The organism is Enterobacter sp. BIDMC93 (genome assembly GCF_001037805.1).
GTDB lineage: Bacteria > Pseudomonadota > Gammaproteobacteria > Enterobacterales > Enterobacteriaceae > Enterobacter > Enterobacter hormaechei_C.
Window position 1 is genome coordinate 3054389 of the sequence record NZ_KQ089962.1, and the last position, 227718, is coordinate 3282106.

At 55.3% G+C, this 227718-nt stretch carries 235 protein-coding genes, 2 tRNA genes, 1 other RNA gene and 1 other annotated feature (1 of these 239 running past the window's edge); of the genes, 113 read left to right on the forward strand and 125 right to left on the reverse strand.

The genetic code is table 11. From position 1 onward, the window contains the following. Window positions 1-27 precede the first annotated feature (27 nt). Complete coding sequence (add, locus tag SK58_RS14215) at window positions 28-1026, forward strand: adenosine deaminase (RefSeq protein WP_033487089.1); 999 nt, start codon at window positions 28-30, stop codon at window positions 1024-1026. A gap of 56 nt (window positions 1027-1082) precedes the next feature. Here add and SK58_RS14220 read toward each other — a convergent pair whose 3' ends face one another. Further along, entirely contained in the window at window positions 1083-2123 is a 1041-nt protein-coding gene (locus tag SK58_RS14220; RefSeq protein ID WP_032648137.1) for an oxidoreductase, read from the reverse strand. A 239-nt stretch (window positions 2124-2362) separates the two neighbouring features. Here SK58_RS14220 and blr point away from each other — a divergent pair, with 239 nt between their 5' ends. From blr to gstA, 12 genes are all read left to right on the forward strand, one after another. Further along, on the forward strand, window positions 2363-2488 hold the full coding sequence (blr, locus tag SK58_RS14225; RefSeq protein ID WP_151884424.1) for a division septum protein Blr: 126 nt from the start codon (window positions 2363-2365) through the stop codon (window positions 2486-2488). Between the two features lie 229 nt (window positions 2489-2717). Further along, entirely contained in the window at window positions 2718-2933 is a 216-nt protein-coding gene (gene ydgT / locus SK58_RS14230; RefSeq protein ID WP_000217941.1) for a transcription modulator YdgT, read from the forward strand. Window positions 2934-3018: 85 nt separating this feature from the next. Continuing rightward, window positions 3019-3459, forward strand: coding sequence for a DUF2569 domain-containing protein (locus tag SK58_RS14235; protein ID WP_033487090.1), 441 nt, complete (start codon window positions 3019-3021; stop codon window positions 3457-3459). Window positions 3460-3535: 76 nt separating this feature from the next. Continuing rightward, entirely contained in the window at window positions 3536-4117 is a 582-nt protein-coding gene (gene rsxA, locus SK58_RS14240) for an electron transport complex subunit RsxA (protein WP_000133206.1), read from the forward strand. Beyond that, complete coding sequence (gene rsxB, locus SK58_RS14245) at window positions 4117-4695, forward strand: electron transport complex subunit RsxB (protein WP_015570664.1); 579 nt, start codon at window positions 4117-4119, stop codon at window positions 4693-4695. The genes rsxA and rsxB overlap by 1 nt, the downstream gene beginning before the upstream one ends. After that, window positions 4688-6709, forward strand: a complete 2022-nt coding sequence (rsxC, locus tag SK58_RS14250) for an electron transport complex subunit RsxC (protein WP_048220137.1) — start codon at window positions 4688-4690, stop codon at window positions 6707-6709. Before rsxB ends, rsxC begins: the two co-directional genes overlap by 8 nt. After that, a complete protein-coding gene (gene rsxD, locus SK58_RS14255) occupies window positions 6710-7762 on the forward strand; it encodes an electron transport complex subunit RsxD (protein WP_015570666.1) in 1053 nt (350 codons plus the stop codon). Between the two features lie 10 nt (window positions 7763-7772). Continuing rightward, window positions 7773-8393, forward strand: coding sequence for an electron transport complex subunit RsxG (gene rsxG / locus SK58_RS14260; protein WP_017384591.1), 621 nt, complete (start codon window positions 7773-7775; stop codon window positions 8391-8393). Window positions 8394-8395: 2 nt separating this feature from the next. Beyond that, on the forward strand, window positions 8396-9082 hold the full coding sequence (locus SK58_RS14265; RefSeq protein ID WP_003857592.1) for an electron transport complex subunit E: 687 nt from the start codon (window positions 8396-8398) through the stop codon (window positions 9080-9082). Next, window positions 9079-9714, forward strand: a complete 636-nt coding sequence (nth, locus tag SK58_RS14270) for an endonuclease III (RefSeq protein ID WP_015570668.1) — start codon at window positions 9079-9081, stop codon at window positions 9712-9714. Before SK58_RS14265 ends, nth begins: the two co-directional genes overlap by 4 nt. Window positions 9715-10327: 613 nt before the next feature. Next, window positions 10328-11836 carry a dipeptide/tripeptide permease DtpA gene (gene dtpA, locus SK58_RS14275; RefSeq protein WP_003857596.1) on the forward strand — a complete coding sequence of 503 codons (1509 nt, stop codon included), beginning with the start codon at window positions 10328-10330 and terminating at the stop codon, window positions 11834-11836. A gap of 105 nt (window positions 11837-11941) precedes the next feature. Next, window positions 11942-12547 (forward strand): glutathione transferase GstA, encoded by a 606-nt coding sequence (gene gstA / locus SK58_RS14280; protein WP_003857598.1) that lies wholly within the window; start codon window positions 11942-11944, stop codon window positions 12545-12547. Between the two features lie 90 nt (window positions 12548-12637). On the opposite strand, the gene pdxY is transcribed toward gstA, so the two are convergent. The 5 genes from pdxY to anmK all read right to left on the reverse strand — a co-directional run bounded on the left by pdxY (window position 12638) and on the right by anmK (window position 17220). Then, on the reverse strand, window positions 12638-13498 hold the full coding sequence (gene pdxY, locus SK58_RS14285; RefSeq protein ID WP_032670041.1) for a pyridoxal kinase PdxY: 861 nt from the start codon (window positions 13496-13498) through the stop codon (window positions 12638-12640). A 66-nt stretch (window positions 13499-13564) separates the two neighbouring features. Beyond that, window positions 13565-14839, reverse strand: a complete 1275-nt coding sequence (gene tyrS, locus SK58_RS14290; RefSeq protein WP_017384594.1) for a tyrosine--tRNA ligase — start codon at window positions 14837-14839, stop codon at window positions 13565-13567. Window positions 14840-14964: 125 nt separating this feature from the next. Continuing rightward, window positions 14965-15621: a pyridoxamine 5'-phosphate oxidase gene (gene pdxH / locus SK58_RS14295; protein WP_003857601.1), complete on the reverse strand. Its 657-nt coding sequence runs from the start codon at window positions 15619-15621 to the stop codon at window positions 14965-14967. Between the two features lie 57 nt (window positions 15622-15678). Then, complete coding sequence (gene mliC, locus SK58_RS14300) at window positions 15679-16002, reverse strand: C-type lysozyme inhibitor (protein ID WP_015570672.1); 324 nt, start codon at window positions 16000-16002, stop codon at window positions 15679-15681. A 93-nt stretch (window positions 16003-16095) separates the two neighbouring features. Then, complete coding sequence (gene anmK / locus SK58_RS14305) at window positions 16096-17220, reverse strand: anhydro-N-acetylmuramic acid kinase (RefSeq protein ID WP_047726945.1); 1125 nt, start codon at window positions 17218-17220, stop codon at window positions 16096-16098. 255 nt (window positions 17221-17475) lie between these two features. On the opposite strand from anmK, the gene slyB reads away from it, so the two are divergent. Then, entirely contained in the window at window positions 17476-17943 is a 468-nt protein-coding gene (slyB, locus tag SK58_RS14310) for an outer membrane lipoprotein SlyB (protein WP_003857604.1), read from the forward strand. Between the two features lie 192 nt (window positions 17944-18135). Further along, window positions 18136-19500: a sensor domain-containing diguanylate cyclase gene (locus SK58_RS14315; protein ID WP_023303565.1), complete on the forward strand. Its 1365-nt coding sequence runs from the start codon at window positions 18136-18138 to the stop codon at window positions 19498-19500. A 35-nt stretch (window positions 19501-19535) separates the two neighbouring features. Here the strand turns inward: SK58_RS14315 and slyA are convergent, their stop codons facing one another. Then, window positions 19536-19976, reverse strand: coding sequence for a transcriptional regulator SlyA (gene slyA / locus SK58_RS14320; protein WP_006808997.1), 441 nt, complete (start codon window positions 19974-19976; stop codon window positions 19536-19538). Window positions 19977-20163: 187 nt separating this feature from the next. Here slyA and SK58_RS14325 point away from each other — a divergent pair, with 187 nt between their 5' ends. Genes SK58_RS14325 through SK58_RS14335 form a run of 3 tightly spaced genes read left to right on the forward strand, consistent with a single transcriptional unit; the run spans window position 20164 to window position 23296 of the window. After that, window positions 20164-20400 (forward strand): DUF1656 domain-containing protein, encoded by a 237-nt coding sequence (locus SK58_RS14325; RefSeq protein WP_003857607.1) that lies wholly within the window; start codon window positions 20164-20166, stop codon window positions 20398-20400. 2 nt (window positions 20401-20402) lie between these two features. Then, entirely contained in the window at window positions 20403-21263 is an 861-nt protein-coding gene (locus tag SK58_RS14330) for an efflux RND transporter periplasmic adaptor subunit (protein ID WP_026080710.1), read from the forward strand. Next, window positions 21263-23296, forward strand: coding sequence for an FUSC family protein (locus SK58_RS14335; protein ID WP_026080711.1), 2034 nt, complete (start codon window positions 21263-21265; stop codon window positions 23294-23296). The genes SK58_RS14330 and SK58_RS14335 overlap by 1 nt, the downstream gene beginning before the upstream one ends. Here SK58_RS14335 and sodC read toward each other — a convergent pair. From sodC to SK58_RS14350, 3 genes are all read right to left on the reverse strand, one after another. Next, window positions 23275-23793 carry a superoxide dismutase [Cu-Zn] SodC gene (sodC, locus tag SK58_RS14340; protein ID WP_023303563.1) on the reverse strand — a complete coding sequence of 173 codons (519 nt, stop codon included), beginning with the start codon at window positions 23791-23793 and terminating at the stop codon, window positions 23275-23277. The two genes, SK58_RS14335 and sodC, sit on opposite strands and share 22 nt — an antisense overlap. 81 nt (window positions 23794-23874) lie before the next feature. Then, window positions 23875-24771: an aldo/keto reductase gene (locus SK58_RS14345; RefSeq protein WP_017693550.1), complete on the reverse strand. Its 897-nt coding sequence runs from the start codon at window positions 24769-24771 to the stop codon at window positions 23875-23877. 48 nt (window positions 24772-24819) lie between these two features. Then, complete coding sequence (locus tag SK58_RS14350; protein ID WP_032619785.1) at window positions 24820-25059, reverse strand: DUF1289 domain-containing protein; 240 nt, start codon at window positions 25057-25059, stop codon at window positions 24820-24822. 147 nt (window positions 25060-25206) lie between these two features. Here SK58_RS14350 and eptA point away from each other — a divergent pair, with 147 nt between their 5' ends. From eptA to rnt, 5 genes are all read left to right on the forward strand, one after another. Continuing rightward, complete coding sequence (gene eptA / locus SK58_RS14355; RefSeq protein WP_045329740.1) at window positions 25207-26832, forward strand: phosphoethanolamine transferase EptA; 1626 nt, start codon at window positions 25207-25209, stop codon at window positions 26830-26832. A 41-nt stretch (window positions 26833-26873) separates the two neighbouring features. Beyond that, window positions 26874-27473: a TetR/AcrR family transcriptional regulator gene (locus SK58_RS14360; RefSeq protein WP_017384602.1), complete on the forward strand. Its 600-nt coding sequence runs from the start codon at window positions 26874-26876 to the stop codon at window positions 27471-27473. A 53-nt stretch (window positions 27474-27526) separates the two neighbouring features. Continuing rightward, window positions 27527-28624 carry an alkene reductase gene (locus SK58_RS14365; RefSeq protein WP_023299948.1) on the forward strand — a complete coding sequence of 366 codons (1098 nt, stop codon included), beginning with the start codon at window positions 27527-27529 and terminating at the stop codon, window positions 28622-28624. A gap of 99 nt (window positions 28625-28723) precedes the next feature. Further along, window positions 28724-29131 (forward strand): lactoylglutathione lyase, encoded by a 408-nt coding sequence (gene gloA / locus SK58_RS14370; RefSeq protein WP_003857623.1) that lies wholly within the window; start codon window positions 28724-28726, stop codon window positions 29129-29131. A gap of 96 nt (window positions 29132-29227) precedes the next feature. After that, window positions 29228-29887: a ribonuclease T gene (rnt, locus tag SK58_RS14375; protein ID WP_003857625.1), complete on the forward strand. Its 660-nt coding sequence runs from the start codon at window positions 29228-29230 to the stop codon at window positions 29885-29887. A gap of 77 nt (window positions 29888-29964) precedes the next feature. Here rnt and grxD read toward each other — a convergent pair whose 3' ends face one another. Continuing rightward, window positions 29965-30312 carry a monothiol glutaredoxin 4 gene (gene grxD, locus SK58_RS14380; RefSeq protein ID WP_003832760.1) on the reverse strand — a complete coding sequence of 116 codons (348 nt, stop codon included), beginning with the start codon at window positions 30310-30312 and terminating at the stop codon, window positions 29965-29967. Window positions 30313-30650: 338 nt separating this feature from the next. On the opposite strand from grxD, the gene SK58_RS14385 reads away from it, so the two are divergent. Both SK58_RS14385 and sodB read left to right on the forward strand, forming a co-directional pair. Beyond that, the gene (locus tag SK58_RS14385) at window positions 30651-31409 is read left to right on the forward strand and encodes a C40 family peptidase (RefSeq protein ID WP_017384605.1); all 759 of its coding nucleotides are present in this window, start codon (window positions 30651-30653) and stop codon (window positions 31407-31409) included. Window positions 31410-31531: 122 nt separating this feature from the next. Continuing rightward, the gene (gene sodB / locus SK58_RS14390) at window positions 31532-32113 is read left to right on the forward strand and encodes a superoxide dismutase [Fe] (RefSeq protein WP_017384606.1); all 582 of its coding nucleotides are present in this window, start codon (window positions 31532-31534) and stop codon (window positions 32111-32113) included. Window positions 32114-32150: 37 nt separating this feature from the next. Here the strand turns inward: sodB and SK58_RS14395 are convergent, their stop codons facing one another. Together SK58_RS14395 and SK58_RS22915 are read right to left on the reverse strand one after the other, a co-directional pair. Then, window positions 32151-33317, reverse strand: a complete 1167-nt coding sequence (locus SK58_RS14395; protein WP_017384607.1) for an MFS transporter — start codon at window positions 33315-33317, stop codon at window positions 32151-32153. Window positions 33318-33478: 161 nt separating this feature from the next. Further along, window positions 33479-33568, reverse strand: coding sequence for a cytochrome bd-I oxidase subunit CydH (locus tag SK58_RS22915; protein ID WP_003857632.1), 90 nt, complete (start codon window positions 33566-33568; stop codon window positions 33479-33481). Window positions 33569-33865: 297 nt separating this feature from the next. Between SK58_RS22915 and purR the strand changes: the two genes are divergently transcribed. Continuing rightward, window positions 33866-34891, forward strand: coding sequence for an HTH-type transcriptional repressor PurR (gene purR, locus SK58_RS14405; RefSeq protein ID WP_003857634.1), 1026 nt, complete (start codon window positions 33866-33868; stop codon window positions 34889-34891). A gap of 17 nt (window positions 34892-34908) precedes the next feature. On the opposite strand, the gene punR is transcribed toward purR, so the two are convergent. After that, on the reverse strand, window positions 34909-35820 hold the full coding sequence (gene punR / locus SK58_RS14410) for a DNA-binding transcriptional activator PunR (RefSeq protein WP_003857638.1): 912 nt from the start codon (window positions 35818-35820) through the stop codon (window positions 34909-34911). 113 nt (window positions 35821-35933) lie between these two features. On the opposite strand from punR, the gene punC reads away from it, so the two are divergent. Both punC and cfa read left to right on the forward strand, forming a co-directional pair. After that, window positions 35934-37133, forward strand: a complete 1200-nt coding sequence (punC, locus tag SK58_RS14415; RefSeq protein ID WP_023296385.1) for a purine nucleoside transporter PunC — start codon at window positions 35934-35936, stop codon at window positions 37131-37133. 298 nt (window positions 37134-37431) lie between these two features. Further along, entirely contained in the window at window positions 37432-38580 is a 1149-nt protein-coding gene (gene cfa, locus SK58_RS14420) for a cyclopropane fatty acyl phospholipid synthase (protein ID WP_017384609.1), read from the forward strand. A gap of 31 nt (window positions 38581-38611) precedes the next feature. Here cfa and SK58_RS14425 read toward each other — a convergent pair whose 3' ends face one another. Next, window positions 38612-39253, reverse strand: coding sequence for a riboflavin synthase (locus SK58_RS14425; protein ID WP_048220139.1), 642 nt, complete (start codon window positions 39251-39253; stop codon window positions 38612-38614). Between the two features lie 225 nt (window positions 39254-39478). Between SK58_RS14425 and mdtK the strand changes: the two genes are divergently transcribed. From mdtK to SK58_RS14440, 3 genes are all read left to right on the forward strand, one after another. Beyond that, window positions 39479-40852: an MdtK family multidrug efflux MATE transporter gene (gene mdtK / locus SK58_RS14430; RefSeq protein WP_017384611.1), complete on the forward strand. Its 1374-nt coding sequence runs from the start codon at window positions 39479-39481 to the stop codon at window positions 40850-40852. 153 nt (window positions 40853-41005) lie between these two features. Then, a tRNA-Val gene (locus SK58_RS14435) sits at window positions 41006-41082 on the forward strand. 4 nt (window positions 41083-41086) lie between these two features. Next, window positions 41087-41163: transfer RNA gene (locus SK58_RS14440), tRNA-Val, on the forward strand. Window positions 41164-41342: 179 nt separating this feature from the next. Here the strand turns inward: SK58_RS14440 and SK58_RS14445 are convergent. The 4 genes from SK58_RS14445 to SK58_RS23270 all read right to left on the reverse strand — a co-directional run bounded on the left by SK58_RS14445 (window position 41343) and on the right by SK58_RS23270 (window position 42893). Beyond that, on the reverse strand, window positions 41343-41813 hold the full coding sequence (locus SK58_RS14445; RefSeq protein ID WP_026080712.1) for an Hsp20 family protein: 471 nt from the start codon (window positions 41811-41813) through the stop codon (window positions 41343-41345). Window positions 41814-41985: 172 nt separating this feature from the next. Further along, window positions 41986-42186, reverse strand: coding sequence for a cell surface composition regulator GlgS (gene glgS / locus SK58_RS14450; RefSeq protein ID WP_026094313.1), 201 nt, complete (start codon window positions 42184-42186; stop codon window positions 41986-41988). Window positions 42187-42365: 179 nt separating this feature from the next. After that, complete coding sequence (locus SK58_RS23210; RefSeq protein WP_255353781.1) at window positions 42366-42488, reverse strand: hypothetical protein; 123 nt, start codon at window positions 42486-42488, stop codon at window positions 42366-42368. Window positions 42489-42542: 54 nt separating this feature from the next. Then, window positions 42543-42893: a YdcA family protein gene (locus tag SK58_RS23270; RefSeq protein ID WP_071887074.1), complete on the reverse strand. Its 351-nt coding sequence runs from the start codon at window positions 42891-42893 to the stop codon at window positions 42543-42545. 345 nt (window positions 42894-43238) lie between these two features. Here SK58_RS23270 and SK58_RS14455 point away from each other — a divergent pair, with 345 nt between their 5' ends. Further along, a complete protein-coding gene (locus SK58_RS14455) occupies window positions 43239-44834 on the forward strand; it encodes an FAD-NAD(P)-binding protein (protein ID WP_048220141.1) in 1596 nt (531 codons plus the stop codon). Window positions 44835-44862: 28 nt separating this feature from the next. Here the strand turns inward: SK58_RS14455 and SK58_RS14460 are convergent, their stop codons facing one another. Together SK58_RS14460 and SK58_RS14465 are read right to left on the reverse strand one after the other, a co-directional pair. Next, window positions 44863-45498, reverse strand: coding sequence for a carbonic anhydrase (locus SK58_RS14460; RefSeq protein WP_015570694.1), 636 nt, complete (start codon window positions 45496-45498; stop codon window positions 44863-44865). Window positions 45499-45570: 72 nt separating this feature from the next. Next, window positions 45571-46353, reverse strand: a complete 783-nt coding sequence (locus SK58_RS14465) for an MBL fold metallo-hydrolase (RefSeq protein ID WP_039270932.1) — start codon at window positions 46351-46353, stop codon at window positions 45571-45573. Between the two features lie 125 nt (window positions 46354-46478). Here SK58_RS14465 and SK58_RS22920 point away from each other — a divergent pair, with 125 nt between their 5' ends. Continuing rightward, the gene (locus tag SK58_RS22920; RefSeq protein WP_003857665.1) at window positions 46479-46619 is read left to right on the forward strand and encodes a hypothetical protein; all 141 of its coding nucleotides are present in this window, start codon (window positions 46479-46481) and stop codon (window positions 46617-46619) included. A gap of 57 nt (window positions 46620-46676) precedes the next feature. Here the strand turns inward: SK58_RS22920 and SK58_RS14475 are convergent, their stop codons facing one another. Together SK58_RS14475 and SK58_RS23085 are read right to left on the reverse strand one after the other, a co-directional pair. Continuing rightward, window positions 46677-48083, reverse strand: coding sequence for a DUF1996 domain-containing protein (locus SK58_RS14475; RefSeq protein WP_048220143.1), 1407 nt, complete (start codon window positions 48081-48083; stop codon window positions 46677-46679). A gap of 144 nt (window positions 48084-48227) precedes the next feature. After that, the gene (locus tag SK58_RS23085) at window positions 48228-48395 is read right to left on the reverse strand and encodes a hypothetical protein (RefSeq protein ID WP_032653328.1); all 168 of its coding nucleotides are present in this window, start codon (window positions 48393-48395) and stop codon (window positions 48228-48230) included. A gap of 244 nt (window positions 48396-48639) precedes the next feature. On the opposite strand from SK58_RS23085, the gene SK58_RS14485 reads away from it, so the two are divergent. From SK58_RS14485 to SK58_RS14500, 4 genes are read left to right on the forward strand one after another with little or no spacing between them, the layout of a single operon-like run. Then, window positions 48640-49470 carry an ABC transporter substrate-binding protein gene (locus SK58_RS14485; RefSeq protein WP_044488997.1) on the forward strand — a complete coding sequence of 277 codons (831 nt, stop codon included), beginning with the start codon at window positions 48640-48642 and terminating at the stop codon, window positions 49468-49470. A gap of 1 nt (window position 49471) precedes the next feature. Further along, complete coding sequence (locus tag SK58_RS14490) at window positions 49472-50287, forward strand: amino acid ABC transporter ATP-binding protein (RefSeq protein WP_048220145.1); 816 nt, start codon at window positions 49472-49474, stop codon at window positions 50285-50287. After that, the gene (locus SK58_RS14495; protein ID WP_045344246.1) at window positions 50287-51033 is read left to right on the forward strand and encodes an amino acid ABC transporter permease; all 747 of its coding nucleotides are present in this window, start codon (window positions 50287-50289) and stop codon (window positions 51031-51033) included. The genes SK58_RS14490 and SK58_RS14495 overlap by 1 nt, the downstream gene beginning before the upstream one ends. Continuing rightward, the gene (locus tag SK58_RS14500) at window positions 51017-51703 is read left to right on the forward strand and encodes an amino acid ABC transporter permease (RefSeq protein ID WP_015570700.1); all 687 of its coding nucleotides are present in this window, start codon (window positions 51017-51019) and stop codon (window positions 51701-51703) included. The genes SK58_RS14495 and SK58_RS14500 overlap by 17 nt, the downstream gene beginning before the upstream one ends. Here the strand turns inward: SK58_RS14500 and fumD are convergent. From fumD to SK58_RS14520, 4 genes are all read right to left on the reverse strand, one after another. Beyond that, window positions 51684-51893 carry a fumarate hydratase FumD gene (gene fumD, locus SK58_RS14505; protein ID WP_003857676.1) on the reverse strand — a complete coding sequence of 70 codons (210 nt, stop codon included), beginning with the start codon at window positions 51891-51893 and terminating at the stop codon, window positions 51684-51686. The genes SK58_RS14500 and fumD overlap by 20 nt on opposite strands. Window positions 51894-52001: 108 nt before the next feature. Further along, entirely contained in the window at window positions 52002-52814 is an 813-nt protein-coding gene (locus tag SK58_RS14510) for a MetQ/NlpA family ABC transporter substrate-binding protein (RefSeq protein ID WP_003857677.1), read from the reverse strand. A 23-nt stretch (window positions 52815-52837) separates the two neighbouring features. Next, window positions 52838-53506, reverse strand: coding sequence for a methionine ABC transporter permease (locus tag SK58_RS14515; protein WP_017384621.1), 669 nt, complete (start codon window positions 53504-53506; stop codon window positions 52838-52840). Beyond that, a complete protein-coding gene (locus tag SK58_RS14520; RefSeq protein ID WP_017384622.1) occupies window positions 53499-54521 on the reverse strand; it encodes a methionine ABC transporter ATP-binding protein in 1023 nt (340 codons plus the stop codon). Before SK58_RS14520 ends, SK58_RS14515 begins: the two co-directional genes overlap by 8 nt. A 399-nt stretch (window positions 54522-54920) precedes the next feature. Between SK58_RS14520 and SK58_RS14525 the strand changes: the two genes are divergently transcribed. The 4 genes from SK58_RS14525 to lpp all read left to right on the forward strand — a co-directional run bounded on the left by SK58_RS14525 (window position 54921) and on the right by lpp (window position 59796). Further along, on the forward strand, window positions 54921-56291 hold the full coding sequence (locus tag SK58_RS14525) for a pyridoxal-phosphate dependent enzyme (RefSeq protein ID WP_048220147.1): 1371 nt from the start codon (window positions 54921-54923) through the stop codon (window positions 56289-56291). 12 nt (window positions 56292-56303) lie between these two features. After that, window positions 56304-57449, forward strand: a complete 1146-nt coding sequence (locus SK58_RS14530) for a trans-sulfuration enzyme family protein (protein WP_048220149.1) — start codon at window positions 56304-56306, stop codon at window positions 57447-57449. Between the two features lie 376 nt (window positions 57450-57825). After that, window positions 57826-59247: a pyruvate kinase PykF gene (gene pykF, locus SK58_RS14535; RefSeq protein WP_003857687.1), complete on the forward strand. Its 1422-nt coding sequence runs from the start codon at window positions 57826-57828 to the stop codon at window positions 59245-59247. Between the two features lie 312 nt (window positions 59248-59559). After that, on the forward strand, window positions 59560-59796 hold the full coding sequence (lpp, locus tag SK58_RS14540) for a murein lipoprotein Lpp (RefSeq protein WP_001082307.1): 237 nt from the start codon (window positions 59560-59562) through the stop codon (window positions 59794-59796). A gap of 60 nt (window positions 59797-59856) precedes the next feature. Here lpp and SK58_RS14545 read toward each other — a convergent pair whose 3' ends face one another. The 9 genes from SK58_RS14545 to SK58_RS14585 form a co-directional block, all read right to left on the reverse strand. Beyond that, the gene (locus tag SK58_RS14545) at window positions 59857-60870 is read right to left on the reverse strand and encodes a L,D-transpeptidase LdtE (protein ID WP_032653324.1); all 1014 of its coding nucleotides are present in this window, start codon (window positions 60868-60870) and stop codon (window positions 59857-59859) included. A 97-nt stretch (window positions 60871-60967) separates the two neighbouring features. After that, window positions 60968-61384 carry a cysteine desulfuration protein SufE gene (sufE, locus tag SK58_RS14550; protein ID WP_015570705.1) on the reverse strand — a complete coding sequence of 139 codons (417 nt, stop codon included), beginning with the start codon at window positions 61382-61384 and terminating at the stop codon, window positions 60968-60970. Window positions 61385-61398: 14 nt separating this feature from the next. Next, window positions 61399-62619: a cysteine desulfurase SufS gene (gene sufS / locus SK58_RS14555; RefSeq protein ID WP_032653322.1), complete on the reverse strand. Its 1221-nt coding sequence runs from the start codon at window positions 62617-62619 to the stop codon at window positions 61399-61401. Continuing rightward, on the reverse strand, window positions 62616-63887 hold the full coding sequence (gene sufD / locus SK58_RS14560; protein ID WP_015570707.1) for a Fe-S cluster assembly protein SufD: 1272 nt from the start codon (window positions 63885-63887) through the stop codon (window positions 62616-62618). The genes sufS and sufD overlap by 4 nt, the downstream gene beginning before the upstream one ends. Beyond that, window positions 63862-64608: a Fe-S cluster assembly ATPase SufC gene (sufC, locus tag SK58_RS14565; protein WP_003857736.1), complete on the reverse strand. Its 747-nt coding sequence runs from the start codon at window positions 64606-64608 to the stop codon at window positions 63862-63864. Before sufC ends, sufD begins: the two co-directional genes overlap by 26 nt. Before the next feature lie 9 nt (window positions 64609-64617). Then, window positions 64618-66108, reverse strand: coding sequence for a Fe-S cluster assembly protein SufB (gene sufB, locus SK58_RS14570; protein ID WP_003857739.1), 1491 nt, complete (start codon window positions 66106-66108; stop codon window positions 64618-64620). Between the two features lie 8 nt (window positions 66109-66116). Beyond that, a complete protein-coding gene (sufA, locus tag SK58_RS14575; protein WP_048220152.1) occupies window positions 66117-66485 on the reverse strand; it encodes a Fe-S cluster assembly scaffold SufA in 369 nt (122 codons plus the stop codon). Between the two features lie 321 nt (window positions 66486-66806). After that, window positions 66807-67535: a MerR family transcriptional regulator gene (locus SK58_RS14580; protein ID WP_015570709.1), complete on the reverse strand. Its 729-nt coding sequence runs from the start codon at window positions 67533-67535 to the stop codon at window positions 66807-66809. Window positions 67536-67723: 188 nt separating this feature from the next. Next, a complete protein-coding gene (locus SK58_RS14585; protein ID WP_015570710.1) occupies window positions 67724-68944 on the reverse strand; it encodes a diguanylate phosphodiesterase in 1221 nt (406 codons plus the stop codon). A gap of 339 nt (window positions 68945-69283) precedes the next feature. Between SK58_RS14585 and ycgZ the strand changes: the two genes are divergently transcribed. The 4 genes from ycgZ to fdhF all read left to right on the forward strand — a co-directional run bounded on the left by ycgZ (window position 69284) and on the right by fdhF (window position 72495). Continuing rightward, window positions 69284-69523 carry a regulatory protein YcgZ gene (gene ycgZ / locus SK58_RS14590; protein ID WP_017384632.1) on the forward strand — a complete coding sequence of 80 codons (240 nt, stop codon included), beginning with the start codon at window positions 69284-69286 and terminating at the stop codon, window positions 69521-69523. Between the two features lie 4 nt (window positions 69524-69527). Continuing rightward, window positions 69528-69848, forward strand: a complete 321-nt coding sequence (locus SK58_RS22420) for a hypothetical protein (RefSeq protein ID WP_032648090.1) — start codon at window positions 69528-69530, stop codon at window positions 69846-69848. Between the two features lie 29 nt (window positions 69849-69877). After that, window positions 69878-70156, forward strand: a complete 279-nt coding sequence (locus tag SK58_RS14595) for a biofilm/acid-resistance regulator YmgB/AriR (protein WP_003857748.1) — start codon at window positions 69878-69880, stop codon at window positions 70154-70156. Window positions 70157-70344: 188 nt separating this feature from the next. Continuing rightward, the gene (fdhF, locus tag SK58_RS14600) at window positions 70345-72495 is read left to right on the forward strand and encodes a formate dehydrogenase subunit alpha (protein WP_023303541.1); all 2151 of its coding nucleotides are present in this window, start codon (window positions 70345-70347) and stop codon (window positions 72493-72495) included. Between the two features lie 52 nt (window positions 72496-72547). Here fdhF and SK58_RS14605 read toward each other — a convergent pair whose 3' ends face one another. Genes SK58_RS14605 through SK58_RS14630 form a run of 6 tightly spaced genes read right to left on the reverse strand, consistent with a single transcriptional unit; the run spans window position 72548 to window position 78554 of the window. After that, window positions 72548-73201: a helix-turn-helix transcriptional regulator gene (locus SK58_RS14605; protein ID WP_023303540.1), complete on the reverse strand. Its 654-nt coding sequence runs from the start codon at window positions 73199-73201 to the stop codon at window positions 72548-72550. 41 nt (window positions 73202-73242) lie between these two features. After that, window positions 73243-73755, reverse strand: coding sequence for a fimbrial protein (locus SK58_RS14610; RefSeq protein WP_023303539.1), 513 nt, complete (start codon window positions 73753-73755; stop codon window positions 73243-73245). A gap of 11 nt (window positions 73756-73766) precedes the next feature. Beyond that, a complete protein-coding gene (locus SK58_RS14615) occupies window positions 73767-74714 on the reverse strand; it encodes a fimbrial protein (RefSeq protein WP_032670066.1) in 948 nt (315 codons plus the stop codon). Between the two features lies 1 nt (window position 74715). After that, a complete protein-coding gene (locus SK58_RS14620) occupies window positions 74716-77259 on the reverse strand; it encodes a fimbria/pilus outer membrane usher protein (RefSeq protein ID WP_048220154.1) in 2544 nt (847 codons plus the stop codon). Window positions 77260-77286: 27 nt separating this feature from the next. After that, window positions 77287-77964, reverse strand: a complete 678-nt coding sequence (locus tag SK58_RS14625) for a fimbrial biogenesis chaperone (RefSeq protein ID WP_023303536.1) — start codon at window positions 77962-77964, stop codon at window positions 77287-77289. 59 nt (window positions 77965-78023) lie between these two features. After that, window positions 78024-78554: a fimbrial protein gene (locus tag SK58_RS14630; RefSeq protein ID WP_015570717.1), complete on the reverse strand. Its 531-nt coding sequence runs from the start codon at window positions 78552-78554 to the stop codon at window positions 78024-78026. A 353-nt stretch (window positions 78555-78907) separates the two neighbouring features. Between SK58_RS14630 and SK58_RS14635 the strand changes: the two genes are divergently transcribed. After that, window positions 78908-79567, forward strand: a complete 660-nt coding sequence (locus SK58_RS14635) for a winged helix-turn-helix transcriptional regulator (RefSeq protein ID WP_015570718.1) — start codon at window positions 78908-78910, stop codon at window positions 79565-79567. Between the two features lie 77 nt (window positions 79568-79644). After that, the gene (locus SK58_RS14640; RefSeq protein WP_017693577.1) at window positions 79645-80274 is read left to right on the forward strand and encodes a helix-turn-helix domain-containing protein; all 630 of its coding nucleotides are present in this window, start codon (window positions 79645-79647) and stop codon (window positions 80272-80274) included. 46 nt (window positions 80275-80320) lie between these two features. Here SK58_RS14640 and SK58_RS14645 read toward each other — a convergent pair whose 3' ends face one another. The 3 genes from SK58_RS14645 to SK58_RS22725 form a co-directional block, all read right to left on the reverse strand. After that, window positions 80321-80515 carry a YdiH family protein gene (locus SK58_RS14645; RefSeq protein WP_003857766.1) on the reverse strand — a complete coding sequence of 65 codons (195 nt, stop codon included), beginning with the start codon at window positions 80513-80515 and terminating at the stop codon, window positions 80321-80323. A gap of 85 nt (window positions 80516-80600) precedes the next feature. Continuing rightward, window positions 80601-81011, reverse strand: coding sequence for a 1,4-dihydroxy-2-naphthoyl-CoA hydrolase (gene menI / locus SK58_RS14650; protein ID WP_015570720.1), 411 nt, complete (start codon window positions 81009-81011; stop codon window positions 80601-80603). Then, entirely contained in the window at window positions 81008-84064 is a 3057-nt protein-coding gene (locus tag SK58_RS22725) for a D-2-hydroxyglutarate dehydrogenase YdiJ (RefSeq protein ID WP_048220156.1), read from the reverse strand. Before SK58_RS22725 ends, menI begins: the two co-directional genes overlap by 4 nt. Window positions 84065-84263: 199 nt before the next feature. Between SK58_RS22725 and ydiK the strand changes: the two genes are divergently transcribed. Together ydiK and rprA are read left to right on the forward strand one after the other, a co-directional pair. Continuing rightward, a complete protein-coding gene (gene ydiK / locus SK58_RS14660) occupies window positions 84264-85379 on the forward strand; it encodes an AI-2E family transporter YdiK (protein ID WP_015570721.1) in 1116 nt (371 codons plus the stop codon). 209 nt (window positions 85380-85588) lie between these two features. Next, window positions 85589-85696, forward strand: an RNA gene (gene rprA / locus SK58_RS22435) — antisense sRNA RprA. Window positions 85697-85701: 5 nt separating this feature from the next. Here the strand turns inward: rprA and SK58_RS14665 are convergent. The 3 genes from SK58_RS14665 to ppsA all read right to left on the reverse strand — a co-directional run bounded on the left by SK58_RS14665 (window position 85702) and on the right by ppsA (window position 92094). Continuing rightward, window positions 85702-88077: a glycoside hydrolase family 3 N-terminal domain-containing protein gene (locus tag SK58_RS14665; RefSeq protein ID WP_048220158.1), complete on the reverse strand. Its 2376-nt coding sequence runs from the start codon at window positions 88075-88077 to the stop codon at window positions 85702-85704. A 3-nt stretch (window positions 88078-88080) separates the two neighbouring features. Further along, window positions 88081-89481, reverse strand: coding sequence for an MFS transporter (locus SK58_RS14670; protein WP_032648070.1), 1401 nt, complete (start codon window positions 89479-89481; stop codon window positions 88081-88083). Between the two features lie 234 nt (window positions 89482-89715). Next, window positions 89716-92094, reverse strand: a complete 2379-nt coding sequence (gene ppsA, locus SK58_RS14675; protein WP_017384643.1) for a phosphoenolpyruvate synthase — start codon at window positions 92092-92094, stop codon at window positions 89716-89718. A 335-nt stretch (window positions 92095-92429) separates the two neighbouring features. Here ppsA and SK58_RS14680 point away from each other — a divergent pair, with 335 nt between their 5' ends. From SK58_RS14680 to SK58_RS14715, 8 genes are all read left to right on the forward strand, one after another. Beyond that, window positions 92430-93263 carry a posphoenolpyruvate synthetase regulatory kinase/phosphorylase PpsR gene (locus tag SK58_RS14680; RefSeq protein WP_047735044.1) on the forward strand — a complete coding sequence of 278 codons (834 nt, stop codon included), beginning with the start codon at window positions 92430-92432 and terminating at the stop codon, window positions 93261-93263. A gap of 150 nt (window positions 93264-93413) precedes the next feature. Continuing rightward, window positions 93414-94460 (forward strand): 3-deoxy-7-phosphoheptulonate synthase AroH, encoded by a 1047-nt coding sequence (aroH, locus tag SK58_RS14685; protein ID WP_015570722.1) that lies wholly within the window; start codon window positions 93414-93416, stop codon window positions 94458-94460. A gap of 209 nt (window positions 94461-94669) precedes the next feature. Then, window positions 94670-94858 carry a hemin uptake protein HemP gene (gene hemP / locus SK58_RS14690; RefSeq protein ID WP_015570723.1) on the forward strand — a complete coding sequence of 63 codons (189 nt, stop codon included), beginning with the start codon at window positions 94670-94672 and terminating at the stop codon, window positions 94856-94858. 76 nt (window positions 94859-94934) lie between these two features. Then, window positions 94935-96917 (forward strand): TonB-dependent hemoglobin/transferrin/lactoferrin family receptor, encoded by a 1983-nt coding sequence (locus SK58_RS14695; protein ID WP_048220159.1) that lies wholly within the window; start codon window positions 94935-94937, stop codon window positions 96915-96917. 35 nt (window positions 96918-96952) lie between these two features. Further along, a complete protein-coding gene (gene chuS, locus SK58_RS14700) occupies window positions 96953-97981 on the forward strand; it encodes a hematinate-forming heme oxygenase ChuS (protein WP_047365690.1) in 1029 nt (342 codons plus the stop codon). Next, window positions 97978-98796 (forward strand): heme/hemin ABC transporter substrate-binding protein, encoded by an 819-nt coding sequence (locus SK58_RS14705; RefSeq protein ID WP_048220160.1) that lies wholly within the window; start codon window positions 97978-97980, stop codon window positions 98794-98796. Before chuS ends, SK58_RS14705 begins: the two co-directional genes overlap by 4 nt. Further along, the gene (locus SK58_RS14710; RefSeq protein ID WP_017384648.1) at window positions 98796-99788 is read left to right on the forward strand and encodes a FecCD family ABC transporter permease; all 993 of its coding nucleotides are present in this window, start codon (window positions 98796-98798) and stop codon (window positions 99786-99788) included. Before SK58_RS14705 ends, SK58_RS14710 begins: the two co-directional genes overlap by 1 nt. Continuing rightward, the gene (locus SK58_RS14715) at window positions 99781-100560 is read left to right on the forward strand and encodes a heme ABC transporter ATP-binding protein (RefSeq protein WP_017384649.1); all 780 of its coding nucleotides are present in this window, start codon (window positions 99781-99783) and stop codon (window positions 100558-100560) included. The genes SK58_RS14710 and SK58_RS14715 overlap by 8 nt, the downstream gene beginning before the upstream one ends. On the opposite strand, the gene selO is transcribed toward SK58_RS14715, so the two are convergent. The 14 genes from selO to thrS all read right to left on the reverse strand — a co-directional run bounded on the left by selO (window position 100557) and on the right by thrS (window position 113197). After that, window positions 100557-101999, reverse strand: coding sequence for a protein adenylyltransferase SelO (selO, locus tag SK58_RS14720; protein ID WP_048220161.1), 1443 nt, complete (start codon window positions 101997-101999; stop codon window positions 100557-100559). The genes SK58_RS14715 and selO overlap by 4 nt on opposite strands. A 61-nt stretch (window positions 102000-102060) precedes the next feature. After that, window positions 102061-102774, reverse strand: coding sequence for an EAL domain-containing protein (locus SK58_RS14725; protein WP_017384651.1), 714 nt, complete (start codon window positions 102772-102774; stop codon window positions 102061-102063). 291 nt (window positions 102775-103065) lie between these two features. Further along, complete coding sequence (locus SK58_RS14730; RefSeq protein ID WP_017693586.1) at window positions 103066-103530, reverse strand: NlpC/P60 family protein; 465 nt, start codon at window positions 103528-103530, stop codon at window positions 103066-103068. Window positions 103531-103602: 72 nt separating this feature from the next. Further along, window positions 103603-104358 (reverse strand): vitamin B12 ABC transporter ATP-binding protein BtuD, encoded by a 756-nt coding sequence (gene btuD, locus SK58_RS14735; RefSeq protein WP_015570731.1) that lies wholly within the window; start codon window positions 104356-104358, stop codon window positions 103603-103605. Further along, window positions 104358-104909 (reverse strand): glutathione peroxidase, encoded by a 552-nt coding sequence (locus SK58_RS14740; RefSeq protein WP_017693587.1) that lies wholly within the window; start codon window positions 104907-104909, stop codon window positions 104358-104360. The genes btuD and SK58_RS14740 overlap by 1 nt, the downstream gene beginning before the upstream one ends. A 33-nt stretch (window positions 104910-104942) precedes the next feature. Further along, on the reverse strand, window positions 104943-105923 hold the full coding sequence (gene btuC / locus SK58_RS14745; protein ID WP_017693588.1) for a vitamin B12 ABC transporter permease BtuC: 981 nt from the start codon (window positions 105921-105923) through the stop codon (window positions 104943-104945). 103 nt (window positions 105924-106026) lie between these two features. Continuing rightward, a complete protein-coding gene (ihfA, locus tag SK58_RS14750) occupies window positions 106027-106326 on the reverse strand; it encodes an integration host factor subunit alpha (protein WP_003857805.1) in 300 nt (99 codons plus the stop codon). Between the two features lie 4 nt (window positions 106327-106330). Continuing rightward, window positions 106331-108718: a phenylalanine--tRNA ligase subunit beta gene (gene pheT, locus SK58_RS14755; RefSeq protein WP_015570734.1), complete on the reverse strand. Its 2388-nt coding sequence runs from the start codon at window positions 108716-108718 to the stop codon at window positions 106331-106333. 15 nt (window positions 108719-108733) lie between these two features. Continuing rightward, the gene (gene pheS / locus SK58_RS14760) at window positions 108734-109717 is read right to left on the reverse strand and encodes a phenylalanine--tRNA ligase subunit alpha (protein ID WP_003857809.1); all 984 of its coding nucleotides are present in this window, start codon (window positions 109715-109717) and stop codon (window positions 108734-108736) included. 62 nt (window positions 109718-109779) lie between these two features. Next, window positions 109780-109904: a sequence feature (Phe leader region), on the reverse strand. Further along, window positions 109855-109899 carry a pheST operon leader peptide PheM gene (gene pheM, locus SK58_RS22925; RefSeq protein WP_001386830.1) on the reverse strand — a complete coding sequence of 15 codons (45 nt, stop codon included), beginning with the start codon at window positions 109897-109899 and terminating at the stop codon, window positions 109855-109857. (Overlaps the previous feature by 45 nt.) 116 nt (window positions 109905-110020) lie before the next feature. Then, window positions 110021-110377, reverse strand: a complete 357-nt coding sequence (gene rplT / locus SK58_RS14765; RefSeq protein WP_000124850.1) for a 50S ribosomal protein L20 — start codon at window positions 110375-110377, stop codon at window positions 110021-110023. Window positions 110378-110427: 50 nt separating this feature from the next. Next, window positions 110428-110625 carry a 50S ribosomal protein L35 gene (gene rpmI, locus SK58_RS14770; RefSeq protein ID WP_001124225.1) on the reverse strand — a complete coding sequence of 66 codons (198 nt, stop codon included), beginning with the start codon at window positions 110623-110625 and terminating at the stop codon, window positions 110428-110430. Between the two features lie 97 nt (window positions 110626-110722). After that, entirely contained in the window at window positions 110723-111265 is a 543-nt protein-coding gene (gene infC, locus SK58_RS14775) for a translation initiation factor IF-3 (protein WP_023616141.1), read from the reverse strand. Between the two features lie 3 nt (window positions 111266-111268). Beyond that, window positions 111269-113197, reverse strand: a complete 1929-nt coding sequence (gene thrS / locus SK58_RS14780) for a threonine--tRNA ligase (protein ID WP_003857814.1) — start codon at window positions 113195-113197, stop codon at window positions 111269-111271. Window positions 113198-113518: 321 nt separating this feature from the next. Between thrS and yncL (SK58_RS22445) the strand changes: the two genes are divergently transcribed. Further along, entirely contained in the window at window positions 113519-113611 is a 93-nt protein-coding gene (gene yncL / locus SK58_RS22445; protein ID WP_071842885.1) for a stress response membrane protein YncL, read from the forward strand. 98 nt (window positions 113612-113709) lie between these two features. Continuing rightward, window positions 113710-113817: a small membrane protein YniD gene (gene yniD, locus SK58_RS22930; RefSeq protein WP_003857815.1), complete on the forward strand. Its 108-nt coding sequence runs from the start codon at window positions 113710-113712 to the stop codon at window positions 113815-113817. A gap of 149 nt (window positions 113818-113966) precedes the next feature. On the opposite strand, the gene SK58_RS14785 is transcribed toward yniD, so the two are convergent. Both SK58_RS14785 and SK58_RS14790 read right to left on the reverse strand, forming a co-directional pair. Continuing rightward, window positions 113967-114200, reverse strand: a complete 234-nt coding sequence (locus SK58_RS14785; RefSeq protein ID WP_015570736.1) for a YdgH/BhsA/McbA family protein — start codon at window positions 114198-114200, stop codon at window positions 113967-113969. A 263-nt stretch (window positions 114201-114463) separates the two neighbouring features. Further along, the gene (locus SK58_RS14790; RefSeq protein ID WP_026080717.1) at window positions 114464-115222 is read right to left on the reverse strand and encodes a DUF481 domain-containing protein; all 759 of its coding nucleotides are present in this window, start codon (window positions 115220-115222) and stop codon (window positions 114464-114466) included. A gap of 296 nt (window positions 115223-115518) precedes the next feature. Between SK58_RS14790 and pfkB the strand changes: the two genes are divergently transcribed. From pfkB to SK58_RS14805, 3 genes are all read left to right on the forward strand, one after another. After that, the gene (pfkB, locus tag SK58_RS14795) at window positions 115519-116451 is read left to right on the forward strand and encodes a 6-phosphofructokinase II (protein ID WP_032104269.1); all 933 of its coding nucleotides are present in this window, start codon (window positions 115519-115521) and stop codon (window positions 116449-116451) included. 91 nt (window positions 116452-116542) lie between these two features. Then, window positions 116543-116833, forward strand: a complete 291-nt coding sequence (ghoS, locus tag SK58_RS14800; RefSeq protein WP_003857822.1) for a type V toxin-antitoxin system endoribonuclease antitoxin GhoS — start codon at window positions 116543-116545, stop codon at window positions 116831-116833. Between the two features lie 105 nt (window positions 116834-116938). Further along, window positions 116939-117799 (forward strand): fructosamine kinase family protein, encoded by an 861-nt coding sequence (locus tag SK58_RS14805; RefSeq protein WP_015570740.1) that lies wholly within the window; start codon window positions 116939-116941, stop codon window positions 117797-117799. A 36-nt stretch (window positions 117800-117835) separates the two neighbouring features. Here SK58_RS14805 and SK58_RS14810 read toward each other — a convergent pair whose 3' ends face one another. After that, on the reverse strand, window positions 117836-118372 hold the full coding sequence (locus tag SK58_RS14810; RefSeq protein ID WP_015570741.1) for a YniB family protein: 537 nt from the start codon (window positions 118370-118372) through the stop codon (window positions 117836-117838). A 141-nt stretch (window positions 118373-118513) separates the two neighbouring features. Here SK58_RS14810 and hxpB point away from each other — a divergent pair, with 141 nt between their 5' ends. The 4 genes from hxpB (at window position 118514) to tcyP (ending at window position 122280) form a co-directional block, all read left to right on the forward strand. Next, window positions 118514-119185, forward strand: coding sequence for a hexitol phosphatase HxpB (gene hxpB / locus SK58_RS14815; RefSeq protein WP_003857825.1), 672 nt, complete (start codon window positions 118514-118516; stop codon window positions 119183-119185). Between the two features lie 128 nt (window positions 119186-119313). Continuing rightward, window positions 119314-120075, forward strand: coding sequence for a 2-dehydro-3-deoxy-D-gluconate 5-dehydrogenase KduD (gene kduD, locus SK58_RS14820; RefSeq protein WP_017384658.1), 762 nt, complete (start codon window positions 119314-119316; stop codon window positions 120073-120075). Window positions 120076-120170: 95 nt separating this feature from the next. Then, a complete protein-coding gene (locus SK58_RS14825; protein ID WP_015570742.1) occupies window positions 120171-120761 on the forward strand; it encodes a metal-dependent hydrolase in 591 nt (196 codons plus the stop codon). 127 nt (window positions 120762-120888) lie between these two features. Next, a complete protein-coding gene (gene tcyP / locus SK58_RS14830; RefSeq protein ID WP_047637417.1) occupies window positions 120889-122280 on the forward strand; it encodes a cystine/sulfocysteine:cation symporter in 1392 nt (463 codons plus the stop codon). A 48-nt stretch (window positions 122281-122328) separates the two neighbouring features. Here tcyP and cedA read toward each other — a convergent pair whose 3' ends face one another. Then, window positions 122329-122583, reverse strand: coding sequence for a cell division activator CedA (gene cedA, locus SK58_RS14835; RefSeq protein WP_071524159.1), 255 nt, complete (start codon window positions 122581-122583; stop codon window positions 122329-122331). Window positions 122584-122770: 187 nt separating this feature from the next. Between cedA and katE the strand changes: the two genes are divergently transcribed. Then, complete coding sequence (gene katE / locus SK58_RS14840; protein WP_017384660.1) at window positions 122771-125020, forward strand: catalase HPII; 2250 nt, start codon at window positions 122771-122773, stop codon at window positions 125018-125020. Between the two features lie 114 nt (window positions 125021-125134). On the opposite strand, the gene chbG is transcribed toward katE, so the two are convergent. The 7 genes from chbG to osmE all read right to left on the reverse strand — a co-directional run bounded on the left by chbG (window position 125135) and on the right by osmE (window position 130986). Continuing rightward, a complete protein-coding gene (chbG, locus tag SK58_RS14845; protein ID WP_017693595.1) occupies window positions 125135-125884 on the reverse strand; it encodes a chitin disaccharide deacetylase in 750 nt (249 codons plus the stop codon). Window positions 125885-125895: 11 nt separating this feature from the next. Then, window positions 125896-127251, reverse strand: a complete 1356-nt coding sequence (locus SK58_RS14850; RefSeq protein ID WP_039271046.1) for a 6-phospho-beta-glucosidase — start codon at window positions 127249-127251, stop codon at window positions 125896-125898. Between the two features lie 109 nt (window positions 127252-127360). Continuing rightward, entirely contained in the window at window positions 127361-128179 is an 819-nt protein-coding gene (gene chbR / locus SK58_RS14855; RefSeq protein ID WP_017384663.1) for a transcriptional regulator ChbR, read from the reverse strand. Between the two features lie 29 nt (window positions 128180-128208). Next, window positions 128209-128556, reverse strand: coding sequence for a PTS N,N'-diacetylchitobiose transporter subunit IIA (gene chbA / locus SK58_RS14860; RefSeq protein ID WP_003857835.1), 348 nt, complete (start codon window positions 128554-128556; stop codon window positions 128209-128211). A gap of 47 nt (window positions 128557-128603) precedes the next feature. Further along, window positions 128604-129962, reverse strand: coding sequence for a PTS N,N'-diacetylchitobiose transporter subunit IIC (gene chbC / locus SK58_RS14865; protein ID WP_048220162.1), 1359 nt, complete (start codon window positions 129960-129962; stop codon window positions 128604-128606). Window positions 129963-130042: 80 nt separating this feature from the next. After that, window positions 130043-130360 carry a PTS N,N'-diacetylchitobiose transporter subunit IIB gene (chbB, locus tag SK58_RS14870; protein WP_015570750.1) on the reverse strand — a complete coding sequence of 106 codons (318 nt, stop codon included), beginning with the start codon at window positions 130358-130360 and terminating at the stop codon, window positions 130043-130045. 281 nt (window positions 130361-130641) lie between these two features. Further along, complete coding sequence (osmE, locus tag SK58_RS14875; RefSeq protein WP_003857836.1) at window positions 130642-130986, reverse strand: osmotically-inducible lipoprotein OsmE; 345 nt, start codon at window positions 130984-130986, stop codon at window positions 130642-130644. A 231-nt stretch (window positions 130987-131217) separates the two neighbouring features. Here osmE and nadE point away from each other — a divergent pair, with 231 nt between their 5' ends. Both nadE and cho read left to right on the forward strand, forming a co-directional pair. Next, window positions 131218-132045, forward strand: coding sequence for an ammonia-dependent NAD(+) synthetase (gene nadE / locus SK58_RS14880; protein WP_003857837.1), 828 nt, complete (start codon window positions 131218-131220; stop codon window positions 132043-132045). 115 nt (window positions 132046-132160) lie between these two features. Next, entirely contained in the window at window positions 132161-133039 is an 879-nt protein-coding gene (cho, locus tag SK58_RS14885) for an excinuclease Cho (protein WP_063136382.1), read from the forward strand. Here the strand turns inward: cho and ves are convergent. The 7 genes from ves to SK58_RS14920 form a co-directional block, all read right to left on the reverse strand. Next, window positions 133017-133574, reverse strand: a complete 558-nt coding sequence (gene ves, locus SK58_RS14890) for an environmental stress-induced protein Ves (protein WP_017384666.1) — start codon at window positions 133572-133574, stop codon at window positions 133017-133019. The genes cho and ves overlap by 23 nt on opposite strands. A gap of 167 nt (window positions 133575-133741) precedes the next feature. Further along, window positions 133742-134236, reverse strand: a complete 495-nt coding sequence (gene spy / locus SK58_RS14895; protein ID WP_015570753.1) for an ATP-independent periplasmic protein-refolding chaperone Spy — start codon at window positions 134234-134236, stop codon at window positions 133742-133744. Window positions 134237-134573: 337 nt separating this feature from the next. Beyond that, complete coding sequence (gene astE / locus SK58_RS14900; RefSeq protein ID WP_048220163.1) at window positions 134574-135539, reverse strand: succinylglutamate desuccinylase; 966 nt, start codon at window positions 135537-135539, stop codon at window positions 134574-134576. A gap of 9 nt (window positions 135540-135548) precedes the next feature. Next, on the reverse strand, window positions 135549-136874 hold the full coding sequence (gene astB, locus SK58_RS14905; protein ID WP_048220164.1) for an N-succinylarginine dihydrolase: 1326 nt from the start codon (window positions 136872-136874) through the stop codon (window positions 135549-135551). Beyond that, the gene (gene astD / locus SK58_RS14910) at window positions 136861-138348 is read right to left on the reverse strand and encodes a succinylglutamate-semialdehyde dehydrogenase (protein ID WP_048220165.1); all 1488 of its coding nucleotides are present in this window, start codon (window positions 138346-138348) and stop codon (window positions 136861-136863) included. The genes astB and astD overlap by 14 nt, the downstream gene beginning before the upstream one ends. Continuing rightward, window positions 138345-139379, reverse strand: coding sequence for an arginine N-succinyltransferase (astA, locus tag SK58_RS14915; RefSeq protein WP_015570755.1), 1035 nt, complete (start codon window positions 139377-139379; stop codon window positions 138345-138347). Before astA ends, astD begins: the two co-directional genes overlap by 4 nt. Then, window positions 139376-140596: a succinylornithine/acetylornithine transaminase gene (locus tag SK58_RS14920; protein ID WP_017693600.1), complete on the reverse strand. Its 1221-nt coding sequence runs from the start codon at window positions 140594-140596 to the stop codon at window positions 139376-139378. Before SK58_RS14920 ends, astA begins: the two co-directional genes overlap by 4 nt. 433 nt (window positions 140597-141029) lie before the next feature. Between SK58_RS14920 and xthA the strand changes: the two genes are divergently transcribed. The 6 genes from xthA (at window position 141030) to SK58_RS14950 (ending at window position 147205) form a co-directional block, all read left to right on the forward strand. Next, window positions 141030-141836, forward strand: a complete 807-nt coding sequence (gene xthA, locus SK58_RS14925) for an exodeoxyribonuclease III (protein ID WP_015570756.1) — start codon at window positions 141030-141032, stop codon at window positions 141834-141836. Window positions 141837-141842: 6 nt separating this feature from the next. Further along, window positions 141843-142526, forward strand: a complete 684-nt coding sequence (locus SK58_RS14930; RefSeq protein WP_039271056.1) for a TVP38/TMEM64 family protein — start codon at window positions 141843-141845, stop codon at window positions 142524-142526. Window positions 142527-142532: 6 nt separating this feature from the next. After that, entirely contained in the window at window positions 142533-143702 is a 1170-nt protein-coding gene (locus SK58_RS14935; protein ID WP_072134609.1) for an ABC transporter substrate-binding protein, read from the forward strand. Next, entirely contained in the window at window positions 143675-145204 is a 1530-nt protein-coding gene (locus SK58_RS14940) for an ABC transporter permease family protein (protein WP_048220166.1), read from the forward strand. The genes SK58_RS14935 and SK58_RS14940 overlap by 28 nt, the downstream gene beginning before the upstream one ends. Further along, complete coding sequence (locus SK58_RS14945; protein WP_048220167.1) at window positions 145204-145824, forward strand: ATP-binding cassette domain-containing protein; 621 nt, start codon at window positions 145204-145206, stop codon at window positions 145822-145824. Before SK58_RS14940 ends, SK58_RS14945 begins: the two co-directional genes overlap by 1 nt. 73 nt (window positions 145825-145897) lie before the next feature. After that, on the forward strand, window positions 145898-147205 hold the full coding sequence (locus tag SK58_RS14950; RefSeq protein ID WP_045338470.1) for a sulfurtransferase: 1308 nt from the start codon (window positions 145898-145900) through the stop codon (window positions 147203-147205). Here SK58_RS14950 and SK58_RS14955 read toward each other — a convergent pair. Beyond that, window positions 147202-147819 carry a CDP-alcohol phosphatidyltransferase family protein gene (locus SK58_RS14955; RefSeq protein ID WP_045141483.1) on the reverse strand — a complete coding sequence of 206 codons (618 nt, stop codon included), beginning with the start codon at window positions 147817-147819 and terminating at the stop codon, window positions 147202-147204. The two genes, SK58_RS14950 and SK58_RS14955, sit on opposite strands and share 4 nt — an antisense overlap. Beyond that, window positions 147809-148381 carry a carboxymuconolactone decarboxylase family protein gene (locus SK58_RS14960; protein ID WP_017384678.1) on the reverse strand — a complete coding sequence of 191 codons (573 nt, stop codon included), beginning with the start codon at window positions 148379-148381 and terminating at the stop codon, window positions 147809-147811. Before SK58_RS14960 ends, SK58_RS14955 begins: the two co-directional genes overlap by 11 nt. A gap of 75 nt (window positions 148382-148456) precedes the next feature. On the opposite strand from SK58_RS14960, the gene SK58_RS14965 reads away from it, so the two are divergent. Then, a complete protein-coding gene (locus SK58_RS14965; RefSeq protein ID WP_047062624.1) occupies window positions 148457-148873 on the forward strand; it encodes a pyrimidine (deoxy)nucleoside triphosphate diphosphatase in 417 nt (138 codons plus the stop codon). On the opposite strand, the gene SK58_RS14970 is transcribed toward SK58_RS14965, so the two are convergent. Then, window positions 148833-149105 carry a YnjH family protein gene (locus tag SK58_RS14970; RefSeq protein WP_003857857.1) on the reverse strand — a complete coding sequence of 91 codons (273 nt, stop codon included), beginning with the start codon at window positions 149103-149105 and terminating at the stop codon, window positions 148833-148835. The genes SK58_RS14965 and SK58_RS14970 overlap by 41 nt on opposite strands. Before the next feature lie 225 nt (window positions 149106-149330). Here SK58_RS14970 and gdhA point away from each other — a divergent pair, with 225 nt between their 5' ends. Next, on the forward strand, window positions 149331-150674 hold the full coding sequence (gdhA, locus tag SK58_RS14975; protein WP_015570765.1) for an NADP-specific glutamate dehydrogenase: 1344 nt from the start codon (window positions 149331-149333) through the stop codon (window positions 150672-150674). Window positions 150675-150787: 113 nt separating this feature from the next. On the opposite strand, the gene SK58_RS14980 is transcribed toward gdhA, so the two are convergent. The 3 genes from SK58_RS14980 to SK58_RS14990 form a co-directional block, all read right to left on the reverse strand. Continuing rightward, complete coding sequence (locus tag SK58_RS14980) at window positions 150788-152710, reverse strand: DNA topoisomerase III (RefSeq protein WP_017384681.1); 1923 nt, start codon at window positions 152708-152710, stop codon at window positions 150788-150790. A 4-nt stretch (window positions 152711-152714) separates the two neighbouring features. Continuing rightward, entirely contained in the window at window positions 152715-153758 is a 1044-nt protein-coding gene (gene selD / locus SK58_RS14985; RefSeq protein ID WP_015570773.1) for a selenide, water dikinase SelD, read from the reverse strand. A gap of 116 nt (window positions 153759-153874) precedes the next feature. After that, the gene (locus SK58_RS14990) at window positions 153875-154426 is read right to left on the reverse strand and encodes an NAD(P)H nitroreductase (protein WP_023296329.1); all 552 of its coding nucleotides are present in this window, start codon (window positions 154424-154426) and stop codon (window positions 153875-153877) included. A gap of 167 nt (window positions 154427-154593) precedes the next feature. On the opposite strand from SK58_RS14990, the gene sppA reads away from it, so the two are divergent. The 4 genes from sppA (at window position 154594) to SK58_RS15010 (ending at window position 159654) form a co-directional block, all read left to right on the forward strand. Beyond that, the gene (sppA, locus tag SK58_RS14995; RefSeq protein ID WP_032653247.1) at window positions 154594-156450 is read left to right on the forward strand and encodes a signal peptide peptidase SppA; all 1857 of its coding nucleotides are present in this window, start codon (window positions 154594-154596) and stop codon (window positions 156448-156450) included. A gap of 62 nt (window positions 156451-156512) precedes the next feature. Next, on the forward strand, window positions 156513-157529 hold the full coding sequence (gene ansA, locus SK58_RS15000) for an asparaginase (protein ID WP_032673734.1): 1017 nt from the start codon (window positions 156513-156515) through the stop codon (window positions 157527-157529). Window positions 157530-157538: 9 nt separating this feature from the next. Further along, window positions 157539-158180, forward strand: a complete 642-nt coding sequence (gene pncA / locus SK58_RS15005; protein WP_045338914.1) for a bifunctional nicotinamidase/pyrazinamidase — start codon at window positions 157539-157541, stop codon at window positions 158178-158180. Between the two features lie 220 nt (window positions 158181-158400). Next, on the forward strand, window positions 158401-159654 hold the full coding sequence (locus SK58_RS15010; RefSeq protein ID WP_017384687.1) for a chitinase ChiD: 1254 nt from the start codon (window positions 158401-158403) through the stop codon (window positions 159652-159654). Window positions 159655-159704: 50 nt separating this feature from the next. Here SK58_RS15010 and SK58_RS15015 read toward each other — a convergent pair whose 3' ends face one another. Both SK58_RS15015 and msrB read right to left on the reverse strand, forming a co-directional pair. Beyond that, window positions 159705-159977, reverse strand: coding sequence for a YeaC family protein (locus SK58_RS15015; RefSeq protein ID WP_017384688.1), 273 nt, complete (start codon window positions 159975-159977; stop codon window positions 159705-159707). Window positions 159978-160018: 41 nt separating this feature from the next. Then, window positions 160019-160432: a peptide-methionine (R)-S-oxide reductase MsrB gene (gene msrB / locus SK58_RS15020; protein WP_017384689.1), complete on the reverse strand. Its 414-nt coding sequence runs from the start codon at window positions 160430-160432 to the stop codon at window positions 160019-160021. A 341-nt stretch (window positions 160433-160773) separates the two neighbouring features. Here msrB and gapA point away from each other — a divergent pair, with 341 nt between their 5' ends. Beyond that, entirely contained in the window at window positions 160774-161769 is a 996-nt protein-coding gene (gene gapA / locus SK58_RS15025; RefSeq protein ID WP_006809136.1) for a glyceraldehyde-3-phosphate dehydrogenase, read from the forward strand. 74 nt (window positions 161770-161843) lie between these two features. Further along, the gene (locus SK58_RS15030; RefSeq protein ID WP_032104146.1) at window positions 161844-162728 is read left to right on the forward strand and encodes a D-hexose-6-phosphate mutarotase; all 885 of its coding nucleotides are present in this window, start codon (window positions 161844-161846) and stop codon (window positions 162726-162728) included. Window positions 162729-162795: 67 nt separating this feature from the next. On the opposite strand, the gene SK58_RS15035 is transcribed toward SK58_RS15030, so the two are convergent. Beyond that, a complete protein-coding gene (locus SK58_RS15035; RefSeq protein ID WP_017384691.1) occupies window positions 162796-163542 on the reverse strand; it encodes a MipA/OmpV family protein in 747 nt (248 codons plus the stop codon). 432 nt (window positions 163543-163974) lie between these two features. Here SK58_RS15035 and yeaG point away from each other — a divergent pair, with 432 nt between their 5' ends. The 3 genes from yeaG to SK58_RS15050 all read left to right on the forward strand — a co-directional run bounded on the left by yeaG (window position 163975) and on the right by SK58_RS15050 (window position 167882). Then, complete coding sequence (yeaG, locus tag SK58_RS15040) at window positions 163975-165909, forward strand: protein kinase YeaG (protein ID WP_006809140.1); 1935 nt, start codon at window positions 163975-163977, stop codon at window positions 165907-165909. An 89-nt stretch (window positions 165910-165998) separates the two neighbouring features. Further along, window positions 165999-167282 carry a YeaH/YhbH family protein gene (locus SK58_RS15045; RefSeq protein ID WP_017384692.1) on the forward strand — a complete coding sequence of 428 codons (1284 nt, stop codon included), beginning with the start codon at window positions 165999-166001 and terminating at the stop codon, window positions 167280-167282. 99 nt (window positions 167283-167381) lie between these two features. Then, a complete protein-coding gene (locus SK58_RS15050; protein WP_015570783.1) occupies window positions 167382-167882 on the forward strand; it encodes a YbaK/prolyl-tRNA synthetase associated domain-containing protein in 501 nt (166 codons plus the stop codon). A gap of 20 nt (window positions 167883-167902) precedes the next feature. Here the strand turns inward: SK58_RS15050 and yoaI are convergent, their stop codons facing one another. After that, a complete protein-coding gene (yoaI, locus tag SK58_RS23215) occupies window positions 167903-168004 on the reverse strand; it encodes a small membrane protein YoaI (RefSeq protein ID WP_017384693.1) in 102 nt (33 codons plus the stop codon). A gap of 286 nt (window positions 168005-168290) precedes the next feature. On the opposite strand from yoaI, the gene SK58_RS15055 reads away from it, so the two are divergent. The 3 genes from SK58_RS15055 to SK58_RS15065 all read left to right on the forward strand — a co-directional run bounded on the left by SK58_RS15055 (window position 168291) and on the right by SK58_RS15065 (window position 172227). Then, window positions 168291-169622, forward strand: coding sequence for a glycoside-pentoside-hexuronide (GPH):cation symporter (locus tag SK58_RS15055; protein ID WP_048220168.1), 1332 nt, complete (start codon window positions 168291-168293; stop codon window positions 169620-169622). Window positions 169623-169637: 15 nt separating this feature from the next. Further along, the gene (locus SK58_RS15060) at window positions 169638-171674 is read left to right on the forward strand and encodes a glycoside hydrolase family 31 protein (RefSeq protein ID WP_048220169.1); all 2037 of its coding nucleotides are present in this window, start codon (window positions 169638-169640) and stop codon (window positions 171672-171674) included. Between the two features lie 106 nt (window positions 171675-171780). After that, a complete protein-coding gene (locus SK58_RS15065; RefSeq protein ID WP_003857881.1) occupies window positions 171781-172227 on the forward strand; it encodes a DUF441 domain-containing protein in 447 nt (148 codons plus the stop codon). On the opposite strand, the gene SK58_RS15070 is transcribed toward SK58_RS15065, so the two are convergent. Next, entirely contained in the window at window positions 172211-173002 is a 792-nt protein-coding gene (locus SK58_RS15070; RefSeq protein ID WP_017384695.1) for an AraC family transcriptional regulator, read from the reverse strand. The genes SK58_RS15065 and SK58_RS15070 overlap by 17 nt on opposite strands. Window positions 173003-173101: 99 nt before the next feature. Between SK58_RS15070 and SK58_RS15075 the strand changes: the two genes are divergently transcribed. Then, window positions 173102-174289 carry a CynX/NimT family MFS transporter gene (locus SK58_RS15075; RefSeq protein ID WP_017384696.1) on the forward strand — a complete coding sequence of 396 codons (1188 nt, stop codon included), beginning with the start codon at window positions 173102-173104 and terminating at the stop codon, window positions 174287-174289. A 31-nt stretch (window positions 174290-174320) separates the two neighbouring features. On the opposite strand, the gene SK58_RS15080 is transcribed toward SK58_RS15075, so the two are convergent. Beyond that, window positions 174321-175028 carry a CTP synthase C-terminal region-related (seleno)protein gene (locus SK58_RS15080; protein ID WP_045344203.1) on the reverse strand — a complete coding sequence of 236 codons (708 nt, stop codon included), beginning with the start codon at window positions 175026-175028 and terminating at the stop codon, window positions 174321-174323. Between the two features lie 151 nt (window positions 175029-175179). Here SK58_RS15080 and SK58_RS15085 point away from each other — a divergent pair, with 151 nt between their 5' ends. After that, on the forward strand, window positions 175180-175524 hold the full coding sequence (locus tag SK58_RS15085; protein WP_015570789.1) for a DUF488 domain-containing protein: 345 nt from the start codon (window positions 175180-175182) through the stop codon (window positions 175522-175524). Here SK58_RS15085 and SK58_RS15090 read toward each other — a convergent pair whose 3' ends face one another. Together SK58_RS15090 and SK58_RS22730 are read right to left on the reverse strand one after the other, a co-directional pair. Next, complete coding sequence (locus tag SK58_RS15090) at window positions 175525-175830, reverse strand: periplasmic protein (protein ID WP_048220170.1); 306 nt, start codon at window positions 175828-175830, stop codon at window positions 175525-175527. It abuts the gene before it with no gap. 80 nt (window positions 175831-175910) lie between these two features. Then, the gene (locus SK58_RS22730) at window positions 175911-176165 is read right to left on the reverse strand and encodes a putative hemolysin (protein ID WP_015570791.1); all 255 of its coding nucleotides are present in this window, start codon (window positions 176163-176165) and stop codon (window positions 175911-175913) included. Between the two features lie 311 nt (window positions 176166-176476). Here SK58_RS22730 and SK58_RS15100 point away from each other — a divergent pair, with 311 nt between their 5' ends. The 3 genes from SK58_RS15100 to yoaJ are packed head-to-tail and all read left to right on the forward strand — an operon-like array spanning window position 176477 to window position 177724. Next, window positions 176477-177505 carry a sensor domain-containing diguanylate cyclase gene (locus SK58_RS15100; protein ID WP_048220171.1) on the forward strand — a complete coding sequence of 343 codons (1029 nt, stop codon included), beginning with the start codon at window positions 176477-176479 and terminating at the stop codon, window positions 177503-177505. Between the two features lie 45 nt (window positions 177506-177550). Continuing rightward, window positions 177551-177649: a YoaK family small membrane protein gene (locus SK58_RS22935; RefSeq protein ID WP_015570793.1), complete on the forward strand. Its 99-nt coding sequence runs from the start codon at window positions 177551-177553 to the stop codon at window positions 177647-177649. Then, window positions 177650-177724, forward strand: a complete 75-nt coding sequence (yoaJ, locus tag SK58_RS23275) for a protein YoaJ (RefSeq protein WP_015570794.1) — start codon at window positions 177650-177652, stop codon at window positions 177722-177724. 53 nt (window positions 177725-177777) lie between these two features. Here yoaJ and SK58_RS15110 read toward each other — a convergent pair whose 3' ends face one another. Then, the gene (locus SK58_RS15110) at window positions 177778-178026 is read right to left on the reverse strand and encodes a GlsB/YeaQ/YmgE family stress response membrane protein (RefSeq protein WP_003857896.1); all 249 of its coding nucleotides are present in this window, start codon (window positions 178024-178026) and stop codon (window positions 177778-177780) included. Between the two features lie 369 nt (window positions 178027-178395). Here SK58_RS15110 and yncL (SK58_RS22945) point away from each other — a divergent pair, with 369 nt between their 5' ends. Next, window positions 178396-178488, forward strand: coding sequence for a stress response membrane protein YncL (gene yncL / locus SK58_RS22945; protein ID WP_071524166.1), 93 nt, complete (start codon window positions 178396-178398; stop codon window positions 178486-178488). A 124-nt stretch (window positions 178489-178612) separates the two neighbouring features. After that, window positions 178613-180112: an EAL domain-containing protein gene (locus tag SK58_RS15115; protein ID WP_023296321.1), complete on the forward strand. Its 1500-nt coding sequence runs from the start codon at window positions 178613-178615 to the stop codon at window positions 180110-180112. A gap of 4 nt (window positions 180113-180116) precedes the next feature. Here the strand turns inward: SK58_RS15115 and SK58_RS15120 are convergent, their stop codons facing one another. Beyond that, complete coding sequence (locus tag SK58_RS15120; RefSeq protein ID WP_022650806.1) at window positions 180117-180362, reverse strand: YmjA family protein; 246 nt, start codon at window positions 180360-180362, stop codon at window positions 180117-180119. Window positions 180363-180437: 75 nt separating this feature from the next. Further along, window positions 180438-181688 carry an NADP-dependent isocitrate dehydrogenase gene (icd, locus tag SK58_RS15125; RefSeq protein WP_003857898.1) on the reverse strand — a complete coding sequence of 417 codons (1251 nt, stop codon included), beginning with the start codon at window positions 181686-181688 and terminating at the stop codon, window positions 180438-180440. Between the two features lie 117 nt (window positions 181689-181805). On the opposite strand from icd, the gene rluE reads away from it, so the two are divergent. The 5 genes from rluE to purB are packed head-to-tail and all read left to right on the forward strand — an operon-like array spanning window position 181806 to window position 186141. Further along, window positions 181806-182468 (forward strand): 23S rRNA pseudouridine(2457) synthase RluE, encoded by a 663-nt coding sequence (gene rluE, locus SK58_RS15130; protein ID WP_017384702.1) that lies wholly within the window; start codon window positions 181806-181808, stop codon window positions 182466-182468. Beyond that, the gene (locus SK58_RS15135) at window positions 182468-182941 is read left to right on the forward strand and encodes an NUDIX hydrolase (RefSeq protein WP_015570797.1); all 474 of its coding nucleotides are present in this window, start codon (window positions 182468-182470) and stop codon (window positions 182939-182941) included. Before rluE ends, SK58_RS15135 begins: the two co-directional genes overlap by 1 nt. Window positions 182942-182981: 40 nt before the next feature. Next, window positions 182982-184094: a tRNA 2-thiouridine(34) synthase MnmA gene (gene mnmA, locus SK58_RS15140; RefSeq protein ID WP_039271081.1), complete on the forward strand. Its 1113-nt coding sequence runs from the start codon at window positions 182982-182984 to the stop codon at window positions 184092-184094. Between the two features lie 27 nt (window positions 184095-184121). Next, complete coding sequence (hflD, locus tag SK58_RS15145) at window positions 184122-184751, forward strand: high frequency lysogenization protein HflD (RefSeq protein WP_006809213.1); 630 nt, start codon at window positions 184122-184124, stop codon at window positions 184749-184751. A gap of 19 nt (window positions 184752-184770) precedes the next feature. Next, entirely contained in the window at window positions 184771-186141 is a 1371-nt protein-coding gene (purB, locus tag SK58_RS15150) for an adenylosuccinate lyase (RefSeq protein ID WP_048220172.1), read from the forward strand. Between the two features lie 86 nt (window positions 186142-186227). Here purB and SK58_RS15155 read toward each other — a convergent pair whose 3' ends face one another. Next, complete coding sequence (locus SK58_RS15155; RefSeq protein WP_023303483.1) at window positions 186228-186620, reverse strand: hypothetical protein; 393 nt, start codon at window positions 186618-186620, stop codon at window positions 186228-186230. A gap of 475 nt (window positions 186621-187095) precedes the next feature. Here SK58_RS15155 and phoP point away from each other — a divergent pair, with 475 nt between their 5' ends. From phoP to SK58_RS15170, 3 genes are all read left to right on the forward strand, one after another. Continuing rightward, the gene (gene phoP / locus SK58_RS15160; protein ID WP_026094318.1) at window positions 187096-187767 is read left to right on the forward strand and encodes a two-component system response regulator PhoP; all 672 of its coding nucleotides are present in this window, start codon (window positions 187096-187098) and stop codon (window positions 187765-187767) included. Continuing rightward, complete coding sequence (gene phoQ / locus SK58_RS15165; RefSeq protein WP_015570801.1) at window positions 187768-189231, forward strand: two-component system sensor histidine kinase PhoQ; 1464 nt, start codon at window positions 187768-187770, stop codon at window positions 189229-189231. It abuts the gene before it with no gap. Window positions 189232-189322: 91 nt separating this feature from the next. Next, window positions 189323-190444, forward strand: a complete 1122-nt coding sequence (locus tag SK58_RS15170; RefSeq protein WP_017384706.1) for a ribosomal protein uL16 3-hydroxylase — start codon at window positions 189323-189325, stop codon at window positions 190442-190444. A gap of 91 nt (window positions 190445-190535) precedes the next feature. On the opposite strand, the gene SK58_RS22740 is transcribed toward SK58_RS15170, so the two are convergent. Both SK58_RS22740 and pepT read right to left on the reverse strand, forming a co-directional pair. After that, a complete protein-coding gene (locus tag SK58_RS22740; RefSeq protein WP_017384707.1) occupies window positions 190536-191027 on the reverse strand; it encodes an REP-associated tyrosine transposase in 492 nt (163 codons plus the stop codon). A gap of 97 nt (window positions 191028-191124) precedes the next feature. Then, complete coding sequence (gene pepT / locus SK58_RS15180) at window positions 191125-192348, reverse strand: peptidase T (protein ID WP_048220173.1); 1224 nt, start codon at window positions 192346-192348, stop codon at window positions 191125-191127. A 237-nt stretch (window positions 192349-192585) separates the two neighbouring features. On the opposite strand from pepT, the gene potA reads away from it, so the two are divergent. Genes potA through potD form a run of 4 tightly spaced genes read left to right on the forward strand, consistent with a single transcriptional unit; the run spans window position 192586 to window position 196394 of the window. Beyond that, the gene (gene potA / locus SK58_RS15190; protein ID WP_162837483.1) at window positions 192586-193734 is read left to right on the forward strand and encodes a spermidine/putrescine ABC transporter ATP-binding protein PotA; all 1149 of its coding nucleotides are present in this window, start codon (window positions 192586-192588) and stop codon (window positions 193732-193734) included. Further along, entirely contained in the window at window positions 193718-194575 is an 858-nt protein-coding gene (potB, locus tag SK58_RS15195; RefSeq protein WP_048220174.1) for a spermidine/putrescine ABC transporter permease PotB, read from the forward strand. The genes potA and potB overlap by 17 nt, the downstream gene beginning before the upstream one ends. Then, window positions 194572-195363, forward strand: a complete 792-nt coding sequence (potC, locus tag SK58_RS15200) for a spermidine/putrescine ABC transporter permease PotC (protein WP_015570805.1) — start codon at window positions 194572-194574, stop codon at window positions 195361-195363. The genes potB and potC overlap by 4 nt, the downstream gene beginning before the upstream one ends. After that, complete coding sequence (potD, locus tag SK58_RS15205; protein WP_015570806.1) at window positions 195360-196394, forward strand: spermidine/putrescine ABC transporter substrate-binding protein PotD; 1035 nt, start codon at window positions 195360-195362, stop codon at window positions 196392-196394. Before potC ends, potD begins: the two co-directional genes overlap by 4 nt. 34 nt (window positions 196395-196428) lie before the next feature. Here potD and cobB read toward each other — a convergent pair whose 3' ends face one another. From cobB to lolC, 5 genes are read right to left on the reverse strand one after another with little or no spacing between them, the layout of a single operon-like run. Continuing rightward, window positions 196429-197250 carry a Sir2 family NAD+-dependent deacetylase gene (cobB, locus tag SK58_RS15210; protein WP_006809226.1) on the reverse strand — a complete coding sequence of 274 codons (822 nt, stop codon included), beginning with the start codon at window positions 197248-197250 and terminating at the stop codon, window positions 196429-196431. A 14-nt stretch (window positions 197251-197264) separates the two neighbouring features. Beyond that, entirely contained in the window at window positions 197265-198176 is a 912-nt protein-coding gene (nagK, locus tag SK58_RS15215) for an N-acetylglucosamine kinase (protein WP_032670943.1), read from the reverse strand. A 54-nt stretch (window positions 198177-198230) separates the two neighbouring features. Continuing rightward, window positions 198231-199475, reverse strand: a complete 1245-nt coding sequence (lolE, locus tag SK58_RS15220) for a lipoprotein-releasing ABC transporter permease subunit LolE (RefSeq protein WP_017384711.1) — start codon at window positions 199473-199475, stop codon at window positions 198231-198233. Next, window positions 199475-200176: a lipoprotein-releasing ABC transporter ATP-binding protein LolD gene (lolD, locus tag SK58_RS15225; protein ID WP_045329631.1), complete on the reverse strand. Its 702-nt coding sequence runs from the start codon at window positions 200174-200176 to the stop codon at window positions 199475-199477. Before lolD ends, lolE begins: the two co-directional genes overlap by 1 nt. Continuing rightward, entirely contained in the window at window positions 200169-201368 is a 1200-nt protein-coding gene (gene lolC, locus SK58_RS15230; RefSeq protein WP_017384712.1) for a lipoprotein-releasing ABC transporter permease subunit LolC, read from the reverse strand. Before lolC ends, lolD begins: the two co-directional genes overlap by 8 nt. 256 nt (window positions 201369-201624) lie before the next feature. Between lolC and SK58_RS15235 the strand changes: the two genes are divergently transcribed. The 3 genes from SK58_RS15235 to SK58_RS15245 all read left to right on the forward strand — a co-directional run bounded on the left by SK58_RS15235 (window position 201625) and on the right by SK58_RS15245 (window position 207823). Continuing rightward, window positions 201625-202698 carry an acyltransferase family protein gene (locus SK58_RS15235; protein ID WP_048220175.1) on the forward strand — a complete coding sequence of 358 codons (1074 nt, stop codon included), beginning with the start codon at window positions 201625-201627 and terminating at the stop codon, window positions 202696-202698. Between the two features lie 567 nt (window positions 202699-203265). Further along, a complete protein-coding gene (gene mfd, locus SK58_RS15240; protein WP_017693631.1) occupies window positions 203266-206712 on the forward strand; it encodes a transcription-repair coupling factor in 3447 nt (1148 codons plus the stop codon). A 145-nt stretch (window positions 206713-206857) separates the two neighbouring features. Further along, entirely contained in the window at window positions 206858-207823 is a 966-nt protein-coding gene (locus SK58_RS15245; RefSeq protein ID WP_023303432.1) for a L,D-transpeptidase LdtC, read from the forward strand. A gap of 77 nt (window positions 207824-207900) precedes the next feature. Here SK58_RS15245 and bhsA read toward each other — a convergent pair whose 3' ends face one another. Beyond that, on the reverse strand, window positions 207901-208158 hold the full coding sequence (gene bhsA / locus SK58_RS15250) for a multiple stress resistance protein BhsA (protein WP_006809234.1): 258 nt from the start codon (window positions 208156-208158) through the stop codon (window positions 207901-207903). Window positions 208159-208403: 245 nt separating this feature from the next. Here bhsA and SK58_RS15255 point away from each other — a divergent pair, with 245 nt between their 5' ends. After that, complete coding sequence (locus tag SK58_RS15255) at window positions 208404-209039, forward strand: TetR/AcrR family transcriptional regulator (protein WP_015570813.1); 636 nt, start codon at window positions 208404-208406, stop codon at window positions 209037-209039. A 60-nt stretch (window positions 209040-209099) separates the two neighbouring features. Here SK58_RS15255 and SK58_RS15260 read toward each other — a convergent pair whose 3' ends face one another. The 8 genes from SK58_RS15260 to hinT all read right to left on the reverse strand — a co-directional run bounded on the left by SK58_RS15260 (window position 209100) and on the right by hinT (window position 215183). Next, window positions 209100-209639, reverse strand: coding sequence for a glycine zipper 2TM domain-containing protein (locus SK58_RS15260; RefSeq protein WP_017384715.1), 540 nt, complete (start codon window positions 209637-209639; stop codon window positions 209100-209102). A 193-nt stretch (window positions 209640-209832) separates the two neighbouring features. Continuing rightward, window positions 209833-211137: an NAD(P)/FAD-dependent oxidoreductase gene (locus SK58_RS15265; protein ID WP_017693633.1), complete on the reverse strand. Its 1305-nt coding sequence runs from the start codon at window positions 211135-211137 to the stop codon at window positions 209833-209835. A gap of 236 nt (window positions 211138-211373) precedes the next feature. Further along, complete coding sequence (gene ycfP, locus SK58_RS15270) at window positions 211374-211916, reverse strand: alpha/beta hydrolase YcfP (protein WP_006809239.1); 543 nt, start codon at window positions 211914-211916, stop codon at window positions 211374-211376. A 31-nt stretch (window positions 211917-211947) separates the two neighbouring features. Then, the gene (nagZ, locus tag SK58_RS15275; protein WP_003857934.1) at window positions 211948-212973 is read right to left on the reverse strand and encodes a beta-N-acetylhexosaminidase; all 1026 of its coding nucleotides are present in this window, start codon (window positions 212971-212973) and stop codon (window positions 211948-211950) included. A gap of 11 nt (window positions 212974-212984) precedes the next feature. After that, entirely contained in the window at window positions 212985-213809 is an 825-nt protein-coding gene (thiK, locus tag SK58_RS15280; RefSeq protein ID WP_017384718.1) for a thiamine kinase, read from the reverse strand. After that, complete coding sequence (gene lpoB / locus SK58_RS15285; RefSeq protein WP_154299774.1) at window positions 213790-214434, reverse strand: penicillin-binding protein activator LpoB; 645 nt, start codon at window positions 214432-214434, stop codon at window positions 213790-213792. Before lpoB ends, thiK begins: the two co-directional genes overlap by 20 nt. 13 nt (window positions 214435-214447) lie before the next feature. Next, window positions 214448-214822, reverse strand: a complete 375-nt coding sequence (locus SK58_RS15290) for a YcfL family putative periplasmic lipoprotein (RefSeq protein ID WP_003857939.1) — start codon at window positions 214820-214822, stop codon at window positions 214448-214450. Between the two features lies 1 nt (window position 214823). Next, window positions 214824-215183, reverse strand: a complete 360-nt coding sequence (gene hinT, locus SK58_RS15295) for a purine nucleoside phosphoramidase (RefSeq protein WP_006809243.1) — start codon at window positions 215181-215183, stop codon at window positions 214824-214826. A 353-nt stretch (window positions 215184-215536) separates the two neighbouring features. Between hinT and fhuE the strand changes: the two genes are divergently transcribed. Further along, complete coding sequence (gene fhuE / locus SK58_RS15300; protein ID WP_017693635.1) at window positions 215537-217726, forward strand: ferric-rhodotorulic acid/ferric-coprogen receptor FhuE; 2190 nt, start codon at window positions 215537-215539, stop codon at window positions 217724-217726. Window positions 217727-217867: 141 nt separating this feature from the next. On the opposite strand, the gene ptsG is transcribed toward fhuE, so the two are convergent. The 11 genes from ptsG to SK58_RS15355 all read right to left on the reverse strand — a co-directional run. After that, entirely contained in the window at window positions 217868-219301 is a 1434-nt protein-coding gene (ptsG, locus tag SK58_RS15305; RefSeq protein ID WP_003857942.1) for a PTS glucose transporter subunit IIBC, read from the reverse strand. 297 nt (window positions 219302-219598) lie between these two features. Next, window positions 219599-220393 carry a metal-dependent hydrolase gene (locus SK58_RS15310; RefSeq protein WP_017384720.1) on the reverse strand — a complete coding sequence of 265 codons (795 nt, stop codon included), beginning with the start codon at window positions 220391-220393 and terminating at the stop codon, window positions 219599-219601. A 10-nt stretch (window positions 220394-220403) separates the two neighbouring features. After that, window positions 220404-221408 (reverse strand): DNA polymerase III subunit delta', encoded by a 1005-nt coding sequence (gene holB, locus SK58_RS15315; RefSeq protein WP_032647998.1) that lies wholly within the window; start codon window positions 221406-221408, stop codon window positions 220404-220406. Further along, on the reverse strand, window positions 221405-222046 hold the full coding sequence (gene tmk, locus SK58_RS15320) for a dTMP kinase (protein WP_032647996.1): 642 nt from the start codon (window positions 222044-222046) through the stop codon (window positions 221405-221407). Before tmk ends, holB begins: the two co-directional genes overlap by 4 nt. Continuing rightward, complete coding sequence (gene yceG / locus SK58_RS15325) at window positions 222036-223058, reverse strand: cell division protein YceG (protein WP_047735068.1); 1023 nt, start codon at window positions 223056-223058, stop codon at window positions 222036-222038. The genes tmk and yceG overlap by 11 nt, the downstream gene beginning before the upstream one ends. Window positions 223059-223060: 2 nt before the next feature. Beyond that, on the reverse strand, window positions 223061-223870 hold the full coding sequence (gene pabC / locus SK58_RS15330) for an aminodeoxychorismate lyase (RefSeq protein WP_045615699.1): 810 nt from the start codon (window positions 223868-223870) through the stop codon (window positions 223061-223063). Window positions 223871-223990: 120 nt separating this feature from the next. Continuing rightward, window positions 223991-225232 carry a beta-ketoacyl-ACP synthase II gene (gene fabF / locus SK58_RS15335; RefSeq protein ID WP_032104090.1) on the reverse strand — a complete coding sequence of 414 codons (1242 nt, stop codon included), beginning with the start codon at window positions 225230-225232 and terminating at the stop codon, window positions 223991-223993. Window positions 225233-225323: 91 nt separating this feature from the next. Continuing rightward, complete coding sequence (gene acpP / locus SK58_RS15340; RefSeq protein WP_003857954.1) at window positions 225324-225560, reverse strand: acyl carrier protein; 237 nt, start codon at window positions 225558-225560, stop codon at window positions 225324-225326. A gap of 154 nt (window positions 225561-225714) precedes the next feature. Further along, the gene (gene fabG / locus SK58_RS15345) at window positions 225715-226449 is read right to left on the reverse strand and encodes a 3-oxoacyl-ACP reductase FabG (protein ID WP_003857956.1); all 735 of its coding nucleotides are present in this window, start codon (window positions 226447-226449) and stop codon (window positions 225715-225717) included. Between the two features lie 12 nt (window positions 226450-226461). Beyond that, window positions 226462-227391: an ACP S-malonyltransferase gene (gene fabD, locus SK58_RS15350; protein ID WP_015570824.1), complete on the reverse strand. Its 930-nt coding sequence runs from the start codon at window positions 227389-227391 to the stop codon at window positions 226462-226464. Window positions 227392-227406: 15 nt separating this feature from the next. Continuing rightward, window positions 227407-227718, reverse strand: partial view of a beta-ketoacyl-ACP synthase III gene (locus SK58_RS15355; protein ID WP_017384725.1) — the 3' end only. Its footprint extends 642 nt past the window's final position; the window shows 312 of its 954 coding nt (coding positions 643-954); its start codon lies beyond the right edge, outside the window; its stop codon occupies window positions 227407-227409.

The window sequence follows — 227718 nt, forward strand, 5'->3', positions numbered from 1 at the left end:
GCACTTTAACCAGCAAAGAGTGCGACCATGATTGATACACGCCTGCCTTTAACTGATATTCATCGCCACCTCGACGGAAACATTCGTGCCCAAACCATTCTCGATCTTGGTCGCCAGTTCAATTTAACCCTCCCTGCCGAAACGCTTGAAACCCTGATCCCGCATGTTCAGGTCACGTCGAACGAACCGGATCTGGTGAGTTTTCTGAGCAAGCTCGACTGGGGCGTGAAGATGCTGGCCTCGGTCGATGCCTGTCGCCGTGTCGCCTTTGAAAACATCGAAGATGCCGCGCGTAACGGCCTGCACTATGTCGAACTGCGTTTCTCCCCGGGCTATATGGCGATGACCCACAACCTCCCCGTAGCGGGCGTGGTTGAAGCGGTCATTGAAGGCGTGCGTGAAGGCTGTAAAACCTTTGACGTTCAGGCGCGTTTGATCGGCATTATGAGCCGTACCTTCGGTGAAGCGGCCTGTCTTCAGGAACTGGAAGCATTACTGGCGCATCGCGACCAGATCACCGCCATTGACCTGGCCGGTGACGAGCTGGGCTTCCCGGGCAGTCTGTTCCTGTCTCATTTCAACCGCGCACGTGATGCAGGATGGCATATTACCGTTCATGCGGGCGAAGCTGCGGGGCCGGAAAGCATCTGGCAGGCCATTCGTGAACTGGGTGCGGAACGTATAGGTCATGGCGTGAAAGCCATTGAAGATCGCGCGCTGATGGATTTCCTCGCCGAACAACGTATTGGAATCGAATCCTGCCTGACCTCCAATATTCAGACCAGTACAGTAGCGTCGCTGGCGCAACACCCGCTGAAAACCTTCCTCGAACACGGGGTGCTGGCTTCGCTGAACACGGACGATCCGGCGGTTCAGGGCGTGGATATTATTCACGAATACAACATCGCCGCACCACAGGCCGGGCTGAGCCGCGAGCAGATCCGTCAGGCGCAAATCAACGGGCTGGAGATCGCCTTCCTGACGCCTGAAGAGAAACAGGCGCTGCGCGATAAAGTTGTTCAGTAGTCCTCTTTACTGCCGGGTGGCGCTGCGCTTACCCGGCCTACGAAAGCGTTTGGCACTTATGCCAGACAGAGCGTTGCGCGATGTTTGGCAGATTCGATCCCGAGCTCGATCAGCTCCATAATCTGGATTGCCTGGCTTGCGGGAACCGGATTTTCACCTGAACCGTTCAGCGCGTCACGAATGGCGGCGTAATACGCTGGATAGTTCCCCGGCAGGGTCAATACCGTCTCTTCAACCAGTACCTCACCCTCCGCACGCGTCACCACCCCGTCGCGCATGTCGTAGCCCCAGTCCTCCTGCGGTAAGCGTTCGCCATTTTTGAGGCGCTCTTCCTGCGGATCCAGGCCGAACTTCACATAGCTGCCGCGCGCCCCGTGAATGATATAGCGGGCCGATTCCGCCGCCGCAAGCATTGTCCCGTGCAGCACAATGCGCCGCTGCGGATAACTCAAAATGGCATGGAAATAGTCGGTGGTCTGCGCCCCCGGCCTGAGCTGCGCTAAATCGACCGTCATGCTCACGGGCAAACCAAACAGATGAACGGCCTGATCGAGAAGATGCGGCGCTAAGTCATACCAGATGCCGCTACCCGGTCCCGCCTGCTCGCGCCAGCGATCTCGCACCTGCGGACGATAACGATCGAAATGCGACTCAAAAAAAGCAATTTCGCCGAGCGTGCCTTCGTTTATCAGCGCCTTAACCGTCAGGAAATCGCTGTCCCAGCGCCGATTGTGAAAGACCGATAATAACCGACCCAGACTTCGCGCCAGCGCATCCAGCTCGCGCGCCTGTGACAACGTCACGGTGAAGGGCTTATCGACAACAACATGTTTCCCTGCCTCCAGCGCCGCTTTCGCCAGGGGGAAATGAGTGTCGTTAGGAGTTGGAATGATAATAAGGTCAATATTAGGATCGTTAAACAGATGCTTAGGCTCCGTTACCACCGGCACGGCTGGCCAGTCGGCGCGGACCTTAGTCTCATCGCTGCTTGTGATAGCCGCCAGTTCCATTCCCGGCGTGCCGGCAACCAGCGGAGCATGAAAGGTTTTGCTTGCGTACCCGTAGCCAATAAGACCGACGCGTATGTTTTCACTCATCGTTTGCCCCCTCGCTGTGCGCTTATTTATCACTGGCCTTGTGCTTAACGCACAGATTAATAATGTGCCCTGTGAGTTAAAATAGCATCTCGCGACAGCGTTTTTTGTTACCTCGCATTAAAGTGTGTATATGGATTCGAGGAATCGTTCCCAAAGCGCTTGCTCTGGCGAAAAGGGCGCTGTAACATTTGTAATCTGTATTTATGGATAAATTACAAACACAAATTATGTCGTCAATAATTAATCGAATCATTGAATTAGCGGGATGGATTGTCCTTGGGGTTTCAGTCGTGTTGCTCGGCATTGCCAGCCATATCGATAACTACCAGCCGCCGGAGCCTGTTACTGTCGCACAACAAAAGTAAGCCGTGTCGTCATAAAGCGTGACACATTACGTCATGGAACGTATTGCCAGCCGTAATGAACGGGGTTACCCTTCTCTTCCAGGCATCTGCTGATGCCTGATTCTTCGCAAAGAAAACTCCTAATTTCGTCGCGTTACCCGAGTGGACAGTTTACGTCTTTATTAATCCGTTTATTATTCGAACGCATTACCTTTATGGGTATTACCCTTTTATATGGAAACTTATTAATATGACAGTTCAGGACTATTTATTAAAATTTCGCAAGATCAATTCCCTTGAAAGCCTGGAAAAACTGTTTGACCATCTGAACTACACGCTGTCGGATAATCAGGACATCATCAATATGTACCGCGCTGCTGACCATCGTCGCGCCGAACTGGTCTCTGGCGGTCGTCTGTTCAATGTGGGGGAAGTGCCTAAATCCGTATGGCGTTACGTTGTATAAGAAAGTAGCCTTCGGCGTGAAATGTTATATACTCTCCGCCCTGCAAATTTCTGTATAACATTTCGCGCAGACTATGGGAGAGCGTATGACCGCATTGCCTGGAGAGAGAATTGGGGGCTGGTTAATCGCCCCGCTGGCATGGCTGCTGGTGGCATTATTAAGCGCTTCGCTGGCGCTGTTGCTATACACCACCGCACTGGTTACGCCTCATGCTATCCAGGCACTGATGTCCCAGAGTGCGCTCAATATTGCAACGTGGTTTGTGTCGTTCGTTTTCGCGATCGCGATGTGGTACTACACGCTGTGGCTGACTATCGCCTTCTTCAAACGCCGCAAAAACGTGCCAAAACATTACATTATCTGGCTGCTGGTCTCCGTGCTGCTGGCTGTCAAAGCATTCGCTTTCTCGCCAGTGTCTGACGCGCTGGCGGTTCGCCAGTTACTGTTTCCGCTACTGGCGACGGCGCTTATGGTCCCTTATTTCAAGCGTTCGACGCGCGTTAAGAAGACCTTTGTCAACCCGTAATAACCTTACAGTTAACCTGTTGTGGCCTGTTGTCGTTTATCCGATAATAGGCGGCTATTTTATTTCAGGCTAAATAATGACCGATTACTTACTGCTCTTTGTCGGAACTGTGCTGGTTAATAACTTCGTACTGGTGAAGTTCCTTGGCCTGTGCCCGTTTATGGGCGTCTCCAAAAAGCTGGAGACGGCAATGGGCATGGGGCTGGCGACCACCTTCGTGATGACGATGGCCTCCATTTGCGCATGGCTGATTGATACCTGGATCCTGATCCCACTGGACATGCTCTACCTGCGCACCTTGTCCTTTATTCTGGTCATTGCGGTTGTGGTGCAATTTACCGAGATGGTGGTGCGGAAAACCAGCCCTGCCCTGTATCGCCTGCTGGGCATTTTCCTGCCTCTCATCACCACCAACTGCGCGGTGCTGGGCGTGGCGCTGCTCAATATCAACCTTGGGCATAATTTCCTGCAATCGGCGCTGTACGGTTTTTCCGCGGCGGTCGGTTTCTCTTTTGTTATGGTCCTGTTCGCCTCGATTCGCGAGCGTCTGGCCGCGGCGGATATTCCCGCGCCGTTTCGCGGTAACGCCATCGCTCTGGTGACCGCAGGTTTAATGTCTCTGGCCTTTATGGGCTTTAGTGGTCTGGTGAAGTTGTAATGAGTGCTATCTGGATTGCCATCGCGTCCATCAGCGTACTGGGACTCGTCTTTGGCATCATTCTGGGTTATGCCTCCCGCCGGTTTGCGGTGGAGGACGATCCGGTGGTTGAAAAAATTGATGAACTTTTACCGCAGAGCCAGTGCGGGCAGTGCGGCTACCCTGGCTGCCGCCCTTACGCTGAGGCGGTGGGCGTGCAGGGCGAAAAGATCAACCGCTGCGCACCGGGTGGCGAAGCGGTCATGCTTAAAATAGCTGCCCTGCTGAACGTCGATCCCCAGCCTGTCGACGGCGATGAACAGGCCCAGGAGCCCGTTCGTGCCCTTGCTGTCATCGACGAAGCCAACTGCATTGGCTGCACCAAATGTATTCAGGCGTGTCCTGTTGACGCCATTGTGGGCGCAACGCGCGCGATGCACACCGTTGTGGCGGATCTGTGCACCGGCTGTAATCTCTGCGTGGCGCCCTGCCCGACGCAGTGTATAGAACTACGCCCGGTTGAAACGACTACTGAAAGCTGGAAGTGGGACCTTCAGACCATTCCGGTTCGCAATATTCCTGTGGAACAACATGCTTAAGTTATTTTCTGCCTTCAGAAAAGAGAAGATCTGGGATTTCGACGGCGGCATTCATCCGCCTGAGATGAAATCGCAGTCTAACGGCACGCCGCTGCGCCAGATCCCGCTGGCGACCCGTTACGTTATGCCCCTTAAACAGCATATCGGCGCGGAAGGTGAACTGTGCGTGAAAGAAGGCGATAGCGTTCTTCGCGGCCAGCCGCTGACCTTTGGTCGCGGACGGATGTTGCCGATACATGCCCCGACTTCCGGTAAGGTGGAGGCTGTTGCCCCCCATACCGTTGCCCATCCGTCGGCGTTGTCTGAGCTGAGCGTGATCATTGAAGCCGATGGTGAAGACCGCTGGATCGATCGTGACGGCTGGAGCGACTACCGTTCCCACAGCCGTGAAGCGCTGATTGAACGCATTCATCAGTTCGGCGTGGCGGGTCTGGGAGGCGCAGGCTTCCCGACCGGCGCTAAGCTTCACGGCGGCGGCGATAAAATCGAAACGCTGATCATCAACGCCGCCGAGTGCGAACCGTACATCACCGCCGATGACCGTCTGATGCAGGACTGTGCCGCGCAGGTGGTGGAAGGGATTCGCATTCTTGCGCATATTCTGCAACCCCGCGAAGTGCTGATCGGTATTGAGGACAATAAACCGCAGGCCATTTCGATGCTGCGTGCGGTACTGGCAGACAGCCACGATATCGCCCTGCGAGTGATCCCGACCAAATACCCGTCCGGCGGGGCAAAACAGCTGACGCAGATCCTGACCGGCAAACAGGTCCCCCACGGGGGCCGTTCGTCCGACATCGGCGTGCTGATGCAAAACGTGGGAACCGCCTACGCGGTGAAACGTGCGGTGATTGACGGCGAGCCATTGACCGAGCGCGTCGTCACGCTGACCGGCGAGTCCGTCTCCCGTCCCGGCAACGTCTGGGCGCGTCTGGGTACGCCGGTGCGTCATCTGCTGGAACAGGCTGGCTTCTGCCCGGGTAGCGATCAACTGGTCATTATGGGTGGCCCGCTGATGGGCTTTACCCTGCCGTGGCTGGATGTGCCGGTGGTGAAGATTACCAACTGCCTGCTCGCCCCTTCCCCAACGGAGATGGGCGAAACGCAGGAAGAGAAAGGCTGCATACGCTGTAGCGCCTGTGCGGACGCATGCCCGGCAGATTTACTGCCGCAGCAGTTGTACTGGTACAGCAAAGGCCAGCTGCACGATAAAGCCCAGGCGCATAACCTGGCTGACTGTATTGAATGCGGTGCCTGCGCCTGGGTCTGCCCAAGCAATATTCCGCTGGTGCAATACTTCCGTCAGGAGAAAGCCGAAATCTACGCCATCTCCATGGAAGAAAAACGTGCCGCTGAAGCGAAGGCCCGCTTTGAAGCGCGTCAGGCGCGACTGGAGCGCGAGAAACAAGCCCGTCAGGAACGCCATAAGCAGGCTGCCGTCCAGCCTGCGGCGAAAGATCAGGATGCCATTAACGCAGCCCTGGCCCGCGTGCGCGAGAAGAAAGCCACCGCCGCCCAGACGGTTGTGATCGCTCCGGGAGAAAGACCGGACAACAGCGAAGCGATTGCGGCCCGCGAAGCGCGTAAAGCCGAAGCTCGCGCGCGTCAGGCGGAGAAAGCGCAACACGCCAAACCGGAAGCTGATATCGACCCGCGTAAAGCGGCAGTGGAAGCGGCTATCGCCAGGGCAAAAGCCCGTAAGGCCGGTCAGCAGACAGTGGTGGTTGAACAGGAAGCGACGGATCCGCGCAAGGCGGCCGTTGAAGCCGCTATCGCCCGTGCCAAAGCACGAAAAGCGGCACAGGTTCAGCCAGCCGAAGAGAGTGAAGCGCCTGTCGACCCGCGTAAAGCCGCCGTTGAAGCGGCCATCGCCCGTGCCAAAGCACGAAAAGCGGCACAGCAGGACGAACGGCCTGCGGCCGCCAACGACGATCCACGCAAAGCCGCAGTCGCCGCCGCGATTGCGCGCGTTCAGGCAAAGAAAGCCGCGCAGCAAGCCGTTAACGAGGATTAAATGGTTTTCAGAATTGCAAGTTCCCCTTATACCCATAACCAGCGCCAGACATCGCGTATTATGATGCTGGTGTGCCTGGCCGCGCTGCCAGGTATTGCCGTACAGTGTTGGTTTTTCGGCTGGGGTACGCTTTTCCAGTTAGTTCTGGGTTGCGCCAGTGCCGTCGCAGCGGAAGCTGCGATCCTGAAGCTGCGCAAAATGGAAGTGACTCGCATCCTGAGCGATAACTCCGCCCTGTTGACCGGCCTGTTGCTGGCCATCAGCATTCCCCCGTTCGCCCCGTGGTGGATGGTGGTATTGGGAACGGTGTTTGCGGTGATCATCGCCAAGCAGCTGTACGGCGGGCTGGGCCATAACCCGTTTAACCCGGCGATGATTGGCTACGTGGTACTGCTGATCTCCTTCCCGGTACAGATGACCAGTTGGCTGCCGCCGCATGAGATCGCCGCCACCGTCCCCGGCTTTATGGATGCCCTGCACGTTATCTTTACCGGCCACACCGCGCTGGGCGCAGATATGAACGCGCTTCGCATGGGCGTGGACGGCATCAGCCAGGCCACCCCGCTCGATACCTTCAAAACCTCCCTGCGTGCCGGACACAGCGTGGAGCAGGTGATGAAATCGTCTATTTACAGCGGCGTACTGGCGGGTGCTGGCTGGCAGTGGGTCAATCTGGCCTATTTGTTGGGCGGCGCGTTCCTGCTGCAACAGAAGGCGATCCGCTGGCATATTCCGGTGAGCTTCCTGGTGACGCTGGCCGTCTGCTCGACGCTCGGCTGGGTCATCTCACCTGAGTCACTGGCCAGCCCGCAGCTCCATCTGCTCTCCGGCGCGACCATGCTCGGGGCATTCTTTATTCTGACCGATCCGGTCACCGCGTCTACCACCAACCGTGGTCGTCTGATTTTCGGCGCGCTGGCGGGCTTGCTGGTCTGGCTTATTCGCAGCTTTGGCGGTTATCCGGACGGTGTGGCATTTGCCGTGCTGCTGGCTAACATCACCGTTCCGCTCATCGACTACTACACGCGGCCACGCGTGTACGGTCATCGCTAAGGGTCACGCCATGCTAAAAACAATGCAAAAACACGGCGTTACGCTGGCGATCTTCGCTGCCGCCCTCACCGGGCTGACCGCGCTGGTAAATGAACTGACGAAAACTACCATTGCAGAGCAGGCAATGAAGCAGCAAAAGACGCTGTTCGATCAGGTGATCCCATCCGACCTCTACGATAATGACCTGCAAAAAAGCTGCTTTGTCGTGCAGGCTCCGCAGCTCGGTAAAGGACCCCATCGCGTTTATATTGCCCGCAAGGGCGATAATCCCGTGGGTGCCGTCATGGAAGCCACCGCGCCGGACGGTTACTCCGGTGCGATTCAGCTGCTGGTTGGCAGCGATTTTTCCGGCACCGTGCTGGGCACGCGCGTGACGGAACATCACGAAACGCCGGGCCTTGGCGACAAAATTGAAACACGCTTAAGCGACTGGATCTTACACTTCGCCGGTAAGATGATTCATGGCGAAGACGATCCTGCTTTCGCGGTGAAAAAAGATGGCGGCGAGTTTGACCAGTTCACGGGTGCCACGATTACCCCGCGCGCGGTGGTCAACGCCGTCAAGCGCGCCGGGCTGTATGCCGAAACGCTGCCCGCGCAGATCAATCATCTTTCCACCTGTGAGGAGTGACCATGAGCCAGGTTAAAGAGGTTATCGTCCAGGGTCTCTGGAAGAACAACTCCGCGCTGGTACAGCTGCTGGGGCTGTGTCCGCTGCTGGCGGTGACGTCTACCGCCACCAACGCGCTCGGGCTGGGGCTGGCGACCACGCTGGTGCTGACCCTGACTAACTTTTCCATTTCTGTTTTGCGCCGCTGGACGCCGTCGGAAATCCGTATTCCGATCTATGTCATGATCATTGCGTCGGTGGTCAGCGTGGTGCAAATGCTGATTAACGCCTACGCATTTGGCCTGTACCAGTCGCTCGGGATTTTCATTCCGCTTATCGTGACTAACTGTATTGTCGTAGGCCGCGCTGAAGCCTTTGCGGTGAAAAACAATCCGGCCATATCCGCGCTGGATGGTTTTTCCATCGGCATGGGCGCGACTGCCGCCATGTTCGTTCTCGGTTCTCTGCGTGAAATTTTGGGCAACGGTACGCTCTTCGACGGTGCGGACGCGCTGCTTGGCGGCTGGGCGAAGTCGCTGCGTATTGAGGTGTTCCATACGGACACTCCGTTCCTGCTGGCCATGCTGCCGCCTGGCGCCTTCATTGGCCTTGGGATGATGCTGGCGTTAAAATACCTGATTGATGAAAAACGTAAACGCCGCGCCGCTGAGCGCAGCGTACAGGAAGGGATCCCCGAGAAAGCAGTATGAATAAAGAGAAACGCATTGCGATCCTGACGCGCCTGCGCGATGAGAATCCTCATCCTACGACAGAGCTGAACTTTAACTCGCCGTTTGAACTGTTGATCGCGGTGCTGCTCTCTGCACAGGCGACGGACGTGAGCGTCAACAAAGCCACGGCCCTGCTCTACCCTGTCGCCAATACGCCGCAGGCCATGCTGGAGCTGGGCGTTGAAGGTGTGAAATCCTATATCAAGACCATTGGCCTGTTTAACAGCAAGGCCGAAAACGTCATTAAGACCTGCCGGATCCTGCTGGAGCAGCACGGCGGTGAAGTCCCGGAAGACCGCGCTGCGCTGGAAGCGTTGCCGGGCGTCGGGCGTAAAACGGCAAATGTGGTGCTGAACACGGCGTTTGGCTGGCCGACCATCGCCGTAGATACCCATATCTTTCGCGTCTCTAACCGTACCCGGTTCGCGCCGGGTAAAAACGTGGAAGAGGTGGAAGAGAAGCTTTTAAAAGTGGTCCCGGCGGAATTTAAGGTGGACTGCCACCACTGGCTGATCCTGCACGGACGGTATACCTGTATTGCCCGTAAGCCACGCTGCGGTTCCTGCATTATCGAAGATCTCTGCGAATACAAAGAAAAAGTCTATCCCTGAGCGTAAACCACCTAACTTCTTACCTGTTCAAGCCCTTAATATTAACAAGGGCTCTGATATCTTCCCGATTGACCATAAATTGCCCTCTCTTTCTCCTTAACGCATTGTCGATTCTTCGGTCATTTAACACTCAAAGAGGTTAATAGTTTTTTCATCACCAAAAATTTCTATACATCTGTGATCGCGATCACTCTGATAACCTGATGTTGGATTTTTGTTGTTAAAACCCGCCCAACCCCTTTGTCAGACAAGATTTCATCGATTCCATACCGCACATAAGACCAGTCATTTTTCAGAATATGGGCTATATCACTGCCAATCACCCAAAATAGCAGAACATATCGCCATACAGCCGTTGAACAGGGTCGTTTACAGTGAAAAAAACCATCAATTTTGAACGGATGAGATTTAACGCTGTATAACATTTGCATGAACCGATGATTATACCGCCAGAGTTATATGTAACAGATTATTACAAACGTATTGCCAGATGGGGCTGGATAGTGAACATTACCCGCCGTTTCCCCTCCCAATATAACTATAAAGCGGATGGACTACGGTCATCACGCTATGAACACCCCCGTTAATATGGGATGTAAAAAAAGAGGTATATGTGTCTACTGCAAACAATAAACCAACAGATGAGAGCGTAAGTCTTAACGCTTTCAAACAGCCTAAAGCGTTCTATCTCATTTTCTCGATCGAATTATGGGAACGTTTTGGCTACTACGGCCTGCAAGGGATCATGGCGGTTTACCTGGTTAAACAGCTGGGTATGTCTGAAGCCGATTCCATCACGCTGTTCTCTTCCTTCAGCGCCCTGGTGTATGGCCTGGTCGCTATCGGCGGCTGGTTAGGCGATAAAGTCCTCGGTACTAAACGAGTCATTATGCTGGGCGCCGTTGTTCTGGCGATTGGCTATGGGCTGGTTGCCTGGTCCGGGCACGATGCAGGTGTGGTTTACATGGGTATGGCTACCATCGCGGTAGGTAACGGCCTCTTCAAGGCGAACCCGTCTTCCCTGCTCTCTACCTGCTACAGCAAAGATGACCCGCGTCTGGACGGTGCATTTACCATGTACTACATGTCCATCAACATCGGTTCCTTCTTCTCTATGCTGGCAACCCCATGGCTGGCCGCCAAATTCGGCTGGAGCGTAGCGTTTGCGCTGAGCTTCGTGGGTATGCTGATCACCGTTGTGAACTTCCTGTTCTGCCGTAGCTGGGTTAAAGACTATGGTTCAAAACCAGACTTCGAACCCGTGCACATGGGCAAACTGCTGGCAACCATCGTCGGCATCGTGATCCTGGCCGCTGTTGCCACCTGGCTGCTGCATAACCAGGGCGTAGCACGTGCCGTACTGGGCGTGGTTGCGCTGGGTATCGTGATTATCTTTGCGAAAGAAGCCTTCGCGATGCAGGGTGCGGCACGTCGTAAGATGATTGTGGCGTTCATTCTGATGCTGGAAGCGATCATCTTCTTCGTTCTGTACAGCCAGATGCCAACGTCTCTGAACTTCTTCGCTATCCGCAACGTTGAGCACTCCATCCTCGGTATCGCGTTCGAGCCGGAGCAGTATCAGGCCCTGAACCCGTTCTGGATCATGATTGGTAGCCCGATTCTGGCCGCTATCTATAACAAGATGGGCGACCGTCTGCCTATGCCGCACAAGTTCGCTATCGGTATGGTGCTGTGCTCTGGCGCATTCCTGGTGCTGCCGCTGGGGACGAAATTCGCGACCGACGCGGGTATCGTGTCTGTTAACTGGCTGATCCTGAGCTATGCGCTGCAATCTATCGGTGAACTGATGATCTCCGGTCTGGGCCTGGCGATGGTTGCGCAGCTGGTCCCTCAGCGTCTGATGGGCTTCATCATGGGTAGCTGGTTCCTGACCACCGCTGGCGCGGCTATCATCGCAGGTAAGATTGCGAACCTGATGGCGGTACCAGACAACGTTACCGACCCGCTGGTTTCCCTGAATGTCTACGGCACCGTATTCATGCAAATTGGTATCGCGACCGCCGTGATTGCCGTGCTGATGCTGCTGACCGCACCTAAACTGAATCGTATGACCCAGGACGACGACAAATCCGCTAAAGCGATCAAAACCGCGAACGCGTAATGTCATCGGGAAACGACTGAACAGAAGCCGCTAATTGATTAGCGGCTTTTTTTTTATCCGAACGCGCACTAACATAGCTGGAACCTCAGCAAAAAGGAGTTACCGATGAAACTGTTCTATAAACCGGGCGCCTGCTCTCTTGCTTCCCATATTACGCTTCGCGAGAGCGGTAAAGATTTCACGCTGGACGGCGTTGACCTGATGAAAAAGCGTCTGGAAAACGGGGATGACTTTTTTGCGATTAACCCAAAAGGCCAGGTTCCGGCCCTGCTGCTGGATGATGGCACCCTGCTGACCGAAGGGGTGGCGATTATGCAATTCCTGGCGGACAACGTACCGGATCGTCAGCTCCTTGCCCCCACCGGCAGCATTGCGCGTTATAAAACGCTGGAGTGGCTGAACTATATTGCCACCGAACTGCACAAAGGCTTTACGCCCCTGTTCCGCCCGGACACGCCGGAAGAGTACAAACCTACCGTGCGCGCGCTGCTGGAGAAAAAGTTGCAGTACGTTAACGACGCGCTGAAAGACGACCAGTGGATCTGTGGCTCGCGTTTCACCATCGCCGATGCCTATCTGTTTACCGTTCTGCGCTGGGCGCGCGCGGTTAAGCTGAACATGGAAGGATTAGACCATGTCGCATCGTATATGACGCGCGTGGCGGAGCGTCCTGCGGTGGCAGCGGCGCTGAAAGCGGAAGGGTTGAATTAACCGAGCGGCCTGGATTGCCGGGTGGCGCTGACGCTTACCCGGCCTATAAATTCCGTAGGCCCGTGCAAGCGCAGCGGCGCCGGGCGTTTTCTAAAGCTGCGTTGCGCTAAAATAGTGCTCCGGCTTCGCGATGCGATCCTGCGCCGCGACGACCTGGAGCTCATATTCCTGCATCGTCTTCGTCGCAATCATGATTTCATAAACGGCTGCGGTGACGTGCTCCAGCGCATCGCGCAGGCTCGCGCCCTGCAATAGCTTCACCAGCAGCAAACCGCTGGTCACATCCCCGACCCCGACAGGCTGACGTGCACCGAAATCCACCAGCGGTCGACTGATATGCCAGGCTTCATCCTTCGTCACCAGCAGCATTTCAAAACGGTCCTGGCTCAACCCTGCGCGTGCCAGGTGCTTAACCAGCACAATCTCTGGCCCCTGGGCGATCAGCTCGCGAGAGGCGCTTACAGCCTCTTCTACGCTGTTGACCGGATGCTCGCACAGGATCTCAAGTTCAATCAGGTTGGGGGCAATAATATCGCTGGCGGGCAATGCATGACGGACATGAAACTCCGCAACACCCGGCGCTACGATGCAGCCTTTTTCAGGATGTCCCATTACCGGATCGCAGAAATATTTCGCCGCGGGGTTTGCCGCTTTCACCTGGCGCACAATGCCGAGGATATGTTCCCCCTGCTCCGCCGAACCCAGATAGCCGCTGAGTACGGCATCGCAGCGTTTAAGCTGGTCGATATCCGCAATCCCCTGAACGATTTCCGACAGATGCGACGGCGGCATCACGCAGCCGGTCCATTTACCGTACTGGGTGTGATTCGAGAACTGGACGGTATTGAGGGGCCAGACGTTAACGCCGAGGCGGCGCATCGGGAATTCCGCAGCGCTGTTGCCAGCATGTCCAAACACAACGTGGGACTGAATGGCGAGGATGTTCTTCATGTTGTACTTACCAAACCCTGTCAAAACAAAAGGGGCGTGGTTTCCCACGCCCCTGCATACTTTTAATTACTTCCAGCAGACCAGGCAGTAATTTTTCTTACCGCGACGCAGCAGCGTGTAGCGACCATAGAGACGGTCGTTCTCGGTAAAGGTGTATTCCGGATCGGCCTGTTTTTCGCCATTAATGGTGATCGCGTTAGAGGCGATGGTTTTACGCGCCTGACCGCGAGACGGCTGGAGCTCGGAGTCCACCAGCGCCTGCATCAGATCGGCGCCTTTTTCCATCTCAACCATCGGCACGCCATCCTGCGCCAGCTGTTCGAAATCCGCTTCGCTTAAATCGCTCAGGGTTCCGTTGAACAGGCTAGCCGTAATGCGCTTCGCCGCCGCCAGACCTTCTTCGCCGTGAACCAGTTTAGTCACTTCGTCCGCCAGCACGTACTGGGCGCGTGGTGCTTTACCGCTGTTCTTGTCTTCTTCTTCCAGCGCATTGATTTCTTCGATATCCATAAAGGTGAAGAACTTCAGGAAGCGATAAACGTCGGCATCCGCCGTGTTGATCCAGAACTGGTAGAACTTGTACGGGCTGGTTTTCTTCGGATCCAGCCATACCGCGCCGCCTTCGGTCTTACCGAACTTGGTACCGTCGGCTTTGGTGATCAACGGCACGGTCAGACCAAACACCTGATTCTGGTGGAGGCGACGGGTCAGATCGATACCGGAGGTGATGTTACCCCACTGGTCGGAACCGCCAATTTGCAGAGAGACGCCGTGCAGTTTGTTCAGGCAGGCGAAGTCATACCCCTGCAACAGGTTATAGGAGAACTCCGTGAAAGAGATACCCTGATCGTCACGGTTAAGACGCTGCTTTACTGCTTCTTTGTTAATCATCTGGTTAACAGAGAAGTGTTTGCCGATGTCACGCAGGAACGTCAGCACGTTCATGCCACCAAACCAGTCGTAGTTGTTCGCCGCAATCGCAGAGTTGTCACCGCAGTCGAAATCCAGGAACGGTGCAACCTGTTTACGGATCTTATCCACCCACTCCTGCACGGTGTCTTCGGTGTTCAGCTTACGCTCAGCGGCTTTGAAACTTGGGTCGCCAATCAGACCGGTCGCGCCGCCAACCAGTGCGACAGGCTTATGGCCGGCCATCTGGAAGCGTTTCAGGCATAACAATGGAACAAGATGCCCCAAATGCAAGCTGTCAGCGGTGGGATCGAAGCCGCAATAGAGCGCGATCGGGCCTTGCGCCAGTCGCTCTGCTAACGCTTCCTCGTCCGTCACCTGGGCCACGAGGCCCCGCTCTTGCAATTGTTTAATCAAGTTACTGCTTGCCATCAAATTCTCCATGTATAAACGACTGCACCTTTGCCGGTACACGACTTTTCGCCTGATGCGAAAGGACCATAGAATAAAGCGCCAGCGCGGTGTGCGCTAGCGCTTAAATCAACAAATTTTGGGGATTACGGGGCCAGTCTGTCGATTTTCCAGCCACCGTTGTCGCGCTGGTATAAAAAGCGGTCGTGCAGGCGGTGTTCACCGCCCTGCCAGAATTCCATCTGCTCAATGGGGATGCGGAACCCGCCCCAGAAACTCGGCAGCGGTACTTCACCCTGCTGAAACTTCTGTTTGAGTTCGAGGAATTTACTTTCCAGCACACCGCGGGCTGAGATTCGGCTGGACTGTTTAGAGACCCAGGCGCCGATCTGACTGTCGCGCGGGCGACTGTGGAAATATTTTACCACTTCGAGCGTAGAGAGGCGCTCCGCCTTGCCGGTGACCATCACCTGGCGCTCCAGCATATGCCACGGGAAGAGCAGGCTAATACGCGGATTATTTTCAAGGTGATGCGCTTTACGACTGCCAAGATTGGTGTAGAACACCAGCCCTTTCTCGTCATAATGCTTGAGAAGAACGATGCGTTGATACGGCTGACCATTTTCATCAACCGTGGCAACGACCATTGCCGTCGGGTCAGCCAGTTTCGCTTCGCAGGCCTGCTTCAGCCAGCGTTCAAAAAGCACCAGCGGTTCGGCGGGAAGATCCTGGCGGCGCAGACCGCCTTTGGTGTATTCACGGCGCAGATGCGCAATTTGCTGTAGTTCGTCGTTATCTGACATGGCGTTAGCTGAAAGTGAGATTGGGTGGCGCTATTGTGCGCGCCCCCTTCAAAAATCTCAACGCTTCGGATTTTCAAGCTGACAATTGTTCAGCACAATGCGGTCACGCTTGTAGACGGTGGCGCTGTCGCCTTTCGACCAGAAGACGTAGATCCCGTCTGAGTAGCGCGCACCGGAGGCCGACATTCCCTGCTTCAGCGTTAACAACTTATTGTCATAAACAAAGCTGGCTTCCTGATGCGGGTTGTTCAGCTTCACCGTCAGCGGTTTTTCATCACAACGATATTCCAGCGTATCGGTTTGCATACGCTCAACGAACTGGTTATAGACGCTGCATCCGGTCATAAGAAAAGGTACAGCAATGAGAAGAAGTTTTTTCATGGGCAGATTCCGAAGACTATCCTGGTCCTGGAGGGCCTAACCGCCCTCCTGTTTTTCCCTATTTTACGGGTTACGCCTCCCGCTGAATTTCAGTTAACTCTGATTATGGCGCGGGTTTGCGGGGAAAATGGCCCCAAGGACGCTCGCCTCCAGCGCACCGGTTACGGAGGGTAAATTCCCCGGCAGACCGGCAACCGTACGCCAGGCAAGCCAGGCGAAGGCCAGCGCTTCCATATCGTCTCCGCTGATCCCGGCTTCATCAGTGGTCGTGACTTCGGTGCCTGGCAGCAAGGCGGCGAGGCGTGCCATCACCAGCGGGTTGCGGCTTCCGCCTCCGCATACCAGCAAGCGCTCACATCCGCCGCTCAGCAACACCTGTTCAGAAATCGATACCGCGGTGAGCTCCGTCAGCGTAGCCTGCACATCCTGAGGCGCAAGGCCGGGGAAGCGCGCCAGCTGACGTTCAAGCCAGCCGTAGTTGAAATATTCCCGCCCCGTGCTTTTCGGCGCGGGCAGAGCAAAGAAAGGATCGCTTAACAGGGTTTGCAGCAAGGGAAGGATCACTTTCCCCTGGCTGGCCCACTGCGCGTCTTTGTCGTAGGCTTTGCCGCTCTGACGCCAGATCCAGGCATCCATCAGCATATTACCGGGTCCGGTATCGTACCCCCGCACGGGCTGCCCGGGAATAAGCATCGACAGGTTGGCGATCCCGCCGATGTTCAGGACCATCCTGCGCTCTACCGGGTGCGCCAGCAGCGCCTGATGAAATGCCGGAACCAGCGGCGCCCCCTGCCCGCCGAGGGCCATATCGCGACGACGGAAATCACCCACCACCGTCACGCCGGTTTTTGCCACAATCTGGTTGTTATCGCCAATTTGCATCGTGTGCGGCGCCTCGCCGACAGGTTCATGCCAGACGGTCTGCCCATGGCAACCTATTGCCACGATATCCTGCGGGTGGAGTCTTTCCTGCTGCATCAGGGCCAGTACCGCCTCAGCAAACAGCGCCCCCAGACGCACATCCAGTTGGCCCAGTTGGGAAAGCGTCAGCTGTTGTCCCTGGCAGATGTTCAGGATCTCTTCTTTTAACGAGACAGGAATAGGCCAGGTCAGGCTTGCCTGCTGCGCCACCATGTTTTCATCAATGGCGGCCAGAACGACATCCACACCGTCAAGACTGGTACCAGACATCACACCGATATAGCGACCCGATTTCATGCGCTTTCCTTACGTTACATGGGCTAAGTGCAAACACTCCATCATAAATAACGCGGCTTTGCTATGCGGTGATAATATTTTTTAACAATCTCAGACCTGTAGCACAGACGGTTTTTGTTTATGTCCCGTTAAGCCCTGTTGAAGTAAAATTTATCTATTCGGCATGCAAAGATATGAACTGTGGTCAGGAATGCCATATAATTTAGCCATAACGGATGCCCCAACCGGGCGTTTTTTGGTGAACAGGAGAGTCAAATGATTTTACGTGTACTGGGCGTTTCGCTGATTGGTTTAACACTGGCGGGTTGTGTGAATGACAGTTCACTCTCCGGCGACGTATATAGTGCTTCTGAAGCTAAACAGGTACAGAACGTGACATACGGTACTATCGTTAATGCCCGTCCTGTTCAGATTCAGGGTGGCGATGACACGAACGTGGTGGGCGCAATCGGTGGTGCTGTGCTGGGTGGTTTCCTGGGTAATACCATTGGCGGCGGCACCGGACGTTCTCTGGCTACCGCAGCGGGCGCAGTTGCAGGCGGCGTAGCGGGTCAGGGCGTTCAGGGTGCGATGAACAAAACTCAGGGCGTTGAGCTGGAAATCCGTAAAGACGATGGCAGCACCATTATGGTTGTGCAGAAACAGGGTAACACCCGCTTCTCTGCTGGCCAGCGTGTTGTACTGGCAAGCAACGGCAGCCAGGTTACCGTCTCCCCGCGCTAATATCCTGATGGATGTGGTCTGTTCAGACCGCATCCATTTAACAAAATCATCGTCTCCAACAATATATTTGCACAATACATTCACACAGTGAATTATTCATTTCATCTATTTTTGTCCGTGCGCAAAGTATTTTTTATTTCCCTCACTTAAACTCTTCGCAATCTCTTTTCTTTTTTAATTTTTAAATTCTCTATGCTTGCGATCTGTCGATTTGTAAAGAACCGCTTTGTGGCCTTCGCGCTTGGATGCATTGTTATCATTGCCGTATTACAAGCTTTTTTTATAAAACTTGTTGAATGGGTTCCTTCGTTTTCACCTTTGTTTTTCCCTACGCTGACGATATTTCTTCTGGTGTTTCATCTGTTTATTGCCTGTTTTATGGCAATGAAATACTGGTGCGACAGAAGGCGATTATATCTTGTTCCCATTGCCCTGGCCTTTGCCGGCTCAGCGTTATTGATGGTGGGGACTCTGTCCAGCTTCCCGGCCTGGCTTGATCTCTATCAGTTCAACGTGGCGAACTATAATGACGCCATGATTTTCTATATGTTCCGCCACTTTTTAATGGCGGTGCTGATAATCATCTCGGCATTGCTGTATACCCTGCGTACGTCCGCTCTCTCACGAAGCACCCACATCGGTATCGTTGTCGGCGCCTCGCTCTTTACGGGCAGTATGCTTGGGCTGGCATTGTTCTATTCCAGCCATTCAACCCTGCTCACACTGGACCTGGTAGACAATGAAACCCGACAGTTTATGGTTCTCTGGAGCCAGGCGATTAATATTATTTTGATCGTCCTTTGGGTAGTAACGTTAATCACCCTGATGGCCATTACCCGCGTGAGGAATTTGTTTTGGGTCGGCGGCAATTTTTTATGCGTCTGTTATATCGTCACCCTGCTCATGCTATTGTTAGGCGGACACGCTGAAGATATTTCATGGTACCGGGCACGGTTATTCGAAACTGTCGCTACATTAATCATTATCTTCATCTTACTTTCCGATGTATTTAATTTGTATCGTGACTCGCATGTAAAATATCAGGAGTCTTATCAAAACTCGATCCGCGATCCCCTCACCCGTCTGTATAATCGTAGCTATTTCTATGATTCATTAAACCACGCGCTGAGTACAGCAACCCTGGCGCACCCGGTATCGGTGATCGTGAGCGATCTTGACCGTTTCAAACGCATTAACGACTGCTACGGCCATTTGCAGGGGGATAAGGTTTTACAGTTTGTCTCAAACCTGTTGACCGATTCAGTGCGACCGCAGGATATCGCAGCGCGGATCGGCGGCGAAGAATTTGTGCTCATGCTGACAAATACCCCTTCCGATCTTGCGCAACAGGTTGCCGAACGCATACGTCTCAAATTGAGCGGTTTCGACAACGTTAGCAGCGGCGGTTATCTCCCGGAACCGATAACTATCAGTATGGGGGTATTCACCGCCACCTCGCCGGAGACCAGCGCTGAAACCTGTGTGGAAAGCGCGGATAAAGCCATGTACGAGGCAAAAGAGACGGGCCGCAACCGGGTGGTGGTGTTCAGAACATGACAGAGGCCTTGCACCAGCAAGGCCTGTAAACAACGTCAGTCGCGCGACTGTAAATCGTGGATGTTTTGCTCAAGACGGGCGATGAGTCCGATCAGCATTTCCAGCTCAGCGGGGGAAATACCGGCCAGGATCTCCCCTCGCGTTTTACTGATGACGGTTTCCATCTCAGTGATAATCGGGGCCGCTTTTTCCGTCAATTTGATCCGCTTGGCGCGACGGTCGCTGGCGCAGGTTTGTCGGGAGATGAGTCCCTTCTCTTCCAGCTGGTCAAGGGTACGCACCAGAGACGGCTGCTCAATTCCAATCGCTTTTGCCAGTTGGATCTGTGACTGATCGGGCGGGAGCTGATGAATGTTATGCAGCGTAACCCAGTGCGTCTGCGTAAGTTCCAGAGGTTTCAGGCGATGGTCAATCAGAGCACGCCAGATGCGTACCAACCTTGCCAGATCAGAACCTAATGGCGATTCCAATTTCATCTCCTTATAATTAGCTTGCTAAGTGATTATAGTGATTTTAGAATAGTTTGCAGTATTTGTATTGCCAAAACAAATGCAATCACGGTATTCATCATTCCTTAAAGGATGATTTACACTGAATGGTAATGCGCCATCGCATTGAAATCTGCCAATGTGGCCCTCATTCCACCGCAAAGGATCGCTGCTTGTGACGTTGTTTTCCTTCTCCGCAGGGTTGCCCCTCCAGGATTTGATTGTTGGCGCATCGGTCTACTTTCCGCCACTGTTTAAAGCCGTGATGGTCGGTTTTGTAATCTGGCTCATTGCGCATCGTCTGCTGCGCGACTGGATGTATTCTGGTGAAATCTGGCACCCGATGTTAATGGATCTCTCCCTGTTTACCCTCTCCGTCTGTCTTGGCCTTGCCGTGTTAACCGTGTGGTGAGAATAGCATTGAAAACGTTAAAATATTTTTCCACTCTTTTCGTTTTAGCGCTGGCGGTGATGGCCGGCTGGTGGCTCTGGAATTATTACATGCAGTCGCCCTGGACGCGTGACGGCAAGATCCGCGCGGAACAGGTTAGCATCACGCCACAGGTGTCCGGCAGTATCAGCGCGCTGCTGGTGAAGGACAACCAGTACGTTCATGCGGGCGATGTGCTATTCCGCATCGACGAGACCCCTTTCCACATTGCGGTGCTTAATGCCCAGGCGCAGCTCGCAAAAGCTCAATCAGATCTGGCAAAAGCCAATAACGAAGCCGAACGCCGCCGCCATCTGTCGAGAAATTACATCTCTGCGGAGGATCTCGATACCGCCAATATCAATGTAAAAGCCATGCAGGCCAGCCTGAAGGTTGCAGAGGCAACGCTGAAACAGGCCGAGTGGCAACTGACCCAGACCGTGGTCAAAGCCCCGGTGGATGGATGGATCACGAGCCTGTCTACCCGTGTGGGTGATTACGCCACCACAGGCCAGCCGGTCTTCGCCCTGGTCGATAGCCACTCTTTCTATGTTGTAGGTTATTTTGAAGAGACCAAGCTGCGCCATATCCGCGAGGGAGCGCCTGCCCGGATCACGCTTTACAGCGGCGCAGAAACGTTACAGGGTCACGTTAGCAGCATAGGTCGGGCAATATACGATCAGAGCGTGGAAACCGATTCTGGCCTGGTGCCTGACATTAAACCCAACGTCCCGTGGGTGCGCCTGGCTCAGCGGGTGCCTGTTCGCGTCGAGTTTGATCAACTGCCGAAAGACATTACCCTGGTCTCTGGCACAACCTGCACCGTCGCCATCGGATCGCGATGATGAACCTGGGGGCTTTCTCCTGGCGCAATACGCCGTGGATAAAAGCGACACGGCCGCAGTGGCGTTACGCGCTGCGCAACGGCATCGCCATGTGCCTTGCGCTTACGGTTGCCTATTATCTGAATCTGGATGAGCCTTACTGGGCGATGACCTCTGCGGCGGTCGTCAGCTTCCCTACCGTCGGGGGCGTTATCAGTAAAAGCCTCGGGCGCGTGGCGGGTAGCCTGCTGGGGGCAACCGCCGCACTGCTTCTTGCCGGCCATACCCTGAACGATCCCTGGCTCTTTCTGTTAAGCATGTCGGCATGGCTGGGGCTGTGTACCTGGGCCTGCGCCCATTTTACCAATAACGTTGCCTATGCGTTTCAGCTGGCGGGTTACACCGCGGCCATTATCGCCTTTCCGGTCGTCAACGTGCTGGATACCACCGAGCTGTGGGATATCGCCCAGGCACGCGTGTGTGAAGTGATGGTCGGCATTCTGTGCGGAGGCGTCATGATGATGATCCTGCCCAGTACCTCAGATGGCACTACGCTTATCACCGCCCTTAAAACGATGCACGCACGTTTGCTGGAACATGCCAGCCTGCTCTGGCAGCCTGACAGCAGCGATGACATCCGCCTCGCGCACGAAAAGGTCATCGGCCAGATCCTGACCATGAACCTGTTGCGCATCCAGGCTTTCTGGAGCCACTACCGTTTTCGTCGCCAGAACACGCTTCTGAACTATTTACTGCACCAGCAATTGCGGATGACGAGCGCGATCTCGAGCCTTCGCCGGATGTTGCTGAACTGGCCTGCACCGCCAGCCCATACCCGGGAGATTATCGAGGCGCTGCTCGCCGCTCTTGCGCGTCCGGATGCCGATATCTATACCGTGGCCCGCATTATCGCGCCGCTCGCCCCAACGGATGAATATGACTACAGGCATCGTGCCTTCTGGCAGCGTCTGAACTATTTCTGCCGCCTGTATCTGCGTAGCAGCCGCTGGTTAAAAGCCGTCGAAAATGCCACGCCCGTCACCGAATTTTCCGTTCCCGGTAGTCCTGCTCTGGCGCGCCATACCGACGCAATGGAGGCGCTGTGGAGCGGTTTTCGTACGTTTTGTGCGTTGACGGCCGTGGGCGCATGGGCCATCACCACGCAATGGGATGCGGGCAGTGCGGCCCTGACGCTTGCGGCAATCAGCTGCGTGCTCTATTCCGTCGCCGCTTCCCCCTTTAATTCCCTTACGCTTCTGCTGCGTACGCTGGTACTGCTGTCGCTATTCAGCTTCGTGGTGAAATTTGGTTTGATGGTGCAGATAACCGACCTCTGGCAATTTCTGCTGTTTCTCTTCCCGCTATTAACCACCATGCAGTTGCTCAAACTGCAAATGCCTAAACTGGCCGGTCTGTGGGGTCAGTTGATTGTTTTTATGGGCTCATTTATCTCTGTAACGAATCCACCGGTTTACGATTACGCTGATTTTCTCAACGACAACCTGGCGAAGATCCTCGGCGTGGGGCTGGCGTGGCTGGCTTTCGCTGTGCTACGCCCGGGCTCGGACGCGCGTAAAAGCCGCAGGCATATTCGGGAGTTGCGCAGGGGTTTTGTCGATCAGCTGAGCCGCAGGCCACATCTGCGCGAAAGCGAGTATGAATCGCTGGTTTACCATCATGTCAGCCAGCTGAACAACAGCCAGGATTCACTCTCCCGTCGCTGGCTGCTGCGCTGGGGCGTGGTGCTGTTAAACTGTTCGCACGTGGTGTGGCAACTGCGCGCCTGGGAGACGCGTTCCGATCCGCTGTCGCAGGTCCGTGATAACTGTATTTCCATGCTCCGAGATGTGATGAGCGAGCGCGGGGTGCAGCAGCGCCCCCTGAGCGTCACGCTCGCCGAGCTTCAGCGTATTTGCGACGCGCTGGCGCACCATCATCAGCCTGCGGCCCGCGATCTGGCGTCCATTATCTGGCGGCTGCACTGCTCCCTGTCACAGCTGGAACAGGCGCCGCCACCCGGAACGATTGGCGATCAGATCACCCCGCAGGCATAGCGCGCCCCGCCGCCGCCAAGCGGTTTAGGCTGATCGGACATGTTATCGCCGCCCACGTGGACCATCAGCGCCTTGCCTTTGACCTCGTCAAGCTTTTTGAGTCGTGGCGCCACAACCGGATCGGTGGCTTTACCATCGTTATTTACCACCAGCACCGGCAGATCGCCGAGGTGCCCCATCCCTTCCGGGCCTTCATGCTTACCGGAGTTGTGCGGGTCGAGATGCCCCCCTGCGGCTTCCGCAGCTGTTGGTTTCCCCTCTTTCATTGCGGGTTGACAGCTGCCTTTGGCATGAACGTGAAAACCATGTTCGCCGGGTGGAAGAGCCTTGAGATCGGGAGCAAATTCCAGCCCTTTATCGGTTTCGGTGATTTTCACCGTCCCGATGGACTGGCCTACCCCCTGAGAAGTGACGAGATTCATTTCAACGTCCTCGCTGGCTGCCTGCGCACCTGCACAAACAACCAGCGTGACCATTGCCAGAGCAAAACGCTTCATAAGACCTCCACGGGTTATTTTTTGCACCTTAAGTCTATACCAGCGGCGCAGATTTCACCGGAAAGTCAGGTACAGGCGTGCTCAGGGTACGTCGTAGCCCAGCGCCGCCTTGCGGATGCGGAACCACTGCTGACGCGTCATATCCAGCTCCTCAGCCACAAGCGCAGCGCGGACGCGCTCAATTTTGCCGGAGCCAATAATTGGCAGCGGTTTAGACGGCAGGCACAGGATCCAGGCGTAAACCACCTGCTCGATACTCTCCGCATTCAGTTCGCGCGCCACCGTTTCAAGCTCGTTACGCAGCGGCTGGAATGCCTCATCGTTAAACAGGCGGCCGCCTCCCAGACAGGACCATGCCATTGGACGGATGCGCAGCTGTTGCAGTTGGTCGAGCGTGCCATCTAGCAGCAGCGGCTGATGAACAGGCGAGATCTCCACCTGATTCGTCGCCAGCGTAAACGGCAGGCGAGACTGCAATAGCGCAAACTGTGCCGGGGTGAAGTTAGACACGCCAAAATGGCGCACTTTGCCGCTCTGGTGCAGCGTCAGGAAGGCTTCCGCGACCTCATCCGCATCCATCAACGGATCGGGTCGGTGGATCAGCAGCAGGTCGATACGATCGGTGGCCAGGTTAATCAGTGACTGCTCGGCGCTTTTAACGATATGCGCGCTGTCAGTGATGTAATGCCCAAGCGCATGCTCCGGTTTTGCTGTGGTGGCAATACCGCATTTGGTCACAATCTCCATACGTTCACGCAGCGCCGGCGCACGCTTCAGCGCTTCGCCAAAGGCAGCCTCGCACTGATAGCCGCCATAAATATCAGCGTGATCGACGGTGGTGATCCCGAGATCGAGATGCTCTTCTATAAAGTCCGCCAGCTGGACCGGAGACATATTCCAGTCCATAAGGCGCCAGTAGCCCATAACAAATCGGGAGAATTCCGGGCCCTGCGGGGCAAGGGTAATACGCTGAACCATAACATTTTCCTCAAGGAAGTCATGTCACCAGTATACGCAATTACCCTGCTAAAACAGTGAAGGTTGCTGAGGTTCTACGCTTTCAACCGCTTTGTTTGCACGAATTTTACGCAGCAGACGCTGTCGACAGAGCCGTAAGACCTCCTGCTTTTGCGCGTCGCTGAAATTTTGCCAGTTAAAACGTTCATCGCGCGTGCGCATGCAGCCACGACAGTATCCTCGTTCATCTACCTGGCAAATACCCCGGCACGGGCTCTGGACAGGGAAAAACTCCAGTTGCTCTGCCACACCTACCTCCAGAACGTCATTATTCCCTACAGTGAAGACCCTAAATGGCTTGCATGCAAGGATGTCCGCCACAAACAGAGCATTAAGGTTTCGCTAATCTTCCCTTCTTATACTCGCCGCATTGATATAACGAATGGTCTGGTCATCATGTGGTTCACTAAAAAGTTACACTGTAACGATATAAAATTTACTCTGGGCTGTGCACTTTTCTTCACCGTACTGAATGCACTGTTTATCCAGCGCAGCTGGTCAATCATTGCGCCTGCGCATCTGCACGATCTCCTGTTTGCTGCCAGCGTGCCGCTGGTGCTGTTCTGCGGCTGGGTGATTGTCTTCAGCCTGCTGAATATTCCCTTTGTTCGCAAGCCGCTCATGATTGTCCTGACCCTGGGATGCGCCGCCGCAACCTGGTTTATGTATACCTATGGCACGGTTATCGATCAGAACATGATTGTTAACGTGTTCGAAACTAATTCCCAGGAAGCGACTGCCCTGGTGACGCCGCAGATGATCCTGTGGCTGGTCGTTGCGGGTCTGGTTCCATCGATTATTTTAGCCCTGACGCGCATTCGCACCGGAAAATGGTGGTATGCCCTCCTGACGCGTGTCGCCGCTATGCTGGGTGCGCTGCTGGTGATCATCCTGGTCGCGGCGGTGTTTTATAAAGACTATGCTTCGCTGTTCCGCAATAACAAAAGCATCGTCAAAATGGTCACCCCGGCGAATTACGTGAGCGCCGTGGTGAAATACAGCAAAATGCGCTGGTTTGCCGGCGACCAGACGCTGGTCCGCATTGGCGAGGATGCTCATAAAGGCGCGCTGATTTCCAGCCAACGCAAGAAAACCGTGCTGATTGTGGTGGTGGGCGAAGCCTCCCGCGCCGCAAACTACTCGTTAAATGGTTACCCGCGTGAAACCAACCCCGAGCTGAAAAAGCAGGATGTCATCAACTTCCCCCAGGCCTCCTCCTGTGGCACGGAAACCGCCGTTTCCGTCCCCTGCATGTTCTCCGGCATGACGCGGAAAAAATATGACGCGGACCTCGCCCATCACCAGGAAGGTCTGCTCGATGTACTTAACCATGCCGGTTTCAACCTGCTGTGGCGCGACAACGACGGCGGGTGTAAAGGCGCCTGCGACCGCGTGCCGCACACGGACATGACCCAGTGGAAACTGGATCAGTTCTGTAAGGACAAATCCTGTATCGACGACGTCAACCTCTACCGTCTGGACAACGTACTGGATGGAATAAAGCAGGATACGGTTCTGGTTATTCATCTGATGGGCAGCCACGGTCCGGCCTACTACAATCGTTATCCGGACAGCTTTCGCAAGTTCACCCCAACCTGCGATACCAATGAAATTCAGGATTGCGATCATCAGTCGCTGATCAATACCTATGACAACTCGATTTTGTATACCGACAGCGTGGTCAGCCGAACCATCGACGCGCTAAAAGCCCGGCAGGCCAACATGAACACGGCGCTCATTTACCTCTCCGATCACGGTGAATCGCTGGGCGAAAGCGGAATTTACCTGCACGGTACGCCGTATATGCTGGCCCCGGAGCAGCAAACGCATATTCCGTTTATGTTCTGGCTCTCCCCGGATTATGCGAAAAACTTCGGCGTAAACACGGATTGCCTGCGTGACCATGCCGCAAAAGAGGCGGTTTCACAGGACAATTTATTCGCCACCGTTCTGGGCATGATGGACGTGAAATCAGCGGTTTATCAACCGCAGCTGGATATTCTGTCGCAATGTCGTCGCTAAGCGGGCTTGCATTAGACCGAACGGTCTATTAGAGTAAGGGCATGAGCAGACACACTGAACACGATACACGAGAACATTTGCTGGCTACCGGCGAGCGCCTTTGCATGCATCGCGGGTTTACCGGTATGGGGCTGAGCGAGTTGTTAAAAACCGCTGAAGTACCTAAGGGATCGTTTTATCACTATTTTCGATCCAAAGAGGCGTTTGGCGTTGCCATGCTGGAGCGGCACTACGCCAGCTACCATCAGCGCCTGGCAACCCACTTCGCCAGCGGTGAAGGTGACTACCGGGATCGTGTTCTGAACTACTATCAGGAAACGCTGACGCAGTTCTGTCAGCAGGGCATCATCAGCGGCTGCCTGACGGTAAAACTGTCTGCCGAAGTGTGCGATCTCTCCGAAGATATGCGCACCGCAATGGATAAAGGGGCCAGCGGCGTTATTGCCCTGTTGGCTCAGGCGCTGGAGAGCGGGCGCAATGAAAAAACGCTCTCCTTCTCCGGCGATCCGCTCACGCAGGCACAGGTGCTCTATTCCCTCTGGTTAGGCGCCAACCTGCAAGCAAAAATGTCTCGCAGCGCCGTGCCGCTCGAAAGCGCGCTGGCGCATGTGAAAAACTGTATTACCGCGCCTGGCGTGTAGCCGGCGTTTTTATTTACCCTTTTACTAGTCGACTGGTCTACTCAGGAGCCGTTATGTCCGCTGAAAAGCTGTTTACCCCACTGAAAGTGGGTGCCGTTACTGCCCCAAACCGCGTGTTTATGGCCCCACTTACCCGTCTGCGCAGCATCGAGCCGGGCGATATCCCAACGCCATTGATGGGTGAGTATTACCGTCAGCGCGCCAGCTCGGGCCTGATTATCTCCGAAGCCACGCAGATTTCTGCCCAGGCAAAAGGCTACGCCGGTGCACCGGGTCTGCACAGCCCGGAACAGATCGCCGCGTGGAAAAAAATCACCGCAGGCGTGCATGCTGAAGATGGCCGTATTGCGGTTCAGCTGTGGCACACCGGTCGTATCTCACACAGCAGCATCCAGCCTGGCGGTCAGGCGCCGGTTTCTGCCTCTGCCCTGAACGCCAATACCCGCACTTCCCTGCGCGATGAAAACGGTAATGCGATCCGCGTCGACACCACCACGCCACGCGCGCTGGAGCTGGACGAGATCCCGGGTATCGTGAATGATTTCCGTCAGGCCGTCGCCAACGCCCGGGAAGCGGGCTTCGACCTGGTTGAGCTTCACTCTGCGCACGGTTACCTGCTGCATCAGTTCCTGTCCCCGTCTTCCAACCAGCGTACCGACCAGTACGGCGGCAGCGTTGAAAACCGCGCGCGTCTGGTGCTTGAAGTGGTGGATGCTGTCTGTAATGAGTGGAGCGCAGACCGCATTGGTATTCGTGTCTCCCCGATCGGTACTTTCCAGAACGTCGACAACGGTCCGAACGAAGAAGCAGACGCGCTGTATCTGATTGAAGAGCTGGCGAAACGCGGTATCGCCTATCTGCACATGTCCGAGCCGGACTGGGCAGGCGGCAAGCCTTACAGTGAAGCCTTCCGTCAGAAAGTGCGCGAGCGCTTCCACGGCGTGATTATCGGGGCGGGTGCGTATACGGCAGAGAAAGCCGAGGATTTGATCGGTAAAGGCCTGATCGACGCCGTGGCCTTTGGCCGTGACTACATTGCTAACCCGGATCTGGTTGCCCGTTTGCAGAAAAAAGCCGAACTGAACCCGCAGCGTCCTGAAAGCTTCTATGGCGGCGGCGCGGAAGGTTATACCGACTACCCTTCACTGTAATCCCGCTTTGTACATTGATAGCGGCGACCTTTCGCCGCTATACTAAAACATCGTTTCTGTTCAAAAAGATAATCCATTCCACTGGTTAATGAGGAAATTATGCGCCTACTTCACACCATGCTGCGCGTTGGCGACCTGCAACGTTCCATCGATTTCTACACTAACGTTCTGGGCATGAAGCTGCTGCGCACCAGCGAAAATCCGGAATATAAATACTCTCTGGCGTTTGTCGGTTACGGCCCGGAATCTGATGAAGCGGTCATCGAGCTGACCTACAACTGGGGCGTGGACAGCTACGAGCTGGGTACAGCTTACGGCCACATCGCGCTGGAGGTGGATAACGCCGCCGAAGCCTGCGAACGTATCCGCAGCAATGGCGGTAACGTCACCCGTGAAGCCGGTCCGGTTAAAGGCGGTACCACCGTAATTGCGTTTGTGGAAGATCCGGACGGTTATAAAATCGAACTGATCGAAGCCAAAGACGCTGGTCGCGGCCTGGGCAATTGATCCCGCAGGGCGCACTATGCGCCCGTTGTTTTGCTGCATCCCCTCTCAAAATTTGCCATAATGCGCACTGCTTTTTCCCCCTTGTAAGAGACCCTGATGTCCGATAACGCTCAATTTACCGGTCTGTGCGACCGTTTTCGTGGTTTTTATCCCGTTGTCATTGATGTTGAAACAGCCGGATTTAACGCTAAAACCGATGCGCTGCTTGAGATTGCCGCCATCACGCTGAAGATGGATGAACAGGGCTGGCTTGTACCGGACACCACGCTGCATTTCCACGTTGAACCCTTTGAAGGGGCAAACTTACAGCCAGAGGCGCTGGCCTTTAACGGTATCGATCCGACAAACCCGCTGCGCGGGGCGGTAAGCGAATACGAGGCGCTGCACGCCATTTTCAAAATGGTGCGCAAAGGCATGAAAGAGAATGACTGTAGCCGCGCCATCATGGTGGCCCACAATGCCACCTTTGATCACAGCTTCACTATGGCTGCCGCCGAGCGTGCCTCGCTCAAGCGTAATCCATTCCATCCGTTTGTGACCTTCGACACCGCCGCGCTGAGCGGCCTGGCGCTGGGGCAAACCGTGCTCTCTAAAGCCTGCATCACGGCGGGTATTGCGTTTGACGGCACCCAGGCGCATTCCGCGTTATACGACACCGAGCGTACGGCGGAGCTGTTCTGTGAGATCGTCAACCGCTGGAAACGTCTCGGCGGCTGGCCGCTGCCGATGGGCGACGAGGCCGATCTTCAATCGTAGGTTGGGTAATCAACAGTCCCACAGGCAAAAAAAAGCGACCAACATAATGTGGTCGCTTTTTTATATCCGCAGAAAACTTACTCTGCGTCCGGCTCTTCGGTTTTATACTTCGCCGCAGTCTCTTTGATCAGCTGTTGCAGTTCGCCGCGCTGATACATTTCAATCAGGATGTCGCATCCGCCGACCAGTTCACCATCAACCCACAGCTGTGGGAAGGTCGGCCAGTTGGCATATTTTGGCAGTTCAGCGCGAATGTCCGGGTTTTGCAGGATATCAACGTAAGCAAAACGCTCACCACAGGCGGACAGCGCCTGAACCGCTTGCGCGGAGAAGCCGCAGCTTGGCAGCTTCGGAGAACCTTTCATGTACAGGAGAATCGGGTTTTCAGCGATCTGGCGCTGAATTTTTTCAATAGTGGTGCTCATGTCTTGCTTCCTTTAACTTCTGTTACGGCATCAGTCTGACATTGTAGCGGGTCAGGCCGACATCGGAAAATAACATTTTTGTCACGTCTAATTATATTATCGCTTATCGCATAAAGTTGCATTGCTAATGTCGTTTATCCCCAGACGAGGTGCGGTTTTGCTTAAGGAGCGAACAGGAGTGCGTCAGAATGATGAATTTTTTTGCACTTGCTAACGAAACATAATTTTTGAATGAAAAATGCTATTAACTTCTTCTGAATTTATGGATTAGAATCGACAGGTTTTGTAAATCTCACGCGGGTATGCATTGTGGCCTGCATTTATCAGGGGACTGCCCAGTGGCGCGGATAACTAAAATCTCGATGACGCTCTGTGCTTTACTGTTTACCACACTCTCATTTACGCCAGCGGCGAACGCCTCTGAACAGGCGCGGCATTCTGCTGTACAAAAATCGCATCTGGCAAAAACCACAGAACGTAAGAAAAAAACCACCAGTAAAACAGTAAAGAAGAAAACCACCGCTCAGACCAAAAAGACCGCCTCCAGTAAACCCAAAACTCTCCGTTCCGGCACGCACAAAACCACCCGCACGACCGCCAGCCTGGTGAATGAAAAATGCACCGTGCGCAAAGGCCATAAAACGAAATGCGCAAAAGTGACGAAGCTGGCTGACGTGCATAAAGCGCGTATGCAGAAAGCGCAAAAAACGGCGATGAACAAACTGATGGGGCAAATAGGTAAACCGTATCGCTGGGGTGGCACCTCTCCGCGCACCGGTTTTGACTGTAGTGGGCTGGTTTATTATGCCTATAAAGATCTGGTGAAGTTTCGCATTCCGCGCACCGCCAATGAGATGTACCATCTGCGCGACGCCGCGCCTGTAAACCGTGGCGAATTGCAAAATGGCGACCTGGTGTTCTTCCGCACCCAGGGACGCGGTACGGCCGATCACGTTGGGGTGTATGTGGGTAACGGTAAATTTATCCAGTCACCGCGCAGCGGTCAGGACATTCAGATCACCTCCCTCAGCGAAGATTACTGGGTGCGCCACTATGTGGGTGCACGCCGCGTGATGACGCCAAAAACCATTCGCTAAACCCTGCCCTGCCGCCTCTGTGGCAGGGTAAGTTCCTCTTTTGCATACCCTTTCAATTTGCTATTCTGTCCTTGTTGTCTGTAGGGTTATTGGCAACGTATAAAACTATAAGGAGAGAAGCAATGTCGTTCGAATTACCTGCACTACCGTATGCAAAAGACGCCCTGGCTCCGCACATTTCCGCGGAAACCCTGGAGTACCATTACGGCAAGCATCACCAGACCTATGTCACCAACCTGAATAACCTGATCAAGGGCACCGATTTTGAAGGCAAAACGCTGGAAGAGATCGTGCGCAGTTCAGACGGTGGCGTATTTAACAACGCCGCTCAGGTGTGGAACCACACCTTCTACTGGCACTGCCTGGCCCCCAACGCAGGCGGAGAACCTGCCGGTGAGCTGGCGGCAGCGATTAACGCCGCGTTCGGCAGTTTCGCGGATTTTAAAGCGAAGTTTACTGACGCAGCCGTTAAAAACTTTGGCTCCGGCTGGACCTGGCTGGTAAAAGAGGCTGATGGCAAACTGGCTATCGTTTCCACCTCTAATGCGGGTACCCCTCTGACCACCAGCGCCACGCCGCTGATGACCGTGGACGTATGGGAACACGCCTATTACATTGATTACCGTAATGCGCGCCCGAACTACCTGGAACACTTCTGGGCACTGGTTAACTGGGAATTTGTTGCGAAGAACTTCGCCGCGTAAGAGACACGCAGAAGGGGCAGCCCTTCTGCGTTTTTGTTTATTCCGCCGTACACACCGCTTCAGGCTGTTTACGACCAGACATCATCACCAGCAGCAGGCCGAGTGCGGCAATGATCGCCCCCATCACCGGCACAAAGCTGTAACCCAAACCACCGGAGATCACCGCCCCGCCCGCTGCGGCCCCCAGCGCATTGCCCAGGTTAAACGCACCGATATTCACCGACGAAGAGAGCCCCGGCGCTTCGTGCGCAACGCGCATTACGCGCATCTGCAACGGTGGCACCACGGCAAAGGTTGCGGCGCCCCACACCACCATGGCAATCGCGGCACCCACTTCGTTACGCGCCAGCCACGGGATCGCCACCATGATGACAATCAGCAGCGTTAAAAAACCTTTCAGCGTCCCGCTGACGGAGCGGTCGGCAAATTTCCCGCCGAGATAGTTGCCAATCGAGAACCCGACACCAATCAGCACCAGCATCGCGGTAACAAAGAGTGGCGTTGCGTGGGTAATGTCGTGCAACACCGGGGAGATATAGGTGTAGAGCGTAAACATCGCCCCCGCCCCCAGCACCGTGGTGAGCAGCGCGGACAACACCTGAGGACGCATCAGCACCGCCAGCTCTTTACGTACTTCCGGACGTTCTCCCGCACTTCCTTTCGGCAGTGAGAAGAACAGCGCAACCATCGCGACCACGCCCAGTCCGGCGGTTGCGAGGAAAGACATACGCCAGCCGATGGCTTCTCCCAGCCAGGTGGCAGCGGGAACGCCGCCGATATTAGCGATGGTGAGGCCCATGAACATAGTGGCTACCGCGCTGGCCTGCTTATGTTTTGGCACCACGCTGGCGGCAACAACCGAGCCCAGTCCGAAGAAGGCGCCATGGTTGAGGCTGGTCAGAATGCGCGAAAGCATCAGAGTGGTGTAATCGGGCGAAATCGCGGAAAGCACATTTCCGAGAGTGAAAATCGCCATCAGGAAAATCAGCGCATTGCGGCGAGCGCGGTGGGAAAGCAGCAGCGTCATCAGCGGCGCGCCCACCATCACGCCAATCGCGTAGGCGCTAATTAACATACCGGCCGCAGGAATTGAGACGTCCACACCCCGGGCGATAACAGGCAATAACCCCATAGGGGAGAATTCAGTGGTGCCAATCCCAAAGGCGCCAATCGCCAGGGCCAGCAGGGGAAAATTGATTTTCATGAAGAGACTCCGGATACCGTGCCATAACCCGGCACAGAACTAAGAAGTCAAAAGCATGACATCAATCACAAAAAATGAGAAGTTAACATTTTGGCAAAAGATTTTTGCCGGAGAGGTAACAATAGCGGCAAGAGAGGGAGAAGGTTCTCCCCCCTCCTGAATCAGTGCAGCGCAGCGGTTAAACCACCCGCAACAATCAGGGCAAGAACAACAATGGTGGTAAACAGCGAAAACTTCAGATCGGTACTCATCAATTTTTCTCCTTTTATTCACCCTACGAAAAGTGAGCTTGCTCATTTTTACACAGTTCAGGTCAAAAATCTTCCAGGATTTAAGCGGATATCCACTTTACCTCTTCCCCTTTTCATCAAGATAGGACAAAATTCCACGCTAAATTTATTAGCGTACCGGCCACTGACCCCCTCCTGACGTCCTGTGTCGTTTTCCCGGCGTGTCGCAACTCATGTTTGCGTGATAAGGGTGAGAGAAGGCAAACGTTTACCTTCAATTTTTTCAGGAGCTTAGGATATGGTCTGGAGTGACATTTAATGGCAACAATTAAAGACGTAGCAAAACGCGCAAACGTTTCCACTACAACCGTATCACATGTTATTAACAAAACGCGTTTCGTCGCTGAAGAGACGCGTAATGCCGTCTGGGCGGCAATCAAAGAACTGCACTACTCGCCAAGTGCCGTCGCCCGCAGCCTGAAGGTTAATCACACCAAATCGATTGGCCTGCTGGCCACCAGCAGTGAAGCGGCCTACTTTGCTGAAATCATCGAAGCCGTTGAAAAAAACTGCTTCCAGAAAGGCTATACCCTGATTCTGGGCAACGCGTGGAACAACATTGAAAAACAGCGCGCTTACCTGTCAATGATGGCGCAAAAGCGCGTCGACGGCCTGCTGGTTATGTGTTCTGAATACCCTGAGTCGGTCCTTTCCATGCTGGAAGAGTATCGCCACATTCCGATGGTGGTCATGGACTGGGGCGAAGCGCGCGCAGACTTCACCGACTCTGTTATTGATAACGCCTTTGAAGGCGGCTACATGGCGGGGCGTTATCTGGTAGAACGCGGTCATCGTGAAATTGGCGTGATCCCGGGACCGCTGGAGCGTAACACCGGAGCTGGCCGTCTGGCCGGTTTCATGAAAGCGATGGAAGAGGCGCTGATCACCGTGCCGGAAAACTGGATTGTTCAGGGCGACTTCGAGCCGGAGTCGGGCTATCGCGCCATGCAGCAGATCGTCTCCCAGCCACATCGCCCTACCGCGGTGTTCTGCGGCGGCGACATCATGGCGATGGGCGCGCTCTGCGCGGCGGATGAACTCGGCCTGCGCGTCCCGCAGGATATCTCGGTGATCGGCTATGACAACGTGCGCAACGCCCGCTTCTTTACCCCGGCGCTGACCACCATTCACCAGCCGAAAGATTCGCTGGGTGAAACGGCCTTCAATATGCTGCTGGACAGGATCGTCAACAAGCGTGAACAGTCCCAGTCCATTGAAGTCCACCCGCGCCTGATTGAACGCCGTTCCGTTGCGGACGGTCCGTTCCGCGACTACCGTCGTTAATATCATTACGGGGCCAGCTATGCTGGTTCCCGCAACCACTCCCGGTTCAGCGTTTCGCTGTCGCCCAGATAATCCAGCAGCCAGGCCATGGCGGGCGAGACGTCGTTTTGCTGCCACGTCAGACAGCACGCGGCATCCGGGAAGGGGTTTTCCAGCGTCAAGGCCACCCACTCTCCCGCATCGATGCGCGGGCGCGCAAAATGCACCGGCACCATGCCAACGCACAGCCCCGCGCTCAGACAGGTGGCCGACGACTCCCAGTCCGGCGCGACCACGCGGCGCTGATTATCCAGCAGCCAGGTAATGCGCTTGGGCAGCGAGCGGGAGGTATCTTCCAGCACCAGCGAGGGCCAGTTGCGTAAGGTGTCATCGCTCAGCGGACCTTCCAGCGCCGCCAGCGGGTGATCGCGTGCGACCACGCAGGTCCAGCTCAGCATGCCCATGTCGCGAAACGCGTAGCGCCCCCCAACCGGGATCGCCTGGGTTGCACCAATCGCCATCTCCGCCCTGCCGTCCGCCAGCGCATCCCAGACGCCGTTGAACACTTCCTGCGAAACACGCAGTTCGACGTCGGAAAAATGACGATAGAAATCGACGATCATCTGCCGGGTCCGCTCCGGCTTAACGATGTTATCCACCGCGATAGCGAGATGCCCGCGCCAGCCGTTGGCGATCTGCTGGCACTGCTCACGGGTGATCTGCATTTTTTTGATAACAGACCGCCCTTCCTTCAAAAACCACGCTCCGGCAGGCGTGAGCTCCACGTCGCGATGGCGCCGCTCGAACAGCGGGACCGCCAGCCACGCTTCCAGCTGGCGCACCGTATAGCTGATAGCCGAGGGAACGCGATGCAGCTCCTGGGCGGCACCGGTAAAGCTGCCGTTACGCGCCACGGCATCAACCACTTCAAGGGAATAATCTGACCACATATTTAGCCTGCAAAATTTTTGAATGCACCCGCCAAATATTAGCGTTTCACAAGCCGCTTTGCACTCCCTACACTCTGCGCCAACGTACACCTGCCTCCTCAGGAGAAAAAACAGTGCAACCCAGGAAAGGATTTTTAGTCTGGCTCGGCGGCTTAAGCGTGCTGGGCTTTTTGGCGACCGATATGTATCTGCCCGCGTTCGCCGCGATGCAGGAAGATTTGCAAACCCCTGCCGCCGCCATCAGCGCCAGTTTAAGTTTGTTCCTCGCCGGCTTTGCTTTTGCGCAATTGCTGTGGGGGCCGCTCTCGGATCGTTTCGGCCGTAAGCCCGTCCTGTTGTTGGGTCTGGCGATTTTTGCCGTAGGCTGTCTGGGCATGCTGTGGGTCCGCGATGCCGCCTGGCTGCTGGCGCTGCGCTTTATTCAGGCGGTCGGCGTCTGCGCCGCAGCGGTGACCTGGCAGGCGCTGGTGACCGATTACTACCCCGCCTCGCGCACTAACCGCATATTCGCCACTATTATGCCGCTGGTCGGCCTGTCGCCGGCGCTTGCCCCGTTACTGGGCAGCTGGATCCTCGCGCATTTCGACTGGCAGGCTATTTTCGCCACGCTCTTTGCTATTACGCTGGTCCTGATGCTGCCTGCTTTCGGGCTTAAACCTGCGCATAAAAAAGAGACGCATCCGGACGCAAAGCCCATCACCTTTACCTCTTTACTGCGGTCGAAAGCCTATCGCGGTAACGTGCTGATTTATGCTGCCTGCTCTGCCAGCTTCTTTGCCTGGCTGACCGGTTCGCCGTTCATTCTGCATGACATGGGCTACAGCCCGGCGGCTATCGGCCTGAGCTATGTACCACAGACCATCGCCTTCCTGGTGGGTGGCTATGGCTGTCGCGCCGCGCTGCAAAAATGGGAAGGCCAACAGATGCTGCCCTGGCTGCTGGTTTTGTATGCGCTAAGCGTGATTGCGACCTGGGCTGTCGGCTTTATTCCCGGCGCCGGGCTTGCAGAAATTTTGATTCCGTTCTGCGTCATGGCGATCGCTAACGGGGCCATCTACCCTATTGTTGTAGCCCAGGCGTTGCGTCCATTTCCGCAGGCGACAGGCCGCGCTGCCGCGCTGCAAAATACCCTGCAACTTGGCCTGTGCTTCCTGGCAAGTCTCGTGGTCTCTGCGTTGATTGCAACCCCGCTGCTCACCACTACCAGCGTGATGCTGGTCACCGTTGCGCTGGCGGGTTTGGGCTATCGCATGCAGTCCTCAGCCCATCGCGAGCAGAGTGAAAACGCGCAGACAGAAACGTCGCACGCCTGATTGCGCGGGAAACTATGTTAAATACCAGTGATTAGGTTGCTAACAATTTTCTGTTGAATCACCAAATTTTGCGGCCTATACTAAATTTGGTTCGATTAAATACGATAAATATTAAGTGTTAACGGGAGCCGGAGCGCTCCCGTTTTACCATGGAAGGCATTTCGGCAAGGGTTATCTCCCTTCCTCTGTTCTACGTCGGATATTAGCCTCGCGGGCATTTACCGTGAGATTTCTCACAAACCAAAAAAGCGTCTACGCTGTTTTAAGGTTCTGATCACAGCAAGGTGATGGAGAAGCTATGAGTTCATCGTGTATAGAAGAAGTCAGCGTTCCGGACGATAACTGGTCCCGGATCGTCAGTGAACTGTTGGGACGTGCGGGCATTACGATTAATGGCTCATCCCCCTCCGATCCCCAGATAAAGCATCCCGATTTTTTCAAACGCGTGTTACAGGAGGGGTCGTTAGGGCTGGGTGAAAGCTATATGGACGGCTGGTGGGAGTGTGAGCGGCTGGATATGTTCTTCTCCAGCGTATTACGCGCCGGTCTTGAAAAACAGCTCCCTCGTCATTTCAAAGATACCTTACGTATTGCCTCCGCCCGCCTGTTCAATCTGCAAAGTAAAAAACGGGCGTGGATCGTCGGTAAAGAGCATTACGACCTGGGCAACGATCTGTTCAGCCGTATGCTCGATCCTTTAATGCAGTACTCCTGCGGATACTGGAAAAAAGCGACGACCCTGGAAGAGGCGCAGCAGGACAAGCTGCAACTGATCTGCGATAAATTGCAGTTACAGCCCGGTATGCGTGTGCTGGACATCGGCTGTGGCTGGGGTGGTCTTGCCTGGTTTATGGCTAAAAATTACGGCGTCAGCGTAGTCGGCGTCACGATTTCGGCTGAACAGCAGAAGATGGCGCAGGAACGCTGTCTGGGTCTGGATGTTGATATTCGGCTTCAGGACTACCGCGACCTGAACGAGCAGTTCGATCGCATTGTTTCCGTAGGTATGTTCGAGCACGTGGGGCCGAAGAACTACAAGACTTACTTCGAGGTCGCCGATCGTAACCTGAAGCCTGAGGGAATTTTCCTGCTACACACCATCGGCTCTAAACGCACCGATAACAATGTGGATCCCTGGATCAACAAATATATCTTCCCGAATGGCTGTTTACCCTCTGTTCGCCAGATTGCGAACGCCAGCGAACCGCATTTTATTGTGGAAGACTGGCATAACTTCGGCGCAGATTACGACACCACCCTGATGGCCTGGCATGAACGTTTCCAGGCTGCATGGCCTGAAATCGCCGACAACTATTCGGAACGATTCAAACGGATGTTTAGCTATTATCTGAATGCCTGTGCGGGCGCGTTCCGTGCGCGGGATATACAGCTTTGGCAGGTGGTGTTTAGTCGTGGGATTGAGCACGGTTTGCGTGTGGCTCGCTGAAAAAATAACCCCGGTTAACCGGGGTTATTTTTTATTCTTCTTCCATGGTTTTAATTATCGCCGCCTCTTTCGCCGCCAGTACGCGCTCAACGGTATCCACGACCGCCTGGGTCTGGGGATCAATTTCGATATTTACGCGCTGCCCCAGTTTTTTTGCGCCAAGCGTAGTACGTTGCAGCGTTTCAGGAATTAAATGCACGCAAAAACGCGTTGGCGTCACTTCACCGACGGTCAGACTAATCCCATCGATGCCAATAAATCCTTTATAAAGGATGTATTTCATTAATGACGGATCCTGCACCTTAAACCAGATTTGACGGTTATTTTCCGAGGTCACGATTTTCGCCACTTCTGCGGTGGTCATAATATGGCCCGACATCAGATGCCCGCCAATCTCATCGCTGAATTTCGCCGCGCGTTCAACGTTAACGATATCTCCCACCACCAGCTCACCCAGGTTAGTGATACGCAGCGTCTCTTTCATTAAATCAAAGCTTATCTGGTTACCGTTAATTTCGGTCACCGTCAGGCAGCAGCCGTTATGCGATATCGACGCCCCGGTTTCAATGCCGTCGAGCATATATTCAGGCAGCTCAACTACGTGAGTGCGGAAATTCGGTTTTTCATCAATGGACACCACTTTGGCAGTGCCCTGCACAATACCAGTAAACATGCTTACAGCTCCTGTTCATTCCGAACGGCGATGACACCGTATAATCCCACCACAATAACAGTTGAAAAAACAGGTTGCCAGTGATGCGCAATTTCTGGCGATTTTTTCACTAGATAATTAGTTAAACCCCGCTACAATAGCTGGCATCCCTCTGTTTTTTCTTCTTGCTGCCAGTAACGGCGGCCTTTTTAGTCTCTCAAATAACTACAATACAAAGGTGTTCACGTGCAGAAGTATATGATCGAAGCGCGTCAGTTATTGGCACTGGCCATACCGGTGATCGTCGCGCAGGTAGCCCAAACCGCAATGGGATTTGTGGATACGGTAATGGCCGGTGGTTACAGCGCCACCGATATGGCCGCCGTGGCGATCGGAACCTCAATCTGGCTTCCGGCCATTCTTTTTGGTCACGGCCTGCTGCTGGCGCTGACGCCCGTTATCGCGCAGCTTAACGGCTCCGGTCGACGCGACCGCGTGGCCCATCAGGTGCGCCAGGGCTTCTGGCTGGCCGGGGGTGTCTCCGTCCTGATTATGATCGTCCTGTGGAACGCCGGGTATATTATTCGCGCCATGCATAATATCGACCCGGCGCTGGCGGATAAGGCGGTCGGTTATCTGCGCGCCCTGCTCTGGGGCGCGCCCGGCTATCTGTTCTTCCAGGTGGCACGTAACCAGTGTGAAGGGCTGGCAAAAACCAAGCCGGGCATGGTGATGGGCTTTATCGGCTTGCTGGTGAACATTCCCGTGAACTATATCTTCATTTACGGTCATTTTGGCATGCCGGAACTCGGCGGCGTGGGCTGCGGCGTGGCAACGGCTGCGGTGTACTGGGTGATGTTCGGCTGTATGCTCACCTACATTAAACATGCGCGATCCATGCGTGACATTCGTAACGACACCTCGTTCAGCGCACCTGACTGGACGCTCATGACCCGTCTCATTCAGCTGGGGTTACCCATTGCGCTGGCGCTGTTCTTCGAAGTGACGCTGTTTGCCGTCGTCGCCCTGCTGGTCTCGCCGTTAGGGATTATTGATGTCGCAGGACACCAGATCGCCCTGAACTTCAGCTCTTTGATGTTCGTCCTGCCGATGTCCCTGGCTGCTGCGGTGACGATTCGCGTGGGCTTCCGTCTGGGGCAAGGCTCGACGCTGGACGCGCAAACGGCAGCCCGCACCGGCCTCGGCGTCGGCGTCTGCATGGCAGTCTGTACCGCGCTCTTTACCGTGCTGTTGCGTGAGCAAATTGCCCTGCTCTATAACGACAACCCGGAGGTAGTGACCCTGGCCTCGCATCTGATGCTGCTGGCGGCCATTTATCAGATCTCTGACTCCATCCAGGTGATTGGCAGCGGCGTGCTGCGTGGGTATAAAGATACGCGTTCCATCTTCTTCATCACCTTTATCGCTTACTGGGTGCTGGGTCTGCCGTGCGGGTACATTCTGGCGCTCACGGATCTGGTGGTGGATCGCATGGGGCCAGCCGGATTCTGGATGGGCTTTATCATCGGCTTAACGTCTGCGGCCATTATGATGATGCTGCGTATGCGCTTCCTGCAACGTCAGCCGTCTGCGGTAATTTTGCAGCGCGCTGCACGTTAATGACACAGTAGCCGCCGGCTGGCGGCTACTTTCTCTTCACTTTGCGCGGTAATGAAGCAATCGCGTGAAATCAGAGAGAAAAATGCATTTTCCCTCTTGCCACCTTGGGGCTGTGCCGCTAATATTCGTCCCCGTTGTCACCGACAACACAATGCGTTCATAGCTCAGTTGGTTAGAGCACCACCTTGACATGGTGGGGGTCGTTGGTTCGAGTCCAATTGAACGCACCATTTTGCGTCTGTAGCTCAGTTGGTTAGAGCACCACCTTGACATGGTGGGGGTCGATGGTTCGAGTCCATTCAGACGCACCAATCTGTTTTCTCGCACATTTCATTCCCGTTCAGCCTCATGCAGAGGCAGCAAACCTTTTAAGCACATCGAAAGTGACCTCCAGCCCGCGCGTGCAGCGAAAGAGCGGAATGGCATAAGCCCCATCAGGTTAGCAAAACGCCCGGCGTTTGCCGGGCGTGAAAACAACGTCAATCAATGATTACGGCTTATGTTCAATCGCCGGGTTGTTGTTGATGGCGATGCGCTGCGGTTTCTCTTCTTCCGGGATATCCTGGTGTAATTCAATCGCCAGCAAGCCGTTTTCCAGCGAAGCGCCGGTTACTTTCACATGCTCCGGCAGACTATAGCTGGCCCGGAAGTCGCTGCGGCTGATACCCCGATGGATCCACCCTTCTTCGCCGTTTTCGGTTTTCTCTTCTTCACGTTTACCGCTGATATTCAGCTGACCGCCAACGGTTTCAATTTCCAGTTCGCTCTCTTTCCAGCCCGGCACGCTGAGCGTCAGTTCATAGCGGTTATCACCCACCCGCCGGATATTGTAAGAAGGCGTGGAGGGCAACGGCGTACTGCCGGTTAGCTGGCTAAAAAGGCGATCGATACGGTTAAAACGGTCCGCAAACAGAGAGTCGGAGAGATCGTTCAACATGGGAAAAGCTCTCAGAGTCATCATGTACCTCCTGAACAGTAAAAAAGAATATTCAAAAAGTTCATGTCTTACGGGCAGATATTCCTTACCCGCTTTCTATATGAGGTTACCGCACAATATTTCAACCTCAGGAGCCTGCAAAATGTAGCTGGAACCTAAAAAAAGCAACGGGCCGTTAAGCCCGTTGTTCGTTACTTCATCGCAATTCTATCACTCTCGCCCGCTCAGCCTGCTTTCGGTAGTGATCATATCGCTCCCGGAACCATGCCTGCTGTTCATTACTCATATTGCCGGTCACGGCATCGATATCAACTGGCTGACCCAGGACGTACATACGGGCAAAACTGCGTGCCAGAAAATCAAAATTCTTTAATGCGTTTATATCTTGTCGCTTCATTAGCATATCCCTCCAGTCATTGTGATTACTGTTCAAGGTCATATGCTTTTCTGATCTCAGTATCCGCCTGAAAAAGATCGTTTTTTGAGCGATGCGTGCGCATCCATCTGCCAGTGTTCACATTTCAGGAACGACAAAACTCTTCAGCCCTGGTCATGATTTTCCCTCCCTTTTATCACTCATGCAGAAAGCATAAACGCCAGCCATGCAGTAAGTTCGCCATGTAGCCGGAAGGTGCGAACGGCATGCTTTAATGCCAGACGCTGTAACAGGTCGCCCAGCGCGTTCAGGTGGGTTTCCACCTGCAAGCGTCTTATCAGTTCGAATAACAGACAAAGAACGTTTACACTGGCGGATTAATACTGATTTCCTGAACAAACGGGTAAATGGGTGAATCCGGGCTTGTTGGCCATATAGAGAAGGGCGCATGTAGGTTGCCGCGGTTGTGTATCGAACTGCGCATTGTTTTCTCCAACACGCTGCTCCTGGCCTTTCACGGCTGTTTTCTTTTTCGTCTGCGCTTGCCTGGCGGAGGGGGAGGGTTTTACCTGCCGGGGCAGTTCGGAGGCACCATAACATGAACAGAATCGCTTCGACTGGCTCAGACTTCCGTCATTGCAGACAAAACGACCATCCGATGTACAGTGTGCTATGCCATCTTTTGAGCCCGAGCAGGGCTGTCTTCCACGGGCGGCATCAGCCTGCATGTTAAAAAGTACACTGACCGTAAGATGGAGAATTCTCCTGATAAAATCAGCTGGTTCTCCTCACTGACGCTGTGCAGGTCAAGCCCGCCGGCGAAGTTACCGTACTTTTTAACCCCCATCACATACAGATAATCGTTAAACCTGGGACCAAACAGTCTTTCCTTTCAGAAATCAGGCAGAATCATATCTAATCAGCCAGGGTCAATTGAATTGACCTTCCCATAAGTTCAGGAAGGGGCGCAACATCCCCTCTTCAAAACGTCTTAATTTTTTTCCTTCATTGAATGATTTAACCTTTCTCCTGCTACGCTTATTTTATGGTTCAGAAATGCAGGAACGCTTTCGATGAAAAAAATCGCCATTATCGGCTCAGGTCCAACAGGGATTTATACCTTTTACTCACTTCTTAACAACGCAGCACCGCTTTCGATCACCGTGTTCGAAAAGGCAGACCAACCCGGTGTCGGGATGCCCTACAGCGACGAGGATAATTCCCGGCTGATGCTGGCGAACATCGCCAGTATCGAAATCCCGCCCATTTTTATTACCTATCTCGACTGGCTCAAACAGCAGAGTGCGGCCCATCTTACCCGCTATCACGTCGACAGTGAGAAACTGCACGACCGGCAATTCCTGCCGCGTATTCTGTTGGGTGAATATTTTCACGATCGGTTTCTTGCCGTCGTTGCTGAGGCGAAAAAGTCGGGCTTTCATGTCGAGGTGCACCCCAACGCAGAAGTCACGGATATTAAGGCTGATGCAGACGGTGTGGCCCTTTCAGTGAACGATGCCCCTTTCTCAAGGCGGTTTGATCTTGCGGTTGTTGCCACCGGCCACGTCTGGCCTGATGAAGATGAAACCACCCGCGCATATTTCCCAAGCCCATGGTCAGGGCTGATGGACGCGGAGGTCCGAGCCTGTGAGGTGGGGATCATGGGTACTTCCCTCAGCGGCCTGGACGCTGCAATGGCGGTTGTGATGCAGCATGGCCGGTTTAGCGGGGAGCAGTTCGTTGTCAATAAAGGCAGCGAAGGGCTAAAAATCACGCTGATGTCCCGCACGGGCGTTCTGCCGGAGGCCGACTTTTACTGCCCTATCCCTTATGAACCGCTGTCCGTGTTAACGGAGTCTGTGGCGGAAAGTGAAATCGCCAAAGGCCCGGACGGGCTGCTTGACCGCATCTTTGCGCTGATGGTGAAAGAGCTCGAGCTGGCCGATCCGCGCTGGTGCCAGGCGATATCGCTCGTTACGCTGAATGCCGACACGCTTCGTGATGTCTGGTTTGAGGATCGTAAAAAGCATGGCCCTTTCACCTGGGCCGAAGCGAATCTGAAAGAAGTGGAGCGCAACAAGCGCGAAAAACGCACCGTTGCCTGGCGCTATACCGTGCTTCGTCTGCATGAAGTGGTTCAGGCCATCGTCCCTTCACTCAGTGAGCATGACAGAGAGCGGTTTAAATCCGGGCTGGAGCGTGTGTTTATCGATAATTATGCCGCCATTCCACCGCAGTCTATCCGCCGTTTACTGGCGCTGCGCGAGGCAGGGATCATTAGCGTGGTCGCACTCGGTGATAATTACGACCTGGATATCGGCAGCGATCAGACCGTCATCACCACGGCAGAAAAGCGTTACCGCTTCGACGTGTTTATTGATGCGCGCGGGCAAAAGCCACTCAGAAACAAGGACATTCCCTTCCCCACCCTGCGTAAACAGCTTGCGGAAACCGGCGATGACGTCCCGGACGTGGGGGAAGACTATACGTTGCTGGCGCCTGCATCACTGCGGGGGCGCATCGCTTTTGGGGCGATCCCCTGGCTGATGCACGATCATCCCTTTGTTCAGGGTTTGTCTGAGTGCGCTGAAATTGGTAAAGCGATGGCGAAAGCGGCTGGAAAACCTGCGTCGGGCGTGCGAAGGAAGTTACCATTCATGGAATTTTAACAGAGCTTCCCTGCCCTGCGGGGTCGGGTTACTCGAAGAAGACGTCCGGGTTTTCCGACAGCGACACGAACGATTTAGTGTTCTTGTCCAGGGCAAGGATTTTGCCGCTTTCGATGTCATATACCCAGCCGTGCAGGCGAATGGCGTTGTTGCGCAGGCCTACCGCCACCGACGGATGGGTCTTGATATTGCTCAACTGCGCAAAGACGTTCTCCTGCACCATCGCATTCACCTTATCGATTGGCTTATCCCATGTTTTCTTCTCAACCACCGCTTTTGCCGCATCAGAATAGCGCAGCCAGTGGGAAACGGCCGGCATCGGCTCCAGATCGGCGTTGTCAGCAATCGCCTTCATTGCGCCGCAGTTGGAGTGGCCGCAAATAACGATATCGGTCACGCCCAGGGCAACAACAGCATATTCGATGGTCGCAGAGACACCGCCAGGCTCCGGCCCGAACGGAGGCACAATGTTGCCCGCGTTTCGAATGACAAAGAGCTGTCCTGGCTCCTGTTGCGTAACCAGTTCCGGAACCAGACGGCTGTCGGAGCAGGAGATGAACAGCGCTTTGGGATTCTGACTGGACGCTAAACTACGAAAAAGCTCTTTACGTTGCGGGAAAATCTCTTTTTGAAAGCTGAGAAAACCTTCAATGATATGTTGCATAGCCATTTCTCTTTTATCTGTTTTAGTTTAGGTATGATCGCGATCACACTCGTAAAATTTAACCACCGCGCCTTAGCCGAGACAAGCAATATATTTCTGGCCCGACCGCTGCACGATCTCATCCGCGTTCGCCGGGATGTTCTGCCCTTCAAAGGCCCCGTACAGGCGCTGGTACGTTTTCCCTGTCAGTCGACCAATCACCGACTCAACGGTGCGGGCAGGCAGCGGCAGCATATTCGGATAACTCCACATAAACGACACGGCGTCCTTACCGGGCGTAACCTGCAAAATATCACCGGCCAGCAGCACGCCGTCGCCTGACTGCCAGTGCAGCACCGTGCCGCCGGCAAAATGCCCGCCCAGCCGCAGCAGAGTCACCAAAGGCATAATCTCCAGGGCGTCCTCCTCCCAGAAGCGTATCGCCGGGCTGTCACGCATCACCCACTGCCGATCGCTGGCGTGCAGGTAGATCGGTGCGTTAAACGCCGCGGCCCACTCCTGCATGGTGGTGTAGTAATGCGGGTGCGAAATCGCGATCGCGCTGATCCCCCCAAGCGCGTCAACTAACGCTCTGGTCGCCGGGTCAAGATTGGCGATGCAGTCCCACAGAACATTGCCCTGTGGCGTACGCAGCAGAAGCGCCCGCTGGTTGATGGCAAAAGCGGGAACGGTTTTGATGCTGAACAGCTGCGGCTCCAGCTGTTGCCATTTGTTGGTGTGCGTGGTCGTAAGGCTGTCGAAGTCCGTCCATGCCTGGCCCGTCACCGGGACATACTGGCGCTCATCGTCGCAAATCGGGCAGTTTTTAGGCTGTTCATCGTAAGCGGTACCGCAGGTTTTACAGAGTGTAATCATCGGCTTTCCTCAGCAATAAATCACTGAGTATGGCAGGGATTATCCATATGTGCTGAGGGGTGCCTGGCCCGCTTTTTTTGACTTATACTATGCCAGTATCAAAAACTGAATAACGCAGGTGGCACATGGAAATTGATCTCGATAACTTAGTCTTTAACGGGCTGGATGAAGCAGAAGAGCGCAACGCGGAACGTCTCGACGATGCGGATAAAAAAGCCCAGGCGATTGTCGCCGATGACGACTGCGGCGATGCCTGCAAGATTTGAAGAAAAAGCACCGGGCTCCCCGGTGCTTTTTTTATGAATGCCTTTTGCTACCCGCTATCAGATCTCCGGCGTTTTGCTAAACCCGGTCAGCATCAGGATCAGGCTTTGGGGAGATGACCCCGTCTCAAACTGATAGTGATTTCCCTGACGATCGCCGCCGATATACCACGAAATGTCGGTTTTCCCTTCTGCCAGCGCCTTGCGCACCGCTTTATCCACGTCCACCATCCGGTATTCGCGGGAGTGGTTCAGGTACAGCACCGCATCCGAGCGATAGTTGCAGGACGGTCGTGACTGCCAGCTCACGGTGGCCGGTTCCCAGTCGTTACTCGCCGGATAGAAGAAGATTTGATCCGCGCCGTCAGTTTCCACTTTCCCGCCATAAATTCTCACGCGGTATTTAAACTGGGCAGGATCCTGTCCGACAGGCAGCGGAGGGATGTTGAACTTCACCAGCGACAATGTTTCGCTGTTTTTCGTGCGTCCACCGTTCTTCCAGTTATCCTGCACCAGTAAGACCTGGGGATCGGGCTGTGAAAGTGCCGGTTCCATGCTGCTGAGCCAGACGTTAGCCTTCGCTTTTGAATAACCATACGGCACGGTGGTGCCGCAATCCATTCCCCGGTTCATGCACAGGTCGGTCATAAATCGCGCGGCATCTTCCGTCCAGCCGTTCATGAAGTCAGCATGCGCCGTATACAGGCTCCCCCACCGCTCTTCACGCTCACTGCCATGCATGATGGGGTCGAGGGAAAGCTGGACTTTACTGGTATCCAGAGAGCTAATTGTCGGGAGCACGTACGCAATATTCATGTTCACCGTCGGGATCTTCACCGGGAAGGCGGACGGACACTGTCCTTTCGTATCGTAGGTGGCGTTAGCCAGGCCGTGAGCGGGCTTCAGGTTGACCCCGTCCCAGCAGTTCGGGAACTGAATGCCGATATTAAACTGCACGGCATCCTTCGCCTTGCGTAAGCCGCAGACTTCACCCGTTCTGGTGGTATAGCCCTTACCATTGGCGCATAAAAAGGTGATATGCGGATTTGGCGCGGTGCCATGATGATCGCCCGCCAGCAGCGACAGCCCCGGCGGAAACGGATGAAGCGGCCAGGCGTCAACGTTCGATGCCTGATAATAGGTTTTTTGATAGGCGGGTTTGACTACCGTTCCGTCCGGCAATTTTAGCGACGGAGCCCAGTAGGCCGAGCTGTCTGCTTTGTTATCGCAGGTGGTCTTTTCCTGGGTACGCAGAGATTCACGGCTGGAGTAAGCATCCGCGTGCACGTTACCAAAAAAATCGTGCAGCATAGCCTCATTGGGCATGCCGAACATCATAATGGCATCATCGCCGAGGGTGTGGGAATAACTGCATACAACATGCGCCTGTGGACCAGCGTGTGCCGCCTGCATGGTAAGCAGAAGTGCGGAGGCAGAAAGCGCGGGGGTTAATACTGTCCGTTTCATTATTATCTCCATCTGTGAAAGGAGATAGTGGTAACAAAACGGCCATCATATACCGAGGATTAGCCTGGGTATTATTCCCTTCATCCTCGCTTTACAGACACCACGCACAGCTCATCCCAGTACATTTCGCGCGTCCGGCGCAGTTCAGCGTGACGTTTTATCATGGAACCACTCCGGGTCGATGTTGGCTACGTCCACGCCATACAGGCTGGCGACAGGCAGTATTGACTCAAGAACACGTTGCGCGCTGTTCTCCGCATTCACTGGTCGGGGCGCAAAAAACCGCCGTAACGTGCTTATCCATTTTTTCATCGTCATTACCCTTCTCGCTTAACCTGTCCTCAGTTAAACACCCAAATTGCGCCCGGGGAAATATCAAAATCCACTGTCGATGTGCAGGATCTGCAAATAGCGCCCCGCCGTCTGCTCTCTTCTTTAACACCTTGTTCACTCATGCTTTTTTTCTCATAGCAAAGAACGATTTCTTATTTGGCGATAGCTTTCCCTTATGGGAGCGTAACGGGGTAAAACAAAAACAACGGGATGGCGTATGACTATGGCTGCAAAAATGAAAGGGTTTAAAAAACGGGCGCAGGTTCTGGGATTAGTGGCAGCCTGGGGCCTGGTTTCAGCGCAGGCGCAGGCCGATCGGCTGGCGGATATCAAGGCAGCAGGCGTGGTGAAAGTGGCCACGTTTGATGCCAATCCACCCTTTGGCTCGATTGATGCCAAAACGCATGAGATCGTGGGTTACGACGTGGACTTCGCCAAAGCGCTGGCGAAATCGCTCGGCGTCAAGCTTGAACTGGTCGCCACTAATCCGGCTAACCGTATACCGCTGCTACAGTCCGGAAAAGCGGATCTCATCGTGGCGGATATCACGATCACTCCGGAACGCGCACAGGTCATTGATTTCTCAACGCCTTACTTTGTCACCGGCCAGCAGTTCCTGGTTCCGGCAAAATCACCGGACAAGCTTGATGACTATAGCCGGGCACGCATTGGCGCCGTAAAAGGTACGACGGGTGAACAGGCGCTGCACCAGCGTTTTCCGCAGTCCCGCGTCCTCTCTTATGATGATATTCCGCTGGCGCTGACGGCACTGCGCAATGGCAACGTGCAGGCCATTACCCAGGACAGCACCATTCTGGCCGGTCTGCTGGCGCAGGCGCCGGATAAAGCCGACTTCAAAATCCTGCCCGACCTGCTCAGTAAAGAAGAGATTGGCGTGGGGGTGAAAAAGGGTGAAACGGCGCTGCTGAAAGCCGTTAACGATGAGCTGGTAACCCTGGAGAAAAACGGCCAGGCGGCAAAAATCTATGACGTCTGGTTCGGTCCAGGCACCCCAGCTCCACAGCCTCGTAACTTTAAAATAGAAGCCCGGTAATATGCTCTCAGGTTTATTTTCACGCTCCGCGGCCAATGCCGCGGATTTTTCACTTCTGGAACAGGCCAGCGTTGAGTTTCGCCATGTGGACAAACGCTACGGCGATCATCCGGTTTTAACCGACATTAACCTCACCATCATGCCGGGTGAAGTGGTTGCCATTCTCGGCCCTTCGGGTTCCGGAAAATCGACCCTGATTCGGCTTATCAACCAGCTTGAGAGCCTGAGCGGCGGGGAGATTCTGATCGACCACAAGCCGACCGGACAGCTTTCCGGCAGCAGGCTACGTCAGTTACGCAGCCACGTCGGGTTTGTGTTCCAGCAGTTCAATCTCTATGCCCACCTTACCGCCAGTCAGAACATCACCCTGGCACTGGAGCACGTTCACGGCTGGAAACCCCTGCCTGCCCAGGAGCGCGCGCTGGCGCTGCTGGAGAAGGTCGGCATGCTGGAGAAGGCGCACCGCTTCCCCGCTGAACTTTCCGGCGGACAGCAGCAGCGCGTGGCGATTGCCCGTGCTCTGGCCTCGTCGCCGCAAATCATTCTCTTTGACGAGCCGACGTCGGCACTCGACCCGGAAATGATTGGCGAAGTGCTGTTTGTGATGAAAACCCTCGCGCACAGCGGGATCACCATGATTGTCGTTACCCATGAGATGCAGTTCGCCCGGGAAATTGCCGATCGAATCGTCTTTATCGACGGCGGAAAAATTCTGGAAACCGCGCCCCCGGCGCAATTTTTCAATCAACCGTCGCATCCCCGTGCGAGGCGTTTCCTGCAAAAAGTGCTGGATCCGCTGCATCAGGAGCAACTGTAATGCCCGCTCTGGACTGGCAGGGGGTGCTGGCCGGACAGCCCCTGCACTGGATCCTCTCCGGATTTCTCACCACTCTGTGGGTGACGCTGGCGGGGATTATGCTGGCCAGCCTGCTCGCCTTGTTCTTTATGCTTTTGCGGCTTTCCGGGGGACGTTTCGGGATATTGATCGTCAGCGGCTGGGTATCGCTGTTTCGCAATACGCCGCTGCTGGTACAGCTGCTGTTCTGGTATTTCGCCGCCTGGAACGGGTTGCCGCAGGGGCTGCGTGATGCGGTGAACGCAGACCACAGCTGGTCCATTTTACCCGGTGACGTCTGGTGGTTTACGCCAGAGTTTTTATGCTCCGCCTGGGGGTTAGGCGTCTTTACCTCGGCGTTTTTAATTGAAGAAGTGGAATCGGGGCTGCGTTCCGTACCTGCCGGGCAACGGGAGGCGGCGCTCGCTCAGGGATTTTCCTCATGGCGTCTGTTTCGCTACATTCTTCTGCCACAGGGGCTCGCTAACGCGTGGCAGCCCGTCGTCGGCCAGTATCTTAACCTGATGAAGCTCTCCTCGCTCGCGAGCGGGATTGGCTTCGCCGAACTGACCTACCAGGTCCGCCAGATAGAAAGTTACAACGCCCATGCACTGGAAGCCTTCACCTTCGGTACGGTGCTCTACTTGCTTACCGGGATGGTGACGGGAAGCGTGCTGGTGCGCCTCGGCCCCCATTCAGGGAGGAAATATCATGATCCCCGGATTTAACGTTATTGTCGAAAACCTGGATTATCTGCTTTGGGGACGTGCGGCTGCGGGAGAACCCGGCGGCGTACTGCTCTCACTGCTGATGGCCGCAGGCGCCGCCGCGCTTGCCCTGCCCGGCGGGATTGTGCTGGCTTGCGTCGCCTGGCGCTATCCCGGCGTGGTGCGCAGTGCGCTGTTTGCGTGGGCAGAGTTGATTCGCGGGATCCCCCTGATCTTCGTGATATTCTGGATGTGGTATCTGCTGCCACTGATAACCGGCAGGGATCTCCCGGGCGCGACGACCGTCACGCTGGCGCTGGCCTGGTTTACCGCGGCTGCGGTGATGCATTCGGTGTTAGCCGGACTGAGAGCCCTGCCGTCGGGCCAGAATGAGGCCGCGCTTTCTCAAGGGTTCAGTACGCAGCAAACGCTGTGGCGCGTGCTGCTGCCGCAGGCGCTGAGAAATATTCTGCCGTCGCTGGTGGGGATTTTTATCAGCCTGCTGAAGGATACGTCGCTGGCGTTTATCGTGAACGTTCCTGAACTGACCACGGTGGCGGGACAGATCAACAACCGGGTGCAAATTTACCCGGCGGCCATTTTTATCTTCACGGGTGTGATCTATTACCTGCTCTGCTGCTCGCTTGAGCTGCTCGCGAAGCGCTGGCGAGTTAGCCGGCCAGCGCTTTAACCACCGTTTCCATCGCTTTGGTGGTCAACTCACTGCGCTTAACGCGCTGGTTCGCCAGCGCGGTACGCAGAACGCCCGCAATGACAATATGTTTCGGCTCCTGCCCTAAATCACGCATTTCGAGAACGACCTTGCCTACCACCCGACACATCTCCTGGTACAGCGCTTCGTCTTTGGTCACATTGCCCATTGCCATCACTCCGTTGCCCTAAACCGTCAGCTTAAATCATTCGTCGGCTGGATACAAAAAAGAAGCCCGGCGTGTAGTTCGCCGGGCTTCGTCTGGAAAATCAGGAGATTAGTTGTTTACCGGGATGACTGCGCCTTTGTATTTGGTGCGGATCCAGTCCTGAATCTCTTTGGAGTGCAGCACGTTCACCAGCGCGACGATATCCTTCTTCTTCTCGTCACCGCGATGAACGGTAATGATGTTGGCGTACGGGTTATTCTCACCGCTTTCAACCGCAATGGGATCGTGCACCGGATCCAGACCGGCATCAATTGCGTAGTTGGCGTTGATCACCACCGCAGCACCTTCGTCGTTGTTGTACATCTGCGGCAGCAGAGATGCCTCAACGTTAGGGGTGAATTGCAGCTTTTTCGGGTTCTCCACGATATCGCTGATGCGCGCGGTCACTTTATCGATGCCTGGCTTCAGCTTGATCACGCCCTCTTTTTCGAAGATGGAGAGAATACGCCCTTCCTCGGAAACCGCATCACGCATGATGATTTTGCCGCCTTCCGGCAGATCCTTCAGCGATTTGTATTTTTTCGAATAGATACCGATCGGCTCAATGTGGATTGCGCCCGCACTGACAAAATCATAATCCTTATCGCCCGCATGATCTTTCAGGACGCTGTTCAGGTAAGGGATGTGCTGGAAATAGTTGGCGTCAATGTCATGCCCCGCCAGCGCCGTGTTTGGCAGAATGTAGTCCTGGAACGGTTTAATCTCCAGATCGATCCCCTGCTTCGCCAGAATCGGCTTAGCCTGCTCCAGAATTTCCGCGTGCGGGGTGTTGGACGCCCCCACGGTGAGCGTGTCCGCCCAGGAGGCAAAGCTCAGGGCACTCAGGGTTGCGGCGGCGATCAGTGTCAGTGTCTTTTTCATGATGTGGTTCCTGTGTGTATTTATTAGCGTTTATCTAACAGTGAAGTAATGGCATCGCCGCAGAACTGGATAATGAACACGATGATCAGAATGGTCACCGTTGCCACCAGCGTGACGTCACCATGGTTGCGCTGGAATCCTTCCAGATAAGCCAGATTTCCCAAACCGCCGGCACCTATCACCCCTGCCATTGCGCTGTAGCTCACCAGCGCAATCAGCGTCACCGTCATACCTGAAACCAGTGCGGGTGAAGATTCCGGCAATAAAACCCGAAACACTAACGTGCTCAGCCGCGCGCCCATCGAACGCGTGGCCTCAATGACTCCTTTGTCTACTTCTCGCAAGGCAATCTCGACCAGACGGGCGTAGAACGGCGCCGCGCCCACAATCAGGGCGGGCAGCGCAGCGTTAGCGCCGAGAATGGTCCCCACAACGGTCTTGGTGAACGGGATCAGCAGAACGATGAGAATGATGAACGGAATCGAGCGGAACACGTTCACCACAATCGACATCACGCTGTAGACCGTGCGGTTGTGGAATAACCCGCCGCGGGCGGTTAAAAACAGCGCCAGACCGAGCGCGATCCCCAGGACAAACGTCGCCACGCCGGAAAGCGCGGTCATGTAAAGCGTCTCCTGGGTTGCAGCCCAAAGCTGATCCCACTTCAGGTGCGGAAAGAGTTCTTCAGCCATGCTTGATTACCTCGCCTTCAATATCGCTTTGCTTCAGGTCGGCGAGGATATTGTTCAGTTGTTCGTCCGATGCCACCACGTGCACCCAGAGCTGCCCGAAAACACCGTGGGCGGTTTGCGTCATTTTGCCGTGCAGGATGTTAAACGGCAGGCCGTAGCGCAGGGTCAGTTCACCGACGATCGGCCTGTGCGTGCTGTGCCCGGTGAAGGTCAGCCTGATCACCGTGCCTTCCAGATCGTTTGCCAGTTCGGTATTGAAGGTCTCTTCCTCCGCGTACTGGCTCACCTGGCGGACAAACTGCCGGGTGATCGGCTGCTGCGGATGCGTAAACACGCTCAGCACGTCCCCCTCTTCCACCACCTTGCCGTTTTCCATCACCGCCACGCGGTCGCAGATTTTGCGCACCACGTGCATCTCATGCGTAATGAGTACGATGGTCAGGTTAAAGCGACGGTTAATGTCCAGGAGCAGATCGAGGATCTGATCGGTGGTCTGCGGATCCAGCGCCGAGGTGGCTTCGTCACACAGCAGTACGTCCGGATGATTGGCCAGCGCGCGGGCAATGCCCACACGTTGTTTTTGCCCGCCGCTCAGCTGGGATGGGTAGGCATTCTCGCGCCCCTTCAGGCCGACCAGCTCCACCAGCTCGGCAACGCGAGCCTGAATTTGCGCTTTTGGCACACCGGCAATTTGCATTGAAAAGGCGATATTTTCCTTCACCGTGCGCGACCAAAGCAGGTTAAAGTGCTGGAACACCATGCTGATTTTCAGGCGTGCCTGACGCAGCGCTTCTCCCTTCGCGGCGGAGATATCCTGACCGTTAATGGTGACGCTGCCGGCGCTGGGCTTTTCCAGACCGTTCAGCAGACGGATCAGCGTACTTTTCCCGGCCCCGCTGTAACCGATGATCCCGTAAATCTGTCCCTGCTCTATCGTCAGGTTGACGTTATCTACGGCTGTCAGCGCCTGTTTCCCGTTGTCAAAAACCTTCGAAATATTGCTGAGTACAATCATTCTTATTCGTTATCCGTTTCGCATATAGCGGTTTAGCAGTATGGATGTCCAAAAGATAGTAAACAGCCGTTATCAGCTTTTAAATGACCAAAAAAGAATTTCTTATAATGCTCAGGAATAAGCAGCGAACTGGCGGGTGAAAAGCATTTAGATGAATATCAGCAATAATTATCTGCCATTTGCATATCAGGTCTTACTCACCCGACGAAATCGGCTAATTTTGCAGCACTTTATGCGGATATAGCCATCCTCACATCCGGACAACTTTACGTCTTGCTGTCTTTCCATCTGAAAACACAAGGATTATTCCTTTCCGTTCTAAAACTCAGTGAAAGGTTCTTTATTGAGAAAATTTCATGGTTCTATCATCCGGTCATCACCTCTTCACAGGACATGACCATGACGCTTTACCACTCCGTCACCGAACTGATTGGCCGTACGCCGCTCATCCAGCTGCACAAGCTGGACACCGGCCCCTGCTCGCTGTTTCTGAAGCTGGAAAACCAGAATCCCGGCGGCTCGATTAAAGACCGCGTCGCGTTGTCGATGATTAATGAAGCCGAGCGTACGGGCCAGCTACGGCCCGGCGGCACCATTATTGAAGCCACGGCGGGGAACACCGGCCTGGGGCTGGCGTTGATTGCGGCGCAGAAGGGCTACTCGCTGATCCTGGTGGTGCCGGACAAAATGAGCCGCGAGAAGATTTTCCACCTGCGCGCGTTAGGCGCGCAGGTCGTGCTGACCCGTTCAGATGTGAATAAAGGGCATCCGGACTACTACCAGGATTATGCCCGGCGGCTGGCGAACGAACTGCCAGGCGCGTTTTATATTGATCAGTTCAATAACGCGGCCAATCCGCTGGCGCACCGCACCACTACCGCACCGGAACTGTTTGAACAGCTTGACGGCCAGATCGATGCCATCGTCGTCGGCGTGGGGTCCGGCGGTACGCTGGGTGGCTTACAGGCGTGGTTTGCAGAACATTCGCCGCAGACGGAATTTGTGCTTGCCGATCCGGCCGGGTCGGTGCTGGCGGACCAGGTTGAAACCGGACACCATCACGATGCCGGATCGTGGCTGGTTGAAGGGATTGGCGAAGACTTTATCCCTCCGCTGGCGCACATCGAAGGGGTTAACCGCGCCTGGCGCATTACCGATCGCGAGGCGTTCACCACCGCCCGCGATCTGCTAAAAACGGAAGGGATCCTGGCGGGCTCTTCCACCGGCACGCTGCTGGCGGCGGCGCTGAAATATTGCCAGGCACAGACTACGCCAAAACGTGTGGTCACCTTCGCCTGCGACAGCGGCAATAAATACCTCTCGAAGATGTTCAACGACGACTGGATGCGCCAGCAGGGGCTGATTTCGCGTCCGCAGGCAGGCGATCTCTCGGACTATATTGCCCTGCGCCACGATGAAGGCGCGACGGTGACTGCCGCCCCGGACGACACGCTTTCCACCGTGCTGGCCCGCATGCGCCTGTACGACATCTCCCAGCTGCCGGTGCTCGATAACGACAAGGTCGTCGGCATCATCGACGAGTGGGACCTGCTGCGACACATCGGGGGAGATGCCGATCGCTTCTCTCTCCCCGTGACGGCGGCCATGACGCGTCAGGTCGAATATCTGGATAAGCAGGCCCCGGAGAGCGCCCTGTACGCCATCTTTGACCGTGGCCTGGTGGCGATTATTTATGACGAAGATCGCTTTCTGGGTCTAATCACACGCAGTGATGTACTCACCGCCTGGCGTAACCGCCTGACAAAATAAAAGGAGCAAAAGATGAAAAACCTGGCCACCCTCAGCGTTCACAGCGGTGAGTATCACGACCCGCACGGCGCCGTGATGCCGCCAATTTACGCCACGTCGACGTTTGCGCAACCGGCACCGGGTGAACATACCGGCTACGAATACTCCCGGAGCGGCAATCCAACCCGCCACGCGCTGGAGACCGCCATCGCCGAACTGGAAGGCGGCACGCGCGGGTACGCTTTCGCGTCAGGGCTGGCAGCCATTTCCACCGTGCTCGAACTGCTGGATAAAGACAGCCATATCGTCGCCATTGACGACGTGTATGGCGGTACGTATCGCCTGATCGAAAACGTGCGCAAGCGCAGCACCGGGTTACAGGTGAGCTGGGTTAAGCCGGACGATGTAGCCGGGCTTGAGGCCGCCATTCGCCCGGACACGCGCATGATCTGGGTGGAAACGCCAACGAACCCGCTGCTGAAACTGGCCGACCTGGAGGCCATCGCGGACATTGCCCGGCGCCATAATGCGATCAGCGTGGCGGATAATACCTTCGCCTCCCCGGTCATTCACCGGCCGCTGGAGGCGGGGTTCGATATAGTGGTCCACTCCGCCACTAAATATCTCAACGGTCATTCAGACGTGGTTGCCGGGCTGGCTGTTGTCGGGGCAAATAAGGATCTCGCGGAACGTCTGGGCTATCTGCAAAACGCGGTTGGCGGCGTTCTGGACCCGTTCAGCAGTTTCCTGACGCTGCGGGGGATTCGCACCCTCTCACTGCGCGTTGAGAAGCACAGCGCCAACGCACTGGCAATTGCGCAATGGCTGGAGCAGCATCCGCAGGTAGACCGCGTGTTCTATCCCGGGCTGGCGTCACATCCCGAGTATGCGCTGGCCCGCAGACAAATGGCGCTGCCGGGCGGCATGATCTCCGTTGTGATTAAAGGCGATGCGCAACACGCGACAGAGGTGATCCGTCACCTAAAGCTCTTTACCCTGGCGGAAAGTCTGGGCGGTGTGGAGAGTCTGGTGAGCCAGCCCTACAGCATGACCCACGCCTCCATACCACTGGCGCAGCGTCTTGCAAACGGCATTGTGCCGCAGCTTATCCGCCTGTCGGTGGGGATTGAGGATGCGAAGGATCTGATCGCCGACCTTCAGCAGGCGCTGGAAAAGTGAGCAAAAAACGGCGGGCGTTGCGCCTGCCGTCATAAGATGACATTAGACCTTAACGCCTTGATAACAAACTTATGTGAATCTGCACAGATTGTTTTGAAACGCTGTTTCCATTTTCCTTTTTACTGTAAATCAGCGTATAATGCGCGCCAAATCCCTGGTGAATGGTTTCAGCGCTTGGAATACAAAAAACAACGTACAACTTCTCCTCTCCTTCGTTGGGCTGGCACTCAGGCACACTTTCTTCTGCACGCTCATTTGATGTCACCTATTCTTAGTGCGTGTCATATACTCTTTCGCAACACAGGTTTGACTCCGCGGCGGTGCGCCCCCGGAGCGAGATTTCCATATCCTTCCCAACTTAAAGACTAAGACTGTCATGAAAAAGACGAAAATTGTTTGTACTATCGGCCCGAAAACCGAATCCGAAGAGATGCTGAGCAAAATGCTGGATGCCGGCATGAACGTGATGCGTCTGAACTTCTCCCACGGCGACTATGCTGAACACGGTCAGCGTATCCAGAACTTGCGCAACGTGATGAGCAAGACCGGGAAAAAAGCGGCAATCCTGCTCGACACCAAAGGTCCTGAAATCCGCACCATCAAACTGGAAGGCGGTAACGACGTTTCCCTGAAAGCGGGCCAGACCTTCACCTTCACCACCGACAAATCCGTTGTAGGTAATAACGAAATCGTTGCCGTGACCTACGAAGGCTTCACCAGCGATCTGTCCGTTGGCAACACCGTGCTGGTGGATGACGGCCTGATCGGCATGGAAGTGACGGCGATCGAAGGTAACAAGGTTATCTGTAAAGTGCTGAACAACGGCGATCTGGGCGAAAACAAAGGCGTTAACCTGCCGGGTGTGTCCATTGCTCTGCCAGCGCTGGCTGAAAAAGACAAACAAGACCTGATCTTCGGCTGCGAACAAGGCGTGGACTTCGTTGCTGCCTCCTTTATCCGTAAACGTTCTGACGTGGTTGAGATCCGTGAGCACCTGAAAGCGCACGGCGGCGAGAACATTCAGATCATCTCCAAGATCGAAAACCAGGAAGGCCTGAACAACTTCGACGAAATCCTCGAAGCGTCTGACGGTATCATGGTAGCGCGTGGCGACCTGGGCGTTGAAATCCCGGTTGAAGAAGTGATCTTCGCGCAGAAGATGATGATCGAGAAATGTGTTCGCGCGCGTAAAGTGGTTATCACCGCAACGCAGATGCTGGACTCCATGATCAAAAACCCACGCCCTACCCGCGCTGAAGCAGGCGACGTAGCAAACGCCATCCTCGACGGTACCGATGCCGTTATGCTGTCTGGCGAATCTGCAAAAGGGAAATACCCTCTGGAAGCGGTCAGCATCATGGCGACCATCTGTGAGCGTACCGACCGCGTGATGAAAAGCCGTCTGGATTACAACAACGACAGCCGTAAACTGCGCATCACCGAAGCCGTGTGCCGTGGTGCGGTAGAAACCGCTGAGAAACTGGAAGCCCCACTGATTGTCGTGGCGACCCAGGGCGGTAAATCTGCGCGTGCCGTGCGTAAATACTTCCCGGATGCGACCATTCTGGCGCTGACCACCAACGAAACTACCGCGCGTCAGCTGGTGCTGAGCAAAGGTGTGATCCCACACCTGGTGAAAGAGATTGCCTCTACCGATGATTTCTATCGTCTGGGTAAAGAAGTGGCTCTGGAACTGGTTGATTGTGGCCTGGCCCAGAAAGGCGACGTGGTGGTTATGGTTTCTGGCGCGCTGGTTCCAAGCGGCACCACCAACACTGCATCTGTCCACGTGCTGTAATATTTCACGAACAAATTATTGTTTTGTTAAAAAGCGTCCTTCGGGGCGCTTTTTTTATTCCCGCCTTTAACCAGAACTATTCAAAAAGCAAATCGGGTTTTTCTATTTAATCGCGATTTATCTAAGATGAATCCGATGAAAAATGCCTTTTTTAACATAGCTTTTTCGTCAAAATTGCCGATTTCGTTGCTTCTTTGAGCGAACGATCAAAAATAGGCGTAATCCCATCAAAAAAATATTCTCAACCCAAAAAACTTTGTGTAATACTTGTAACGCTACATGGAGATTAACTCAATCTAGAGGGTATTAATAATGAATCGTACTAAACTGGTACTGGGCGCGGTAATCCTGGGTTCAACTCTGCTGGCAGGTTGCTCCAGCAACGCTAAAATCGATCAGCTGTCTTCTGACGTTCAGACTCTGAACGCTAAAGTTGACCAGCTGAGCAACGACGTGAACGCAATGCGTTCCGACGTTCAGGCTGCTAAAGACGACGCAGCTCGCGCTAACCAGCGTCTGGACAACCAGGCTACTAAATACCGTAAGTAATAGTACCTGTTAATAAAATGGCGCACATTGTGCGCCATTTTTTTTGCCTTCGTCAAACCTCTACTGAAGCGCTTTCTCTCCCTCGCCTTCCGCCACCGCCGCTGAGACACGACTGTTCTGTACCGACAGGACAGAATTGCTGGCTGAAGAACCACTGCCTGCTGACACGGCAACCGGGATCCCCGCTCTGCGCGCCAGGGCTTTATCGATAAGCGTTTTATCGCTACCTGATTCCGCTGCAAAGGCGGTAAACGCCGCCGAGTGCGTGAACGGCACCGTCTGTGGGTTTTCGCCCTCAGCCTGCGCCAGCGGCCTGTGCACTTCGATATAACGTTTGCCGTCCGGCTCGACGGAGAACTTCACCGGCTCATTGATGATCTGCACCCGCGTGCCGACGCGCACTTGCTCAAACAACGCTTTGATATCCGGCGCGTTCATCCGCATACAGCCCGAGCTGACCCGCAGCCCTACGCTGTCCGGCGCGCTGGTGCCGTGAATAAGATATTCCCCATTCCCGATGCCCAGACGCAACGCAAAGCGCCCCAGCGGGTTATTTGGCCCTGCGGGTACCACAGGCGGCAGTTTAATGCCCTGGGCCAGTGAGCGCGCTCTGATGCCCGCTGTGGGGGTCCATGTAGGATTAGGGATTTTCTGACTCACACGGGTGGTGCTGACCGGTGTTTCCAGCCCAAGCTGACCAATACCCAGCGGATAGACCTGCACGATATTTTCGCCTGGCGGATAGAAGTAAAGACGCAGCTCCGCCAGATTCACCACGATGCCCTCGCGCTCGGTGTCCGGCAGTAGCATCTGGGAAGGGATCGTAATGACCGTTCCTGGCGCAGGGTTCACCGGTGCAATGGTATTATTGGTTTCAAGGATCAGCTGTGCGGCGGTATTAAAGCGACGAGCGATAGACTGAAGTTTATTGTCACCTTCCTGAATGGTGTATGTCTGGTTTTGCCCAATCAGGCGGCTGCCTGCGGGCGGTAAAGGATAATCAACCGCCCAGGCTGAATTAACAGTACTGAGCGAACCAAGGAGTAATAAAGTTATTAGAGACGCGCGCTTCATGCTGAGATTCCTTATTCACTGACCAAACGTCAGAAAGCTGAAAAACCAGCGAGGTGGAAACCACCCCGCGAAACAGAATGAATGCTGTTCTGTCAGTTTAGCTAAGGATTGCGGCTTTGGCGCGTATGGCGCGGATCATCGCTTCGAGTCCCTGGGATCGGGACGGGGTGAGGTGCTGGGTTAAGGCCATTTTTTCAAACCACGGGCGAACGTCAAAGGCGACAATATCCTGCGCCGACATCTGGTGATAAAGAATAAATACGACGGCAATAAGCCCCTTCACAATGGCGGCATCGCTGTCACCCTGTAATTGAATTACGCCTTCATCCGTCTGTTGCATCAGGATCCAGACCTGGCTCTGGCAGCCCTGAATGATGTTGTCCGGGTTATGCGCCTCTTCGCTGAGCGGCGGCAGGCGCTGACCCAGTTCGATGATATAAAGGTATTTCTCTTCCCAGTTCGCGCAACGCCCAAAGTTGCGCAGCAATTTATCTCTGTCCGGCAAATCTGCCATCTCTCGCCTCTCCGTTAGCCAAGCAGCTGGTGAATACGTTTTAGTCCCGCCACCAGTCTGTCGACCTCTTCCGTTGTGTTGTACATCACCAGCGATGCGCGGCACATAGCCGGTACCTGATAATACGCCATCAGCGGCATCGCGCAGTGATGCCCGGTACGTACGGCGACGCCGTAATTATCAAGGAAACTGCCCACATCATAGGCGTGATGCTTACCGAGGTTGAAGGCTATCACACCCAGACGGTCAGCAGGGCCATATAAGGTCAGTTCCGGGACGCTGGCCAGCTCCTGCAAGGCATAATGCATCAGCAGCTGTTCGTACTCCTGAATCGCCGCCAGCCCCGTTTCAGAGACGTAGCTAATGGCCGCGCCCAGCCCGATGATCCCGCCCGTGTTGGGCGTACCCGCCTCGAAGCGCCAGGGCGCACGGGCGTAGGTTGTGCCGTCCGTCAGGCTGACGGTGGCGATCATTGACCCGCCCCCTTCCCACGGCGGCATGGTCTGGAGAATGTCCTCTTTCACATACAACACGCCGATGCCCGTCGGGCCATACAGCTTGTGCCCGGAGAAGACGTAGAAATCGCAGTCCAGAGCCTGAACGTCAACCGCATGGTGCATCACCGCCTGGGCGCCATCAATCAACACTTTCGCACCAACCTGATGGGCTTTGTCGACGATCAGCGCCACCGGATTTTCCGTCCCCAGCACGTTTGAAACGTGGGTCACCGCCACCAGCCGCGTTCTGTCGTCCAGCAGGGCGTCCAGCTTTTTCAGCTGGAGCGTGCCGTCTTCATTCAAGGGGATCACCCGCAGTTGCGCCCCCACACGCTCACAGAGCATCTGCCAGGGCACGATGTTGGCGTGGTGCTCCATCTGGGTGATGATGATGTTATCCCCCGCGTGCACCTGCGCATTGCCCCAGCTGTTAGCCACCAGGTTGATCCCTTCGGTGGTGCCGCGCACGAATACCAGCTCTTCCGGCGAACGCGCGTTGAGGAAGGCCGCAACCTGAGTGCGCACGTTTTCCATGCGCTGGGTCGCCTCGGCGCTCAGGGTGTGGATCCCGCGATGTACCGCCGCATAACCGTGGCGGTAAAACTCGGCTTCCGCATCCACCACCTGATTTGGTTTTTGCGCGCTGGCCGCACTGTCGAGATAGGCCAGCGGCAGACCGTTCACTTCGCGGGTCAGTACCGGAAAATCTGCCCGGACTTTCTCTACGGGAAATGTCATGCTTCGCCTCCAGGCAGCCGCTGACCGATACGGGCCAGCACCTGCTGTTTAAGTCCGCCATCGGGCAGCGCTTCCGTCAGCTCAGCCGCAAAGGCGTAAATAATCATCTTTTGCGCGGCCTGCTGGTCTATCCCGCGCGAGCGCAGGTAGAACATCTGCTCATCGTCAATACGCCCGACCGTCGCGCCGTGGCTGCATTTCACGTCGTCCGCATAGATTTCCAGCTGTGGTTTGGTGTCCACCTCTGCCAGACGTCCCAGCAAGAGGTTGTTGTTGGTCATCTGCCCGTCAGTTTTGATGGCGTGCTGCGCCACGTTGATCAGGCCGTTAAACACCGCACGTCCTTTGTCGCTGACGATGGTTTTGTGCAACTGACGGCTGTTGCAGTAGCCTTTGTTATGCTCAAGCCAGGTGCGCGTGTCGCACACTTCTGACTTCACCGGCATCGCCAGGCTGTTAATACGCAGCGTAGTGTTTTCACCGTTCAGCTGGGTGCTGGTATTGTGGCGCAGCACCGCGCCGCCAAGCAGGAAGCTGTGGCTGTACGCCGCGGCATCCTGGCCCAGCAGAATATCGTTGTGGGCGAAGTGGTGACTGAGCGGATTCTCAAACGCCAGCTTGATGTGGTGCAGCTGGGCATTGGCCGCCACGTTCATCGTCAGACGCGAACCGGTAAAATGACGGGTGTCGTTAAGGCTGACGTAATGCTCGATCACCGTCGCCTCCGCCCCTTCTGCCAGCTCAAGATGGTGGCGATAGTGGGCGGTGTTAATCTCATCACCCTCAACGCCCTGGGTGATATGCATCAGCAGCAGCGGTTTCGCCGGGCGCTGGTTACGCTTAACGCGAATATGGGTGACAGATTGCGACAGGCTCTCTGTCAGGTGCAGGAAGACTTCAGGCTGAACGGGCGCGTTCAGCGACTGACGTTCATCGTTAATGACGATATCGAACCCGCTCTCCTGCACGCTGTCGCTCAGCTCCGCACGGAACAGACCGTCGACAAACACCAGACGCACGGCATCCACGCTCAGCGCCAGCATGTCGCGCTGATCGGGGCTGACCTGCGCCAGACGGGTGACAAACTCGCCGTTCAGCAGGCCATCCAGCGGGGTATATTTCCAGTTCTCATGTTTACGCGTCGGTAAACCGAGACGCAGCATCTGCTGGAGATGGTGCTGAGCCTGTTCAGAGCGCGCTCCACCCTGCGCTTCAAACAGCCGGTGCCACTGCTGAAGTGCATTACTGCTGTTCGGTAAGCCAGCCATAACCCTGCTCCTCCAGTTGTTTAACCAGCGTAAAGTCACCGGATTTCACAATGCGTCCCTGGTAAAGCACGTGGACATAGTCCGGTTTGATGTAATCCAGAATTCGCTGATAGTGAGTCACGATGATAAATGAGCGGTTGCCGTCACGCAGGGAGTTCACCCCGTCGGCAACGATCTTCAGGGCATCGATATCCAGCCCTGAATCGGTCTCATCGAGAATGCACAGCGCCGGTTCCAGAACCGCCATTTGCAGAATATCGTTACGTTTCTTCTCACCGCCGGAGAAACCCACGTTTACCGAGCGGGTCAGCAGATCTTCCGGCATTTTCAGCAGCTTGATCTTCTCTTCCATCAGATCCTGGAAGTCAAAGCGATCCAGCGCCTCAAGGCCGCGATACTTGCGCACCGCGTTCAGCGCGGTTTGCAGGAAGAACTGGTTGCTGACGCCCGGAATTTCCACCGGATACTGGAAGGCCATAAAGATGCCCTCGCCGGCACGCTCTTCCGGCGACATCTCCAGCAGATCTTTGCCGTTAAACTCAACGGAGCCGCTGGTGACTTCATAATCTTCGCGTCCTGCCAGCGTCGCTGAAAGCGTACTTTTCCCGGAGCCGTTTGGCCCCATGATGGCGTGAACTTCACCCGGTTTGACGTCAAAATTGAGGCCACGCAGGATCTCTTTCTCTTCCACGCTAACCTGTAAATCTTTAATGCTTAACATGTGCTTTCCTTAACCGACGCTGTGTTCAAGACTAATGGCGAGGAGTTTCTGGGCTTCAACGGCAAATTCCAGCGGCAGTTCAGAGAACACGTCCTTACAGAAGCCGTTAACGATCATTGAAATCGCATCTTCTTCACTGATCCCGCGTTGCAGGCAGTAGAAAAGCTGATCTTCACCAATACGTGACGTAGTTGCCTCATGCTCAAGCTGGGCGCTGTTATTGCGGCATTCCACATACGGGAAGGTATGCGCCCCGCAGTCCGCGCCAATCAGCATGGAGTCGCACTGGGTGAAGTTACGCGCGTTGGTTGCCGTCGGCATGATTTTCACCAGCCCGCGATAGCTGTTCTGGCTGTGACCAGCAGAGATCCCTTTTGAGATGATGGTCGATTTGGTGTTTTTACCGATGTGGATCATCTTGGTGCCGGTATCGGCCTGCTGATGACCGCTGGTCAGCGCCACGGAGTAAAACTCACCGATGGAGTTGTCGCCGCGCAGAATACAGCTCGGGTATTTCCAGGTAATGGCGGAGCCGGTTTCTGACTGCGTCCAGGACATCTTGCTGTTTTCGCCTTCGCACAGCGCACGCTTGGTGACGAAGTTCAGAATACCACCTGTGTTGCCGTCGCCCGGGAACCAGTTCTGTACCGTAGAGTATTTCACTTCCGCGTCTTTATGGATGATCACCTCTACCACCGCCGCGTGCAGCTGGTAGCTGTCGCGCACAGGTGCCGAACAGCCTTCGATATAGCTGACGTAGCTGCCTTCATCAGCCACCAGGATGGTGCGTTCAAACTGACCGGTTTTTTCCGCATTGATGCGGAAATAGGTCGAGAGCTCCATCGGGCAGCGCACGCCTTTCGGCACGTAGATAAAAGTACCGTCTGACGCCACCGCCGCATTCAGTGCCGCGAAGAAGTTATCGTTACTCGGCACCACGGTACCAATATACTTTTTCACCAGCTCGGGGTGATCGTGAATGGCTTCACCAAAGGAACAGAAAATGATCCCCTGCTCCGCCAGTTTTTCACGGTAGGTGGTTGCCACCGAGACGGAGTCAAAAATGGCGTCTACCGCCACCTCTTTGCCTTCGCGCACGGGCACGCCGAGCTGATTAAACGCCTCTTCCACCTCTTTACTCAGGAAGCTGTTCTCCGCGCCGGTTTGCTGAACCGCGCCGGGTTGCGAGGCACAGGTATCATCACAGCTGCCGCAGGAGGGCGCGGAGTAGTAGCTATAATCCTGATAGTTCAGCTTATCGTAATGCGCTTTCAGCCAGTGGGGTTCTTCCATCTCCAGCCACGCGCGGAATGCGCTCAGGCGAAACTCCAGCATCCACTCCGGCTCGTTACGTTTCGCCGAAATGGCGCGCACGACCTCTTCGTTGATGCCTTTCGCCAGCTCATCGGTTTGCAGCTGCGTAAAGAAACCCTCTTTATAGTTGAGGTGTCCGCCGCTCCAGGTGTTTACATCACTCGTTGCTTCAGTATTACGAGACATAGTACCGCCTATACCCCAAAGCTTTCGCCGCAGCCGCATTCGTTCTGGGCTTTCGGGTTATGAAATTTGAATAACTGGTTTAAACCTTCCCGAACGTAGTCGACTTCGGTTCCATCGATAAACGGCATCGCCTGTAGCGCGACGTATAACTTTGCACCGTCGGTTTCAAAGACCAGATCGTCCTTTTCAGGTTCGGTTACGGTATCCAGCACGTAGCCAAATCCCGCGCAGCCAGTCTGCTTAACGCCTAAGCGTACGCCGAGGATGTCGGGATTTTTTGCCATCAGCTCATGAATATGCGCCGCCGCCGCGGGCGTCAGCGTTAAACCACGCCAGGCAAAATCGGCCGGATTGAAGGTTTCTGAATGCAGTTCCATAGGTCCACCTCATCTGATAAGCCACCAGGGCATAACACCATGTTAGTGATAACGATTATCACTTCAACCCCCTGCGAGCAGGGGCTTTGGGCTAAACCGCCCTTTTTGGCTACTTTCATTAAGCATAGACCCTGTGACGGGATGCGGATGGGATGGTTAGATTTGTTCAATGTATTGATAAATAATGCATTTCATAAGAAAGGCGGTAAGGTGACGGGCAATGATAAAAATTGTATTGGAAATACCTATTTTTGAGATAGCTATCTTCCAATAAGAAAGCTGACTCGAAAAGACAAAAAGGCCCTGACGGACCCCTTAACATCAGTGATGGAACGAAACGGCGAAACCCTGTTCACGCCAGTGGTCGAGCTGCTCCTGTTGACGAGGCGTAGGCGCTTTACCGGTCCAGACGAAGATTTTTTGCCCGGGGAAGAGTTCAGGACGTGGAGAATCAATCGGCTCAGCCAGCACGTCGATATGCCAGCCTTTGTAGGCAAGACGGGCCGCTTCCAGCCACAAATGCGTACGGTCGTCGCACTCCCACCCAATCAGCAGCGCATCCTTACCTGCTTTTTTTCGCGACTCACCCAGGCTTGCAACGGCAAACTCAATCAGGACACCGTCCAGCAGGCTCGCCATGTGACGCACCGTATTCTGGTCCTGGTTCATTCGCTGCCGCACAGGGGTGATGATGTTATCTATCAGAACATCCATCGCATGGTCACGGCGGAACTCGCCGATTTTGGCGCGCAGTTTTGCCGGACTGGCATAGCGCAGAACGGTTAACATCTCTTCCTGAAACGATGCCCAGTTTCCCTGAGTCATCACTTCTGTATTTTCAAGAAGCGCTTTTACTTTACCGACCGAAACACCCGTTTTCATCAGGCGTTTGATCTCTTCGATACGCAGGATATCTTCATCGTCAAACTGACGATGACCCCCTTCGCTTCGCTGCGGCTTCAACAATCCATAACGGCGCTGCCAGGCACGCAGCGTAACGGGGTTGATACCGCATCGTTCGGCCACTTCGCCGATACTGTAATAGGCCATTAACTCCCTCACGCACAATACTTCCATACCTAACCAAACCAACCTTATCAGATTGTACAAATCATTTGTATAACTAACTCCTCGTTCTGAGACAAGTGAATGGCTCAACGAACCACTCACTCGTTAATGTATTGTTGTATAAATTTAGCCGTACGTACAGGTCACTTTTAAGAGTTACGTACAGGTTTTTATAAATCGTACTTTTTCTCGGGCCAGGCAATCGCCGGTATGCCCCCCAGGCGCGGGCTGGCGAAAAGGTGTCCCTGGAACTGAGAAATCCCGGCAGATTCCAGCCACATCCACTCTTCAGCCAGCTCTACGCCTACCGCACAGAACAGAATTTCCAGGGAGGCGCAGCATTTAATAATTGACTGAATGATCGCCTGACGAGGGCCGCTCTTGTGCACGTTGGCAATCAAGTCACGGTTAATCTTGATTCTGTCCGGCTGAAACTGGGCCAGCAGTTGCAGACCGGCGAATCCCGCGCCAAAGTGATCGATGGCCACGCTGATCCCGGCGCTTTTAAGCTGTCTGACCGCGCTGGTGAACTCTTCGAAGCGCGAGATCGCCTCGCTCTCGGTGAACTCGACCACAATTTGCTCCGGCACAAAACCGTTCGCCTCAATTGCCGTCAGTAAAAAATCGACGGCGCCAGGAACATTGACCAGCGTCATCGGCAGCAGATTAATGGACAACGTTTGAGTCTGTAGGCCCAGTGCGCTGGCCATCGACAAAGCCACCTGTTTACTCTTCAGATCCGATTCGTACAGCGCCTCACGCGACAGGTTGGCAAAATAGCTTTCCGGGGACTCACCGGACGGCGTGCGGATCAGGGCTTCCCAGGAAACTACCTGCTGCATAAACGGATCGACGATAGGTTGAAATGCGAAACTACAGTCCGCGCCCTTTGCCACTACTGTCGGCTGGGAGGATAACGGCGTATTTTCGGTGACAAACTCCCAGGCGTCAGCCGGAGGCAGCTCAAAGTAGTTGGCTTTTTCAGTGGCCTCAACGAAGGTGCGGAAAAATTGCAGGGCGCGATCGTTATAGGTCAGCTGATAGCGCGTTGTGCCTTTATCGAGTACCTGTTGCAGCACTTCGTCGGTATCGTACTGACGAAGGTCAAAGAGCTCCATACCCACGTTGCCAAAACGTCTTGAAGGCCCGTGATCGCTTAACAATTCGACCACGTTGTGATGCCGTGGGTCACGGCAGATGAGCTCATAGATCTCCTTAACGTTATCAGCGGGCCCTTCAAGTAACTGAAAAAAGTGTGTGCCGTTAAACAGCAAAATCCCCGTCACATCGAACTGGCGATTTCTACAATTTGCAGCAGCGACCATGTCTTCCAGCGCTTTCACTGGAACGTCCTCGCAGATATGACTGCGGTAAATGATGGTTGTGAGCATGCTAATCCTGAAGATTGAGGGGGTGACCACGAAAACACGTGGGGAAAACTCTGTTATAGCACATTAATTGCCCAACAAATAATTTACATCTCAACGATTTACACGGCTTTTTTGCGTCATTTACGGGCTTGTACAACTCTGCGACGCCGCTTCGGATTGTACAATATATCTTGTGAATACCGCAGTAAATCGTATAAGAATAAGCAACTGATAAATAATGATTTTATAAAATATATTATAAAATGTTTAAAAAATTGTACATTTTAAATGTACAGATTTGAAAATTATGTATACCTTAAATGTAACGTTACTGATTACGAAAATTTACAGGAGCGAAACATGCAGCAGAACGGACACCTCGCAGACTCGGCAACAGCGATTGCGCAGTATTTCGAAAAAGCCGCGCTTCCAACCCAACAGGAAACATTGGGTCAGGTTGTTGTTGAAATCCTTAGCGACGGGCGAAATCTGAATCGCAAATCGCTCTGCACAAAACTGTTGAGTCGCCTTGAAAAGGCCAATGGCCCGGAAGAGGAACATCATTATCACATGCTTCTTGGCCTGCTCTTCGAACGTTAATGTCATGAACAGCAGTGATGCGGACAGACTAATCGACAAGCTTATTGGAGAAGCCGCTCTTTCACTTTTGAAGGAGCGCGGTCCGGTGACGACCGAGGGATTGGTTCAGCGTCTGCGTAACATGCAAGCATATGAAACGGATCCCCAGCGGCGGGAGACATTAGCGCGAGTTATAGCTGAAATCAGCTCTGGCACGGTCGCTTTTAAAGGTCGCAGAACCGCACAAGGACGAATACAGAGAGAGGGATCTCTCAAAAATAACCGAGACAATGTAGTGCCGTTATTTGGAAATGGAAAACCGTCCGATCCTAAAAAGATACATTGACTACAACTTTACAGCTACGGTGAGAACAAATGAGACAAAATATTCAGCTTCAACCCGAATACCACTCCGCCTTTTTAGATAGCGCGTTGTCGGAGTATTTCCGTCACGCAGGCGATCGCTTTGCTGAAGAGTCTGCCATTTTTTCGACTGCGGTTCGTTGTGTTCTTGCTTCCGAAGGTCATTTGACCAACAAAGCGATCATTCTCTGGCTAATCCAGACGCTGGAATCCACCGACGATGTCGTTAAGGCGGATGTGATCCGCAAGACGCTGGAAATTGTCGTCGGTTACACCATGGACGATCTTTAACGCCTCCCCCATCCCTACGGATAGCGTGTCATCGTCAATTCTGACGAACAGACTGACGATGACACACCCTCTCTCCTCTAACGCCCTGTTAATCAAGAACGCTGAATGTGGCATGGATCCTGCTTAGTCCGCTAAGGGACTGGGCTTTCCAGTAAACATTGCTTCATTTCTTAACAGGTCTGTTATTGATGAAAAAAATCGCCAGCGTCTGCCCCTACTGCGGTGCAGGCTGCAAACTAAACCTCGTCGTTAAAAATAACCGGATTATCCGTGCCGAAGCCGCTGATGGCGTAACCAATCAGGGCACGCTTTGCCTGAAAGGGTTCTACGGCTGGGACTTTCTTAACGACACACGGCTGCTTACCCCCCGTCTGACGCAGCCCATGATCCGCTACAGCAAAGGCGAGGCCTTTACCCCTGTTACCTGGGAAGAGGCCATTCGCTATACCGCTCACAGGCTTAAAAGCATCAAAGAACAGTATGGCCCTCGGTCCATTATGACTACGGGTTCCTCACGGGGAACGGGCAATGAGACCAACTATGTGATGCAAAAATTTGCCCGAGCGGTGCTGAATACTAACAACGTCGACTGCTGCGCCCGCGTCTGTCACGGTCCGTCCGTTGCCGGTTTACAGGAGACCCTCGGCAACGGCGCCATGAGCAATTCCATTAACGATATTGAAAACTCAAAATGCCTGCTGGTATTCGGCTATAACTGCGCCGACTCTCACCCCATCGTCGCCCGACGCGTGCTTAAAGCACGTGAAAATGGCGCTAAAATCATCGTCTGCGATCCGCGTCATATTGAAACGGCACGCATTGCCGATCTTCATCTTCAGCTAAAAAATGGCAGTAACATGGCGCTGGTCAATGCCTTTGGCTATGTCCTGCTGGAAGAGGAACTGTACGACAAAAACTACGTTGCCCGCTTTACCGAAGGGCTTGAGGCGTACCGGCTGACGGTAAAAGATTACGCACCCGAGCAGGTTGAACATCTGACGGGGATCCGCGCGCGGGATGTTCGTCAGGCAATGCGCATGTTCGCAGCGGCGCCTTCAGCAACGGTGATGTGGGGGATGGGCGTCACGCAGTTTGGTCAGGCGGTCGATGTGGTGAAAGGTCTCTCCAGCCTGGCGCTGCTGACCGGCAACCTGGGCCGCCCTGCCGTCGGCGTGGGTCCGGTTCGCGGGCAAAATAACGTTCAGGGTGCCTGCGATATGGGCGTTCTGCCCAATATGTTCCCCGGCTACCAGGACGTCACTGACCCGGCGGTCAGACTGAAATTTGCCGATGCGTGGAAAATCAATGTCAACCGGATGGACGATCGCGTCGGGACGCGTATCACCGAAGTGCCACATCTCGCGCTGGAAGGAAAGATCAAAGCGTATTACATCATGGGGGAAGATCCGCTTCAGACAGAAGCCGATCTGGGGCTGGTCCGCCGCGGCTTTGAGGCGCTCGATTTTGTGGTGGTTCAGGACATCTTTATGACCAAAACGGCAGAGGTGGCTGACGTGCTGCTCCCTGCCACCTCATGGGGAGAGCACGCCGGCGTGTTCACCTGTGCCGATCGCGGCTTCCAGCGTTTCGGCAAAGCCATTGAGGCCAGCGGCAACGTGAAGCGCGACTGGGAGATCATCAGCCTGCTGGCCACGGAGATGGGTTATCCCATGCATTACGAGGATAACCAGCAGATCTGGGACGAAATGCGCGAGCTGTGCCCCCTCTTCTACGGCGTGACCTACGAAAAAATGGGCGAGATGGGCCATGTGCAGTGGCCTTGCCCATCCCTCGATCATCCCGGCACCCCCTACCTGTACAAGGATAACCAGTTCGACACCCCTACTGGCAAAGGACAGCTATTTGCCGCCCCCTGGCGCGCCCCGGCGGAGACACCGGATGCGGATTACCCGCTGGTACTGTGCACGGTGCGCGAAGTGGGTCACTACTCCTGTCGCTCAATGACCGGGAACTGCGCGGCGCTGCAAAGCCTGGCCGACGAGCCGGGCCGGGTGCAAATGAACCCGGCCGATGCGGATGAACGGGGGATTGCCGAGGGCCAGCTGGTCTGGGTACGTTCACGCCGGGGTAAAGTGATCACGCGCGCCAGCATCAGCGAGCGCATCAATGCGGGAGCAATCTATATGACCTACCAGTGGTGGATTGGCGCCTGTAATGAGCTGACGCAGGATAATCTCGACCCGATATCCAGAACGCCGGAAACGAAGTATTGCGCCGTGCAGCTGGAGGCGATCGAGGACCAGCGCTGGGCGGAGGATTTTGCGGCTTCCGCATACCAGACCATGAAGACGCGGTTGATCGCTGCGGTTAACGTTTAAATGCATTGCCGGGTGGCGGCTATCGCTGCCCGGCCCGCTATCCGCTGCTGTTTTACGTTATCTGTTGTGCATAATTATTTTCCAGGTAATCGCGAAGCAGGTTCGGACGGCTCTTTTTCTCCATCAGCCTTCTCAATAGTACGATCAGCTCGTAATCGCTTCGCAGATTAAATTTCTGCATCATCATATATTTATGGGTAAAGACCGTTTTTTCGCTCATCTTCAACGCGTTCGCGGTCTGCACCACCGACAGCCCCCGGTAAAAATTGACCATAATACGAATCTGTTGCCGGGATAAACCTTTATGCTGGCAGTCGAAACAGGTCTTTTTATTCAACGTGTAACCTGGTAATTGCGTCCTGAACCACGCGATAAACAGAACGCCGCTAATACGGTCAAGCGACGCCCGGCGCGGGAGAAAAATGATGTCCTGAAAGCAGGAAGGCAGCGCCGAAAAGCGCAGCTCATCGTCGACGAGACCTATCACAATTCCTTTTTGCCGGGCCAGTAACTCCGGAAAACAGGTCAGCGTTTCCCCCTGACATAATGAAAGAACAATAATATCGGCCTGGCTGACGTTTTCATTGGTCAACGCCAGCTGAAATGTAATGGAGCGATGAAAGTTATGCTTAAAAAAATCGTCGAAAAAGCTCTGTAGCCCAGCCTGAAAAAACAGATCCGTTTCCTGAATCAGAATATTTAACATAGTTCACACCAACGTCTTTAAAAAAGGCTTATCACCGGCATTTAGTTGTACTGCATCGTCATCACCACAACCGCACTGATGCTCCCCGGCGTGGCGCCTCCCGGCATAGATTTTACCGAGGCCAGCATAGCCATTGTCGCGGTTCTGTCCGCGGCAATGGTCTGGGTCATACTGGTGCCTGTTCCTTTAAGCGCGCCGGTTTGGGCATCGCGCATGGCTATCGCCACATGCGTGGCCGAACCGCTGTTCATAAAATAGTCCGCACCCGCCTCGGGATCGGGGCTGCCGGTGAAAGCGACGGTCACACTCTGCGTTCCGGTTGGGCACTGGGTAAACAGCAGACTGAAAGGCACCGGATCCGATGTTGAGCCCGGCGTCGCCATATTGGTTGCCTGAATATTGCCCAGGTTGACATCAAGGCTGTTGCTGCCGCCATTAAATATGCACGGCGACGCAACGATATTTCCCGTCACACCGATGTTGACGCTATCAGCGGAGCATACCTTCCCGCTGAGTAAGGCAAGTAACAGCAGTGTCCTGCATCTTATTTTCATCTTCTTACCTGCTACTGGTAGGTCACATTAAGGGTGGCGGAGGCATTCGCTGAACCTGACTCCACGCGGGTTAACGTCTGGTAATATCGGGCCGTTAATGGCAACGTCTCTTGCCCCCCGGCAGACTGCCGCAAGAATAGTCGGCTGTTCATCACCAGCGGTGCACCGTTATAGATAAGCTGCACCCCCACCCCTTTCGCAGTGCCGGCATTTCCCTGCCCGGTTAAGGCCATCACGCTGGTATTGGCGCTGTCCGGGTTCTGTATTCCACTGAGCGAGACCGTAATATTGGTTCCGGCGGCGCAGGTCAGGCCCAGGTTTTGCGTGTTCTGTGCTCCCGCTGGCGTAGTGCCCACCGTGGAGCCGAACGCCGAAGCGGGAATATCCCCTATCGGAAACGTCAGCTGGGCCGTATTCACCGTGCACGCCAGAGCATTGATGGTGCCGGAGGTGAGCTGCGTGGTCAGACCGTCACGGTAGAGGCCATCGCTTCCCTGAAGCGTCACGACGCCGATCGTCCCGGGGGTTAATACCCCCGATGAGACCGGGCCCGTCACCACCAGCTCAATCCTCCCGCCGTACCAGTCCACATAGGAGGTCTGCGCATTGTACGAGAACGTATTGCTCGGGTTTTCAAAATAGCCGTTGGAAGAAAAGCGTATCCCTATCCCGCTGACGTTCGTGTTGTAAACATGGTTGCCGTAGCTGCTCAACGTGGCGCCGTTGTAGCGCAGGCTGAATCCCAGCATCAGCGGATTAGTACACCCGGTAAGATAGGAGCCTGTGGCTGACGCCGCGCCAGAAAATACCACCGTGCCGACAGGCGCATCGCGCTGCACGTTGATCGTCCCCACGGACAGGGTTGAAAGCTGCGGGGTGATGGTGGTGCAGGTACCGGCACGAGCCATATTTGCCGCCGCGAGCAAACAGAGCAGCAGCATCGCGTTAAGACATTTCATGTTAGCGTTCCTGACGGCAGGTGGCGCGCATATCAGCGATCCCACCGTACGTTGAGTGATTCGGCAGCGTGAAATCAGCGCGGCATCGCTGACTGGATTGACTTCCCCATGTAGCGACTAACGTTCCCTGCTCGCGCATCCCGGTTAAATAGACCTGACCGCGATCGCCGACAATAAAACTGCCGCTGTCATCACCTACAAGGGTGACCACCGCCCCAAACGGAACGGCGCGGTCGTTGTCGATCAAGGTCATCAGCACCCGGCGACCTGACTTCGGCAGATAATCGGCTCTCACCACCGCTCCCCGCGTCGGCGTCACCGTGCGAGTGTTGATCTCCAGCTCGACATCGTCCGGCATCGTTTCCGGGTCGAGGGTGAGATCGTTTTTCCGGTAGACAGAAAGGTTGCTCACGACCGTATATCCGCGAAAATCTGTCCGTACACCGGGCTGATTGCGGATATCCACGTCGTGGGCGCCAGGGGCTTTGATTAAGACGCTGGTCTCCCCCAGCGGCTGGGAAAGCGTGATGCCATCAGCATGGGCGAGAATGCCGCCTTGCAGCCCGTAATTCAGGCGTTCACTGTTTTTGTCATAACCATAACCTGCCGTGACTTCGCCATAGGCGCCTTTGTAGTCCGCGTTAACATTGCCGGTATAGCCCACGCCCTCTGTGCCGTATCCCTGCTGTACGTTCCAGCTCAGGGCACGGTTCTCGAGCGCTACCCCGTTCAGGCCGACGTTATGCGTCGTCCCGTTATTCCCGCTGGCGTTCATGCCATAGTTAGCCCATGTCTGCGACAAAAATTTATCCAGCGGAATGCTGACGTTGAACGCCAGAAGCTGGTCATGGTCAGCGTTTTTTTGGCTGTCGCGGGTTTCTGACGCTGAGCGGACATTTTTGCTGTAAGTCCATGTCAGGCCATAGCTGATGTTGTGCCAGTAGTTGCTATAGCCGACGCTCCACGAAGCCATCGACTTACCGTCATTCCAGTAATCTTCCCGCGCCGCACTGAGGGTAAGCGCGCCCAGGTTGTCCCCCAGCGTCTGGCTCATCGTCAGCTCGGCACGGTTACGTCGCCTGTCCTGAAGCGCGCTGCTGTCGCCGTACGAATCGAGGACGTCCTGCATCCCGTAATAGCCGCGGGTCGAGTAGCGATACCCGGCAATCGAAAAGTTGGTCCCGGTATTGATAAAATTCTTGCTGTATCGGGCCCGCCACGACTGACCGTTTGTTTTCGCGGCATGCTCCGGCGTTGACCAGCCCTGAGTGACGTCTGCGGATACAGCCCCGAGATCGCCCATATTCTTGCCCACCCCCAGAGCCGCCGACTGGTACTTATCTGCCCCCTGGACGCCGCCATAGAGCGTAATACCGTGAGGGAGGCCGTAAATTCCGGTCAATTGCCCGAAGGGGGTTTTCTCCACGCTACGGTTATACGAGCGATACTGCCCGGCGGTAAGGGCATATTTCAGGCGCCCCTCCCGTTGCAGGACCGGCAGCGAAGCGTACGGCAGGGTGAAATGTTGCTCACTACCATCAGCTTCGACGATCGTGACATCAAGATCGCCCGCGCCGCCGGTGGGATACATATCCGCGATCTCAAACGCGCCCGGTGCCACATAGCTTTGGTAGATTTGATAGCCATTCTGACGCACCACGACCTGCGCGTTAGTTCGCGCAATACCGCGCACCACCGGCGCATAGCCTTTCAGGGAATCCGGCAGCATATCGTCGTCGGACGCCAGCTGGACGCCGCGAAACGGCATGCTGTCAAAGACATCGGCAGGCGCGGAACTGTCTCCGAGCGTAAGCTGGGCTTGCAGGGGAATAATCGCGCGCTGCATCAAGGTATATACGTTGTCCCACTTATCCTGGCCGGACGCATCGCGGGACCAGGTGGTGTAGTTGCGTAACCGCCAGGGACCGACGTTGATCCCCGGCCGCAGGTTTGCATACTGGCTGTCGCTGCGGGTGCCTGCCCCGCTTCTTGCCCGGCTGTTTGCCCCGCTCAGGCTGTAGTTGAGCATGGCCGCGGTAATGCCTTCATCCCACATATCCGGCGGAACGTAACCTCTCGCTGGCAGGTCTATAGCCGCCTGTGGAATGCTAATCGCCAGACGCTGGGCGCCAAACTGAAAATCCGCGCTGGCCTGTGGAATCGCCCTGAGATCGGCGCATTCACTTTCCCCGGCGGCGAGCTGCGGGAAAAGCGCCGTTTTCACGCCCCACGCTTTTAACTGCCCGATACTCAGGCACGGCTGCAACGTTTCACTGCCGTTAGCATCCTTCACTGCCATAAAACGAATATCCCGCGTTTCCAGCAGCCGATCGTCAAGAATAATATCAACGTGGTATGTCCCGGGCGCCTGCGAGCCGGATTCAAAGGCAGATAAATCCGCTTTTCCCATTCCGGGATTATCCAGCTCTACCAGTTCCGTATTAAACGTCTCACTGGCATACAGTGTGGGAGAGACACCAGCAAGCGCGAGGGCAATAAATATTGCCAGGCGCGCAGGCTGCATTGTATTCAATGCCGTTGTCATGACGAACACCTGATTAACGCGTAAGGATCACAAACTGGCCCGGTGTAATTCGCCAGGGCTGCCATAATCGTTAATGACTTTAAACGTCAGCGTATTGCCACTGGTTCCGTTCGGTAACGGAAAACGGGCTGTGCCTGAAGGCATCACGTACGTGACATCGTCAAGTTTCTTATTACCCAACGTAATTTCATTGAAATTGATAACGTACGGCGTAGGGTTATTAACCTGAAGGGTATTTCCCGCACGACGCCAGGTTAATTTATTGGCTTGCTCCTCGGGGGTAGACGCACGAAGAGTCTCTGGTCGATAAATTAATTTGATGCGCGTTTTGACGGCAATTTGCAGCGAGTTCATCTGCTTTGAGGCTGAAGGAATAGCTTTAATGTTCAGCCAGAATAAACTCTCCTGCCCCTGAGGCAGTGAGCCGGTCATGACAATACGCTCAAGGTTTTTTTGCCCGCCGTCCAGCCGATACAGTGGTGGCGTAATAATAAAAGGCGCTTTACCCGATTGTTCATCCTGAACATCTATCCACGACTGGATTAAATAAGGAACGTTATCAGGATTAGTAATACCTATTGACGCCTCTTTTTTAGTCCCATCAAAAATAATACGGGTGCCGCCAATAATTACTCCTGCACTGACGGATGTTAACGTCAGCGGTAACAGCGCCATAGCCAGGCCCGTTGTCGTGATAAAACGCATTTTTTTTTACCTCATAAAACAAGGGGCCGGGCGGCCCCCCGCCAATTACTGCCATTGACTTAGTTGTACACCACTGAGAAGTTTGCGACCGAGTTAGCCGGGCCCGCGGTCACGGATGCCGCGGTGGAGATATACTGCGCGTAGAAGTTCAGCGTATTATCAGCCGTACTGCTGAGCGGGTAAATATAGCTGTTGCTGCCGTGCAGCGGCAGATCGGCTTTATCTGCCGTCATCAGGTTAATCGCCACCCCGGTGGCCGCCCCCGCCACGGACGTATCAATCGCCAGCAGGCTAGCGTTGGTTAAATCCGGCGTGCCGTCAAAACGGACTTTTGCATTGGTGACCGTTACCGGACAGTTTTTCAAAATAATATTGAATTGCGTCGCAGCCGTTCTCGCCCCGGTTGTCGGGAATTCCGTTTTATAATAATCGCCTAATACCACCACCTGATTCTGGGATGCCACATCAACGTCGCAGGCAGAATCCAGAATATTCCCGTTAAAATTAACGGTACCGGCCGCTGCGAATGCATTGGTCATGGTGAGTACAGAACCTGCCGCTAACATTGCCATCATCAATTTTGTATTCATAATTTTATATCCCGTATTACTTTATTTATTACCGACATTCAGTTGCAGAAACAAAAGACCTTCCGACGAGTCAAAATTTATACAACTCTTTTTCCGCATACAATCAATTTTGAGGTCTAGCTGTAGACCCTTTTTTAACAATTACAAAACATATTCACTCGGAAACACCTTAAGAATAATGGCCAAAGTCTACTTTTAGACCTGAATAAAAAAGGTTTCAATTTCAATTAATTAAGACTCAAAAAAAGCGAGTCTATAATTAGACTCGCCGCAAACATTCCCTGATCTGCTGGTTTTTAAGATAATTCTTTATGCCGATCAAAAAATGATCGCATCAGTCAGTGAGGTTTCACATGAATACCCGTTTCGCGCCTGAGTCAGATATTGATAAGTCAACAGTGCTCGGCGCTAAGCCTTTTAAGCACATTGAAAAAATAATCGATAATGTTTTGCCGCATGCGGAGAGAAGCATTATTGCCAGAGGAGAAATTATCCATTATTGCTCCGGCGATACCCGTCAATGCTTTTTACTGTTGCATGGCAGCGTGGCGTTGCACCGTCGCGGGGACGGTATCGTCTTAAATTCTGAATCCGCGCCATTTATACTCGGCGTGAGCAGCCAGTTATCGTCTGAACACCTGTACGTCAGAGCGCTGGAAACCTCAGAGGTGGCCAGCGTTTCGCTGGCGTGTTTCAATCATGTTGTCGCACAACAGAATTTATGGGAGCACTTCTCAAACCTGCTGATCTACACCGCATCGCGCGTCTACGAACATTGTGCCCAGATATCGCAAATGTCGGCTTATGACATTATCCGCTTTCAACTGGTTGAGTTGATGCAGGAGCCGGAAGCCATAAGACAAAACATTACCGCCGCGGCCTATATCAAAAGCCGCACCTATCTTTCACGCAGCGGCATTATGCGGATCCTCGCGGAGTTGCGGACGGGGAAATACATCACCATGGAGCGTGGCGTACTAGTTGAGATCCATCACTTACCCCGTAAGTACTGAGGCTGTATTTATCTCTGGAGAAGGTGGAAAAGAAGAGCGACACTATAGAGAGTACAGTCTCTTTCCAGGTTAACGCTATGTCTTCTGACAAACCATCGCATCGCGGCTCTCCCTATGCTCAGGAACTGATTTCTCATTTACAGCCGCACTGCGCCACGCATAAAACCGATCCCGGCGAGCAACTTGATCTCCAGGTTGACGGGCAGAGCATGTGTTATTTAATTCTTGATGGCACGGTCGCCATATACAGAAGAAGCGACGACATGATGCTTTCAACGGCGCGCAGTCCCGCCCTGTTTGGCCTCGCTAACCTGACGGACATTTATTTTAATGACTACCTCCGAACGGTAACGCCTTGCCTGATTGGTGTGCTCACGACCGATCGGGTGGCTGAAATTATCAAAGAGAAGGCGCTGTGGGGGCTGCTTTCTAATCATCTGATGTTTGTCTATAACCGCCTCTATCACAACGTCATGCCGAAAGGCGCGCCAACCGCGTACGAGATGATTCGCCAGCAGCTCGTGCTGCTGATGCAGGAAGATGACAGCTACCGACGCAGCGTGACGGCGGAAAGGTATATCAGGGATAAAACCCATCTTTCCCGCAGTGGCGTAATGCGGATCCTGGCTGATCTGAAAACGGGTGGGTTCATCGAAATGGAAGAAGGCCGGCTGATTAAAATTAACAAACTGCCTGCCAGATACTGAATGTCAGACACAAAAAAGGCCGCGCTTGCGGCCTTTTCTTCACTGCTTAATGGACGTGAACGCCCAACCGCCAGGCAAAGTAGATCTCTTCTTTCAGTTCGTTTGAAGAGAGCGCCAGCAAATCCGTAAATTCCAGCTCAAGCTGTTTCAGCTTTTTCAGGTACTGGGCGGGAGACAGATTGCTTTTATCGCGACGTAAATATTCAATTGCCAGCTGTGTTGGGGTTATTTCAGTATCCATGATGTCCTCGCTTATGTTCAAAACGTGACCAGTATATCACAATCAGGCGGCTAATTTTTGACCAAAAACAAGACATCCGGAAACTTTACACAACGGCCGTCGTCAGCCTGGATGAACAACACAGGCGATCCTGCTCGTCCAGAATATCAATCTGCCACACCTGATGACGGCTTCCGGCATGCAGCGCCCGGCAGACGCCGCGCACGCGCCCGCTGCGAACGGAGCGGATGTGGTTGGCATTGACCTCCAGACCCACCACCTTCTGCTCTCCTTCCGTACACAGGTAGCCCGCCACCGACCCCAGCGTTTCGGCCAGCACGACGGACGCGCCGCCGTGCAACAGGCCAAACGGTTGATGAGTACGGCTGTCTACCGGCATCGTCGCTTCCAGTTCGTTGTCGCCAATGCGCGTGAACTGGATATCCAGCAAACCGACCATGTTCTCCGCGCCCATGGCATTTAAGGCCTCCAGCGTGACCGCACGTTTCCAGATCATCCGATAATCTCCAGTAAAGCCTGCAATGGATGGCGGACGCCGTTACCTTCCACCCGTTTCACCTGGCTGCGGCAGGAGTAGCCCGTCGCCAGACAGCGGTTGCGTGGCAGGCGCTGCATCGCCTGATGCCACGACAGCTCGTAAATGCCGAGCGAATTAGCGTGGTTTTTGACTTCATGGCCGTAGGTTCCGGCCATACCGCAGCAGCCCACGTTAACGCTTTCCAGCTTCGCGCCAAACCGGGCAAAGATAGAAGCCCACTGGGCAGGCGCCGTCGGCAGCGCCGTCACTTCGGTGCAGTGCCCAAACAGGTACCAGGCTTCTCCACTCACCTCCTGAGAGGGCGTTTGCGTCAGCACCGCAGGCAGCCACTCGTGTACCAGTAAGACCTGAAAATCACCGCGCTTATCGCCGAGCGTCTGCTTATATTCATCCCGGTAACAGAGCACCAGCGCCGGATCGACGCCCACCATCGGCATACCGAGCTGCGCCACGCGATTCAGAAAATCTGAAGTTTTCTGCGCGGTTTTCGCAAAGCGGGTGAGGAAGCCTTTAATGTGCTGCGCCTTGCCGTTCGGCGAGAACGGCAGCACCACCGGCTGGTAGCCGATTTTCTCGGCCAGTCGGACAAAATCGGCCACCACCTGCGCATCGTAATAGCTGGTAAACGGATCCTGCACCACCAGCACCACCTTCGCTTTCTGCTCAGGGCTTAATGCTTCCAGTTGTTCCAGGGTCATGTTCGCCGAGCGGTGCCCCACCAGCCGACGCTGGAGCGATGGCACCGACAGCAGCGGCAGATCCACCATGCCGATATGTTTTTCTGACAGTTTGCGCACCAGCGGCTGGTTGATAAAGAAGTTAAAGGTTTTTGGCGCACGGGCCATCAGCGGCGCGTAACTCTCCACCGTCGCCACCAGATGATCGCGAATCGGGCGCAGATAACGCGTGTGGTACAGCTGGAGGAAGCGGGAACGGAATTCCGGTACGTCAATTTTAATCGGGCACTGGGTTGAACACGCCTTGCACGCCAGGCAGCCGGACATCGCCTCTTTCACCTCATGCGAGAAATCGTATTCACCTTTGTTCGCATGCCAGCTGTTGCGGGTGCGTTCGATAAGCCCGCGCAGGCTGGCGCGTTTTTCCGGCAGCTCCTGTTCCAGCTTGAGCGGGTCAACGCCGCGGTCGGCCAGCAGGCGCAGCCATTCGCGCACCAGCGTGGCACGCCCTTTCGGGGAATGAATGCGGTTGCTGGTGATTTTCATCGACGGACACATCGGGCTTTTCACATCGAAGTTGAAGCACAGCCCGTTGCCGTTGCACTCCATCGCGCCGCGCCAGGAAGCGCGTACCGCAATCGGAATTTGTCGGTCATAGGTGCCGCGCTTGACGGCGTCCACCTGCAACATCGGCGCATCAATGCCCTCCGGCGGGCAGATTTTTCCCGGGTTAAGGCGGTTATCGGGATCAAAAGCGGCTTTTACCTTACGCAGCTCGGCGTAAAGTTGTTCGCCAAAAAACGCCGGGCTGTACTCGGCGCGGAATCCTTTGCCGTGCTCGCCCCATAACAAGCCGCCGTATTTGGCCGTGAGGGCCACGACCTCGTCGGAGATCTCCTTCATCAGGATCTCCTGCTGCGGGTCGCACATGTCCAGCGCCGGGCGCACGTGCAGCACACCCGCGTCCACGTGCCCGAACATGCCATAGCTCAGACCATGGCTGTCGAGCAGCGCGCGAAACTCCACAATATAATCAGCAAGGTGCTCCGGCGGCACGCAGGTATCTTCCGCAAACGGAATCGGCTTCGCCGCCCCTTTCGCGTTGCCGAGCAGCCCCACCGCTTTTTTACGCATCGCGTAGATTCGCTCGATGCCGGAGAGATCATTACACAGCTGCCAGCCAATGACGCCGCCTTCCCCTTGGGCAATCAGCTCGTCCAGACGCTGGCAGAGCGTGCTCACCTGGCTCTCAATCAGCTCTGCGTCATCCCCGGCGAACTCGACGATGTTCAGGCCGAGCATCTCTTTATCCGGCACGTCGGTAATCAGTTCGCTCACCGAATGCCAGACGATATCTTCCCGGGCCAGGTTCAGAACTTTTGAATCGACGGTTTCCACCGACAGCGCCCGCGCCTCCACCATAAACGGTGCATTACGCAGCGCGGAGTCAAAGGAGTTGTATTTGACATTCACCAGACGGCGCACCTTTGGCAACCGGGTGATATCCAGACGCGCTTCGGTGATGAAGGCCAGCGTCCCTTCTGACCCGGTCAGTACGCGGGTAAGATCGAACTGGCTCAGATCGTCATTAAAGACATGGTGCAGATCGTAGCCCGTCAGGAAGCGGTTAAGCTTCGGGAATTTGTTGAGGATCAGTTCGCGATTTTCGCGGCAGCGCTCCAGCACGGTACGATAAATCCGTCCGCTGGTGGTGCTCTCTTTTGCCAGCGTTTCGGCCAGTTCGATCGGCATCGGTTGGGTATCGAGGATATCGCCCCCCAGCAGCACCGCCCGCACACCCATAACGTGATCGGAGGTTTTGCCGTAGACCAGCGAGCCCTGCCCCGAGGCATCGGTGTTGATCATCCCGCCAATGGTCGCGCGGTTACTGGTGGAAAGCTCTGGCGCAAAAAAATAGCCGTAAGGTTTCAAAAACTGATTCAGCTGATCTTTGATCACCCCCGCTTCCACTCGCACCCACCCCTCTTCAGGGTTGATCTCAATGATGCGGTTCATATAGCGGGACATATCAATGATGATGCCCTGGTTCAGCGCCTGCCCGTTGGTACCCGTCCCGCCGCCGCGTGGGGTAAAGACCAGGGTGCTGAAACGCTCCTGCGACGCCAGACGGGCGATGAGCGCCACATCGGCGGTAGAGCGCGGGAAAACGACGGCATCGGGAAGAAGCTGGTAAATACTGTTATCGGTCGCCATCGTCAGCCTGTCGGCATAATCGGTGGCGGTGTCACCTGTAAAACCCTGTTGCTCCAGTGCCTGCAAAAAATTAAGCACCAGCTGAACGACGCCCGGTGCCTGAGAAATCTGTGGGATCATTGCTGTCGACCCTAATGAGAATAGTGTGAAATCGTTTGCGTTGTGTCTGGAAAGTTTTATCACATTTTTTTCTTATGTGCTTCGTAGAATTACGGGCAAAATCCGCCTGTCAAAAATCGCTGAAATCACTAATGATTAGAGAGATGCGGTTTATATTCCCATCAGCCTTGCTGGTGTTCATTTAAGGAAAGTTTCGTTTATGGTCAATCTTCGTCAGCCCAGGGATGTCGCGCAGATACTGCTGTCGGTGCTGTTCTTAGCCATTATGATTATTGCGTGTCTGTGGATTGTTCGTCCTTTCGTGCTCGGATTTGCCTGGGCCGCGACCGTCGTCGTCGCAACCTGGCCTTTACTCTTACGTTTGCAGAAACTGCTGTTTGGTCGCCGCGGCCTGGCCGTGCTGGTGATGACGCTGCTGTTGTTCCTGCTGTTTATTATTCCCATTGCACTGCTGGTTAACAGCCTGGTTGACAGTAGCGGCCCGGTTATTCGCGCGGTCACCAGCGGTGATATGACGCTGCCGGATCTCGCGTGGCTGAACAGTATTCCTGTTGTGGGCGCAAAACTGTACAGCGGCTGGCACAGCCTGCTGGAGATGGGCGGTAGCGCCCTGATGGCCAAAGTGCGTCCGTACATCGGCACAACCACCACCTGGTTTGTGGGGCAGGCTGCGCACATTGGTCGCTTCATGATGCACTGTACGTTGATGCTGGTCTTCAGCGCCCTGCTGTACTGGCGCGGCGAGCAGGTTGCGCTGGGGGTACGTCATTTCGCCACCCGACTGGCAGGTAAACGCGGCGATGCGGCCGTGCTGCTGGCAGCCCAGGCCGTCCGCGCGGTAGCGCTCGGCGTGGTGGTCACAGCGCTGGTGCAGGCTGTACTTGGCGGAATCGGGCTGGCGATTTCCGGCGTACCTTATGCCACCATTTTCACCGTCGTCATGCTGATGACCTGTCTGGCTCAGCTCGGTCCGCTGCTGGTGCTGGTTCCCTGCATTATCTGGCTTTACTGGACGGGGGACACGACCTGGGGCACGGTGCTACTGGTCTGGAGTTGCGTGGTGGGCACCATGGATAACGTGATCCGTCCCCTCCTCATCCGCATGGGCGCTGACCTGCCGCTGATTCTGATCCTGTCCGGGGTGATCGGGGGGTTAATTGCCTTCGGCATGATTGGCCTGTTCATCGGTCCGGTGCTGCTTGCGGTAACCTGGCGTCTCTTCTCCGCCTGGGTGCATGAAGTGCCGCCGCCGGGAACCGACCCTGACGTCATCTTAAGCGAACTTGAAGAACTGGAAGATAAGAACGCGCAGTAAGAACGTAGGCCGGGTGGCGCTAACGCTTACCCGGCCTACACTCTCCACAGCAATACTTAAACGTTGCTAAACTATTTATTCTCTGTGCACTGGTCAGACCCGCCTTTTTCTGCCTAAAACCGTCATTCTCTTCAAGAAATCTTTACCTGCCTTTAACTATTGAGACGAATCCGATCGACTCAAAATCCTGGCATGCCTACTATTAAGACACGGTTATAAATCAACACCTTGATTTATAAGCATGGAAATCCCCTGAGTGAAACAACGAATTGCTGTGTGTAGTCTTTGCCCATCTCCCACGATGGGCTTTTTTTTATCCTTTTTACGCCCGTGTAATGTCACAGCGGCTGAGCATGCGCCATTCCCCCGCCAGCTCCCGCGTCTCCCCGGTTACCAGCACGTTCACCACCTCGCGTATATCCGCCGAGGACGCGCCAACCTGTAGCTCAAATTCCCCTGGCTCGACAATCCGCCTCCCGTCCCGGCGGGTGAAATTAAACATCTCCACCGGCAGGGTAAAGGTCAGCGTGGCGGTTTCTCCCGGTGAAAGCGTAACGCGCTGGAACGCTTTCAGCTCCTGAAGCGGACGCACCTGCGTGGCGACCTTATCGCGTACGTACACCTGTACCACTTCGCTGCCGCTGCGCTCGCCGGTGTTGGTGATATCGACGCTTAACGCCACCTCTCCGTCGATCGGGACGCGGCTTTCCGCCAGGCGGGCCGCGCCCCAGCGAAACTGCGTCCAGCCGAGACCGTAACCGAACGGGTAAAGTGCGCCGAAATGGAACGCAAACGGCGTGCCGCCGCTTTTCAGCTTGTGGTTATAGTAGTACGGCATCGCCCCGGCGTTTTTCGGCACGCTCACTACCAGCCTGCCCTGCGGCTCCGCGCGGCCGGTTAAGACATCGGCAATCGCCCAGCCCCCTTCCTGCCCCGGCGCCCAGGCCATCATCAGCGCGGCCACCTTCTCTTCCAGCCCCTGAAGGTTATAAGGACGCCCACCCGTCATGACGACAATCACCGGCTTACCGGTTGCCACCAGCGCCTCCAGCAGCTGTTGCTGCACGCCCGGCAGATCCAGCGAATCGGTATCCGAACCTTCCCCCACGGTGCCGCTCTGGAATAGTCCGGCGAGGTCGCCCACGCAGGCTACCACCACGTCACTCTCTTTTGCCGCGCTCACGGCGTCGGGGATCAGATCCGTGCGTTGTGAAACCGGCGATTGCTGCATCGGTTTACCGCCGCTTTCGCCCGGGAACACCGGTGCGCCCGCCATCCGTTTTTCGATAATGTGGCACCCTTTGGCGTAACGTACCTGTGATGCGCCAAGGTACTGTTCCAGCGCCGCGCGCGGGGTGGTCACCTGCGAAGTCTCTTCAACCATATCGCTGATAATCAGGTGAACCGGGAAGCTGTAGCCGCTCAGTAACGCCAGTGGATCGTCCGCCGTCGGCCCCACTACCGCTACACGGGGTTTTCCGCCGAGGGGCAAAATGCCGTTATTTTCCAGCAGCGTGATCGATTTTGTTGCCACCTCGCGCGCCACCTGCCGGGTCGCCTCATTCTGCAAATCGATACCGTCTTCGTCGGCGTACGGTTTTTCAAACAGCCCAAGACGGAATTTTTCACTGAGCACGCGCGCCACAATCTCATCCACTTTCGCCATTGAGATAAGCCCACGCTCTACCGCTTCCGCCAGATGACGCGCGCAGTCATCCTTCGGCAATTCCACGTCCAGCCCGGCGTTAAACGCCAGAGCCGCCGATTGTGCTGGATCGTGAGAAATCCCGTGGTGCTGGTGCAGCAGGCTGACGCCGCCGTAATCCGCCACGATAATGCCGTCGAAGCCCCACTGTTCACGCAGCACGGTGGTGAGCAGAAAATGGTCGCTGTGCCCTGGCTGATTATCAATGTCGTGATAGGCTGGCATCACCGAACCGGCGTTGGCCAGCTTTACCGCCATCTCAAACGGCAGCAGGAAGGTATCGTTTAGCTCGCTGAAACCGAGATGGACCGGCGCATGATTGCGCGCCCCTTCGCTGAAGGAGTGGCCGACGTAATGTTTCAGGGTCGCCAGCAGATTGCGCTTATCGCCCTGCAACCCCTTCACGTACGCCGTCGCCATCACCCCTACCAGCCACGGATCTTCCCCAAAGGTCTCTTCCGTCCGTCCCCAGCGCACATCGCGCGAGACATCCAGCACCGGGGCCAGCCCCTGCTGGCACCCGACGGATCGGGCCTCTTTGCCAATCTGCTCCGCCGCGCGCTGCACCAGCGCCGGGTCCCAGGTAGAACCGTAGTTCAGCGACGACGGGAACAGCGTTGCATCTTTGCACAGCAGCCCCACCAGACACTCCTCATGAAACAGCGCCGGAATGCCGAGCCGGGTCTCCTCCATCATCATGCGTTGCAGGCGGTTGGCGGCACGCACGCCGGTTTTTGCATCAACAATGTGCGTGCCGAGCGGGCGGGTGATTTGCCCGACGCCCAGCTTCAGCCTTTCGCTGAGGGACGCCTGTTCACTCACGCCGGCGAATTCATCGCTCAGATCGCTGCGCTCGCGGTGGTTGCCGTGTTCATCAAGGATCAGCCAGTACGCGTGCATCTGGGCAAATTTCTCTTCCGGCGTCATACGCGCCAGTAAATCAGCGACACGCTCGTGTACGGAACGTCCCGCGTCCTTGTAGATCGCAGTCATGGTTTACTCCTGTAGTGCGGATTGGGTTGCCGGGCTGAGCTGCCCCGTATCGTTTCGACTATCGCGTTTGCTGGCCAGCTCGCGGGCGATGCTGTCCACCAGTCGGCTGTTAAGTTTGTAGATGGCAAGGAGCGCCACCATGCAGAGGAACAGCGCGCAGGGGATCAGGGTGAACAGGGCATTGATGGTTGCGAGAACGTGAGGCGCCTGGTTTGCCTGACCCGGCGCGTAATCCACCATGCCAAGCACCCAACCGACCACCGCCCCACCCAGCGCCAGCCCAAACTTGATGGCAAACAGGGCGGTAGAAAAGACCAGCCCGTCCAGGCGGCGGCCGCTACGGTGTTCTTCGTAGTCCACCACATCGGAGAACATGGTCCATTGCAGCGGCGTGGTCAGGTTCTGAATAAAACTAAACACAATATTCAGACCGAATATCAGCCACACCTGCGAAGGCGGAATGAAGAAAATCAGCGCGCCAAAAATAACGAAAGAAATAATGGTCCACTGATAGGCACGCACCCGGTCAAATTTCCCCAGCAGACGTTCAGATAATAATGCGCCGCTTAAGGAGGCCACCATGCCGGAAACAATAAAGGCAAAAACCAGTTCCGGACGTAACAGAACATAGTTAACGTAATACATGGTCGCAGAGCCACGCGTCACGACGGCGGTTAACAGTAAAATATTAAACAGAAAAACAATTCGCCACTGGCTATTGGCGGCCAGCAGTTTTAAATCCGTCAGCATCGAGCCGGAGGTGTCATTGCGCGGCGAGTAACGCTCCCGGGTCATAAAGAAGCAGCAGAAGAATAAAACAATACCCAGCAGCCCCATCAGGCTCATGGCATAGAAATAGCCTTTTTGCACATTCCCCTGGCCTAATAATGAGACCAGCGGCAGCGCGATGACCGTTACAATCAACCCGCCGATAAACGACAGGCCAAAGCGCCAGGATTGCAGCGAGTGGCGTTCGCGCGGGTCGAGCGTCAGCGCGCCGGGCATGGCGCAGTAAGGGACGTTAATCGCGGAATAGATCAGGCTCAGGATGGCATAGGTTACGCAGGCATAGACAATTTTTGCCGTCGCCCCGGCATCCGGGACGTAGAAGGTAATCAGGCAGCTCACGCCAAACGGAATGGCAAACCAGAGCAGCCAGGGACGAAAACGACCGTGGCGGGTCTGAGTGCGGTCCACCAGCGCGCCAATGCACGGGTCGACAAACGCATCGACCACGCGCACCACTAAAAACATGGTGCCCATAATGGCCGCAGGCAAACCGAATACGTCCGTATAGAAATAAGCGAGAAATAACGTTGCCGTTTGCCAGACCAGCGCGCTGGCCATATCGCCGAGGCCATAACCTATTTTATCTTTGGTACGTAATACAGAGGAGATTGTCATTGTTATTTGCCTTTTTATCAGGTTAAAACGTATTTCAACCAGTCGCGCATCATCCCGACGGATGTACGCGGTAAGGCTCAAGTATTAGCAACGCCCTGCCCGCTAACAATTGTCTAAATTAACAGATAAATTATGATATTTGGTTTTTTGCTTTATTTGTGATGGTGAGCATATTCGCAGGAAAATAAAAAAGGCGAGGACAGATATCCTCGCCTTTTTCAGGTTGTGCAGGTTTTACTTGTTCAGCTCTGCCAGGCTCAGCCAGGTCTGCACCACGGTGTCCGGGTTCAGGGAGAGGCTATCAATCCCCTCATCCATCAGCCAGGCCGCAAAGTCTTCATGGTCAGAAGGACCCTGGCCGCAAATCCCGACATATTTACCCTGTTTCTTCGCCGCGCGGATGGCCATGGAGAGCAGCGCTTTCACCGCCTCGTTACGCTCATCGAACAGCTCAGAGACGACGCCGGAGTCGCGGTCCAGGCCGAGCGCCAGCTGCGTCATGTCATTCGAGCCAATGGAGAAGCCGTCGAAGTGCTCCAGGAACTGCTCGGCCAGCAGGGCGTTGGACGGGATTTCGCACATCATGATGATCTTCAGCCCGTTCTCGCCGCGCTTCAGCCCCTGACGCGCCAGCTCGTCCACCACCGCTTTCGCCTGATCCACGGTACGGACGAACGGGATCATGATTTCCACGTTGGTCAGCCCCATGTCATTGCGCACGCGTTTTACCGCCTCGCACTCCAGCGCGAAGCAGTCGCGGAAGCTTTCCGACACGTAGCGTCCGGCGCCGCGGAAGCCCAGCATCGGGTTCTCTTCTTCTGGCTCGTAGCGTTCACCGCCCACCAGGTTGGCGTATTCGTTGGACTTAAAGTCCGACAGACGCACGATCACGCGTTTCGGGTAGAAGGCCGCGCCGAGCGTGGCGATCCCTTCCGTCAGACGACCCACATAGAACTCTCTCGGCGAGTCGTAACCCTTCATCATCTCGCGGATTTCGTTTTGCAGTTTTGCGTCCTGGTCGTCGAACTCCAGCAGCGCACGCGGGTGCACCCCGATCATACGGTTAATAATAAATTCCAGACGCGCCAGGCCCACGCCTTCGTTCGGCAGACAGGCGAAGTCAAACGCGCGGTCCGGGTTGCCGACGTTCATCATGATCTTCAGCGGCAGGTCCGGCATGGTATCCACGCTGGAGCTTTTCACGCTGAAGTCGAGGATATCGGCATACACGTAACCGGTATCGCCTTCAGCGCAGGAGACCGTCACCTTCTGGTCGTCCTTCATGCGTTCGGTCGCGTCACCGCAGCCGACTACCGCCGGGATCCCCAGCTCACGGGCGATAATAGCCGCGTGACAGGTACGGCCGCCGCGGTTGGTGACGATGGCAGCCGCTTTTTTCATGATCGGTTCCCAGTCCGGGTCGGTCATGTCGGTTACCAGCACGTCGCCCGGCTGGATGCGGTTCATCTCGCTGATGTCGTGGATCACTTTCACCGGACCGGCACCGATGCGGTGACCAATTGCGCGGCCTTCCGCGACAATTTTGCCCTGCGCGTGCAGGGTGTAGCGCTCCATGACCTGACCACGTGAACGGACGGTTTCCGGACGCGCCTGCACGATAAACAGCTTGCCGGTGTGTCCGTCTTTCGCCCACTCGATGTCCATTGGACGGCCATAGTGTTTTTCAATCTGCACCGCCTGCTTCGCCAGCTCTTCCACTTCGGCGTCGGTCAGTGAGAAGCGATCCCGCTGCTCCTGTGGCACATCTTCAATGGTGACCTGCTTGCCATGCTCTTGCGTCGGAGCATAGATCATGCGGATTTTTTTCGAGCCCATGGTGCGACGTACCACTGCCGGACGGTTAGCCGCCAGCGTAGGCTTGTGAACGTAGAATTCGTCAGGGTTTACCGCCCCCTGCACCACCATCTCGCCCAGACCCCACGCGGAGGTGATAAACACCACCTGGTCGAAGCCGGATTCAGTGTCGATAGAGAACATCACGCCGGAAGAGCCTACGTCCGAGCGCACCATGCGCTGCACGCCGGCGGAAAGCGCGACGCCGCGATGGTCGTAGCCCTGGTGCACGCGATAGGAGATGGCGCGGTCATTAAACAGGGAAGCAAACACGTGCTTCACCGCCACCAGCACCGCATCGTAACCCTGAACGTTCAGGAAGGTTTCCTGCTGTCCGGCGAACGAGGCATCGGGCATATCTTCTGCGGTTGCAGAAGAACGCACGGCAAAGGAGGCCTGCGCATCGTCAGCGGAGAGCTGGTTGTAGGCGTCGTGAATGGCTTTTTCCAGTTCCGGCTGGAAAGGTGTGTCGATAATCCACTGGCGGATTTGCGCGCCGGCTTTGGCAAGCTCGGTGACATCATCAATATCCGTTTTATCCAGCAGGTCGTAAATGCGCTGGTTTACACCGCTCTGGTCTAAAAACAGGTTAAACGCATCGGCGGTTGTGGCAAACCCGTTAGGTACGGAGACACCCATACCGGACAGATTTGTAATCATTTCACCCAGGGAGGCATTTTTGCCCCCAACTCTGTCTACATCATTCATGCCGAGTTGGTTATACCAAAGCACCAGCGGTGACGAGCCATTGTTGGACATCGAAACAATCCTTTTGTGATATTTGATCGGAGTAAGAAACACCTGACTACGTATTTATACTGGCATATTTATTTCCGCTAAAAAAACGGTGAATCGTGTAAGCAATTTAAATTTTCAACTTTTCGGACAGTTTCCCGGCACTCGCTAACCCGATGATTCCTATAGATTCCGGCAAAAACCATAGAAATAAAGCCGCTATTCGAAAAATGAAATCCACTTTTCAGGAAAATCAAAAACACCATTTCATTTTAAATTCAGATAAGTTCTTTGCTGTGAAATTAACTTTTTTAATTTATGCTTTCAGGCAATTACGTACGCTATTCAGGGTGGATAAAATGGATAATGCTGTCGATCGCCACGTTTTTTATATTTCTGATGGGACGGCGATTACCGCCGAGGTGCTGGGACACGCGGTGATGTCGCAGTTTCCGGTATCGATAAATAGCATCACGTTGCCGTTCGTGGAAAATGAGAGCCGGGCCAAAGCGGTCAAGGACCAGATCGACGCCATTTACCAGCAGACCAGCGTTCGTCCGCTGGTGTTCTATTCCATTGTGATCCCTGAGATCCGCAACATCATTTTGCAAAGCGAGGGCTTCTGTCAGGACATCGTGCAGGCGCTGGTTGCTCCCTTGCAAAGCGAGCTGAAGCTCGACCCGACGCCGATCGCCCACCGTACCCACGGGCTGAACCCCGGTAACCTGACCAAATACGATGCGCGTATTGCCGCCATTGATTACACCCTGGCGCACGACGACGGGATCTCCCTGCGCAATCTCGACCAGGCGCAGGTGATTTTGCTCGGCGTGTCGCGCTGCGGTAAAACCCCCACCAGCCTTTACCTGGCCATGCAGTTTGGCATTCGTGCCGCCAACTACCCCTTTATTGCCGATGATATGGATAACCTGGTGCTGCCCGCCGCACTCAAGCCGCTCCAGCATAAGCTGTTTGGGCTGACCATCAACCCGGAACGCCTGGCGGCGATCCGCGAAGAACGTCGCGAGAACAGTCGCTACGCCTCGATGCGCCAGTGCCGAATGGAAGTCTCCGAAGTCGAAGCGCTATACCGGAAAAATCAAATTCCCTGGCTGAACAGTACCAACTATTCAGTAGAAGAAATTGCCACCAAGATCCTCGATATCATGGGGCTGAATCGCCGCATGTACTAATATGCTAGTACATTAATCCAGTTTCAGTTATTATCATGCCATCCTCGGGGCGACGTGCCCCGAACTTGAAATCAGCAGGGATTGGTTTAAGGTGATGGCCATCACTTCCCGGTAGTCTGCCGATGAAGCAAAAAATTTCTGAGACATTCCATGAACAAAACCGACGAACTGCGCACCGCGCGCATTGATAGCCTGGTCACACCGGCTGAACTGGCCCGGCTGCATCCCGTATCCGCCGAGGTGGCGGACCATGTGACGGCCTCCCGTCGCCGCATCGAAAAAATTCTCAATGGTGAAGACAAACGTCTTCTGGTGGTGATTGGCCCCTGCTCCATCCACGACCTCGACGCGGCAATGGATTATGCACAACGCCTTCAGACGCTGCGCGGCACGTATCAGGATCGCCTGGAGATCGTGATGCGTACCTACTTTGAAAAGCCGCGTACCGTCGTGGGCTGGAAAGGATTGATTTCCGATCCCGATCTGAACGGTAGCTACCGGGTGAATCACGGTATTACACTGGCGCGCAAGCTGCTGTTACAGGTTAACGAGCTGGGCGTGCCAACTGCCACCGAATTTCTGGATATGGTGACCGGACAGTTTATTGCCGACCTCATTAGCTGGGGCGCGATTGGCGCACGTACCACCGAAAGCCAGATCCACCGTGAAATGGCGTCGGCGCTCTCCTGCCCGGTGGGCTTCAAAAACGGAACGGACGGCAATACCCGAATTGCCGTAGATGCCATCCGCGCGTCACGCGCCAGCCATATGTTCCTCTCCCCGGATAAAAACGGCCAGATGACCATCTACCAGACCAGCGGCAACCCGTTCGGACATATCATTATGCGTGGCGGTAAAAAACCGAATTACCATGCAGAAGATATTGCCGCCGCCTGCGAAACGCTGGCGGAATTTGACCTGCCGGAGCATCTGGTGGTGGATTTCAGCCACGGCAACTGTCAGAAACAGCACCGCCGCCAGCTGGACGTCTGCGAGGAAGTTTGCCAGCAGATCCGCAGCGGCTCGACCGCCATTGCAGGAATTATGGCGGAGAGTTTTATCAAAGAAGGCACGCAGAAGATCGTCGCCGGACAGCAAATGGTCTACGGCCAGTCGATCACCGACCCGTGCCTGAGCTGGGAAGACAGCGAGCTGCTGCTGGAGAAGCTGGCTTCAGCCGTGGACACGCGCTTTTAAAATCCTGCCGGGTGACGCTGCGCTTACCCGGCCTACGGTACGTGCCCTTCACCCTCTCCCCGTGGGAGAGGGTCGGGGTGAGGGCATCAGACCGCACCTCTCCCCCAAATTTGATCCCGTCACACAATTTTCACAAAAACGCTTGCCGTGAATTTGCAGTTTATTGATAATGATTATCATTGTTACATTGATTGTTATTTATAAACATTATGTCACCGACCGATAACAGCGCGGCAACGCCAACAAAAACACACACAGCGCCGTCCCCTGCTCCCACCGATCGCCGAATCGACAGCAAAAGCCTGTTGGGTGAGGAGGGACGGGTCATTATCGAGCATGACGGCCAGCACTACCTGCTGCGCCAGACCAATGCCGGAAAACTGATCCTGACTAAATAAACCAGACAACACATTCGCCAGCCACCCAGGTGATCCCCAGGCAGCCAGCGCTTTTCAATTCTTATGGAGAGTTGCTATGACACACCTGCAATCCGCGTCTTTACGCCCGTCTCTTCTGGCGCTGGCGATTGTCAGCACCCTGCCGGGCGTTACGTTTGCCGCCGCAGACGAGATCACCGTCACCGCCACCGGCAATGCCCGCAGCGCCTTTGAAGCCCCCATGATGGTGAGCGTGATTGACGCCACCGCGCCGGAAAACCAGACCGCCAGCTCCGCCGCCGACCTGCTGCGCAAGGTGCCCGGTCTGACGCTGGACGGCACCGGGCGCACCAACGGTCAGGACGTTAACCTCCGGGGCTATGACCGCCGTGGCGTGCTGATACTGGTGGATGGCGTGCGCCAGGGCACTGATACCGGACACCTGAACAGCACGTTCCTCGATCCGGCGCTGATCAAACGTATTGAAGTAGTACGTGGTCCTTCCGCCTTGCTGTACGGCAGCGGCGCGCTGGGCGGCGTAATTTCGTATGACACCGTCGACGCCAGCGATCTGCTGGATGCAGGTAAAAACAGCGGCTATCGCGTATTTGCTACCGGTGCAACGGGCGATCATAGCATCGGGATGGGTGCCAGCGCCTATGGCCGCACCGATACCCTGGACGGTCTGGTCTCCTGGTCCAGCCGCGATCGCGGCGACATTCGCCAGAGTGACGGCGCGAGGGCGCCAAACGACGAATCCATCAACAATATGCTGGCGAAAGGCAGCTGGAAAATCGATCCGGCGCAGACGCTGAGTGGCTCCCTGCGCTACTACAACAACGACGCGCAGGAGCCGAAAAATCCGCAGACCACGGATGCCAGCAGCAGTAACCCGATGACCGATCGTTCCACCATTCAGCGCGATGCCCAGCTTGGCTACCGCATTGCGCCAGCCGGAAACGACTGGCTGAACGCCGATGCGAAAATTTACTGGTCCGAAGCGCGGATCAACGCCCAGAACATCGACGCCAGCGGCGAGTTCCGTAAGCAGACTACCAAAGGCGGCAAAGTGGAAAACCGCACCCGCCTGTTCAGCGACTCCTTCGCCTCGCACCTGCTGACCTACGGCGGGGAATACTATCGTCAGGAGCAACACCCTGGCGGCGCGACCACCGGCTTCCCGGACGCAAAAATCGACTTCAGCTCCGGCTGGTTGCAGGATGAGATCACCCTGCGCGACCTGCCGGTAACGCTTCTCGGCGGGACGCGTTACGACAACTACCGCGGCAGCAGCGACGGTTACGACGACGTGGATGCGGATAAGTGGTCATCACGCGCCGGGTTAACCGTGAGTCCAGCCGACTGGCTGATGCTGTTCGGCTCTTACGCCCAGGCCTTCCGCGCGCCAACGATGGGCGAGATGTATAACGACTCGAAGCACTTCTCTATCGGCAGCTTCTACACCAACTACTGGGTGCCGAACCCGAACCTGCGTCCGGAAACTAACGAAACCCAGGAGTTCGGTTTTGGGCTACGTTTTGACGATCTGCTGCTCGCCAACGACGCGCTGGAGTTCAAAGCCAGCTACTTCGACACCAAAGCGAAAGATTACATCTCCACTACCGTCGATTTTGCGGCGGCCACCACCATGTCCTATAACGTACCAAATGCCAAAATCTGGGGCTGGGACATGATGGCGACCTACGCGACCAGTCTGTTCAACCTGGACGTGGCCTACAACCGCACACGCGGGAAAGATACCGACACGGGCGAATACATCTCCAGCATCAACCCGGACACCGTCACCAGCAAGCTGGATATCCCCGTGGCGCAAAGCGGCTTCTCCGTGGGCTGGATCGGCACCTTCGTCGAACGTTCAACGCACATCAGCAGCAGCTACAGCGAGCAGCCTGGCTACGCAGTGAATGATTTCTACGTCAGCTATAAAGGTCAGCAGCAGTTCAAAGGCATCACCACCACCCTCGTGCTGGGGAACGCCTTCGACAAAGCCTACTGGTCACCACAGGGCATCCCGCAGGATGGCCGCAACGGCAAGATCTTCGTCAGTTATCAATGGTAATTCCCTTCGGGGCAACGATTCAGAAGGATAAGATTATGGATCACTACACACGCTGGCTTGAGCTTAAAGAAGAACATCCGGGTAAGTACGCCCGTGATATCGCCGGATTAATGCACATCAGCGAAGCAGAGCTGGCATTTGCGCGCGTTGGACACGACGCCTGGCGGCTGCGCGGTGAAATCCGTGAGATTCTGGCAGCGCTGGAGTCGGTGGGGGAAACCAAATGCATCTGCCGTAACGAATACGCCGTTCACGAGCAGGTCGGGGCGTTTACTAACCAGCACCTCGGCGGCCACGCCGGGCTGGTGCTGAATCCGCGCGCGCTGGATCTGCGTTTGTTCCTCAACCAGTGGGCGAGCGCGTTCCACATAAGTGAAACGACCTCCCGCGGCGAACGTCAGAGCATTCAGTTCTTCGATCATCAGGGCGACGCTTTACTGAAGGTCTACACCACGGATCACACCGACGTTGCCGCCTGGGGCGACGTGCTGACCCGTTTTATCATTGCCGATAACCCCACTCTGGCACTGAAGGCTGTCGATGCCCCTGCGCATTCCGACGGTGCTGATGCAGGCTCGGTGGAGAAAGAGTGGCGCGCCATGACCGACGTGCATCAGTTCTTTAGCTTACTGAAGCGCCATAACCTGAGCCGCCAGCAGGCGTTTCGTCTGGTGAGTGACGATCTGGCCTGTAAGGTGGATAACAGCGCGCTGGCACAGCTGCTGGAGACGGCGCGACAGGACGGAAACGAAATCATGATCTTCGTCGGCAACCGCGGCTGCGTGCAGATCTTCACCGGTGTGGTGGAAAATCTGACGCCCATGAAAGGCTGGCTGAACATCTTCAACCCAACCTTTACCCTGCATCTGCTGGAGGAGACTATCGCCGAGACGTGGGTAACGCGCAAGCCTACGGCGGACGGACACGTTACCAGCCTGGAGCTGTTTGCTGCGGATGGCACTCAGATCGCCCAGCTCTACGGCCAGCGTACCGAAGGCGAGCCTGAGCAGAGCCAGTGGCGCCGCCAGATTGACGCCCTGACGCCAGAAGGGCTGGCCGCATGAAAAACTGGTTCGCCCTGCTCTGCGCCCTGCCGCTGGTCGCCGTCGCCGCGCCGGAGAGAATTGTCGCCCTCGGCGGCGACGTGACGGAGATCGTCTACGCCCTCGGCGCGGAGTCTTCTCTGGTTGCGCGCGACAGTACCAGCCAGTGGCCGCAGGCGACAAATGCGCTGCCTGACGTGGGGTATCTTCGCCAGCTGAATGCGGAGGGGATTTTATCCGTACGCCCGACGCTGGTGCTGGCAAGCGACCAGGCGCAGCCCTCTCTGGCGCTGAAACAGGTTGAACAGAGCCACGTCCGGGTGGTTACCGTTCCCGGCACGCCTGACCTGCGCGCGATTGACGAAAAAGTACGGGTGATAGCTCAGGCGACGCATTATGAGGCGCAAGGGGAAACCCTGCGCAACTCGCTGCGTCAGGCGCTGGCGGCACTGCCCTCAACACCGCTCAACAAGCGGGTGCTGTTTATCCTCAGCCACGGCGGAATGACCGCAATGGCGGCCGGGCAACAGACCGGCGCGGATGCGGCAATACGCGCCGCCGGGTTGCAGAACGCCATGCAGGGCTTTACCCGCTATCCGCCGCTTTCCCAGGAGGGGGTGATGGCCAGCCAGCCGGATCTGGTGGTGATTTCGCAGGACGGTCTTAACGCGCTGGGCGGCGAAGAAAATCTGTGGAAACTGCCCGGTCTGGCGCAAACGCCAGCGGGACGAAGCAAACAGGTGCTGGCTATTGATGATATGGCCCTGCTGGGCTTCAGCGTCCGCACGCCGAAAGCCATACAACAGCTGCGTGCCAGAGCGGAGCAACTGCCCTGATGTCCCGGCGCATCACGTTATCGTTATGGCTTCTGGCGGGGTTGCTTACCGTCATGACGTTCATGGCCACCGGTTTTGGGGCGTTACGCCTGCCGGTGAACGTGCTGTGGAGCGGCAGCGATGAGACGCTACGCCAGATCTGGCTTACCATCCGTCTGCCCCGCGTACTGCTGGCGCTGGTGATTGGCGGATCGCTGGCGCTCGCCGGCTGCGTCATGCAGGGGCTGTTCCGCAATCCACTGGCCGACCCGGGCCTGCTCGGGATCAGCAGCGGTGCGGCGCTGGCCGTCGCCCTGTGGGTGGTGCTCCCGCTCTCGCTGCCCGCGCTGGTGATGCTTTACGCCCCTATGCTGGCGGCATTTCTTGGGGCGCTGGCAGCCACTGGCGTGATCTTCCTGCTCAGCAAGCAGCGTGACCCCTCTCTGTCACGTCTGTTGCTGGTGGGTATCGCCATCAATGCCCTGTGCGGTGCGGCAGTGGGTGTGCTTTCGTGGGTCAGCAATGACGCCCAGCTGCGTCAGCTTTCACTCTGGGGAATGGGAAGTCTTGGTCAGGCACAGTGGTCAACGCTGCTCGCCGTGACCTCGCTGATGGTGCCTGCCGTTCTGGCGATCTGGCGTTGTGCCAGCGCATTAAATTTACTGCAACTGGGTGAGGAGGAAGCGCATTACCTTGGCGTGGACGTTGCCCTTGTACAGCGAATTTTACTGTTATGCAGCGCCCTGCTGGTCGCTGCGGCTGTCGCCGTCAGCGGCGTGATTGGCTTTGTCGGACTCGTGGTGCCGCACCTGATGCGCATGTGGCTGGGCGCCGATCACCGGGCAACCCTCCCCGGCACGGTACTCGCGGGCGCATTACTGCTGCTGGTGGCGGATACGGTCGCGCGCACCCTGGTCGCTCCGGCAGAAATGCCGGTCGGCCTGCTCACCAGTATCCTTGGTGCTCCCTGGTTCTTATGGCTCATTTTTCGTCGTGGAGAACAGCATGGCTGAACGTTATACGGCTGAAAATCTTACTTTTACCCAATCTGGCCGCACGCTGACAGATAACGTTTCGCTGTCACTGTCGCAGGGAGAGCTGGTTACATTGATCGGCCCCAACGGCGCGGGGAAATCCACGCTGCTGCGGCTGCTGACCGGCTACCTGAAACCCGACAGCGGCGGCTGTTCGCTGGCGGGAAAAGCGCTGGATGAATGGCATCCGCAGACGCTGTCCCGCTATCGGGCAGTGATGCGCCAGCAGTCTCAGCCTGGATTTGACTGGCAGGTGGAGGAGATCGTTGGCATGGGGCGTGCGCCCTGGACGCGTCACCCGGAACCGTCGATTGTGCGTGAGGTGTTGCAGCTGACCGGTTGCCTGCCGCTGGCCGGCAGGCGTTATCATGCCCTCTCGGGGGGCGAACAGCAGCGCGTCCAGCTCGCCCGCGCGCTGGCGCAGCTGTGGCGTGACGGAACGCCGCGCGGCTGGCTGTTTCTCGACGAACCCACTTCAGCGCTGGATCTCTACCACCAGCAGCATCTGCTGCGCCTGTTGAAATCGCTGACCCGTCAGGGCCATCTTCACGCCTGCGTGGTGCTGCACGATCTCAATCTTGCCGCATTATGGTCGGACCGGATCCTGCTGTTACACAACGGCAGGATTGTTTCTCAGGGCATACCGGAGACGGTTTTGCAGGCCGACGCGCTGGCACACTGGTACGGTGCGCAGGTGCACGTCGGCAGACATCCGGCGCACGCCGCACCGCAGGTTTTTCTCGCCCCTTAGCTTGAGCAGCTCACTTCCAGCCGCTTGCCCCAGTCCGGCGGGCGGCTGACATAGTCATCCTCCCGGTCGGCAAACGGCGTGCGCAGGGCGATATGCAGCCGATGCAGCTCGGTATAATCCCCCTGCTCTGCCTGCTCAATGGCCCGCTGCGCCAGCCAGTTGCGCAACACCATCGCCGGGTTAACCGCCTTCATCCGCGCCTGGCGGGTATCGTCATCAATCTGTTCCTGCTGTAAACGCGTCCGGTAAACGGCAAACCAGTCATCAAACGCCTGACGATCGATGAACTCGTCGCGCAGCGGTGACGCGGCGCTCTGCTGCACGGTCTGGCTCAGCATACGGAAGGTTCGGGTATAGTCGCTGTCTTCACGCACCATGATGGCAAACAGCCCATTCAACAGCGCGTTATCGCCTTTTTCCTGCGTCATCAGCCCCAGCTTGTTGCGCATTAACACACCATATTCTCGCAGCAGGATCTCCTGATAGCTGTCCAGCGCATCGTTCAGGGCATCGACGTCGATAAACGGCGACAGGCTTTGCGCAAGCCGCTGAAGGTTCCACAGCCCCACCGCAGGCTGGTTGTCGAAACGGTAACGCCCCTGATAGTCCGAATGGTTACAGATGTAACCCGGCTGATAGTCATCAAGGAAGCCGTACGGACCGTAGTCAAACGTCAGCCCTAACAGGGACATGTTGTCGGTATTCATCACCCCGTGGGCAAAGCCGACGGCCTGCCAGCGGGCAATCATTGCGGCAGTGCGCGCGACAATATCCCGGAACCAGAGAACATAGCGGTCCGGCTCGTTTTGCAGGTGCGGCCAGTGACGGCGAAGGGCGTAATCGGCAAGCTGGCGGACCTTATCCGGCTCGCGGCGATAGTAGAAGTGTTCAAAATGACCGAAACGCAGATGGCTTTCCGCAACGCGGACCAGCATCGCTCCCTGCTCCATCGTTTCACGGGCCACCGGCGTGTCGCTGGTGACAATGGACAGCGCGCGTGAGGTAGGGATCCCCAGGGCATGCATCGCCTCGGAAGCCAGAGCTTCACGGATGGTTGAACGCAGCACCGCGCGGCCATCCCCCATGCGTGAGTACGGGGTTAGCCCTGCCCCTTTCAGGTGCCAGTCGAGCGTTTCGCCATTCGGCAGAAGCTGTTCACCCAGCAGGATGCCGCGGCCATCGCCGAGCTGTCCCGCCCAGACGCCAAACTGATGTCCGCTATAGACCTGAGCCAGCGGCTTCATGCCCGGAAGCAGCGTTTCGCCGCCCCAGACGCCGGCGCCTTTTTCTGGCTGAAAAAGCGTCGCAGGGATGCCAAGCGAATCCGCTAATGCATCGTTATGCCAGATAAGACGCGCGTTCTGTAGAGGCGTTGGCTTAAGCGCGGTGTAAAAGCCGGGTAATTCATCGTGCCAGTGAGCAGTAAAAGACAGGGTCATAAGTCCTCCTGCTTTAAGTGTAGAGGGTTTCCCTGGACGTAAACACGGGCGAAGAAAGGGGTTATTGCTGAACGAGAGTCGTTACCCGCTCTGCCGGGACGGCAGGCCACAGGCTTCCCTGCATTGCACCAAAATTGAAGGGCAGCACGCGTTGTAAGATGCCGTGATCGTCAATTCCCGAGACCATGACCGACTGACAATGCGGCGCGATCTGCCAAAGAATAGCGCGCATAAAAGGCTCAAACGAGAGTGCCGACACGCGCTGCTGGATAAAGTTTTTATCCAGAATCACCCGTTTGAACAGACCATCATAAACCGGTTTAAGGGACGCAGCCCCTGCACCGAAGTTAGCCAGCACTAAGGGGAAATGGATCGCCATTCTTGCCAGACAGGGATCGTCTTTCCCGTTATTTAAACCTGGATAGTTCTCATTAACGGTAAACTCAAGAAACGGATATCGCTCAAGGATTGAAACAGCGTTCTCATTAGTTAATAAAAACTCAACAATTGCAGGTGTAATATTGATCCATGCAATTAACTGATGCTGAATAAAAAATAGCTTACAGGTATCGAGTAATTGCAGTTTCTCCTGAAACAGCGCTAATTCATCTTCCTGAGAAAGATGTGGGATAACCAGTTCAGTCGGGATCCGTACGTCCGCACCCACGCCAGTAAAGTTAACCAAAATCTCTAAACCTTTAAGCAAACCTGCACTATCACGCGCCGGAAGGAGTAAAAGTTCAGACTGGTAAGCATTATCTAGCGTAATAATCATCGCGCTTGTCCTGCATTAAAGATGAGAGAGAACATCCTGGAGCAATTGCAGGCACAATTCCACTGTCTTGATTTTAATAAGATTAATTTCATTCTTTCCGTATTAATTTTCAGATTTTTCCCTGAATCTAAATTAATTTTATCCTGGTTATTGAATAATAGCCAGTTTTAGATAAAACAGGCACATGCGGACATAAATAATTGGGCAAAATTTAACTTTAATCAACCCGCAAGAAAAGCCTGACGTCTATTTTCACCGCCAGGCCCTCCGCACTGCATTTTTATGCAGCGGTTAAATACGTCTGGCCTGCCAGAAGTTTTTACGCCAGTAAACATTATCCAGAGAGGAGCGCATCACGCCACGACTGGTCGAGGCATGAATGAACTGATTATCGGTATCATAGATGCCGACATGAAGGCCGTTTTCTCCGGAGCCCGTTTTAAAAAAGACCAGATCGCCGGGCAGGAGCTCGTCTTTATCAATTTCAGTGCCGATTTTCGCCTGCATACGCGTTTCACGCGGAAGCTGGAGGTCAAATTTATCGCGGAAGGTCATCAGCACGAATCCCGAGCAATCCACCCCGCCCCGGCTCATGCCGCCGTAGCGATAAGGTGTGCCGCGCCAGTTGCTGAGCTGATCGTTCAGGCTGGCAATGACCGTAATGGAATCGGAAAGCCGTGGGTTGGGCGGAGGTGCACGATGGCTGCTGCATCCTGCAAGAAAGAGCGCCGCAACAAGGAGAAACCAGAATCGCATTTCAGACGAATCCTCTGCTTTTTTTGTTCTTTCGGTAATTTAGCGTGCATCTATGCAGCTGTGCAAGAAAGGTTATTCCTGCGCCGTGGAAATGAGCATCTTGTGGCCTTCAATATCCAGCCTCCGGAACGACATGTGGTAAGCGCTCGCAAGATTGGCGGCCGTCAGCACGCTGTCGCGCGTTCCGCTGGCAATCAGCTTGCCACGCGCCAGCAACCACACCCGATGCGCGTGGCGCAACGTATGGTTCAAATCATGGCTGCTCATCACGATGGCGATCCCCTTGCGACACAGCGCGCTGAGCAGGGTATCCAGCGCTGCTTGCTGGGCAACGTCCAACCCACTCATCGGCTCGTCCAGCAGCAACAACCGCCCGTGAGGATTTCCCGCCGGATGGATCTGAAGGATGACGGCGGCCAGACGCACGCGCTGCCACTCGCCGCCGGAAAGCTGATTTGCCTGCCGGGTAAGCTTGTCGTCTAACCCGAGTGCCGCAGCAACCTCGTTGAGCAATCCCACCTGATTTTTGTCAGGCAGATGCAGCGTCAGGTAGTGCCAGACGGGCATCGCAAAGGGCGGAACCTGCTGCTGAACCAGATAGCTTCGACGGGAGGCAAGTGTAGCGGGTAGCCAGTCGACGAGCGATTGCCCGAGAAAGGTAATCTTTCCTTCCCCGGTGGTCAGCCCCGCCATGCACGCCAGTAGCGTGCTTTTTCCGGCGCCGTTTGGCCCAACCAGGTGAAGGATTTCACCTGCGTTGACTTCGGCGGTAACAGGCTCAAGACGCCCCTTGCCGGCAACGTCCGTGAGCTGCATCAGCAGCGTCATTATTTCGCCAGCGCCAGCTTAATTGATTCCATCACGATAGGATCTTCAGGCGTCATGTCAGGCGAAAAACGCTGCACGACCTGACCGTCACGGCCAATCAGGAATTTTTCGAAGTTCCACAGAATATCATCCGGATAGAGCGGCGCGCGGCCTTTACTTGTCATACGCTCATAGAAACCACTCTCTTCAGGCGCAACGGCGGTCGGCGCCGCGGCCACCAGTTTGGCATACAGCGGATGACGATTTTCCCCGTTCACATCAATTTTGCTGAACATCGGGAACGTCACGCCATAGGTTGTGCTGCAAAAGGTCTTAATCTCCTCTTCGCTGCCCGGCTCCTGGCCCAGGAACTGGTTGCACGGGAAGCCGAGTACGGTAAAGCCGTCTTTTTCCCAGGCTTTATGAATGTTTTCCAGCAGTTCATACTGCGGCGTAAGGCCACATTTCGACGCCACGTTCACGATGAGCAGCACCTTGCCCTTGTAGCCTTCCAGCGTGGTTTTCTCGCCGTCAATGGTCGTCACTTCGGTATTCAGAATATCAGACTGCATAGCATTCCCTCAGGTTGACTTACAGGTTGTGTTTTAACGTCCAGCTTTTAATAGTAGCCAGATAAAGACCGGTGCGCCCAGCGTTGCGGTCACCACGCCTATGGGCAACTCAGCGGCCGTCAGGGCGAGCCGGGCGATGATATCGGCAACCAGCAGCGTTGCCGCCCCGGCAACCGCCGAGGCCGGGAGCAGGGTTCGGTGGTCCGTAATGCCGCACAGGCGCAGCATATGCGGGATCACCAGCCCAATAAAGCCAATCGCCCCCGCCAGCGCCACGCTTACGCCTACCATCCAGCCAATGGCGATAACCAGCACGTTGCGCCAGAATCCAATCGGCATCCCGAGCTGGCGAGCAGACGTTTCGCCCAGCGCGAGAATATTAAGAGGCTGCGCCTGGAACGCCGTCCACAGGATGACCGGGATCAGGAGCACCATCAGCCACCCCTGACGCCAGTCAACACCCCCAAATCCCCCCATCATCCAGTACATTAACTGGCGCAGATCGAAGGAGGTAGAAAAGTAGACGGCCCAGGTCATCAGCGCACTACAGATGATCCCCAACGCTACCCCGGCAAGCAGCAGCCGACTGGTGGATAAGTGGCGGCGGGCAAAGCGCAGAAGGATAAGGGTTATCAACAGCGCGCCAAGGATGGCGCTGAGGCTAATCCCCCAGCCGGAGAGCTCGCCTCCCCCCAGCATCACGGCGGCGATAAGCCCGACGCCTGCGCCATTTGACACCCCGAGAAGCCCGGGTTCCGCCAGAGGGTTTTCAAATAATGCCTGCATGATCGTGCCGCACAGCGCCAGCGCAGCGCCAACTAAAAGGACAGCCAACGTCCGCGGCAGGCGGATCTGCCAGACAAAGAGCTGTCCTTCAGGCGTAAACCAGCTTTCCGGCCCCAGCCACCGATCGCCCGCACACAGGCTGACGGTGGTGGCGACAATCAACAGCACCCCGAGCAGACACAGGCGGCGAAGATCGGAGCGGTGCTGGCGGCGGGCAAGATCAAGCATAGACGATAGGTTATCCGGTTGAGATATCATTGATTTTACGGCGGGTTTAGCAAATAGCGCAAAGAAAAAAGGCCGCGTGAGCGGCCTTTTTAGTTAGTTCATATTACTCTGCTTTGGGCGTTGCGTTTTCGACACGGCTTTTTAACTTCTGTCCGGGTCTGAAGGTCACCACGCGGCGGGCTGTAATGGGAATATCTTCCCCCGTCTTCGGGTTACGGCCCGGACGTTGGTTTTTGTCTCGCAAATCAAAATTGCCAAAACCGGAGAGTTTAACCTGCTCACCATTTTCCAGAGCACGACGGATCTCTTCGAAAAACAGCTCTACCAGCTCTTTGGCATCCCGTTTGCTAAGCCCAAGCTTATCAAACAGATATTCTGACATTTCAGCTTTTGTAAGCGCCATAGGTTCAATCCCTCAATGATGCCTGGAATCGCTCTTTTAATGCCTCTACACATTTGGCGACGGTAGCGGCAATCTCCTCTTCTTCGAGTGTACGGCTGGTATCCTGAAGGATAAGGCTAATAGCGAGGCTCTTGAAACCTTCTGCTACGCCCTTGCCGCGGTACACGTCAAATAAGTTTACGCCAACTACCTGATTTACGCCAACTTTCTTACATTCGGCCAAAATATCTGCTGCGGGCACATTTTCAGCGACCACAACCGCGATATCACGGCGGTTTGCCGGGAAGCGGGAGACGTCCTGCGCCTGAGGAATGACGCGGTCTGCAACCGGGTTCCACTCCAGTTCGAATACGATGGTACGGCCATTCAGATCCAGCTTACGTTCCAGTTCCGGGTGAACAACCCCAATGAAACCAACACGTTTGCCGTCTAAATAGATCGCCGCACTCTGACCCGGATGCAGGGCTGGAATCGCTTCTGCGCGGAATTCAATTTCGGATAATTTACCGGTCAGATCGAGAATCGCTTCCAGATCGCCCTTCATATCGTAGAAATCAACCGTCCCTTTTGCCAGGTCCCAGTGCTCTTCAAAGCGGTTACCGCTGATGGCGCCGGCCAGCATGAGATCCTGACGGATGCCTAAATTCGCCTGAGTATCCGGTACAAAGCGCAAACCGCTTTCGAAAATACGCACGCGGTTTTGCTGACGGTTCTGGTTATAAACGATAGTACCCAGCAGTCCCGTCCACAGGGACAGACGCATCGCTGACATCTCGCTGGAAATCGGGCTTGGCAGGATCAGCGCTTCCTGACCCGGGTGGATCAGCTGTTGCAGCTTAGGATCAACGAAGCTGTAGGTGATCACTTCCTGGTAGCCTTTGTCGTTCAGCATGGTTTTCACACGCTTCAGAGACAGATCGGCCTCGCGATGGCTGCCCATCACCAGACCCGCCTGCACCGGCTCGTCAGGGATGTTGTTGTAGCCGTAAACGCGGGCCACTTCTTCCACCAGATCTTCCTCGATCTCCATGTCAAAACGCCAGGACGGCGCAACGGCTTTCCACTCGTCCTGACCCTCAGTAACTTCGCAGCCCAGACGCGTCAGAATGTCGGTCACCTGCGCATCGGCAACGTGGTGACCAATCAGACGATCCAGTTTGCTGCGGCGCAGGGTAATGGTCGCACGCTTCGGCAGCGTCGCTTCGTTGGTCACATCAATAACCGGACCCGCTTCGCCGCCGCAGATGTCGATCAGCAGGCGAGTCGCACGCTCCATCGCTTTGTATTGCAGCGCAGGATCCACGCCACGCTCGTAGCGGTGAGAAGCATCAGTGTGCAGACCGTGACGGCGTGCGCGGCCGGTGATGGAGAGCGGGCTGAAGAACGCGCATTCCAGCAGGACGTTTTGCGTCTCGTCGTTGACGCCAGAGTGCTCGCCGCCGAAGATCCCGCCCATCGCCAGCGCTTTGTTGTGATCGGCAATCACCAGGGTGTCAGCGTTCAGTTTCGCTTCGCTGCCGTCCAGCAGAACCAGGGTTTCTCCCTCTTTCGCCATGCGCACGACGATCCCACCTTCGATACGATCTTTATCAAAGGCGTGCATTGGCTGGCCCAGCTCCAGCAGAACATAGTTGGTGACGTCGACGACTGCATCGATAGAACGGATACCGCAGCGACGCAGTTTCTCTTTCATCCACAGCGGGGTTGGCGCTTTAACGTTAATACCTTTCACCACACGACCGAGGTAGCGTGGGCAGGCCTCAGGCGCGTCTACCTGTATCGGCAGCACGTCACTGATGGTTGCCTCAACCGGAGCGATCTCCGGCACGTTCAGTTCAGTCTGGTTCAGCACGGCCACGTCGCGGGCCACACCGATGATGCCTAAACAGTCAGCACGGTTTGGCGTTACGCTGATTTCGATGGTGTTGTCATCAAGCTTCAGGTATTCGCGGATATCAGTACCAACTGGCGCATCCTGCGGCAATTCAATAATGCCAGAGTGATCGTCGGAAATACCCAGTTCGGAGAAGGAGCACAGCATGCCTTCAGACGGCTCACCGCGCAGCTTAGCCGCTTTGATTTTGAAATCGCCCGGCAGCACCGCACCGACGGTCGCCACGGCCACTTTCAGGCCCTGACGGCAGTTTGGCGCACCGCAGACGATATCCAGCAGACGGTCACCGCCCACATTGACTTTTGTTACGCGCAGTTTGTCAGCGTTAGGGTGCTGACCGCACTCAACCACTTCACCCACGACCACGCCGGTGAAGGCGCCAGAAACCGGCTCTACACCGTCAACTTCCAGACCCGCCATGGTGATCTGGTTGGAAAGCGCGTCGCTGTCCAGCGTGGTGTTCACCCATTCGCGTAACCACAGTTCACTGAATTTCATTGTTCTGTCCTGCCCTTATTTAAACTGTTTGAGGAAACGCAGATCGTTTTCGAAGAACGCACGTAAGTCGGTTACGCCGTAGCGCAGCATGGTCAGACGCTCCATACCCATACCGAACGCAAAGCCGGAATACACTTCCGGATCGATACCCACGTTGCGCAGCACGTTTGGATGCACCATGCCGCAGCCCAGCACTTCCAGCCATTTGCCGTTTTTACCCATCACGTCAACTTCCGCAGACGGTTCGGTGAACGGGAAGTAGGACGGGCGGAAGCGAACCTGCAAATCTTCCTCAAAGAAGTTGTTCAGGAAATCGTGCAGCGTGCCTTTCAGGTTGGTAAAGCTGATGTTTTTATCAACAATCAGACCTTCCATCTGGTGGAACATTGGGGTGTGGGTCTGATCGTAGTCGTTACGGTATACGCGACCCGGCGCGATGATGCGGATTGGCGGCTCCTGCTCCTTCATGGTACGGATCTGAACGCCGGAAGTCTGAGTACGCAGCAGACGGGTAGCGTCAAACCAGAAAGTGTCGTGGTCAGCACGTGCCGGATGATGGCCAGGAATGTTCAGGGCATCGAAGTTGTGGTAGTCATCTTCAATTTCCGGGCCAGTCGCCACGGTAAAGCCGAGCTCACCGAAGAAACTTTCAATACGATCGATAGTACGAGTCACCGGATGCAGACCGCCGTTTTCAATACGACGACCCGGCAGAGAAACGTCAATCGTTTCTGCCGCCAGACGCGCATTCAGTACTGCGCTTTCCAGCTCGGCTTTACGCGCGTTCAGCGCCTGCTGTACCTGCTCTTTGGCTTCGTTAATCACTGCACCGGCTGCCGGGCGCTCCTCTGCTGGCAGTTCACGCAGGGTAGTCATCTGAAGGGTCAAATGCCCTTTCTTGCCCAGATATTCGACGCGGACATTGTCTAACGCGGCAACATCTGAGGCCTGGTTAATGGCGGCCGTTGCACTGGCAACCAGCTCTGCGAGATGTGACATGGTTTTCCTCATTATGTCGGTGCAGACACCGAATTGTTGGACGTATTCTCTTAACTTCAGGCACAAAAAAAGCCTCCATCGGGAGGCTTATCTGGCGCTGTTTTTCGTTTCATCTTTCACGCGCTAGCCTCCTGAAGTCAGGTGCTAAAGTAAAAGAAGAAGCGGAAAATAGCAGCATTCATGCTTGCGTTACCTTGTAGGGTAAAAACCGTTAGACCTTATTGAAAAGCCTGCACGGATAAATGTCAATCTTCTGATGGTGTTAAATGAAAAGAGGAGGCAAAGCCCCCTCTCTCAACTGGCTTATGCCAGTGCTGCTTTCGCTTTTTCGACCAGAGCGGTGAACGCTACTTTGTCGAATACTGCGATGTCAGCCAGGATCTTACGGTCGATTTCAACAGAGGCTTTTTTCAGGCCGTTGATGAATTTGCTGTAAGAAATACCGTTCTGACGTGCTGCTGCGTTGATACGCGCAATCCACAGTTGACGGAACTGACGCTTACGCTGACGACGGTCACGGTAAGCGTACTGACCTGCTTTGATAACAGCCTGGAAGGCAACGCGGTATACGCGTGAACGCGCACCGTAGTAGCCTTTAGCTTGTTTCAAAATTTTCTTGTGACGTGCACGTGCAATTACACCACGTTTTACGCGAGCCATGTGTGCTCTCCTGTATCTATTCTAAGTTAAAAAAGTTAAACGTTAACGACTTATGCGTACGGCAGGCACGCGATGACCAGGCCCAGATCGCCTTTAGAAACCATGGCTTTTGGACGCAGGTGACGTTTACGCTTGGTAGCTTTCTTAGTCAGAATGTGACGCAGGTTAGCGTGCTTGTGCTTAAAACCACCTTTACCGGTTTTTTTGAAGCGCTTAGCAGCACCGCGTACGGTCTTAATTTTTGGCATTTTAATAACTTCCACTTCGCATTGTTAAATAAACGAAACATAGGCGAACAAAACCTATGGGGCCCGAAGGCTCCACAGATTTTGCTGCTTGAAGGCCTTACTGTTTCTTCTTAGGAGCGAGCACCATGATCATCTGGCGGCCTTCGATCTTCGTAGGGAAGGATTCGACTACTGCCAGTTCACTCAGATCGTCACGGACGCGGTTAAGCACTTCCATACCAATCTGTTGGTGGGCCATCTCACGACCGCGGAAACGCAGCGTGATCTTGGCCTTATCGCCATCTTCCAGAAAGCGAATCAGGCTGCGGAGTTTTACCTGATAATCGCCATCGTCGGTACCAGGACGGAATTTAATTTCCTTAACCTGGATAACTTTTTGCTTCTTCTTCTGTTCCTTAGAAGACTTACTCTTTTCATAAAGGAACTTGCCGTAGTCCATGATACGACAAACTGGCGGTTCGGCGTTAGGGCTGATTTCAACTAAATCTACTCCAGCTTCTTCAGCCTTTTCGATCGCTTCTCTCAGACTCACAATCCCCAGCTGCTCGCCTTCCAGACCTGTTAAGCGAACTTCCTGGGCGCGAATCTCGCCATTGATACGATTCGGACGTGCCGTTTGAACTCGTTTTCCGCCTTTAATACCTTATTCCTCCAGTTGTTGAAGACTGCGGCTGCGAATCTCTTGTTGCAGCTTCTCAATCACTTCACTTACGTCCAGGCTCCCCAGGTCTTTACCACGGCGGGTGCGAACGGCAACTTTGCCTGCTTCCACCTCTTTATCACCACAGACCAACATATACGGGACACGACGTAAAGTGTGCTCGCGGATTTTAAAGCCAATCTTCTCATTTCTCAAGTCTGCTTTTACGCGAATGCCCGCATTTTGTAGTTTCTGCGTCAATTCTTTAACGTAATCCGCCTGAGAATCGGTAATGTTCATCACCACTACCTGCACTGGCGCAAGCCAGGTTGGGAAGAAGCCCGCGAACTCTTCGGTCAGGATGCCGATGAAGCGCTCCAGTGAACCGAGAATCGCACGGTGAATCATAACCGGCACCTGACGCTCGTTGTCTTCGCCAACATAAGAGGCGCTTAAACGCTGCGGCAGGGAGAAGTCCAGCTGTACCGTTCCGCACTGCCATGCGCGATCGAGGCAGTCATACAGGGTAAATTCAATTTTCGGACCGTAGAATGCGCCCTCGCCCAGCTGGTATTCGAACGGAATACCGTTCTCTTCCAGCGCGACGGCGAGATCCGCCTCTGCGCGATCCCATGTCTCATCGCTGCCGATACGTTTTTCCGGACGCGTTGAGAGTTTGACCACGATCTTCTCGAAGCCAAAGGTGCTGTACATATCGTAGACCATACGAATACAGGCGTTAACTTCTTCACGGACCTGATCTTCAGTACAGAAGATATGCGCATCATCCTGAGTAAAGCCACGAACACGCATCAGACCGTGCAGCGCACCTGATGGCTCGTTACGGTGGCAGCTACCGAACTCCGCCATACGCAGCGGCAGATCGCGGTAGGATTTCAGACCCTGGTTGAAGATCTGAACGTGGCCCGGACAGTTCATTGGCTTGATGCAGTATTCTCGGTTCTCAGACGAAGTGGTGAACATTGCATCTTTGTAGTTGTCCCAGTGGCCGGTCTTTTCCCACAGCACACGGTCCATCATGAACGGGCCTTTCACTTCCTGATACTGGTACTCTTTCAGCTTGGAGCGCACGAACGTTTCCAGTTCACGGAAGATAGTCCAGCCGTCGTTATGCCAGAACACCATCCCCGGCGCTTCTTCCTGCATATGATACAGGTCAAGCTGCTTACCGATTTTACGGTGGTCACGCTTAGCCGCCTCTTCCAGGCGTTGCAGGTACGCGTTCAGGGCCTTCTTATCGGCCCACGCGGTACCATAAATACGCTGCAACATTTTGTTGTTGCTGTCGCCACGCCAGTAAGCGCCTGCGATTTTCATCAGTTTGAAGTGATGACAGAAGCGCATGTTCGGCACGTGCGGTCCACGGCACATGTCGACGTATTCCTGGTGATGGTACAAGCCAGGCTTGTCATCATGAGCGATGTTTTCATCAAGAATCGAGACTTTGTAGCTCTCGCCGCGCTTCACGAAGGTTTCACGCGCTTCGTGCCAGCTGACTTTCTTCTTAATGACGTCATAGTTGGTTTCGGCGAGCTCGTGCATTCGTTTCTCGAGCGCGTCGATATCTTCCTGAGTCAGGGTGTGGTCAAGGTCAACGTCGTAGTAGAAACCGTTGTCGATAACCGGGCCGATTGCCATTTTGGTGTTTGGCCACAGCTGCTTGATAGCATGGCCTAACAGGTGCGCACAGGAGTGACGAATGATCTCCAGACCTTCTTCGTCTTTCGCGGTGATGATCGCAAGCGTTGCATCGCTTTCAATCAGATCGGACGCGTCTACCAGCTCGCCGTTTACGCGACCTGCGATGGTTGCTTTTGCGAGTCCAGGACCGATATCCAGGGCAACATCCATTGGGCTAACAGCATGGTCGAAATGGCGTTGGCTGCCATCAGGAAGAGTAATTACAGGCATTTTATATCCTTATTTGCAGTGATGCCCCACACATAAGAGCATATACAAAGAAAATAATCGTGATTAAACAGTAGATTACGAAACCATCTGACCAACAATCGTCAAATTGGTTCGTCATCATGCACCTGCCGATTCAGATAAATGCGAATTTACGGCAAGCAGGGTAATGGTAACACTATTGAAAGGGCGAATGCACCTTCTGCGACCGTTTGAACCGTTCATCCTTTTGTCTGCGTTCATGAACTTTTGCTGACGGAGGCTCGCAATCCGAAAGTGCTGAGCTATTCTTGACTTGGTCCTTAAACATCGAAGGGGTATCACATGAATGTATCCAGCAGAACCGTTGTGATATTGAATCTACTTTCCGCTGCTTGCCTGGTATTGATTCTGGCTGACAGATTCCATTGGTTTTAAGCCGAACCGGTGTTCCGGCATAACCTGTTGTCCAGGGTTGAGCGCTTTCTGGCGCAGATTTTGGTAGACTAAGGGTATCAACTGACAAGGATTAGGTTATGCCAACAAAAAGATTTGCCGTGAAGCACTGGAAAATGGTCGTGGTGTTAATTGCTATTTGCGGCGCGATGTTGCTGCTGCGCTGGGCCGCAATGATCTGGGGCTAATATTTTGTCAGCGAAAACGTGCCGTGAATTTACTGAATAAATCTTAACTATCTTTACGATAATTTATGGTCCAAAACCGGTACGTCATAATCCGGTTTTCGACAGGCTGTGACAGCGTATATATTCCGTCACACGTGGCAGTTGAAATATCAGGACCACTCACCCGCCACCAGCTTGTGTACATCAAATGCATCATTCATTGACTGGCCGGTAGACTGAGAGCCAGGGGCAATGTTGGAGCCTGCTTCTACATCCGAGGCTTTAGCGATCCCGATTGGGCTGTTAACGTCACTGGCAGGTTGCGTCATATTATCAGCAGCAAATACGCCAAATGAAAGTGCGGAAAGCACCATCGCTGCTGTAGCGGTTTTGATTTTTTTCATAATTTTATTCTCATACTTATTTAATGCGATATGCCTGAGGCGAGTTTTTCGCCTGTGCCGTAAGTGTAGATCTGGATCACATTCTTGCCTAGTCAAATTATTTATCAATTCGTGTCAAATAAACTGAATAAGCCCTGGTCGGCTAATTATGGAGAAATTATGAAGATGAAACCAGACCCATTATTTTAAAACGCCGTTTAATATAAATAAGCACAGTTTCATAAAATAAAAAACGGGCCGAGAATAATCCCGGCCCGACGATATTACATTTTATAACCTAAAGAAATCGTGGTTCGGCGATCGGTATGTTCCGGTGCAGAATCAGGTGGTGATGAGTTCCAGGTTACGTTGTACGCCACCTTGAGTCCAAAGTGTTCGTTGATGGCCACGTTCAACGCACTTTCTGAGTTCAGCGTTGTATCTTCAGCACCAAACACCGACACACCCTGGGTGAATTTTGCGTTGTCCGTCATCTGCCATGCATAGGTGCCCGATGCATAACCCAGCGGCTGGGTTTCATCTTCGCCGTTGGTGTACTCGTCGTAACGGACACCCGGACCGAATTCGAAACGCAGGCTGTGCACCGGCCCATTGAGGAACTGACGACCATAACCCGCAGTCACGACATCACGCTGGCGATAGCCGTTGTAGCGGTCAGTCAGCCAACTCGCCTGCCCGAACAGGTAGTCATAATCGGTCATGTTGTATCGGCTACGTCCGCCTACCGCGTATTTCTCCGATGAGCGTTGATCGTTAGCAGAGGTGTTGCTGGCATTTCCCCACAGCGACCAGGCCGTGGTGTTGCCGTACCAGGTCAGGGTGCTGTCTGCGGTCAGGGAGGAGCTTTTCGTATTACCGGATTGCGCCAGATACCCGGCATTCACGTTACCTTCAAAGGGTTTTTTGGCAGTGGAGGGATCGTCCATGACAGTAAAAACGGTATCATCGGCGGTTGCATTCAGTGACGCAAATACGCCACCCGCCAGCATCAGTGCTGCGGGTACTGTCTTCAAAAGCTTCATTTTATTTAAGGAGTCCGTACAACATAAAAAGAGACCGTCACGGTCTCGGAAACTTTCTTGCGGATCAATGACAAGGCGACCATAGAAAGGTAACAAATTATAAAAAGCCGCAAATAACATAGCAATATTTTCTTCTTTCATTTTTTGAATAAGAACGATCCCAAAACGTGTTTTATTTTATATGCCCGGCGCAGGTTATTTGTCAGCATTCATATTTAAAATCATACTGTTATTTACGTTGCCTTCCTGCCAAACGGTGCCAGGCTTAAAAGAACCCATGATAAAAGGAGGTCATGATGGCTTCGATTTATACGCTGACACTCTCCCCTTCCCTCGACTCCGCGACCATGACGCCGCAAATCTACCCGGAAGGTAAGCTGCGCTGTAGCGCGCCGGTGTTTGAGCCGGGCGGCGGCGGCATCAACGTGGCGCGCGCTATTACCCATCTCGGCGGAAAAGCCACCGCCATCTTCCCCGCTGGCGGCGCCACGGGAGAACATCTGGTTGCGTTGCTGGCAGATGAACAGGTGGCCGTAGACACCGTCGATGCTAAAGACTGGACCCGGCAGAACCTGCATGTCCATGTTGAATCCAGCGGCGAGCAATATCGTTTTGTGATGCCGGGGGCGAAATTAAGCGATGATGAGTTTCGTCAACTGGAAGAGAAAGTGCTGACCATTGAAAGCGGCTCATTACTGGTGATCAGCGGTAGCCTGCCGCCGGGCGTCAAAACAGAAAAACTGACGGCGCTGGTTCAGGCGGCGCTCCAGCGCGGCATCCGCTGCATTGTCGATAGCTCGGGCGAAGCCCTGAAGGCGGCGTTAGAACCCGGACAACTTGAACTCGTTAAACCTAACCAGAAAGAGCTCAGTGCGCTGGTTAATCGAGAACTCAGCCAGCCTGATGACGTTCGTACTGCCGCAGAAGAGCTGGTACGTACGGGCAAAGCGCATCGCGTTGTGGTCTCTCTCGGTCCTCAGGGTGCGCTGGCCGTCGACAAGACGGGCTTTGTACAGGTTGTGCCACCGCCGATGAAAAGCCAGAGCACCGTGGGCGCCGGTGACAGTATGGTTGGCGCGATGGTGCTGAAGCTGGCGCAGGGCGCTTCGCTTCTGGAGATGGCACGCTATGGCGTCGCGGCAGGGAGTGCAGCCACCATAAACCAGGGAACGCGTCTGTGTTCGCTTGCGGATACCCAGAAAATTGTCGATTACCTGGAGAGAAGCTGAACCTGCTTCCCCTTCCCATGGAGGGGGAAGTCGCTAAACAGGGCATATCGACTATGCTAAGAAAACTTTCAGGATAACAACGAGGTGAATTATGAGCAGTGGTGATATCACCCGCTACGTCGTAACCGTGAATATTCATGAGGCGTCGCTGACCGAACTGAATGAACTCAACAACGCGTTCACGCGCGCCAATTTTCTGCTCACGCTGACGGACGATGAGGGCAATATTCACGATCTCGGCTCACTGGCATTTGGCCTGATAAGCCCGCTGAGTCAGGAAGAGGTGAAGGCGCTGGCCAGTAGTCTGGTGGAAAGCGTGACTGACAAAGCCACGGAAATTGATGTTGATAGCTGGGAAAACTGGCATAAAAAAGAACAATAAGTGCCCTGTACAAAATTAAACCGCTCAGTTGTGCGTTAGTTCCTGTTTTTTTATAGCCGTTTTGCGCTAACTTTATGATCTGGCAGACAACATGGGAGAGACATCATGTGGCAGGCTATCAGTCATCTTTTAAGTGAGCAGCTGGGTGAAGGTGAAATTGAACTGCGTAACGAACTGCCAGGCGGAGAGATCCATGCCGCATGGCATTTACGTTACGCCGGGCGCGATCTTTTCGTTAAATGTGATGAGCGTGAATTGCTCCCCATTTTTACTGCCGAAGCCGATCAGCTTGAGCTGTTATCGCGCAGTAAAACAGTCACCGTTCCGCAGGTTTTAGCCGTCGGTAGCGATCGTGACTATAGCTTTCTGGTGATGAACTATCTTCCCGCGCGCCCTCTGGATGCGCACAACGCCTTTATTCTCGGGCAACAGATCGCCCGTTTGCACCAGTGGAGCGATCAACCTCAGTTCGGGCTCGATTTTGATAACGACCTCTCCACTACCCCACAGCCAAACGCATGGCAGCGCCGCTGGTCGACCTTTTTCGCCGAGCAGCGCATCGGCTGGCAGCTGGAGCTGGCCGCTGAAAAGGGATTAGCGTTCGGCAACATCGACGCGATTGTTGAACACATTCAGCAGCGTCTGGCTTCGCATCAGCCTCAGGCTTCCCTTCTGCACGGAGATTTATGGTCAAACAACTGTGCACTTGGGCCTGATGGTCCCTATATATTTGACCCGGCCTGCTACTGGGGCGACAGAGAATGTGACCTCGCAATGCTGCCGTTGCACCCTGAACAGCCGCCGCAAATTTATGATGGCTATCAGTCTGTCTCGCCGTTACCTGCGGGTTTCCTTGATCGTCAACCGGTTTATCAGCTGTACACCTTGATAAACCGGGCTATTTTGTTTGGCGGGAGTCATCTGGTGAATGCCCAGCGGGCGCTGGACCGCATTCTGGCGGCATAGCGGGAGGGGGCGGCTTCACGCCCCTTCCCTTAGGATTTACAGGAAGCCAAGCAGCGTAAAGAAGAAATACCCGGCCACAATGATAATGACCGGCAGGATGTAGAGCGGGAAAAACTGCACAAAAATGGTATGACGCGGAACGACAATGCGCGATTCGATCTGCTCGCGGCTCATCCCGTCAGGGCCTTTCGCCTTCTCAAGTATCAGCTGGTCTTCCACCCCTTCGCGCAAAAAGCGGGTCTGGCGACTCATGCGCGCGCCGGAGGCCTGCAACGCCATCGCGATAAATATCAACGCATAGATTATCCAGAAACCGACATTCAGCTGGTGGTGAAAATCCGGCGTGGGCGAGTTGAACCAGAAGACGTTCAGGAACGGGGTGTTAAACCGCATCATCTCAATCATGACGTGCGCAAAATCAAGCATGACGGCATTGATGCCCGGCTGTTTTTCGCTGTGATCGTACATAAATTTGAGTACGGAGATCAGCGTTGAAATCAGGGCGGGAATGAAAATAACCCAACCAGCAATACGTTTTAAGACCGCGATGCGTCCAGCTTGTTGATACGTCATTAGTTCCTCTTCATAAAGACGCGTTATTTGTGCCTAAGTCTACCTGCTGTCGGTCATTTTCGCCCGCTCTTTGAATGCAATATGCTAAATTGCTTGTGCTTAGCACCGTTTGTCTTACCCCCAAGATAAGGAGATGTTGTAATGTCGACCCCGCGCCAGATACTTGCCGCTATTTTTGACATGGATGGATTGCTGATTGATTCCGAACCCCTGTGGGATCGGGCTGAACTGGACGTGATGGCCAGCCTCGGCGTCGATATCAGTCGTCGTAACGAGCTTCCCGATACCCTGGGGCTGCGCATCGATATGGTGGTTGACCTCTGGTATGCCCACCAGCCATGGGTTGGCCCGGATCGCGACGAAGTAACGGCGCGCATTATCAACCGCGCTATCTCCCTCGTAGAAGAGTATAAGCCGCTGTTACCGGGCGTACGCGACGCTATCGCCCTGTGCAAGGCGCAAGGGCTGAAAGTGGGGCTGGCCTCCGCCTCACCGCTGCATATGCTGGAAAAAGTGCTGACGATGTTCGGGCTGCGCGACAGCTTCGACGCGCTGGCCTCGGCCGAAAAGCTTCCTTACAGCAAGCCACATCCGCAGGTATATATGGACTGCGCCGCGAAACTGGGGCTGGATCCACTTACCTGTGTGGCGCTGGAAGATTCGGTTAACGGCATGGTGGCGTCCAAAGCCGCACGTATGCGCTCCATCGTTGTGCCGGCTGAAGAAGGCCGACACGATCCCCGTTTTGCCCTCGCGGACGTCAGGCTGACGTCTCTTGAAGAATTGACTGCCCGCCATCTGCGCGGGGAGTAACGCTCTTTCAGGCAGCTTCGGCTGCCTGTCTCGCCAAATCAAAACAACGTTTTACTTTATTTGCTTTTCTCATTCCAGACTCCTATTCTTACGTGCAGAATGACAATAACCTGACTTCTGAGGCGCGTATGATACTGGATGCTTTTACTCTGGCAGGAAAAGTGGCGATGGTGACCGGGTGCGATACCGGTCTGGGGCAAGGTATGGCCATTGCCCTCGCCCAGGCAGGATGCGATATCGTGGGGGTTAACCGCAAGGTTCCTGACGAAACGGCAGCGCGCGTTACGGCGCTGGGTCGACGCTTTATCGCGATTCGCGCCGATCTTGGCAAGCAGGAGAGTATTCAGAGCGTGGTGGATACCGCAGTCGCTGAGATGGGCCGCATCGATATTCTGGTTAACAATGCCGGCACCATCCGCCGTGCCGATGCGCTGGAATTTAGCGAGAAGGACTGGGACGAGGTCATCGATCTCAATCTGAAATCGGTCTTTTTCCTCTCTCAGGCAGTGGCGAAACAGTTTATCGCGCAGGGTCAGGGCGGCAAGATTATTAACATTGCCTCCATGCTCTCCTTCCAGGGCGGCATCCGGGTGCCCTCCTATACAGCGTCCAAAAGCGGCGTGCTGGGCCTCACCCGCCTGCTGGCGAACGAATGGGCAACGCTGGGCATTAATGTGAATGCTATTGCGCCGGGTTATATGGCGACCAATAACACCCGGCAGCTTCGCGATGATGAGCAGCGCAGCCAGGCGATCCTCGACCGTATTCCGGCGGGTCGCTGGGGTCTGCCGGAGGATCTACAGGGTCCGGTGGTGTTCCTGGCCTCGTCGGCCTCTGATTACGTTAACGGCCATACCCTCGCCGTAGACGGTGGCTGGCTGGCGCGCTAACCGTGCGTTTGTGACAAAGAGTTACACCGTCACCTCTTTCACACACTGTATAAAAACCCTATACTGTATGAATCGACAGTTTACCGGGTTTTATCATGACGGCGGAAGGCCACCTGCTTTTTTCACTTGCCTGTGCAGTGTTTGCCAAAAACGCTGAACTGACCCCTGTGCTGGCACAGGGGGACTGGTGGCATATTGTCCCTTCCGCCGTGCTGACCTGCCTGCTGCCGGACATAGATCATCCAAAGTCATTCCTTGGCCAGCGGCTGAAGTGGATTTCAAAACCCATCGCCAGAGCCTTTGGTCATCGCGGGTTTACCCACAGCCTGCTGGCCGTATTTGGCCTGCTTACACTCTTCTATTTGAAGGTTCCGGAGAGCTGGATCGTCCCGGCGGATGCCATTCAGGGCATGGTGCTCGGCTACTTAAGCCATATCCTCGCCGATATGCTGACGCCAGCAGGTGTACCGCTGCTCTGGCCCTGCCGCTGGCGTTTCCGTCTGCCAATCCTCGTGCCGCAAAAAGGCAACCAGCTGGAGCGCGTTCTGTGTATGGCGCTGTTTGCGTATGCCGTGTGGATGCCGCAGACATTGCCCGAAAATGGTGCAGTGCGCTGGTCATCGCAAATGATCAACTCGCTACAATTTCAGTTCAATCGTTTTATTAATCACCAGATTGAACATTAAACCGACAATATAATCACTTTTGTCATAAACCATTCCATATGGATATAAGCGCGACATCACACTTCTGATAACCTTGCGCCAACAGGTTCGGTAAAAACCGACCGTATAATAAATCAGGAGAACGGGGATGAATTTTCCACTCATCGCGAACATTGTTGTGTTCGGCGTATTGCTATTGCTTCTCGCCCAGGCTCGCCACAAACAGTGGAGCCTGGCGAAAAAGGTACTGGTCGGTCTGGTCATGGGCGTGGTGTTTGGCCTGGCCTTACACGCCATTTACGGCTCCGATAGCCCGGTACTGAAAGATTCTATTCAGTGGTTCAACATTGTCGGTAACGGCTATGTACAGCTGCTGCAAATGATCGTTATGCCGCTGGTATTCGCCTCTATTCTGAGCGCCGTAGCCCGCCTGCATAATGCCTCTCAACTGGGTAAAATCAGTTTCCTGACCATTGGTACCCTGCTCTTCACCACGCTGATTGCGGCGCTGGTGGGTGTGCTGGTAACCAATCTGTTTGGCCTGACTGCTGAAGGTCTGGTGCAGGGTAGCGCTGAAACCGCGCGTCTGACGGCGATTGAGACCAACTACGTGGGTAAAGTGGCCGATCTGACCGTTCCGCAGATGGTGCTCTCCTTCATTCCGAAGAACCCGTTCGCTGACCTGACCGGTGCAAGCCCAACCTCCATTATCAGCGTGGTGATCTTCGCGGCATTCCTGGGCGTGGCTGCGCTCAAGCTGCTGAAGGACGATGCGCCGAAAGGCGAGCGCGTTCTGACAGCCATCGATACCCTGCAAAGCTGGGTGATGAAGCTGGTGCGTCTGGTCATGCAGCTGACGCCGTACGGTGTCCTGGCGCTGATGACCAAAGTCGTGGCAGGCTCTAACCTGCAAGACATCATCAAGCTTGGCAGCTTTGTGATCGCCTCTTATCTGGGGCTGGGCATTATGTTTGTGGTGCACGGTATCCTGCTGGGCGTGAACGGCGTTAGCCCGCTGAAATATTTCCGCAAAGTCTGGCCGGTGCTGACCTTCGCCTTCACCAGCCGTTCCAGCGCGGCATCTATCCCGCTGAACGTGGAAGCACAGACCCGTCGTCTGGGCGTACCGGAGTCTATCGCCAGCTTCTCGGCCTCCTTTGGCGCCACCATCGGGCAGAACGGCTGTGCGGGTCTCTACCCGGCGATGCTGGCCGTGATGGTTGCCCCAACCGTGGGGATTAACCCGCTGGATCCGGTCTGGATTGCGACGCTGGTGGGTATCGTGACCATTAGCTCCGCCGGTGTTGCGGGCGTGGGCGGCGGCGCGACCTTCGCTGCGCTGATCGTTCTGCCTGCGCTGGGACTGCCGGTGACGCTGGTTGCCCTGCTGATCTCTGTTGAACCGCTGATCGATATGGGGCGTACCGCCCTGAACGTGAGTGGCTCAATGACCGCCGGTACCCTGACCAGCCAGTGGCTGAAGCAGACCGACAAAACGATTCTCGACAGCGAAGAAGATGCGGAACTGGCCCATCGTTAATCACGGCTGAAATAAAAAAACCGCCTGCGGGCGGTTTTTTTATGGCTGTTATTCTTCAACCTCTTCATCCTGGCGGGTCTGCACAGCCCATCGCTGCGCCGATTCCGGCACCGTAAACGCAGGGGAGCGACGGAAGTGCTCGCCAATCAGCACGAAGGCAACGTATTTACCCCGTAACATCCAGACATCGCGAAAACCATCCACTTTCAGGGCATGGTCAGGCGGCGCAGGTTCAACGCGGGGCACATAGCTAATAACCTGGCGGTTTTGTTGACGAAGAGGTTTCATAAGCGACGGGTTCACTAAAGCAAATTCTTAAAGCAGGAAATTTCTATCATAGCCGATTCTCCCCCCACCCGTCGCGCCTGACGTGAGGCAGATGGCTCCTTTCGCTAATCACTTATCTGAAAACGCTTAGTTCGCCTGCTAATTCATCACATTGTTCTATCCTTAATAGGGTTTTCAGGAACGAACAAAGGAGAATCGTGCAATGTCGAACAATGATAAACCACATCAAGCCCCTATTCATGGCACCGAAGAATCTCAACCGGGAATGGACTCACTCGCCCCTGCGGATGGCTCTCATAAACCGTCGCCGGGCCTGTCCGCGCCGGGCGAGCAACCTACTGCACCGGGAAGCGTGAAGTCGCCCGATGCGGATAACGAGAAGTTAAAATCTCTCGACCCGCACCGCAAAGGGGGTGAAGGCTATGCGCTGACCACCAATCAGGGCGTGCGTATCGCCGATGACCAGAACTCCCTGCGCGCCGGAACGCGCGGCCCGACGCTGCTGGAAGATTTCATCCTGCGGGAAAAAATCACCCATTTCGACCATGAGCGTATTCCTGAGCGTATCGTTCACGCTCGCGGCTCCGCGGCGCACGGCTATTTCCAGCCGTACAAGAGCCTGAAGGCGATCACGAAGGCGGATTTCCTTTCCGATCCGAACAAAATCACACCGGTATTTGTGCGCTTCTCTACCGTACAGGGCGGCGCGGGTTCGGCCGATACGGTGCGTGATATCCGCGGCTTCGCCACCAAATTCTATACCGAAGAGGGCATTTTCGACCTCGTCGGGAATAACACCCCGGTTTTCTTCATTCAGGATGCGCATAAATTCCCTGACTTTGTCCATGCGGTAAAACCAGAGCCACACTGGGCCATACCGCAGGGACAAAGTGCGCATGACACCTTCTGGGACTACGTCTCCCTGCAACCGGAAACCCTTCACAATGTGATGTGGGCGATGTCTGACCGGGGGATCCCACGCAGCTATCGCACCATGGAAGGGTTTGGTATTCATACCTTCCGTCTGATTAACGCTGAAGGTAAAGCGACGTTTGTGCGTTTCCACTGGAAACCGGTCGCGGGGAAAGCATCCCTGGTGTGGGATGAAGCACAGAAGCTGACCGGGCGCGATCCGGACTTCCACCGTCGCGAACTGTGGGAATCCATTGAAGCCGGTGATTTCCCGGAATACGAGCTGGGGTTACAGCTGATCCCGGAAGAGGACGAGTTCAAATTCGACTTCGACCTGCTCGACCCGACCAAGCTTATTCCTGAAGAGCTGGTGCCGGTTCAGCTGGTGGGCAAAATGGTGCTTAACCGCAACCCGGATAACTTCTTCGCGGAGAATGAGCAGGCTGCGTTCCACCCGGGGCATATTGTGCCGGGGCTGGATTTCACCAACGATCCGCTGCTACAGGGCCGTCTGTTCTCTTACACCGATACGCAGATCAGCCGTCTCGGTGGACCGAACTTCCACGAAATTCCTATCAACCGTCCGACCTGCCCGTACCATAACTTCCAGCGTGACGGGATGCATCGCCAGGATATCGATACCAACCCGGCGAACTACGAGCCAAACTCCATTAACGATAACTGGCCGCGTGAAACCCCGCCGGGGCCAAAACGTGGCGGATTTGAGTCGTATCAGGAGCGCGTGGACGGAACAAAAATTCGCGAGCGCAGCCCGTCATTCGGCGAATATTACGCTCAGCCTCGCCTGTTCTGGAACAGCCAGACCCCGATTGAACAGCAGCACATTATCGGCGGTTTCAGCTTTGAGCTGAGCAAAGTGGTGCGTACCTACATTCGCGAGCGCGTGGTCGACCATCTGGCGCATATTGATATCCAGCTTGCTCAGGGCGTGGCGAATAATCTCGGCATCACGCTGACTGACGAGCAATGCCATGCCGCACCGCCAAAAGACGTGAACGGGCTGAAGAAGGATCCGTCCCTGAGCCTGTACGCGGTACCTGGCGGGTCAATTAAAGGCCGCGTAGTGGCTATCCTGCTGAATGATAAACCGCGCGCCAGCGACGTGCTGGGGATCATGAAGGCGCTCAAAACCCAGGGCGTACATGCCAAACTGCTTTACTCCCGCATGGGTGAAGTGACAGCCGACGATGGCTCTGTCCTGCCAATTGCCGCGACCTTCGCCGGGGCACCGTCGCTGACGGTTGACGCGGTGATTATGCCGTGCGGCGACGTTGAGAGCCTGCTCGGTAACGGTGATGCCGCCTATTATCTGCTGGAAGCCTATAAGCACCTGAAGCCAATCGCCCTGGCAGGCGATGCGCGGAAGTTTAAATCTCTGCTGAAGGTACCGGATCAAGGGGAAGAAGGCATTGTCGAAGGTGATAACATTGACGATGCGTTTATGACCCGGTTGTTTGACCTGCTTGCCGCCCACCGCGTGTGGTCGCGCAGCAGTAAGATTGACCAGATACCGGCGTAAAAAACCATACCCGGTTGTGCGGTCTGAAGCCCTCTCCCTCGGGAGAGGGAGAAAACAATAAAACGGTAACCAAAAGGTTACCGTTTTGCTTTTACCTCGCCACCGGGCTTTATCTCAAAGATCCCTGAACGTCCCCAGACGATACCCACGCTCGGCAATCGCGTACTTCAACGACGCCGACGTCAGCACATCCAGTTCCGCCAGACGCGGCCAGCAATAGGCGCTCTTACGTACGATGTTATCGACAAACGCCGGGTGCGCCATTACCTCAAGCGAGCGCTCCCCTTTCGCGGCGGACTCATCCAGCACCTTCAGGAACAGCGCTTCGTCGATCTCGTCGCCATAAAATGCGCTGCTGAACCCCTCCGTTGACGTCACCGCGACGTCCGGCAACCCGCGCACCTCACGATCCACGCGCATCGCCACGCCTTTACGTTGCGCAAACTCTGCCACAAGCGGGAAAATCGCCGGGATCATATGCACATGATGATGGCTGTCAATATGGGTAGGCTCGCGGCCAAACACATCCACAAAGCGGTTAAACTGGCAATCCAGCTCGCGGGCAATCTCATCGAGCGGCAGAGCGTCCTGCTCCGCCATTTCCCAAATCCATTTCCCCAGCTGGCCGTCGCGCGTCAGGCCCGGCATTGGCGAAAGGGGCAACCCAAGCGTCAGCACAAAGTGCATGCCCACGCCCAGCTCGGGCAGCTCACGGCTTAACTGCGCCGCATGTTCCACCGCCTCACCGTTGATGAGCGCTGTTGTAGAGGTCACGACGCCCCGGCGACAGGCTTCAATAATGCCGTAGTTCTGCCCTTTTGACAGGCCAAAATCATCGGCATTGACGATCAGCAGGTTTTCCATCGCGCCTCCTCTTAACGGTGTGTGAGTTTCAGTTTCTCAACCGTTGCAGCAAAGTTTGGCAGCCATTTTTCATGCGCCAGGATCATCTCACTCGCGAGTTTTTCAGCGTCACGGTCAGAATGCACCAGCGGGCTGAGGTTCAGCGCCAGCAGCACGTCATTCAGTTCGCCGCTCAGGGCCGCATTGCTCGCCGCCACTTCAAAGCCTTTGATGGTGTGAATCAGGCCCATCACCTTATCATCGAAGTGGGTAATGCGGGGATGCGGTTTTGCACCCTCGCGCCCAAGAATGCAGGTCATCTCAACGGCCCAGTCTGCCGGGATATTGTCGATGTGCCCATGATGGGGAACGTTCACATAGTGCTCGGCCTGCTTGTCATTGTAAATGGCGTTAATCACTTCACACGCGGCATCCGAATAGTATGCCCCGCCGCGCTGCTCCAGCTCTTTCGGTTTGACGTTCAGGTTCGGATCTCTATACAAATCAAAAAGCTGCTTCTCTACTTTCTGTACAACCTGAGCGCGTGCGCCACCTTTGTAGTATTCGCCCATTTCAATGGCCAGCATCTCTTTCTGCTTAAAGTAGTAGAGCAGATACGAGCACGGCAGCAGATTCAGGGAGCGGATCAGCCCTTCGCTGAACGGCAGATCGAAAATGTTTTTCACCGAGGCCGCGGTCAGGCGACCAGAGGCGACGCCGTCGAGCAGTTCCGCAAAGCGCGATTGCCCGTTCACTATCACATCTTTGATAAAGACCATGTGATTCAGGCCGAACAGATCAATGGAGAGATCATCGTTATCGCTCAGTTCCAGTACATCGCGGATGAACATCTTCATGCCAATCGGAATATTGCAGACGCCGATAAAGCGTTTGAAACCGGTGTGGCGATAGACTGCCTCGGTGACCATCCCGGCCGGGTTGGTAAAGTTGATCACCCAGGCGTTCGGGCAGATCTCCTCCACGTCTTTAATGATGTCAAAAATGACCGGAATAGTACGCAGGCCTTTAAACAGGCCACCTGCCCCGTTGGTTTCCTGGCCCAGATAACCGTGGCTCAGCGGAATGCGCTCGTCCAGCTCACGCGCCTTCAGCTGGCCGACGCGCAGCTGCGTGGTCACGAAGTCAGCATCTTTCAGTGCCAGGCGGCGATCCAGCGTTTTATGCACGGTTAAGGGCACGCCCGCTTTTTCAACCATGCGTTTGCACAGTTCAAAAATAATATTCAGCTTCTCCTGACCTTCTTCAACATCCACCAGCCATAATTCGCTGACCGGTAATTCATGATACCGTTTCAGGAAACCTTCAAGTAATTCCGGGGTATAGCTGCTGCCGCCACCAATGGTTACGACTTTTAATTTCTGTTGCATAATATCTCCCTTAGCGTATCAGGTTAATCGCCTGCAAGGTATAGCGTACTCTTCCCGCTATTTGGGCAAGCCATTACGTCACTGTTCCTGGCGGATAAACCGCCGAAAGTTAATTAATTACCGTTAAATTTTTGCGGTAACTGTTCGGTGTGAATGAAGTCAATTTTTTAAAGGTTTTAATAAACAGGCTGGGGCTGCTGTAACCCGATTCGTAAGCGATATCGGTGACAGAGTAGTTAGTAATTTCCAGCTGTTTTTTGGCAAAGTTAATGCGGATTTCATTAATGATTTGCACAGGCGTTTTACGGTAATAACGCTGCGTGGCGCGCGTCAAATATTCCTGCGATTTACCCGACAGCGCCACCATATTCTCCAGGGCGTTATCGCTGAACTGTCCTTTATCGTGCATCAGCTCCACGGTACTGCGCAGCCACTGAGGAATATCATCCACCACCTGCTGTTCTTCACGGTGATGGCGGAGGCGATTCATGACGTAGAACGTCACGGTTTCAATAAATTCATCAAATTCATTGTCGCGGAAATTCAGCGAGGCGATAACCGTTTCAATCCAGGTCATAAACTCATTTTTAACGCGATACACCTGTGACGCCACAAAGCAGAACGGCACCAGCGGCAGATAGTGCTTCTCGAAGAAACGCCTGCTCACCCCTACGTTCAGAATGCGTGTCGCACCAAACTCATAAAAGCTCTGGTGATAAGATCCCATTGGCAGGAAGACGAAATCGCCACGCTCAAGCAGGACGCGCTTACCGTTGATCTCCTGATAGTAGCGGCCGGTCAGAACAATCGTGAACTCGTAGTAGTCATGCTGGTGCAGACCGCTGGCGCTCTCCGTTTTGTTGTAAATCACCACGTGAAAATTTTTGCCATTAAACAGCTGTTGCTCATGTGCGGTTTTGATTTCCATCGTGCTGACCTCCTGCTACTTCAACTGACTTATTGCATCTTCTCGTGAAGCTCGATGAGCTCCGCGACCAGCTCGCGTGCCAGCATGGAGGTCATCAGATGATCCTGCGCATGTACCAGCACCAGACTCACTTTCATCTTCCCTTCGCCCTGGTCGCTTTCGATGAGCTTCGTCTGCACCAGATGCGCTTCGTTTAACGCTGTACGGGACTGCTCCATCATGGTTTTCGCGGCAACGAAGTCGCCCTGCTTAGCCTGCTTAAGCGCCGCATACGCCAGGCTGCGTGCCTGCCCGGAGTTGATGATGAGGCCCATCACCACCTCTTCCAGATCGTTCTCTGCGGTTTCTTCGGCAACGATACTCTCTAAATCTAACATCTTTAAGCTCCTTTCCGCTGGCGCGAGTTGCCCCGCGCCGTGCAATTTTAGAATTTCAGTGCGAGGGCGATATCCTCTTCGCTCTCTTCTTCATCGATAACCGTTGCGGCCTTGTTCGCAATCGCCACGAACGGCATGTAGAGCAGGGTTGCAATCCCGAGGTTGAATATCGCCAGCAGGAAGGCCGCCACGCTACCGTTGGTGTTGAAGAACGCGCCCAGACCAGCCGGCATCGTCCACGGCGCAATGTTGGTCACCGGCGGGATAATGCCCAGGTAGTACGCCGTCAGCGTAATCGCGGCCAGCAGCGGCTGAACCAGGATGAAGGGAATGAACATCACCGGGTTCATGATAATTGGCAGACCAAACAGGATCGGCTCGTTAATCTGGAAGATGCCTGACGGCAGGGCCAGCTTCGCAACCTGACGATGGTCGGCGCGGCGAGAGACAATAAAGACCGCGATGATCAGACCCAACGTCGCCCCGGTACCGCCCAGGAAGATATAGGAGTCAAGCATCGGCTTCGCCCACACATGGAAGGTTTTACCGGCCGCCAGCGCCGCATCGACGGAGCCGTACTGCTGGTAAAGCGCGACGTTTTCCAGTGCCCATGGGGTCATAATACCGCTGTCCAGCGCCGCCAGTGCCAGTGAACCATGCACGCCGAAGAACCACAGCAGGGAGGTAAAGATGACATACGCCCAACCGACCACGCTACCCATCGACGCCAGCGGCGTTGAGACAGAGTCCATAATGATCTGGTGGAAGTTTGTGCCCCAGTGAGAGAGCGCCCAGGCAATAATCCCCATGATGGAGAGAATAATGAAGCCCGGAATCAACGCGGAAAATGAACGAGAAACGGAGGCCGGAACGCTATCCGGCAAGCGGATAACCCAGTTACGGCGAATAATGAAGGTGAACATTTCGGCCACCACCAGCCCGATAATAATACCGGAAATGATGTTTGCCCCACCCAGCCAGTTGGCGCCAACGGCGTAAGCGTCACCCACGCTGTACGGTGTGACGGTCATGAACGCGGCAATGGACAGTAAGCCTGCCGCCAGCGGATCCACTTTACGCTCTTCCGCCAGCGCCATTCCGATAAAGAAAGGCGCCATTAGCGACATAATACCCAACGTACCGTTGTATACGTTGCCGCCAATGGCTTTTAAACCATTAAGGGTTTCAATAGTTGAAGCATCTAACCTAATTCCTAATGAATAAAAAAAGGAACCTTCTCCAAAGCTCAGAAAAACGTTGTTAATTAAAACGAACATTGCCCCGGCTAATGTCAACGGCATTAATTTAATAAAGCCGTTCTTAATGGCATTAACGTGAGGCTGCTTTCCTATTTTAACAGCAAAAGGAAGGAGTACCTTTTCAAGTGAAGCGATGACTTTACTCATAGGAAAATACCCTTAAATGCCGCAACGACCGTTACGGCGTATTGTGTGTGAAATAACTCTTTGACGGGAAAAATAAAAAATTAATTAGCAGCTTTTTTAATCGCCGCAACGGCAGCTTTTAATACACCTAAACCATCAATCTTGCCGTATAAAACGGAATCGATCACTTCGACCGGCTTATTGGGTAGCAGACGCTGAATTTCTGGCAGCATATAAGCGATTTGCGGCCCGAGTAAAATAACGTCGGCTGTCTGACCCTTCTCGCCCGCCAGCGTTTCCGGAAACGCCTCAATCACCACAGGGACTTCATATTTTTCGGCCTGCGCGCGCATTTTGGAAACCAGCAGCGAAGTGGACATGCCCGCAGAGCAAAACAGATAGATATGTTTCTTTTCCATGATAACTTCCCTCTTGTTTGGCTACCCGCCGTCTCGCTATCACTCGACTCGCTATCCTGGCTGACGGGCAGTGTGCTGAACATTGTTTGTCGTTGAAGTGAGTATACGCAATGGTACAGGGAGGGGATAATTCTGGATAGACTGAAATTGTCTCTCATTGACCTGGCTTGTTGACTACCTTCACATTTCAGGCAAATAATTCGCGCCAAGAAATAAGATTCACGTATGCATAAAAAAACCGGCCTTCCGGCCGGTTTGTTAACGCTCTCAGGCAAGCAGGCTTACTGTGCCTTAGGTGCCTGTGGGTCGGTGTCGTATTCGGCACAGGTCTGGTAACCAGAATTGATCACGTGACCCGTATCATCCAGGGCGACAAAATAGGTCTCTGCCTTACCATCACGTTGACCCAGAATATAGGTCTGGCAGGTACCACGCGCGTGGATCATAGTGACTTCTGAAGAAGGTTTACCGGCAATGGCTGCAACCTGGGAACGCGTCATGCCTTTTTTGACGTCTTTTACCACTGGCTGTGTGAACTGATCTTTAGTGCGATCGTAAGCTGTACACCCTGCCAGCATAGTCAGTACCGCCGCTGCGCTTAAAATTCCTGCTACGTTCTTGTTCATATTCCGTCCTCTTGTTTATCAGCGTGTTAACTAAGCATGGGATAAAAATTACTATTGTTCAACTTTGCGAGTTACGCCAGACGAATTTCGGAAAATTCTAATAAAACAACGGTAAGCTGCTAAATCGCTGTAAAACAGTACACTCAAAACTGTGATCCTTGTCGTTTCCCCGACAAAGGGTTAGTTTTAACAGATCACACTTTCTGTTTGGTTCTGCATAGGGAGGGCGTAATGGCTCTGCAACAAGAAATTATTCAGGCGCTGGGCGCGAAACCTGCGATTGATGCCAATGAAGAGATCCGTCGTAGCGTTGATTTTTTGAAAGCTTACCTGTCTGCACACCCTTTCCTGAAGACGCTGGTGCTGGGCATCAGCGGCGGTCAGGATTCCACTCTGGCCGGTAAGCTGAGCCAGATGGCCATCTCCGAGCTGCGTGACGAGACCGGTGACACCGCGCTGCAATTTATTGCCGTACGTCTGCCGTATGGCGTGCAAGCCGACGAGCAGGACTGTCAGGATGCGATTGCGTTTATTCAGCCGGACCGTGTTCTTACCGTAAACATCAAAGGTTCGGTACTGGCCAGCGAGCAGGCCCTGCGTGAAGCCGGTATTGAACTGAGCGATTTTGTCCGCGGCAACGAGAAAGCCCGTGAGCGCATGAAAGCGCAGTACAGTATCGCAGGGATGACCAAAGGGGTCGTCGTCGGCACTGACCACGCCGCGGAAGCCATCACCGGCTTCTTCACCAAATACGGCGATGGCGGCACGGATATCAACCCCCTCTTCCGCCTGAACAAGCGTCAGGGTAAGCAACTGCTGGCGGCGTTGGGCTGCCCGGAGCACCTGTATAAGAAGGCGCCAACGGCGGACCTGGAGGACGATCGCCCTTCCCTGCCGGATGAAGCGGCGCTGGGCGTTACGTATGACAACATCGATGATTATCTGGAAGGCAAAACGCTCGACGAAGGTACCGCTAAAATTATCGAAGGCTGGTATCTGAAAACCGAGCATAAGCGCCGTCCGCCCATTACGGTGTTTGATGATTTCTGGAAAAAGTAAAAGCAAAACGGTAACTCCGCTTTGCAGGCCGGGTAAGGCGTAGCCGCCACCCGGCTCTTTTTTAACCACCAAACACCTGCTACACTGTATGCCTGAACAGTATATGGAGCAGTATGTGAGCAGGCGTCAATCCGCCCCGCGTCTTGAGTTCGAAGCGGCGGCTATCTACGAATATCCCGAGCATCTTCGCCCCTGGCTTGAGGCACTGCCTAAACAGCCTGGCGTCTATTTCTTCCACGGCGACAGCGACACCATGCCGCTCTATATCGGCAAAAGCGTGAATATCCGCAGCCGGGTGATGTCGCACCTGCGTACGCCGGATGAAGCATCGATGCTCAGGCAGTCCCGGCGGATCACCTGGATCGAGACGGCAGGCGAACTGGGCGCGCTTCTGCTCGAAGCCCGGCTCATCAAGGAACAGCAGCCGCTGTTTAACAAACGCCTGCGCCGCAACCGCCAGCTGTGTTCCTTGCAGATTAACGCAGGAAAACCGCAGGTCGTTTATGCCCGGGAAGTGGATTTTTCGCATGAACCCAATCTTTACGGTCTGTTTGCCAATAAACGTGCCGCACTGCAAACCCTGCAATCCCTGGCTGATGAATTACAGCTTTGTTACGGCCTGTTAGGACTGGAAGCCACCACCCGCGGTCGCGCCTGTTTCCGCTCCGCGCTGAAACGCTGCGCCGGGGCGTGCTGTGGAAAAGAGAGCGTTGAAGAACATCATGCCCGGTTTATGGCTGGCCTGGCCTCTATCAGCGTTAACTGCTGGCCGTGGGAAGGCGCGGTGGCGCTGAAAGAAACCCGCGATGGGATGACGCACTATCACATCATCCGCAACTGGCTCTGGCTTGGCGCCGTTGAAAATCTGGATGACGCTACCGCCCTGCTGCGCACCCCTGCCGGGTTCGATCAGGATGGTTACAAAATTCTCTGCAAGCCACTGTTAACCGGAAAATATGAGATCATCGTCCTCAATGACCCGGCAGCCAGGTAATTTCACTGAACAGCAGCGACCCCTTCGTTTCCAGTAAACGGAGGGTATGACTGCCCGCTTCCCAGCTGGCGCCCTGATCGGCGGTCAGTAATTTGTCGCCCAGTTGCCAGGCGCCACTTAATACGAAGGCCACCCCACCGCGTGAAGCGAAGGTAGTGAACGTCCGGGTAGCAACGCGCACCTTTGCCTGACAGCAGTCCCGTCGGGTCATGATGTTGAAGTCCATCGACATCTGCCCCTCAGTGAGCACGGCTTTCACCGCCAGATCGCCCGCAAATCGGTAAGGCTGATGATGCTTCAGGGTATGACAAAACGCCCTGCCTGCATCCAGGGTCACCTCGCCGCCCTCCAGCAGCGTAATCACCCGGTCAACGCCCGGGAATGCGGAAAATTCGCCGTTACTGGCGATGGAGGCAATACTGGCCCGCCAGAAAAAATCCCGCGTCGCGGGAGGAAAACAGCAAATCTCACGCGTCTCACCCGCACCATTACGCCAGAGACTGACCGGCATTTTACGGATATCAAAGAATTCCATGACCACTCCTGAAGGACGCACCGTGCGCCAGGGCATTTTCACAGACGTATTATCGGCAGCAGTCAGGCCAGACCTTAGGGATGGGATAAAAGAAAAACCGCCGGTCCTGTCCACAGCGTTTTCGCTTTTGTAGACAGGAGCCCGGCGGTCTTAAGAGAGTGAACCGATTATTCGGTTGGTGCAGGCATTTTACCTTCCGGCGCTGCACGTTCTGTCAGACGCTTCTCAAAATTGGCATTAAATTGCTTTTTCTGTTCCGGCGTCAGAATGTTGTAAATCTTGTTCTGAGTTTCCATGTGGGCCAGCATGCGCGCTTTATGCTGCTCGGCCATTTTGTCGATCTGCGCTTCCGCTTTTGCTTTATCGAAGCTGTCGCTGGCAATGATGTCATGCATTGCGCGGCGCTCTTCCAGCGGAGGACGTTTCATCTGGTCACGCTGGCTTTTCATGATGTCGCGGATCTGCTGCTTCTGCGCATCGGTGAGGTTCAGATCTTTAAACATCATCATCTCATGGTGCATACCCGGCTTGCCTTTATGATGCATCATCATTTTGCCTTCCGTCGGCGCGGCGGTAGTGGTCGCGGTATCGGCGGCGAACGCCATGCTGGTAGCGCCCAGAGCCAGGGTAGAGGCAACAAACAGTGCAGTTAATTTACGCATAATGTCTTTCCTTACTTTCAGTTATTCTTCGGCGCTATGCCGTGTTGACGAGATTAACTTTACGGGGTTTATCGTCAATTAGTCAGAGCAACGGTAAAACAATGAAAGTGTAAAAAACAACTTTTCGCCAATTGTGGAGAAATTAAGGAAAAAGCGTGGAGAGATGAAACAAAAATATTCAACAGGATGATTTTAAAGAGATTATGGAGAAGTATAGCGAAGTGTCGTTTAATAATAAAGCAATTCTCCAGGAATATTCCGCAAACAATACCAGAGCGCTTTTAACGCTAAGAAATTTATTCTTCATTTCCCCTCCGGTCTGCGCGAGGGGAGACGATCAGGGCATTTTTTCCAGCATCAGGCCAGCTCGCAAACCAAACGCGACCGACGGATTAGGAAATAAAACATATTCCGTGGATTTCTGTACCGCATAGCGCGTCTCACCATCTTCCGCCAGCAGGACGCCCTGGCGAAACGGCGTAAAGTTCAGCGTATGGGGCGCCATATGTAGCTGGAAAGCCTCGCTTTGACGCGTGATCTGCTGCACGACCCGATAGCGCACAACGGGTTCCCGGGAGGGTTCCGGCGCAACCCCGGCAAGCAACGCCCGAAGCGCCTGATGCGTAGGGGCAAAACGCGTCAGGTCGTTTTGCCCGAACGGCAGCGCTTTTCCCAGCTCCAGGGTGCAGGATAACGCGCCAACATTCTCGCAGGTGAAGTGGGTAAACGTGCCGCCTGGCGTCTGGTGGAAAACCAGCGCCTCCAGCCCCGCGTCGCCAAGCCAGGTCAGAAACGCCTCATCCCACGGCTGATGACGCTGCGGTAACACGCCAAAACGCACGTGGTACGAGGCGCGAATGGCCGTATGCAGATCGAGGTGCCAGCGCGTTTCCCCCGCCCCGGCAAAAAACGCCGTAACCACCTTCTCCAGCCATTGCGCGCGTGTCGTCTCATCACTCTGTGGAAACTGCGCCCAGCGACCACCAAACATGCGGTTGATGTCGCTCACGAGATACCGTTTATTTTGCGCCAGCGCAGGCGGATTTCCCAGCACCACCAGCAGACGGCAGTGCAGCGTGATCTCAGCGCGAAACAGCGCGCGCAGCAAAAGATCGACAATCTCCACGGGTGCGGTTTCGTTTCCGTGAATGCCGGTCGAAAGCAGCAGCGACAGGTCATATTCCCCCGTCGGCGTCAGTTCAAGCACGCCCCGCCCCAGCCATCGCCAGTGGAACGAGGGGCCTTCCCCCTCGTGCCGCTCCGGTGTCTCTTCGGCCAGCGTCAGCGCCAGTAAGTTTTCCATATCGTCTCCTTAGCGCTGGAACGGATAAACCGATCCCAGTTGCAGGATGGTCGATAATGCATCCAGCGCCTCGCGGCCTTCGCGCAGCAGATGCGGATCAACCAGATCGGCCTGAACTAGACGGTCGCGATAATAGCGGTCCACCCAGTCATTGAGGGTATTGAACAGCGTGTCGTTCATCATTACCGCCGGATTCACGGCCTGCATCTCCTCCGGCGTTAACACCACGCGCAGTCGCAGGCACGCCGGTCCCCCGCCGTTGGCCATACTTTCCCGCAGATCAAACACGCGCAGTTCATCAATCGGGTTATCCGCCTGCACCAGTTCGCTCAGATAGCGCCAGACGCCCTGATGGTTGCGGGACTCCTGCGGCAGCACCAGCATCATGCTGCCATCATCCCGGCTCAGCAGCTGGCTGTTGAACAGATACGTTTCGACCGCATCCTGCACGCTTACCGCCTGCGTGGGCACCTGAATCGGCATAAATCCCGGCACGCGTTCGCGCAGCGTGGCCAGCAACTTTTCCTGATGGGCAAACGCCTGCTCGTGGCAGAACAGCACCTGACGGTTGGAAACGGCAATGACGTCGTTATGAAACACGCCCTGGTCGATCACCTGCGGATTTTGCTGGGCAAAAATCACCTGAGAAGGATTAACCTGGTTCAGGCGCGCAACCGCCTGGCTTGCGGCTAAAGTTTGTCTCGCCGGATAACGAACCGGCGCGGCGTGGCCGCCCTCTTCCCGTCCATAGATAAACAGCTGCAAACCCGGCTCGCCATAGTCGCCGCCCAGACGGTTGTGGTTTGCCGCCCCTTCATCGCCAAACATCGCGACCTGCGGCAGCGCCGAATGCACCTCGAAATGCGCTTCATGATTAAAAATGGCGCGCAGCACGCGCCCGGTGGTCTCCGCTTCGCTGGCGCGGTGGAATTTGTTGTTCAGGTTAGCAACGGTCAGATGCACTTTGCCGTCCAGCGTATCCGCCGACGGCGCAACGGTGGCGGCATTCGCCACCCACATCGAGGAGGCTGAACTGGCCGCCGAAAGCAGGTGTGGCGTCTGCGTGCCTGCTTTTTCCACCACCTGTTCATCCGTACCGCTGAACCCCAGCTGGCGCAGCACGTCCACGTTTGGTCGCTCCTGAGGCGGGATCACCGCCTGCGGGAAACCGGCATCGGACAGCGCCTTCATTTTCAACAGACCCTGCTTCGCCGCCAGCTTCGGGTTCGAGACCTGGAAACGGTGCTTCGTCGAGGCTTCATTACCGAACGACAGCCCGGCATAGTGGTGCGTCAGCCCCACGAGGCCGTCAAAGTTAACCTCACGCGCTTTCATGGGCGTCACCCTCTGTAAAATCCAGCCCCGGATTCAGCGTCTCCGGCAGCGTCAGCGCCGGGGTTTCCAGGCTTGCCATCGGCCACGCGCAGTAATCGGCGGCATACCAGGCGCTGGCGCGATGGTTGCCCGACGCCCCTACGCCACCAAACGGCGCGGTGCTCGCCGCACCGGTCAGCGGTTTGTTCCAGTTCACGATCCCGGCGCGCGCTTCCAGCAGCAGTTGTTCGAATTTCTCGCGATGCGGCGATATCAGGCCGCTCGACAGGCCGTAGCGGGTGTTGTTGGCCATCTCGATCGCCGACTCAAAATCGTCATAGCGCCAGACGCACAGCAGCGGGCCAAAGACCTCTTCATCCGGCACGTGGCTCGTCGCACTCATCTCAATAATCCCCGGCGTCAGCAGCGACGTGCCCGGCATTACCTGTTTCGGCTCCAGCAGGGTTTTCGCCCCACGCGCCACGTGCTCCTGCCACGCTTTCAGCACGTTCAGCGCCGCCTGCGCGGAGATCAGCCCGCCGATAAACGGCTGCGGCTCGGCATCCCATTTCGCGGGAACCAGACGCGCGCTCACCTCCACCAGACGCTTCACGAACGCATCCCCCTGCGCGCCGCGTTTAACCAGCAGGCGGCGGGCGCAGGTACAGCGCTGTCCGGCGGTAATAAACGCCGACTGAATGGTCAGATGGACCGCGGCATCGATATCATCCGGATCTTCCACAATCAGCGGGTTGTTGCCGCCCATCTCCAGCGCCAGAATTTTTTCCGGCTGCCCCGCCAGCTGACGATGCAGCTGATAGCCCGTTCCGGCACTGCCGGTGAACAGCAGACCGTCAATGTCGCTCAGCGCACTCAGCGCCTGACCTGTTTCACGCCCGCCCTGCACCAGATTCACCACCCCCGGCGGCAGCCCCGCCTGCTCCCAGAGTTTTATGACTGCTTCTCCGGTTAAGGGGGTTAACTCACTCGGCTTGAAGATGACGGTATTCCCCGCCAGCAGCGCAGGCACAATGTGCCCGTTCGGCAGATGTCCGGGGAAGTTATACGGGCCAAACACCGCCAGCACCCCGTGCGGACGGTGGCGCAGCGTGGCGGCGCCGTCTGGCATCTCGGTATGCTGCTCGCCGGTGCGGGTATGGTACGCCTTCACCGATATCGCGATTTTGTTGATCATCGCCGTGACTTCGGTTGTTGCCTCCCAGCGCGGCTTGCTGGTTTCGCAGGCAATGATGCGGGTCAGCTCGGCTTTATTGGCCTCCAGCAGCGCAGCAAATTTCTCAACCAGCGCCTGGCGCTCGGAGAATGGCCGTTTCGCCCATGCCGGAAACGCGCGGCGTGCAGCCTGGCAGGCCTGCTCAACCTGCCCGGCGCTGGCGTCGTTCCCCGACCAGAGCACCTCCTGACCGACCGGGTTAGTTTTTGTCCGCGCGTCACCTTCGCCCGTTACCCAGTCACCGTTAATCCATAGAGTCATGCTGTTTTCTCCTCAGGGCAGAGCCGCACCAGGCGAACCGTGTCGCCAGCGTTACATTTCAGGGCATCCAGTTGCGCAGCCGTCAGTACCAGACGCTCGCATGTTGGGTTGGTTCGCACCAGCATGGCGCGGAAGTTGGTGTAATTCTCGTTCGAGACCAGGCAGGCTGGCCACTCGCCCGGCGCGGGCTGGCCTTCTGAAACCTCAACCAGGCGGCTTTTACGGATGGCGCGAACGCGGTCAATGTCGCATTCCAGCGTCGGGCCGCCGTCGAAGATGTCGACGTAGTTACGGTAGCGAAATCCCTCTTTCTCCAGCACTGCGCGGGCCGGGGCGGTTTGCGGGTGAACTTCGCCGATCACCGCCTGCGCTTCAGGCGTTAAGAAATGGGTATAAATAGGATGCTTCGGCATCAGCTCGGCGATAAACGCCTTCTGACCGGTACCGCACAGGTAATCCGCCCGGCTAAATTCCATGGAGAAGAAGCGTTCGCCCAGACTCTCCCAGAACGGCGAATAGCCCGTCTCATCAATCACGCCGCGCATCTCCGCGACCACTTTTTCGTTGAAGCGGTCGCGAAAGGCGGCCATAAACATAAAGCGCGATTTGGAGAGCAGATAACCGTTGCCCTCTTTGCGCCAGTCCGGATCGAGAAACAGGGTGCAGAGTTCGCTGGCGCCGGTATGGTCATTACAGAGGAAGAGCGTCGGCAGCGCGTTGTAAACGTTCAGCTCTTTCGAGGCGTGGACCATCGTGCCGACGCGGTAGTTGTACCACGGATCGTTAAGCCCGACGGCCACCTCGATGGCGCAAATCCCCGCCACGGTTCCCGTGTCGGTATCTTCCAGCACGAACACATAGCCCTGTTCGCTTTTTGGCAACGTCCCCTGCCAGGTTTGCAGGGCGCGCTCGATGCGCGCCGACAGCGTTTTTTCATCGGCAGGCAGCGAGGTTAGCCCGCCCCCTGTCTTACCGGCAAGCTGCATAAGCCCGGCGAGATCGCCGTGCGCAACGGGACGGATGACCATCATGATGACACCCCGGACTTCACCTGTTCGCAGGCCAGCGCAAAACGATCTAACCCGGTTCTGACCTCTTCCTCGCTGACGATCAGCGCAGGGGCAAACCGCACCACGTTAGCACCGGCAATCAGCACCATTACGCCCTGCTTTGCCGCTTCCTGTGAAATCAGCTTCGCTTTGCCGGCAAACTCAGGGGCAAGTTCACAGCCTATTAACAGCCCCAGACCGCGGATCTCTTTGAACAAGCCGGTCTGGTTATTGATGGCAGTAAGGCGCTCAACAAACCACTGGTGACGCTGCTTCACGCCGTTCAGCACCTCAGGGGTGTTGATGATATCCAGCACCTGTCCGGCGACAGCGGTTGCCAGCGGGTTGCCGCCGTATGTGGTGCCATGGGTGCCCACGGTCATCACGCTGGCGAATTTATCGGTGGTCAGCATCGCCCCCACCGGGAAACCGCCGCCGAGCGCTTTGGCTGTTGAGAGCACATCCGGGGTCACGCCATAGTGCATGTAGGCGTACAGCTCACCCGTGCGGCCCACGCCGGTCTGGACTTCGTCAAAAATCAGGACCGCGTTATGCCGATCGCACAGCTCGCGCAGCCCTTGCAGGAACGCTTTCTGGGCGGGCATGACGCCGCCTTCCCCCTGCATGGGCTCGACAATCAACGCACAGGTGGTGTCGTCAATCAGCTCGCTGGCAGAGTGTAAATCGTTATACGCCGCATGCCGGATATCCGGCGGCAGCGGCGCAAAATCCTGAGAATATGAGGGCTGACCACCCGCGCTGACGGTAAACAGCGTGCGGCCATGGAAGGCATTTTTAAAGGCTACGATGCCGCTCTTGTGCGCGCCGAATTTATCGTGCGCATATTTGCGCGCCAGCTTCAGCGCCGCTTCGTTCGCTTCCGCGCCGGAGTTACAGAAAAAGACTTTTTCTGCGAAAGTGGCGTCGATCAGCTTCTTCGCCAGACGCAATGCCGGTTCGTTGGTATAACCGTTGCCGGTATGCCAGAATTTCGCCGCCTGGTCATTCAGCGCCTGCCGCAGCGCCGGGTTTGCATGCCCCAGCGCATTCACCGCAATCCCACCCGCAAAGTCGATATACTCTTTGCCCTGCTGATCCCACAGGCGAGAGCCTTCCCCACGTACCGGAATAAAAGCCGCCGGAGCGTATACCGGCATCATCCATTCATCGAAATTTTCACGCGTAACTGACAGAGACATAGCGACCTCATCCGGTAAATAAAAGGTTGTTTAAATGTTAAATAATTGAGTGTTTGCACTGTGAATGTAGATTGCAGCGTTCGTGCCAGCCAGCGATAAAAATGCATAAACGGGTTGGGGTAACAGAATATCAATGAGTTACAATATGGAGTTATTCACTGTTAATGCATAAATAGTGAATATTATTACGACAAGCGGCGCTTTACCGCATGAAAACAAGAAAGAGTATGCAGAGGCCAAATATAATTCTGGAATTGTGATCGCTCGCGAAATTTATCGGCCCTTTACGCCCTGTTCGAGGGCAAAACGCGCCGAAATGGTGCAAATATTGCACCGTCGGCATTATCTGTCGCAGTAATTGGGCGAAGCGGATAACAGACGACGTAAATTCTGCTACCATCCTTGCACTATTCACCTTGCATTGGCAGCGACTATGAAATTTGTCTCTTTTAATATCAACGGCCTGCGTGCCCGCCCTCACCAGCTTGAAGCGATTGTTGAGCAACATCAGCCAGATGTGATCGGCTTGCAGGAGACAAAAGTTCACGACGATATGTTCCCGCTCGAAGAGGTAGCGAAGCTGGGCTATAACGTTTTTTACCACGGTCAGAAAGGCCACTACGGCGTTGCGCTGCTGACCAAAGATACGCCGGTGTCGGTGCGTCGTGGCTTCCCGGGTGACGATGAAGAGGCGCAACGCCGCATCATCATGGCGGAAATTCCTTCCGCGCTCGGCAATGTGACCGTCATCAACGGCTATTTCCCGCAGGGTGAAAGCCGCGATCATGAAACCAAATTCCCGGCCAAAGCGAAGTTTTATCAGGATCTGCAAAACTACCTGACAACCGAACTCAAAAAAGAAAACCCGGTGCTGATCATGGGCGACATGAATATCAGCCCGACGGATCTGGATATCGGTATTGGCGAAGAGAACCGTAAGCGCTGGCTGCGCACCGGCAAATGCTCTTTCCTGCCGGAGGAGCGCGAGTGGATGGAGCGCCTGCTGGGTTGGGGGCTGGTGGATACTTTCCGCACGGCTAACCCGGCGACGCAGGATCGCTTCTCGTGGTTTGACTATCGCTCTAAAGGCTTCGATGACAACCGGGGCCTGCGTATTGATCTGCTGCTGGCGAGCGCCCCCCTGGCCGAACGCTGCATCGAAACCGGTATCGACTATGACATCCGCAGCATGGAAAAACCGTCCGACCATGCGCCGGTATGGGCAACGTTCAAGCTGTAAACTTCAGTGAATATTAAAAAAATCAGTCTCCTGTGCGCCCTTTTGGGCGCATTTGTTTTGACCGTTGTTTTGCTTCCTCCAGGCATGCTCTCCCTCGACACGCTAAAAATGCACCAGCAAACGTTGATCGATCGTGTGGAGCAGGCGCCTCTTCAGAGCGCGCTGATCTATTTTGCGGTTTACGTTCTGCTCTCCGCGCTGTCGATCCCCGGAGCCGCGCTTCTGACGCTGCTCGGCGGGGCGCTTTTCAGCCTGTGGGAGGCGACGCTGTTGGTGTCATTTGCCTCGACGCTCGGCGCCACGCTTGCCATGCTCGTCAGCCGTTATCTGCTGCGCGACTGGGTGCAACGGCGCTTTGCCGCACAGATGAGCACGATAGATGCGGGGATGGATCGCGACGGCGCACGCTACCTTTTTGCCCTGCGCCTGATGCCGTTGTTCCCGTTCTTTCTGGTCAATTTGCTGATGGGGCTAACCCGTCTCAGGGTGCGTCACTACTGGTGGGTCAGCCAGCTTGCAATGCTACCTGCCACCGTCATTTATCTGAACGCCGGACGCGAGCTGGGGAAACTCACCTCGCTGCGCGATATTCTGTCGCCGGGACTGCTGTTCGCCTTTACACTATTAGGGTTATTACCGCTGGTCACTCGCTGGCTGTTTTCCCGTTACATCCCTTCGATTAAAAAGTGAGGCATTATGCGCCGGGTGCGTTTTTGCGCGTTTCTGACGAGTCTGCTGCTGGCAACCTCTGCCTTCGCCGCAGAGAGCTGGCAATCCATTCAGCAACAGGCCACCGGGCAGACCGTCTGGTTTAACGCCTGGGGCGGTGACGAGGCCGTTAACCGCTACCTCGACTGGGTAAGCGGCGAGATGAAAACGCACTACGCCATCAACCTGAAGATCGTTCATCTGGCCGATGCCGCCGACGCGGTGAAGCGGATCCAGACGGAACATGCCGCAGGACGCAGCAGTAACGGGTCGGTGGATCTGCTCTGGGTAAACGGGGAAAACTTCCGCAACCTGAAAGCGGCAAACCTGCTGCTCACCGGCTGGGCGCAAACCCTGCCCAACTGGCGCTACGTCGATACCCGTAAACCGGTAACGGAAGATTTTGCCATCCCGACCGATGGGGCAGAATCCCCGTGGGGCGGCGCGCAATTAACCTTTATCGCCCGTAAAGCGAGTACGCCGACACCACCGGCAGATCCCCACGCGCTGCTGGTATACGCCCGACAGCACCCTGGCAAGGTGAGCTATCCGCGACCGCCGGATTTTACCGGCACGGCGTTTCTTGAGCAGCTACTGCTGGCGCTGACCGCCCATCCGGAGGCGCTAAAAAACGCGCCAGACAGTACCTTTGCGCAGGTCACCGCGCCGCTGTGGGATTACCTTGATACGCTGCACCCCCTGCTGTGGCGCGAAGGGAACGATTTTCCTCCGTCGCCTGCGCGCATGGATACGCTGCTGGCCAGCGGCAGCCTGAACCTGTCGCTCACCTTTAACCCCGCCCATGCGATGCAAAAGGTGGCGAGCGGTGAACTGCCTGCCGACAGCTACAGTTTCGGCTTTCTCAAAGGCATGATCGGCAACGTCCATTTTGTCGCTATCCCGGCAAACGCCAGCGCGAGCGCAGGCGCGAAGGTGGTGGCGAATTTCCTGCTGTCACCGCAGGCGCAGATCCGCAAAGCTAATCCTGCCGTCTGGGGTGACCCGAGCGTGCTGGATGGCGAAAAACTGCCTGCGAAAGCGGCAAAACAGCTTCGCGCCTTTACCCCCTCAGGCACGCCTGATGTACTTCCCGAACCTCACGCCGCCTGGGTTAACGCCCTGGAGCAGGAATGGCTTCGCCGCTACGGAACCCGCTAAGCGGGCTGGTCTGGGCGGCAATGGCGGTCATCTATCTGCCACTGCTTCCCGCCAGCGGCATGCTGCTGGCCCCGGCGTTTTCTCCCGGCAACTGGGCGACGCTGTTTGCCGACCCGCAGCTGCCGCAGGCGCTGGCCGCCACGCTGGTTTCCACGCTTATCGCGACGCTGGGCTCACTGTTTATCGCCCTGACCCTGCTTGCGCTTCTCTGGCCGGGTGAAGGCTGGCAGCGCCTGAGCACCCGTCTGCCGTGGCTGTTAGCCGTGCCGCACGTCGCCTTCGCCACCAGCGCGCTGCTGCTGTTTGCGGAAGGGGGGCAGTTTTACCGGATCTGTACGGTCTGTTCGCCGCAGCTTGACCGCTACGGTATCGGGCTTGGCCTGACGCTTGCGGTCAAAGAGAGCGCGTTCGTTCTGTGGGCAATCTACGCCGCGCTGCCTGAAAAGCGTCTCGCACAGCAGAAAATCGTCCTGCATACCTTCGGCTACGGACGAATGCAGGCGCTCAACTGGCTCGTCCTCCCGGCAATCGCCCCCGCGCTGGGCGCAGTCATGCTGGCGGTGCTGGCCTGGTCGCTTTCCGTGGTGGATGTGGCGATCGTGCTCGGGCCAGGCAACCCGCCTACGCTGGCGGTACTGGCCTGGCAGTGGCTCGCCCAGGGCGATGCACAACAGCAAACAAAGGGAACGCTGCTGTGTCTGGTGTTGCTCCTGCTGCTGGCGGCGCTTGCCGCGGTGGGATACGGCTTCTGGACGGCATGGCGGCGCGCCCAGCGTGACCCCTCCGGAATTCGTCACGCTTCGCATACTGCGCTGCCCGCACGGACGCTGGGCGGGTTACTGCCGCTGTGCGGCGTCCTCTGTGCGCTGGTTCTGCTGATGCTGGCACGCCGGGACGACATCGGCCCCGTCAGCGACAGCCTTTCACTGGGACTGCTGTCCAGCCTGACAGCGCTGGCCATCCTCATGCTCTGGCTTGAGTGGGGACCCCAGCGCGGCGCGGTGTGGGTCTGGCTGCCGCTCGCCCTCCCGGCGCTGCCCCTCGTGTCCGGGCAATATGCCGTGGCGCTGTGGCTGGGCTTCGACGGCCAGTACGCTGCGGTGCTCTGGAGCCATATGCTCTGGGTTCTCCCGTGGATGCTCCTGGTGCTGCAACCGGCCTGGCGCAGGCTCGATCCCCGGCTTATCCTCACCGCCAGAACGCTGGGCTGGCGACAGGCGAAAATTTTCTGGTTGGTGAAATGCCCCCTGATGATTCGTCCGGCCCTGCTGGCCTTTGCCACCGGCTTTTCCGTGAGCATGGCCCAGTACATGCCGACCCTCTGGCTGGGAGCGGGACGTTTCACCACCCTGACGACGGAGGCGGTCGCCCTCAGCAGCGGCGGCAGCATTCCGATCCTCGCCAGCCGGGCGCTGGGTCTGTTGCTGTTGACCAGCAGCGTATTTGCCCTTGCCGCGCTGCTCTCCCGGCTCGTGGGCCGTCACAGACAAGGATTACGTTAATGCTGAACGTGAAAAATCTCACCATTGCGCCACTCTTCCGTGAGGTCAACTTCCGCGTCCCGGCGGGGGAGATTGTCACGCTGATGGGGCCCTCCGGGAGCGGAAAATCGACCCTTTTCGCCTGGATGGTGGGGGCGTTATCCGCTGATTTTAAGGCGCACGGCGAGCTGTGGCTGAACGATCGTCGCTGCGATCTGCTCCCCGTGGAAACGCGCGGGATCGGCATTCTGTTTCAGGATGCCCTGCTGTTTGACGCCTTCAGCGTGGGGCAAAACCTGATGCTGGCGCTGCCGGCGCACATCGTCGGGCGCGCCCGCCGCAACGCGGTAGAACAGGCCCTGGACACTGCCGGGCTGGCAAACCAGTACGCCAGCGATCCGGCGACCCTGTCCGGCGGCGAGCGCGCCCGGGTCAGCCTGTTGCGCGCTCTTCTCGCCCAGCCGCAGGCATTGCTGCTCGACGAGCCGTTCAGTCGACTGGATAAAACGCTGCGCACCTCATTCCGGGCGTGGGTATTCGAGGTTACTCGCCAGCGCAGGATCCCGGTGGTGCTGGTCACGCATGATGAGGACGATATTCCGCCCGGCGGCGAGGTGATTGAGATTTCTCGCTGGCAATAATGTGCTAACGCAATGTTTTTGGCTTCAGGAGAGACGACAATGCCCCCCTCTTTTAATGACGTCAGGTTTTTCGATGAAACGTGTTTCTCAACTGACCGCGCTGGCCCTGCTCTGCGGCCTCGCCTCACTCTCCTCCACGGCGGCTGATATGCCCCACTCCCTCACGCTGGACCAGCTCCAGGCGCAAAACGGCGCGGTAATTGATACGCGCGTCAGTGCGTTCTATAACGGCTGGCCGCAGACCCTGAGCGGAACGTCCGGGCATGAACCCGCCGCGCTTAATCTCTCTGCCAGCTGGCTTGGGGCAATGAGCGATGAACAGCTCAGCGGCTGGGCAAAACAACATCGGCTTACGCCAGACATGCCGGTTGCGCTCTATGGCAACGATGATGACAACCAGACCGTCAAAGCGCGGCTGGAGAAAGCGGGCTTTACCCACGTCTCCACCCTGAGCGATGCCCTGCAACAATCCGACCGTCTGCAACGTCTGGCGCATTTCGAACAGCTGGTTTATCCGCAGTGGATCCGCCAGTTGCAGCAGGGCAAACCCGTTACCGCCGCACCAGCCGGAGAATGGAAGGTGATCGAGGCTGGCTGGGGTGCGCCGAAGCTTTATCTCCTGAGCCACATTCCCGGTGCGGGCTATATCGACACCAATGAAGTGGAAAGCGAACCGCTGTGGAATAAGGTCTCTGACGAAAAGCTGAAAGCGATGCTGGCGAAGCACGGGATCCGTCACGATACCACCGTCATTCTGTACGGTCGCGACGTGTATGCCGCCGCGCGCGTGGCGCAGATCATGCTCTACGCGGGCGTGAAGGATGTGCGAATTCTGGATGGCGGCTGGAAGGCGTGGTCCGACGCCAGCCTGCCCGTTGAGCGCGGAACGCCTGCAAAGGTCAAGCCAGCCCCTGATTTTGGCGCGCCGATCCCGGGCCAGCCCCGGCTGATGGTGGATATGGAGCAGGCCCGAGGAATGCTGCACCGTCAGGACGCCTCGCTGGTGAGCATTCGTTCCTGGCCAGAGTTTATCGGTTTAACCAGCGGCTACAGCTATATCAAGCCAAAAGGTGAAATTGCCGGTGCGCGCTGGGGCCATGCGGGCAGCGACGCGACCCACATGGAAGATTTCCACAATCCGGATGGCACCATGCGCAGCGCTGATGATATTGCCGCCATGTGGAAAACGTGGAATATCCTGCCGGAGCAGCACGTTGCGTTTTACTGTGGTACCGGCTGGCGCGCGTCTGAAGCCTTTATGTACGCCCGCGCGATGGGCTGGCAGAACGTTGCCGTCTACGACGGCGGCTGGTACGAATGGAGCAGCCATCCGCAGAACCCGGTCTCCACCGGGGAGCGCGGACCGGAAAGCGCACGCTAGCGGGGAAGTGATTTCAGCGTGATGTAACCGCTCCAGATGCGCGTTGTGGTGGTCAGCCAGCACAACGCGCCAAACGTCCAGGCAAACAGCGCGAAATGCGCCGGAAACAGGCAGCACAGCGCAAACAGCGCGATGGTCTCCGTTCCTTCCGTTAATCCCCCAATGTAATAAAGCGACTTGTGCGCATAGCCGGGGTTGTCGATATCATGCTTCCCCGCCAGCGCGGCAAAGGCCAGAAAACTGCTGCCCGTCCCCATAAACGCGAACAGCAGCCAGGCGGCGGCGATCGCGTTATCAGCCGGAGCGGCCAGCGCAAAGCCAAACGGCACCAGGGCGTAGAACAGGAAGTCGAGGGCGATATCAAGAAATCCTCCCGCGTCCGTCAGGCCACGGCGACGCGCCAGCGCGCCGTCCAGACCATCCAGCAGCCGGTTCAGCACAATGGCGATCAGCGCCGCCGGATACCAGCCCAGCGCCAGAAACGGTAACGCCAGCACGCCAATCGCAAACCCGGCGAGCGTTAAGCCATCAGGCGTGATAAACGGTCTATCCAGCGCGGCGGCCAGCTGATTTAACCCGGGTTTCAGTCGGGGGTGCAGATGTTTATCCAGCATGCGGTTTACCTTTAAACGTGGCGCACAGCCCCTGAGCCGGGATATCCAGCGCGGCGTTAAAGCGGGCGGAAAGATTCTGAAAGGCAATCAGAGCCGTCATTTCGGTGATGGTCTCTTCCGTAAAGTGGCGCTTCAGCAGACTTTTGATATTTTCATCCACCTGAGGTGGCGTGGCGGTGACCGCTTCCGCATAGGCCAGCGCCGCGCGCTCCTCTTCGCTGAACAGGGTGGAATTTTGCCAGTCGCTGACGGCCTGCACTTTATCCAGCGCCCCGCTCCGCTCGGCCAGACGCAGGCTGTTGGCATCAATACAAAATGCGCAGTGGCAGATCTGCGAGACCCGCGTCATTAGCAGCGATCGCAGAACCGGCGTCAAACGCGCCTTGCGACGCTCCAGATAGCCGACAAACAGCGCCACCAGCCAGAAAAGACGCGGCATGCGCCCCCACCAGCGCGTGGGGTTCAGCACCGCGCCGAAGTGTTTTTTCTGCATGGCGGCGATGGGGCTGAGGCTGACGGGAAGGGTTTCCATGGGCGCAACCCAGGCGGATGTCTCTTTCACCTGATTCTCCTGATGACTGGACTCTTTGGAAGGGCACGATAATATGTCGTTTTTCGCTATTAATTATTGACGAACATGCTGAAAACACTCGATGTGGTTGCGGCCATCCTCGAAAAAGAGGGCAAGATTTTGCTGGCGCAGCGTCCCGAACATGCCGATCAGCCAGGAATGTGGGAATTTGCAGGCGGGAAGGTTGAAGCCGGTGAGACCCAGCCGGAAGCGCTGATCCGCGAACTGCGCGAAGAACTCGGCATTGAAGCCGTGCCCGCGCGGTATGTGGCAAGCCACCAGCGGGAGGTGTCGCAGCGGCTGATTCACCTCCACGCCTGGCATGTGCCTGAATTTAGCGGTGAGCTGAAGGCGCATTATCACTCGGCGCTGGTATGGTGCACGCCAGAAGACGCGTTCACGTATGCTTTAGCCCCGGCGGATATACCGCTGCTGGAAGCGTTTATTCTTTTACGCGACGCCAGACCAGCGGGTTTGTACTGAGGGTGCGTTCATCACGCTGGCACTGCAACAGCACGCCATCTGCCCTGACTACTGCGCCTTCGGAATAGTTTTGATCCTGATAGATACAGCACTGATTACACGGCTGCGCACGCTGGCCGCCAGCGCTAAAGACCTCTGGCGGCACGTTGACCTCGACATCCGGGCGAATGCGGTCAGCCTGTGCCCCGGCGGACACCATCAAACATAACGCGGCCATTGCGTAACGGTTCATAGACTTTATTTCCTTTGCATCGTTTATATCTATAACGGTCGATCCGGACGGGATCTTTAATTTATCTCGTCATCGCTTTTGGTTATGACGCGCGCCCTGTCATTAATTTCCCTTGCGGCATAAATTTCTGCTTGCCTCTCAAAGCGGTGCGGGTGGTATAGTCAAAAAAACGACACAAAACATCTACGCCACACGCATAAATTATTATAAGAGGTTCTTATATCTATGGATCAGACACGCTCTCTGGAAAGCTTTCTTGCCCATGTTCAGCAGCGCGACCCGCACCAAAGCGAGTTTGCCCAGGCCGTTCGTGAAGTCATGACCACCCTGTGGCCCTTCCTTGAGGAAAATCCGCGTTACCGTCAGATGGCGCTGCTTGAACGTCTGGTAGAGCCGGAGCGCGTCATCCAGTTCCGCGTGGCGTGGGTGGACGACCGCAATCAGGTGCAGGTCAACCGCGCGTGGCGCGTGCAGTTTAACTCCGCCATTGGGCCGTTTAAGGGCGGGATGCGCTTCCACCCCTCGGTGAACCTGTCGATTCTGAAATTCCTCGGCTTTGAGCAGACCTTTAAAAATGCGCTCACTACCCTGCCGATGGGCGGCGGTAAAGGCGGGAGTGATTTCGATCCGAAAGGCAAGAGCGAAGGCGAAGTGATGCGCTTCTGCCAGGCGCTGGTCACTGAACTCTATCGCCACCTTGGGCCGGACACCGACGTTCCTGCCGGGGATATCGGCGTGGGGGGGCGTGAAGTGGGTTTTATGGCCGGGATGATGAAAAAGCTCTCCAACAACAGCGCCTGCGTCTTTACCGGCAAAGGTCTGTCGTTTGGCGGTAGCCTGATTCGCCCCGAAGCGACGGGTTATGGTCTGGTCTATTTCACCGAAGCGATGCTTAAGCGTCACGGGCTGAGCTTCGAGGGGATGCGCGTGGCGGTCTCCGGCTCCGGTAACGTGGCGCAGTACGCTATCGAGAAAGCGATGGCGTTTGGCGCGCGCGTGGTGACCGCCTCCGACTCCAGCGGCACCGTGGTGGATGAAGCTGGCTTTACAGCAGAAAAACTGGCGCGTCTGTGCGAAATCAAGGCCAGCCGTGACGGTCGGGTAGCGGATTATGCCCGTGAATTTGGCCTGACCTATCTGGAAGGTAAACAGCCGTGGGGCGTGCCGGTGGATATCGCCCTGCCGTGCGCGACGCAAAACGAACTGGACGTGGATGCCGCCCGGACGCTGATTAGCAATGGCGTGAAAGCGGTAGCGGAAGGGGCAAATATGCCCACCACTATTGAAGCGACCGACCTGTTCCTGGACGCGGGCGTGCTGTTTGCGCCAGGCAAGGCGGCGAACGCTGGCGGCGTGGCAACATCCGGTCTGGAAATGGCGCAAAACGCCGCGAGAATGGGCTGGAAGGCAGAGAAAGTGGATGCCCGTCTGCACCACATCATGCTCGATATTCATCACGCCTGCGTGGAGTACGGCGGCGAGGCCTCGCAAACTAACTACGTGCGCGGGGCGAATATCGCCGGGTTCGTGAAGGTGGCCGATGCGATGATCGGACAGGGTGTGATTTAGTTTCGCTGCATTCTCGCCCTTGTAGGCCCGGTAAGCATTAGCGCCACCAGGCTTTTTTCAGGCCGCAGAGGGGCTTTCGCCGGGTGGCGGCTTCGCCTTACCCGGCCTACGGTTTAAGCGGTTGTATTTTTGGCTGCGCTTTTCTTCTTTTTGAACGGTTTCTTCGCCCCGCCGCCCGGGGCGACCATTCCCCGGAATCGCTTCACTGGCGTACTGCGCGCCTGGTCAATCAGCTGATAAAGCGTCCCTACCAGCGGCTGCATAAAGTCCTGATAACGGCACTGCTTTTCGCTGATCTGCGTCAGCACCGACTCCCAGTGCGCGGTCATGTCCGGTCTGGCCGCCAGTTCAGGGAGGGAGTGGATGAGCGCCCGTCCCGGCTCTGTTGAGTGGATGTAACGCCCCTTCTTCTCAAGGAAACCACGCTTGAACAGTAATTCGATAATTCCCGCGCGGGTCGCCTCCGTGCCCAGACCGTCGGTGGCGCGCAGGATCTTCTTCAGATCTTTATCCTGCACAAAACGGGCGATCCCGGTCATGGCCGAAAGCAGCGTCGCATCGGTGAAGTGGCGCGGCGGCTGGGTTTGTCGTTCAACCACTTCGCCCTTCTCGCACAGCAGTTCGTCGCCTTTGGCCACGACCGGCAGCGGCGTGCCGTCGTTTTCTTCGTCACGTTCTTTGTTGCCGAGCAGCGTGCGCCAGCCCGCTTCCGCGAGGAAACGCGCTTTGGCGATAAATTTGCCTTTGGCAATCTCCAGTTCAATAACGCACTTGCGGAACACCGCGTCCGGGCAGAACTGCATCAGATACTGACGTGCGATCAGGTTATAGACCTTTGCTTCGTTGTCGGTCAGGTTGACGTTGCTGGTGCGCGCCGTCGGGATTATCGCGTGGTGAGCATCGACTTTTTTATCGTCCCAGCAGCGGTTATGGGTATCCGGGTTTACCGCCGGTTGCGGCAACAGATCCGGCGCATGGACGCCAATGGCATTCATCACCGAGTGGCGTCCGGCGAAGTGTTCTTCCGGCAGATAGCGGCTGTCCGAACGCGGATAGGTGATCAGCTTGTGGGTTTCGTAGAGCTTCTGGCAGATATCGAGCACGTTCTGCGCGCTAAGACCAAAGCGCTTAGCCGCCTCAATCTGCAACGCCGAAAGGGAGAACGGCAGCGGTGCGGGCTCCGTTTCCCGTTTGTCGTTATAGCTGGTGACGATTGCGGGCTGGCCGGTAATGCGGTTGACCACGTGCTCCGCCAGCGGGCGATGCAGCAGCCGTCCCTCTTCGTCCTGATATGACTCACAGGCATCGCTTGGCTGCCAGACGGCGGTAAAGCGTTCGTCTTTCGGCGTGACGATATGCGCTTTGACTTCGAAGAAGTCTTTGGCGACGAAATTTTCGATCTCTTCGTCGCGACGCACCACCAGCCCCAGCACCGGTGTCTGGACACGACCGACGGAGAGTACGCCCTGATAACCCGCGTTGCGCCCGAGAATGGTGTAGGCGCGGGTCATGTTGATCCCGTACAGCCAGTCCGCACGGGCACGCGCCAGCGCGGAGACACACAGGGGAATAAATTCGCTGTTGGCGCGCAGGCGTGAAATGGCCCGCTCTACCGCCTGAGGGTTGAGGTCGTTGATCAGGCAGCGCTGCACCTGCTGGCGCTTTTCCGGCGCCAGCTCCAGGTAGTCCAGCACTTCATCGACCAGCAGTTGCCCTTCCCTGTCCGGGTCACCCGCGTGGACCACTTCTGTCGCCTCATGCAGGAAGCGCTTAATGACGTTGAGCTGTTTGGTGACGGAAGGACGCGGTTGGAGACGCCACTTTTCCGGCACAATCGGTAGATCGTTGAGATTCCAGCGGGCGTAGCGGCTGTCGTAGACATCCGGCTGCGCCTGTTCAAGCAGGTGACCGATACACCAGGTGACCACCTGCCCGTTACCGCATTCGATAAAGCCGTCGCCTTTGCGATGCGGCCTGGGCAGCACATCGGCGATGGCACGCGCCAGACTCGGCTTTTCGGCAATAAACAACCGCATCGAATTAACGGATCTCAATCATCGGGCGACCACCGCGGGCGGTCACCAGCTCACCAATGGCCGTCAGGGTGATGCCAAACTCGGCAGCCGTCGCCTGAACGTCAGCTTCAGCTTCCGGCGTCACCGCCAGCAGCAGGCCGCCGGAGGTTTGCGGATCGCACAGCAGGTTACGCCACGCTTCCGGCATTTCGCCCATTAAATGGCCGTAGCTGGCGAAGTTGCGCTGCGTCCCGCCCGGCACTGCGCCCTGAGCAATGTACTCTTCCACGCCCGGCAGCTTCGGCACATCCTGATACCAGACCTGCGCCTGCACGCCCGCGCCCTGACAGACTTCAGAGAGGTGCCCCAGCAGACCAAAACCGGTCACGTCGGTCATGGCCTTCACGCCGTCGATATTGGCGAATGCCGCACCGGCGAGGTTCATCTGGCACATCACTTCCGTTGCCAGACCGATATGCTCGGGCTTCAGCAGGGATTTCTTCTCGGCAGTGGTCAGTACGCCAATGCCCAGCGGCTTAGTGAGGAACAGTTTGCAGCCCGGTTGCGCCGTGCTGTTGCGCTTCACGCGCTCGGTCGGCACTACGCCGGTGACGGCCAGGCCGAAAATCGGCTCCGGCGCATCGATAGAGTGACCACCGGCCAGGGCAATACCCGCCTGCTGGCAGGCAAAGCGTCCGCCTTCGATCACGTCGCGGGCAATCTCCGGCGGGAGGGTGTTAATCGGCCAGCCCAGAATGGCGATCGCCATAATCGGTTTACCGCCCATCGCAAAGATATCGCTGATGGCGTTGGTGGCCGCAATGCGCCCGAAGTCGAACGGGTTGTCGACGATCGGCATAAAGAAATCAGTGGTGCTGATAATGCTGGTGCCGTTACCCAGGTCATAAACCGCTGCATCGTCACGCGTTTCGTTACCGACAAGCAGGTTCGGGTCGACAAACTTCGCCTGCTCACTGTGCAGGATGGTCTCCAGCACTTTCGGGGAAATTTTACAACCGCAACCGGCTCCGTGGCTGTATTGCGTTAAACGAATGGTTTGCTCGCTCATGGACGTCTCCTGTCATCTCAATCGCGCTATGGTAGCGCTCATTCCATAAAGAGGTAAGTATGACTGTCTGAATTCTGCGGCGGATGCTCAGAATCCAGACAGTTTAGCGCGGCTTATCAGAAACGGCTGACGAAAGGCGTGGTGTCTGGCACGCTGATGGTGCTGGAGGCTTTAAGCTGCGGGGTGCCAAGATAGAGGAAGCCGACAATTTTATCGTGCTCACCACAGGCAAAGCCATCACGCACGACCGAACTCTCGGTCAGCGGTCCGGTGCGCCAGATGCCATTGAAGCCCTGCGCGACGGCGGCCATTTGCATCGCCATTACCGCGCAGCCTGCGGACATTTCCTGCTCCCAGACCGGCACCTTATGGTCGGCCTGACATTTCGCCACGACAGCGATGATCATCGGCGCGCGGAATGGCGCACTGCGGGCTTTATCAATCCCCTTCTCATCCTGGCCTGCGGCAACAGCCCCCTGCTCCAGCAGCTGGCTGAAGCGGTCGCGCCCTTCGCCTTCAATGATAAAGAAGTGCCACGGCTGCAATGTGCCATGGTCCGGCGCACGCATTCCGGCACGCAGAATGTTTTCCAGCTGCTCGCCGACGGGTGCCGGTTCGGCCAGGCGGGAAGCGCTACGACGGTTAACAAGCAGTTCAAGTGCGTCCATTGGTTAACTCCTTTCATGAAATTTACTCACAAAATTAACACGACAGCAGAATTTGTTACAGCGTGGCAGGCGATTCCTGCTGACAAGTGGCGGTTGGGTCATTACGATAACCGCACATTACCGTCCCGTGGCGACGGAAACAGTCCTTTTCTGGTTAGGGAGAATACATGCGAACCCTTTGGCGAATCTTTGCCGGTTTCTTTAAATGGACGTGGCGACTGCTCAACTTCGTCCGCAACCTGGTGATGAACATCTTCTTCATCTTCCTGGTCCTGGTATGCGCAGGTATCTGGATGCATATCAGCAACGCAAACCAGTCGCAGCATTCGACGCGCGGCGCGCTGTTACTCGATATCACTGGGGTGATTGTTGATAAGCCATCGACCAGCAACCGTCTGGGCGTGATTGGCCGCCAGCTGTTCGGCGCAACGTCAGACCGTCTTCAGGAAAACTCCCTGTTTGATATTGTCGACACCATTCGTCAGGCCAAAGACGATCGTAACATTACCGGTATCGTGCTGGACCTGAAAGATTTTGCCGGGGCCGATCAGCCGTCAATGCAGTACATCGGCAAAGCGCTGCGCGAATTCCGCGACAGCGGTAAGCCGGTTATTGCTATTGGCGACAGCTACACCCAGGGGCAATATTATCTGGCGAGCTTTGCCAATAAGATCTGGCTTTCGCCACAGGGCACGGTCGATCTGCATGGCTTCGCCACTAACGGTTTGTACTACAAATCGCTGCTCGACAAGCTGAAGGTCACCACCCACGTCTTCCGCGTCGGGACCTATAAATCCGCCGTGGAGCCGTTTATCCGCGATGATATGTCCCCTGCCGCCCGTGAAGCGGACAGCCGCTGGATCGGCGAGCTGTGGCAGAACTACCTCGGCACCATTGCCGCTAACCGTCAGATTACCGCTGAGCAGGTCTTCCCGGGCGCGCGCGGCGTGCTGGACGGCCTGCGCAAGGTGGACGGCGATACAGCGAAATACGCGCTTGATAACAAACTGGTCGATCAGCTGGGTTCCAGCGCTGAAATTGAAAAAGCGCTGACCAAACAGTTCGGCTGGAGTAAAGAGGATAAAAACTACAGCGCCATCAGCATGTATGACTACGCCGCGAAAAAGCCGGACGACAGCGGTGACAGCATCGCCGTGGTGTTTGCTAACGGGGCCATTATGGATGGCGAAGAGACGCCGGGGAACGTCGGCGGGGACACCACCGCGTCGCAGATCCGCGATGCGCGCCTGGATCCGAAAGTGAAGGCGATTGTCCTGCGGGTGAACAGCCCTGGCGGCAGCGTCAGCGCCTCTGAAGTGATCCGTGCTGAACTGGCCGCCGCGCGCGCCGCGGGCAAGCCGGTAGTGGTCTCGATGGGCGGCATGGCGGCTTCCGGGGGGTACTGGATCTCGACGCCAGCCAACTACATTGTGGCTAACCCAAGCACGCTGACCGGCTCGATTGGCATCTTCGGCGTGATCAACACCGTAGAGAACAGCCTGGATTATCTCGGCGTCCACACCGACGGCGTTTCCACCTCGCCGCTGGCGGACGTGTCCGTCACCAAATCCCTGCCGCCTGAGGTGTCTGAGATGATGCAGCTCAGCATTGAGAGTGGCTATAAACGTTTCATCACGCTGGTTGCGGACTCCCGTAAAAAGACGCCCGATCAGATTGACCAGATCGCTCAGGGCCACGTCTGGACCGGCCAGGACGCGAAGAGCAACGGCCTGGTAGACAGTCTGGGTGACTTCGACGACGCCGTGAAGAAAGCAGCGGAGCTGGCGAAGCTCAAGCAGTGGCACGTGGACTATTATCAGGACGAACCAACGTTCTTCGATATGGTCATGGACAGCATGTCCGGCTCCGTTCGTGCCATGCTGCCGGACGCGCTTCAGGCTTATCTGCCGGCGCCGGTGGCGACCGCGGCGAAAGCCATGAAAGCGGAGAGCGACAAGCTCGCAGCCTTTAATGATCCACAAAGCCGCTACGCGTTTTGCCTGACCTGTGCGAACGTGCGTTAAAAACCGTCCCCTCTTCCCGTGAAGAGGGGATTTTTTCTTTTGAAGAACAAGAACTCATTACCATGCAGAAGAAATCAATTTATGTCGCCTATACCGGCGGTACCATCGGTATGCAGCGCTCAGAAAATGGCTATATCCCGGTTTCCGGCCACTTGCAGCGCCAGCTGGCGCTGATGCCTGAATTCCACCGTCCGGAAATGCCGGACTTTACCATCCACGAATATGAGCCGCTGATGGACTCCTCCGACATGACGCCGGAAGACTGGCAGCATATTGCGGACGATATTAAAGCCCATTACGACCAGTACGACGGCTTCGTGATCCTGCACGGCACCGACACCATGGCGTTCACTGCCTCGGCGCTCTCCTTCATGCTGGAGAACCTGAGCAAGCCCGTCATCGTGACCGGCTCGCAGATCCCGCTGGCGGAACTGCGTTCCGACGGGCAGATCAATCTGCTGAATTCCCTTTACGTGGCGGCCAATTATCCGATTAACGAAGTGTCGTTGTTCTTCAATAACCGTTTGTATCGCGGGAACCGCACTACCAAAGCGCACGCCGACGGCTTTGACGCTTTTGCCTCACCTAACCTACAACCGCTGCTGGAAGCGGGGATCCATATCCGTCGTCTGGGCACGCCGCCCGCGCCAAATACCGCAGGCGAACTGATCGTTCACCCGATCACCCCGCAGCCGATCGGCGTGGTGACGATTTATCCGGGTATTTCCGCCGACGTGGTGCGCAACTTCCTGCGCCAGCCGGTGAAGGCGCTGATCCTGCGCTCCTATGGTGTGGGTAACGCCCCGCAGAACGGTGAATTCCTGAAAGAGCTTCAGGAGGCGAGCGATCGCGGGATTGTGGTGGTCAACCTCACCCAGTGTATGTCCGGCAAAGTCAATATGGGCGGCTACGCCACCGGTAATGCCCTGGCGCACGCTGGCGTGATCAGTGGTTTCGATATGACCGTTGAGGCAACGCTGACTAAACTTCACTATTTACTGAGTCAGGATCTGGATATTGATTCCATTCGCCGCGCCATGATGCAAAACCTGCGCGGTGAACTGACGCCGGACGAATAAGGAGGTCCCATGAAGCAACGCGCCCTGTTACTGGTCGATTTGCAAAATGATTTCTGTGCGGGCGGTGCGCTGGCCGTCGCGGAAGGCGACAGCACCGTAGACGTCGCGAATTCGCTGATTGAGTGGTGTAAAGCTCGTGGTGAAGCGGTGGTGGCGAGTCAGGACTGGCATCCGGCAAACCACGGCAGCTTTGCCAGCCAGCACAACGTTGAGCCTTACAGCCAGGGCGAACTGGACGGGCTGGCGCAAACCTTCTGGCCCGATCACTGCGTGCAGCAGACGGAGGGCGCTGAGTTGCATCCGCTGCTGAACCAGAAGGCCATCGACGCGGTGTTCCACAAAGGTGAAAACCCAACCATCGACAGCTACAGCGCGTTCTTTGATAACGGTCATCGTCAGAAGACGGCGCTGGACGCGTGGTTGCGCCACCATGAGATCACCGAGCTGATTGTGCTGGGCCTGGCGACGGATTACTGCGTGAAGTTCACCGTGCTGGATGCGCTCCAGTTGGGCTATACCGTGAATGTCATCACCGACGGCTGTCGCGGGGTGAATATTCAGCCGCATGACAGCGCTCAGGCGTTTATGGATATGGCCGCAGAAGGCGCAACGCTGTATACGCTGGCTGACTGGCTGGAGACGCAGGCGTAAGCTTTTTTAGCCGGGTGGCGGCTTCGCCTTACCCGGCCTACTTTCTCTGGTTTTGTAGACCGGGTAAGCGTCAGCGCCACCCGGCATTTCTTCCCCAATCCCCATAAAGTGAACTCCCTCGCATCACAAGCGAAACGGCGATGCTATTCTCTTCAGGCTGTTTTTTCGCCACGCCTTTTCTGTGGCGTGGTTATTTTTGTTCAGTCAAAGAGGAAATTATATGAAACGTTTGCCCTTGCTGGCAGCATTACCCTTGCTTTGCGCGTCACTGGCTTCCGCCGCGCCCCTGATGTCCGTGGGTTACTTCAATGGGGGTGGCGATGTTACCGCCGGACCGGGTGGCGATATTAATAAACTGGACGTCCGCCAGATCACCCACCTCAACTACTCGTTTGGTCTGGTCTATAACAACGAGAAAGACGAAACCAACGCCGCGCTGAAAGATCCGGCAAAACTGCATCAAATCTGGTTATCACCTAAGGTGGCATCCGATCTGGCGTTACTTCCTCAGCTTCGTAAACAAAACCCGAACCTGAAAGTCCTGCTTTCCGTTGGCGGCTGGGGGGCGCGTGGTTTTTCTGGCGCAGCGGCAACCAAAGAGAGTCGCGCGGTATTTATTCGCTCCGCGCAGGAGATCGTCAGTAAATACGGCCTGGACGGGATCGACCTGGACTGGGAATATCCGGTCAACGGCGCGTGGGGACTGGTCGAGAGCACCCCTGCCGACCGGGATAATTTCACCGCGCTGTTAAAAGAGATGCGTGACGCGTTTGGTAAGAAAAAGCTGGTCACGATTGCGGTGGGCGCGAATGCGGAAAGTCCGAAAAGCTGGGTGGATGTGAAAGCCATTGCCCCCCTGCTCGATTACATCAACCTGATGACCTACGACATGGCGTACGGTACTCAGTATTTTAACGCGAATCTGTATGACTCCAGCGCCTGGCCAACGGTGGCTGCCGCAGACAAGTACAGCGTCGATTTTGTGGTGAATAACTATCTGGCCGCCGGGCTGAAGCCGCAGCAGATGAACCTCGGAATTGGTTTCTATGGGCGCGTGCCGAAGCGCGCCGTTGAACCGGGTATCGACTGGAGCAAATCGGACGCGCAGAACAATCCGGTGACGCAGCCCTACTTCGGGCCGCAGGAACTGGGCCTGTTCAAATCGCTTGGCTATGATCTGACCAAAGATACCTATGTGAAATACAACGATATCGTCCGCAAGCTGCTGAACGATCCGCAGAAACGCTTTACCGAGCACTGGGACGAACAGGCGAAGGTGCCGTGGCTGTCGGTGAAATCCGCCGACGGGAAGGCGCTGTTTGCGATTTCCTATGAGAACCCGCGCTCCGTGGCGATCAAAGCGGATTACATTAAGGAGAAAGGTCTGGCTGGCGCCATGTTCTGGGAGTACGGTGCTGACGACGAAAACCAGCTCGCGAAACAGCTGGCGGAGTCGCTTGGGATCCCGCACTAAGATGTAGTGTGCCGGGTGGCGCTAGCGCTTACCCGGCCTACATGGGAGCTTTATTTGAAGGTCGCAATCGGCTTCGGCGCGATGCCGAACTCTTCTTTCAGCTCGCGCTTGCTTTTCATCACCATCTGACCGTTAGTGTCGATGGTCATGTGCTGGGCGTCGGTATTGTGACGCGCCTGCCACAGCATCACCAGCTGCAAACTGTTCTCTTTTTGCTCAGGTGTGAGCGCCACACCGTCCGGCCATTTTCCCAGCTCAACGGCCGTTACCAGACGCTGATAAACCTCCGGGGTCATACCTGCAATCATGTCATCAATATTCATGATCTCTCCCTTTCAAAGGAATAATTTGCTGAATCGTTTTTTCAACCCTTGGTATGGTCGCCGTTTTCATCATCGGTAAAGCTCATGGAAGCCGAATTTACACAGAAACGCTCCCCCGTCGGCTGCGGGCCATCCGGGAAGACATGCCCGAGATGGGCGTCACAGTTCCCGCAGCGAATTTCGGTGCGCACCATGCCGTGCGAGGTGTCCGTCAGGTAGCGGATCGCATCATCGCTGACAGGCTCGTAAAAGCTCGGCCAGCCGCAGCCAGAATCGTACTTCGTCTGGGAGTTAAACAGCGGTGCATCACACACCAGGCAGTGGTAGACGCCTTCCCGTTTATTGTGCAGCAAACGCCCGGAAAACGGCGGTTCTGTGCCGTGATTTTGCGTCACGTAAAACTGCATCTCTGTAAGGTTTTTTTTCAAATCGTCGGGGTTACGTTGGTTCGACATATGCTTACATCTCGCTGTTGAAACAGACATCTTTTAACCCAGATTCTAACAAAACATTAACACCCGCGCGTGCACTTTTGTTCTAAACTTATGTGTCGCGAAAAGGCGGTCAGGCAATTGTGATCAATTTCACATTTTAATCCTGCGAGGCCTTTAAAATTCCGGGCGCAGCCCCCATGTGGTTGCTAGCTCAAAGGGAAAGTGAGGCGAGTCAGTCGCACAAACGTTAGTCACAGGATTGATTTGTCGCAATGATTGACACGATTCCGCTTGACGCTGCGTAAGGTTTTTGTAATTTTACAGGCAACCTTTTATTCACTAACAAATAGCTGGTGGAATATATGACTATCAAAGTAGGTATCAACGGTTTTGGCCGTATCGGCCGTATTGTTTTCCGTGCTGCTCAGAAACGTTCTGACATCGAAATCGTTGGTATCAACGATCTCCTGGACGCTGAATACATGGCGTACATGCTGAAGTACGACTCAACTCACGGTCGTTTCGACGGCACCGTTGAAGTGAAAGACGGCCACCTGGTTGTTAATGGCAAAACCATCCGCGTTACTGCTGAGAAAGACCCAGCTAACCTGAAATGGAACGAAATCGGTGTTGACGTTGTAGCTGAAGCTACCGGTATCTTCCTGACCGACGAAACTGCACGTAAACACATCACTGCGGGTGCGAAGAAAGTTGTTCTGACTGGTCCTTCCAAAGACAACACCCCAATGTTCGTTCGCGGTGCAAACTTCGAAACTTACGCTGGCCAGGACATCGTTTCCAACGCATCCTGCACCACCAACTGCCTGGCACCGCTGGCTAAAGTTATCAACGACAACTTCGGCATCATCGAAGGTCTGATGACTACCGTTCACGCAACCACCGCTACTCAGAAAACCGTTGATGGCCCGTCTCACAAAGACTGGCGCGGCGGCCGTGGCGCGGCTCAGAACATCATCCCATCTTCTACCGGTGCTGCTAAAGCAGTAGGTAAAGTACTGCCAGAACTGAATGGCAAACTGACTGGTATGGCGTTCCGCGTTCCAACTCCTAACGTATCCGTTGTTGACCTGACCGTTCGTCTGGAAAAAGCTGCTTCTTATGAAGAAATTAAGAAAGCAATCAAAGCTGCTTCCGAAGGCCCAATGAAAGGCGTTCTGGGTTACACCGAAGACGACGTTGTATCTACCGATTTCAACGGCGAAGTGTGCACTTCCGTGTTCGATGCTAAAGCAGGTATCGCACTGAACGACAACTTCGTGAAACTGGTTTCCTGGTACGACAACGAAACTGGCTACTCTAACAAAGTACTGGACCTGATCGCTCACATCTCCAAATAAGTTGAGATGAGTGCTTGATCCTAAAAGGCGACTTCGGTCGCCTTTTTTATTGTTTTTAGACAGAGGATTGCTTAATGATTAATAAAATTTTTGCACTTCCGGTAGTCGAACAACTTACCCCTGTGCTCTCCCGCCGTCAGATCGACGGTGCTGATATCATCGTCGTTGATCATCCGCGCGTTAAAGCCTCCGTAGCGCTCAATGGTGCCCACCTGCTCTCCTGGAAACCAGAAGGTGAAGAAGAAGGCCTGTGGCTGAGCGAGGCCACCTCGTTCAAAAAAGGGGCGGCGATCCGCGGCGGCGTACCGATCTGCTGGCCATGGTTTGGCCCGTCAGCGCAGCAGGGTTTACCCTCACACGGTTTCGCCCGTAACCAGCAGTGGACGCTGAAAGCCCACAACGAAGATGAAAACGGTGCGGTGTTGACCTTTGAACTCCAGGCGAATGATGAAACGCGTGCCCTGTGGCCACACGAGTTCACCCTGTATGCCCGCTTCAAGCTGGGTAAAACCTGCGAAATTGAACTGGAAGCGCACGGCGAATTCGAAACAACATCCGCCCTGCACACCTATTTCAACGTAGGCGACATTCAGGCCGTTAAGGTGAGCGGACTTGGCGATACCTTTATCGACAAAGTGGATAACGCGAAAGAAGGCAAGCTGGACGACGGCGTGCAGACTTTCCCGGATCGTACCGACCGCGTGTATCTGCACCCGGAAGCCTGTAGCGTCATCCACGACAGCGCGCTGAACCGCGGTATTGATGTGGTTCATCACCACCACAGCAACGTGGTGGGCTGGAACCCGGGCCCTGCCCTTTCCGTCAGCATGGCGGATATCCCGGATGACGGTTACAAGACCTTCGTGTGTGTGGAAACCGCGTGCGTGACCGCGCCGCAGAAAACCAGCGAAGAAAAACCGTCCCGCTTAGGCCAGACGATCAAGATTGTGAAGCGCTAATATTGTTCAGGCATCATAAAAAAACAAACGGGGCGCTAGCGCCCCGTTTTAATGCATCACGTTCTGGTCAGAACTTGTAGGTCACACCCACGGAGAAGATGCCAGACCAGGACTTGTCGACCATCGGGCTGTCTTTCACTTCATCGCTCAGACGAATGTAACGGCCAGTACCGTACACATTCCAGTCACCGAGGAAGTTATACGAGGCGGTGAGTTCCAGGTACGGGTCCCAGCCATCATCCGCGCTGTAGCTCTTCAGACCACTGCGGCGAGACTCCGCTTTAGACACGCCATAGTAGTAGTCGTTGTAATTCTCGCTGCTGTACTGCACACCAATACCCGGCGTCAGCGTCACTGCGCCGTTGGTATAGCGATAAAGCCACGCCAGATCCCAGATGAAGCCGTTGCTGTTGTCCAGGGTATCGCCCGCCAGCGCAGTGCGCAGGAAGCCATACTCGGTATTATGGACGTAAGAAAGCCCCGCCATCAGTGAGCTTCTGCGTTTGTCCAGCTGACGAAGCGCATTGCTGTCGCTGTCGCCTGGTTTAAAGTGCGTTGGATCGTAATAGGCCATGATGGAGAGCTTATCGGCCGTATCGTTCCACAGATAGTAGCCACCGCCCAACCCACGGAACCAGAAGTTATCGCCTTCATAGGTGACAACGGGGACAGGATAAACGTCGCGGTCATACTGCTTGTACGGGCTGTTAATCACGCCAGCACCCGCGCCAACAGTCCACTGGCTCTCAGCCTGTACGGTGCTCGCTGCGGTAGCGGCAAGGATGCCCAATGCCAGAAGTTTGAGTTTGGTCACAATCCATTCTTTCCTGTAGTCAAATAATCAGCGGGTGAAGTGTAACCGCCATTCCCGTACATCCCAAAATTTTTTGCGCGCTAATCCGTTTGATTAACCCGTTATTTTTCATTTTTCAGATGACATCCCGCTTTCATTTATGTGACCGATAAATGAAAAACCCGCTTTTCGCTTATAACCGCAGTGGAAATTTTTGGATGAGTTATTGATATGTCATTGAAAGTAGATTTTATCCGTATGCAAGTTTTGCAATTGCCATCTACGCTTTAATTTAAGAAGAGGTTTTGCTGAACACCCTGCGGTTCATAGCCTTCGACCTGGCACACAGGTTGCTGCTCTGGCAGTGAGGTGCGAAAAATTCTCTTCCGGGAGCCTCCACTACTCATACGAACGGCTCTTATCCTGTGCTAAAAAACGAAAGGACGGCATGCCATGAATATATTCGATCACTATCGCCAGCGCTACGAAGCTGCCAAGGACGAAGAGTTCACACTGCAGGAGTTTCTTACCATTTGTCGGCAAGATCGCAGTGCCTATGCCAATGCGGCAGAACGGCTATTGATGGCTATTGGTGAGCCAAACATGGTTGATACTGCCCTGGAGCCACGGCTTTCCCGTCTCTTTTCGAATCGGGTGGTCGCCCGATACCCGGCGTTTGAAGAGTTCTATGGCATGGAAGATGCCATTGAGCAGATCGTCTCCTACCTGAAGCATGCCGCTCAGGGGCTGGAAGAGAAGAAACAGATCCTTTACCTGCTGGGTCCTGTCGGTGGGGGTAAATCCTCCCTGGCTGAACGGCTGAAAGCGCTGATGCAGCGCGTGCCGATCTATGTGCTGAGCGCCAACGGCGAGCGCAGCCCGGTCAATGACCATCCGCTGTGCCTGTTTAATCCGCAAGAGGATGCGCAAATTCTGGAAAAAGAGTTTGGCATTCCGCATCGCTATCTCGGTACGATCATGTCGCCATGGGCGGCAAAACGTCTGCACGAGTTTGGCGGGGACATCACCAAATTCCGCGTCGTGAAAGTGTGGCCGTCTATCCTCGAGCAGATCGCCATTGCCAAAACTGAACCCGGTGACGAGAACAACCAGGATATCTCGGCGCTGGTGGGTAAAGTCGATATCCGTAAGCTGGAGCATCACGCGCAAAACGACCCGGATGCCTACGGTTATTCCGGTGCGCTGTGCCGCGCCAACCAGGGGATTATGGAATTTGTCGAGATGTTTAAAGCACCGATCAAAGTGCTGCATCCGCTGCTGACCGCCACCCAGGAGGGGAACTACAACGGGACGGAAGGTATTTCCGCCCTGCCGTTTAACGGGATTATCCTTGCCCACTCTAACGAATCTGAATGGGTGACCTTCCGTAACAACAAAAACAATGAGGCGTTCCTTGACCGCGTGTACATCGTCAAAGTGCCTTATTGCCTGCGGATCTCCGAGGAGATCAAGATTTACGAAAAACTGCTCAACCACAGTGAGCTGGTTCATGCCCCTTGCGCACCGGGAACGCTGGAAACGCTGTCGCGCTTCTCGATCCTGTCGCGCCTGAAAGAGCCGGAAAATTCCAGCATCTACTCAAAAATGCGCGTGTATGACGGCGAAAGCCTGAAGGATACCGACCCGAAAGCGAAATCGTACCAGGAATACCGCGATTACGCCGGGGTCGACGAAGGGATGAACGGTCTGTCGACGCGTTTCGCGTTTAAGATCCTCTCCCGCGTCTTTAACTTCGACCACGCGGAGGTGGCCGCCAACCCGGTACATCTGTTCTACGTGCTGGAACAGCAAATTGAACGTGAACAGTTCCCACAGGAGCAGGCTGAACGCTACCTGGAGTTCCTGAAAGGCTACCTGATCCCGAAATACGCCGAGTTTATCGGCAAAGAGATCCAGACCGCCTACCTGGAATCCTATTCCGAATACGGCCAGAACATCTTCGACCGGTACGTCACCTACGCTGACTTCTGGATCCAGGATCAGGAGTATCGCGACCCGGATACCGGCCAGCTGTTTGACCGTGAATCCCTGAACGCGGAACTTGAAAAAATCGAGAAACCAGCCGGGATCAGCAACCCGAAAGACTTCCGAAACGAGATTGTGAACTTCGTGCTGCGCGCCAGAGCGCATAACAACGGCCGCAATCCGAACTGGACCAGCTACGAAAAACTGCGCACGGTTATAGAGAAGAAAATGTTCTCTAACACGGAAGAGCTGTTGCCGGTCATCTCGTTCAACGCCAAAACCTCAACCGACGAGCAGAAAAAGCACGACGATTTTGTCGACCGTATGATGGAAAAAGGCTATACCCGCAAACAGGTCCGCCTGCTCTGTGAATGGTATCTGCGCGTGCGTAAATCGTCTTAAAACAAGTGCCCGGTAACGCGCTTACCGGGCCAACAAAATGTCCGGTACTTACGGACGCTGCAAGTTGGCAAATGCAGTACGGGGGATATATGACCTGGTTTATTGACCGGCGTCTTAACGGCAAAAACAAGAGCACGGTGAATCGCCAGCGCTTCTTGCGCCGTTATAAAGCGCAAATTAAACAGTCGATCTCCGAGGCCATCAACAAACGCTCGGTGACCGACGTCGACAGCGGCGAATCCGTCTCCATCCCTAACGATGACATCAGCGAACCGATGTTTCATCAGGGGCGTGGCGGCCTTCGCCATCGCGTGCACCCAGGTAATGACCACTTCGTCCAGAATGACAGAATCGAGCGGCCCCAAGGCGGAGGCGGCGGTTCTGGCAGCGGTCAGGGGCAGGCCAGCCAGGACGGTGAAGGCCAGGACGAGTTCGTCTTTCAGATTTCAAAAGACGAATATCTCGACCTGCTGTTTGAGGATCTGGCCCTGCCGAATCTGAGAAAGAATCAGCACCGTCAGCTCAACGAATACAAAACCCATCGCGCGGGTTATACCGCAAACGGGGTACCCGCCAACATCAGCGTGGTGCGTTCACTGCAAAACTCGCTGGCGCGACGCACGGCGATGACGGCAGGCAAACGGCGCGAACTGCGCGAGCTGGAAACCAGCCTGAAAGTGGTGGAAAACACGGAGCCGGCACAACTGCTGGAAGAGGAGCGCCTGCGAAAAGAGATCGCCGAGCTGCGGGCGAAGATCGACCGGGTGCCGTTTATCGACACGTTCGACCTGCGCTACAAGAACTACGAAAAACGGCCGGAGCCTTCCAGTCAGGCGGTGATGTTCTGCCTGATGGACGTATCAGGTTCAATGGATCAGGCCACCAAGGATATGGCTAAGCGTTTTTATATTCTGCTCTATCTGTTCCTGAGCAGAACGTATAAGAACGTGGAGGTGGTCTACATCCGCCATCACACTCAGGCGAAAGAGGTGGATGAACATGAGTTCTTCTACTCGCAGGAGACCGGCGGCACCATCGTGTCGAGCGCCCTGAAGCTGATGGACGAGGTGGTGAAGGAGCGCTACGATCCGGCGCAGTGGAATATCTACGCCGCGCAGGCATCGGATGGCGATAACTGGGCGGATGACTCGCCGCTGTGTCATGAAATTCTGGCGAAGAAGATCCTGCCGGTGGTGCGTTACTACAGCTACATTGAAATTACCCGTCGCGCCCACCAGACGCTGTGGCGTGAGTATGAGCATCTGCAAGCGATGTTCGATAACTTTGCGATGCAGCACATTCGTGACCAGGATGACATCTACCCGGTCTTCCGGGAACTGTTCCAGAAACAGTCGTCCACCAGCAACGCATGACCCAACAGCCAGCGCACCCGCTGGCTGTTTTCTTTCAGCCCTCTCCGTCCCGTGCTAATGTAGCAAGCTACGTATTGGCAAATCACAGGTGAAATCGTTATGTCTGATGACGTGATCGGGACGACGACCCATCAGCGGCTAATCAGCTTATTAACCGAGCAGGAGGCGCGCTTTCGCGTGGTGGCGCATGAGGCCGTTGGGAAATGCGAAGCGGTCAGTGAAATTCGCGGGACCGATCTCCGGCAGGGTGCAAAAGCACTGGTCTGCAAGGTAAAAGGCAACGGTGTTAAGAAACATATTCTGGCAATCCTCGCCGCCGATCGGCAGGCCGATCTGAGCCTTCTGGCCAGTCATTTCGGTGGGCTAAAGGCCTCTCTCGCCAGTCCGGCTGAAGTGGATGCGCTTACCGGCTGCGTCTTCGGCGCCATTCCCCCCTTCAGCTTTCATCCGGATCTGACGCTGGTCGCCGATCCGCTGCTGTTTGAGCGCTTCGATGAGATCGCCTTTAACGCCGGCCTGCTGGAAAAGTCGGTGATTATGGACACCCAGGACTATCTGCGTATCGCCCGTCCTGAACTGGTGACGTTCCGTAAACAATAAATACTGCGGCTGGCTAACGGTCAGCCGTTTTCCAGCAGCAGCACGGAAGCAATCAAAATAATCGCGATAATAAAAAACGATGAGGAGATAATCAGCGTTTCGACAAACATAGGATCGTTCATGATGCCCTCTGCTTTGCCCATTTGCCTCTTTTTTACCCCCGCACAATGACAGTTAAATGACAATGACGCGTCCGTGAAATGACTATTTTTTCGCTGAAACGATTCGCTGTTACCTATCCTCCACCGTATAAAGTCACTGTTTAAATACATTATTTGTTACCGGTATCACGAAAAGAAATTTACGTAACCCCGATGCCAGATCTCGCAATTGTTAACCTTTTCATCATGGTTAACCCTGTTTACGGAGCACCTCAAAAATAAACCTTACACTGGCAAGGTGAATACAATGACCGAAATAATTACCCGTAAAGAAAAGATCAGTTATGGGTTAGGCGATATGGCGAGCCATATTGGGCTGGATAACGTCATTATTTTTCTGACGTTTTACTATACGGACGTGGTGGGGCTACCTGCCGCATTCGTGGGCACCATGTTTCTTCTGGCGAGAACCGCCGATGCCATAATAGACCCGGCGATGGGCTATATCGCAGACAGGACGCGCACGCGCTGGGGCAAATTCCGCCCCTGGATGCTGTGGCTGGCGCTGCCCTTTGGCGCAAGTTGTCTGCTGACCTACGCCGTTCCGGCGTCGCTCGACCTGCACGGTAAAATGATTTTCGCCACCGTCAGCTATACCCTGATGATGCTGATGTATACCGCAATCAATATTCCCTATTGCTCCATGGGCGCGGTGATCACGCCCGACAACGATGCGCGAATTTCCCTCCAGTCTTATCGCTTTTTCCTGGCCACGCTGGGCGGCGCGCTGTCGACATTCTTTATGATGCCGCTGGCAGAGTTTTTAGGCGGCGACGATAAATTACTGGGCTACCGCTGGGCGATGGCCATTATGGCGACCGTCGCGGTCGTCATGTTCTGGATCTGCTTCGCCAATACGCGTGAACGTATTAAGGCTCCCGCCACCCACAATAATTATCTTGCGGAACTGCGGGATTTATTACGAAACGACCAATGGCGGGTTGTCGCCGTCCTGGTATTAACAAACATTGGTTTTGGCGTTATTCGCCTTGGCGCAATGATGTATTTCGTCACTTATTATCTCGGTAGCGCGAGCTATTTTATGTGGATGCTCGGGGCGCATATTCTCGGGAAAGCCGCAGGCAGCGCGCTGGCCAAACGTCTGACGCAGAACGTCAGCAAAGTGCAGATGTTTGGATACTGTTCCGTACTGGCGGGGGTACTCAGCATCGCCCTGTTCTTTGCGCCGAAGTCAGTGCTTATTCTGGTGCCCATGACGTTTATCGTCTCCACCCTTTACCAGGCCACCACCACGCTGATGTGGGTAATGATGGCGGACGTCGCCGATTACGGCGAATGGAAACAGGGCAAACGCATGGACGGCGTGATCTTCTCCACCTTCCTCGCCGTACTCAAGCTGGGGATGGCGATCAGCGGCGCGATTGTTGGCTGGACGCTGGGCTTAAGCGGCTATGTTGCCAATGCCCCGGAACAGACCACCACGGCCATGTACTGCATCATCGCCCTCTTCACCGTCGTGCCTGGCGTCTTGTCACTCTGCGCGTTTGCCACGCTGCGCTGGTACAAGCTCGACGACAGCACAATGCAATCCATCCATCTTGCCAAACACCCTGTTTAGAAGGACGCGTTATCCATGAGTGAGCTGATCCAACATTCCAACAGTATCGAATGGCGTTTTGAACGCCAGATCCTGCGTATTGAACCGTGGGGGGAAAACAGCCTGCGCGTCAGGGCTACCTGCTCCCCGGCTTTTGATGACGCCTTACAGGCACTGTTGCCCGCCGCCCCTTGCCAGGCTGAGATTGTCGCCGAAGCGGAAAGCCTGACGCTGCGCAACGGCAATATTACCGCGACGCTGAATCTTAAAGGTCAGCTGGCCTTCTACAATCAGCGCGGCGAACTGCTGCTGGAAGAGATGTGGCGCCAGCGTTCAACGGTGGGTATCGGTGCCAGCGAGAAGAGCCAGGATAAATATGTCAGCGCCCTGAAGCTGGATGGCCGCGAATTTAAGCCGCTAATGGGGGGGAAATATCAGCTCACCGTCCGGTTTGAATCGCGTCCGGATGAACGCATCTATGGCATGGGTCAGTATCAACAGCCGTGGCTGGATCTGAAAGGCTGTACGCTGGAACTGGCGCAGCGCAACTCCCAGGCCAGCGTGCCCTTTATGCAGTCCAGCCTTGGCTATGGCCTGCTGTGGAACAACCCGGCGATTGGTGAAGCCAGCTTTGCAAAAAATCAGACGGAATGGCGCGCCCGCGTCACAGGAGAAATGGACTACTGGATCACCGCCGCCGACACGGTGGCGGATATCACCCGCCAGTATGTGAAAGCCACCGGTACTCCGCCCTCCGCCCCGGCGTTTATCAGCGGGCTGTGGCAGTGCAAATTACGCTACCGCACCCAGCAGGAGGTGCTGGAGGTTGCGCGGGAGTATCGCCGCCGTAATCTGCCGCTGTCGGTGATGGTCATCGACTTTTTCCACTGGCCGAATCAGGGCACCTGGTGCTTCGACCCCGTAGACTGGCCCGATCCTGAAGGGATGGTCGACGAGCTGCGCGAAATGGGTATTGCGTTGATGGTGTCGGTGTGGCCAACGGTAGAGGCGCGCAGCCCTCTCTACCCGCTGATGAAAGCCAAAGGCTGGCTGGTCAGCAGTGAACGTGGCGTGCAGGTCAACCTCGATTTTATGGGCAATACCACCTTCTTTGATGCGACCCATCCTGAGGCGCGGAAATTCGTCTGGGGTACGGTGAAGAAAAATTACTACGACATGGGCATTAAGCTGTTCTGGCTGGACGAAGCCGAACCGGAATACCGCGCCTATGATTTTGACAACTATCGCTACCACGCCGGTCCGGTGCTGGAAGTGGGCAATCGCTACCCGCGTGACTTTGCGCAGGGCTTTTACGATGGGCTCCAGGCAAACGGCGAAACGGACATTGTTAACCTGGTACGCTGCGCCTGGGCAGGCAGCCAGCGCTTCGGCGTGCTGGCGTGGTCGGGTGATGTTCACTCCTCGTTCCATGCTTTTCGCAATCAACTCGCCGCGGGACTGAATATGGGGCTGGCGGGGATCCCATGGTGGACAACCGATATCGGTGGCTTCCAGGGAGGGAACGTTAACGACCCGGCGTTCCACGAATTGCTGATCCGTTGGTTCCAGTGGGCGGTGTTTACACCGGTTCTGCGCATGCACGGCTATCGCGAACCGCAGATCCAGCCCCCGGAGCGCTACCGTGACGGCATTCCTCAGTGTAACAGCGGTTCGCCTAATGAGCTGTGGAGTTACGGAGAAGAGAATTACGCCATCATGCAGCACTGGCTTACCGTGCGCGAAACCCTGCGCCCGTATATTGACGCGTTGTACCAGCAGGCTCATCTGCACGGAGACCCGCTCATGCGTCCGCTGTTCTGGCACTATCCGCAGGATAAGCAGAGCTGGGCGTGTGAAGATCAGTATCTGTTTGGCGAAGATCTTCTGGTGGCGCCGGTTATGCAGGCCGGTCAGCGTGAGCGCAATGTCTGGCTGCCGACGGGCAATAGCTGGGTCGCTCTCAACGGTGAGCGCTACGCCGGTGGGGAGCATATCCGGGTGCCTGCGGCGCTGGAAACCATCCCGGTGTTTATCCGCGAAGGAAGTCCACTTATCCAGCAGCTGGTGGACTGACGTCAGGCAAGTGCCCAAAAATAGACAATTTTTTCAGTAAAGCCTGCCTGCCGTCGCGTTTGCGCGTAAAGTAAGCAGGCTTACTATTTTTGGCAAGGATCCCGTCATGTTCGACCCTACTCTGCTCATACTTCTGGCCCTGGCTGCTCTGGGTTTTGTCAGCCACAACACCACCGTCGCGATTTCCATTCTGGTCCTGATCATCGTTCGCGTCACACCATTGAATACCTTCTTCCCGTGGATAGAAAAACAGGGGCTTACCATCGGGATCATTATTTTGACCATCGGCGTGATGGCCCCGATTGCCAGCGGAACGCTACCGGCCTCAACGCTGCTGCACTCCTTTGTAAACTGGAAATCGCTGGTGGCGATTGCGGTGGGCGTTTTTGTCTCATGGCTTGGCGGGCGCGGCGTGACGCTGATGAGCAGCCAGCCTTCACTGGTGGCCGGGCTGCTGGTGGGCACCGTGTTAGGCGTGGCGCTGTTTCGTGGCGTGCCGGTTGGCCCGCTGATTGCTGCCGGACTGGTTTCGCTGTTTATCGGGAAGTCGTAGTCAGGCTGGCGATATAGCGAGCGGGCGTCTGTCCCAGTCCTTTCTTAAACATGGTGATGAAGGCGGTGGTGGAGTCATACCCCAGCGCCTGCGCCGCCTGCTGAACCGACTTTCCGCCGATCAAAAACTGCAATGCGACAATCAGCTGGAGCTGGTGCCGCCAGCGGCGAAAGCTCAAGCCAGTCTCTTTCACCACCAGCCGCGCCAGATTGCGTTCGCTCATGGCAAAGTGGCTGGCCCACTGCGCCAGCGTCTGCCAGGCGGCAGGTTCGTTTGCCATGGTCTCACTCATCAGGCGAATTTTTGGATGCGGAGATACCGGCAGCTGTAGATGCTCCTGCGGTTGCAGGGGCAGTTCATCAAACAGGACGTCAACCAGCCTTCCGGTAGCGGGAAGAGGCAGTTCCTCCCGTGACCTGTCCGCAAGCGCCAGCACCAGCTCCCGCACCAGGGGCGATATTTTCAGCGTACAGGTACGCGTCGGCAATTCGAGCGCACCGGGTTCAATAAACAGCAGACAGAGCTGCGCGCCGGGCGTCGCCTTGTTGCTGTGCGGCGTTTGTCCCGGGATCCACACCGCATACTGGGGCGGCACCATCAGCATCGCGTTCTCCACTTCACAGGTGATCGCGCCACCCAGCGCCATAATCAGCTGCCCTTTGCGGTGCTGATGCAGCGGAATATATTGTTCCTGTGCCACCACGCGGATGCGAAAGGCCACCGCCGCGTCGTGCTGGCTATCGGGATCGTAGCCATCGAGCCCCAGTCCGTACATAAAATTGTCCGATATTAGCGATAAACTGTCATTTTAGCCTGATTTCAACCACGACTTAAATCGGTATGGTATGCGCTCGCCTGAACGTAAGAGACAATAATGACTACTGCTATTCAACCTTCCGGGAAACAGGGTGCGCTGCTGATTGCAGGCATCCTGATGATTGCCACGACGCTGCGCGTCACCTTTACCGGTGTCGCCCCCCTGCTCGATACCATCCGACAGGACTATGGCTTAAGCACGGCGCAAACCGGCCTGCTCACGACGCTGCCTCTGCTGGCCTTCGCCTTTATCTCTCCCCTTGCCGCAGGCGTCGCCCGGCGCCTGGGCATGGAGCGCAGCCTTTTTATCGCTCTGCTGCTGATTTGCATCGGGATTGGCGTACGTTCGCTGCCGTCGGCCTCGCTGCTGTTTATCGGTACGGCGATCGTAGGCTGTGGGATTGCGCTGGGCAATGTCCTGCTACCTGGCTTAATCAAACGTGATTTTCCGGGCCAGGTCGCAAAACTGACGGGGGCTTATTCGCTGACGATGGGAGCCGCTGCTGCCGCAGGGTCGGCGCTGATCGTCCCGCTGTCGCTGGGGAGTGGTGGCTGGCACGGGGCGCTGTTGATGCTGATGTTCTTCCCGCTGGTGGCGCTGCTGCTGTGGTTACCGCAATGGCGCCAGAAGCCGGCCGCCACCCTGACCGGAGCGGGCGCGCTGCACAATCGGGCTATCTGGCGCTCGGCGCTCGCCTGGCAGGTGACGCTTTTTCTGGGCATTAACTCGCTGATTTACTACGTCATTATCGGCTGGTTACCCGCGATTTTGCTTAGCCATGGCTACAGCGAAACGCAGGCTGGCTCCATGCACGGGCTTCTCCAGCTGGCAACCGCGGTTCCCGGTCTCGCCATTCCGCTGATCCTGCACCGTCTTAACGATCAGCGTGGCATTGCCGGGCTAGTCGCCCTGATGTGCGCCGTCAGCGCGGCCGGGTTCTGGTTCGCGCCGGGGCTGGCCGTCGTCTGGACGCTGGTGTTTGGCTTTGGATCCGGCGCCACCATGATCCTCGGCCTGACGTTTATCGGGCTGCGCGCCAGCTCGGCCCATCAGGCCGCGGCGCTCTCCGGCATGGCACAGTCGATTGGCTATCTTCTGGCGGCCTGTGGCCCACCGCTGATGGGGAAAATTCACGATACCGCCGGAGACTGGCGCATTCCGCTGCTCGCCTGCGCGCTGGCCGCGGTGGTGATGGCGTTATGCGGTATGCTTGCCGGGCGTGACCGGGAGATCACACCCCGCTGACATTCAAGGCAGACCCGGAGGTCTGCTTTTTTTATCCCTGCGCCGCCCGCAGCATGGCCTGTACCAGCACGACCGGGCGCCCTTGCAGCGCGGCCCGCTCATGCTGGAACAGGGTGAGGACAAAGAAAGGATGGGTTACCAGCTCTGCCGCGCGGATCTCACCCTGCTCGTCCCAGCCCGTTACGCGCATGTCGCCCCGCTCAAGCTGGTCGGCAAACTCAGGTGAGACGCCGTAATTGCAGTGATACCCCTCCTGAATTTCCGGCTTGCCATACGCTTTAGCAATCAGCGTGTTATTCCGCAGCTCGATCGCGTCGGTTTTTTCCACCAGCGAGCAGGTCAGCGGCGCAATTACCATCCTTCCCTCGGTGTCGGTTTCGGCATGGCCTGCATCGTGCCAGCCCAGTACATTACGCGCATACTCAATCAGCGCATGCTGGAACCCGCCGCAGGTGCCGAGAAAGGGGATGCTGTTCTCACGCGCGTAACGGGCCGCAATAAACGCCGCCTCGGTGTTTTTATACGGGCTTGCCGGTACCAGCCAGATGGCATCGTACCCGACCAGGTCTTCGGGGCTGGTCAGCTCAGGCGTGGCGAGCCAGTCATAATCAGCGGTGAGCTCCAGAACCGCAGCGGCGTCGTCAATCGCCAGCGGGATCGCCTGGTGCGCAATAACATCGGGATTGTAATCACCAACCAGCGCAATGCGCAGCGTCGTTTTAACCGGGGAGAGTTCCATCAGAGATTCCTTATGCCGGAGGATTTTCAGATAACATAAGGAACCTCAGACTACCGATCTTTTGCAATTATCACAATACCTTAAATTGGGTGGATAAAAGCCGGGTGCTATAGTGTTCTTGCAGAACGTCGTAAGGAAATGAGGAGGACCCATGATTCAATGTAAACGCGTGTATGAGCAGGCGACCTCAAAAGACGGTTACCGGATCCTGGTCGACAGACTCTGGCCGCGAGGGATAAAAAAGACCGACCTCGCCTGTGACGAGTGGTGTAAAGCGCTAACGCCGTCCAGCGAACTGCGAAAAGCTTTTCACAGTGAAACGATAGATTTCACCGCGTTCAGTGAAGCCTATCGTAAAGAGCTGGCGCAGCATCCGGATGAAGGCAAACGCCTGGCGGCTCTCGCCAAACAGCAGACCGTGACGCTACTCTATGGGGCGAAAAATACGGAGCAGAATCACGCGCAGGTACTGGCGGACTGGCTGCGTAAACTGTGATTAACCGATCGCCAGCTCATCCACGTTGTGTGGCATCTCGTCGGGAGTAAGCGGCATCAGATGTTCCGGGCGAACAAACGCAAAGCCGTGCTGATTATCAAAGGCGTAAACATCACCGGTGACCAGCCACAGCGCACGCGCTGACGTGGCGGGTAATTGCGTCATGAAGCCGTTAACCGGGTTCACAAAACGCTGGCCCGGCTGACAGAGGCCAAACAGCTCGACGGATTTACCGATATTTCGACGGCCTGCCGCCGTACGCGCACCCACGATCATCGCCATGCTGCCCGGTTTTAACTGAAACATACTTCTTCTCGCATACGTACTGCCAGAAACTGGCTAAGAATAATCCTAAAGGGAAGTGTATCGCAGTTTTATTGCCGTTGTCATCTGGTCGGTTGCGGGTGATCGCGGCGGTAAAGATCCCATTCATCGATCACTTCCCCGCCGGGCAGTTTGCACTCGGTACGTACGCCCTGCGGGCTTTGAACAGGGATTTGCTCTCCCCCTTTCTCCAGACAGTACACTGACGCCGGGTTTGCCATACCAATAGCGTGCGGCGGTTGAGGCGCATCAGGAGGGGTTGTCTTTGTTGAGCAGGCGGCCAGCGGTAAAACCAGCGCCAGGAGAAGATATTTCATTATCATGATCCTTCAGGGTGTAAAAATGTCAGAGTAACGGGTCATCGCCGTTTTCTCCATGATTTCTCCATTAAACCTGCACGATTCCCCCTTATAGTGATGCCTGTTCTCACACTGACCAGAGAACATCATTCCGTAATCAAGATGTTTTGTCCCGATCTCAACATCGGGGCTTTTTTTAGTCGTCCCCTCATCTGCCTTCAGAAGAATCTATAAAATTAATCCTGTTCATGTTTTACTATGACCGGAGTCTATATTTTCAGCATAACATGCAGATACAGAGGTCTTCTGCATGGGAGTCATCCTGCCTCATGTCAGATATCATTCTTGCCCGTGTTTCAGAAACCCTCTCCACTGAGCAATCTCTCGACAGTCTGGTGCGTCAGCTACTGGAAATGCTGGAAATTGTGACGGATATGGAATCAACCTACCTGACGAAAGTCGATATCAATGCGCGTTTGCAGCACATTTTATATGCCCGTAACAGCAAGCAAATGCAGATCCCGGAAGGGTTCAGCGTGCCCTGGGACGAAACGCTGTGTAAGCGCGCCATCGACAGCGACACGTTGTTCAGTAACGAGGTGCCCGACCGCTGGCCGGAGTGTGAAGCGGCCAAAGCACTGGGCATTACAACCTATATGAGCGTGCCGGTTCACCTGGCTGACGGTTCTCTGTATGGCACGCTTTGCGCTGCCAGCACCGCACAGAAACAGTTCAGCGAGCGTGGCGAGCAGGTGATCAGACTCTTTGCCGGTTTAATTGGTCAGTACATTCAGAAAGAGTCGCTTGTGCTTCAGCTTCGCGAAGCAAATGCGGCGCTCATTGCTCACTCTTACACCGACGCCCTCACCGGCCTGCCGAATCGTCGCGCCATTTTTGAAAACCTTACCACCCTGTTCTCACTGGCGCGCCATCTTAACCGCAACGTCATGATGGCTTTTATTGACCTCGATGATTTCAAGCGAATCAATGACCAGTACGGGCATGAGGCGGGCGATCGCTTCCTCGTACAGGTCGGCAAGCGGCTGACTCACGAGCAAACGCAGGATGAGATTATTGGCCGGCTCGGCGGCGATGAATTTCTGGTTGCCAGCCTGAGTCACAGCGATGATGGCGACGCCAGCAAAGGGGTCAACGCAATCAAAACCCGCCTCAATGGTCTTATTGCGGGCGAATACGGGTTAGGTAATGCCACTATTCTTTATCCCGGCGCAAGCCTTGGCGTCGTTATTGTTGATCCTCACAGCACGGATGAAGATAGCGCCCTGCGCACCGCAGACCTCGCGATGTATCAGGATAAAAAAGGAAAAAGCAAAACAGGCTTTGTCGCGTTAGATTAAAATCGTACACTCTACGGCCTTATACAAACTCAAACAGGTGATGGCATGAGAATAGGGATCCTCTTTCCGGTGGTTATTTTTATCACGGCGGTGGTGTTTTTAGGCTGGTTTTTCCTTGGTGGTTACGCCGCGCCGGGGGCTTAAATGAGAAAAACGACCATCATCATGCTGATTGTCGCCATCGTGGCCGTCGCCGGTACGCAGTTGGGCTGGTGGTAACGCCCAAAGTAAAAAGGCCGCCGTCAGGCAGCCTTTTTTAACTCAGGTCAGATTTAGCTTTTGATTTTTCTGTAAATAAACAGAACAACCAGCGCGCCAATCACCGCGACGACAAAGCTGCCGAAGTTGAAGCCATCAACTCTGCCAAAGCCGAACAGGGTACTGATCCAGCCACCGACGACTGCACCCACAATCCCCAGAATGATCGTGACGATGAAACCGCCGCCATCTTTGCCCGGCATAATCCACTTCGCCAGGATCCCCGCAATCAGCCCAAAGATAATCCAGGATAAAATTCCCATAGCTTTCCTCTCTGTATGGTTTTTGTCATTAAATCAACGACACAGAAAAGGATAGCACAGGATCTGAGAAAGGAAATTTGTGATAAGAATCACACGGTTCGTTTGATTAAAATATGAGCAGTAAAAAAATGCCGTTCCACACTCATCGTGGGGTTGCATCTTTTACTGAGAAAGATTATCTTTCTCATTACTGAATAGTTGAGCAAATCACTCAGGTATTCAGTACGACATTGCTCACATTGCTTCCAGTATTTCTTGCCCACTCTTGAGTGGGCTTTTTTTTGCCCGAACCCACCAAAATCTGGCGTTTCTTCAGTGGAGGTGAAACGCTATTCTCTGTGGCTACTGAACAACAAAAACGTTGATAACATGAACGTATCAAGCAAGTTTGTCATCTGCCTTAATCTTGTTTCTGCCAGTACGTTACTGCTACTGCTCTCAACACGGTTTGAATGGTTCTGAGATGAAAGGAGCCTGGCATGGTGGCTTTCCTTTCGATTCCGTGCAGCCTCAACTCTCATACTTGTAGCTTTTATGACCTGTGTTAAGATCCCTGCACCTCAGGACGTGGTGGGACAACAGGAAAATGAAGAAGGCCATTGCCGTTGCTATCATCTCAACCTTTATGGTCGTCCTGTCGCTGTATGCGGTTAACGCCATTATCGCTGAGCAGCAAAAGAACCGGCAGAGGGAGATCTCCCACACGCTCTTAAGCTATTCTGAAGAGTTAACGCAAAATATCGCCAGTACGCTTAAAAATACCTCCGCGCAGGGATGCGATAGCGCCAGTCTGAACGTCTACCGAAAATTAAAGATGCGAAGTCTCTATTTCGCCGATGTGGGGTTTATTGAAAAGGGGAAAATCACCTGCACCGCGTTTTGGGGCAAGCTGGCAAATCCCATCGCCCTTCCCTCTGAGCTGCATAATACCCAGAACGGTTTCAGCCTGGCGCAGTTTTCGCAGAAAGATTTCTTTGTCGGCAATGCGACAATCTATAACCACCTTATTATCTTCACCTCCCGTTCAGCCTACGATAAATTTGCCCCCGTTACCGCCAACTATTCGCTTCGTTCTTCCACTAAAGATTTCGGCCGCACCTTTTTCACCGTTACGCCGCCATCAGAAAACTTCAGCCGCTTACAGTCTCTGTTATTTACGCTGGCTGTGACAGAGTGCAGTACACGCTGGGATTTGTGCGTTACCGTCACACACCATGATGCCGGACTGGCTTCGCTCTCCCACGTAGTGATGGTGCTTCTGTGCTTGTTTTTATACTTTATCTGGGTATCCCTGACGCTGTTTTCTCTTCGACTTTATGAAGACCGACGTTCTCTGGAACGAACACTGGTCAAAGCGGTAAAAGCGAATACCATCAGCGTTCATTTTCAGCCTGTTATTCGGGTTGCTGATAAGAAAATCGTCGGGGTTGAAGTGTTATCAAGATGGCAGGATAACAATCACAAAGAGGTTTCTCCTGAGCTGTTTATCCCGTTAATTAAAAAAATTGGCCTGTATAACGTTTATTATCAGAACATGATAAAGAAATCCCTGGCGGAAATTGCCGCGCTGGCCGCTGAACATCAGTTAATGATTTCACTGAACGTTGGCCGGACGGAAATTGAAGACGGCAAATTCCTGGCGGTATTACGTCATGAATGCTCAGAGAACGCGATTCCCTTATCGTTAATCAAAGTTGAGTTATCCGAGAATGGCGTTTCCACCGCGGCCATCCTTGAAGAGTTTTGTGAGGAGCTTAAATCGGCAGGCGTCAAAATTTCAATAGACGACTTTGGCGTGCAAAACTCTAATCTTGCCAGGCTCTCAAATCTCAAATATGACGAAATCAAGGTGGATAAGTCGTTAGTGGACGGCATCAGCGAGCACTATAAACAGGATATCCTGGTGATCTTTAGCGACGCGCTCGCTAAACTGCACAAAACCCTGGTTTTTGAAGGGGTTGAAAGCGAAACGCAATATCAGTTCATCGCGCAGAGATACCCGGATGCCCTCGTACAAGGCTGGTACTTTTCAAAGTCGCTAACCCGGCACGACCTCGCCAGGCTGCTGGCAGACTCAGCGCGATGACGCGTTATTCATTGCCCCACTGATTCAGGAAGTTCGCAATATCGTCAATGCGCGCTTCGTCTATCTCCGCCTGGACAGCCATCTCCCGCTGCGCCTCTTCACTGATTTCCTCATTGTTGTATAAGCGAGTGAGCAGCAGCTGGAAATAGTGTGCCAGCGGCGTACGCTCTGCCTCTTCTACCGGTTTCGCCGTTTCAGTCGCATACTCGTCGACGATGTCATAATACTTGAGCGGGATATCATGGGTCATAGCGTTGTTTCCGTCTTGTGTGCATAAAAAACGGGAACCCTCAGGCTCCCGTTGTCATTTAACCCAGCGAGTGGATTACATGTTCGCGATAATCGCGTCGCCAAACTCTGAGCATTTCAGCAGTTTAGCGCCTTCCATCAGACGTTCAAAGTCATAGGTGACGGTTTTCGCGTTAATCGCGCCTTCCATACCCTTAACGATCAGGTCTGCGGCTTCGAACCATTCCATATGACGCAGCATCATCTCTGCGGACAGAATGATAGAGCCTGGGTTGACTTTGTCCTGGCCTGCGTATTTAGGTGCAGTACCGTGAGTTGCTTCGAACAGGGCGCACTCGTCACCGATGTTCGCGCCCGGGGCGATACCGATACCACCCACTTGCGCGGCCAGCGCATCGGAGATGTAGTCACCATTCAGGTTCATACAGGCGATCACGTCATACTCAGCAGGTCGCAGCAGGATCTGTTGCAGGAACGCATCGGCAATCACATCTTTAATGATGATCTCTTTACCGGTGTTCGGGTTCTTAATTTTCTGCCATGGGCCGCCGTCGATCAGTTCACCGCCGAACTCTTCGGTCGCCAGCTGGTAGCCCCAGTCTTTGAACGCGCCTTCGGTGAACTTCATGATGTTGCCTTTGTGAACCAGGGTCACAGAGTCACGATCGTTGGTGATAGCGTATTCGATGGCGGCACGTACAAGACGCTTGGTCCCTTCTTCGGAGCATGGCTTGATGCCGATGCCGCAATGCTCAGGGAAGCGAATTTTCTTCACGCCCATCTCTTCGCGCAGGAATTTAATCACTTTTTCTGCATCAGCAGAGTCCGCTTTCCATTCGATACCGGCGTAGATGTCTTCTGAGTTTTCACGGAAGATAACCATGTCGGTCAGTTCCGGGTGCTTAACCGGGCTTGGGGTGCCCTGGTAGTAACGCACCGGACGCAGACACACATACAGATCCAGTTCCTGACGCAGCGCCACGTTCAGGGAGCGAATGCCACCACCAACTGGTGTGGTCAGAGGGCCTTTGATAGCAACGCGATAGTCGCGGATCAGGTCCAGCGTTTCGGCTGGCAGCCAGACGTCCTGGCCATAAACTTGAGTCGATTTTTCACCGGTGTAAATTTCCATCCAGGAAATTTTACGCTCGCCTTTGTAGGCTTTCTCAACAGCGGCATCAACCACTTTCAGCATTGCCGGGGTAACGTCTACGCCGATACCGTCGCCTTCAATGAACGGGATAATCGGGTTGTGAGGAACGTTAATCTTGCCGTTTTGCAGGGTGATCTTTTTACCTTCCGCCGGAACAACTACTTTGCTTTCCATTAACCTCTCCTTCGAGCGCTTCTGGTTGTTACTGATCTTATGTTAATAAATTGTAATGAGCCTTCCGATAGTACCTGATTGTCCGACGCCATGAAAGGTCTTCGTTATTAGGCTATAATGCGGCAATTGATAACGCCTGAAAATACCATGACGAAAACTTCTTTTAGAAAACACCGGGTTGAGCGATTCAGCTCACGACAAGCCACCAGAAGAACGCCAGAACCCCAGCCAACGCGGGTCATACTGTTCAATAAACCCTACGATGTATTGCCACAGTTTACCGACGAGGCCGGGCGCAGCACGCTGAAGGACTTTATTCCCGTTCAGGGAGTGTACGCGGCGGGACGTCTTGATCGTGACAGCGAAGGGTTGCTGGTGCTCACCAATGACGGCGTGCTCCAGGCCAGGCTCACTCAGCCGGGCAAGCGTACCGGGAAAATTTACTTTGTGCAGGTTGAAGGCGAGCCGGACGACGCGTCGCTGGCAAAACTGCGTAACGGCGTAACGCTGAACGACGGTCCCACCCTGCCGGCTGGTATTGAGCGCGTGAATGAACCCGAGTGGTTGTGGCCGCGCAACCCGCCGATTCGTGAGCGGAAATCCATTCCCACCAGCTGGCTTAAAATAACCCTTTATGAAGGCCGCAACCGACAGGTCAGGCGCATGACTGCGCATGTGGGCTACCCTACCCTGCGACTCATTCGCTATGCCATGGGCAGCTACACGCTGGACTCGCTGGCAAACGGGGAATGGCGGGATGTTACCCCTAAGGAGAACTGATGTTTAAACCTCATGTTACGGTCGCCTGCGTGGTCCATGCGCAGGGGAAATTCCTGGTGGTGGAAGAGACCATCAACGGCAAAGCGCTGTGGAACCAGCCTGCCGGGCATCTTGAAGCCAATGAAACCTTACGCCAGGCGGCAGCCCGTGAGCTGTGGGAGGAGACGGGTATCCGCGCCGAACCGCAGCATTTTATCCGTATGCATCAGTGGATAGCGCCTGACCAGACGCCTTTCCTGCGCTTCTTATTCGCCGTTGAACTTAACGAAACGTGCGCCACTGAACCGCACGACGACGATATCGATCGCTGCCTGTGGGTGACTGCCGAGGAGATCCTGAACGCGCCAAACCTGCGTTCGCCGCTGGTGGCGGAAAGCATCCGCTGCTGGCAGTCTGCGGCGCGCCTGCCGCTGGATATCATTGCAGAGTTTAACTGGCCGTTTACAGAGGGTGTCAATGGTGGGGGGGCGTGATAGAATACGCCGCCTTGAAGTTCAATGTCGTGAGTATTCCATGTCAGATAACAGCCAGAAAAAAGTAATCGTCGGCATGTCCGGCGGTGTCGATTCCTCCGTTTCCGCCTACCTGTTGCAGCAACAGGGCTATAAGGTGGAGGGCCTGTTCATGAAGAACTGGGAGGAAGACGATGGCGAGGAATACTGCACTGCCGCTGCGGATCTCGCCGATGCGCAGGCCGTGTGCGATAAGCTCGGCATCGAACTGCACACCGTTAACTTTGCCGCAGAATACTGGGACAACGTTTTTGAACTCTTCCTCGAAGAGTACAAAGCGGGCCGCACGCCAAACCCGGATATCCTGTGCAACAAAGAGATCAAATTCAAAGCCTTCCTGGAATTCGCCGCGGAAGACCTGGGCGCAGACTACATTGCGACCGGCCACTACGTGCGTCGCGCGGATGTGAATGGCAAAAGCCAGCTGCTGCGCGGCCTGGACGGCAACAAAGATCAGAGCTACTTCCTCTATACGCTGAGCCACGAACAGATTGCCCAGAGCCTGTTCCCGGTCGGCGAGCTGGAAAAGCCGGAAGTGCGTAAGATTGCTGAAGATCTGGATCTGATCACCGCGAAGAAAAAAGACTCCACCGGTATTTGTTTTATCGGCGAGCGTAAATTCCGCGAGTTCCTGGGGCGCTACCTGCCTGCACAGCCGGGCAAAATCGTCACCGTTGACGGCGATGAGATTGGTCAGCACCAGGGGCTGATGTACCACACTCTCGGCCAGCGTAAAGGTCTGGGTATCGGCGGCACCAAAGAGGGCAGCGAAGATCCGTGGTACGTGGTCGACAAAGACGTCGAAAACAATATTCTGGTTGTGGCTCAGGGTCACGACCACCCGCGCCTGATGTCCGTTGGACTGATCGCGCAACAGCTGTACTGGGTCGATCGCGAGCCGCTGAAAGGCACGCTACGCTGCACAGTGAAAACGCGCTACCGCCAGACGGACATCCCTTGCACCGTAACCGCACTGGATGACGATCGCATTGACGTGCGTTTCGACGAGCCGGTTTCCGCCGTTACCCCTGGCCAGTCTGCTGTTTTCTACAGCGGCGAAATTTGCCTCGGCGGTGGGATCATTGAACAGCGCCTGCCGCTGCCTGCTGTTTAAACCGTTTGCACACATAAAGGAGACCGTGTGGCGAAGAACTATTATGACATCACCCTGGCGCTGGCGGGAATTTGCCAGTCAGCCCGTCTGGTGCAACAGCTGGCGCATCAGGGTCATTGCGACGCTGATGCCCTGCACGTTTCACTCAACAGCGTTATCGATCTTAACCCAGGCTCCACGCTGGGCGTCTTTGGCGGCAGTGAAACCAATCTTCGTCTCGGTCTTGAAACTCTGCTCGGCGTGCTCAACGCCAGCAACCGTCAGGGGTTGAACGCGGAACTGACCCGCTACACCTTAAGCCTGATGGTGCTGGAACGTAAGCTTAATGCGGCAAAAGGCGCAATGAATACCCTGGGCGACCGCATCGCCGGGCTACAGCGCCAGCTCGACCACTTTGACCTCCAGTCTGAGACCCTGCTCAGCGCGATGGCCGGTATCTACGTTGACGTGATTAGCCCGCTCGGCCCGCGTATTCAGGTCACCGGTTCGCCTGCCGTATTGCAAAGCCCACAGGTACAGGCGAAGGTACGCGCTTCGCTGCTGGCAGGCATCCGTGCCGCCGTGCTGTGGCAACAGGTCGGCGGTGGCCGCCTACAGTTAATGTTTTCTCGTCATCGCCTGACGACTCAGGCAAAACAAATTCTTGCTCATTGTTAACCTCCCGGAGTTGCGAATTATGGAATTATCCTCACTGACCGCCGTATCCCCTGTCGATGGACGCTACGGCGATAAAGTCAGCGCGCTGCGCGGGATCTTCAGCGAATATGGCCTGCTGAAGTTCCGTGTTCAGGTTGAAGTACGCTGGCTGCAAAAGCTGGCCGCCCAGACAGCAATCAAGGAAGTTCCTGCTTTTGACGCAAAGGCAAACGATTACCTTGATAAAATCGTTGCTGAGTTCAGCGAAGAAGATGCCGCGCGCATTAAAACCATCGAACGCACCACCAACCACGACGTGAAAGCGGTTGAATACTTCCTGAAAGAGAAAGTGGCAAGCGCCCCTGCCCTGCACGCGGTATCTGAATTTATTCACTTCGCCTGTACGTCTGAAGATATTAACAACCTGTCTCACGCGCTGATGCTCTCTACCGCGCGGAAAGAGGTAGTACTCCCTTACTGGCGTAAAATCATTGATGCGGTGAAAGCGCTGTCCGTGGAATACCGCGACATTCCGCTGCTGTCCCGTACTCACGGCCAGCCAGCAACCCCATCCACCATGGGTAAAGAGATGGCGAACGTGGCGTACCGCATGGAACGCCAGTATCGTCAGCTGGAGCAGGTTGAGATCCTCGGCAAAATCAACGGCGCGGTGGGTAACTACAACGCCCACATCGCCGCGTACCCGGAAGTGGACTGGCACCAGTTCAGCGAAGAGTTTGTGACCTCTCTGGGGATCCAGTGGAACCCGTACACCACCCAAATTGAGCCGCACGACTACATCGCCGAGCTGTTTGACTGCATTGCGCGCTTCAACACCATCCTGATCGACTTCGATCGTGATGTATGGGGTTACATCGCCCTGAACCACTTCAAGCAGAAGACCATAGCCGGGGAAATCGGTTCGTCCACCATGCCGCACAAAGTGAACCCAATCGACTTCGAAAACTCCGAAGGTAACCTGGGTCTGGCGAATGCCGTGTTGCAGCATATGGCGAGCAAGCTGCCGGTATCTCGCTGGCAGCGCGACCTGACTGACTCCACGGTGCTGCGTAACCTGGGCGTAGGTATTGGCTACGCGCTGATCGCCTACCAGTCCACCCTGAAAGGTGTGAGCAAACTGGAAGTTAACCGCGACCGTCTGCTGGACGAGCTGGATCACAACTGGGAAGTGCTGGCGGAGCCGATTCAGACCGTGATGCGTCGTTACGGCATCGAAAAACCGTACGAGAAACTCAAAGAGCTGACCCGCGGTAAACGCGTTGATGCTGAAGGTATGAAACAGTTTATCGACGGTCTGGCGCTGCCAGAAGAAGAAAAAGCGCGCCTGAAAGAGATGACCCCGGCAAACTATATTGGCCGTGCCATCGCTATGGTTGACGAGCTGAAGTAATCGCCCTTCCCCCTTTCCACCTGGAAAGGGGGCTGCTTTACATCATCGAGCCGACATTTCACGTCACATTATCTGTTTTGCCGGGATTAGAGCCTGCCGTCAGGCTGATTGTTATTTTTTGCCGTGGAATAACTTTCCGGAATATACCGTTTTAAGCCGAACGGGCACAGTTTGAACTGGCACGGGGTTTCAGCCGTGCACGGGCGATCCATCTCCTGTCGGTTGCCTGGACACGCGTTTTTCTGTTTGAACCCCATCCAGCCTATTGATGTAAAGGGCATTGCCTGCGCTATCCATACTCTACGCCGCCGATCGTTAATCAGGATCCCCTGGTTTGAAGTAGTGATGATTTCACCTGTACGAACGTAATAATCTCCCTTTAACCACAGGATATAATTCAGGCCATACTGTGTTTCAACTTTGCAAAAGATGGTTCCGCTTTCCGGGCTCGCAATAGTCTCAACAACCTTCCATTCCATAAAATCCTCTTTACTCGCTATATTGCTGTTTTGTTGTGTAAAAATGCTGCTTTTCTGGCACATCTTATGCAAATCTAATTTCGCACCATAAAATAAGCGTAGACAAAGCCAGGCATAGTGAGAACATCCTTACAAAAAAAAGGGCAATATTTACAAAACTGGCGTGCCCGTGCTGTCCAAAAAGCGACTCGCCTTCAACAGTTCATAAACGGATGGCTGTTTTATCCGGATTGCGGAAGCTTGCGATAACAAGTCCGTTTATATTACCCGCGCCTGCTGGGGGCGCATGAGGCTTACGTGAGTTGGGTGGGTGATATGAACCAGGCTCAGGTCAACATACTTAATAATCAGGTGCCTGGCGTCATCCCCCCCTGTGTTCGGGAGCATGAAAAAATCATTTAATTTCATTGCGCTGGTGTCAACCTGAATAATCAGCGTTAAACTATTCATACCATTTATAAAGGGAGAAGTGATGATGCGCGTACTGGTTGTTGAGGATAACGCATTGCTACGTCATCACCTGAAAGTTCAACTTCAGGAGATGGGTCATCAGGTGGATGATGCTGAAGACGCAAAAGAGGCCGATTATTATCTCAATGAACACCTGCCGGACATCGCCATTGTCGATTTAGGGCTGCCGGATGAAGACGGATTGTCCCTTATCCGCCGCTGGCGTAGCCATGACGTTTCCCTGCCGGTGCTGGTGCTGACTGCCCGCGAAGGCTGGCAGGACAAGGTTGAAGTCCTGAGCGCTGGCGCGGATGACTACGTGACCAAACCCTTCCATATTGAAGAAGTCGCTGCGCGTATGCAGGCGCTGCTGCGCCGCAACAGTGGGCTGGCGTCACAGGTTATCTCTCTGCCGCCGTTCCAGGTGGACCTCTCTCGCCGCGAATTTTCTATTAATGATGAAGTGATCAAGCTGACCGCATTCGAATATACCATCATGGAAACGCTGATCCGTAACAACGGTAAAGTGGTGAGCAAAGATTCCCTTATGCTTCAGCTCTATCCGGATGCCGAGCTGCGCGAAAGCCACACCATTGACGTACTGATGGGTCGCCTGCGTAAAAAAATTCAGGCGCAGTACCCGCATGACGTGATCACCACCGTGCGTGGTCAGGGCTACCTGTTCGAATTACGCTAAATGAAAGGGATATTGCGCCATATTTTACCCCTTTCGCTGCGGGTTCGCTTTTTGCTGGCAACCGCCGCCGTCGTGCTGGTGCTGTCGCTCTCTTACGGGATGGTGGCGTTGGTCGGTTATAGCGTGAGCTTCGATAAAACCACCTTCCGCCTGCTTCGCGGCGAAAGTAACCTATTTTATACCCTGGCGAAGTGGGAGAACAACCGAATCACCGTCGAGATGCCGGAAAACCTGAATCAGCAGAGCCCGACGCTGGCGCTGATCTATGATGAAAAAGGGAAATTGCTGTGGGCCCAGCGCGATGTCCCGTGGTTGAAAAAGCGCATCCGTCCGGAATGGCTGAAAACCAATGGTTTTCATGAAATAGAAGCCGACCTCAACTCCACCAGCAGCCTGCTGCGTGACGATCGCGCCTTACAGATCAAGCTTAATGAGATCCGTGCCGAAGATGACGACACGGAGATGACCCACTCTGTGGCCATCAACCTTTACCCCGCCACCCTGAACATGCCGCAGTTAACCATTGTGGTGATCGATACCATACCGGTTGAGCTGAAACGCTCGTATATGGTCTGGAACTGGTTTGTGTATGTTCTGGCTGCCAACCTGCTGCTGGTGATCCCTCTCCTGTGGGTTGCTGCGTGGTGGAGCCTCCGCCCGATTGAATCCCTTGCCAAAGAGGTGCGCGAGCTGGAGGAACATCACCGCGAGAAGCTAAACCCGGAGACCACGCGTGAGCTGACCAGCCTGGTGCGCAACCTCAACCGCCTGCTGAAAAGCGAACGTGAACGCTACGACAAGTATCGCACGACGCTCACCGACCTTACGCACAGCCTGAAAACCCCGCTGGCCGTGATGCAGAGTACCCTGCGTTCCATGCGCAGTTCGAAAATGAGCGTGGATGACGCCGAGCCGGTGATGCTGGAACAAATCAGCCGTATTTCACAGCAGATCGGCTATTACCTGCACCGCGCGAGCATGCGTTCCGGAAGCGCCCTGTTGAGCCGTGAACTGCACCCGGTAGCCCCGCTGCTGGATAACCTCACCTCTGCGCTGAACAAGGTGTACCAGCGTAAAGGGGTCAACATCAGTCTGGATATCTCACCGGAAATTAGCTTTGTCGGTGAGAAAAATGACTTTATGGAAGTGATGGGAAACCTGCTCGATAACGCCTGCAAATATTGTCTGGAGTTTGTCGAGGTGTCCGCGCGGGTAACGGATAACGAACTGCATATTATCGTTGAGGATGATGGTCCTGGCATTCCCCGTAATAAACGCGAAGTGGTGTTCGATCGCGGCCAGCGCGCCGATACGCTGCGGCCAGGCCAGGGCGTCGGATTATCCGTCGCCAGGGAAATCGTCGATCAGTACGAGGGCAAGATTGAAACCGGTGAAAGTTTGCTGGGCGGTGCCCGGATGGAAGTCATTTTTGGCCGCCAGCATCCCGTATCGAACGATAGTTGACCCGAAATGTGAAAAATACGCGGATCTCGCAGTCAGGGGGCGGTGCTTCCGTTATAATCCGTCTCAGTAAGAGCCTGCGGAATACAAAAATATGGATTATCAATTAACGCTTAACTGGCCCGAATTTATTGAACGTTACTGGCAAAAACGCCCGGTCGTTCTTAAACGCGGGATCAGCAATTTTATCGACCCTATTTCTCCTGACGAACTCGCTGGTCTGGCGATGGAAAACGAGGTAGACAGCCGTCTGGTGAGCCACCAGGACGGGAAATGGCAGGTCAGCCACGGTCCCTTTGAAAGCTACGATCACCTGGGCGAAAACAACTGGTCTTTACTGGTACAGGCGGTCAACAACTGGCACGAACCCACCGCAGCCTTAATGCGTCCCTTCCGCGCCCTGCCAGACTGGCGAATGGACGATCTGATGATCTCCTTCTCCGTTCCCGGTGGCGGCGTGGGTCCGCATCTGGATCAGTACGACGTGTTTATCATTCAGGGTACCGGTCGCCGTCGCTGGCGCGTGGGCGAAAAAGTGCCAATGAAGCAGCACTGCCCGCACCCGGATCTGCTTCAGGTTGATCCGTTTGAAGGGATCATTGATGAAGAGCTGGAACCAGGTGACATTCTTTATATCCCACCGGGCTTCCCGCATGAAGGTTATTCCCTGGAAAACTCGCTGAACTATTCGGTTGGTTTCCGCGCGCCAAGCGGGCGCGAGATGATCAGCGGATTTGCTGACTATGTTTTACAGCGTGAGCTGGGCAGCTACCGTTACAGCGATCCGGACGTTCCGGCGCGTGAGCACCCGGCGGATATTCTGCCAGAGGAGCTGGATAAGCTGCGCGGGATGATGCTGGATCTGATCAATGAACCGGAGCACTTCAGACAGTGGTTTGGCGAGTTTATCAGCCAGTCGCGTCACGAACTGGACGTCGCACCGCCAGAGCCGCCGTATCAGGCAGATGAAATTTATGATGCGCTCCAGCAGGGCGATAAGCTGGTTCGTCTGGGCGGATTACGCGTACTACGCATTGGCGAAGAGGTATTCGTCAACGGCGAGCGCCTGGACTCTCCGCATCGCCCGGCGCTGGAAGCGATTGCCAGCCATATGGTGCTGACTGCGGATACCTTTGGCGACGCACTGGACGATCCCTCCTTCCTCGCCATGCTGGCCGCGCTGGTGAACAGCGGGTACTGGTTTTTTGAGGACTGAGCCATGATGTTTGCCGGGTGGCGGCTACGCCTTACCCGGCCTACATATTGCACCCGTAGGCCCGGTAAGCGAAGCGCCACCGGGCTTTGTTTTACTTCCGCTCCCCCGCCGCAAAATCCTCAATCTCACCCGCCCAGTCTGCCGGATATAACCCCTCCCGCACGTCCCGATGAAACGTTGAATATGGCCAGTCGACGACTTTCCCGACATAGCCATGCTTCAGCGGATTGATGTAGACGTAATCCATATGCCGCCGATAATCCTGCTCATTGCGAATAGTGTGCTCCCAGAAACGCGGTTGCCAGACGTGGCGCATTTCAATGTTGCGGCTAAACGTTTTTTTGATGTCGCGCCAGCGCGCTGAAAAGTCACTGTCCCCTTCCGGCAGGGTCCAGATACAGTGCATATGTTCAGGCAGGATAACCCAGGCGTTAATGGTGAAGGGCTTCGCACGCTTAACCGTGGCGGTAGCGGAACGCAGGCTGTCGATGTGGCGAGTAAGTAAATCGCTCTGGCGGTTTTGCAGATTGACGGTGAAAAACCAGGTCCCACCGGGGATGTAGTGGCGGCGGTAGTTTGACATTGGCACTCCTTGCCCATTGCCCGGTGGCGCTGCGCTTACCGGGCCTACGATCGAAATGTAGGCCGGGTAAGGCGTAGCCGCCACCCGGCATAAAACATTACCGCTTCGCGGTTAACTCCGCTATCCGCACGATCACCTGCACCGCTTTCTCCATCCCTTCCAGCGTCACGAACTCATGCTTGCCGTGGTAGTTATATCCACCGGTAAACAGGTTCGGGCACGGCAGGCCCATAAACGACAGCTGTGAACCATCGGTACCGCCACGGATCGGTTTCATCACCGGCTCGATGTCACAATCGCGCATCGCCTGCTGGGCGATATCAAGAATATGCGGATGCTCCATCACCTTATCGCGCATATTGTAATAGCTGTCTTCGATGATGAGTTCAATATAGCAATCCGGATGTAGCCCCTTGCCGACCTTTTTCGCGATTTCCATCATCTTACGCTTGCGCGCTTCAAAGGCTTTGCGGTCGAAATCGCGGACAATATAGTGCATCTGCGCGCTGTCCACGGTCCCCTTGATGCTGGTCAGATGATAAAAACCCTCATACCCTTCCGTCATCTCCGGGCTCTCTTCGGCGGGCACTTCCGCATGAATACGCGCAGCCAGCGACAGCGCATTCACCATCACCCCTTTCGCAGACCCCGGGTGCACGTTATTCCCAACGATTTTGATCGTCACCGATGCCGCGTTAAAGTTTTCATACTCAAGTTCACCTACGCCGCCACCGTCGACGGTGTAGGCCCACTGCGCGTTAAACGCCTCAACGTCAAAGTGTTTTGCGCCTTTTCCAACCTCTTCATCCGGCGTGAAGGCCACGCGGATATCGCCATGTAGGATATTTTTGCCCTTCAGCACCGCCAGCGCCGTCATGATCTCGGCGATGCCCGCTTTGTCATCGGCCCCCAGCAAGGTTTTGCCGTCAGTGGTGATTAACGTCTGCCCCAGCAGCTGATGCAGTACCGGGAACATCACCGGCGACAGCACTTCGTCGCCAATGCCCAGCGCAATATCACCGCCGCGGTAGTTTTCAACAATCTGCGGGTTTACGTGTTTACCGCTAAAATCAGGTGAGGTATCGACATGAGAAATAAAGCCAATTGCCGGGATATCGCCGTCAATATTCGCCGGCAGCGTTCCCATCACGGTCCCTTTTTCGCTGAGCGTGACATCAACCAGCCCCATGGCCTCCAGCTGCTCTTTCAGCAGATTTAGCAGCTTCCACTGGCTTTCGGTGCTTGGCACCTGTCGGACCCCCGGCTTAGATTGGGTATCCAGCGAAACGTAATGTAAGAAACGCTCAAGTAGTTTATCCATGCAGTCACCCTCACTTTTTGTGACAACATTATCATTAAGCAGCAAAACGCAAATATTGCGTCAGGTCACTTTTATCCCGCAAACGAGAACTTTTTACGTTTATATCGTTGTGCGTTAATAAATGTAGCTTATGAATAAGTGAGAAGGATTGGCGATTCAATGGGTTTGCCGTAGAATGTCCGCCCTCATTACGAGTCACCAAGGTGGTTACACACAAACCCCGCTTCAGTCTGCTGCCTGAGGCGTCTATATGGGACAGCGCGAAAATTGAATACACAACCCCGTTCCCTTTCACCGCTGGTGCAACTGGAACGAATTCGTAAAAGTTTCGATGGCAAAGATGTCATTTCCGACCTTAATCTGACCATCAATGACGGTGAGTTTCTCACGCTGCTCGGCCCCTCCGGCTGCGGCAAAACCACCGTCCTGCGCCTTATCGCCGGGCTGGAAAGCGTCGATAACGGCCATATCCATCTTGAGAACCAGGACATAACCCAGGTTCCAGCCGAAGATCGCCACGTCAATACCGTCTTTCAGAGCTATGCCCTGTTCCCGCACATGACCGTGTTTGAGAACGTGGCGTTTGGCCTGCGGATGCAAAAAACACCGGCCAGCGAGATCCCACCTCGGGTTACCGAAGCCCTGCGCATGGTACAGCTGGAGGCGTTCGCCCAGCGCAAGCCGCATCAACTTTCCGGTGGTCAGCAGCAGCGTGTGGCCATTGCCCGCGCCGTGGTCAACAAACCTCGCCTGCTCCTGCTGGATGAATCCCTCTCTGCGCTGGACTACAAGCTGCGCAAGCAGATGCAGAACGAGCTGAAAGCGCTTCAGCGTAAGCTCGGCATCACGTTCGTGTTTGTCACGCACGATCAGGAAGAAGCCCTGACCATGTCAGACCGTATCGTGGTGATGCGCGACGGCAAGATTGAGCAGGATGGCACCCCGCGTGAAATTTACGAAGAGCCGAAAAACCTGTTCGTCGCCAGCTTTATAGGCGAAATCAATATCTTTAACGCCACGGTGATCGAGCATCTGGACGATCGGCGCGTTCGCGCGAACGTGGAAGGCCGCGAATGCAATATTACCGTCAACTTTGCCGTCGAGAAGGGTCAAAAGCTCAACGTCCTGCTGCGCCCGGAAGATCTCCGCGTTGATGAGATCCACGACACGGCTGACGTCGAAGGTCTGATCGGTTACGTTCGCGAACGCAACTACAAAGGGATGACCCTCGAATCCGTTGTGGAACTGGAAAACGGCAAAATGGTGATGGTCAGCGAGTTCTTTAACGAGGACGATCCGGACTTCGACCACTCGCTGGATCAGAAAATGGTCATCAACTGGGTAGAAAGCTGGGAGGTTGTACTGGCTGATGAAGAACACAAATAAGTTCCAGAATGTGGTGATTGCCACGATCGTCGGTTGGCTTGTGTTGTTTGTCTTTCTTCCCAACCTGATGATCATCGTGACCAGCTTCCTGACCCGCGACGACGCGAACTTCGTGACGATGGTCTTTACGCTGGACAACTACGCGCGCCTGCTCGATCCGCTCTATTTTGACGTGCTGCTGCACTCGCTCAATATGGCGCTGATTGCTACCCTCGCCTGTCTGGTGCTGGGGTATCCATTCGCCTGGTTCCTGGCCCGCCTGCCGCAAAAAGTACGGCCGCTGCTGCTGTTTTTACTGATTGTACCCTTCTGGACCAACTCGTTAATCCGCATCTACGGGCTGAAAATCTTCCTCAGCACCAAAGGTTATCTGAACGAGTTTCTGCTGTGGCTGGGGGTGATCGAGACGCCGATCCGCATCATGTTCACCCCGGGCGCGGTGATTGTCGGCCTGGTCTATATCCTGCTGCCGTTTATGGTGATGCCGCTCTACTCCAGCATTGAAAAGCTCGATAAACCGCTGCTGGAAGCGGCGAAAGACCTGGGCGCCAGTAAGTTACAAACCTTTGTCCGCATCATTATTCCGCTGACCATGCCGGGTATTATCGCCGGCTGTCTGCTGGTCATGCTGCCTGCGATGGGCCTGTTCTACGTATCGGACCTGATGGGCGGGGCGAAAAACCTGCTGATCGGTAACGTGATTAAGAGCCAGTTCCTGAATATCCGCGACTGGCCGTTCGGCTCGGCCACCAGCATAACGCTGACGGTGGTGATGGGGCTGATGCTGCTGGTTTACTGGCGTGCATCACGCCTGCTGAATAAGAAGGTGGAGCTGGAATGATCGGTCGACTGCTTCGCGGCGGTTTTATGACCGCCATTTATGCGTATCTCTATATTCCGATAATCATTTTGATCGTGAACTCCTTTAACAGCTCACGCTTCGGGATCAACTGGCAAGGGTTTACCACCAAATGGTATGGCCTGCTGATGAACAATGACAGCCTGCTACAGGCCGCTCAGCACTCGCTGACGATGGCGGTATTTTCTGCCACCTTCGCGACGCTGATTGGCTCACTGACCGCCGTGGCGCTGTACCGCTACCGTTTTCGCGGTAAGCCGTTCGTCAGTGGCATGCTGTTTGTGGTGATGATGTCCCCGGATATCGTGATGGCCATTTCACTGCTGGTGCTGTTTATGCTGCTGGGCGTCCAGCTCGGTTTCTGGTCGCTGCTGTTCTCGCATATCACCTTCTGTCTGCCGTTTGTGGTGGTAACCGTCTACGCGCGTCTGAAAGGGTTCGACGTACGCATGCTGGAAGCGGCGAAAGATCTGGGTGCGAGCGAGATGACCATTCTGCGCAAAATCATTCTGCCGCTGGCGATGCCCGCCGTGGCAGCAGGATGGCTGCTCAGCTTTACCCTGTCGATGGACGACGTGGTCGTGTCCTCCTTCGTCACCGGGCCGAGCTATGAAATTCTGCCGTTGAAGATCTACTCAATGGTTAAAGTCGGTGTTTCACCCGAAGTGAACGCGCTGGCGACTATTCTGTTGGTGTTATCGCTGGTTCTGGTAATTGCCAGCCAGGTTATTGCTCGTGATAAAACAAAATCTCAGGGGACACAGAAATGAAAAAAATGCTTGCCGCTGCGGCACTGGTGCTCGGAATGGGTGCCGCGCATGCTGATGACAGCAAAACGCTCTATTTCTACAACTGGACCGAGTATGTGCCGCCGGGCCTGCTGGAGCAGTTCACCAAAGAGACGGGCATCAAGGTGATCTATTCGACCTACGAGTCGAATGAAACCATGTACGCCAAGCTCAAAACCTATAAAGATGGCGCGTATGACCTGGTGGTGCCGTCGACCTATTTCGTCGACAAGATGCGCAAAGAAGGCATGATCCAGAAGATCGACAAAACGAAGCTAACCAATTTTTCAAACCTCGATCCTGAGATGCTAAACAAGCCGTTCGACCCGAACAACGACTACTCCATTCCGTACATCTGGGGCGCGACGGCAATTGGCGTCAACAGCGATGCCATTGATCCAAAAACGGTTTCATCCTGGGCTGACCTGTGGAAGCCGGAATACAAAAGCAGCCTGCTGTTAACCGACGATGCGCGCGAAGTGTTCCAGGTTGCGCTGCGTAAACTCGGCTATTCCGGTAACACCACCGATCCGAAAGAGATCGAAGCGGCGTATAACGAACTGAAAAAGCTGATGCCAAACGTGGCGGCGTTCAACTCGGATAACCCGGCTAACCCGTATATGGAAGGTGAAGTGAATCTGGGTATGGTCTGGAACGGCTCTGCGTTTGTGGCGCGTCAGGCCGGGACGCCGCTGGAGGTGGTCTGGCCGAAGGAGGGCGGCATCTTCTGGATGGACAGCCTCGCGATCCCGGCGAATGCGAAAAACGTCGAGGGTGCCCTGAAGCTGATTAATTTCCTGCTGCGCCCGGATGTGGCAAAAGAGGTGGCGGAAACCATCGGCTACCCGACGCCAAACCTGGCCGCGCGGAAGCTGTTAAGCCCTGAAGTGGCAAATGATAAATCGCTTTATCCGGACGCTGAAACCATCAGCAAAGGGGAATGGCAGAACGACGTCGGTGACGCGAGCCGCCTGTATGAAGAGTATTATCAGAAGCTAAAAGCAGGCCGTTAATGCATAACGGGCGACGCAATGTCGCCCGTTACTCTTACAGCCCCTTCAGGAGTTTATCCACAAAGGCTGGCACCACCTCGCTCGCCAGACCGTAATGTTTCTCTTCAAACTCGCTCCCGACCTGGCTTGGCTCCAGATTAAGCTCCACCGTATGGGCACCTTGCAGTCGCGCTTCGTGAACAAATCCTGCCGCCGGATAGACATGTCCTGAGGTACCAATGGCGATAAAGACGTCCGCCATAGCCAGGGCGCTGTAGATCTCATCCATTCCCAGCGGCATTTCGCCAAACCAGACCACATGCGGACGCAGACGCGAAGGGAACTGACAGCAGTGGCAGCGGTCTTCGTCCAGCACGTCCTCTTTCCAGTCCAGCACCTGACCACTCCATGCGCACCGCACCTTGAGCAGTTCGCCGTGCATGTGAATGATGTTGTGGTTTCCGGCCCTTTCGTGAAGATTGTCGATGTTCTGCGTGACCAGCAGAAAACGATCCCCCAGCGCTTCCTCCAGCTTTGCCAGCGCCAGGTGCGCCGCATTCGGCGCAATCTCCGGCTGCTGAAGCTGGCGACGGCGGGCGTTGTAGAACGCCTGCACCAGCGCCGGGTCGCGGGCGAAACCTTCCGGCGTCGCCACATCTTCAACTCGGTGTTCTTCCCACAGTCCGTCCGCCGCGCGGAAGGTCTGAATACCGGATTCGGCGGAGATCCCCGCCCCGGTCAACACCACCACTCTGGGTTTATCCATCGCTTCTGGCATCATCCTGTCTCTGAAAAAGATCCGCTGACGCAGGCGTTCACGTAAGCGGCGTTTATTTTTGCGAAAACGGCTGAGTCGACCCTGGCGACGCGACAGCATAATAACCTCGTAAACTAATCGGTGAGATGAAGGAATGCGGCTCCGCGCATGCCTCCTGCGTCCCCGTGTCGCGCACGCTCAATGCGCGGCACGCGGGCGACCGGCAATAAATGTCGGGGCAGACGCCCGGACAACTGTTCCGTAATCGCAGTGAAATTTGACAGCCCTCCCCCGATCACCAGCAGATCCGGATCGACGATGGTCAGGATATTCCCCAGGCACACGGCCAGCAGGTCGAGATAGCGTTCAACGTGCTCTCGCGCCTGCGCATCCCCTTGTTCCCACAGGGTAATGATTTGGGGGGCGTCATGTTTCTGATGATAGAAGTGTTCATAAAGCCATGCAAACCCACGGCCTGAAAGGTAACTCTCAATACAGCCGTGCTGACCACAACCGCAGCGGATCAACGGGAAATCACGTCCGACAACATCCAACGCATCCACCGGCAGACGGATATGACCAAATTCGCCGGTAATGTAGCTGCGCCCGGTAATGGGCTTACCGTTAATGACTATCCCGCCCCCCACGCCGGTTCCGAGGATCAGCCCCATAACCAGCGGATAGCGACGAAACTCGTCGTCCCAGGCCTCTGAGAGAGCAAAACAGTTGGCATCGTTGTCTAAGCGCACGTCGCGCTCAAGGAGAGCAGAAAGATCGGCACGCAGCGGTTTGCCGCTGGCAGCAGGAACGTTGGCGGCATACAGCGTGCCATCGTCGGTTTCGGGCATACCCGGAATACCAATGCCGACGCTGCCTTTGACGCCAAAGCGTTCATCCGCTTGCGCCACCAGCGCGGCAATGGCGGTTAAAAATTCATCGTAGCTTTCGCGCGGCGTGGGTACGCGGGTTTCCCATTGTAGCTTAAGGTCTTTATCGAACACGCCGAGCGCAATCTTGGTGCCGCCAATATCAAATCCGTAATACATGATGCATTCCTCTGTTTGATTCAGCGGCCAAAAGACCGCTAAACCATGACGAAATTACTGGCCACTTAATACCCTCGCCGGATCAATTCGGCTTGCGCGACGCGCCGGATACCAGCTTGCCAGCAGACTCAGTAAAAGTGCTGTAACCAGCACATAAATAACGTCCAGCCAGTGCAGTTCAGACGGCAGGAAGTCAATAAAATAGATATCGCCTGACAGGAACTGATGGCCAATAAGCGCTTCAATCCCGTTGATAATCGGCGTCAGCTGAAGGGAAACCACCACGCCGATCGCCACGCCGCAGAGGCTGCCAAACAGCCCCGCCAGCAAACCGTACCAGACGAAGATGGCGCGAATAAGACCGTCTTTCGCCCCTAAGGTACGCAGCACGGCGATGTCGCCGCTCTTATCCTTAACGGCCATGACCAGCGTCGAGACGATATTAAAACACGCCACCCCGATCACCAGCACCATCGCCAGATACATAATCGCGCGGATCATCTGGATATCACGGTACATATACCCGTAAGTGCCGATCCAGCTTTTGATGTAGACATAGTTATTGGTCACGCTGCCAGCGTCACGCACCAGTTTATTGGCGTTGAAGACGTCGTTAACCTTAATGGCAATGCCCGTCACGCTGTCGCTCATATCCAGATACTGGCGCGCATCTTCCAGCGGCACCATCGCGAAGCTGTGGTCGAGCTGGCCGCTCAGCTGCAAAATACCGGTGACGTGCAGACGTACGCGCTTAGGCTGCTGCAATTTGTGATCAGCGCTGGCGTTCGGGATCATGATCGAGACCCAGTCGCCCTGCTTCACCTTCAGCGCATCGGCAACGCCTTTGCCCATGATGATCTGCTGCTCGCCAGCCTTAAAGTTTGCCCATGCGCCATTTTGCACATAGCGCGGCAGCGCGCTCAGACGCTCTTCCTGACGAGGATTTACCCCTTTCACCTGAATGGCGCGCAGGTTTACCCCGCTCTCTACCAGCCCGGTAAAGTTGATGTAAGGTGCAGCCGCCGCAATGCCGGGCACCTTTTCCACTTTGTTAAGGGCATCACGCCAGCTGGACCACGGCTGGTTAACCGGCTCGATTTCACCGTGGGGGACAACGGCCAGAATGCGGTTATTCAGTTCACGCTCAAAGCCGTTCATGGCGCTTAAGCCCACGATCAACACCGCCACGCCCAGGGCGATACCGATGGTGGAGATCACGGAGATAAGGGATACCATCCCGCTCCGGCGACGACCGCGGCTAAAGCGTAACCCGATGAGTAACGATAACGGTGAAGCCATTACTCCGCTCCCATCAGCGTCAGTTCAGCATTCAGACGACCGTCGCGCATTTCCAGCTGACGCCCCATCCGCTTAGCCAGTTGTAAATCGTGGGTGACCACCAGAAACGCGGTTCCCTGCGCGGCGTTCAGTTCGCCGAGAAGCTGGAAAATGCTGTCTGCGTTACGCGCATCGAGGTTACCTGTCGGTTCATCCGCCAGCACCAGGCGCGGGTTGTTGACCAGCGCACGGGCGATGGCCACACGCTGACGCTCACCGCCGGAAAGCTCAGACGGACGGTGATTCCCGCGATGACCCAGCCCTACCGCTTTTAGCATGTCGCTGGCGCGGGCATTAATTTCCGCGGGTTTCTTTTTACCAATCAGCAGCGGCATTGCGACGTTTTCCAGCGCCGTAAAGTCCGGCAGCAGATGGTGGAACTGATAGATAAAGCCCAGCTCGCGGTTACGCAGCTCGGCTTTCGCCGTAGACGACATTTTACTCAGCGGCTGCCCGGAGAAGATCACATCGCCTTCGGTTGGCGTGTCCAGCCCGCCAAGCAGATGCAGCAACGTACTTTTACCGGAACCGGAGCTGCCGACAATCGCCATCATCTCGCCTTCACCCACGCTAAAACTCACATTGTGCAACACCTCGGTCTGCACAGTGCCTTCCTGATAGCGTTTGGACAGGTTGTCGCACTGCAACAGGATCTTATTCATAACGTAAAGCCTCAGCGGGTTGAGTGGCGGCAGCCCGCCAGGAAGGATAAAGCGTAGAAAGCAGCGCAATGGCCATCGCGGCCAGCGCAATACCGACCACCTGGAGCGGCTCGATTGCCACCGGCAGCGCCGCGCCATCAAGCAGCGCGCCAATAATCGGCATGAGATTGTTGAGCTGGCTGGCGAGCAGCGCCCCCAGCGCCGCGCCGAGCAGCGCGCCGATGATGCCGGCGCTGGCGCCCTGGACCATAAATACCGCCATGATCTGGCGCGGAGTCAGCCCCTGAGTTTGCAGAATGGCAACTTCGCCTTGCTTCTCCATCACCATCAGCCCGAGCGAGGTGATGATATTAAACGCGGCAACGGCCACGATCAGGCTCAGCAGCAGCCCCATCATGTTTTTCTCCATGCGCACGGCCTGGAACAGTTCGCCCTTCCGGTCGCGCCAGTCCTGCCATTTCGTCCCTTCCGGTAGCGTCTGCTGGCTAAGGGTATCCACCTTCAGCGGCGCATCAAGCCACAGACGCCAGCCGGTGATATTTCCCGCCGGGTAGCGCATCAGACGCGAGGCGTCCTGAATGTTAACCAGCATCTGGTAACCATCGACTTCGCTGTTCGCCGCAAACGTGCCAATCACGTTGAACAGGCGCTGGCTTGGCAGACGCCCCATCGGCGTAAACTGACTGGCTGACGGCACCATCACACGCAGCTGATCGCCACGGTTGACCCCGAGCTGCCCGGCAAGCTGCTCGCCGAGGATGACGTTGTATTTACCCGCTTCCAGGTCGGTTTGTTTCACATTGACCAGGAACGGCGTCAGCGGATCTTTTTGCGCCGGATCGATACCCAGCATCACCCCGACCGCCACGCTACGGGCGCTTTGCAGCACCACATCGCCCGTCGTGAGCGGCGCAACGCGCGTGACACCCTGTAACTTCACCGCGCTTTCCGGCAGCTGTTGCGGATTAACGGAACCCTGAGTGGAAGAGAGAACGGCCTGCGGCATCAGCCCCAGGATATTGTTTTGCAGCTCGCGCTCGAAGCCGTTCATGACGGAAAGCACCGTCACCAGTGCCATCACGCCAAGCGTAATGCCAATAGTCGAAAGCCAGGAGACAAAGCGACCGAAGCGGTCCGCGGCGCGCCCACGCATGTAACGTAAGCCTATAAAGAGTGCGACAGGTTGATACATGAAATCCGTCTGTTTGCTGATAGCAGACCCACGAGTATATAAGCGAATCCGCTAAGCGTAAATGACTGAAACCGTAAGATTCGGTAATCATTTTTCCGAAAAATTCAGATAAATCATCATGCTACTGACTGAACTTCCGCCAGACAGCCTCCACCTTTTCCGAAAATCGTCCTGATACAGACTGTTACCCGTTACATCAGGGTTTCATTTTACAACAATCGTCCTTTCGTTTATGGCAACAAGGTCGTCACGCACAATGAAACAAAAAGCATTATGGATTAACCAGATAAAAGGTCTGTGCATCTGCCTGGTGGTGATTTACCACTCGGTGATCACCTTTTATCCTCACCTGGACGGGCTACAGCATCCGTTATCGGGCCTGCTCGCCAAATGCTGGGTCTACTTTAATCTTTACCTTGCCCCGTTCCGTATGCCGGTGTTTTTCTTTATCTCCGGCTATTTGATCCGTCGATATATTGACGAGGTGAACTGGCGCACCAGTCTCGACAAGCGGATCTGGAGCATTGTCTGGGTTTTGGCCCTGTGGGGCGTCCTGCAATGGCAGGCGCTGACTCATCTGAATGCCTGGCTCGCCCCCGAGCGAGAGCTGGCGACAGCATCCAATGCGGCCTACGCCGATTCCGTTTCAGGGTTTGTACGGGGAATGCTCACGGCCAGCACCAGCCTATGGTATTTGTACGCCTTAGTGGTCTACTTTACGCTCTGTAAGCTGCTGAGCCGCTGGAAACTGCCGATGCTGGGGCTTCTGGCGCTGGCAAGCATCGCCATCAACTTCCTGCCGTTACCGTGGTGGGGAATGAACAGCGTGGTGCGCAACATGGTCTACTACAGCCTCGGCGCATGGTACGGCGCGCAGTTGATGGCGTGGATGAAAGGGATGAATTTGCGCCGCAGCTGTCTGATACTCATCGCCTCTGGTGCGGTGTCGGTGGTGCTGTGGTTCGCTAATGTCCCTCTGCCGCTCTCTCTGCTGTCAATCGTAGTTATCATGAAGCTCTTTTACAGCTTCGAGCAGCGTTATGCCGTTCATCCCAATAACCTGCTGAACGTCATCGGTTCAAACACCATCGCGATTTATACCACCCACCGCATTTTAATTGAGGCGTTTAGCCTGCTCATGATCCGCGAAATGAATGCGGCGTACTGGCCGATCTGGGCGGAGTTAACGCTGATTCTGGTCTACCCGTTTATCAGCCTGCTCGTCTGCACGCTGGTTGGGCTGGGGGCACGTAAGCTCTCGACCGCCCTCTTTGGCGATCTTTTCTTCTCCCCTCCCGCGCGGCTTTCGCCCGTGCCCACGACCCGCTAACTAACCCTGTCCCATGCGGACTACAAAATAAGGCCTGCACAGACGGCTCCCTCTCCCTATGGGAGAGGGCTGGGGTGAGGGTGAACATACAGCTGTGGTGCTCGTTCCGTTCACCTTATATTCCTTGCTATTCTATAACCGCACGAGCGGTGAACGTGCCAGGGTGGCTCAGTCGCCACCACCCTGGCAACCCGGGCTCCCGGCGGTAAATCGTCGCTTCGCGATACCCTCGGCTTATTCCTTCCGGCTATCGGGTCGGGCATGAGCCTGCATCCATGCAGGCCACGCCCTCTCGGCGCATCCCTGCGCCTCGCCCCGGCCTTCAGGAAACGCCTCAGCGATTTACAGCCGGACCAGGGCATCGCTGAAAGCCCTCAGTTAGTCTGAAGACAACGTTATTGCTTCTGCTTTCAAATTACTGAGGAACCCTCTACCCATCCGGGGGCACTTTCCCTCTTGTGCGGTTACGATTTGCTTATGTAAAACGATCGAGGATAATAAAGACATTGCGTATCAGTGATATGCCCCAATACTGTTGGTATATCCCCAAGAGACTCTGACATAGCCATGCCTGAACACTATCGTTACTCCTTGCCTGTCAAAGCGGGCGACCAGCGCCAGCTGGGCGAACTCACGGGCGCGGCCTGCGCCACCCTGGTGGCGGAAATTGCTGAGCGGCATCCTGGGCCGGTGGTGCTGGTTGCCCCGGACATGCAAAACGCCCTGCGCCTGCACGATGAAATTCGTCAGTTCACCGACAGTCTGGTATTCAGCCTGGCCGACTGGGAAACGCTTCCCTACGACAGTTTTTCTCCGCACCAGGAGATCATCTCTTCGCGCCTGTCGACGCTGTATCAGCTTCCCACCATGCAGCGCGGCGTGCTGATTGTGCCGGTGAATACCCTGATGCAGCGCGTCTGTCCGCACAGCTATTTGCACGGCCATGCGCTGGTGATGAAAAAAGGCCAGCGCCTGTCGCGCGATGCCCTGCGCGTGCAGCTGGACGGAGCCGGCTATCGACATGTCGACCAGGTGATGGAGCACGGCGAATATGCGACGCGCGGTGCGCTGCTGGATCTCTATCCGATGGGCAGCGATCGGCCATATCGTCTGGATTTCTTTGATGATGAGATCGACAGCCTGCGCGTGTTCGACGCTGACACCCAGCGCACGCTGGAGGAAGTGGACTCCATTAACCTACTGCCCGCCCATGAGTTCCCGACGGATAAAACCGCCATCGAGCTGTTCCGCAGCCAGTGGCGCGACAGGTTCGACGTGAAGCGCGATGCCGAACATATCTACCAGCAAGTCAGCAAGGGCACCCTTCCGGCCGGGATCGAGTACTGGCAGCCCCTGTTCTTTAACGAACCGCTGCCGGCGCTGTTCAGCTACTTCCCGGCGAATACGCTGATTGTTAACACCGGGGATATCGACGCCAGTGCCAGCCGCTTTGAAAGCGAAACGCGCGCCCGCTTTGAAAACCGGGGCGTTGACCCGATGCGTCCGCTGCTGCCGCCGGAAATGCTGTGGCTACGTACCGACGAGCTCAACGCCGAGCTGAAACGCTGGCCGCGCATGCAGCTCAAAACCGACGCGCTTGCCGAGAAGGCGGCGAACACCAATCTCGCGTTCCGGACGCTGCCTGATCTGGCCGTCCAGGCGCAGCAGAAATCCCCCCTTGATAATCTGCGCAAGTTTCTTGAGTCCTTCACCGGGCCGGTGGTCTTCTCCGTTGAAAGTGAGGGTCGCCGTGAAGCGCTGGGCGAACTGCTGGGACGGATCAAAGTTGCGCCGAAGCGCATTCTTCGCCTGAGCGAAGCGACCGGAAATGGCCGTTACCTGATGATCGGCGCCGCCGAGCACGGATTCATTGATACGCTCAATAACCTGGCGTTGATTTGTGAAAGCGACCTGCTGGGCGAGCGCGTCGCGCGCCGTCGTCAGGACAGCCGTCGCACCATCAACCCGGACACCCTGATCCGTAACCTGGCCGAACTGCACCCCGGTCAGCCGATCGTTCACCTGGAACACGGGGTGGGTCGCTATCAGGGGATGACCACCCTCGAAGCAGGCGGCATCAAAGGTGAATACCTGATGCTGACCTACGCCAACGACGCCAAACTGTACGTGCCGGTGTCGTCCCTGCACCTGATCAGTCGCTACGCCGGGGGCGCGGAAGACAACGCGCCGCTGCATAAGCTGGGCGGCGATGCCTGGGCGCGCGCGCGCCAGAAGGCGGCGGAAAAAGTACGCGACGTGGCCGCCGAGCTGCTGGATATTTACGCCCAGCGTGCGGCCAAAGAGGGCTATGCGTTTAAGCATGATAAAGAGCAGTATCAGCTGTTCTGCGACAGCTTCCCGTTTGAAACTACGCCGGATCAGGCCCAGGCCATTAACGCCGTGCTGAGCGACATGTGCCAGCCGCTGGCCATGGACCGCTTGGTCTGCGGTGACGTGGGCTTCGGCAAAACCGAAGTGGCGATGCGTGCCGCCTTCCTGGCGGTGGAAAACAACAAGCAGGTGGCGGTGCTGGTGCCGACTACCCTCCTCGCCCAGCAGCACTTCGACAACTTCCGCGACCGCTTCGCCAACTGGCCGGTGCGCATTGAGATGCTGTCGCGTTTTCGCAGCGCCAAAGAGCAGACGCAAATCCTGGAACAGGCAAGCGAAGGCAAAATCGATATTCTGATCGGCACTCACAAGCTGCTGCAAAGCGACGTGAAGTGGAAAGATCTGGGGCTGCTGATCGTGGATGAAGAGCACCGCTTCGGGGTGCGCCATAAAGAGCGCATCAAAGCGATGCGCGCCGACGTCGACATTCTGACCCTGACCGCAACGCCGATCCCGCGCACCCTGAACATGGCGATGAGCGGCATGCGCGATCTGTCGATTATCGCCACCCCACCGGCGCGCCGTCTGGCGGTGAAAACCTTTGTTCGCGAGTACGACAATCTGGTGGTGCGCGAGGCGATCCTGCGCGAAGTGCTGCGCGGCGGCCAGGTGTATTACCTGTATAACGACGTTGAAAATATTCAGAAAGCCGCCGACAGGCTGGCAGAGCTGGTACCGGAAGCGCGCATCGCGATCGGTCACGGACAGATGCGCGAGCGCGAGCTGGAGCGGGTGATGAACGATTTCCACCACCAGCGTTTCAACGTGCTGGTGTGTACCACCATCATTGAGACCGGGATCGACATTCCAACGGCGAACACCATCATTATCGAACGTGCGGATCACTTCGGCCTGGCCCAGCTGCACCAGCTGCGCGGGCGCGTCGGGCGCTCGCACCATCAGGCCTACGCCTGGCTGCTGACGCCGCATCCGAAGGCGATGACCACCGACGCGCAAAAGCGTCTGGAAGCTATCGCCTCGCTGGAAGATCTGGGTGCTGGCTTTGCGCTGGCGACCCACGACCTGGAGATCCGCGGCGCCGGTGAGCTGCTGGGTGAAGACCAGAGCGGCTCCATGGAAACCATCGGTTTCTCGCTGTATATGGAGCTGCTGGAAAATGCCGTCGACGCGCTTAAAGCCGGACGTGAACCGTCTCTGGAAGATCTCACCAGCCAGCAGACCGAAGTGGAACTGCGCATGCCTTCTCTGCTGCCGGATGATTTTATTCCTGACGTGAATACCCGTCTGTCGTTCTACAAACGCATTGCCAGCGCGAAAAGCGAAGGCGAGCTGGAAGAGATCAAAGTCGAACTGATTGACCGTTTTGGGATATTGCCCGATGCGGCGCGCAACCTGCTGGATATTGCCCGCCTGCGTCAGCAGGCGCAGAAGCTGGGCATTCGCAAGCTTGAAGGCAATGAGAAAGGCGGCGTCATTGAGTTTGCCGAGAAGAACCACGTCGATCCGATGTGGCTGATTGGCCTCCTGCAAAAACAGCCGCAGCATTTCCGTCTTGATGGCCCGACGCGTCTGAAATTTACGCAGGATCTGACGGAACGTAAAACCCGCATGGACTGGGTGCGTAACTTTATGCGTCAGCTGGAAGAGAACGCCATCGCATAACGGTATCCCCCGCCAGCGCCCGGCTGGCGGGGGGACAATTTACAAACTCTTTGCACTTCGCCCGAACTTCCCGACTATACATTCGCCATAATTATCATTAACGCCTTATAAAACAATAACCTTATCATTTGTATGGATTATGATAATGATGATTTCTTCGCGTTTTACCCGCTGGTTAACTCTGTTTGCGCTGGCCGCGACGGTTGCCGTCGCGCTCCCTGCTCGCGCCAATACCTGGCCTCTTCCGCCTGCCGGCAGCAATGTCGTAGGTGAAAACCGCTTTCACGTGGTTGAAAACGATGGCGGTTCGCTGGAAGCGATTGCCAAAAAATATAACGTCGGGTTCCTGGCGCTGTTGCAGGCCAACCCGGGCGTAGATCCATACGTGCCCCGGGCAGGCAGCGTACTGACGATTCCGCTGCAAACCATCCTGCCGGACGCGCCGCGTCAGGGCATTGTGATTAACCTCGCCGAGCTGCGTCTGTATTACTACCCGCCGGGCAAGAACGAAGTGACCGTCTACCCTATCGGTATTGGTCAGTTGGGGGGCGATACGCTCACGCCTACCATGGTCACCACCGTCTCTGATAAGCGCGCTAATCCAACCTGGACCCCGACGGCAAACATTCGCGCCCGTTATAAAGCTCAAGGTATCGACCTGCCTGCCGTGGTGCCTGCTGGCCCGGATAATCCGATGGGGCACCATGCGATTCGCCTGGCGGCATACGGTGGGGTTTATCTTCTGCACGGAACGAATGCGGATTTCGGGATCGGGATGCGCGTCAGCTCCGGCTGCATTCGCCTGCGCGATGACGATATCAAAACGCTCTACCGCGTGATCGCCCCTGGCACGAAAGTGAATATCATTAATACGCCGATTAAAGTGTCTGAAGAGCCGGGTGGCGTCCGTCTGGTTGAGATCCACCAGCCGCTATCGAAAAACATCAATGACGATCCGCAGACGCTGCCGATTAATCTGAATGCCTCGATGGTGAGCTTTAAAACGAATGCCAATACCGATGGCGCGGTGATGGAGCGGGCGATGGAAGCGCGCTCGGGGATGCCAACCGATGTCACGCGGCATCATGAGGTTGCTCAGCAATCAATGTAAAGCAGTAATAACGACAAACGCCCTGCATCAGCAGGGCGTTTTTTATTGCAGTGGCATAACGGAGGGTTGCGTTACGCTTATTTGTAGATAACAGCGGTACCGTGCAGGGTGTTAGGACCGGTCACAGAGGTGATGCGGAATGATTTCGCACCCATTTCGTCAGCTTTTTGTGCCAGCTGATCTTCCAGAGAGCCCAGATTAGTCCCGGCAGTGGCAGAGATGGTACCGACTTTCTGCTGGTCTGCTGGCGTGGATTGCACTTCAACAGCAGCGAAGCTTGCGAAAGAGAGTGAACTCAGAACGGCGGCAGCGATGAGGGTTTTAACGTTTTTCATGATTTTATACCTTTAGGCAGATGATGTAGTGGTCGTTAGTTATTTAGTTAACGATCGATAGGTAAATGATAGATGTGATCCAGGTCACACGTCAACCCATTTTTATAATGGTCGTTAAATTAATTTCATTTGCCTTATATTTCATAAAGATAAAATTAAATTATTTTTCAGAAATCACCGCTGGTCGTTGCAGACGTTTATTTTTATAATGACTATTCAACAAAACAACAGAGGACCAACGGCACATGACAACCGATGTCACGCGTTGCGCGAAGAAAAGCCGTGGCCGACCAAAAGTGTTCGACAGGGATGCGGCGCTCGATAAGGCCATGACGCTCTTCTGGCAGCATGGGTATGAAGCCACGTCGCTTTCCGATCTCGTGGAAGCAACGGGCGCGAAAGCCCCTACCCTGTACGCAGAGTTCACCAACAAAGAAGGCTTATTCCGGGCCGTTCTGGACAGATACATCGCGCGCTTCGCGGCAAAACATGAAGCCCAGCTGTTCTGCGAAGAAAAAACGGTTGAGCAGGCATTGCAGGATTATTTCACGGCAATCGCGACCTGCTATACCAGCAAGGACACGCCTGCGGGCTGTTTTATGATCAACACCTCCGCGACCCTCGCGGCATCGTCTAAAGAGATTGCCAACACGGTCAAATCGCGACATGCGATGCAGGAGGAGACGCTCAGCACGTTTCTGGCTCAGCGTCAGCAGCGCGGCGAAATACCGGCGCATTGCCGTCCGCAGGAGCTTTCCCAGTATCTGAGCTGTATTTTACAGGGGATGTCCATCAGCGCCCGTGAAGGCGCGACGCTGGAAAAATTGCAGGGGATTACGCAAACAACGCTGCGCCTGTGGCCTGAACTTCTTAAACTCTGACGCAAAAAAAAAGCTCCTCAGCCTGAGCGCATGAGGAGCTAAGTTCAGAGAACATCTTTTTTACACTTTGTTATTCAGTATCAGCTGACCGTTGCTGTCGAGAGGGATCTGCGTGCCAGGATCTTTATCCATGCGGATTTTGCCCTGCTGATCGCCAATTTTGTAGGTTACGTCGTAGCCCAACATTTTTTCAGACTTGTCATACACGGTTTTACAGCGCTGCTGCGTTGTGGTGTAGGTATCATTTTCCTGCATCGCGCCCTGTACCTGGTTACCGGCATAACCGCCACCCAGCGCACCAACCACCGTCGCGACATCCTTACCACGGCCGCCACCAAACTGATGACCAATCACCCCACCAGCAACCGCGCCCAGCACGGAGCCAGCGATACGGTTTTCATCCTGAACCGGACGACGGTGGGTGACAGAAACATTACGGCACTCCTGACGAGGCGTCTTGACCGTCTCTTTGATCGGTGTAGCGGAAACCACCTGCGCATACTGCGGGCCACGATCAAGTACGTTCAGACTGGCAACGGCAGCCACACCTAACGCAGCTGCGACGCCAATCCCTATACCCGCCAACATTGATTTATTCACGGGACTTCCTCCTTTGTTGCAATTGGTAGCAATTTTGCAGCGCAATAAACGCTTCGCCAATAAGATAAAGGATCAAAATCAGGGCTGTTGACCGGGACAACGTGGGTTTAAGAGAACTCTTAAGCGTCAGGAGGGAAATGCACAGCATGATGTGCTAAGAATTCCCTCCGGAGGGCCCGGAGGGAGAGAGAAATTAGTGCAGCTTCAGGCGTGGACGGATCACGCGGTTGATGCGGCCAACCAGCATCATCAGGCCGGTTTTGAAGTAGCCGTGCAGCGCAATCTGGTGCATACGGTACAGAGAAATGTACACGAAGCGGGCGATGCGCCCTTCCACCATCATGGAGCCGCGCATCAGGTTACCCATCAGACTGCCCACGGTGGAGAAGTTTGAGAGCGACACCAGAGAGCCGTGGTCTTTGTAGACATAGGCTTTCATCGGTTTGCCTTTCATCTGCGCCAGGATGTTATGCAGCACGAGGCTTGCCATCTGGTGCGCGGCCTGAGCGCGAGGCGGTACAAATCCGCCTTCCGGACGTGCGCAGGAGGCACAGTCGCCAATGGCGAAGATGTCCGGATCGCGCGTGGTTTGCAGCGTCGGCTCTGTCACCAGCTGGTTAATGCGGTTCGTCTCCAGCCCACCGATATCTTTCATGAAATCAGGCGCTTTGATCCCCGCAGCCCAAACCATCAGGTCGGCCTGGATATATTCGCCGTCTTTGGTATGCAGGCCGCCCTCATCCGCGCTGGTCACCATGGTCTGGGTCAGCACGCGCACGCCCAGTTTGGTCAGCTCGTTGTGCGCCGCGCCGGAAATACGCGGCGGCAGCGCAGGCAGAATACGTTCACCTGCTTCCACCAGCGTCACATTCAGCGCTTCGTTAGTCAGCCCTTTGTAGCCGTAGCTGTGCAGCTGTTTGACCGCATTGTGCAACTCCGCCGATAATTCAACGCCCGTTGCGCCGCCGCCCACGATAGCAATGTTGACCTTGCCGTTAGCACCCATGTTATTGGTGTACTTCAGGAACAGGTTAAGCATCTCCTGATGGAAACGACGCGCCTGATGCGGGTTATCCAGGAAGATGCAGTGCTCTTTTACGCCTGGGGTGTTGAAATCATTGGAGGTACTGCCCAGGGCCATCACCAGCGTGTCATAGGCCAGCTTGCGCTCAGGAACCAGCAACTCGCCTTTATCATCACGCAGCTCAGCCAGCGTGATGGTTTTGTTTTCACGATTGATATCCACCACCGAACCCAGCTGGAACTGGAAGTGGTGGTTACGCGCATGCGCCAGATAGCTCAGCGCATCCACGCCCTCATCCAGCGACCCGGTCGCCACTTCGTGCAGTAACGGCTTCCACAGATGACTGTGGTTACGATCCACCAGCGTGATTTTGGCTTTCTTACCGCGACCCAGCTTCTTACCCAGCTGTGTCGCGAGCTCCAGTCCGCCAGCACCACCGCCGACAATCACTATCTTTTTCAATGGCGTAGTCAACGTGACCCCCTCAAATTATTAACCAATTGTTAATTAAAAGTTATATAAATAACCCTTAATTAACAACAGGTTACTGCGCTGAAACCATTCAGATTCATTGAGAATAGCACGTCAGGCGCATTGGTCATACCAAAATTGATATGTATCAAGTTTTGATGGTTTAAAAGTAGACAACTCTGACAAAAAAGAGGCCTGGTACGCTTTCACGTACCGGGCCTTTATCAGGTTCAGGGAGATCAGCCCAGCGTTTTAAAGGCTTTAATACGCTGCAAGTGCGGGGAAATGTTTTTGAACTTGTGGGTCTGCTCTTCGTCCCAGACAATTTCGTAGTAATGGTGCAGAAGCTCGGCGGCGCGGGAGCTGTTCAGCGCTTCATCGTTGCGGGAAAGGATCACCAGACACCGATCGCGGTTCTTTTCACGGAAATTGCTCACGCATTTAGTTGCGATGTCGGCGTACTCCTCCGGGCGATCGATTTTGCCTTCCATGTTTTCGTTCGGAAAGAGGTTAGGATTAAAAATGACCTGACGGATATCGCACAAAAAACCGATGCGCTCTGCCCAGTATCCTCCTAACCCCACGCCGCAGATCAGCGGGCGATCGTCGATATTGAGCTGCAACATTTTATCCACTTCTTTAAGCAGATGCTGCATGTCATGCTTCGGATGACGTGTGCTGTAACTGATCAGCCGGACATCCGGATCGATAAACTGCAATTGCAGCACTTTCTCATGATTACCAGGACTGTTTGAGTCAAAACCGTGTAAATAAATGATCATCGTCTCACCACGCTACGCCTTCCGGGATGAATTAAAGGGCTGCTTTATGTGCCTGCCAGCGCTCGTTCAGGGCTTCAAGCCGGGCGTTTACCGTTTTCCAGCGCGCCGAGTCCATCAGCTCCTGACGACTAAATGAACCTTTATGATACAATTGTGTAACACGTTCAGCATTGATCGGCGACAGGTTATCCAGCACGCTCACCGCCCCTTTACGATTATTGCAGACGAGGATCATATCGCAACCCGCATCCAGCGAAGCCTGCCCACGTTCGGCATAGCTACCCATAATTGCCGCCCCCTCCATGGATAAATCGTCAGAGAAAATTACGCCATTGAAGCCTAATTCCTGACGCAGTACGGTTTTCAGCCAGTGCGGAGAGCCGCTGGCCGGACGCGGATCGACCTCACTGTAGATGACGTGCGCAGGCATGATGGCATCCAGCTTGTTATCAGCGATCAGCGAGCGGAAAACCGACATGTCTTTAGCGCGAATGTCTGCTTCCGGGCGCGGATCGCGCGGGGTTTCTTTATGGGAATCCGCCGTCACCGCCCCGTGGCCCGGGAAATGTTTGCCGGTGGTTTTCATGCCCGCAGCATGCATACCGTCAATAAAGCGCGTCGCCATTGCCAGCGCAATACGCGGATCGTCATGATACGAACGCTCACCAATTGCCGCGCTAATGTGTCCTACGTCCAGCACCGGGGCGAAGCTGATGTCGATATCCATGGCGATCATCTCGCTGGCCATCAGCCAGCCGGCGTCCTGCGCCAGTTGACCGCCCTCTTCGATCCCCAGCAGCGCAGCAAAAGATTGCGCGGCGGGTAAACGGGTAAACCCTTCGCGGAAACGCTGCACACGCCCACCTTCCTGGTCTACGGCCACCACCAGGTGATTGCGCGACGCCGCACGGATCTGGCGAACCAGCTCACGCAACTGCTCCGGATCATGATAATTGCGGGTGAAAAGAATCAGCCCCCCTACCAGCGGATGCGCCAGAATTTCGCGCTCTTCCGCATCCAGCTCAAACCCTTCGACATCCAACATTACTGGACCCACACCTACCTCTCTTATCCTTTCGTTTGTAACTGACGCCAGGCATCATTTGCCAGCGCAATAAATTGTTTGTCATCTGTCTGCTGAAGGCGCATTTCAAACCATCCCGCCATCAGCATCAACACCCACGGACGCCAGCGCGCGACCTGCCGCGCAAGGGTGAGCGCATTGATGTTGGCGTTTCGGGCATAGGCGGTTATCAGCTGCTCGCGCGACGCCTCATCAGGCATCCAGACCGCAGCGAGTTCGAGCGCCACGTCACCGTCTCCGGCATATTCCCAGTCGATAAGTTTCTCGCCTGCCGTGGTATGAACGATATTACCCGCGTGGACATCCATATGCAGCGGCGCCAGACGTAACGCCTGCGGCTCTCCCGCTCTGCGTAGCCGCTTAAGCTGCGCCAGCCAGTAGGGCGTGCGTCGTCCAGGCGCAGCCTGCTGCCAGTAGTGATCCAGCAAAGGAAGTAACGTTACCCGCCAGCCCAGACGCGGCTGGCGATGCAGATGATACAGCATGGCTGCAAGCGCAGGCGTATCGGGAAGCTCGCTTTTGATCTCACCCGCAATAAACGCCACCGCCATCCAGTCTCTGATAAAGAGATGAGGTTGTGGCGCAAGGTCGGCGGGCAGGCGCTTCAGGGCGCGGAACTGGCGACGAAAATGGGAGGCAGGCGCGGCGGCATCGTGATGCTGACGTAAAACCAGCCGATGGTCGCCACGCTCAATAATGCAACTCGCGCCGCCAAGCCCGGCGGGGGCTTGCGGCGCGATAACACGGTACTGAGGGAAATAACGCGTCAGGACGTCATGACGCGTGCGCTTATTGTTGCGTAACGGCACCTTTACCTGACCAGATAATTTCGCCGGTCTGAACCAGCATTAACTGCATCTGCAACGACGGCGTGTTCACGTTGCCTGTCGCGTTAGAATAAAGGACATACTGCGCGCCAACGTTGCGGGCAATACCAATCGCTTTACTGCGCGAACCCAGGCTGTCCTGAGGCGACAGACCAAGCTGCTGCTTGGCGACCGCGAGCTGCTGAGCTGAGACCAGCGTAAATTTACCGTTGTTTGCCAGCGCGTTGCGCAGGGTTTCCGTCGCTTCTCCCGCATTCAGGGAACCGTTTGTACGGTTGTTCACGCTGTCCACCAGCAGCACGCTGCCGGGCGTAACGCCCTGTGCCTGCAACATTTTGCCCACCATCGGCTGCATTGCGCCGTTCCAGTCATAGTGGCGTACTCGCGGCGCAGACTGTGCGGTGTCGTCCGGATGTTCGATCGGGCCAGGCTGCGCCGGAATGGTCGGTACAGACGGCACGGTTGGAACAGGCTGCGCTGGCGTTGTTGGCTGTTCCGTTCCCGGCTTCGCCTGATCTACCGGTGCTGGTTCTTCCGTTCGCGTCACACAACCCGCCAGAAAGAGTGCAAAAGCACTCAGGAGCGCATAACGGCTCATTGTTTTAATCAAGGTTCACTCCTTACAAATAAAGATAAAGTCTCACCTTATGTGCACCCAGATAGCTGGCGCTGCCGTAGAGCGTGACTGACGATCTTGCCGGGATGGTCACGCTGCGCGGCGCCTCAAGCGGGTGCATCTCAAGACCTCTCACGTCATACCAGTAGAAGCGATAATGCACCGTCACTGGCTCTTGCCTTTCGTTATAGAGCGTAGAGGAGGCTGAAGACTGGATTTCGCTTATGGTCAGCGAAGGTTTCTCCGCCGTGATGCCCGCAGCAAGCACTGAGGACTCCATCACCAGCGTCTGTTCTTCACTGACCGGGATGGCGGGACGCGCGCTGCACCCAACCATTACCAGCGTCACGATCAGCGCTGCAATACGCCCAGTTAACATATTAAAGACCTTTATGTGCCAGCATCGGTCCCAGTGGACGTCCACCCAGCAGATGCATATGAATATGATAGACTTCCTGGCCGCCATGGCGATTACAGTTCATGATCAGACGGTATCCGTCTTCAGCAATCCCTTCCTGCTCTGCGATTTTCGCGGCTACCGTAAGCATACGGCCCAGCGCCACTTCATGCTCGGTTTTAACGTCATTAACGGTCGGGATCAGAATATTGGGAATAATAAGGATGTGCGTCGGCGCCTGGGGAGAAATGTCGCGGAAAGCCGTGACCAGTTCATCCTGATAGACAATATCCGATGGAATTTCGCGGCGGATAATTTTACTGAAAATCGTTTCTTCAGCCATGACCTTTTCCTTTTAAGTTTAATCTGGCGTCGTGCGTCCGTTGTTAACACACATTGTCTGATTTACTGCGTGACACAAGACAAGAGTATGAGCGAGTTTCTCCTGTCCTTTCAACCTTCTCCCGTGATTTCTTTCCTGATTGTCCGCCATCTGGCTGAAGAGGCATCGCTTTAGGACATTTCTTTTCTGAAACCTTATTTCAGTTCATCCCGAAACATCTGTTTACAGCGTTAATCACAATGCGTATATTTCGCATTTGCATTTTCATGCGCATTTTTAACATAGAAAACGACGTCAGCCCGTGCTAGCGGGACTGTCGCGAATTACCTTCACCATTCACTAAGGGTTTGATGATGTCTTTCATTAATCACACCAGGGATGGGCAACATCAGCCTGCCGCAACACCTTCGTTGCTGGCCGCCTGCATTGCTATGGCATTGACGCCAACCGCTGCTTTCGCTGCTTCAACCACCGAAGATACCGTCGTCGTAGACGGGGGTTTTGACAACACACAGGATCTTTCTGCCAGCCAGGATCAGGATTACAGCGTAAAAACCACCACCACCGGCACCAAACTGTTGCTGGTTCCCCGCGACATCCCACAGTCCGTCAGCGTTATCAGCCAGCAACGTATGGCTGACCAGAATCTGCAATCCATCGGACAGGTGCTGACGAATACCACGGGCATTACGGCCCAGGTGCAGGACAGCGACCGTACCGTGTTTTACTCACGCGGCTTTTTCGTCAGCAACTACGCCTATGACGACCTGCCAACCTCCATCAGTGAAGTGTGGAACTTTGGTGATACCGCCGCGGATACCGCGATTTATGACCGCATCGAAGTGGTTCGCGGCGCCACCGGCCTGATGTCCGGCACGGGCAACCCGGCGGCGTACGTTAATATGGTGCGTAAGCACGCGGACAGCCCGGAATTTAAAGGTAACGTCTCCGCCAGTTACGGCAGTTGGGACAAGCAGCGCTACGTGCTGGATCTCCAGGCGCCGCTGGTAGAGTCAGGTAAGGTACGGGGCCGTCTGATTACGGGTTATCAGGACAACGACAGCTTCGTGGATAACTACCACTACCGGAAGAAATTCCTCTACGGCGTGATGGACGCGGATGTCACCGACAGCACCACCCTCTCGGTAGGGTATGAATATCAGGAAAGCCATACCGCCGACCCGACCTGGGGCGGGCTGCCGACCTGGTACAGCGACGGAAGTAAGACCCACTACAATCGTAGCCAGACCGTCGCACCTGACTGGGCTTATTCAGATAAAGACAGCACCCGCATCTTCGCTAACCTGACTCAGCGTTTCGATAATGGCTGGGAAGCGCACATCAACGGCATGCACGCTGAAACCAACTTCGACTCCAAACTGATGTATATGTCCGGCTATCCGGATAAAGAGACCGGTGCGGGCCTGGTGGGTTACGGCGGCTGGAACCGTGGGGAACGTAAACAGGATGCGGTTGACGCCTTCCTGCGCGGCGGCTTCGATCTCTTTGGCCGTCAGCACGAAATGATGTTCGGCGGCAGCTTCAGCCGTCAGCGTAACCATTACGACAACTCCATGCCGGATGCGGTATACGGCATGGTTGATGTCGGCAACTTTAAGAACTGGAACGGGAACATCGCCGATCCCCAGTGGACGCCGTGGAAACTCTACAGCAAGGATGATATTCGCCAGTCTTCAGCCTATTCGTCGGCTCGTTTCTCGCTGGCCGATCCGCTGCACCTGATCCTGGGCGCGCGCTACACCCAATATAACATTCGTTATAACCCGGCAGGATCGCCGAATACCCGTCTGGAAAGCACCAAAGATGATGTCACGCCGTACGCCGGCCTGGTGTATGACATCAATGAGGACTGGTCGACCTACGTCAGCTATACCTCTATCTTCCAGCCGCAGGATAAGCGCGATGCCAGCGGACGTTATCTTGACCCTACCACGGGTAAAAGCTACGAAGCCGGGGTGAAGGCGGACTGGTTTAATACCCGCCTCACCACCTCGCTGGCGATTTTCCGCATTGAGCAGGATAACGTCGCCAGCAACACCTATACCTACATGCCGAGCGGTGAGTCGATCTATGAATCGCTGGACGGGGTGGTCAGCAAAGGGGTCGAGTTCGAGCTCAACGGTGCCCTTACCGATAACTGGCAGCTGACCTTCGGCGCGACGCGTTACATCGCAGAAGATAAGAATGGCAACGCCGTCAGCTCCGATCAGCCGCGCACAACCATGAAGCTCTTCACCCGCTATCAGCTGCCAATGCTGCCGGAACTGACCGTGGGCGGCGGCGTAAACTGGCAGAACAAAGTGTGGACGGACGTGGAAGGCGGCCCGGCAGGACGTTCCCGCGCGGAGCAAGGCAGCTATGGGCTGGTGAACCTGTTCAGCCGTTATCAGGTCACCAAAGATTTTGCGGTGCAGGCTAACGTCAACAACCTGTTCGACAAAGAGTATTACGATTACGTCGGCTCTTATGTAGTGTATGGCGCGCCGCTGAACGTCTCGGTGAGCGCGAGCTACGATTTCTGAGTGACAGAAGCCCGGTGGCGCTGCGCTTACCGGCCCTACCCATCACGTAGGCCGGGTAAGACGCAGCCGCCACCCGGCACCACAAACCGCAGTAATAAAAAAGGCAGCCATTCGGCTGCCTTAGTCTCCCCAGGTCACAGCTTAGTTGTTGCGGATGTACTCATCCATTTCGGTTTTCAGGTTATCGGATTTCGTACCGAAGATTGCCTGAACACCAGAACCTGCAACAACGACGCCCGCTGCGCCCAGTTTTTTCAGACCCGGCTGGTCTACTTTCGCAACGTCGGCAACGCTCACACGCAGACGAGTGATACACGCGTCCAGGTTAGTGATGTTCTCTTTACCACCGAAGGCAGCTACCAGAGCAGGCGCCATTTCGCTGGTCGCACCGGCTTTGCTGTCTTCCGTTGCATCTTCACGACCCGGCGTTTTCAGGTCCAGTGCTTTGATCAGCACGCGGAAGACGGTGTAGTACACCACTGCGTAGCCCGCACCCACAATTGGGAACAGCCACAGCTTGCTGCTGTTACCGGACAGAACGATGAAGTCGATCAGACCGTGAGAGAAGGACGTACCGTCACGCATACCCAGCAGGATACAGATTGGGAATGCCAGACCTGCCAGTACCGCGTGGATTATGTACAGGATCGGCGCAACGAACATGAAGGAGAACTCGATCGGCTCGGTGATACCGGTCAGGAACGAGGTCAGCGCTGCGGAGATCATGATACCGCCCACTTTTGCACGGTTCTCTGGTTTAGCAGAGTGCCAGATCGCAATTGCGGCGGCCGGCAGACCGTACATTTTGAACAGGAAGCCACCAGACAGTTTACCTGCCGTTGGGTCACCCGCCATGTAGCGTGGGATGTCGCCGTGGAACACCTGACCTGCTGCGTTGGTGTATTCACCAATCTGCATCTGGAATGGAACGTTCCAGATGTGGTGCAGACCAAATGGTACCAGGCAGCGCTCAATGAAGCCGTAGATACCGAACGCCACAACCGGGTTCTGGTAAGCCGCCCACTGAGAGAAGGTCTGGATTGCCGTACCGATTGGTGGCCAGATGAAAGACAGAACCACACCGGTGAAAATCGCGGCCAGACCAGAAATGATCGGCACAAAACGTTTACCCGCGAAGAAGCCCAGATACTCAGGCAGCTTGATGCGATAAAAGCGGTTAAACATATACGCTGCAATCGCACCGGAGATGATACCACCGAGAACACCGGTGTCCGCCAGATGCTTAGCGGCAATCTCTTCAGCAGGTAAATGCAGTACCAGCGGCGCAACCACAGCCATGGTTTTCACCATGATGCCGTAAGCAACAACGGACGCCAGCGCGGATACACCGTCGTTATTGGTGAAGCCCAGAGCAACACCGATAGCGAAGATCAGCGGCATGTTAGCAAAAACAGAACCGCCTGCTTCGGCCATCACGTGGGAAACTACGGCTGGCAGCCAGCTGAAGTTTGCAGAACCGACACCCAGCAGGATACCTGCGATAGGCAGTACGGATACTGGCAGCATCAGCGATTTACCGACCTTTTGCAGGTTAGCAAATGCATTCTTAAACATAATTGAGAGTGCTCCTGAGTATTTGTGCTTTTTTTACGTTTTCACGCATTGGCCCGGGGGGAGTACCGCGCCGTGGACAGGACATCTAAGCGCCCTTTATTTATTACACAGAGTAAAATAATTCCCTCTGAGTTTGTTTGACGGCTATCACGTTTCAGTTCAAGACGGCCAAAAAACTTGCAGATATTTACATAAAGCATGTCTGGATGTGTCTAAAAACGCCATCACCGCCCCAAATGAGGCGGTGAACTTTACTCGTTTTACTTATTAATTACGAGCCTAAAAATAACAGGCGTATCAGACAGATTGCAGGTGGGCGGGGTCGATATGGAACAGACTAGCGAAGTTTTCCGTTGTCACGCGAGCCAGCTCTTCAATACTGACACCTTTCAGAACGGCCATATACTCAGCGACATCCCGGGTCATCGCTGGCTGATTTTCTTTGCCGCGATGAGGCACCGGTGCCAGGTACGGGGAATCGGTTTCCACCAGAATACGATCCAGCGGAACATATCGCGCCGCATCACGCAGTTGCTCAGCATTCCGGAACGTTACAATCCCCGAGAACGAGATATAAAAGCCTAAATCAAGCAGCTTACCCGCCGTTTCTCTGTCTTCAGTGAAACAGTGTAGTACGCCACCGCAATCCGTCACCTTTTCTTCCCGCAGGATCGCCAGCGTGTCGGCGCGCGCATCGCGGGTATGAACGATAACAGGCTTATTCAGTTCACGGCCAATACGGATGTGGTTGCGGAAGGATTCCTGCTGGCGAGGTTTCGTTTCCGGGGTGTAGAAATAGTCGAGACCGGTCTCGCCCATCGCCACTACGCCCTCTTCTGCGGCAAGACGGCGTAAATCCTCAACGTCGTACGCTTCATCCTGATTCAGCGGATGCACGCCGCAGGAGAAGACGACATTATCGCGCTCGCCTACCAGTTCACGCATGGCGCGGTAACCCGGCAACGTGGTCGCCACGGCCAGGCAAAATTTCACATCGCGCGCGGCGGCTTTCGCCAGCACGTCGTCCACATTTTTATGCAGGGACTGATAATCCAGGCCATCGAGATGGCAGTGTGAGTCGACTAAAAACATAATGTCTCTCTCAGAGGTGGGAAACCGGCGGTATGACGCCTGGTTGCAGGTAGTGTTCGATACGCAGTAACTGGTCGGTCAGTAAAAGCTCGCGATTGAGACCGGTTACCGTCAAAAGTTGTTCACGACTCTGGCAGATATCATGAAGGATAGCGTGCAGCGACTGCCCTGACAGGCGATTCGCCAGCGTGGTGACCAGCGCCCACACGTCAGGGTTAGTCAGAAGCGTCGCCCCCTGCTGGATTTTGAGCGCATCCAGCAGCAGCGCGGCCAGCCAGTGCAGCCGTTCCGGTGCCTGATCGCTGTTCAGCGCTGGCAGCACGCTCAGCCAGTCATGGCTGTCGAGGGCTGATTCAACCGCACGACATAGCGTTTCACGCTGGGACCACACTTCCGGCTGCAATAAGGCCAGCGCAGCCGCAGGCGCACCGCTGCACAGGCGCAACGCCGAGCGCGCCGCATCTTGTGACACCGTCACTTCTCGCTCAAGCCAGGCGAGCGCCCAGAATTCCTGAGGGACAGCGAGGTGGTGAAGACGGCAGCGACTGCGCAGCGTCGCCAGCAAGCGTTCCGGCTCGCGGCAGGAGAGGAAAAACCAGGTATTCTCTGGCGGCTCTTCCAGGGTTTTTAACAGGGCGTTGGCTGCGGCTTCCGTGAGCAGCGCGGCGTCTTTCAGCCACACCACTTTCGCCCCCCCCAGACGCGCATATTCGTACAGTTTCTCACTGACCTCACGCACCGCGTCGATACCGAGCGTATTTTTGCCCTTCTCGGGTTCGAGGGTGTAATAGTCAGGATGCGTGCCCGCCTGCATAAGCTGGCAACCCCGGCATTTACCGCAGCTTTTATGTCCTTCCGGCTGTTGGCACATCAGAAAGCGGGTGATGGCGTAAATCAACGCATCATCACCCATTCCCGGCAGCGCCTGGATCAGTAACGCATGATGCCCCCGACCAACCTGATAGCTGCCGATCAGCTGTTCAAAGTGCGGGCGCAACCATGGATACCATTTCATGCCTGCTGCTCCTGTAGCCACTGCGTAACGGTCTGCTGAATATCACGCGTAACGTCTTCAAGGGATTGCGTCGCATCGATGGTACGAATGGTCATGTCCTGCCCGGCCAGTTCCAGATAACGCGCACGGGTGCGGTTAAAGAAATCAAAAGACTCCTGTTCAATGCGGTCCAGTTCGCCGCGGGCACGGGCGCGCTTCAGGCCCACCTCAGGGGTCACGTCCAGATACAGCGTCAGGTCAGGACGGAAATCGCCCAGAACCGCGTCGCGAAGCGTAGCCAGCATGGTCTGGTCGATACCCCGGCCACCGCCCTGATACGCCTGGGTTGAGAGATCGTGGCGATCGCCAATCACCCATTTCCCTTCTGCCAGAGCGGGTTTGATCACCGTCTCCACCAGCTGAACGCGCGCCGCATAGAACATCAGCACTTCCGCTTTGTCGGTAATAATTTCATCACCAACGGATTTGATATCCAGTACCAGGCTGCGCAGTTTTTCCGCCAGCTGCGTACCGCCCGGCTCGCGGGTGAAGACCATGTCGGCGACGCCAAGCGACGTAAGCGTATCCACCACCACGTTACGGGCGGTGGTTTTGCCCGCCCCTTCGAGTCCCTCAATGACAATGTATTTACTGCGCATTTTTTTCCTTAAGTGCCTTCAGATAGTCCTGAACGGAGCGATTGTGGCTGGCCAGGTTGGTATTAAACGTATGCCCCCCTTTTCCGTCAGCCACAAAATAGAGATACGGCGTTTTGGCCGGGTGCGCGGCGGCCTTCAACGATGCTTCACTCGGCGTCGCGATCGGTCCAGGCGGCAGGCCGCTAATCACGTAGGTATTATACGCCGTTGGCGTCTCCAGATCTTTTCTGGAAATCCTGCCGTTGTAGTTTTCGCCCATGCCGTAGATAACGGTAGGATCGGTTTGCAAACGCATGCCGATGCGCAGACGGTTAATAAACACCGAGGCAACCTGGTCACGTTCGGCAGCAACGGCCGTCTCTTTCTCGATGATCGAGGCCATCGTCATGAACTGGTTTTGATCTATATAAGGCAGGCCCTCTGCTCGCCCTTTCCAGGCAGCGTCTACCGCCGCGACCATTTTGTTGTGCGCGCGCTTCAGAATGGCCACATCCGTCGTGCCTGCCGTATACATCCACGTATCGGGCCAGAACCAGCCTTCCACCCACTCGGGATGTTCGAATTTTAAGGCGTCTGCCACGGTCTGGTAGCGGTCATCTTTCAGCGTATGCTTAATGTATGGCGCGTCCCGCAGCTGCCTGAGGTAATCGCTCAGACGCATACCTTCCACAAAACGCAGCGGGAACTGGGCTTCTTTACCACTTTCCAGCAGTTGCAGCATCTCGCGCACGGTCATGCCAGGGGTAAAGCGATAGGTGCCGGCCTTGAAATGGGACAGGTCCGGTTCAATACGCAGCAGCCACTGGAATACGCGTGGGCGATTGATAATTTTGTCGTCATACAGCTGCTGACCAAGCGCCTGCCGCCCGGTCCCCGCTTTCAGGGTAAAAATCGTCTCGTCTTTTATCAGGATCTGACTCTCCGCCAGCTGACGGACTTTCCACACTCCCGCTCCGCCAGCGATACCGAACGCAACGATAAGAAGGAGGACAAAGCGTAACATTTTCTTCATGACTACCTGGTTTGCTCACTTAACGGGGCCAGAAACTGGAACAGCTCGCGGGATGACCAGCATTTGCGGCCATAAGCGCGAACGGGGACAACGGGCATCAGCGCATTGCAGATTACGACTTCATCGGCAGACAGCAGCGCCTCTTCCTTAGCGTTGACTTCGACAACGCGAAAGCCTGCGCGTGCCAGCTGGTGCAGACAAAACTGTCGCATAATACCGTTGACGCCGGCCTGCTCCAGCGAAGGCGTGAACACATCACTGCCCTTCCGCCAGAGTAAATTAGCCGCACAGCATTCCGTAATGTACCCTTCGCTGTCAAGAACCAGCGCCTCCCCGGCCTCCGTCTGCTCAAGATGAGTACGAATAAGCACCTGTTCAAGGCGGTTGAGATGTTTTATGCCAGCGAGCATCGGGTTTCGCCCCAGACGTACCGGACTTAACGCCAGGGCTACGCCCTCTTCACGCCAGTGCGCATAATGGGAAGGATAATCTGAAACGGAAAGGACCCGCGTAGGATGCAGACAGGCAGAACCGCTATAGCCCCGGCCACCGCTCCCGCGGCTGATAATGACTTTCAGGACGCCGCTTGCTTTATCTGACGCCAGCCGACGCATTTCACTTTCAAGAATGTCCCACTGCGAGAAAGGGATCAGTAGTGCTTCGCAGGCTTTTTGTAAACGAAGGATATGGGCCCCGAGCAGACACACGCCACCGTCGAGAATACGCGCAGTCGTGAAACAGCCATCGCCAAACTGGGTCGCCCTGTCGCTTGCCGGCAGCGTTTCTTGCTCAAGGCCATTAATTAAAAACATGGTGGCTCCTTATGCGTGGAGGCTCAGTCTGGCAGGATGTGAGCAGCCGGACAAGGGGATTTCACCTAATAAAAAAGGCCCGGCAAGCGGACCTTTTTTATCGTCAGCGACTAACCAGACTCAGACCTTTTTGAAGATCAGAGAACCGTTAGTCCCACCGAAGCCGAAGGAGTTACACAGGGTATACTCCATACCGCTAACCTGGCGCGCTTCGTGAGGAACGAAGTCCAGATCGCAACCTTCATCCGGATTATCCAGGTTGATGGTTGGCGGTACAGCCTGATCGCGCAGCGCGAGAATAGAGTAGATTGACTCTACTGCCCCCGCAGCACCCAGCAGGTGACCGGTCATGGATTTCGTGGAGCTTACCATTACGCGGCCAGCAGATTCGCCGAAGATAGACTTAACAGCCTGCGCTTCTGCTTTATCGCCCGCAGGGGTAGACGTCCCATGGGCGTTAACGTAGCCAATCTGTGCCGGCGTAATGCCCGCATCGCGGATGGCGTTTTCCATCGCCAGCGCAGCGCCTGCGCCGTTCTCTGGAGGAGACGTCATGTGATAAGCATCGCTGCTCATGCCAAAGCCAACAACTTCAGCATAAATTTTCGCGCCACGTTTTTTCGCGTGTTCGTACTCTTCCAGTACGATCATGCCTGCACCGTCACCCAGTACGAAACCGTCACGGTCTTTATCCCATGGACGGCTCGCCGCCTGGGGATTATCGTTTCGGGTAGAGAGCGCACGCGCTGCACCGAAGCCACCGACGCCCAGCGGGGTACTGGCTTTTTCAGCGCCGCCCGCAACCATAGCATCTGCATCGCCGTACGCAATGATACGCGCGGCCTGGCCGATGTTATGCACGCCAGACGTACAGGCTGTCGCGATTGAGATGCTTGGGCCACGCAGGCCGAACATAATGGTCAGGTGACCTGCCACCATGTTGACAATCGTAGACGGAACGAAGAACGGGCTGATTTTACGCGGGCCGCCATTCATCAGAGATGTATGGTTTTCTTCAATCAGACCAAGACCGCCAATCCCGGAGCCGATAGCGGCGCCGATACGGGTCGCGTTCTCTTCCGTAATCTCAAGGCCAGAATCCTGCATGGCCTGAACGCCAGCGACAATTCCATATTGAATGAAGGCATCCATCTTGCGCTGTTCTTTGCGCGAGATGATCTCTTCACAGTTAAAATCCTTTACTAAGCCAGCAAATTTCGTTGCATAGGCGCTAGTATCGAAATGGTCGATTAGGCTGATGCCGCTCTGACCGGCAAGGAGAGCTTTCCAGGTGGACTCTACGGTATTGCCGACAGGAGACAACATGCCAAGTCCGGTCACAACTACACGACGCTTAGACACGCTTGTCCTCCAGGGAGGGATAAAAAAAGAGATTCGTGGGACAACAAAAGATAAAACTCAGGCGGTCGAATGACCGCCTGGAGATGTTCACTTACGCCTGGTGACCGTTGATGTAATCAATGGCAGCCTGAACGGTGGTGATTTTCTCAGCTTCTTCGTCCGGAATCTCAGTATCAAACTCTTCTTCCAGAGCCATTACCAGCTCAACGGTGTCAAGAGAATCTGCGCCCAGGTCTTCAACAAAGGAAGCGGAGTTCACAACTTCTTCCTGCTTAACGCCCAGCTGTTCGCCGATAATTTTCTTAACGCGTTCTTCGATAGTGCTCATACTCTTAAATTTCCTATCAAAACTCGCTTTCGCGATGGTTTTCGTAGTGTATAAAATGTTGAAAAATTTGCAACTAAATCCCGGCAGGTCTTACCACGATTTTACGTTATTTTGAGGCCATTTGCCCAAATAACGCAAATATTTTCGATCGTGATTAAACCATGTACATCCCGCCGTTGACGTGGAGGGTTTCACCAGTGATGTAACCCGCTTCGTCAGAGGCTAAAAATGCAACCGCGCTGGCGATTTCTTTAGGGTCGCCAAGACGACCCGCCGGAACTGCCGCCAGCGTACCCGCACGCTGCTCATCAGTCAGCGCACGCGTCATGTCCGTTTCAATAAAGCCCGGAGCAACAACGTTTACAGTAATTCCGCGGGACGCGACTTCACGCGCCAGCGACTTACTGAAACCGATCAGACCTGCTTTCGCCGCAGCGTAGTTAGCCTGACCAGCATTTCCCATGGTACCAACCACAGAACCTACAGTGATAATACGACCATGACGCTTTTTCATCATAGCGCGCATTACCGCTTTTGACAGACGGAATACAGATGACAGGTTGGTTTCGATAATATCGTTCCACTCGTCGTCTTTCATTCGCATCAGCAGGTTGTCGCGAGTGATCCCGGCATTATTGACCAGAATATCCACTTCGCCAAACTCTGCGCGAATATTTTCCAGAACAGATTCGATAGATGCTGGTTCAGTCACATTCAGTACCAGACCTTTACCGTTCGCACCCAGATAGTCGCTGATGGCCTGTGCGCCATTCTCACTGGTCGCAGTCCCGATCACCGTCGCGCCGCGCGCAACCAGTGTTTCAGCAATAGCGCGCCCAATACCGCGGCTTGCGCCGGTCACCAGGGCAATTTTTCCTTCAAAACTCATGGTATTCCTCTTTTATTGCGAGAGTGCCGCTTTCATGGCTTCCGGCTCGTTAATCGCCGAGGCAGTCAGGGTGTCTACAATACGTTTTGTCAGACCGGTAAGTACCTTACCTGGACCAACTTCATACAGATGTTCAACGCCCTGAGACGCCATAAATTCAACGGTTTTAGTCCACTGAACCGGGCTGTAGAGCTGGCGAACCAGCGCGTTACGGATAGCCTCCGGCGCGGTTTCGCACTGCACATCGACGTTATTCACAACGGAAATCGTAGGTGCGTTAAAGGTCATTTTTTCCAGCTCAACCGCCAGCTTATCGGCAGCGGGCTTCATCAGCGCGCAGTGAGACGGCACGCTCACCGGCAGGGGCAGTGCACGTTTTGCGCCCGCAGCTTTACAGGCAGCGCCTGCACGCTCAACCGCTTCTTTATGACCCGCGATAACCACCTGGCCTGGCGAGTTAAAGTTTACCGGAGAAACGACCTGACCTTCAGCAGATTCTTCACAGGCTTTAGCGATAGAAGCATCATCCAGACCGATGATGGCAGACATGCCGCCCGTGCCCTCTGGCACCGCTTCCTGCATGAATTTACCACGCAATTCAACCAGGCGTACCGCGTCAGCGAAGGCAATCACCCCTGCGCAGACCAGCGCAGAGTATTCACCCAGGCTATGACCCGCCATCAGCGTCGGCGCTTTGCCGCCCTGCTGCTGCCATACGCGCCACAATGCGACGGAGGCTGCCAGCAGTGCCGGTTGAGTCTGCCAGGTTTTGTTCAGCTCTTCAGCGGGGCCCTGTTGGGTCAGCGCCCACAGATCATAACCCAGCGCGTCAGAGGCTTCACGGAAAGTCTCTTCAATAACCGGATAGTTTGCTGCCATTTCAGACAACATCCCAACAGTTTGCGAGCCCTGTCCCGGGAACACAAAAGCAAATTGCGTCATTTTTTAATCCTTATCCTAGAAACGAACCAGCGCGGAACCCCAGGTGAACCCGCCACCAAAGGCTTCAAGCAAGACCAGTTGGCCCCGTTTAATTCGTCCATCGCGTACCGCTTCGTCAAATGCGCACGGTACCGATGCCGCAGAGGTGTTGCCGTGGCGATCAAGCGTCACCACAACGTTATCCATAGACATGCCCAGCTTCTTCGCCGTCGCGCTGATGATACGCAGGTTCGCCTGATGCGGCACCAGCCAGTCGAGTGCGGTGCGTTCAAGGTTATTGGCTTCCAGCGTCTCATCGACAATATGCGCAAGCTCAGTCACCGCCAC

Excerpts from the sequence above, each read along its gene's own strand:
- add (WP_033487089.1), top strand. The coding sequence starts at position 28 with ATGATTGATACACGCCTGCCTTTAACTGATATTCATCGCCACCTCGAC.
- SK58_RS14220 (WP_032648137.1), bottom strand. The coding sequence starts at position 2,123 with ATGAGTGAAAACATACGCGTCGGTCTTATTGGCTACGGGTACGCAAGC.
- ydgT (WP_000217941.1), top strand. The coding sequence starts at position 2,718 with ATGACAGTTCAGGACTATTTATTAAAATTTCGCAAGATCAATTCCCTT.
- SK58_RS14235 (WP_033487090.1), top strand. The coding sequence starts at position 3,019 with ATGACCGCATTGCCTGGAGAGAGAATTGGGGGCTGGTTAATCGCCCCG.
- rsxA (WP_000133206.1), top strand. The coding sequence starts at position 3,536 with ATGACCGATTACTTACTGCTCTTTGTCGGAACTGTGCTGGTTAATAAC.
- rsxB (WP_015570664.1), top strand. The coding sequence starts at position 4,117 with ATGAGTGCTATCTGGATTGCCATCGCGTCCATCAGCGTACTGGGACTC.
- rsxC (WP_048220137.1), top strand. The coding sequence starts at position 4,688 with ATGCTTAAGTTATTTTCTGCCTTCAGAAAAGAGAAGATCTGGGATTTC.
- rsxD (WP_015570666.1), top strand. The coding sequence starts at position 6,710 with ATGGTTTTCAGAATTGCAAGTTCCCCTTATACCCATAACCAGCGCCAG.
- rsxG (WP_017384591.1), top strand. The coding sequence starts at position 7,773 with ATGCTAAAAACAATGCAAAAACACGGCGTTACGCTGGCGATCTTCGCT.
- SK58_RS14265 (WP_003857592.1), top strand. The coding sequence starts at position 8,396 with ATGAGCCAGGTTAAAGAGGTTATCGTCCAGGGTCTCTGGAAGAACAAC.
- nth (WP_015570668.1), top strand. The coding sequence starts at position 9,079 with ATGAATAAAGAGAAACGCATTGCGATCCTGACGCGCCTGCGCGATGAG.
- gstA (WP_003857598.1), top strand. The coding sequence starts at position 11,942 with ATGAAACTGTTCTATAAACCGGGCGCCTGCTCTCTTGCTTCCCATATT.
- pdxY (WP_032670041.1), bottom strand. The coding sequence starts at position 13,498 with ATGAAGAACATCCTCGCCATTCAGTCCCACGTTGTGTTTGGACATGCT.
- tyrS (WP_017384594.1), bottom strand. The coding sequence starts at position 14,839 with ATGGCAAGCAGTAACTTGATTAAACAATTGCAAGAGCGGGGCCTCGTG.
- pdxH (WP_003857601.1), bottom strand. The coding sequence starts at position 15,621 with ATGTCAGATAACGACGAACTACAGCAAATTGCGCATCTGCGCCGTGAA.
- mliC (WP_015570672.1), bottom strand. The coding sequence starts at position 16,002 with ATGAAAAAACTTCTTCTCATTGCTGTACCTTTTCTTATGACCGGATGC.
- anmK (WP_047726945.1), bottom strand. The coding sequence starts at position 17,220 with ATGAAATCGGGTCGCTATATCGGTGTGATGTCTGGTACCAGTCTTGAC.
- slyB (WP_003857604.1), top strand. The coding sequence starts at position 17,476 with ATGATTTTACGTGTACTGGGCGTTTCGCTGATTGGTTTAACACTGGCG.
- SK58_RS14315 (WP_023303565.1), top strand. The coding sequence starts at position 18,136 with ATGCTTGCGATCTGTCGATTTGTAAAGAACCGCTTTGTGGCCTTCGCG.
- slyA (WP_006808997.1), bottom strand. The coding sequence starts at position 19,976 with ATGAAATTGGAATCGCCATTAGGTTCTGATCTGGCAAGGTTGGTACGC.
- SK58_RS14335 (WP_026080711.1), top strand. The coding sequence starts at position 21,263 with ATGAACCTGGGGGCTTTCTCCTGGCGCAATACGCCGTGGATAAAAGCG.
- sodC (WP_023303563.1), bottom strand. The coding sequence starts at position 23,793 with ATGAAGCGTTTTGCTCTGGCAATGGTCACGCTGGTTGTTTGTGCAGGT.
- SK58_RS14345 (WP_017693550.1), bottom strand. The coding sequence starts at position 24,771 with ATGGTTCAGCGTATTACCCTTGCCCCGCAGGGCCCGGAATTCTCCCGA.
- eptA (WP_045329740.1), top strand. The coding sequence starts at position 25,207 with ATGTGGTTCACTAAAAAGTTACACTGTAACGATATAAAATTTACTCTG.
- SK58_RS14360 (WP_017384602.1), top strand. The coding sequence starts at position 26,874 with ATGAGCAGACACACTGAACACGATACACGAGAACATTTGCTGGCTACC.
- SK58_RS14365 (WP_023299948.1), top strand. The coding sequence starts at position 27,527 with ATGTCCGCTGAAAAGCTGTTTACCCCACTGAAAGTGGGTGCCGTTACT.
- gloA (WP_003857623.1), top strand. The coding sequence starts at position 28,724 with ATGCGCCTACTTCACACCATGCTGCGCGTTGGCGACCTGCAACGTTCC.
- rnt (WP_003857625.1), top strand. The coding sequence starts at position 29,228 with ATGTCCGATAACGCTCAATTTACCGGTCTGTGCGACCGTTTTCGTGGT.
- grxD (WP_003832760.1), bottom strand. The coding sequence starts at position 30,312 with ATGAGCACCACTATTGAAAAAATTCAGCGCCAGATCGCTGAAAACCCG.
- sodB (WP_017384606.1), top strand. The coding sequence starts at position 31,532 with ATGTCGTTCGAATTACCTGCACTACCGTATGCAAAAGACGCCCTGGCT.
- SK58_RS14395 (WP_017384607.1), bottom strand. The coding sequence starts at position 33,317 with ATGAAAATCAATTTTCCCCTGCTGGCCCTGGCGATTGGCGCCTTTGGG.
- SK58_RS22915 (WP_003857632.1), bottom strand. The coding sequence starts at position 33,568 with ATGAGTACCGATCTGAAGTTTTCGCTGTTTACCACCATTGTTGTTCTT.
- purR (WP_003857634.1), top strand. The coding sequence starts at position 33,866 with ATGGCAACAATTAAAGACGTAGCAAAACGCGCAAACGTTTCCACTACA.
- punR (WP_003857638.1), bottom strand. The coding sequence starts at position 35,820 with ATGTGGTCAGATTATTCCCTTGAAGTGGTTGATGCCGTGGCGCGTAAC.
- cfa (WP_017384609.1), top strand. The coding sequence starts at position 37,432 with ATGAGTTCATCGTGTATAGAAGAAGTCAGCGTTCCGGACGATAACTGG.
- SK58_RS14425 (WP_048220139.1), bottom strand. The coding sequence starts at position 39,253 with ATGTTTACTGGTATTGTGCAGGGCACTGCCAAAGTGGTGTCCATTGAT.
- SK58_RS14445 (WP_026080712.1), bottom strand. The coding sequence starts at position 41,813 with ATGATGACTCTGAGAGCTTTTCCCATGTTGAACGATCTCTCCGACTCT.
- glgS (WP_026094313.1), bottom strand. The coding sequence starts at position 42,186 with ATGAAGCGACAAGATATAAACGCATTAAAGAATTTTGATTTTCTGGCA.
- SK58_RS23270 (WP_071887074.1), bottom strand. The coding sequence starts at position 42,893 with ATGCAGGCTGATGCCGCCCGTGGAAGACAGCCCTGCTCGGGCTCAAAA.
- SK58_RS14455 (WP_048220141.1), top strand. The coding sequence starts at position 43,239 with ATGAAAAAAATCGCCATTATCGGCTCAGGTCCAACAGGGATTTATACC.
- SK58_RS14460 (WP_015570694.1), bottom strand. The coding sequence starts at position 45,498 with ATGCAACATATCATTGAAGGTTTTCTCAGCTTTCAAAAAGAGATTTTC.
- SK58_RS14465 (WP_039270932.1), bottom strand. The coding sequence starts at position 46,353 with ATGATTACACTCTGTAAAACCTGCGGTACCGCTTACGATGAACAGCCT.
- SK58_RS22920 (WP_003857665.1), top strand. The coding sequence starts at position 46,479 with ATGGAAATTGATCTCGATAACTTAGTCTTTAACGGGCTGGATGAAGCA.
- SK58_RS14475 (WP_048220143.1), bottom strand. The coding sequence starts at position 48,083 with ATGAAACGGACAGTATTAACCCCCGCGCTTTCTGCCTCCGCACTTCTG.
- SK58_RS23085 (WP_032653328.1), bottom strand. The coding sequence starts at position 48,395 with ATGAAAAAATGGATAAGCACGTTACGGCGGTTTTTTGCGCCCCGACCA.
- SK58_RS14485 (WP_044488997.1), top strand. The coding sequence starts at position 48,640 with ATGGCTGCAAAAATGAAAGGGTTTAAAAAACGGGCGCAGGTTCTGGGA.
- SK58_RS14490 (WP_048220145.1), top strand. The coding sequence starts at position 49,472 with ATGCTCTCAGGTTTATTTTCACGCTCCGCGGCCAATGCCGCGGATTTT.
- SK58_RS14495 (WP_045344246.1), top strand. The coding sequence starts at position 50,287 with ATGCCCGCTCTGGACTGGCAGGGGGTGCTGGCCGGACAGCCCCTGCAC.
- SK58_RS14500 (WP_015570700.1), top strand. The coding sequence starts at position 51,017 with ATGATCCCCGGATTTAACGTTATTGTCGAAAACCTGGATTATCTGCTT.
- fumD (WP_003857676.1), bottom strand. The coding sequence starts at position 51,893 with ATGGGCAATGTGACCAAAGACGAAGCGCTGTACCAGGAGATGTGTCGG.
- SK58_RS14510 (WP_003857677.1), bottom strand. The coding sequence starts at position 52,814 with ATGAAAAAGACACTGACACTGATCGCCGCCGCAACCCTGAGTGCCCTG.
- SK58_RS14515 (WP_017384621.1), bottom strand. The coding sequence starts at position 53,506 with ATGGCTGAAGAACTCTTTCCGCACCTGAAGTGGGATCAGCTTTGGGCT.
- SK58_RS14520 (WP_017384622.1), bottom strand. The coding sequence starts at position 54,521 with ATGATTGTACTCAGCAATATTTCGAAGGTTTTTGACAACGGGAAACAG.
- SK58_RS14525 (WP_048220147.1), top strand. The coding sequence starts at position 54,921 with ATGACGCTTTACCACTCCGTCACCGAACTGATTGGCCGTACGCCGCTC.
- SK58_RS14530 (WP_048220149.1), top strand. The coding sequence starts at position 56,304 with ATGAAAAACCTGGCCACCCTCAGCGTTCACAGCGGTGAGTATCACGAC.
- pykF (WP_003857687.1), top strand. The coding sequence starts at position 57,826 with ATGAAAAAGACGAAAATTGTTTGTACTATCGGCCCGAAAACCGAATCC.
- lpp (WP_001082307.1), top strand. The coding sequence starts at position 59,560 with ATGAATCGTACTAAACTGGTACTGGGCGCGGTAATCCTGGGTTCAACT.
- SK58_RS14545 (WP_032653324.1), bottom strand. The coding sequence starts at position 60,870 with ATGAAGCGCGCGTCTCTAATAACTTTATTACTCCTTGGTTCGCTCAGT.
- sufE (WP_015570705.1), bottom strand. The coding sequence starts at position 61,384 with ATGGCAGATTTGCCGGACAGAGATAAATTGCTGCGCAACTTTGGGCGT.
- sufS (WP_032653322.1), bottom strand. The coding sequence starts at position 62,619 with ATGACATTTCCCGTAGAGAAAGTCCGGGCAGATTTTCCGGTACTGACC.
- sufD (WP_015570707.1), bottom strand. The coding sequence starts at position 63,887 with ATGGCTGGCTTACCGAACAGCAGTAATGCACTTCAGCAGTGGCACCGG.
- sufC (WP_003857736.1), bottom strand. The coding sequence starts at position 64,608 with ATGTTAAGCATTAAAGATTTACAGGTTAGCGTGGAAGAGAAAGAGATC.
- sufB (WP_003857739.1), bottom strand. The coding sequence starts at position 66,108 with ATGTCTCGTAATACTGAAGCAACGAGTGATGTAAACACCTGGAGCGGC.
- sufA (WP_048220152.1), bottom strand. The coding sequence starts at position 66,485 with ATGGAACTGCATTCAGAAACCTTCAATCCGGCCGATTTTGCCTGGCGT.
- SK58_RS14580 (WP_015570709.1), bottom strand. The coding sequence starts at position 67,535 with ATGGCCTATTACAGTATCGGCGAAGTGGCCGAACGATGCGGTATCAAC.
- SK58_RS14585 (WP_015570710.1), bottom strand. The coding sequence starts at position 68,944 with ATGCTCACAACCATCATTTACCGCAGTCATATCTGCGAGGACGTTCCA.
- ycgZ (WP_017384632.1), top strand. The coding sequence starts at position 69,284 with ATGCAGCAGAACGGACACCTCGCAGACTCGGCAACAGCGATTGCGCAG.
- SK58_RS22420 (WP_032648090.1), top strand. The coding sequence starts at position 69,528 with ATGAACAGCAGTGATGCGGACAGACTAATCGACAAGCTTATTGGAGAA.
- SK58_RS14595 (WP_003857748.1), top strand. The coding sequence starts at position 69,878 with ATGAGACAAAATATTCAGCTTCAACCCGAATACCACTCCGCCTTTTTA.
- fdhF (WP_023303541.1), top strand. The coding sequence starts at position 70,345 with ATGAAAAAAATCGCCAGCGTCTGCCCCTACTGCGGTGCAGGCTGCAAA.
- SK58_RS14605 (WP_023303540.1), bottom strand. The coding sequence starts at position 73,201 with ATGTTAAATATTCTGATTCAGGAAACGGATCTGTTTTTTCAGGCTGGG.
- SK58_RS14610 (WP_023303539.1), bottom strand. The coding sequence starts at position 73,755 with ATGAAAATAAGATGCAGGACACTGCTGTTACTTGCCTTACTCAGCGGG.
- SK58_RS14615 (WP_032670066.1), bottom strand. The coding sequence starts at position 74,714 with ATGAAATGTCTTAACGCGATGCTGCTGCTCTGTTTGCTCGCGGCGGCA.
- SK58_RS14620 (WP_048220154.1), bottom strand. The coding sequence starts at position 77,259 with ATGACAACGGCATTGAATACAATGCAGCCTGCGCGCCTGGCAATATTT.
- SK58_RS14625 (WP_023303536.1), bottom strand. The coding sequence starts at position 77,964 with ATGCGTTTTATCACGACAACGGGCCTGGCTATGGCGCTGTTACCGCTG.
- SK58_RS14630 (WP_015570717.1), bottom strand. The coding sequence starts at position 78,554 with ATGAATACAAAATTGATGATGGCAATGTTAGCGGCAGGTTCTGTACTC.
- SK58_RS14635 (WP_015570718.1), top strand. The coding sequence starts at position 78,908 with ATGAATACCCGTTTCGCGCCTGAGTCAGATATTGATAAGTCAACAGTG.
- SK58_RS14640 (WP_017693577.1), top strand. The coding sequence starts at position 79,645 with ATGTCTTCTGACAAACCATCGCATCGCGGCTCTCCCTATGCTCAGGAA.
- SK58_RS14645 (WP_003857766.1), bottom strand. The coding sequence starts at position 80,515 with ATGGATACTGAAATAACCCCAACACAGCTGGCAATTGAATATTTACGT.
- menI (WP_015570720.1), bottom strand. The coding sequence starts at position 81,011 with ATGATCTGGAAACGTGCGGTCACGCTGGAGGCCTTAAATGCCATGGGC.
- SK58_RS22725 (WP_048220156.1), bottom strand. The coding sequence starts at position 84,064 with ATGATCCCACAGATTTCTCAGGCACCGGGCGTCGTTCAGCTGGTGCTT.
- ydiK (WP_015570721.1), top strand. The coding sequence starts at position 84,264 with ATGGTCAATCTTCGTCAGCCCAGGGATGTCGCGCAGATACTGCTGTCG.
- SK58_RS14665 (WP_048220158.1), bottom strand. The coding sequence starts at position 88,077 with ATGACTGCGATCTACAAGGACGCGGGACGTTCCGTACACGAGCGTGTC.
- SK58_RS14670 (WP_032648070.1), bottom strand. The coding sequence starts at position 89,481 with ATGACAATCTCCTCTGTATTACGTACCAAAGATAAAATAGGTTATGGC.
- ppsA (WP_017384643.1), bottom strand. The coding sequence starts at position 92,094 with ATGTCCAACAATGGCTCGTCACCGCTGGTGCTTTGGTATAACCAACTC.
- SK58_RS14680 (WP_047735044.1), top strand. The coding sequence starts at position 92,430 with ATGGATAATGCTGTCGATCGCCACGTTTTTTATATTTCTGATGGGACG.
- aroH (WP_015570722.1), top strand. The coding sequence starts at position 93,414 with ATGAACAAAACCGACGAACTGCGCACCGCGCGCATTGATAGCCTGGTC.
- hemP (WP_015570723.1), top strand. The coding sequence starts at position 94,670 with ATGTCACCGACCGATAACAGCGCGGCAACGCCAACAAAAACACACACA.
- SK58_RS14695 (WP_048220159.1), top strand. The coding sequence starts at position 94,935 with ATGACACACCTGCAATCCGCGTCTTTACGCCCGTCTCTTCTGGCGCTG.
- chuS (WP_047365690.1), top strand. The coding sequence starts at position 96,953 with ATGGATCACTACACACGCTGGCTTGAGCTTAAAGAAGAACATCCGGGT.
- SK58_RS14705 (WP_048220160.1), top strand. The coding sequence starts at position 97,978 with ATGAAAAACTGGTTCGCCCTGCTCTGCGCCCTGCCGCTGGTCGCCGTC.
- SK58_RS14710 (WP_017384648.1), top strand. The coding sequence starts at position 98,796 with ATGTCCCGGCGCATCACGTTATCGTTATGGCTTCTGGCGGGGTTGCTT.
- SK58_RS14715 (WP_017384649.1), top strand. The coding sequence starts at position 99,781 with ATGGCTGAACGTTATACGGCTGAAAATCTTACTTTTACCCAATCTGGC.
- selO (WP_048220161.1), bottom strand. The coding sequence starts at position 101,999 with ATGACCCTGTCTTTTACTGCTCACTGGCACGATGAATTACCCGGCTTT.
- SK58_RS14725 (WP_017384651.1), bottom strand. The coding sequence starts at position 102,774 with ATGATTATTACGCTAGATAATGCTTACCAGTCTGAACTTTTACTCCTT.
- SK58_RS14730 (WP_017693586.1), bottom strand. The coding sequence starts at position 103,530 with ATGCGATTCTGGTTTCTCCTTGTTGCGGCGCTCTTTCTTGCAGGATGC.
- btuD (WP_015570731.1), bottom strand. The coding sequence starts at position 104,358 with ATGACGCTGCTGATGCAGCTCACGGACGTTGCCGGCAAGGGGCGTCTT.
- SK58_RS14740 (WP_017693587.1), bottom strand. The coding sequence starts at position 104,909 with ATGCAGTCTGATATTCTGAATACCGAAGTGACGACCATTGACGGCGAG.
- btuC (WP_017693588.1), bottom strand. The coding sequence starts at position 105,923 with ATGCTTGATCTTGCCCGCCGCCAGCACCGCTCCGATCTTCGCCGCCTG.
- ihfA (WP_003857805.1), bottom strand. The coding sequence starts at position 106,326 with ATGGCGCTTACAAAAGCTGAAATGTCAGAATATCTGTTTGATAAGCTT.
- pheT (WP_015570734.1), bottom strand. The coding sequence starts at position 108,718 with ATGAAATTCAGTGAACTGTGGTTACGCGAATGGGTGAACACCACGCTG.
- pheS (WP_003857809.1), bottom strand. The coding sequence starts at position 109,717 with ATGTCACATCTCGCAGAGCTGGTTGCCAGTGCAACGGCCGCCATTAAC.
- rplT (WP_000124850.1), bottom strand. The coding sequence starts at position 110,377 with ATGGCTCGCGTAAAACGTGGTGTAATTGCACGTGCACGTCACAAGAAA.
- rpmI (WP_001124225.1), bottom strand. The coding sequence starts at position 110,625 with ATGCCAAAAATTAAGACCGTACGCGGTGCTGCTAAGCGCTTCAAAAAA.
- thrS (WP_003857814.1), bottom strand. The coding sequence starts at position 113,197 with ATGCCTGTAATTACTCTTCCTGATGGCAGCCAACGCCATTTCGACCAT.
- yncL (WP_071842885.1), top strand. The coding sequence starts at position 113,519 with ATGAATGTATCCAGCAGAACCGTTGTGATATTGAATCTACTTTCCGCT.
- yniD (WP_003857815.1), top strand. The coding sequence starts at position 113,710 with ATGCCAACAAAAAGATTTGCCGTGAAGCACTGGAAAATGGTCGTGGTG.
- SK58_RS14785 (WP_015570736.1), bottom strand. The coding sequence starts at position 114,200 with ATGAAAAAAATCAAAACCGCTACAGCAGCGATGGTGCTTTCCGCACTT.
- SK58_RS14790 (WP_026080717.1), bottom strand. The coding sequence starts at position 115,222 with ATGAAGCTTTTGAAGACAGTACCCGCAGCACTGATGCTGGCGGGTGGC.
- pfkB (WP_032104269.1), top strand. The coding sequence starts at position 115,519 with ATGGCTTCGATTTATACGCTGACACTCTCCCCTTCCCTCGACTCCGCG.
- ghoS (WP_003857822.1), top strand. The coding sequence starts at position 116,543 with ATGAGCAGTGGTGATATCACCCGCTACGTCGTAACCGTGAATATTCAT.
- SK58_RS14805 (WP_015570740.1), top strand. The coding sequence starts at position 116,939 with ATGTGGCAGGCTATCAGTCATCTTTTAAGTGAGCAGCTGGGTGAAGGT.
- SK58_RS14810 (WP_015570741.1), bottom strand. The coding sequence starts at position 118,372 with ATGACGTATCAACAAGCTGGACGCATCGCGGTCTTAAAACGTATTGCT.
- hxpB (WP_003857825.1), top strand. The coding sequence starts at position 118,514 with ATGTCGACCCCGCGCCAGATACTTGCCGCTATTTTTGACATGGATGGA.
- kduD (WP_017384658.1), top strand. The coding sequence starts at position 119,314 with ATGATACTGGATGCTTTTACTCTGGCAGGAAAAGTGGCGATGGTGACC.
- SK58_RS14825 (WP_015570742.1), top strand. The coding sequence starts at position 120,171 with ATGACGGCGGAAGGCCACCTGCTTTTTTCACTTGCCTGTGCAGTGTTT.
- tcyP (WP_047637417.1), top strand. The coding sequence starts at position 120,889 with ATGAATTTTCCACTCATCGCGAACATTGTTGTGTTCGGCGTATTGCTA.
- katE (WP_017384660.1), top strand. The coding sequence starts at position 122,771 with ATGTCGAACAATGATAAACCACATCAAGCCCCTATTCATGGCACCGAA.
- chbG (WP_017693595.1), bottom strand. The coding sequence starts at position 125,884 with ATGGAAAACCTGCTGATCGTCAATGCCGATGATTTTGGCCTGTCAAAA.
- SK58_RS14850 (WP_039271046.1), bottom strand. The coding sequence starts at position 127,251 with ATGCAACAGAAATTAAAAGTCGTAACCATTGGTGGCGGCAGCAGCTAT.
- chbR (WP_017384663.1), bottom strand. The coding sequence starts at position 128,179 with ATGGAAATCAAAACCGCACATGAGCAACAGCTGTTTAATGGCAAAAAT.
- chbA (WP_003857835.1), bottom strand. The coding sequence starts at position 128,556 with ATGTTAGATTTAGAGAGTATCGTTGCCGAAGAAACCGCAGAGAACGAT.
- chbC (WP_048220162.1), bottom strand. The coding sequence starts at position 129,962 with ATGAGTAAAGTCATCGCTTCACTTGAAAAGGTACTCCTTCCTTTTGCT.
- chbB (WP_015570750.1), bottom strand. The coding sequence starts at position 130,360 with ATGGAAAAGAAACATATCTATCTGTTTTGCTCTGCGGGCATGTCCACT.
- osmE (WP_003857836.1), bottom strand. The coding sequence starts at position 130,986 with ATGAACAAGAACGTAGCAGGAATTTTAAGCGCAGCGGCGGTACTGACT.
- nadE (WP_003857837.1), top strand. The coding sequence starts at position 131,218 with ATGGCTCTGCAACAAGAAATTATTCAGGCGCTGGGCGCGAAACCTGCG.
- ves (WP_017384666.1), bottom strand. The coding sequence starts at position 133,574 with ATGGAATTCTTTGATATCCGTAAAATGCCGGTCAGTCTCTGGCGTAAT.
- spy (WP_015570753.1), bottom strand. The coding sequence starts at position 134,236 with ATGCGTAAATTAACTGCACTGTTTGTTGCCTCTACCCTGGCTCTGGGC.
- astE (WP_048220163.1), bottom strand. The coding sequence starts at position 135,539 with ATGGAAAACTTACTGGCGCTGACGCTGGCCGAAGAGACACCGGAGCGG.
- astB (WP_048220164.1), bottom strand. The coding sequence starts at position 136,874 with ATGAAAGCGCGTGAGGTTAACTTTGACGGCCTCGTGGGGCTGACGCAC.
- astD (WP_048220165.1), bottom strand. The coding sequence starts at position 138,348 with ATGACTCTATGGATTAACGGTGACTGGGTAACGGGCGAAGGTGACGCG.
- astA (WP_015570755.1), bottom strand. The coding sequence starts at position 139,379 with ATGATGGTCATCCGTCCCGTTGCGCACGGCGATCTCGCCGGGCTTATG.
- SK58_RS14920 (WP_017693600.1), bottom strand. The coding sequence starts at position 140,596 with ATGTCTCTGTCAGTTACGCGTGAAAATTTCGATGAATGGATGATGCCG.
- xthA (WP_015570756.1), top strand. The coding sequence starts at position 141,030 with ATGAAATTTGTCTCTTTTAATATCAACGGCCTGCGTGCCCGCCCTCAC.
- SK58_RS14935 (WP_072134609.1), top strand. The coding sequence starts at position 142,533 with ATGCGCCGGGTGCGTTTTTGCGCGTTTCTGACGAGTCTGCTGCTGGCA.
- SK58_RS14940 (WP_048220166.1), top strand. The coding sequence starts at position 143,675 with ATGGCTTCGCCGCTACGGAACCCGCTAAGCGGGCTGGTCTGGGCGGCA.
- SK58_RS14945 (WP_048220167.1), top strand. The coding sequence starts at position 145,204 with ATGCTGAACGTGAAAAATCTCACCATTGCGCCACTCTTCCGTGAGGTC.
- SK58_RS14950 (WP_045338470.1), top strand. The coding sequence starts at position 145,898 with ATGAAACGTGTTTCTCAACTGACCGCGCTGGCCCTGCTCTGCGGCCTC.
- SK58_RS14955 (WP_045141483.1), bottom strand. The coding sequence starts at position 147,819 with ATGCTGGATAAACATCTGCACCCCCGACTGAAACCCGGGTTAAATCAG.
- SK58_RS14965 (WP_047062624.1), top strand. The coding sequence starts at position 148,457 with ATGCTGAAAACACTCGATGTGGTTGCGGCCATCCTCGAAAAAGAGGGC.
- SK58_RS14970 (WP_003857857.1), bottom strand. The coding sequence starts at position 149,105 with ATGAACCGTTACGCAATGGCCGCGTTATGTTTGATGGTGTCCGCCGGG.
- gdhA (WP_015570765.1), top strand. The coding sequence starts at position 149,331 with ATGGATCAGACACGCTCTCTGGAAAGCTTTCTTGCCCATGTTCAGCAG.
- SK58_RS14980 (WP_017384681.1), bottom strand. The coding sequence starts at position 152,710 with ATGCGGTTGTTTATTGCCGAAAAGCCGAGTCTGGCGCGTGCCATCGCC.
- selD (WP_015570773.1), bottom strand. The coding sequence starts at position 153,758 with ATGAGCGAGCAAACCATTCGTTTAACGCAATACAGCCACGGAGCCGGT.
- SK58_RS14990 (WP_023296329.1), bottom strand. The coding sequence starts at position 154,426 with ATGGACGCACTTGAACTGCTTGTTAACCGTCGTAGCGCTTCCCGCCTG.
- sppA (WP_032653247.1), top strand. The coding sequence starts at position 154,594 with ATGCGAACCCTTTGGCGAATCTTTGCCGGTTTCTTTAAATGGACGTGG.
- ansA (WP_032673734.1), top strand. The coding sequence starts at position 156,513 with ATGCAGAAGAAATCAATTTATGTCGCCTATACCGGCGGTACCATCGGT.
- pncA (WP_045338914.1), top strand. The coding sequence starts at position 157,539 with ATGAAGCAACGCGCCCTGTTACTGGTCGATTTGCAAAATGATTTCTGT.
- SK58_RS15010 (WP_017384687.1), top strand. The coding sequence starts at position 158,401 with ATGAAACGTTTGCCCTTGCTGGCAGCATTACCCTTGCTTTGCGCGTCA.
- SK58_RS15015 (WP_017384688.1), bottom strand. The coding sequence starts at position 159,977 with ATGAATATTGATGACATGATTGCAGGTATGACCCCGGAGGTTTATCAG.
- msrB (WP_017384689.1), bottom strand. The coding sequence starts at position 160,432 with ATGTCGAACCAACGTAACCCCGACGATTTGAAAAAAAACCTTACAGAG.
- gapA (WP_006809136.1), top strand. The coding sequence starts at position 160,774 with ATGACTATCAAAGTAGGTATCAACGGTTTTGGCCGTATCGGCCGTATT.
- SK58_RS15030 (WP_032104146.1), top strand. The coding sequence starts at position 161,844 with ATGATTAATAAAATTTTTGCACTTCCGGTAGTCGAACAACTTACCCCT.
- yeaG (WP_006809140.1), top strand. The coding sequence starts at position 163,975 with ATGAATATATTCGATCACTATCGCCAGCGCTACGAAGCTGCCAAGGAC.
- SK58_RS15045 (WP_017384692.1), top strand. The coding sequence starts at position 165,999 with ATGACCTGGTTTATTGACCGGCGTCTTAACGGCAAAAACAAGAGCACG.
- SK58_RS15050 (WP_015570783.1), top strand. The coding sequence starts at position 167,382 with ATGTCTGATGACGTGATCGGGACGACGACCCATCAGCGGCTAATCAGC.
- yoaI (WP_017384693.1), bottom strand. The coding sequence starts at position 168,004 with ATGAACGATCCTATGTTTGTCGAAACGCTGATTATCTCCTCATCGTTT.
- SK58_RS15055 (WP_048220168.1), top strand. The coding sequence starts at position 168,291 with ATGACCGAAATAATTACCCGTAAAGAAAAGATCAGTTATGGGTTAGGC.
- SK58_RS15060 (WP_048220169.1), top strand. The coding sequence starts at position 169,638 with ATGAGTGAGCTGATCCAACATTCCAACAGTATCGAATGGCGTTTTGAA.
- SK58_RS15065 (WP_003857881.1), top strand. The coding sequence starts at position 171,781 with ATGTTCGACCCTACTCTGCTCATACTTCTGGCCCTGGCTGCTCTGGGT.
- SK58_RS15070 (WP_017384695.1), bottom strand. The coding sequence starts at position 173,002 with ATGTACGGACTGGGGCTCGATGGCTACGATCCCGATAGCCAGCACGAC.
- SK58_RS15075 (WP_017384696.1), top strand. The coding sequence starts at position 173,102 with ATGACTACTGCTATTCAACCTTCCGGGAAACAGGGTGCGCTGCTGATT.
- SK58_RS15080 (WP_045344203.1), bottom strand. The coding sequence starts at position 175,028 with ATGGAACTCTCCCCGGTTAAAACGACGCTGCGCATTGCGCTGGTTGGT.
- SK58_RS15085 (WP_015570789.1), top strand. The coding sequence starts at position 175,180 with ATGATTCAATGTAAACGCGTGTATGAGCAGGCGACCTCAAAAGACGGT.
- SK58_RS15090 (WP_048220170.1), bottom strand. The coding sequence starts at position 175,830 with ATGTTTCAGTTAAAACCGGGCAGCATGGCGATGATCGTGGGTGCGCGT.
- SK58_RS22730 (WP_015570791.1), bottom strand. The coding sequence starts at position 176,165 with ATGAAATATCTTCTCCTGGCGCTGGTTTTACCGCTGGCCGCCTGCTCA.
- SK58_RS15100 (WP_048220171.1), top strand. The coding sequence starts at position 176,477 with ATGTCAGATATCATTCTTGCCCGTGTTTCAGAAACCCTCTCCACTGAG.
- SK58_RS22935 (WP_015570793.1), top strand. The coding sequence starts at position 177,551 with ATGAGAATAGGGATCCTCTTTCCGGTGGTTATTTTTATCACGGCGGTG.
- SK58_RS15110 (WP_003857896.1), bottom strand. The coding sequence starts at position 178,026 with ATGGGAATTTTATCCTGGATTATCTTTGGGCTGATTGCGGGGATCCTG.
- yncL (WP_071524166.1), top strand. The coding sequence starts at position 178,396 with ATGAACGTATCAAGCAAGTTTGTCATCTGCCTTAATCTTGTTTCTGCC.
- SK58_RS15115 (WP_023296321.1), top strand. The coding sequence starts at position 178,613 with ATGAAGAAGGCCATTGCCGTTGCTATCATCTCAACCTTTATGGTCGTC.
- SK58_RS15120 (WP_022650806.1), bottom strand. The coding sequence starts at position 180,362 with ATGACCCATGATATCCCGCTCAAGTATTATGACATCGTCGACGAGTAT.
- icd (WP_003857898.1), bottom strand. The coding sequence starts at position 181,688 with ATGGAAAGCAAAGTAGTTGTTCCGGCGGAAGGTAAAAAGATCACCCTG.
- rluE (WP_017384702.1), top strand. The coding sequence starts at position 181,806 with ATGCGGCAATTGATAACGCCTGAAAATACCATGACGAAAACTTCTTTT.
- SK58_RS15135 (WP_015570797.1), top strand. The coding sequence starts at position 182,468 with ATGTTTAAACCTCATGTTACGGTCGCCTGCGTGGTCCATGCGCAGGGG.
- mnmA (WP_039271081.1), top strand. The coding sequence starts at position 182,982 with ATGTCAGATAACAGCCAGAAAAAAGTAATCGTCGGCATGTCCGGCGGT.
- purB (WP_048220172.1), top strand. The coding sequence starts at position 184,771 with ATGGAATTATCCTCACTGACCGCCGTATCCCCTGTCGATGGACGCTAC.
- SK58_RS15155 (WP_023303483.1), bottom strand. The coding sequence starts at position 186,620 with ATGGAATGGAAGGTTGTTGAGACTATTGCGAGCCCGGAAAGCGGAACC.
- phoP (WP_026094318.1), top strand. The coding sequence starts at position 187,096 with ATGCGCGTACTGGTTGTTGAGGATAACGCATTGCTACGTCATCACCTG.
- phoQ (WP_015570801.1), top strand. The coding sequence starts at position 187,768 with ATGAAAGGGATATTGCGCCATATTTTACCCCTTTCGCTGCGGGTTCGC.
- SK58_RS15170 (WP_017384706.1), top strand. The coding sequence starts at position 189,323 with ATGGATTATCAATTAACGCTTAACTGGCCCGAATTTATTGAACGTTAC.
- SK58_RS22740 (WP_017384707.1), bottom strand. The coding sequence starts at position 191,027 with ATGTCAAACTACCGCCGCCACTACATCCCCGGTGGGACCTGGTTTTTC.
- pepT (WP_048220173.1), bottom strand. The coding sequence starts at position 192,348 with ATGGATAAACTACTTGAGCGTTTCTTACATTACGTTTCGCTGGATACC.
- potB (WP_048220174.1), top strand. The coding sequence starts at position 193,718 with ATGAAGAACACAAATAAGTTCCAGAATGTGGTGATTGCCACGATCGTC.
- potC (WP_015570805.1), top strand. The coding sequence starts at position 194,572 with ATGATCGGTCGACTGCTTCGCGGCGGTTTTATGACCGCCATTTATGCG.
- potD (WP_015570806.1), top strand. The coding sequence starts at position 195,360 with ATGAAAAAAATGCTTGCCGCTGCGGCACTGGTGCTCGGAATGGGTGCC.
- cobB (WP_006809226.1), bottom strand. The coding sequence starts at position 197,250 with ATGCTGTCGCGTCGCCAGGGTCGACTCAGCCGTTTTCGCAAAAATAAA.
- nagK (WP_032670943.1), bottom strand. The coding sequence starts at position 198,176 with ATGTATTACGGATTTGATATTGGCGGCACCAAGATTGCGCTCGGCGTG.
- lolE (WP_017384711.1), bottom strand. The coding sequence starts at position 199,475 with ATGGCTTCACCGTTATCGTTACTCATCGGGTTACGCTTTAGCCGCGGT.
- lolD (WP_045329631.1), bottom strand. The coding sequence starts at position 200,176 with ATGAATAAGATCCTGTTGCAGTGCGACAACCTGTCCAAACGCTATCAG.
- lolC (WP_017384712.1), bottom strand. The coding sequence starts at position 201,368 with ATGTATCAACCTGTCGCACTCTTTATAGGCTTACGTTACATGCGTGGG.
- SK58_RS15235 (WP_048220175.1), top strand. The coding sequence starts at position 201,625 with ATGAAACAAAAAGCATTATGGATTAACCAGATAAAAGGTCTGTGCATC.
- mfd (WP_017693631.1), top strand. The coding sequence starts at position 203,266 with ATGCCTGAACACTATCGTTACTCCTTGCCTGTCAAAGCGGGCGACCAG.
- SK58_RS15245 (WP_023303432.1), top strand. The coding sequence starts at position 206,858 with ATGATGATTTCTTCGCGTTTTACCCGCTGGTTAACTCTGTTTGCGCTG.
- bhsA (WP_006809234.1), bottom strand. The coding sequence starts at position 208,158 with ATGAAAAACGTTAAAACCCTCATCGCTGCCGCCGTTCTGAGTTCACTC.
- SK58_RS15255 (WP_015570813.1), top strand. The coding sequence starts at position 208,404 with ATGACAACCGATGTCACGCGTTGCGCGAAGAAAAGCCGTGGCCGACCA.
- ycfP (WP_006809239.1), bottom strand. The coding sequence starts at position 211,916 with ATGATCATTTATTTACACGGTTTTGACTCAAACAGTCCTGGTAATCAT.
- SK58_RS15290 (WP_003857939.1), bottom strand. The coding sequence starts at position 214,822 with ATGTTAACTGGGCGTATTGCAGCGCTGATCGTGACGCTGGTAATGGTT.
- hinT (WP_006809243.1), bottom strand. The coding sequence starts at position 215,183 with ATGGCTGAAGAAACGATTTTCAGTAAAATTATCCGCCGCGAAATTCCA.
- fhuE (WP_017693635.1), top strand. The coding sequence starts at position 215,537 with ATGTCTTTCATTAATCACACCAGGGATGGGCAACATCAGCCTGCCGCA.
- ptsG (WP_003857942.1), bottom strand. The coding sequence starts at position 219,301 with ATGTTTAAGAATGCATTTGCTAACCTGCAAAAGGTCGGTAAATCGCTG.
- SK58_RS15310 (WP_017384720.1), bottom strand. The coding sequence starts at position 220,393 with ATGTTTTTAGTCGACTCACACTGCCATCTCGATGGCCTGGATTATCAG.
- holB (WP_032647998.1), bottom strand. The coding sequence starts at position 221,408 with ATGAAATGGTATCCATGGTTGCGCCCGCACTTTGAACAGCTGATCGGC.
- tmk (WP_032647996.1), bottom strand. The coding sequence starts at position 222,046 with ATGCGCAGTAAATACATTGTCATTGAGGGACTCGAAGGGGCGGGCAAA.
- yceG (WP_047735068.1), bottom strand. The coding sequence starts at position 223,058 with ATGAAGAAAATGTTACGCTTTGTCCTCCTTCTTATCGTTGCGTTCGGT.
- pabC (WP_045615699.1), bottom strand. The coding sequence starts at position 223,870 with ATGTTTTTAATTAATGGCCTTGAGCAAGAAACGCTGCCGGCAAGCGAC.
- acpP (WP_003857954.1), bottom strand. The coding sequence starts at position 225,560 with ATGAGCACTATCGAAGAACGCGTTAAGAAAATTATCGGCGAACAGCTG.
- fabG (WP_003857956.1), bottom strand. The coding sequence starts at position 226,449 with ATGAGTTTTGAAGGAAAAATTGCCCTGGTGACCGGCGCAAGCCGCGGT.
- fabD (WP_015570824.1), bottom strand. The coding sequence starts at position 227,391 with ATGACGCAATTTGCTTTTGTGTTCCCGGGACAGGGCTCGCAAACTGTT.